Annotated in this window: 197 protein-coding genes, 1 pseudogene and 3 riboswitches (1 of these 201 cut by a window edge); of the genes and pseudogenes, 116 read left to right on the forward strand and 82 right to left on the reverse strand. The window is 58.5% G+C overall.

The genetic code is table 11. The features are described from left to right. Nucleotides 1-382: 382 nt before the first annotated feature. The 3 genes from hrpB (at nt 383) to F617_RS0115350 (ending at nt 4,858) form a co-directional block, all read left to right on the forward strand. On the forward strand, nt 383-2,869 hold the full coding sequence (gene hrpB, locus F617_RS0115340; RefSeq protein WP_019565922.1) for an ATP-dependent helicase HrpB: 2,487 nt from the start codon (nt 383-385) through the stop codon (nt 2,867-2,869). 29 nt (nt 2,870-2,898) lie between these two features. Next, on the forward strand, nt 2,899-4,206 hold the full coding sequence (locus F617_RS0115345; RefSeq protein WP_080800691.1) for an ActS/PrrB/RegB family redox-sensitive histidine kinase: 1,308 nt from the start codon (nt 2,899-2,901) through the stop codon (nt 4,204-4,206). A gap of 67 nt (nt 4,207-4,273) precedes the next feature. Then, nucleotides 4,274-4,858 (forward strand): ActR/PrrA/RegA family redox response regulator transcription factor, encoded by a 585-nt coding sequence (locus F617_RS0115350; RefSeq protein ID WP_003516258.1) that lies wholly within the window; start codon nt 4,274-4,276, stop codon nt 4,856-4,858. Between the two features lie 59 nt (nt 4,859-4,917). Here F617_RS0115350 and F617_RS0115355 read toward each other — a convergent pair whose 3' ends face one another. Then, entirely contained in the window at nt 4,918-5,403 is a 486-nt protein-coding gene (locus tag F617_RS0115355) for an MmcB family DNA repair protein (RefSeq protein ID WP_013635204.1), read from the reverse strand. Nucleotides 5,404-5,586: 183 nt separating this feature from the next. Here F617_RS0115355 and F617_RS0115360 point away from each other — a divergent pair, with 183 nt between their 5' ends. Further along, nucleotides 5,587-6,288, forward strand: coding sequence for a L,D-transpeptidase (locus tag F617_RS0115360; protein WP_003516268.1), 702 nt, complete (start codon nt 5,587-5,589; stop codon nt 6,286-6,288). Between the two features lie 152 nt (nt 6,289-6,440). Here F617_RS0115360 and F617_RS0115365 read toward each other — a convergent pair whose 3' ends face one another. The 4 genes from F617_RS0115365 to hslV all read right to left on the reverse strand — a co-directional run bounded on the left by F617_RS0115365 (nt 6,441) and on the right by hslV (nt 11,804). Next, nucleotides 6,441-8,609 (reverse strand): malate synthase G, encoded by a 2,169-nt coding sequence (locus tag F617_RS0115365; RefSeq protein ID WP_019565924.1) that lies wholly within the window; start codon nt 8,607-8,609, stop codon nt 6,441-6,443. A 121-nt stretch (nt 8,610-8,730) separates the two neighbouring features. Next, nucleotides 8,731-9,696: a DUF1402 family protein gene (locus F617_RS0115370; protein WP_003516272.1), complete on the reverse strand. Its 966-nt coding sequence runs from the start codon at nt 9,694-9,696 to the stop codon at nt 8,731-8,733. Between the two features lie 188 nt (nt 9,697-9,884). Continuing rightward, nucleotides 9,885-11,192 (reverse strand): ATP-dependent protease ATPase subunit HslU, encoded by a 1,308-nt coding sequence (gene hslU / locus F617_RS0115375; RefSeq protein ID WP_003516274.1) that lies wholly within the window; start codon nt 11,190-11,192, stop codon nt 9,885-9,887. A gap of 87 nt (nt 11,193-11,279) precedes the next feature. Continuing rightward, nucleotides 11,280-11,804: an ATP-dependent protease subunit HslV gene (gene hslV / locus F617_RS0115380; RefSeq protein WP_019565925.1), complete on the reverse strand. Its 525-nt coding sequence runs from the start codon at nt 11,802-11,804 to the stop codon at nt 11,280-11,282. 203 nt (nt 11,805-12,007) lie between these two features. On the opposite strand from hslV, the gene hisB reads away from it, so the two are divergent. The 7 genes from hisB to coaA are packed head-to-tail and all read left to right on the forward strand — an operon-like array spanning nt 12,008 to nt 16,630. Next, nucleotides 12,008-12,604, forward strand: coding sequence for an imidazoleglycerol-phosphate dehydratase HisB (hisB, locus tag F617_RS0115385; RefSeq protein WP_026330885.1), 597 nt, complete (start codon nt 12,008-12,010; stop codon nt 12,602-12,604). Nucleotides 12,605-12,627: 23 nt separating this feature from the next. Next, nucleotides 12,628-13,122, forward strand: coding sequence for a DUF2628 domain-containing protein (locus tag F617_RS0115390; protein ID WP_019565927.1), 495 nt, complete (start codon nt 12,628-12,630; stop codon nt 13,120-13,122). A gap of 1 nt (nt 13,123) precedes the next feature. Further along, nucleotides 13,124-13,774, forward strand: a complete 651-nt coding sequence (hisH, locus tag F617_RS0115395; protein ID WP_003516289.1) for an imidazole glycerol phosphate synthase subunit HisH — start codon at nt 13,124-13,126, stop codon at nt 13,772-13,774. 1 nt (nt 13,775) lies between these two features. Further along, the gene (gene hisA, locus F617_RS0115400) at nt 13,776-14,519 is read left to right on the forward strand and encodes a 1-(5-phosphoribosyl)-5-[(5-phosphoribosylamino)methylideneamino]imidazole-4-carboxamide isomerase (RefSeq protein ID WP_013635199.1); all 744 of its coding nucleotides are present in this window, start codon (nt 13,776-13,778) and stop codon (nt 14,517-14,519) included. Further along, the gene (gene hisF, locus F617_RS0115405) at nt 14,516-15,292 is read left to right on the forward strand and encodes an imidazole glycerol phosphate synthase subunit HisF (protein ID WP_019565928.1); all 777 of its coding nucleotides are present in this window, start codon (nt 14,516-14,518) and stop codon (nt 15,290-15,292) included. Before hisA ends, hisF begins: the two co-directional genes overlap by 4 nt. Before the next feature lie 16 nt (nt 15,293-15,308). Beyond that, nucleotides 15,309-15,632, forward strand: a complete 324-nt coding sequence (locus tag F617_RS0115410; RefSeq protein WP_003516295.1) for a phosphoribosyl-ATP diphosphatase — start codon at nt 15,309-15,311, stop codon at nt 15,630-15,632. Continuing rightward, nucleotides 15,629-16,630, forward strand: coding sequence for a type I pantothenate kinase (coaA, locus tag F617_RS0115415; protein WP_019565929.1), 1,002 nt, complete (start codon nt 15,629-15,631; stop codon nt 16,628-16,630). The genes F617_RS0115410 and coaA overlap by 4 nt, the downstream gene beginning before the upstream one ends. Nucleotides 16,631-16,678: 48 nt before the next feature. On the opposite strand, the gene lysM is transcribed toward coaA, so the two are convergent. The 3 genes from lysM to F617_RS0115430 form a co-directional block, all read right to left on the reverse strand. Continuing rightward, nucleotides 16,679-17,128, reverse strand: a complete 450-nt coding sequence (gene lysM, locus F617_RS0115420) for a peptidoglycan-binding protein LysM (RefSeq protein ID WP_003516300.1) — start codon at nt 17,126-17,128, stop codon at nt 16,679-16,681. Nucleotides 17,129-17,214: 86 nt separating this feature from the next. Continuing rightward, nucleotides 17,215-17,649, reverse strand: coding sequence for an alternative ribosome rescue aminoacyl-tRNA hydrolase ArfB (gene arfB / locus F617_RS0115425; protein ID WP_019565930.1), 435 nt, complete (start codon nt 17,647-17,649; stop codon nt 17,215-17,217). A 112-nt stretch (nt 17,650-17,761) separates the two neighbouring features. Then, a complete protein-coding gene (locus F617_RS0115430; RefSeq protein WP_019565931.1) occupies nt 17,762-19,372 on the reverse strand; it encodes a phosphoenolpyruvate carboxykinase in 1,611 nt (536 codons plus the stop codon). A 339-nt stretch (nt 19,373-19,711) separates the two neighbouring features. Between F617_RS0115430 and chvI the strand changes: the two genes are divergently transcribed. The 12 genes from chvI (at nt 19,712) to trxA (ending at nt 37,263) form a co-directional block, all read left to right on the forward strand. Beyond that, nucleotides 19,712-20,440: a two-component system response regulator ChvI gene (gene chvI / locus F617_RS0115435; RefSeq protein ID WP_003516307.1), complete on the forward strand. Its 729-nt coding sequence runs from the start codon at nt 19,712-19,714 to the stop codon at nt 20,438-20,440. A gap of 52 nt (nt 20,441-20,492) precedes the next feature. After that, nucleotides 20,493-22,283, forward strand: a complete 1,791-nt coding sequence (gene chvG, locus F617_RS0115440; RefSeq protein WP_013635194.1) for a two-component system sensor histidine kinase ChvG — start codon at nt 20,493-20,495, stop codon at nt 22,281-22,283. Then, nucleotides 22,273-22,737 (forward strand): HPr kinase/phosphorylase, encoded by a 465-nt coding sequence (locus tag F617_RS0115445; protein ID WP_013635193.1) that lies wholly within the window; start codon nt 22,273-22,275, stop codon nt 22,735-22,737. Before chvG ends, F617_RS0115445 begins: the two co-directional genes overlap by 11 nt. 125 nt (nt 22,738-22,862) lie before the next feature. Continuing rightward, nucleotides 22,863-23,264 (forward strand): PTS sugar transporter subunit IIA, encoded by a 402-nt coding sequence (locus F617_RS0115450; protein WP_003516318.1) that lies wholly within the window; start codon nt 22,863-22,865, stop codon nt 23,262-23,264. A gap of 12 nt (nt 23,265-23,276) precedes the next feature. Next, nucleotides 23,277-23,552: an HPr family phosphocarrier protein gene (locus tag F617_RS0115455; protein WP_003516321.1), complete on the forward strand. Its 276-nt coding sequence runs from the start codon at nt 23,277-23,279 to the stop codon at nt 23,550-23,552. Nucleotides 23,553-23,681: 129 nt separating this feature from the next. After that, a complete protein-coding gene (ahcY, locus tag F617_RS0115460) occupies nt 23,682-25,082 on the forward strand; it encodes an adenosylhomocysteinase (RefSeq protein ID WP_003516323.1) in 1,401 nt (466 codons plus the stop codon). 208 nt (nt 25,083-25,290) lie between these two features. Beyond that, complete coding sequence (locus F617_RS0115470) at nt 25,291-27,873, forward strand: PAS domain-containing sensor histidine kinase (protein ID WP_019565934.1); 2,583 nt, start codon at nt 25,291-25,293, stop codon at nt 27,871-27,873. After that, on the forward strand, nt 27,870-29,375 hold the full coding sequence (locus F617_RS0115475; RefSeq protein WP_019565935.1) for a bifunctional tRNA (adenosine(37)-N6)-threonylcarbamoyltransferase complex ATPase subunit type 1 TsaE/phosphotransferase: 1,506 nt from the start codon (nt 27,870-27,872) through the stop codon (nt 29,373-29,375). The genes F617_RS0115470 and F617_RS0115475 overlap by 4 nt, the downstream gene beginning before the upstream one ends. A 23-nt stretch (nt 29,376-29,398) precedes the next feature. Continuing rightward, nucleotides 29,399-30,136 (forward strand): nucleotidyltransferase family protein, encoded by a 738-nt coding sequence (locus F617_RS0115480; RefSeq protein ID WP_013635190.1) that lies wholly within the window; start codon nt 29,399-29,401, stop codon nt 30,134-30,136. Next, nucleotides 30,133-33,318 carry a double-strand break repair protein AddB gene (addB, locus tag F617_RS0115485; protein ID WP_019565936.1) on the forward strand — a complete coding sequence of 1,062 codons (3,186 nt, stop codon included), beginning with the start codon at nt 30,133-30,135 and terminating at the stop codon, nt 33,316-33,318. The genes F617_RS0115480 and addB overlap by 4 nt, the downstream gene beginning before the upstream one ends. Next, entirely contained in the window at nt 33,308-36,865 is a 3,558-nt protein-coding gene (gene addA / locus F617_RS0115490) for a double-strand break repair helicase AddA (protein ID WP_019565937.1), read from the forward strand. Before addB ends, addA begins: the two co-directional genes overlap by 11 nt. A 77-nt stretch (nt 36,866-36,942) precedes the next feature. Continuing rightward, nucleotides 36,943-37,263, forward strand: a complete 321-nt coding sequence (trxA, locus tag F617_RS0115495; RefSeq protein ID WP_003516334.1) for a thioredoxin — start codon at nt 36,943-36,945, stop codon at nt 37,261-37,263. A gap of 49 nt (nt 37,264-37,312) precedes the next feature. Here trxA and F617_RS0115500 read toward each other — a convergent pair whose 3' ends face one another. The 8 genes from F617_RS0115500 to F617_RS0115535 all read right to left on the reverse strand — a co-directional run bounded on the left by F617_RS0115500 (nt 37,313) and on the right by F617_RS0115535 (nt 45,566). After that, complete coding sequence (locus tag F617_RS0115500) at nt 37,313-38,692, reverse strand: folylpolyglutamate synthase/dihydrofolate synthase family protein (protein ID WP_019565938.1); 1,380 nt, start codon at nt 38,690-38,692, stop codon at nt 37,313-37,315. Between the two features lie 85 nt (nt 38,693-38,777). After that, the gene (gene accD, locus F617_RS0115505) at nt 38,778-39,671 is read right to left on the reverse strand and encodes an acetyl-CoA carboxylase, carboxyltransferase subunit beta (protein ID WP_013635186.1); all 894 of its coding nucleotides are present in this window, start codon (nt 39,669-39,671) and stop codon (nt 38,778-38,780) included. Between the two features lie 27 nt (nt 39,672-39,698). Continuing rightward, nucleotides 39,699-40,538 (reverse strand): tryptophan synthase subunit alpha, encoded by an 840-nt coding sequence (gene trpA / locus F617_RS0115510; RefSeq protein WP_003516338.1) that lies wholly within the window; start codon nt 40,536-40,538, stop codon nt 39,699-39,701. Nucleotides 40,539-40,542: 4 nt separating this feature from the next. Beyond that, nucleotides 40,543-41,763, reverse strand: a complete 1,221-nt coding sequence (trpB, locus tag F617_RS0115515; RefSeq protein ID WP_019565940.1) for a tryptophan synthase subunit beta — start codon at nt 41,761-41,763, stop codon at nt 40,543-40,545. 1 nt (nt 41,764) lies between these two features. Continuing rightward, complete coding sequence (locus tag F617_RS0115520) at nt 41,765-42,427, reverse strand: phosphoribosylanthranilate isomerase (RefSeq protein WP_003516340.1); 663 nt, start codon at nt 42,425-42,427, stop codon at nt 41,765-41,767. Between the two features lie 102 nt (nt 42,428-42,529). Next, nucleotides 42,530-43,297, reverse strand: coding sequence for a M48 family metallopeptidase (locus tag F617_RS0115525; RefSeq protein ID WP_019565941.1), 768 nt, complete (start codon nt 43,295-43,297; stop codon nt 42,530-42,532). Nucleotides 43,298-43,365: 68 nt separating this feature from the next. Beyond that, entirely contained in the window at nt 43,366-44,598 is a 1,233-nt protein-coding gene (locus F617_RS0115530; protein ID WP_019565942.1) for a polyhydroxyalkanoate depolymerase, read from the reverse strand. Between the two features lie 125 nt (nt 44,599-44,723). Then, nucleotides 44,724-45,566, reverse strand: a complete 843-nt coding sequence (locus tag F617_RS0115535) for a fumarylacetoacetate hydrolase family protein (RefSeq protein WP_019565943.1) — start codon at nt 45,564-45,566, stop codon at nt 44,724-44,726. A 127-nt stretch (nt 45,567-45,693) separates the two neighbouring features. Here F617_RS0115535 and F617_RS0115540 point away from each other — a divergent pair, with 127 nt between their 5' ends. Beyond that, nucleotides 45,694-46,296, forward strand: coding sequence for a nitroreductase family protein (locus F617_RS0115540; RefSeq protein ID WP_013635180.1), 603 nt, complete (start codon nt 45,694-45,696; stop codon nt 46,294-46,296). A gap of 103 nt (nt 46,297-46,399) precedes the next feature. Here the strand turns inward: F617_RS0115540 and gyrB are convergent, their stop codons facing one another. The 5 genes from gyrB to F617_RS0115565 all read right to left on the reverse strand — a co-directional run bounded on the left by gyrB (nt 46,400) and on the right by F617_RS0115565 (nt 51,726). Further along, a complete protein-coding gene (gene gyrB, locus F617_RS0115545) occupies nt 46,400-48,835 on the reverse strand; it encodes a DNA topoisomerase (ATP-hydrolyzing) subunit B (protein ID WP_013635179.1) in 2,436 nt (811 codons plus the stop codon). A 155-nt stretch (nt 48,836-48,990) separates the two neighbouring features. After that, complete coding sequence (locus F617_RS0115550) at nt 48,991-49,356, reverse strand: helix-turn-helix domain-containing protein (protein WP_003516346.1); 366 nt, start codon at nt 49,354-49,356, stop codon at nt 48,991-48,993. Continuing rightward, a complete protein-coding gene (locus F617_RS0115555; protein WP_013635178.1) occupies nt 49,353-49,922 on the reverse strand; it encodes a Smr/MutS family protein in 570 nt (189 codons plus the stop codon). Before F617_RS0115555 ends, F617_RS0115550 begins: the two co-directional genes overlap by 4 nt. Further along, entirely contained in the window at nt 49,919-51,031 is a 1,113-nt protein-coding gene (locus tag F617_RS0115560) for a murein transglycosylase A (protein ID WP_019565944.1), read from the reverse strand. Before F617_RS0115560 ends, F617_RS0115555 begins: the two co-directional genes overlap by 4 nt. Then, nucleotides 51,028-51,726, reverse strand: coding sequence for a Tim44/TimA family putative adaptor protein (locus F617_RS0115565; RefSeq protein WP_003516349.1), 699 nt, complete (start codon nt 51,724-51,726; stop codon nt 51,028-51,030). The genes F617_RS0115560 and F617_RS0115565 overlap by 4 nt, the downstream gene beginning before the upstream one ends. Nucleotides 51,727-51,867: 141 nt before the next feature. Here F617_RS0115565 and F617_RS0115570 point away from each other — a divergent pair, with 141 nt between their 5' ends. Further along, nucleotides 51,868-52,425: an FxsA family protein gene (locus F617_RS0115570; protein WP_019565945.1), complete on the forward strand. Its 558-nt coding sequence runs from the start codon at nt 51,868-51,870 to the stop codon at nt 52,423-52,425. Between the two features lie 99 nt (nt 52,426-52,524). Continuing rightward, the gene (gene secB / locus F617_RS0115575; RefSeq protein WP_003516359.1) at nt 52,525-53,007 is read left to right on the forward strand and encodes a protein-export chaperone SecB; all 483 of its coding nucleotides are present in this window, start codon (nt 52,525-52,527) and stop codon (nt 53,005-53,007) included. A 119-nt stretch (nt 53,008-53,126) separates the two neighbouring features. On the opposite strand, the gene dnaQ is transcribed toward secB, so the two are convergent. The 5 genes from dnaQ to F617_RS0115600 are packed head-to-tail and all read right to left on the reverse strand — an operon-like array spanning nt 53,127 to nt 56,734. Then, nucleotides 53,127-53,828 carry a DNA polymerase III subunit epsilon gene (dnaQ, locus tag F617_RS0115580; RefSeq protein ID WP_019565946.1) on the reverse strand — a complete coding sequence of 234 codons (702 nt, stop codon included), beginning with the start codon at nt 53,826-53,828 and terminating at the stop codon, nt 53,127-53,129. Continuing rightward, nucleotides 53,821-54,429, reverse strand: a complete 609-nt coding sequence (gene coaE, locus F617_RS0115585; RefSeq protein WP_019565947.1) for a dephospho-CoA kinase — start codon at nt 54,427-54,429, stop codon at nt 53,821-53,823. Before coaE ends, dnaQ begins: the two co-directional genes overlap by 8 nt. Then, nucleotides 54,429-55,289: a shikimate dehydrogenase gene (locus F617_RS0115590; protein WP_019565948.1), complete on the reverse strand. Its 861-nt coding sequence runs from the start codon at nt 55,287-55,289 to the stop codon at nt 54,429-54,431. Before F617_RS0115590 ends, coaE begins: the two co-directional genes overlap by 1 nt. After that, the gene (locus tag F617_RS0115595) at nt 55,282-55,881 is read right to left on the reverse strand and encodes a Maf-like protein (protein ID WP_019565949.1); all 600 of its coding nucleotides are present in this window, start codon (nt 55,879-55,881) and stop codon (nt 55,282-55,284) included. The genes F617_RS0115590 and F617_RS0115595 overlap by 8 nt, the downstream gene beginning before the upstream one ends. Before the next feature lie 31 nt (nt 55,882-55,912). Then, a complete protein-coding gene (locus F617_RS0115600; protein WP_003516369.1) occupies nt 55,913-56,734 on the reverse strand; it encodes a pyruvate, water dikinase regulatory protein in 822 nt (273 codons plus the stop codon). A gap of 407 nt (nt 56,735-57,141) precedes the next feature. On the opposite strand from F617_RS0115600, the gene hemE reads away from it, so the two are divergent. The 8 genes from hemE to F617_RS0115645 all read left to right on the forward strand — a co-directional run bounded on the left by hemE (nt 57,142) and on the right by F617_RS0115645 (nt 65,888). After that, a complete protein-coding gene (gene hemE / locus F617_RS0115605) occupies nt 57,142-58,176 on the forward strand; it encodes a uroporphyrinogen decarboxylase (protein WP_019565951.1) in 1,035 nt (344 codons plus the stop codon). After that, the gene (gene hemJ / locus F617_RS0115610; RefSeq protein ID WP_026330887.1) at nt 58,173-58,718 is read left to right on the forward strand and encodes a protoporphyrinogen oxidase HemJ; all 546 of its coding nucleotides are present in this window, start codon (nt 58,173-58,175) and stop codon (nt 58,716-58,718) included. The genes hemE and hemJ overlap by 4 nt, the downstream gene beginning before the upstream one ends. A gap of 185 nt (nt 58,719-58,903) precedes the next feature. After that, nucleotides 58,904-60,169: a transcription termination factor Rho gene (gene rho, locus F617_RS0115620; protein ID WP_013637014.1), complete on the forward strand. Its 1,266-nt coding sequence runs from the start codon at nt 58,904-58,906 to the stop codon at nt 60,167-60,169. Between the two features lie 85 nt (nt 60,170-60,254). Beyond that, nucleotides 60,255-61,586 carry a tRNA uridine-5-carboxymethylaminomethyl(34) synthesis GTPase MnmE gene (mnmE, locus tag F617_RS0115625; RefSeq protein ID WP_019565954.1) on the forward strand — a complete coding sequence of 444 codons (1,332 nt, stop codon included), beginning with the start codon at nt 60,255-60,257 and terminating at the stop codon, nt 61,584-61,586. Nucleotides 61,587-61,648: 62 nt separating this feature from the next. Continuing rightward, nucleotides 61,649-63,532 carry a tRNA uridine-5-carboxymethylaminomethyl(34) synthesis enzyme MnmG gene (gene mnmG, locus F617_RS0115630; RefSeq protein ID WP_026330888.1) on the forward strand — a complete coding sequence of 628 codons (1,884 nt, stop codon included), beginning with the start codon at nt 61,649-61,651 and terminating at the stop codon, nt 63,530-63,532. Between the two features lie 11 nt (nt 63,533-63,543). Next, complete coding sequence (gene rsmG, locus F617_RS0115635) at nt 63,544-64,161, forward strand: 16S rRNA (guanine(527)-N(7))-methyltransferase RsmG (protein WP_019565956.1); 618 nt, start codon at nt 63,544-63,546, stop codon at nt 64,159-64,161. A 19-nt stretch (nt 64,162-64,180) separates the two neighbouring features. After that, a complete protein-coding gene (locus tag F617_RS0115640; RefSeq protein ID WP_003516382.1) occupies nt 64,181-64,975 on the forward strand; it encodes a ParA family protein in 795 nt (264 codons plus the stop codon). A 31-nt stretch (nt 64,976-65,006) separates the two neighbouring features. Then, the gene (locus F617_RS0115645) at nt 65,007-65,888 is read left to right on the forward strand and encodes a ParB/RepB/Spo0J family partition protein (protein WP_013637009.1); all 882 of its coding nucleotides are present in this window, start codon (nt 65,007-65,009) and stop codon (nt 65,886-65,888) included. A 62-nt stretch (nt 65,889-65,950) separates the two neighbouring features. On the opposite strand, the gene F617_RS0115650 is transcribed toward F617_RS0115645, so the two are convergent. Then, on the reverse strand, nt 65,951-66,151 hold the full coding sequence (locus F617_RS0115650; protein ID WP_003516384.1) for a DUF1674 domain-containing protein: 201 nt from the start codon (nt 66,149-66,151) through the stop codon (nt 65,951-65,953). Between the two features lie 119 nt (nt 66,152-66,270). Between F617_RS0115650 and htpX the strand changes: the two genes are divergently transcribed. From htpX to purH, 4 genes are all read left to right on the forward strand, one after another. Next, nucleotides 66,271-67,236 carry a zinc metalloprotease HtpX gene (gene htpX / locus F617_RS0115655; RefSeq protein WP_013637008.1) on the forward strand — a complete coding sequence of 322 codons (966 nt, stop codon included), beginning with the start codon at nt 66,271-66,273 and terminating at the stop codon, nt 67,234-67,236. After that, on the forward strand, nt 67,233-68,618 hold the full coding sequence (locus F617_RS0115660) for an RsmB/NOP family class I SAM-dependent RNA methyltransferase (RefSeq protein ID WP_026330889.1): 1,386 nt from the start codon (nt 67,233-67,235) through the stop codon (nt 68,616-68,618). Before htpX ends, F617_RS0115660 begins: the two co-directional genes overlap by 4 nt. A 151-nt stretch (nt 68,619-68,769) precedes the next feature. After that, the gene (locus tag F617_RS0115665) at nt 68,770-70,410 is read left to right on the forward strand and encodes a heparinase II/III family protein (protein WP_081626746.1); all 1,641 of its coding nucleotides are present in this window, start codon (nt 68,770-68,772) and stop codon (nt 70,408-70,410) included. A gap of 153 nt (nt 70,411-70,563) precedes the next feature. Next, entirely contained in the window at nt 70,564-72,180 is a 1,617-nt protein-coding gene (purH, locus tag F617_RS0115670; RefSeq protein WP_019565959.1) for a bifunctional phosphoribosylaminoimidazolecarboxamide formyltransferase/IMP cyclohydrolase, read from the forward strand. A 94-nt stretch (nt 72,181-72,274) separates the two neighbouring features. On the opposite strand, the gene F617_RS0115675 is transcribed toward purH, so the two are convergent. Both F617_RS0115675 and F617_RS0115680 read right to left on the reverse strand, forming a co-directional pair. Further along, nucleotides 72,275-73,807 (reverse strand): UxaA family hydrolase, encoded by a 1,533-nt coding sequence (locus F617_RS0115675; RefSeq protein ID WP_019565960.1) that lies wholly within the window; start codon nt 73,805-73,807, stop codon nt 72,275-72,277. A gap of 43 nt (nt 73,808-73,850) precedes the next feature. Beyond that, on the reverse strand, nt 73,851-74,543 hold the full coding sequence (locus F617_RS0115680) for a FadR/GntR family transcriptional regulator (protein ID WP_013637003.1): 693 nt from the start codon (nt 74,541-74,543) through the stop codon (nt 73,851-73,853). A gap of 254 nt (nt 74,544-74,797) precedes the next feature. On the opposite strand from F617_RS0115680, the gene F617_RS0115685 reads away from it, so the two are divergent. The 9 genes from F617_RS0115685 (at nt 74,798) to F617_RS0115725 (ending at nt 84,170) form a co-directional block, all read left to right on the forward strand. Continuing rightward, nucleotides 74,798-76,363: a sugar ABC transporter ATP-binding protein gene (locus F617_RS0115685; protein WP_013637002.1), complete on the forward strand. Its 1,566-nt coding sequence runs from the start codon at nt 74,798-74,800 to the stop codon at nt 76,361-76,363. A gap of 8 nt (nt 76,364-76,371) precedes the next feature. Next, nucleotides 76,372-77,394 carry an ABC transporter permease gene (locus tag F617_RS0115690; RefSeq protein WP_003516396.1) on the forward strand — a complete coding sequence of 341 codons (1,023 nt, stop codon included), beginning with the start codon at nt 76,372-76,374 and terminating at the stop codon, nt 77,392-77,394. 74 nt (nt 77,395-77,468) lie between these two features. After that, the gene (locus tag F617_RS0115695) at nt 77,469-78,410 is read left to right on the forward strand and encodes an ABC transporter substrate-binding protein (RefSeq protein WP_003516397.1); all 942 of its coding nucleotides are present in this window, start codon (nt 77,469-77,471) and stop codon (nt 78,408-78,410) included. Nucleotides 78,411-78,531: 121 nt separating this feature from the next. Further along, nucleotides 78,532-79,545, forward strand: a complete 1,014-nt coding sequence (locus F617_RS0115700) for an aldo/keto reductase (protein WP_019565961.1) — start codon at nt 78,532-78,534, stop codon at nt 79,543-79,545. A gap of 4 nt (nt 79,546-79,549) precedes the next feature. Next, nucleotides 79,550-80,371, forward strand: a complete 822-nt coding sequence (locus tag F617_RS0115705) for an amidohydrolase (RefSeq protein ID WP_019565962.1) — start codon at nt 79,550-79,552, stop codon at nt 80,369-80,371. 3 nt (nt 80,372-80,374) lie between these two features. Next, nucleotides 80,375-81,385 carry a zinc-binding alcohol dehydrogenase family protein gene (locus F617_RS0115710; protein WP_019565963.1) on the forward strand — a complete coding sequence of 337 codons (1,011 nt, stop codon included), beginning with the start codon at nt 80,375-80,377 and terminating at the stop codon, nt 81,383-81,385. After that, nucleotides 81,382-82,515: a mannitol dehydrogenase family protein gene (locus F617_RS0115715; protein WP_019565964.1), complete on the forward strand. Its 1,134-nt coding sequence runs from the start codon at nt 81,382-81,384 to the stop codon at nt 82,513-82,515. The genes F617_RS0115710 and F617_RS0115715 overlap by 4 nt, the downstream gene beginning before the upstream one ends. A gap of 11 nt (nt 82,516-82,526) precedes the next feature. Then, entirely contained in the window at nt 82,527-82,856 is a 330-nt protein-coding gene (locus F617_RS0115720) for an L-rhamnose mutarotase (RefSeq protein WP_003516404.1), read from the forward strand. Nucleotides 82,857-82,892: 36 nt separating this feature from the next. Beyond that, a complete protein-coding gene (locus F617_RS0115725) occupies nt 82,893-84,170 on the forward strand; it encodes an L-fuconate dehydratase (RefSeq protein ID WP_003516405.1) in 1,278 nt (425 codons plus the stop codon). On the opposite strand, the gene cobD is transcribed toward F617_RS0115725, so the two are convergent. Continuing rightward, nucleotides 84,152-85,198 (reverse strand): threonine-phosphate decarboxylase CobD, encoded by a 1,047-nt coding sequence (gene cobD, locus F617_RS0115730; protein WP_019565965.1) that lies wholly within the window; start codon nt 85,196-85,198, stop codon nt 84,152-84,154. The genes F617_RS0115725 and cobD overlap by 19 nt on opposite strands. Between cobD and cbiB the strand changes: the two genes are divergently transcribed. Beyond that, nucleotides 85,197-86,162, forward strand: a complete 966-nt coding sequence (gene cbiB / locus F617_RS0115735) for an adenosylcobinamide-phosphate synthase CbiB (RefSeq protein WP_003516408.1) — start codon at nt 85,197-85,199, stop codon at nt 86,160-86,162. The two genes, cobD and cbiB, sit on opposite strands and share 2 nt — an antisense overlap. Here cbiB and F617_RS0115740 read toward each other — a convergent pair. After that, nucleotides 86,149-87,606 (reverse strand): cobyric acid synthase, encoded by a 1,458-nt coding sequence (locus F617_RS0115740; protein WP_019565966.1) that lies wholly within the window; start codon nt 87,604-87,606, stop codon nt 86,149-86,151. The two genes, cbiB and F617_RS0115740, sit on opposite strands and share 14 nt — an antisense overlap. A gap of 1 nt (nt 87,607) precedes the next feature. Continuing rightward, nucleotides 87,608-88,225 (reverse strand): cob(I)yrinic acid a,c-diamide adenosyltransferase, encoded by a 618-nt coding sequence (gene cobO / locus F617_RS0115745; RefSeq protein WP_013636995.1) that lies wholly within the window; start codon nt 88,223-88,225, stop codon nt 87,608-87,610. A 127-nt stretch (nt 88,226-88,352) separates the two neighbouring features. Continuing rightward, a riboswitch (cobalamin riboswitch) is annotated at nt 88,353-88,568 on the forward strand. A 154-nt stretch (nt 88,569-88,722) separates the two neighbouring features. On the opposite strand from cobO, the gene F617_RS0115750 reads away from it, so the two are divergent. The 7 genes from F617_RS0115750 to F617_RS0115780 are packed head-to-tail and all read left to right on the forward strand — an operon-like array spanning nt 88,723 to nt 97,005. Continuing rightward, a complete protein-coding gene (locus tag F617_RS0115750; protein WP_019565967.1) occupies nt 88,723-89,109 on the forward strand; it encodes a DUF1636 family protein in 387 nt (128 codons plus the stop codon). Further along, nucleotides 89,106-90,143 carry a cobalamin biosynthesis protein CobW gene (gene cobW, locus F617_RS0115755; RefSeq protein ID WP_013636993.1) on the forward strand — a complete coding sequence of 346 codons (1,038 nt, stop codon included), beginning with the start codon at nt 89,106-89,108 and terminating at the stop codon, nt 90,141-90,143. Before F617_RS0115750 ends, cobW begins: the two co-directional genes overlap by 4 nt. 5 nt (nt 90,144-90,148) lie before the next feature. Beyond that, complete coding sequence (gene cobN / locus F617_RS0115760; protein WP_019565968.1) at nt 90,149-93,499, forward strand: cobaltochelatase subunit CobN; 3,351 nt, start codon at nt 90,149-90,151, stop codon at nt 93,497-93,499. Beyond that, entirely contained in the window at nt 93,496-94,854 is a 1,359-nt protein-coding gene (cobG, locus tag F617_RS0115765; RefSeq protein WP_019565969.1) for a precorrin-3B synthase, read from the forward strand. The genes cobN and cobG overlap by 4 nt, the downstream gene beginning before the upstream one ends. Next, nucleotides 94,851-95,483, forward strand: a complete 633-nt coding sequence (locus F617_RS0115770) for a precorrin-8X methylmutase (RefSeq protein ID WP_003516424.1) — start codon at nt 94,851-94,853, stop codon at nt 95,481-95,483. The genes cobG and F617_RS0115770 overlap by 4 nt, the downstream gene beginning before the upstream one ends. Then, a complete protein-coding gene (locus F617_RS0115775) occupies nt 95,480-96,247 on the forward strand; it encodes a precorrin-2 C(20)-methyltransferase (RefSeq protein ID WP_019565970.1) in 768 nt (255 codons plus the stop codon). Before F617_RS0115770 ends, F617_RS0115775 begins: the two co-directional genes overlap by 4 nt. Next, a complete protein-coding gene (locus F617_RS0115780) occupies nt 96,244-97,005 on the forward strand; it encodes a precorrin-3B C(17)-methyltransferase (RefSeq protein ID WP_013636988.1) in 762 nt (253 codons plus the stop codon). Before F617_RS0115775 ends, F617_RS0115780 begins: the two co-directional genes overlap by 4 nt. Here the strand turns inward: F617_RS0115780 and F617_RS0115785 are convergent. Next, nucleotides 96,972-97,754, reverse strand: coding sequence for a cobalt-precorrin-6A reductase (locus F617_RS0115785; RefSeq protein ID WP_019565971.1), 783 nt, complete (start codon nt 97,752-97,754; stop codon nt 96,972-96,974). The two genes, F617_RS0115780 and F617_RS0115785, sit on opposite strands and share 34 nt — an antisense overlap. Here F617_RS0115785 and F617_RS0115790 point away from each other — a divergent pair. From F617_RS0115790 to cobM, 3 genes are read left to right on the forward strand one after another with little or no spacing between them, the layout of a single operon-like run. Then, entirely contained in the window at nt 97,753-99,030 is a 1,278-nt protein-coding gene (locus tag F617_RS0115790; RefSeq protein ID WP_019565972.1) for a bifunctional cobalt-precorrin-7 (C(5))-methyltransferase/cobalt-precorrin-6B (C(15))-methyltransferase, read from the forward strand. The genes F617_RS0115785 and F617_RS0115790 overlap by 2 nt on opposite strands. Further along, nucleotides 99,024-99,437 (forward strand): cobalamin biosynthesis protein, encoded by a 414-nt coding sequence (locus F617_RS0115795; protein ID WP_019565973.1) that lies wholly within the window; start codon nt 99,024-99,026, stop codon nt 99,435-99,437. Before F617_RS0115790 ends, F617_RS0115795 begins: the two co-directional genes overlap by 7 nt. Further along, nucleotides 99,434-100,207: a precorrin-4 C(11)-methyltransferase gene (gene cobM / locus F617_RS0115800; RefSeq protein ID WP_019565974.1), complete on the forward strand. Its 774-nt coding sequence runs from the start codon at nt 99,434-99,436 to the stop codon at nt 100,205-100,207. The genes F617_RS0115795 and cobM overlap by 4 nt, the downstream gene beginning before the upstream one ends. Here cobM and F617_RS0115805 read toward each other — a convergent pair. Continuing rightward, complete coding sequence (locus tag F617_RS0115805; RefSeq protein ID WP_019565975.1) at nt 100,162-101,292, reverse strand: cobalt-precorrin-5B (C(1))-methyltransferase; 1,131 nt, start codon at nt 101,290-101,292, stop codon at nt 100,162-100,164. The genes cobM and F617_RS0115805 overlap by 46 nt on opposite strands. Before the next feature lie 59 nt (nt 101,293-101,351). On the opposite strand from F617_RS0115805, the gene cobA reads away from it, so the two are divergent. From cobA to F617_RS0115820, 3 genes are all read left to right on the forward strand, one after another. Further along, nucleotides 101,352-102,140 (forward strand): uroporphyrinogen-III C-methyltransferase, encoded by a 789-nt coding sequence (gene cobA / locus F617_RS0115810; protein WP_019565976.1) that lies wholly within the window; start codon nt 101,352-101,354, stop codon nt 102,138-102,140. Further along, nucleotides 102,137-103,453, forward strand: coding sequence for a cobyrinate a,c-diamide synthase (locus F617_RS0115815; protein WP_019565977.1), 1,317 nt, complete (start codon nt 102,137-102,139; stop codon nt 103,451-103,453). The genes cobA and F617_RS0115815 overlap by 4 nt, the downstream gene beginning before the upstream one ends. Nucleotides 103,454-103,576: 123 nt before the next feature. Beyond that, nucleotides 103,577-104,827, forward strand: a complete 1,251-nt coding sequence (locus tag F617_RS0115820; RefSeq protein ID WP_019565978.1) for a cytochrome-c peroxidase — start codon at nt 103,577-103,579, stop codon at nt 104,825-104,827. On the opposite strand, the gene leuB is transcribed toward F617_RS0115820, so the two are convergent. The 3 genes from leuB to F617_RS0115835 all read right to left on the reverse strand — a co-directional run bounded on the left by leuB (nt 104,808) and on the right by F617_RS0115835 (nt 107,147). Beyond that, a complete protein-coding gene (leuB, locus tag F617_RS0115825; protein ID WP_003516442.1) occupies nt 104,808-105,920 on the reverse strand; it encodes a 3-isopropylmalate dehydrogenase in 1,113 nt (370 codons plus the stop codon). The two genes, F617_RS0115820 and leuB, sit on opposite strands and share 20 nt — an antisense overlap. A 225-nt stretch (nt 105,921-106,145) precedes the next feature. Then, nucleotides 106,146-106,751 carry a 3-isopropylmalate dehydratase small subunit gene (leuD, locus tag F617_RS0115830; RefSeq protein ID WP_019565979.1) on the reverse strand — a complete coding sequence of 202 codons (606 nt, stop codon included), beginning with the start codon at nt 106,749-106,751 and terminating at the stop codon, nt 106,146-106,148. Nucleotides 106,752-106,916: 165 nt separating this feature from the next. Beyond that, complete coding sequence (locus F617_RS0115835; RefSeq protein ID WP_003516445.1) at nt 106,917-107,147, reverse strand: hypothetical protein; 231 nt, start codon at nt 107,145-107,147, stop codon at nt 106,917-106,919. 109 nt (nt 107,148-107,256) lie between these two features. Here F617_RS0115835 and F617_RS0115840 point away from each other — a divergent pair, with 109 nt between their 5' ends. Both F617_RS0115840 and F617_RS0115845 read left to right on the forward strand, forming a co-directional pair. Then, complete coding sequence (locus F617_RS0115840; protein WP_019565980.1) at nt 107,257-108,168, forward strand: CoA ester lyase; 912 nt, start codon at nt 107,257-107,259, stop codon at nt 108,166-108,168. Further along, nucleotides 108,165-108,371 (forward strand): DUF1737 domain-containing protein, encoded by a 207-nt coding sequence (locus F617_RS0115845; RefSeq protein ID WP_019565981.1) that lies wholly within the window; start codon nt 108,165-108,167, stop codon nt 108,369-108,371. The genes F617_RS0115840 and F617_RS0115845 overlap by 4 nt, the downstream gene beginning before the upstream one ends. A gap of 673 nt (nt 108,372-109,044) precedes the next feature. Here the strand turns inward: F617_RS0115845 and F617_RS0115850 are convergent. Then, nucleotides 109,045-109,485, reverse strand: a complete 441-nt coding sequence (locus tag F617_RS0115850; RefSeq protein WP_003516449.1) for a metallopeptidase family protein — start codon at nt 109,483-109,485, stop codon at nt 109,045-109,047. A gap of 328 nt (nt 109,486-109,813) precedes the next feature. On the opposite strand from F617_RS0115850, the gene rplU reads away from it, so the two are divergent. The 14 genes and pseudogenes from rplU to F617_RS0115920 all read left to right on the forward strand — a co-directional run bounded on the left by rplU (nt 109,814) and on the right by F617_RS0115920 (nt 121,993). Then, nucleotides 109,814-110,128 carry a 50S ribosomal protein L21 gene (gene rplU / locus F617_RS0115855; RefSeq protein ID WP_003516451.1) on the forward strand — a complete coding sequence of 105 codons (315 nt, stop codon included), beginning with the start codon at nt 109,814-109,816 and terminating at the stop codon, nt 110,126-110,128. 40 nt (nt 110,129-110,168) lie between these two features. Next, nucleotides 110,169-110,438, forward strand: a complete 270-nt coding sequence (rpmA, locus tag F617_RS0115860) for a 50S ribosomal protein L27 (protein ID WP_003492686.1) — start codon at nt 110,169-110,171, stop codon at nt 110,436-110,438. 131 nt (nt 110,439-110,569) lie between these two features. After that, entirely contained in the window at nt 110,570-111,202 is a 633-nt protein-coding gene (locus F617_RS0115865) for a GNAT family N-acetyltransferase (protein WP_003516453.1), read from the forward strand. Next, nucleotides 111,199-111,789 (forward strand): GNAT family N-acetyltransferase, encoded by a 591-nt coding sequence (locus F617_RS0115870; protein WP_003516454.1) that lies wholly within the window; start codon nt 111,199-111,201, stop codon nt 111,787-111,789. Before F617_RS0115865 ends, F617_RS0115870 begins: the two co-directional genes overlap by 4 nt. A gap of 168 nt (nt 111,790-111,957) precedes the next feature. Next, the gene (obgE, locus tag F617_RS0115875; RefSeq protein WP_003516456.1) at nt 111,958-113,025 is read left to right on the forward strand and encodes a GTPase ObgE; all 1,068 of its coding nucleotides are present in this window, start codon (nt 111,958-111,960) and stop codon (nt 113,023-113,025) included. After that, the gene (gene proB / locus F617_RS0115880) at nt 113,022-114,191 is read left to right on the forward strand and encodes a glutamate 5-kinase (protein WP_003516458.1); all 1,170 of its coding nucleotides are present in this window, start codon (nt 113,022-113,024) and stop codon (nt 114,189-114,191) included. The genes obgE and proB overlap by 4 nt, the downstream gene beginning before the upstream one ends. Further along, nucleotides 114,184-115,470, forward strand: coding sequence for a glutamate-5-semialdehyde dehydrogenase (locus tag F617_RS0115885; RefSeq protein WP_019565983.1), 1,287 nt, complete (start codon nt 114,184-114,186; stop codon nt 115,468-115,470). The genes proB and F617_RS0115885 overlap by 8 nt, the downstream gene beginning before the upstream one ends. Before the next feature lie 42 nt (nt 115,471-115,512). Then, a complete protein-coding gene (locus F617_RS0115890; RefSeq protein WP_075807713.1) occupies nt 115,513-116,097 on the forward strand; it encodes a nicotinate-nucleotide adenylyltransferase in 585 nt (194 codons plus the stop codon). Nucleotides 116,098-116,191: 94 nt separating this feature from the next. After that, nucleotides 116,192-116,636 (forward strand): annotated as a pseudogene (gene rsfS, locus F617_RS29165) (ribosome silencing factor). A gap of 158 nt (nt 116,637-116,794) precedes the next feature. Beyond that, the gene (rlmH, locus tag F617_RS0115900) at nt 116,795-117,277 is read left to right on the forward strand and encodes a 23S rRNA (pseudouridine(1915)-N(3))-methyltransferase RlmH (RefSeq protein WP_003516464.1); all 483 of its coding nucleotides are present in this window, start codon (nt 116,795-116,797) and stop codon (nt 117,275-117,277) included. 160 nt (nt 117,278-117,437) lie between these two features. Further along, nucleotides 117,438-118,844, forward strand: coding sequence for a murein hydrolase activator EnvC (locus F617_RS0115905; protein ID WP_026330893.1), 1,407 nt, complete (start codon nt 117,438-117,440; stop codon nt 118,842-118,844). Next, the gene (locus F617_RS0115910) at nt 118,834-120,159 is read left to right on the forward strand and encodes a S41 family peptidase (protein WP_003516467.1); all 1,326 of its coding nucleotides are present in this window, start codon (nt 118,834-118,836) and stop codon (nt 120,157-120,159) included. The genes F617_RS0115905 and F617_RS0115910 overlap by 11 nt, the downstream gene beginning before the upstream one ends. Before the next feature lie 63 nt (nt 120,160-120,222). Continuing rightward, nucleotides 120,223-121,422, forward strand: a complete 1,200-nt coding sequence (locus F617_RS0115915; RefSeq protein ID WP_019565985.1) for a divergent polysaccharide deacetylase family protein — start codon at nt 120,223-120,225, stop codon at nt 121,420-121,422. Between the two features lie 58 nt (nt 121,423-121,480). Beyond that, nucleotides 121,481-121,993 (forward strand): RNA pyrophosphohydrolase, encoded by a 513-nt coding sequence (locus F617_RS0115920; RefSeq protein ID WP_026330894.1) that lies wholly within the window; start codon nt 121,481-121,483, stop codon nt 121,991-121,993. Between the two features lie 48 nt (nt 121,994-122,041). Here the strand turns inward: F617_RS0115920 and bfr are convergent, their stop codons facing one another. The 4 genes from bfr to F617_RS0115940 form a co-directional block, all read right to left on the reverse strand. Next, nucleotides 122,042-122,527, reverse strand: a complete 486-nt coding sequence (bfr, locus tag F617_RS0115925; protein WP_003516472.1) for a bacterioferritin — start codon at nt 122,525-122,527, stop codon at nt 122,042-122,044. After that, nucleotides 122,493-122,804: a bacterioferritin-associated ferredoxin gene (locus tag F617_RS27985; protein ID WP_013636971.1), complete on the reverse strand. Its 312-nt coding sequence runs from the start codon at nt 122,802-122,804 to the stop codon at nt 122,493-122,495. The genes bfr and F617_RS27985 overlap by 35 nt, the downstream gene beginning before the upstream one ends. 262 nt (nt 122,805-123,066) lie before the next feature. Beyond that, a complete protein-coding gene (phbB, locus tag F617_RS0115935) occupies nt 123,067-123,792 on the reverse strand; it encodes an acetoacetyl-CoA reductase (protein ID WP_003516474.1) in 726 nt (241 codons plus the stop codon). A 127-nt stretch (nt 123,793-123,919) separates the two neighbouring features. Continuing rightward, nucleotides 123,920-125,098 (reverse strand): acetyl-CoA C-acetyltransferase, encoded by a 1,179-nt coding sequence (locus F617_RS0115940; RefSeq protein WP_019565988.1) that lies wholly within the window; start codon nt 125,096-125,098, stop codon nt 123,920-123,922. A gap of 241 nt (nt 125,099-125,339) precedes the next feature. Here F617_RS0115940 and phaR point away from each other — a divergent pair, with 241 nt between their 5' ends. Beyond that, complete coding sequence (phaR, locus tag F617_RS0115945; protein ID WP_003516476.1) at nt 125,340-125,915, forward strand: polyhydroxyalkanoate synthesis repressor PhaR; 576 nt, start codon at nt 125,340-125,342, stop codon at nt 125,913-125,915. Nucleotides 125,916-125,966: 51 nt separating this feature from the next. On the opposite strand, the gene F617_RS0115950 is transcribed toward phaR, so the two are convergent. Both F617_RS0115950 and F617_RS0115955 read right to left on the reverse strand, forming a co-directional pair. Next, nucleotides 125,967-127,343: an MFS transporter gene (locus F617_RS0115950; protein ID WP_026330896.1), complete on the reverse strand. Its 1,377-nt coding sequence runs from the start codon at nt 127,341-127,343 to the stop codon at nt 125,967-125,969. Between the two features lie 107 nt (nt 127,344-127,450). Then, on the reverse strand, nt 127,451-132,211 hold the full coding sequence (locus F617_RS0115955) for an NAD-glutamate dehydrogenase (protein WP_019565990.1): 4,761 nt from the start codon (nt 132,209-132,211) through the stop codon (nt 127,451-127,453). Nucleotides 132,212-132,752: 541 nt separating this feature from the next. Here F617_RS0115955 and F617_RS0115960 point away from each other — a divergent pair. After that, entirely contained in the window at nt 132,753-133,322 is a 570-nt protein-coding gene (locus F617_RS0115960; RefSeq protein WP_003492641.1) for a CarD family transcriptional regulator, read from the forward strand. Between the two features lie 62 nt (nt 133,323-133,384). On the opposite strand, the gene F617_RS0115965 is transcribed toward F617_RS0115960, so the two are convergent. Next, the gene (locus F617_RS0115965; protein WP_026330897.1) at nt 133,385-133,888 is read right to left on the reverse strand and encodes a L,D-transpeptidase; all 504 of its coding nucleotides are present in this window, start codon (nt 133,886-133,888) and stop codon (nt 133,385-133,387) included. Nucleotides 133,889-134,174: 286 nt separating this feature from the next. On the opposite strand from F617_RS0115965, the gene F617_RS0115970 reads away from it, so the two are divergent. After that, a complete protein-coding gene (locus F617_RS0115970; protein WP_003492637.1) occupies nt 134,175-134,858 on the forward strand; it encodes a response regulator transcription factor in 684 nt (227 codons plus the stop codon). A gap of 117 nt (nt 134,859-134,975) precedes the next feature. Then, nucleotides 134,976-135,431: a cyclic nucleotide-binding domain-containing protein gene (locus F617_RS0115975; protein ID WP_013636965.1), complete on the forward strand. Its 456-nt coding sequence runs from the start codon at nt 134,976-134,978 to the stop codon at nt 135,429-135,431. Between the two features lie 18 nt (nt 135,432-135,449). Here the strand turns inward: F617_RS0115975 and F617_RS0115980 are convergent, their stop codons facing one another. From F617_RS0115980 to tesB, 6 genes are all read right to left on the reverse strand, one after another. Further along, nucleotides 135,450-136,253, reverse strand: coding sequence for an exodeoxyribonuclease III (locus tag F617_RS0115980; RefSeq protein WP_013636964.1), 804 nt, complete (start codon nt 136,251-136,253; stop codon nt 135,450-135,452). 164 nt (nt 136,254-136,417) lie between these two features. Then, complete coding sequence (locus F617_RS0115985) at nt 136,418-137,092, reverse strand: outer membrane lipoprotein carrier protein LolA (RefSeq protein WP_013636963.1); 675 nt, start codon at nt 137,090-137,092, stop codon at nt 136,418-136,420. A gap of 155 nt (nt 137,093-137,247) precedes the next feature. Beyond that, nucleotides 137,248-139,923, reverse strand: a complete 2,676-nt coding sequence (locus F617_RS0115990) for a DNA translocase FtsK (RefSeq protein WP_019565992.1) — start codon at nt 139,921-139,923, stop codon at nt 137,248-137,250. A gap of 217 nt (nt 139,924-140,140) precedes the next feature. Beyond that, on the reverse strand, nt 140,141-141,490 hold the full coding sequence (locus F617_RS0115995; protein ID WP_003516494.1) for an ammonium transporter: 1,350 nt from the start codon (nt 141,488-141,490) through the stop codon (nt 140,141-140,143). A gap of 28 nt (nt 141,491-141,518) precedes the next feature. Further along, on the reverse strand, nt 141,519-141,869 hold the full coding sequence (locus F617_RS0116000; protein ID WP_019565993.1) for a P-II family nitrogen regulator: 351 nt from the start codon (nt 141,867-141,869) through the stop codon (nt 141,519-141,521). 211 nt (nt 141,870-142,080) lie between these two features. Then, entirely contained in the window at nt 142,081-142,965 is an 885-nt protein-coding gene (gene tesB / locus F617_RS0116005; RefSeq protein WP_026330899.1) for an acyl-CoA thioesterase II, read from the reverse strand. Here tesB and F617_RS0116010 point away from each other — a divergent pair. The 4 genes from F617_RS0116010 (at nt 142,914) to fdxA (ending at nt 148,731) form a co-directional block, all read left to right on the forward strand. Then, nucleotides 142,914-144,266, forward strand: coding sequence for a ubiquinone biosynthesis hydroxylase (locus tag F617_RS0116010; RefSeq protein WP_371179238.1), 1,353 nt, complete (start codon nt 142,914-142,916; stop codon nt 144,264-144,266). The two genes, tesB and F617_RS0116010, sit on opposite strands and share 52 nt — an antisense overlap. Before the next feature lie 461 nt (nt 144,267-144,727). Continuing rightward, nucleotides 144,728-147,814, forward strand: coding sequence for a helicase-related protein (locus F617_RS0116015; RefSeq protein ID WP_019565995.1), 3,087 nt, complete (start codon nt 144,728-144,730; stop codon nt 147,812-147,814). Between the two features lie 3 nt (nt 147,815-147,817). After that, nucleotides 147,818-148,234 (forward strand): RNA-binding S4 domain-containing protein, encoded by a 417-nt coding sequence (locus F617_RS0116020; RefSeq protein WP_003516506.1) that lies wholly within the window; start codon nt 147,818-147,820, stop codon nt 148,232-148,234. A 158-nt stretch (nt 148,235-148,392) separates the two neighbouring features. After that, entirely contained in the window at nt 148,393-148,731 is a 339-nt protein-coding gene (fdxA, locus tag F617_RS0116025) for a ferredoxin FdxA (protein WP_003516508.1), read from the forward strand. A gap of 86 nt (nt 148,732-148,817) precedes the next feature. Here the strand turns inward: fdxA and holA are convergent, their stop codons facing one another. The 3 genes from holA to leuS are packed head-to-tail and all read right to left on the reverse strand — an operon-like array spanning nt 148,818 to nt 153,035. Beyond that, the gene (holA, locus tag F617_RS0116030) at nt 148,818-149,855 is read right to left on the reverse strand and encodes a DNA polymerase III subunit delta (RefSeq protein WP_019565997.1); all 1,038 of its coding nucleotides are present in this window, start codon (nt 149,853-149,855) and stop codon (nt 148,818-148,820) included. An 11-nt stretch (nt 149,856-149,866) separates the two neighbouring features. Then, nucleotides 149,867-150,358, reverse strand: a complete 492-nt coding sequence (gene lptE, locus F617_RS0116035) for an LPS assembly lipoprotein LptE (RefSeq protein WP_003516512.1) — start codon at nt 150,356-150,358, stop codon at nt 149,867-149,869. 46 nt (nt 150,359-150,404) lie between these two features. Next, a complete protein-coding gene (gene leuS / locus F617_RS0116040) occupies nt 150,405-153,035 on the reverse strand; it encodes a leucine--tRNA ligase (RefSeq protein ID WP_019565999.1) in 2,631 nt (876 codons plus the stop codon). Nucleotides 153,036-153,228: 193 nt separating this feature from the next. Between leuS and F617_RS0116045 the strand changes: the two genes are divergently transcribed. Further along, entirely contained in the window at nt 153,229-153,888 is a 660-nt protein-coding gene (locus F617_RS0116045) for a YggS family pyridoxal phosphate-dependent enzyme (RefSeq protein WP_019566000.1), read from the forward strand. A gap of 108 nt (nt 153,889-153,996) precedes the next feature. On the opposite strand, the gene F617_RS0116050 is transcribed toward F617_RS0116045, so the two are convergent. Continuing rightward, complete coding sequence (locus tag F617_RS0116050) at nt 153,997-154,701, reverse strand: DUF1013 domain-containing protein (protein ID WP_003516519.1); 705 nt, start codon at nt 154,699-154,701, stop codon at nt 153,997-153,999. Nucleotides 154,702-154,933: 232 nt separating this feature from the next. On the opposite strand from F617_RS0116050, the gene acs reads away from it, so the two are divergent. After that, nucleotides 154,934-156,889, forward strand: coding sequence for an acetate--CoA ligase (gene acs, locus F617_RS0116055; protein ID WP_003516521.1), 1,956 nt, complete (start codon nt 154,934-154,936; stop codon nt 156,887-156,889). A gap of 104 nt (nt 156,890-156,993) precedes the next feature. On the opposite strand, the gene F617_RS0116060 is transcribed toward acs, so the two are convergent. The 6 genes from F617_RS0116060 to F617_RS0116085 form a co-directional block, all read right to left on the reverse strand. After that, a complete protein-coding gene (locus F617_RS0116060) occupies nt 156,994-158,001 on the reverse strand; it encodes a TRAP transporter substrate-binding protein (protein WP_003516523.1) in 1,008 nt (335 codons plus the stop codon). A gap of 36 nt (nt 158,002-158,037) precedes the next feature. Continuing rightward, nucleotides 158,038-159,315 carry a TRAP transporter large permease gene (locus tag F617_RS0116065; protein WP_019566002.1) on the reverse strand — a complete coding sequence of 426 codons (1,278 nt, stop codon included), beginning with the start codon at nt 159,313-159,315 and terminating at the stop codon, nt 158,038-158,040. A gap of 4 nt (nt 159,316-159,319) precedes the next feature. Beyond that, nucleotides 159,320-159,850, reverse strand: a complete 531-nt coding sequence (locus F617_RS0116070) for a TRAP transporter small permease (protein ID WP_003516529.1) — start codon at nt 159,848-159,850, stop codon at nt 159,320-159,322. Between the two features lie 116 nt (nt 159,851-159,966). Then, on the reverse strand, nt 159,967-161,127 hold the full coding sequence (locus F617_RS0116075; RefSeq protein ID WP_003516531.1) for a fumarylacetoacetate hydrolase family protein: 1,161 nt from the start codon (nt 161,125-161,127) through the stop codon (nt 159,967-159,969). 206 nt (nt 161,128-161,333) lie between these two features. Beyond that, nucleotides 161,334-162,050 carry a FadR/GntR family transcriptional regulator gene (locus F617_RS0116080; protein WP_003516533.1) on the reverse strand — a complete coding sequence of 239 codons (717 nt, stop codon included), beginning with the start codon at nt 162,048-162,050 and terminating at the stop codon, nt 161,334-161,336. 119 nt (nt 162,051-162,169) lie between these two features. Further along, complete coding sequence (locus tag F617_RS0116085) at nt 162,170-163,615, reverse strand: FAD-binding oxidoreductase (RefSeq protein WP_003516535.1); 1,446 nt, start codon at nt 163,613-163,615, stop codon at nt 162,170-162,172. Between the two features lie 200 nt (nt 163,616-163,815). On the opposite strand from F617_RS0116085, the gene denD reads away from it, so the two are divergent. From denD to F617_RS0116105, 4 genes are all read left to right on the forward strand, one after another. Beyond that, entirely contained in the window at nt 163,816-164,802 is a 987-nt protein-coding gene (gene denD, locus F617_RS0116090) for a D-erythronate dehydrogenase (protein ID WP_003516536.1), read from the forward strand. Then, nucleotides 164,799-165,701, forward strand: a complete 903-nt coding sequence (locus F617_RS0116095) for an NAD(P)-dependent oxidoreductase (protein WP_019566003.1) — start codon at nt 164,799-164,801, stop codon at nt 165,699-165,701. Before denD ends, F617_RS0116095 begins: the two co-directional genes overlap by 4 nt. 9 nt (nt 165,702-165,710) lie before the next feature. Next, a complete protein-coding gene (locus F617_RS0116100) occupies nt 165,711-167,495 on the forward strand; it encodes an IlvD/Edd family dehydratase (RefSeq protein ID WP_003516539.1) in 1,785 nt (594 codons plus the stop codon). Nucleotides 167,496-167,622: 127 nt separating this feature from the next. Then, a complete protein-coding gene (locus F617_RS0116105; protein WP_019566004.1) occupies nt 167,623-168,597 on the forward strand; it encodes a threonine/serine dehydratase in 975 nt (324 codons plus the stop codon). A gap of 12 nt (nt 168,598-168,609) precedes the next feature. Here the strand turns inward: F617_RS0116105 and F617_RS0116110 are convergent, their stop codons facing one another. Together F617_RS0116110 and F617_RS0116115 are read right to left on the reverse strand one after the other, a co-directional pair. Further along, complete coding sequence (locus F617_RS0116110) at nt 168,610-169,713, reverse strand: NAD(P)/FAD-dependent oxidoreductase (protein WP_019566005.1); 1,104 nt, start codon at nt 169,711-169,713, stop codon at nt 168,610-168,612. A gap of 452 nt (nt 169,714-170,165) precedes the next feature. Further along, entirely contained in the window at nt 170,166-171,344 is a 1,179-nt protein-coding gene (locus F617_RS0116115; protein ID WP_019566006.1) for a M20 aminoacylase family protein, read from the reverse strand. A 567-nt stretch (nt 171,345-171,911) separates the two neighbouring features. On the opposite strand from F617_RS0116115, the gene F617_RS0116120 reads away from it, so the two are divergent. Beyond that, nucleotides 171,912-180,407 carry a GH36-type glycosyl hydrolase domain-containing protein gene (locus F617_RS0116120; protein ID WP_019566007.1) on the forward strand — a complete coding sequence of 2,832 codons (8,496 nt, stop codon included), beginning with the start codon at nt 171,912-171,914 and terminating at the stop codon, nt 180,405-180,407. A gap of 454 nt (nt 180,408-180,861) precedes the next feature. On the opposite strand, the gene F617_RS0116125 is transcribed toward F617_RS0116120, so the two are convergent. Then, nucleotides 180,862-182,625, reverse strand: coding sequence for a glucan ABC transporter ATP-binding protein/ permease (locus F617_RS0116125; protein ID WP_013636948.1), 1,764 nt, complete (start codon nt 182,623-182,625; stop codon nt 180,862-180,864). A 337-nt stretch (nt 182,626-182,962) separates the two neighbouring features. Between F617_RS0116125 and F617_RS0116130 the strand changes: the two genes are divergently transcribed. The 6 genes from F617_RS0116130 (at nt 182,963) to F617_RS0116155 (ending at nt 191,516) form a co-directional block, all read left to right on the forward strand. Further along, nucleotides 182,963-183,700: a LuxR family transcriptional regulator gene (locus tag F617_RS0116130; protein WP_003516548.1), complete on the forward strand. Its 738-nt coding sequence runs from the start codon at nt 182,963-182,965 to the stop codon at nt 183,698-183,700. A gap of 106 nt (nt 183,701-183,806) precedes the next feature. Next, nucleotides 183,807-187,268, forward strand: coding sequence for a pyruvate carboxylase (gene pyc / locus F617_RS0116135; protein ID WP_019566008.1), 3,462 nt, complete (start codon nt 183,807-183,809; stop codon nt 187,266-187,268). A gap of 144 nt (nt 187,269-187,412) precedes the next feature. Continuing rightward, nucleotides 187,413-188,213 carry a DeoR/GlpR family DNA-binding transcription regulator gene (locus F617_RS0116140; RefSeq protein ID WP_019566009.1) on the forward strand — a complete coding sequence of 267 codons (801 nt, stop codon included), beginning with the start codon at nt 187,413-187,415 and terminating at the stop codon, nt 188,211-188,213. 12 nt (nt 188,214-188,225) lie between these two features. Then, nucleotides 188,226-189,416, forward strand: coding sequence for an MFS transporter (locus F617_RS0116145; RefSeq protein ID WP_019566010.1), 1,191 nt, complete (start codon nt 188,226-188,228; stop codon nt 189,414-189,416). A 120-nt stretch (nt 189,417-189,536) separates the two neighbouring features. Continuing rightward, on the forward strand, nt 189,537-190,787 hold the full coding sequence (gene ispG, locus F617_RS0116150; protein WP_003516555.1) for a flavodoxin-dependent (E)-4-hydroxy-3-methylbut-2-enyl-diphosphate synthase: 1,251 nt from the start codon (nt 189,537-189,539) through the stop codon (nt 190,785-190,787). A 66-nt stretch (nt 190,788-190,853) separates the two neighbouring features. After that, complete coding sequence (locus F617_RS0116155) at nt 190,854-191,516, forward strand: OmpA family protein (RefSeq protein ID WP_019566011.1); 663 nt, start codon at nt 190,854-190,856, stop codon at nt 191,514-191,516. Between the two features lie 32 nt (nt 191,517-191,548). On the opposite strand, the gene F617_RS0116160 is transcribed toward F617_RS0116155, so the two are convergent. Next, nucleotides 191,549-192,463 (reverse strand): polyprenyl synthetase family protein, encoded by a 915-nt coding sequence (locus F617_RS0116160; RefSeq protein WP_019566012.1) that lies wholly within the window; start codon nt 192,461-192,463, stop codon nt 191,549-191,551. A 135-nt stretch (nt 192,464-192,598) separates the two neighbouring features. On the opposite strand from F617_RS0116160, the gene mtgA reads away from it, so the two are divergent. Further along, complete coding sequence (mtgA, locus tag F617_RS0116170) at nt 192,599-193,345, forward strand: monofunctional biosynthetic peptidoglycan transglycosylase (protein ID WP_003516563.1); 747 nt, start codon at nt 192,599-192,601, stop codon at nt 193,343-193,345. A 15-nt stretch (nt 193,346-193,360) separates the two neighbouring features. Here mtgA and F617_RS0116175 read toward each other — a convergent pair whose 3' ends face one another. Then, on the reverse strand, nt 193,361-194,380 hold the full coding sequence (locus F617_RS0116175) for an aldose epimerase family protein (protein WP_003516565.1): 1,020 nt from the start codon (nt 194,378-194,380) through the stop codon (nt 193,361-193,363). Nucleotides 194,381-194,454: 74 nt separating this feature from the next. Further along, a complete protein-coding gene (metA, locus tag F617_RS0116180; RefSeq protein ID WP_003516567.1) occupies nt 194,455-195,381 on the reverse strand; it encodes a homoserine O-succinyltransferase in 927 nt (308 codons plus the stop codon). Between the two features lie 82 nt (nt 195,382-195,463). Next, nucleotides 195,464-195,540, reverse strand: a riboswitch (SAM riboswitch). Nucleotides 195,541-195,630: 90 nt separating this feature from the next. Here metA and F617_RS0116185 point away from each other — a divergent pair. The 7 genes from F617_RS0116185 (at nt 195,631) to F617_RS0116215 (ending at nt 203,932) form a co-directional block, all read left to right on the forward strand. Next, on the forward strand, nt 195,631-196,284 hold the full coding sequence (locus F617_RS0116185) for a thiamine diphosphokinase (RefSeq protein WP_019566013.1): 654 nt from the start codon (nt 195,631-195,633) through the stop codon (nt 196,282-196,284). 4 nt (nt 196,285-196,288) lie between these two features. Next, entirely contained in the window at nt 196,289-198,115 is a 1,827-nt protein-coding gene (locus F617_RS0116190) for an ABC-F family ATP-binding cassette domain-containing protein (RefSeq protein WP_026330900.1), read from the forward strand. 91 nt (nt 198,116-198,206) lie between these two features. Beyond that, nucleotides 198,207-198,599, forward strand: a complete 393-nt coding sequence (locus F617_RS0116195) for a VOC family protein (RefSeq protein ID WP_013636939.1) — start codon at nt 198,207-198,209, stop codon at nt 198,597-198,599. A 45-nt stretch (nt 198,600-198,644) separates the two neighbouring features. Continuing rightward, a riboswitch (TPP riboswitch) is annotated at nt 198,645-198,755 on the forward strand. A 37-nt stretch (nt 198,756-198,792) separates the two neighbouring features. Next, a complete protein-coding gene (gene thiB, locus F617_RS0116200) occupies nt 198,793-199,806 on the forward strand; it encodes a thiamine ABC transporter substrate binding subunit (RefSeq protein ID WP_019566015.1) in 1,014 nt (337 codons plus the stop codon). Between the two features lie 19 nt (nt 199,807-199,825). After that, entirely contained in the window at nt 199,826-201,451 is a 1,626-nt protein-coding gene (thiP, locus tag F617_RS0116205) for a thiamine/thiamine pyrophosphate ABC transporter permease ThiP (RefSeq protein WP_019566016.1), read from the forward strand. Further along, a complete protein-coding gene (locus F617_RS0116210) occupies nt 201,448-202,164 on the forward strand; it encodes a thiamine ABC transporter ATP-binding protein (RefSeq protein WP_019566017.1) in 717 nt (238 codons plus the stop codon). The genes thiP and F617_RS0116210 overlap by 4 nt, the downstream gene beginning before the upstream one ends. Before the next feature lie 307 nt (nt 202,165-202,471). Beyond that, nucleotides 202,472-203,932 carry a M48 family metalloprotease gene (locus F617_RS0116215; RefSeq protein WP_025594597.1) on the forward strand — a complete coding sequence of 487 codons (1,461 nt, stop codon included), beginning with the start codon at nt 202,472-202,474 and terminating at the stop codon, nt 203,930-203,932. A 61-nt stretch (nt 203,933-203,993) separates the two neighbouring features. Here F617_RS0116215 and leuC read toward each other — a convergent pair whose 3' ends face one another. Further along, nucleotides 203,994-205,403: a 3-isopropylmalate dehydratase large subunit gene (leuC, locus tag F617_RS0116220; RefSeq protein WP_019566018.1), complete on the reverse strand. Its 1,410-nt coding sequence runs from the start codon at nt 205,401-205,403 to the stop codon at nt 203,994-203,996. Between the two features lie 428 nt (nt 205,404-205,831). Between leuC and F617_RS0116230 the strand changes: the two genes are divergently transcribed. Further along, nucleotides 205,832-207,109 carry an MFS transporter gene (locus F617_RS0116230; RefSeq protein WP_003516599.1) on the forward strand — a complete coding sequence of 426 codons (1,278 nt, stop codon included), beginning with the start codon at nt 205,832-205,834 and terminating at the stop codon, nt 207,107-207,109. Nucleotides 207,110-207,232: 123 nt separating this feature from the next. On the opposite strand, the gene F617_RS0116240 is transcribed toward F617_RS0116230, so the two are convergent. From F617_RS0116240 to rplS, 4 genes are all read right to left on the reverse strand, one after another. Beyond that, nucleotides 207,233-208,195, reverse strand: coding sequence for a hypothetical protein (locus F617_RS0116240; RefSeq protein ID WP_019566020.1), 963 nt, complete (start codon nt 208,193-208,195; stop codon nt 207,233-207,235). Nucleotides 208,196-208,375: 180 nt separating this feature from the next. After that, entirely contained in the window at nt 208,376-209,689 is a 1,314-nt protein-coding gene (locus F617_RS0116245) for an HlyD family type I secretion periplasmic adaptor subunit (protein ID WP_019566021.1), read from the reverse strand. Next, nucleotides 209,682-211,418, reverse strand: coding sequence for a type I secretion system permease/ATPase (locus F617_RS0116250; RefSeq protein ID WP_019566022.1), 1,737 nt, complete (start codon nt 211,416-211,418; stop codon nt 209,682-209,684). The genes F617_RS0116245 and F617_RS0116250 overlap by 8 nt, the downstream gene beginning before the upstream one ends. Nucleotides 211,419-211,667: 249 nt before the next feature. Next, a complete protein-coding gene (gene rplS / locus F617_RS0116255) occupies nt 211,668-212,207 on the reverse strand; it encodes a 50S ribosomal protein L19 (protein WP_003492508.1) in 540 nt (179 codons plus the stop codon). A 267-nt stretch (nt 212,208-212,474) separates the two neighbouring features. On the opposite strand from rplS, the gene F617_RS0116260 reads away from it, so the two are divergent. After that, the gene (locus tag F617_RS0116260; RefSeq protein ID WP_003516607.1) at nt 212,475-213,221 is read left to right on the forward strand and encodes a sulfite exporter TauE/SafE family protein; all 747 of its coding nucleotides are present in this window, start codon (nt 212,475-212,477) and stop codon (nt 213,219-213,221) included. On the opposite strand, the gene trmD is transcribed toward F617_RS0116260, so the two are convergent. The 5 genes from trmD to ffh form a co-directional block, all read right to left on the reverse strand. Further along, nucleotides 213,218-213,907 (reverse strand): tRNA (guanosine(37)-N1)-methyltransferase TrmD, encoded by a 690-nt coding sequence (gene trmD / locus F617_RS0116265; RefSeq protein WP_019566023.1) that lies wholly within the window; start codon nt 213,905-213,907, stop codon nt 213,218-213,220. The genes F617_RS0116260 and trmD overlap by 4 nt on opposite strands. Nucleotides 213,908-213,911: 4 nt before the next feature. Next, nucleotides 213,912-214,478: a ribosome maturation factor RimM gene (gene rimM, locus F617_RS0116270; RefSeq protein WP_003516610.1), complete on the reverse strand. Its 567-nt coding sequence runs from the start codon at nt 214,476-214,478 to the stop codon at nt 213,912-213,914. A 204-nt stretch (nt 214,479-214,682) separates the two neighbouring features. Beyond that, nucleotides 214,683-215,060 carry a 30S ribosomal protein S16 gene (gene rpsP / locus F617_RS0116275; protein ID WP_003516612.1) on the reverse strand — a complete coding sequence of 126 codons (378 nt, stop codon included), beginning with the start codon at nt 215,058-215,060 and terminating at the stop codon, nt 214,683-214,685. A gap of 33 nt (nt 215,061-215,093) precedes the next feature. After that, nucleotides 215,094-215,411, reverse strand: a complete 318-nt coding sequence (locus tag F617_RS0116280; protein WP_013636924.1) for a chorismate mutase — start codon at nt 215,409-215,411, stop codon at nt 215,094-215,096. Between the two features lie 11 nt (nt 215,412-215,422). Then, the gene (gene ffh / locus F617_RS0116285) at nt 215,423-216,994 is read right to left on the reverse strand and encodes a signal recognition particle protein (protein WP_003516616.1); all 1,572 of its coding nucleotides are present in this window, start codon (nt 216,992-216,994) and stop codon (nt 215,423-215,425) included. Between the two features lie 282 nt (nt 216,995-217,276). Between ffh and F617_RS0116290 the strand changes: the two genes are divergently transcribed. The 7 genes from F617_RS0116290 (at nt 217,277) to F617_RS0116320 (ending at nt 224,703) form a co-directional block, all read left to right on the forward strand. Then, nucleotides 217,277-218,392, forward strand: coding sequence for an MBL fold metallo-hydrolase (locus tag F617_RS0116290; RefSeq protein ID WP_013636923.1), 1,116 nt, complete (start codon nt 217,277-217,279; stop codon nt 218,390-218,392). A 121-nt stretch (nt 218,393-218,513) separates the two neighbouring features. After that, entirely contained in the window at nt 218,514-219,416 is a 903-nt protein-coding gene (gene dapF, locus F617_RS0116295) for a diaminopimelate epimerase (RefSeq protein ID WP_019566025.1), read from the forward strand. Further along, a complete protein-coding gene (mtaB, locus tag F617_RS0116300) occupies nt 219,413-220,687 on the forward strand; it encodes a tRNA (N(6)-L-threonylcarbamoyladenosine(37)-C(2))-methylthiotransferase MtaB (RefSeq protein WP_019566026.1) in 1,275 nt (424 codons plus the stop codon). Before dapF ends, mtaB begins: the two co-directional genes overlap by 4 nt. A 30-nt stretch (nt 220,688-220,717) precedes the next feature. After that, on the forward strand, nt 220,718-222,148 hold the full coding sequence (gene ftsY / locus F617_RS0116305; RefSeq protein WP_013636920.1) for a signal recognition particle-docking protein FtsY: 1,431 nt from the start codon (nt 220,718-220,720) through the stop codon (nt 222,146-222,148). Nucleotides 222,149-222,150: 2 nt separating this feature from the next. Next, nucleotides 222,151-222,801 carry a septation protein A gene (locus F617_RS0116310; protein ID WP_003516625.1) on the forward strand — a complete coding sequence of 217 codons (651 nt, stop codon included), beginning with the start codon at nt 222,151-222,153 and terminating at the stop codon, nt 222,799-222,801. Continuing rightward, nucleotides 222,798-223,394, forward strand: coding sequence for a DUF2585 domain-containing protein (locus F617_RS0116315; RefSeq protein WP_019566027.1), 597 nt, complete (start codon nt 222,798-222,800; stop codon nt 223,392-223,394). The genes F617_RS0116310 and F617_RS0116315 overlap by 4 nt, the downstream gene beginning before the upstream one ends. Before the next feature lie 121 nt (nt 223,395-223,515). Continuing rightward, nucleotides 223,516-224,703: a GGDEF domain-containing protein gene (locus tag F617_RS0116320; RefSeq protein ID WP_019566028.1), complete on the forward strand. Its 1,188-nt coding sequence runs from the start codon at nt 223,516-223,518 to the stop codon at nt 224,701-224,703. Nucleotides 224,704-224,721: 18 nt separating this feature from the next. Here the strand turns inward: F617_RS0116320 and F617_RS0116325 are convergent, their stop codons facing one another. The 5 genes from F617_RS0116325 to ccmA form a co-directional block, all read right to left on the reverse strand. Beyond that, nucleotides 224,722-225,327, reverse strand: coding sequence for a DsbE family thiol:disulfide interchange protein (locus F617_RS0116325; protein ID WP_013636917.1), 606 nt, complete (start codon nt 225,325-225,327; stop codon nt 224,722-224,724). Continuing rightward, a complete protein-coding gene (gene ccmD / locus F617_RS0116330) occupies nt 225,324-225,497 on the reverse strand; it encodes a heme exporter protein CcmD (RefSeq protein ID WP_003516630.1) in 174 nt (57 codons plus the stop codon). Before ccmD ends, F617_RS0116325 begins: the two co-directional genes overlap by 4 nt. Nucleotides 225,498-225,501: 4 nt before the next feature. After that, nucleotides 225,502-226,263 carry a heme ABC transporter permease gene (locus tag F617_RS0116335; RefSeq protein ID WP_019566029.1) on the reverse strand — a complete coding sequence of 254 codons (762 nt, stop codon included), beginning with the start codon at nt 226,261-226,263 and terminating at the stop codon, nt 225,502-225,504. A 74-nt stretch (nt 226,264-226,337) separates the two neighbouring features. Then, a complete protein-coding gene (ccmB, locus tag F617_RS0116340) occupies nt 226,338-226,997 on the reverse strand; it encodes a heme exporter protein CcmB (protein WP_003516632.1) in 660 nt (219 codons plus the stop codon). 202 nt (nt 226,998-227,199) lie between these two features. Further along, nucleotides 227,200-227,841, reverse strand: a complete 642-nt coding sequence (gene ccmA, locus F617_RS0116345; RefSeq protein WP_019566030.1) for a heme ABC exporter ATP-binding protein CcmA — start codon at nt 227,839-227,841, stop codon at nt 227,200-227,202. Between the two features lie 272 nt (nt 227,842-228,113). Between ccmA and acnA the strand changes: the two genes are divergently transcribed. Then, nucleotides 228,114-230,686 carry the 5' portion of an aconitate hydratase AcnA gene (gene acnA, locus F617_RS0116355; RefSeq protein WP_003516634.1) on the forward strand. 121 nt of this gene lie beyond the right edge of the window, so 2,573 of the gene's 2,694 nt are visible here — the first part of the coding sequence; it begins with the start codon at nt 228,114-228,116; its stop codon lies beyond the right edge, outside the window.

The raw sequence follows: 230,686 nt of genomic DNA on the forward strand, positions 1-230,686 counted from the left end.
TGATTTCTTTAGAACGAAAGACTTCGTCGCCAGCAGCGCCGCCGCCCTCGTTCAGTGAGCGGACTTATAAGAGATCACCCTCAAACAAGTCAACACACCTATCGTCAAAAAACTGACATTTTTGCTAAACGCATGAAAATAAAAGATAGTTTCAAGACGGACCGCTAGGGAGGCATAGAAAGGACGGAATCCTCGTCTCTTTTGGCGGCGCATGCGGGAACCCCTTCCCACCCTTCACGACAGATAGCTTGCGAAGGACCGCAATTTTGCCGGAAGAGCTCTTGCGAAACCCTCTCCGCCGGCTGTCAAAGCACCGGGCCGTGCTTTAGAAACGGCAAAAGAGACGCTTAGACATCAACCCGATTGCCCCAGGCCTGTTTGCATGACCAGAACGCCAGCCCATATAAAGATCGATCTGCCCGTACTTCCCGTCAGCGACGTTCTGGCCGAGATTGCCCGAGCGTTGGACGTGTCAAAGCGTGCCGTTCTCTCGGCTCCGCCGGGTGCGGGCAAAACAACGCTGGTGCCGCTTCATCTCCTGCGTGAGGAATGGCGGGGCGACGGCAAGATCATTCTTCTCGAACCACGCCGGCTTGCCGCCCGGGCCGCGGCTGGACGCATGGCTGATCTTCTTCAGGAGAATGTTGGAGAAACCGTCGGCTATCGTATGCGGCTCGACAATCGCATCTCCTCAAGAACCCGGATTGAAGTGGTGACTGAGGGTGTCTTTGCCCGGATGGTTCTGGACGACCCGGAACTTGCCGGCGTTTCGACGGTGATTTTCGACGAGTTTCACGAACGTTCACTCGATGGCGATTTCGGACTGGCACTTGCGCTCGACGTTCAGGAGGGACTGAGAGACGATCTGCGCATCCTCGTGATGTCCGCCACCCTTGATGTGGAACGCATCAGTGCGCTGATGGGCGATGCCCCTGTCATTCAGAGCCTCGGCCGCACATATCCAATCGACATCCGCTACGAGGACCGCTGGCAGGGTGTGCCTGTCGAAGAGAAAGTCACAAAGGCGATTACCGAAGCTCATGCATCGGAAACAGGCTCCATTCTTGCCTTCCTTCCGGGGCAGGCAGAAATTACCCGCACGGCCAACCGGCTGGAGGGGCGTTTTTCCGACGATACAGATATCATCCCGCTTTACGGCAATCTTTCGCAAAAGGAGCAGGATGCGGCGATCAAGCCGGCACCGGCCGGACGGCGCAAGATCGTGCTTGCCACATCGATCGCAGAAACATCGATCACCATAGACGGCGTGCGTGTGGTGATTGACAGCGGGTTGCAGCGACTACCGGTTTTCGAACCGGCAACGGGAATCACGAGACTGGAGACAGTGCGGGTTTCGCGCGCCTCCGCCGACCAGCGGGCGGGCCGAGCCGGACGAACGGAACCCGGCGTTGCGATCCGCCTGTGGCATCCGGGACAGACGGCAGCCCTCAACGCCTTCACGCCACCGCAAATTCTGGCGAGTGATCTTTCCGGCCTTGCACTCGACCTCGCCCATTGGGGCGTTCATGATCCTTCCGCGCTTTCATTTCTGGATGCCCCTCCCGAAGCGGCATTGAAGGAATCGATCGCGCTTCTCAAAAATCTGAGCGCACTCGATGAAAGCGGCGCGCTCACAAGACGCGGCCACCTGATGCGCAGCCTCTCACTACCGCCACGGCTTGCGGCAATGGTAATTGCAGCGGGGAGCGAAGGTGCGGGAAAAAAGGCGGCGATGCTCGCTGTCATGCTGACGGAACAGGGACTGGGCGGAACCGACATCGATCTCGATGAAAGATTGCGGCGCTTTCTTTCCGAGAGAAGCGAAAGGGCGCAAGCGGCGCGCAAGCTGGCGTCTAGACTTCTAGATGCGATCGGCGATGCGCAGACTATGAATGAACAGCCAAGCGAGGCTGGCCCCTTGCTGCTGCACGCCTATCCGGACCGGATTGCGCTTCAGCGAGGAGCGCGCGGTCGTTATGTGATGGCGAACGGCCGGGGTGCAGAACTTGCCGAAACCGAACGGCTGGCGGCGAGCAGGATGCTGGTGGTTGCCGATATTACGGGGCGTGCGGCACAGCCGCGCATCCTTTCCGCAGCAAGCATCGAGCGTACCGATATAGAAGAGCGGATGCCGCATCTTATTGTGCAGCAGGACCAGCTGCTGTTTGACAAGGCAAGCGGTCAGGCGCGTGCACGCCGCGTCACGCGCCTAGGCGCCATCATCCTCGACGAAACGCCCCTGCCCCGCCCGGAGGGTGAACAGGCGGCGCAGGCACTTGCCAACGGCGTTCGGGAATTTGGTGTCGGAATTCTTCCGTTCACAAAAGAAACCCAGCAGTTGCGCGACAGGATAGGCTTTCTGAATGCCAGCATCGGCGACCCCTGGCCGGATGTCAGCGATGCTGCATTGCTTTTACGGCTGGATGAATGGTTCGTGCCCTTCCAGCACGGCGCCCGCAGCCTTCAGGATATCCGGCCCGGCAGCCTTTCCGAGGGACTTTTAGCCCTGGTGCCTTATGAGGTCGCACGCGATCTCGGCAGGCTTGCGCCGACGCATTTCGAAGCGCCGACGGGCCAGCGGCATCCCATTCGTTACGATGCCAGCGAACCGACGCTTTCCATTCGTGTGCAGGAGCTTTTCGGGCTGACGGCTCATCCCGCCATCGCGCAGGGGCGGTTGCCGCTGCTGTTGGAATTGACCTCGCCGGCGCACAGGCCGATACAGACGACACGCGATCTTCCCGGTTTCTGGGCAGGATCGTGGAAAGATGTGCGGGCGGACATGCGCGGGAGGTATCCGCGCCATCCATGGCCTGAGGACCCGGCATCGGCATTGCCGACCAGCCGCGCAAAACCGCGCGGAACGTGATGACGATGAAAAGCACAAAGGAGATGAAGGTGGCTGGCCATCCGATCGAAACAACAAGGCTTGGCCGCGCCAGCCGCAGGATAAGGCTGCAAACCATCGTATGGTTGCGCTGGCTGGCGGTGGCCGGGCAAAGTGCGACGATCCTGCTTGTTGCTTTCGGCTTGAACTTCCCCCTGCCACTTCTGGCTTGCAGCCTTTTGATCGGTGCACTGGCGCTTGCCAACCTGTTTCTCACTGCGCGTTTTCCCTCCACCTATCGTCTGGAGCCGTGGGAAGCGACATTGCTGCTGGCATTCGACCTGCTGCAATTGACGGCGCTCATCTACATCACCGGTGGTCTTTCCAATCCTTTCGCACCGCTGATCTGCGTGCAGGTCATCATCGCCTTCGCCTCGCAGCCGCTTCGGCACTCGCTTATTCTGCTCGCCTTTGCCGTCATCTGCTCGACGGCAATCGCTTTTTCGCCGTTTCCGGTTCCGTGGTATCCCGGTGAGGTGCTGCCGATCCAGCTTCTGCTGCATGTGGGCACCTGGGTCGCGATCATTGCCACGACCTCTTTCGCGGCCTTTTATGCCTATCGCGTTTCACACGAGGCCAATCAGCTGGCCGATGCGCTGGCTGCGACCGAACTGGTGCTGGAGCGGGAAAAACATCTCTCGCAGCTAGACGGTCTGGCCGCCGCTGCGGCACACGAACTGGGCACGCCGCTGGCGACAATCAGCGTCGTCGCCAAGGAAATGGAACGGGAACTCGGAAATGATGAAAGGTTTGGCGAAGACATAGCGCTGCTGCGCAGCCAGAGCGAAAGATGCCGGGATATTCTGCGCCGCCTCACATCACTTTCCACCGATGATGAGGAGCATATGCGCCGCCTGCCGCTCTCCTCGCTGATTGAGGAGGTGATGGCGCCACACCGGGAATTCGGAATCCGTCTCGATCTCGTCGAAAAGAACAACCGGATCGACGAGCCGGTTGGCATCCGGAATGCCGGCGTTATTTACGGGCTGGGCAATCTCATCGAAAACGGCGTGGACTATGCGCGGGAAAAAGTGACCGTTACCGTGGACTACGATTCGCAGAATGTCGCCGTCACCATTGAGGATGATGGACCGGGTTATGCCCATGACGTGCTTGCCCGCATTGGTGAACCCTATGTGACCGAACGTCACAACGATACCCGGGCGGGAGGGCTGGGACTCGGGCTCTTCATTGCAAAGACATTGCTGGAACGCTCCGGCGCCACCGTTACCTTCGAAAATCGCGGTTTGAGCGGAACCGGAGCGCGGGTCACAATCATCTGGCCTCGAGCGCTTATGGACGATAAAAGAGACCGTTGACTTTACCATCCACGTGGAAGCGGCGATAAGAAGAAAAAACCGACTAAGTTGCCGAAAGGCCTGAGACATGACGACAGAAGACCAGACCCCCATCAGCGCGACAACGGATGACGACGACCCGATCGGAGCTGACAGATCGCTGCTGATCGTCGATGACGACGGTCCCTTCCTGCGCCGGCTTGCCCGGGCCATGGAAACACGCGGATTTATCGTCGATACCGCCGAGACGGTCAGCGAAGGCATTGCCCGTTCCAAGGCTGCGCCGCCCAAATATGCGGTCGTTGATTTGCGGCTTACGGATGGCAATGGTCTCGAGGTCATCGAAGCCATCCGGCAGTACCGGGACGATACGCAGATTGTCGTCCTGACCGGCTACGGCAATATCGCAACCGCCGTTACCGCCGTGAAGCTTGGGGCGCTGGATTATCTTGCCAAACCGGCCGATGCGGACGATGTCTTCAATGCGCTGACGCAGCGCAAGGGTGAAAAGACTGAAGTGCCCGAAAACCCGATGTCGGCCGACCGGGTTCGTTGGGAGCATATTCAGCGCGTTTATGAAATGTGCGAGCGCAACGTCTCGGAAACCGCCCGCCGGCTTAACATGCACCGGAGAACGCTGCAGCGCATTCTGGCGAAACGCGCGCCGAAGTAGAGCATTTACAGTACAAGTGAGAAGCGGTTTTACGTCTGGATATGGTCTGGAACCGGGTATCACTCTCCGAAGCTGCGCCCGGTCGTCCACTCCGCCAGCATCAGCCGGGTTGCAGCGGTTCTCGAGAAATCCAGCATCACCGATTTGCGGGTTGCGGGCGGTAATTTATGCTCCGGCGCATCGCGAAGCATATGGGCGCCGTAGCCATCCGACAGGATAAGCCCACATTCTTCCGGAAAGATTTCGACCGGCACTTCCGGATGGGTGGCAAAAAACAGCCGGTCGCAATGCAGGCGGTATTCCGGCCATTTACGATCGACACGGAAGTCCTCGATCGAGGATTTGATTTCGATAATCCAGATTTCACCCTTTGCCGAAAGGCTGATGAGATCGGCCCGTCGTCCGCTTGCAAGCGGCAGTTCCGGCAAAACCGAATGTCGCATCTCGTGCAAAAGCACCTGAACGCCGCGGCGCACCAGCATCGCCTTGTCAGACTGGCGACCGTCGATTAACGGATTATTGTTGGTAAGCGAAAGAATAGTCATGGATAAAGGCTACTGAGGCGTTTGGCCTATTGTTGCAAAAAGGCAATCAACCGGCAATTTTAAAGTCACATTCGTCCTGCAGCAGCGTATCGGCTTGCCAAGAACGGCTTAATGGAAAATAACCGATTTATCCAATTAAGCCTACTCCTTCGCACAATTTGGCGAATTTTCCGCGAGAACGATATGCGCATCCGTACCTCATTGACTGCACTCGGTCTGACGGCAGCACTGGCTCTGGCCGGCTGCGCCGAAACCACATCCCAATCATCCGGCCAGGTAGCGGCCTCAGTGCCGGTCGCTAACCCGGTTCCGGCAAAGGTCGAAACCGTCCAGATCTTCAACGATGTTTACGGCCCTGTGACCGACGCGGGCTATGCGCTGCCCGCCATCCCGATCAATCGTGTGAACGAGAAGTTCCGTCGTCAGATCGTCGAATTCCAGAATAACGAACGGCCGGGCACGATCATCGTCAATACGCGTGAGCGTTTCCTTTATTATATCCTGCCCGGCAACCGCGCAGTTCGTTACGGCATCGGCGTTGGCAAGGCTGGTTTTGCCTGGGCCGGCGAAGCCTATGTCGCCTGGAAGCAGGAATGGCCGATGTGGCATCCGCCGAAGGAAATGGCTGACCGCAAGCCGGAAGTCGCAAAGTATGTCGAGGCAGGCATGGGTCCGGGTCTTTCCAACCCGCTCGGCGCGCGCGCCATGTATCTCTTCAACGAAAAGGGACAGGACACGCTGTTCCGTATCCACGGTTCGCCTGAATGGGCATCGATCGGCACCGCCGCCTCTTCCGGCTGCATCCGCATGATCAACCAGGACGTCATCGACCTTTACAGCCGCGTCCGTCCCGGCCGCAGCACCAAGGTTGTCGTGATCCAGTAAGATCAGATACCAGACAAAGAAAAAGCCGCCGTTGAATTCCCGGCGGCTTTTTTGTTTCTGGAGCATTCCCAGTAAAAGTGCATAGCAGTTTTAAGGTAGAGCACGTCGAACATTGCATTCAGACAAGACGTGCTCTGGAGTGCCTGTCGGCCTCAAGCCGCCTGCTTCGCCTTCAGTTCGAGGCGACGGCGGTGCAGAACCGGTTCCGTATAACCGTTAGGCTGCTCCCGGCCTTTCAGCACAAGTTCGACGGCGGCCTGAAAAGCGACCGATCCTTCAAAGTTGGACGCCATCGGCAGATAGGCCGGATCTCCGGCATTTTGGCTATCGACCACAGCGGCCATGCGTTTCATGGTCTCAACGATCTGCTCTTGCGTAACCACGCCATGGCGCAGCCAGTTGGCCATATGCTGCGCGGAGATGCGCAGCGTGGCGCGGTCCTCCATCAGTCCGACATTGTTGATATCAGGCACCTTGGAGCAGCCGACGCCCTGATCGACCCAGCGCACGACATATCCCAGAATACCCTGCGCGTTGTTGTCGAGTTCGCGCTGGATTTCCTCGGGCGTCCAATTGGGACGCGGCACGACCGGCACCGATAGAATATCGGAGAGTTTTGCCCGGCCCCGGCTTTTCAGGTCTTCCTGAACGGCTGCGACATCGACCTTGTGATAATGCGTGGCATGCAGCGTGGCAGCCGTGGGTGAAGGTACCCAGGCGGTGTTGGCGCCTGCCTTCGGATGCGCGATCTTCTGCTCCAGCATGGCGGCCATCAGGTCAGGCATGGCCCACATGCCCTTACCGATCTGCGCATGGCCGGAAAGGCCGCATTCCAGACCGATATCGACGTTCCAGTTCTCGTAAGCCGCAATCCAGGCCGCCTGTTTCATATCGCCCTTGCGGATCATCGGACCCGCTTCCATCGAGGTATGAATTTCGTCGCCCGTGCGGTCGAGGAAGCCGGTATTGATGAAGACGACCCGGTCTTTTGCCGCGCGAATGCTTTCCTTGAGGTTGACGGTGGTGCGGCGTTCCTCGTCCATGATGCCCATTTTCATGGTGTTCGGCGCCATGCCGACAAGCTTTTCGGCCCGCGTGAAAATCTCGTTGGCGAAGGCGACTTCCTCCGGCCCGTGCATCTTCGGCTTGACGACATACATGGAACCGGCGCGGGAATTCTGGCGACGGCCGGAGGGGCCGACATCGTAAAGCGCAATCAGCGCTGTGACGACGGCGTCCATGATACCTTCCGGCACCTCGCGGCCATCCTTGTCGAGGATCGCCGGATTGGTCATGAGGTGACCGACATTACGCACCAGCATCAGGGAACGCCCCGGCAGAGTAAGTGCTCCCCCATCGGGGGCGGTGTAATAACGATCCGGGTTGAGACTGCGGGTGAAGGTGTTACCGCCCTTGGACACCTTCTCCGTCAGGTCGCCGCGCATCAGGCCAAGCCAGTTGCCATAAACCAGCACCTTGTCCTCGGCATCAACAGCGGCAACGGAATCCTCGCAGTCCATGATGGTTGTCAGCGCCGATTCGAGAATGACATCCGAGATGCCCGCCTTGTCACCCTTGCCGATTTCCGTCGAGGGATCGATGACGATCTCGGTGTGCAGGCCATTCTTGCCAAGCAGGATCGTTGCCGGCTGTTCCGCATCGCCGGTAAAGCCCTTGAATTGCTCGGCATCTTTCAGGCCCGTTTTGCTGTCACCGATTGCAAGCTGCAAGAGGCCGTCAACGATCTTGAATCCGGTCACATCCGACCAGCCTGCCGTTTCGAGCGGAGCTGATTCGTTGAGGAAGTTTCGCGCCCAGGCAATGACCTTTTCGCCGCGTTTCGGATTATAGCCCCTGCCCTTTTCCGCACCATCGGCGTCAGAAATGGCATCCGTGCCGTAAAGCGCATCGTAAAGCGAACCCCAGCGGGCATTGGCGGCGTTCAGCGCATAACGGGCATTCATGACCGGCACGACAAGCTGCGGGCCTGCGACAGCGGCAATTTCCGAATCGACGTTGCTGGTTTCGACCTTGAAGCCGGGTCCTTCCGGCAGCAGATAGCCGATTTCCTTCAGGAAGCCCTCATAGACATCAAAATCCGTCGGGGCGCCATTCTGCCGGTACCAGCCATCCAGTTTTTCCTGCAAGGCGTCGCGCTTTGCGAGCAATTCACGATTCTTGGGGGAAAGCTCGTGGACGATGGCCGAAAAGCCTTCGAAGAAGGTTTCTGCATCAAGACCCGTGCCCGGCAGAACGTCATCCGTCAAAAAAGCATAAAGCCTGTCATCAATGGAAAGACCGAATTTATTGGTGCGGCTCACATGCGCCTCCTCTTTATCTTAAGGGCGCAGATTGGACGCTGAGGCAGGCGCTCGTCAATTGCGAGAGACAACCAAATATTATTTCCGTTTTGGAAAGAATGCCGACGATAATCGTCTTTTTCTACAAAAGCGCCTGCAAATCCTTGATGCGATCGTTCACCAGCCAGCCGTAATAGTTTTCTTCCGGCAAAAGCGGCTGTTCCCCACCTGCGGCGCGCTGACGATTTTTCTGGGCGAGAGCGGCAGCGCGCTGCGCGGATCCGCCGACATTATAAAGCGTGGACGTTACACCAGGATTTTTGGAAACATCCATGTCGGCAATCGACCTGTAGTCGTCGATCGATTTGCGGATGGAAGCTGCCATGAAGGCGAGCGAGCGATCCGGGTCCATGATCGCGGTATAAACGGCGGTCGCATCGTTTTCGTCGAGCTTCTCATAACCTGAGGTTTTCGACACCATGTCGGACAACATCAATGCCGTGAGCGGATTGATCTGGCCGAGACCGAAGGTCTGTCCGGCATAAAAGGGCTGGAAAAATACAGCGCTGAAACGATTGTTCGGATAGGCAACGCCATCTACCGTCTTGCCGCGGAAGCTGTCGTCCCAGACGTCTTCCCGACAGTTCCAAAGGCTATAGGAATCCTTTTTCGACTGGCACCTGGCGAATTGCGAATGCGTCAGAAACTGCGCGATGGTTTCGTCCTTGTAGCCGAAACGGAAGCTGCTGCCGGCATAGGAGGCGGCCTTGACGTAGTAGGATTGCAGGCGGTCATAGGCGTCGACGTTATAGGTATGCTCGCCGACAATCGCCCCGATCATGTGGATCGGATCGATACCGTAGCGCCCGGCAGTAGACTTGATCTTGCCGATCAGTGCCTTGTCGGAAGACAGGAGGTCGATCACCTTCTGGTATTTACGCTCGAAAGACGTATTGGAACCCTTGGTTCGACGTGCGGAAGCCCCCGGAATGCCCGGCTGTTCGGCATTGCGATTGCCAGGCGGGACGACCGTCGCGGCCTCGGCATAAGAAGACGAGACGACGGTGAACGTCAAAGCGGCGGCAAATGCCAGAAGAGTTTTGCGCACGAGCGAATGCCTTTTCTCAAGCCGACCTCTCCCGAACCAAGAGAAAACCGGACCATTCCATAAAGCGGTTCCAACCGGAATGCAGCCTTTCCCATAAACAAAAAGGGGGCTGAATGCGAGACAAGGCCATAAAATAAAAGAGTGCGGCAAATGTGGCCGCACTCTCGTGTCGTTGCTCTCCAAGATATTCAGAGAATATAGCGGGACAAATCCGTATCGGCGGCAAGATCGCCGACGTGCTTTTTGACATATTCCTGATCGATCTTGACGGCAGAGCCACCACGATCGGGTGCGTTGAAGGAAATCTCGTCGAGAACACGCTCCATCACCGTCTGCAGGCGGCGCGCACCGATATTCTCGACCGACGAGTTGAGATGAACGGCCACGTCGGCCAGAGCGTCGATCGCATCGTCCGTGAAGTCGAGATCGAGTTCTTCCGTCGCCATCAGCGCCTTGTACTGGCGGATGAGGCTTGCTTCCGTCTCGGTCAGGATACGGCGGAAATCCTCCTTCGTAAGCGGCTTAAGCTCGACCCGGATCGGCAGGCGGCCCTGAAGCTCCGGCAGAAGGTCGGACGGCTTTGCCACATGGAACGCGCCGGAAGCGATGAACAGAACGTGGTCGGTTTTCACCGGCCCGTATTTCGTCGAGACGGTCGTGCCTTCAACGAGCGGCAGAAGATCGCGCTGCACGCCTTCACGCGAGACGCCGGCACCCATGCCGCCGTCGCGGGCGGCAATCTTGTCGATCTCATCGAGGAAGACGATGCCGTCATTTTCCACCGACTTCACCGCTTCACGCTGGATCATGTCATTATCGAGCAGCTTGTCGGATTCGTCGCGAACGAGATCGGTATAGGATTTCGAGACGGTGGTGCGCACCTTCTTGGTACGTCCGCCCATCGCCTTGCCGAACATTTCCGACAGGTTGAGAACGCCGATATTGGCGCCCGGCATGCCAGGGATTTCAAAGCCGGGCATTCCCGAACCGCTGTCGGCCACTTCGATGTCGATTTCCTTGTCGTCCAGCTCGCCGTCGCGCAGCTTCTTGCGGAAGCTCTCACGTGTCGCGGGTGACGCGGTCGATCCGACCAGTGCGTCGAGCACCCGCTCTTCGGCGCTCTGATGCGCCTTGGCCTGTACTTCCGCGCGCTTCTTTTCACGCACGAGGCCAATGCCGATCTCGACCAGATCGCGGATGATCTGCTCGACATCGCGACCGACATAACCGACTTCGGTAAATTTGGTCGCTTCGACCTTGATGAAGGGCGCGCCGGCAAGCTTGGCGAGACGGCGGGAAATCTCCGTCTTGCCGACACCGGTCGGTCCGATCATCAGGATGTTTTTCGGCATCACTTCGTCGCGCAGGCTCTCATCGAGCTGCTGGCGACGCCAACGGTTGCGCAGTGCAATCGCGACCGCACGTTTCGCATCATGCTGGCCGATGATGTGGCGGTCCAGTTCCGAGACAATTTCCCGGGGAGAAAAAGTGGTCATTCTGTCCTCTCGGCTTTCCTGTTCCGGCCGGCCATTCTGGCCCGGCCCACAGGACCCTTGGGTGAGAAATGGGGGTGAGAAATATGCTTACTCGGCGTCGAGGCTTTCGATGACGAGGTTATGGTTGGTGTAAACACAGATATCGGCGGCGATATCGAGCGACTTGCGCGCCACCTCCTCTGCCGACTTGTCCGTATCCATCATGGCGCGGGCAGCCGCAAAGGCGTAGTTGCCGCCGGAGCCGATGGCGATCGCGCCATGTTCAGGTTCCAGCACGTCACCATTACCGGTGATGGCGAGTGTCGTGGATTTGTCGGCCACCAGCATCATGGCTTCGAGGTTGCGCAGATATTTATCCGTGCGCCAGTCCTTTGCAAGCTCTACGGCCGCGCGCATGAGCTGACCGGGATATTGCTCGAGTTTCTTTTCGAGACGGTCGAGCAGCGTGAAGGCATCCGCCGTTGCGCCGGCAAAACCGGCAATCACTTCACCCTTGCCAATGCGTCGAACCTTGCGGGCATTGCCCTTCATGACGGTCTGGCCAAGACTTACCTGACCATCGCCAGCCATGACGACCTTGCCGCCCTTCCTGACTGTAATAATCGTTGTCATCAAACACCTGTCTGCCCTACCGGGCCTGCGGTTAACGGGCCGGCATCCGGCCCTTCTCGGCATCTATGTAAGTTTGCTTTTCACGATTGCAAATCCCGCCCGCACTGCACTGTTTTGCGCAGATCATGCAAGACGATGGAACAACTGGATATTTGTGTCTCGTGCTGATAAGGAACGGCGACATTTTCACGGAGCGGCCACAGATGGCAGAACGTAAAGGCGAGATCATCCGCAAGACCAACGAAACCTCGGTTTCGGTGCGCGTGGATATCGACGGCACCGGCAAGTCGACAATTTCCACCGGGGTGGGATTTTTCGATCATATGCTGGACCAGCTGAGCCGCCATTCGCTGATCGACATGGATATCGAGGTTCAAGGTGACCTGCATATCGATGATCACCATACGGTCGAAGATACCGGCATCGCCATCGGCCAGGCCATCGCGAAGGCGTTGGGTGACAGGCGCGGCATTACCCGCTACGCCTCGCTCGATCTTGCCATGGATGAGACGATGACCAAGGCTGCCGTGGATATTTCCGGCCGTCCCTTCCTTGTGTGGAATGTCAACTTCTCCGCGCCGAAGATCGGCACATTCGACACCGAGCTTGTGCGCGAATTCTTTCAGGCGCTGGCCCAGAATGCCGGCATCACGCTGCATGTCCTGAACCATTACGGCGCCAACAACCATCATATCGCCGAAACATGCTTCAAGGCCGTTGCCCGCGTTCTTCGCGCGGCAATCGAGATCGACCCCCGGCAGGCAGGCCGCGTTCCCTCGACAAAGGGCATGCTGGCCTGACCGCCAAAGCTGTCAGGAAGCCCATGACAAGCTATCTCGTTCTGGAAGCCCCCAACGGGCCGGACAGGGACCACAAGACGACCCGCTTCATAGCAGACCGTTTCGTCTGGCTGGCACTTATTGCGCCCTGGCTGTGGCTGGCCGTAAACCGGCTGTGGCTGGCCGCGATCGTCGTATTTGCAGTTCTCGTTCTGGCCGGTTGGGCATCAATATTACCCGGATTCGAACCGGTGGGCATTTTGTGCAGCGTCGCCATTGCCCTCATCACTGCACTGGAGGGGCGCGATTTTCTTGTCCGGCACCTGATGAGCAAGGGCTGGAAGATGACCTCGGTCATTTCCGCCCCTGACCTTTCGAGTGCCGAAGAGATATATTTCTCCGATCTTTCCGAAAATACCGAGCCGTCGGGACAGCTGTCGCAGCCGGTATGGACCCCCTCGCCGCAGAAGAGCGGTGACAAAAACTTCGTCAACGATCCCTCCGGATCGTTTCTTTTCGACTTGAATGGAAGGCGCTGACATGCGCGTCGCGATCATCGACTACGGTTCTGGCAACCTGCGTTCGGCCACCAAGGCTTTCGAGCGCGCCGCCCGCGAAGCCGGCATCAATGCAACCATTGACCTGACCGATAAGCCGGATCACGTCGCATCTGCGGACCGCATCGTCCTGCCAGGCGTCGGCGCCTATGCCGATTGCCGCGCCGGTCTCGAAGCTGTGCCCGGCATGCATGAGGCGCTTATCGAAGCCGTCGAGAAAAAAGCTCATCCCTTCCTCGGCATCTGCGTCGGAATGCAGCTGATGTCTTCGCGCGGTCTCGAAAAGACTGTCAGCACGGGGCTTGGCTGGATCGAAGGCGATGTCATTGAAATGACGCCCTCCGATCCGACGCTTAAAATCCCGCAGATTGGCTGGAATACGCTGGAAATCCGGCATCAGCATCCCCTGTTCGACGGTATCAGAACCGGCGCTGACGGCTTGCATGCCTATTTCGTGCATTCCTATCATCTGGCGGCGAAACATCCGGCGGATGTCATCGCCACCACCAATTACGGTGGCGCGATGACGGCTTTCGTTGGTCGCGACAATATGGCTGGCGCGCAGTTCCACCCGGAAAAAAGCCAGACGCTCGGCCTCGCCCTGATTTCCAATTTCCTGCGCTGGAAGCCCTGACATGATTCTTTTTCCCGCAATCGATCTTAAAGACGGCCAGTGCGTTCGCCTGAAACTCGGCGATATGGAGCAGGCAACCGTTTACAATACGGACCCCGGCGCGCAGGCGAAGTCCTTCGAGGACCAAGGCTTCGAGTGGCTGCATGTCGTCGATCTCAACGGCGCCTTCGCTGGCCAGACGGTGAATGGCGAAGCGGTAGATGCCATTCTCAAGGCCACGACAAACCCGGTGCAGCTTGGCGGCGGCATCCGCACTCTCGATCATATTGAGGCGTGGCTCAGCCGTGGGCTTGCCCGCGTCATTCTCGGCACCGTGGCGGTGCGCGATCCCGTTCTGGTTATCGAAGCCTGCAAGCGTTTCCCCGGTCAGGTCGCTGTCGGCATCGACGCCAAAGGCGGCAAGGTTGCTGTTGAGGGCTGGGCGGAAGCCTCAGAACTGGGCGTCATCGAACTTGCCAAACGTTTCGAAGGTGCCGGCGTTGCCGCCATCATCTACACCGATATCGATCGCGACGGCATTCTGGCTGGCATCAACTGGGCCTCTACACTCGAACTGGCAGATGCCGTGTCGATCCCCGTCATCGCCTCCGGCGGCCTTGCTTCCATCGAAGACATCAAGCGCATGTTGCAGCCGGATGCCGCAAAGCTAGAGGGCGCAATTTCAGGCCGCGCGCTTTATGACGGGCGCATCGATCCTGCCGAGGCGCTCGCCCTCATCAAGGCTGCCAAGGAGATAAGCGCATGACCCTCAAAGCCCGCGTTATTCCCTGCCTCGATGTAAAAGACGGCCGCGTCGTCAAGGGTGTGAACTTCGTCGATCTTATCGACGCCGGCGACCCAGTCGAGGCGGCGAAGGCCTATGATGCGGCGGGAGCGGACGAACTCTGCTTTCTCGACATCACTGCCTCGTCCGACAATCGCGACACGATTTTCGACGTGGTATCGCGCACGGCCGACCATTGCTTCATGCCGCTGACCGTCGGCGGCGGCGTCCGCGCCGTGGCTGACATCCGCAAGCTGCTTCTCTGCGGTGCAGACAAGGTCTCCATCAATTCCGCAGCGGTGAAAGATCCTGATTTCGTCGCGCAGGCTGCCGACAAATTCGGCAACCAGTGTATCGTCGTCTCCATCGACGCCAAGCGGGTTTCGAAGCACGGGGAAGACGGCCGCTGGGAGATCTTCACGCATGGCGGACGTCAGCCAACCGGAATCGACGCCGTGGAATTTGCCATCAAGATGGTCGAACGCGGTGCCGGCGAATTGCTCGTCACCTCGATGGACCGCGATGGCACCAAAAGCGGATACGATATCGGCCTGACACGCAGCATTGCCGATCAGGTTCGCGTGCCCGTCATCGCCTCGGGTGGCGTCGGAACGCTGGATGATCTGGTAGCCGGCGTTCGCGATGGCCATGCGACCGCGGTGCTTGCCGCTTCCATCTTCCACTTCGGCACCTATTCGATCGGGCAAGCCAAGAGCTACATGGCCGAACATGGCATCGCCATGCGTCTCGACTGATTGCAGGAACCTTTCCATGAGCGCATTTTCCCTTTCCGATCTGGAACGCATCGTCGCGACACGCGCCGCCGCCTCCCCCGATGAATCCTGGACGGCCAAACTTGTTGCGGCGGGCCAGGAACGTGCGGCGAAAAAACTGGGCGAAGAGGCTGTTGAGGCCGTGATCGCCGCCATCGCGAAAGACCGCGACGGGCTGAAAAACGAGGCCGCCGATCTGCTTTATCACCTGCTGGTGGTGTTGAAGATCGCCGACATTCCCCTTGCCGACGTCTTTGCCGAGCTGGAGCGCCGGACCGGACAGACCGGACTTGCGGAAAAGGCAGCGAGGCCGACATCATGAATGTCAAGGCAGGCAGCGGGGAGAGAGGCATGCCGAGCACACTCGATCATTTCCGCCCGGATGAATATTCGCCCTATCACTTCTTCAGCTCGGAAGAATGGGCAAAGTTTCGCGCCGACACACCACTCACCCTTTCCGCCGACGAGGTCAAAAGACTGCGTTCGCTGGACGACCCGATTGATCTGGACGAAGTGCGGCGTATCTATCTGTCGCTGTCGCGCCTCCTGTCATCGCATGTGGAAGCATCGCAGCTGCTGTTCGAACAGCGCAACCGCTTCCTGAACATGGCGGATGTCAACAAAACGCCCTTCGTCATCGGCATTGCCGGGTCGGTGGCGGTTGGAAAATCGACAACGGCGCGTATTTTGAAGGAGCTTCTGGCCCGCTGGCCTTCCAGCCCGAAGGTCGATCTCATCACCACCGACGGGTTTCTTTACCCGAACGAGGTGCTGCGGCGCGAAAACCTGATGGAGCGCAAGGGCTTTCCGGAAAGCTACGACATCGGTGCGCTGCTGCGTTTCCTCTCGGCGATCAAGGCGGGCCAGCCGAATGTGAAGGCGCCACGCTACTCGCATCTGACCTATGACGTGCTGCCCAACGAATTCACTGTCATCGACCAGCCGGATATCCTCATCTTCGAAGGCATCAACGTGCTGCAATCACGCGACCTGCCGGCGGGCGGGCGGATCGTGCCGATCGTTTCCGACTTCTTCGATTTCTCGATCTACATCGATGCGGATGAGGACTTCATTCACAACTGGTATGTGAACCGGTTCATGAATCTGCGACAAACCGCCTTCCGGGACCCGAATTCATTCTTCAATCGCTATGCGTCGATCAGCGAAGAGGCGGCGCTCAGCATTGCCGAGGGCCTCTGGCAGAACATCAACCTGAAGAATCTGCGCCAGAACATCGTGCCCACGCGTCCACGCGCCGATCTTATCCTGCGCAAGGGCAAAAACCACCTGATCGACACGGTGGCGCTTCGCAAGTTGTGAAAGATGCCGCAAAAGCGGCATCTCCATCGCAGCGGTTAAAATCCGTTATCAGGCAAGGTCAGGAATGCGCAGAACCTGACCGGGATAGATTTTATCGGGATGGGTCAGCATCGGTTTGTTGGCTTCGAAGATGATGTTGTTCTTGCCACCATTTGCCTTGCCGTACTGGGCTTCAGCGATCTTCCAGAGATTATCGCCCTTCTTGACCGTGTAGAAAACGGGTTCCTTCGCCGGCGCTTCTGCCACCGTCAGCTCGCCGGCCTCGACCTTGGAAATGCCGAGCGTATTGCCAACGGCGATGACCGCCTTTTCGAAAATCGACTGGTCGGCCACTTCGCCCTTCAGAACGACCTTATCGTTCACCACCTCGACCTGAACCTTGTCGGTGCCGAGATCGTGGGAAGCGAGTTCTTTTTTGACGGCTTCGACATCGGGGGCATCATCTCCACCGATACCAAGCTTCTTTCCCGCTTCCTTGATGAAATTGAACAGACCCATAGCACCCTCCTTGGTTGTAGGAGGTCTACCAGACGATATCTGAGTCCCTATGACAAGTGGGAAACATTTTGCCATCCAGCTGCGACCTAGTCGCCTGATGGCTTGCCACGCATTTTCTTGACATCCGACCGGCCGGATTTCGCCTTGAGGCGGCGCTCGACGGAACCCTTGGTCGGCTTGGTAGCCTTGCGCACCGGCGGCGGCGGCGCTGCCGCTTCAAGAATCAGTTCCTTCAGCCGTTCACGGGCGTCTTCGCGATTGCGCTCCTGGCTTCGAAACCGGCTCGCCTCGATCATGAGCACGCCTTCTTTCGAAACACGCCGCCCGCCCAGACGCAGGGCATTCGCCTTCACCCGTTCCGGCAGTGAGGGAGAATTGGCGATGTCGAAAAACAGCTGAACCGCCGTCGAGACCTTGTTGACATTCTGGCCACCCGGCCCGCCGGCAAGCACGAATTGCTCCGTCAGCTCCCAGCCGGCGATGGTAATTCGGTTGCTGATGTAAAGCGGGGCGCTGGCCATGTTTTTTCTCCGCGCCGGTGATGCCACAGATCGGGAAAAATGAAAACAAGGGACGAAACGAAAGAACCCGGCACAAGGCCGGGTTCCCCTCCTCCTCATAAACGAGGCTTATTCATTCTGCCGCGAGCAGCAGTCCCGGTGCTGCATCGCGCACCTTGCTGTCGACGTGATCTTCGAACTTGGTGAAGTTCGTAACGAACATCGACACAAGCTTCTTCGCCTGCGCGTCGTAAGCTGCGCCGTCGGCCCAGGTCGAACGCGGATCGAGGATAGCGGCATCGACGCCTTCCAGCGACAGGGGCACGGCGAAACCGAAATTCGCATCGGTGCGGAATTCGGCACCCTTCAGCTCGCCGGTGAGGGCTGCCGTCAGAAGCGCGCGGGTCGCCTTGATGGGCATACGCTTGCCGATGCCGTAAGCACCGCCGGTCCAGCCGGTGTTGACCAGCCAGCAGTCCACGCCATGCTTGCCGATCAGCTCACGCAGCAGGTTGCCGTATTCCGCCGGGTGGCGCGGCATGAAGGGTGCGCCGAAGCAGGTGGAGAATGTAGCTTCCGGCTCAGTCACGCCCTTTTCCGTGCCGGCAACCTTTGCCGTGTAGCCGGAAAGGAAGTGGTACATGGCCTGTTCCGGCGTCAGCCGGGCAATGGGCGGCAGCACGCCGAAGGCATCCGCAGTCAGCATGATGATGGTCTTCGGATGACCGGCAATGCCCGTTTCCGATGCATTCGGAATGAAGTGCAGCGGATAGGCACTGCGGGTGTTTTCCGTCAGCGAGTTGTCGTTGAAATCCGGAACACGGTTTTCGTCCAGCACGACGTTTTCGAGAACGGTGCCGAAACGGCGGGTCGCGGCATAGATTTCCGGCTCGGCTTCGGCCGACAGCTTGATCGCCTTGGCGTAGCAGCCGCCTTCGAAATTGAAGATGCCGTGTTCGCCCCAGCCGTGCTCATCGTCGCCGATCAGCGTGCGCGACGGATCAGCCGACAGCGTGGTCTTGCCGGTGCCGGACAGGCCGAAGAACACGGCGGAATCACCCTCGGGACCGACATTGGCCGAGCAATGCATCGGCATGACGCCCTTGGCCGGCAGCAGGTAGTTCAGCACCGTGAAGACCGACTTCTTGTTTTCACCGGCATAGGAGGTACCGCCGATAAGGACGAGACCATTGGTGAGATCGCAGGCGATGACGGTTTCCGAACGGACGCCGTGACGCGCCGGATCAGCCTTGAAGCTCGGCAGATTGATAATGGTCAGCTTCTGTTTGAAGTCTGCCAGTTTCTCCCGCTTCGGGCGGATGAGCAGGTTGCGGATGAACAGCGAATGCCAGGCAAGCTCAGTGACGACACGGGTCGACAGGGCGTTTTCCTCATCGGCACCGCCGATCAAGTCCTGAACATAGAGCGTCTTTCCGGCGGCGTGCGCAAGCATGTCCTGACGCAGCAACTCGAAGTTTTCCGGCGACAGCGGCTTGTTGTTGTCCCACCAGATAGTGTCTTCGGTGGAAGCGTCGCGGACGACAAATTTGTCCTTCGGAGAACGGCCCGTATGCTGACCGGTAACGGCACGAAGTGCGCCATCCGCCGTCAGCTCGGCTTCGCCGTTGCGGATCGCCTCTTCGTACAATTCGCTTTCGTTGAGGTTATAAAAGACGCGGGAGGCCTCGCCCAGTCCGAGTTCCGCAACTCCATTGGCAGGATTATGAACCCCAAGCTCGTTCATGACGCGTTCCTTGTAAATGACGATAAGGCCGTTGAAATTTTCACGGAAAATACGTGGCGGCTTTTAGAAACGCAAGAGTGAAACTTTAAATAACTTATTGATTTCAATATATTAATCGATTTAAAAGATTTTATTTCTTTTTAAATCGGTTGAAGACGCATTAGAATCCAGCTGCGGCGTTTTCCCGGAATTGGCCTAGTCACACCAAGCGATTTGGTTGTGAGTTTTCCTTTGCCACAATTTGTTCCACCTTTATACTCATGAGAGTGGCTCGCGGCGCGCAACCTTGGCTGGGTGGATGTCGGGAGTTACGAGAAAATGACGATGGAGACCAACTACATGCAGACGATCGCGCTTGTCGACGACGACCGGAATATTCTCACTTCGGTATCGATCGCGCTCGAAGCCGAAGGCTACCGGGTCGAAACGTATACGGACGGCGCCTCCGCGCTTGACGGACTGATTGCCCGTCCGCCGCAGCTCGCCATTTTCGACATCAAGATGCCGCGCATGGATGGCATGGAGCTTTTGCGGCGTCTTCGCCAGAAATCGGATATTCCGGTTATCTTCCTGACCTCCAAGGATGAAGAGATCGACGAATTGTTCGGCCTGAAGATGGGTGCTGACGATTTCATCACAAAACCCTTCTCGCAGCGCCTTCTGGTGGAACGCGTCAAGGCCATCCTGCGCCGCGCCAGCAGCCGCGAGGCTTCCGCTGCGACCGGCGGCAGCACGCTGAAGCCGACGGCTGATCAACAGGCGCGCACACTCGAACGCGGCCAGCTGGCCATGGATCAGGAACGCCACACCTGCACCTGGAAGGGCGAGCCGGTGACGCTGACCGTTACCGAATTCCTTATCCTGCATTCGCTTGCACAGCGGCCAGGCGTGGTGAAAAGCCGCGACGCGCTGATGGATGCGGCCTACGACGAACAGGTCTATGTTGACGACCGCACGATCGACAGCCACATCAAGCGGCTTCGCAAGAAGTTCAAACTGGTCGATGGTGACTTCGATATGATTGAAACGCTTTATGGCGTAGGATATCGCTTCCGCGAAGCGGCTTGAACGAGCCGCAATCGGGAGAGACCACCGGAATTGTGGTGGCGAGGACGTAGACTTGTTGAAGAAAACGCCGGAAACCGTCTCGGACAGTGACGATGCCGAAGATCGCGGCAGCGAACGCCGCCATCGTATCCATCCGCTGACGATCGTCCGACGCATTTTTGGCAATGCGGTGTTTTCCAGCCTCACGCGCCGCATCCTCTTCTTCAACGTGGCCGCGACGGTCGTTCTGGTCGGTGGCATTCTCTACCTAAACCAGTTCCGCGAGGGGCTGATCGATGCGCGGGTGGAAAGCCTTTTGACGCAGGGCGAGATCATCGCCGGCGCCATCTCGGCCTCCGCCTCGGTGGATACCAACTCCATCACCATCAATCCGGAAAAGCTGCTGGAATTGCAGGCGGGGCAAAGCATCACGCCCGCCCCCAATGACGAGGACTTGAGTTTCCCGATCAATCCGGAACGGGTGGCGCCGGTGCTGCGCCGGCTGATTTCGCCGACACGGACCCGCGCTCGGCTTTTCGATGCCGATGCCAACCTGCTTCTCGATTCCCGCCATCTCTATTCACGCGGCCAGGTCCTGCGCTTCGATCTGCCGCCGGTGACGCCGGAAACCCAGACCTGGGGTGAATGGTTCACCAGCATGTTCAACCGCATGCTGCAACCGAGCAGCCTGCCGCAATACAAGGAAGCGCCAGGTGGCGACGGCTCGATCTATCCGGAGGTGATGAATGCGCTGACCGGCGTGCGCGGCGCAGTCGTTCGCGTTACCGAAAAGGGTGAGCTGATCGTTTCGGTCGCCGTGCCGGTGCAGCGCTTCCGGGCCGTGCTCGGGGTTCTGCTCCTGTCCACGCAGGCCGGCGATATCGACAAGATCGTGCATGCGGAGCGCCTCGCCATCATGCGCGTGTTCGGCATCGCCACGCTCGTCAACATCGTACTTTCCCTGTTGTTGTCCTCCACCATCGCCACGCCGCTCCGGCGGCTTTCGGCGGCTGCGATCCGCGTGCGTCGCGGAGCGAGAACCCGCGAGGAGATACCGGACTTTTCGGCGCGTCAGGATGAAATCGGCAACCTTTCCATAGCGCTTCGTGAAATGACGACGGCGCTCTACGACCGTATCGACGCAATCGAAAGTTTCGCCGCCGATGTCAGCCACGAGCTCAAGAACCCGCTGACTTCGCTGCGCAGCGCCGTGGAAACCCTGCCGCGCGCCAAGACGGAAGAGTCCAAACAGCGGCTGACCGAAATCATCTTCCACGATGTCCGCCGCCTCGACCGCCTGATCAGCGATATTTCGGATGCCTCGCGGCTCGATGCCGAACTGGCGCGCGTCGATGCATCGCCGCTGGATCTCGACGTTCTTATGAAGGGTCTGGTAGATATCTCCCGCCAGATCAGCACAAAGAAAAAGAGCGTGGCGATCGACTATGTCGCCGACCGGAAGGCGGGAGCCAAAACCTCCTTCGTCGTGAACGGTCACGATCTTCGCATCGGGCAGATTGTCACCAACCTGATCGAGAATGCGCGCTCTTTTGTTTCCGAGGAAAGCGGCCGCATCACCGTGCGCCTTTCCCGTCACAAGGACCGCTGCATCGTGCAGGTGGAAGACAATGGCCCCGGCATTCAGGCCGAGGATATCGACCGGATTTTCGAGCGCTTCTACACCGACCGACCGGCAAGCGAAGGTTTCGGCCAGAATTCCGGCCTTGGCCTTTCCATCAGCCGCCAGATCGCCGAAGCCCATGGCGGCAGCCTCAGGGCGGAAAATGTCGTCGACAAATACGGCGTGATATCAGGCGCGCGCTTCACCCTGTCGCTGCCGGCGGCCGAAACCCATGAACGCTGAACGCTTCAACCTGCACGCAACCGCCATTGTCGTCGACAACACCGGCATTCTCTTCACCGGACCGTCCGGCAGCGGCAAAAGCGAGCTTGCCTTCAGCTTTCTGACGGAGGCGCAACGATGCGGATTGCCGGCGGCACTGATCGCGGATGATCAGATTTTCGTGTATCGCGACGGCGAAAACATTATCGCCGAGCGGCCGGAAGCGATTGCCGGACTACTGGAATTGCGCGGCAGCGGCATCGTTAACGTCAACAGCGTCCCGAGCGCCGGACTAAATTTCGCCGTTACGACAGTTCTTTCACCAGAAAATCCAAGACTTCCGGAGGATGACGAGGTGTTGTTGCTGCCCTGCGGCGGGCATCTTCCGCTTCTGCGTATTCCGCTTTCCAGTCTTACGCCCTATGGAAAATTTGCTGCACTTGCTCAAAATCTTTTTAAAACGAACGTGAAGTGACCACGATTCAGGCGATTTTAGGCTTGCGATTCGCATTTTCCTCATCAAGATGAAATCCCACCGATGGACAGGATTGCCGCGTTGCGATAGTCGGCAATGAGAGTGCGTGTGCAAGGGAGCATTTCATGATCGGACTAGTGCTTGTCACCCATGGCAAGCTGGCTGAGGAGTTTCGCCATGCGTTGGAGCATGTCGTCGGTCCCCAGAAATTGATCGAGACGGTTTGTATCGGTCCCGAAGACGACATGGATCAGCGCCGGCAGGATATCATCGACGCCGTTACGCGCGTCAATGATGGAAATGGCGTCATTATTCTGACGGATATGTTCGGTGGTACACCGTCCAATCTCGCCATCTCCGTCATGAACAACGGCAATGTCGAAGTCATCGCCGGGGTCAATCTTCCCATGCTGATAAAACTCGCAGGCGTTCGCAGCGAAGACAACATGGACAAGGCGCTCCAGGACGCATCCGACGCCGGTCGCAAATACATCAACGTCGCCAGCCGCGTTTTAAGCGGCAAATAAGAAGTCAGCCCCATGTCGCCTCACTCCCGGGAATTGCCGATCATCAACAAGCGCGGTCTCCACGCCCGGGCATCTGCAAAATTCGTGCAGATGGTCGAGGGTTTCGACGCGACGATTACGGTGTCGAAGGACGGAATGACCGTTGGCGGCACCTCCATCATGGGCCTCATGATGCTGGCGGCCAGCCCGGGATGTAGTGTCTATGTCGAGGCGAGCGGCAACCAGGCGGAAGAGGCGCTCGCCGCACTTGAGGCACTTGTTGCCGACCGCTTCGGCGAAGAAGCCTGACCCCACCTCCATATAAAGACATAAAGACTTCTTTATATCGTTATTGCCAGATCGTTTTTGGCCTGCTAAACCCCTGCTACGTTTAAAAGCCGGGCCAATAGGCATGGCATTTCTGATCTGGAGAACTTCATGAGCCTTGAGAAGGACTACATCATCGCCGATATCAACCTTGCCGCATTCGGCCGCAAGGAACTGGACATCGCCGAAACCGAAATGCCTGGCCTTATGTCCTGCCGCAAGGAATTCGGCGAGAGCAAGCCCCTGAAGGGCGCACGTATCACCGGTTCTCTTCACATGACGATCCAGACCGGCGTTCTGATCGAGACGCTGAAGGAACTGGGCGCGGACATCCGCTGGGCGTCCTGCAACATCTTCTCGACGCAGGACCATGCCGCAGCAGCCATTGCAGCGGCAGGCATTCCTGTTTTCGCGGTCAAGGGTGAGAGCCTGACGGAATATTGGGAATATACCGACAAGATCTTCCAGTGGACCGATGGTGGGCTCTCCAACATGATCCTCGATGATGGCGGCGATGCCACAATGTACATTCTGCTCGGCGCGCGCGCCGAAGCCGGTGAGGACGTTCTTTCCAACCCCGGTTCGGAAGAAGAGGAAATTCTTTTCGCGCAGATCAACAAGCGCCTCAAGGCTTCCCCCGGCTGGTTCACCAAGCAGCGTGACGCGCTGAAGGGCGTGACGGAAGAAACGACGACAGGCGTTCATCGTCTCTACGATCTTGCCAAGAAGGGCCTCCTGCCCTTCCCGGCCATCAACGTCAACGACAGCGTCACCAAGTCCAAGTTCGACAACAAATACGGCTGCAAGGAATCGCTGGTAGACGGCATTCGCCGCGCAACAGACGTGATGATGGCTGGCAAAGTTGCCGTGGTCTGCGGTTACGGCGATGTCGGCAAGGGTTCCGCCGCCTCGCTGCAGGGCGCTGGCGCCCGCGTGAAGGTCACGGAAATCGACCCGATCTGCGCGCTTCAGGCCGCCATGGACGGTTTCGAGGTCGTTCGCCTGGAAGACGTTGTGTCTTCCGCTGACATCTTCATCACCACCACCGGCAACAAGGACGTTATCCGCATCGAGCACATGCGCGAGATGAAGGACATGGCCATCGTCGGCAATATCGGCCATTTCGACAATGAAATTCAGGTCGCTTCGCTGCGTAACCTCAAGTGGACAAACATCAAGCCACAGGTCGACATGATCGAGTTCCCGAAGGGCAACCGCATCATTCTGCTGTCCGAAGGCCGCCTGCTGAACCTTGGCAATGCCACAGGTCACCCTTCCTTCGTCATGTCGGCGTCGTTCACCAACCAGGTGCTGGGCCAGATCGAGCTTTTCACCAAGCCGGGTGAATACAAGAACGAAGTCTACGTGCTGCCGAAGCACCTCGACGAAAAGGTTGCACGCCTTCATCTCGAGAAGCTTGGCGTGCGCCTGACCGAACTTTCCGACCTTCAGGCTGATTATATCGGCATCTCGAAGCAGGGTCCGTTCAAGGCAGAACACTACAGATATTAATTTCATAGTTAATATCCACTGAAATTACACAATATGTAGATGCCGTGCGCTTGACAAAGCGCACGGCATCTTTTTTGCGCGCTCCCTTTCCGCAGATTTATGAAGACGGTATTGTCATCGAACTTGATTCGGACACGCCAAAGGGCGGCGGGGACGAAATGGGATGTCTTGTCGAAGATGCGGCACATAGGACGGAGACAGACCGGGGATGACGGTTCACAATTCGGATCTGCGCGAGCAGACAGTTCAACGCGTTGAAAACACGCATGCTGGCGTGGCATTGGGCGCGGCCATGGCGCGTTGCCGGCTGGCGATCAGTGCTGTGCGGACAAGCTTTTCGCGGCTTCCCGTCCTGATGTCCGGCACGGTTCTCGCCGGCTCTGCAAATGTGGCGCTGGCGCAGGACGGTCTTGTCGCAAAGACCGGCGCGCGGCTGTTTTCATCCGGAGAAACCATCACCTATTCGCTTTTTGTCGGCATGCTTTCGGCAACGCTGTTTTCCGTCGTCTGGCTGGTGCGCCAGCGCGGTAATATCGAGGCGGAGAGCGGTGAATACCGCAAGGCGCTGGCAGAATCCCACCACAAGATCGCGAAATACGAGGCGCTTATCTCCGACAAGAGCCGGCGCATCGTCATCTGGGACGGCGTGGACAAGCGCCCCGAATTCCTGGGGCAACTGCCCGTAGAGACGGGCGCACCGCAGGCGGATCACGATTTTCTGGCCTTCGGGCGCTGGCTGAAGCCATCATCCGCGAGCCAGCTTGAAAAATCCCTCGAAAAACTTCGCAGCCACGCACAGAGTTTCGATCTGACCATCGAGACGCAGCGCGGCGAAGTCATTGAAGTTCAAGGCCGGGTTTCCGGCGGCAATGCCTTCGCGCGTTTCGTCGCCCTCAACAACCTGCGCGCCGAACTGGCCGAATTGCAGGTGGAGCGCGAGCGCCTGATCGCCTCGGTCTCCACCTTTCAGGAACTTCTCGATTCGATCGAACAGCCCGTCTGGCGGCGCAATGGCGAAGGCGAACTCATATGGGTGAACCACGCCTATGCGCACGCTGTGGATGCGCGCGATGCCGAACAGACCATTCAGGAGAAACGCGAACTTCTGAACACCGTTACCCGGCAGAAGATACGTGCGGCCGCCACGCCGAGTTCCCCCTACCATGATCGCATTTCGACGGTGGTTTCAGGAAACCGTACCTTCTTCGACGTTGTCGATATCAAGACGGCGGGCGGTTCTGCAGGCATCGCCATCGATGCCACCGAAGCGGAAACCACCCGCGAGGAAATGAAGCGGGTTCTGAAAAGCCACGCCGAAACGCTGGATCATCTCGCAACGCCCGTCGCCATTTTCGACGGCCGGCAGCGGCTGCAATTCTACAATCAGGCCTTTGCCAGCCTGTGGGGATTCGATCTGGTTTTCCTGGAATCCGGCCCCGATAATTCCGAGCTTCTCGACAGGCTGCGCACCGCGGGCAAATTGCCCGAGCAGCTGAACTGGAAAAACTGGAAAGAGACGGCACTCTCCGTTTACCGCTCTCTCGATACCAAGACCGATCTGTGGCACCTGCCCAACGGCCAGACGTTGCGGGTTATCGCGACCGCCCACCCGCAGGGTGGCGCGACATGGGTCTTCGAGAACCTGACCGAACAGGTCGATCTGCAGATGCGTTACAACACCTTGGTGAAGGTGCAGGGCGAAACCATCGACCATCTGGCCGAAGGTGTTGCAGTGTTTGGTGCGGACGGACGTATTCGCCTTTCCAACCCGGCATTCAGGGCCCTCTGGGGCGTTACCGCCGAGCAGGCGGAAACTGGAACCCACATCCGCGCCGTGGAGGCCGCCTGCACGCAATCCTACGACAAGCCGGATGGCTGGCGCTCTTTCAGCCAATTCATCACCAGCTTTGACGATGAACGCCCGTCGAGACAGGGAACGTTGGAGCTACTTTCCGGCCTGGTCCTCGACTACGCCATTATTCCGCTGCCGGATGCGCAGACCATGCTGACATTCGTCAACATGACTGACAGCGTGCGGGCCGAGCGGGCGCTCAAGGAAAAGAACGACGCACTGCTCAAGGCCGACGAGCTGAAGAACGATTTCGTGCAGCACGTCTCTTATGAGTTGCGCTCGCCGCTGACCAATATCATTGGCTTCACCGATCTCCTGAAGACCCCGGGTATTGGAGAATTGACGGACCGGCAGGCGGAATATCTCGACCATATTTCCACCTCTTCCTCGGTTCTTCTGACCATCGTCAACGACATCCTCGATCTCGCGACCGTCGATGCTGGCATCATGCAGCTGAACTATTCGGAAAACGATCTCAACGAATTGCTCGATGACGTTTCGGTGCAGATTGCCGACCGGCTACAGGAAAGCGGTATTTCGCTCGAGATCGTCGCACCCGCGCATCTCGGTAGTCTGGTGGCGGATCACCAGCGCCTGAAGCAGATCCTCATCAAGCTCCTCACCAATGCAATCAATTTTGCGCCGGAAGGGTCTTCCGTTCAGCTTTCATGCCAGCGCAGCGAGGGTGACTTCCTGTTCTCGGTGGCCGACAAGGGACCGGGTATCCCCGAAGACATGCTCAAGGCCGTCTTTGACCGCTTCGAGACGCGCGGCAACGGCGGACGGCGGACCGGCGCTGGCCTTGGCCTTTCTATAGTGGAAAGCTTCGTCAGCCTGCATCACGGCACTGTCAGCATCGACAGCCGGCCCGGCAACGGCACCATCGTCACCTGCCGCATTCCTTCGGGCGTGCACCCGCATTCCATCGCCGCAGAATGAGTGACGATATCCTGCCGATCACCCTTTCCCTCAATGAGGAAAAGGACACCATCCGGTTAGGCGAAGATCTGGCGCTGGCTTTGGGAGCTGGCGATTGCCTCGCGCTGATCGGAGATCTCGGCGCGGGCAAATCCACCCTCGCCCGCGCCTTCATCCGGGCGATGGCGGATGCACCTGATCTTGAAGTTCCAAGCCCCACATTCACGATCATCCAGACCTATCCAACACGTATTCCCGTTGCCCATTTTGATCTGTACCGACTGTCTGACGTCTCGGAACTGGACGAACTCGGCATCGACGAGATGCTGGAAGACGGTATCTGCCTGATCGAGTGGCCTGATATCGCCGCCGAAATCCTCCCGCAAAACCAGACCATCAGCCTGCGGCTGGAGCACTCCGGTGACGGGCGTCTGGCTGTAATCGATGCTCCCGCGAAACAGAAAGCACGGCTTGAGCGCGTTTTTGCCATTCGCGATTTTCTTGCGAAAAATGGCAAGGGCGATGCGACCCGCCATTTCCTAAGCGGCGATGCCTCCACGCGGGCCTATGAGACCATTTCCACCGATGGTCCGGACCTTATCGTGATGGACTGGCGACGCCCTTTGAGAGGTGCGATCGTTGCTGACGGCAAGACCTATGCGGAAATCGCCCATCTTGCCCAGGATGCCCGTTCCTTCGTGGCGATCGGCAATTATCTGCGAAATAGCGGCTTTTGCGCGCCTGAAATACTGGCGGCGGATACCGATCAGGGCATTCTCCTCCTGGAGAATCTCGGGCGGGATGGGGTGCTTGCGCCTGACGGAACGCCGATAGAGGAACGTTATCTGCAAAGCGTCACCTGCCTCGCCGCCCTTCATAAAGCTCCGGAACCGCGCAAGCTGCCAGTTGGTGACGGCAGCACCTACGAAGTGCCTCCTTTCGATCGACCGGCGATGAAGATCGAGGTGTCGCTGCTGGTGGAATGGTATTTGCCCCACAAACGCGGCAAATCACTGTCCGATACCGAGAAGCGTGACTATTATGCTCTTTGGGACGGCCTGATAGACGCGCTCAGTGGCTGCGAAAGCGGGCTACTTCTGCGCGATTTCCATTCGCCGAACATTCTCTGGCAAGAGCATAATGCAGACATCCGGCAAGTCGGACTGATCGATTTTCAAGACGCGATGATCGGCCCGACGGCCTACGATCTCGCCTCCATCGTGCAGGATGCGCGGGTTACCATTTCGCCCGAACTGCAGGAACGCCTGCTTTCGCACTATCTCGACATTAGACGAGACGAGCCATCCTTCGATGAGGCGTCCTTTCTCAAGGCTTTCGCCATCATGTCGGCGCAGCGCAACTGCAAACTGGCCGGTATCTGGGTAAGGCTGTTGGAACGCGATGGCAAACCCGGTTATATGAAACATATGCCAAGGACGTTTCGCTATCTTTCCGCAGCGCTTTCGCATCCCGAACTTGCACCGCTCAAAGACTGGTGCGTCCACATGGGCATGGAATTTTAAAGACTGAAAGACGGTTGACCACAATGACGATCAAGAACGCGATGGTGCTGGCCGCCGGGCTCGGCACCCGGATGCGCCCGATCACGGATACGATCCCGAAACCGCTCGTCAAGATCGCCGGCAAACCGATGATCGACTACGCGCTCGACGCCCTTGTCGAGGCCGGCGCCGAGAAGATCGTCGTCAACGTCCATCACCATGCCGATCAGATGATCGCCCATCTTGAAACCCGTACCGACGCCGAAATCCTGATTTCCGACGAGCGGTCGCAGCTGATGAATTCCGGTGGCGGGCTTGCCAAGGGCCTGAAACTTCTGGAGCCAGGTCCCGTCTTCGTCATGAATGCCGATCTTTTCTGGATTGGCGAACAGCTGAATGCCGTCAGCAACCTGCGCAAGCTTGCGCAATTCTTCGATGCCACGCGCATGGATATGGCGATGCTCTGCGTCGATATGGACCGTACCACCGGTCATAACGGCAAGAGGGATTTCAACCTCTCTTCGGATGGTAGACTGGCGCGGTATCGCGACGGGGACACGAACCCGGTGGTTTATGCCGGGGCCATTGCCATGGATTCGCACCTGCTGGATGATGCGCCGGGGGATGCTTTCAACTTGAATATCTATTTCGACCGCGCCATCGAGAAAGAACGACTTTTCGGACTTTCACTGGATGGCCACTGGATCACCGTCGGCACTCCCGATGCTATAGACGATGCCGAAAGTATCATCCGGCAATTCAGGGAAAAGCGCTCTGCATGACTTTCACCCATCACGCAAAGCGCGTCCTGACGATCGCTGCGGGAACACCGTTCCTCAAAACGCTCGCGGAAACGCTGTGTGACGGGACACTGACAGCCGGCTATAAATACGACCCTGCGGATCCGCTTTCGCTTGCCAAGGTGACGATCTATGTTCCGACCCGGCGCTCCGCCCGCGTGCTGCGCTCAGAGTTTGTCGATCTTCTGGGCGGTCGTTCCGCCATTTTGCCACTGATCCGGCCGCTCGGCGAAACCGATGACGACAGCGGCTTCTTCGAGATCGAAAATCCTGAGATCATGGATCTGGCGCCCCCGATTTCCGGCACCGGCCGGCAAATCGAGCTGGCGCGCCTCATTCTGGCATGGCGCAACAGCCTGCCGGACGCCATCAGGGCCATCCATTCGGACTCACCACTTGTCGCACCAGCCAGCCCTGCCGACGCCATATGGCTGGCGCGCGCGCTTGGCGAAGTGATCGATGCGATGGATACGGAAGAAAAGGAATGGGAGGCGCTCGCGCATCTCGATACCGGCGATCACGCCCAATGGTGGCAGCTGACGGCGGATTTCCTGAAAATCGCCAGCGTCTTCTGGCCTGCCCGTCTTGCCGAACTCAATCGAACTTCCGCAGGCCGACATCGCAACGGCATCCTGAGGGCGGAGGCGAACCGGCTTGCCAACCTGCCGGACACCGGACCGATCGTCGTTGCGGGCTCCACGGGCTCAATTCCGGCAGCAGCAGACCTTATCGCCTCTGTCGCCTCGCTGCCCCAGGGCGTCGTCGTGCTTCCGGGCCTCGATCTTACGATGCCGGAGGAGCAATGGGAGGCTATTGCCGAGGACCCTACTGATCCTTCAAGCCGCACCCATTCGCAATACGGGCTCTACATGCTGTTGCAGAAGCTCGACATCATGCGAGACGATGTCGTTCAGATCGGCGTCATCGATAGCGATCTTGAAAAACGCGCGGCGGTTTTTTCGGCAGCACTTGCTCCTGCCAAATCCACCAGTGACTGGAACCGCTGGCGTGAGGACAAGCAACCCGGATTTTTCGACGATGCTTTTGCGGCAGCGACCCTGATAGAAGCTGCCAACGAGCGCGAAGAGGCAACCGCAATTGCGGTGGCGCTGCGGCTGGCGCTTGAAGCGCCGGGCGCTGGCCGCCCGTCTCAGGCCGCGCTGATCACGCCCGATCGCGGACTGGCCAGGCGCGTGGCGACGGAATTGCAGCGCTTCGGTATCGAAGCCGACGATTCCGCCGGTACGCCGCTTTCCGCCACGCCGCAGGCCGGACTGACGCAACTCGCACTGGAAGCTATCCTCAGGCCCGGAGATCCGGTGCCGGTCATTTCCCTTCTGAAACATCCGCTCAGCCGTTTCGGGCTTTCGCTGGAGGCTTTTACAAAAGCATCAAAGGCGCTGGAATTGATCGCACTTAGAGGCGGCCGCGTCGAAACCGAAATCGGCAATCTGGAGGCGGTTCTCGATGCGCAACTGGCGGCACAGCGCGATGACCGGCATCCGCCTGCCTGGAGGCTGGCACTGCCCGAGGGAAGCGTAGACGCCGCGCGCGATCTGGCACGCCGGATCGCCGTTTCGACAGAGCCGCTTGGCAGCGCATTCGTTCGTCGCGACCGCTCAGGCCGGTCTTTCACGGACAAATTGCCGCTTTCCGATTGGGCCGAGCGGACGGGCCGGGTGATCGAAGCCATCTGCGCGGATGACAACAACGATCTTGCCACTCTCTGGTCCGGCGAGGCAGGCGACAAGCTTTCCGGCCTGTTTGGCGAATTGATGGAAAGCGGCGAAATCCTTGATGCGGATGGTCCGCAATGGGCTGATATCTTCGCGGCACTGGTGGCTGGCGAATCGATCAAGCCGCGATCCATGCGCCATCCGCGCATTTTCATTTTCGGTGCCCTTGAGGCACGACTGCAAAGCGTCGACACTGTCGTGATCGGCGGTCTCAATGAAGGGCTTTGGCCGGGCCAGACGGCAAACAACCCGTTTCTGTCCCGCAACATGAAGACAGCCATCGGCCTGGAACCGCCGGAACGGCGCATCGGCCAGTTGGCGCACGATTTCGAGATGGCGAACGGGACACGGCAGATTTTCTACAGCCGCGCGCTCAGACAGGGCTCGACACCCGCAGTCGCATCGCGCTGGCTGCAACGGTTGCTGGCACTCGGCGGCGAGGATTTTGCCGACCAGCTGAAGAAGCGCGGCGAGACCTATCGCCACTGGGCGGCCCTGATGGATGCGAGCATCGACCAGGAAGCAGCAAAGCGCCCTGCCCCCAAACCGCCGGCCGACTTGCAGCCGAAGAGCTATTCCTTCAGCGAAGTGGGCAGGCTGCGCCGCGACCCCTATTCGATCTACGCGCGGCGTATCCTGAAGCTCAACCCGCTTGATGGCTTCAACCGCGATCCCAATGCCGCCGACCGTGGCACGCTCTATCATGCAATCATCGAGCGCTATTCCCGCGAGGGGCATATTCCCGGCACGCCGGCATCGCTCGAGGCCATGCAGCGTATTCTGGATGAAAGTTTCGACGCGGAAGATCTTCCTGCACATGTCGATGTCATCTGGCGCCCGCGATTCGAGGCGGTGGCACGCGCCTTCATCGACTGGGAGAAAGAACGACATCCATCCATCCGCCGCAGCTTTTTCGAGGCGCGTGCCGGACAGGAAATTCCCGAGGCAGGCATAAGGCTGACCGGCATCGCCGACCGCATAGATATCAAGACCGGCGGTCAGGCGGATATTATCGACTACAAAACGGGGCTTGCGCCTTCAGTCAATCAGGCGCGCGCGCTGCTCGACCCGCAGCTCGCGCTGGAAGCGGCAGCACTGATGCGGGGCGCCTTCCGCGAGGCGGGTGCGCAGACACCTGAAAACCTTATCTATGTGCGCCTGCGGCCGGGTACCCGTTTTTTTGCCGACCAGGTGAACAACGAACACTCCAACCGGGGTGGCAAAAAAGCACCGAAATCGGCAATTGAGCTGGCAACCGAATCAATCGATCAGCTGGCCAAGTTCGTGCGTTCGCTGCGTGATGGTGAGAACGGTTTTGCCTCGCGGCTGGTGCCGGAGGAGCAACAATCCTACGGTGGGGAATATGACCACCTCGCCCGCGTTTCGGAATGGTCGACGGCAGAACCGGGAGACGGCGATGATGATTGACCCTATTGATCACGGGCCTGCCACGGACACCCCGCAAAGCTGGATAGACTGGACGAGCGACCGGCAGCGGCTCGCCTCCGATCCGGCAAGTTCCGCCTGGGTTTCGGCCAATGCCGGCTCCGGCAAGACCCATGTGCTGACCCAGCGCGTCATCCGCCTGCTTCTGGCCGGGTGCCGACCCTCCGCAATTCTGTGCCTCACCTATACCAAGGCAGCGGCGTCCGAAATGTCGAGCCGCGTTTTCGACCGTCTGGCGGAATGGGCTACGTTGCCGGATAACGATCTTGGGGATCGCGTCGCTGCCATCGAAGGAAAGATGCCGGATCGCATCAAGCTGGCCGAAGCGCGGCGGCTGTTCGCCAAGGCGCTGGAAACGCCCGGTGGGCTGAAGATCCAGACGATCCACGCCTTCTGCGAAGCCTTGTTGCATCAGTTCCCGCTGGAGGCCAATGTCGCCGGCCACTTCTCCGTCCTTGATGACCGCGCCGCAACAACCCTGCTGGCCGAGGCACGTCGGTCGCTTTTAACGGCGGTTTCGACGGAAGGAGACACCGATCTCGCGCAGTCTCTCGCCTATGTGCTTGATTTGGCGGACGAAAGCGGGCTCGAATCGCTACTCACCGCCATCATCGCCAATCGCAGCGCCCTTCGTGCCTTTTTGATCGATGCAAAACAGGCTGATGGCATCGATGCCCAATTGCGGCAGGCAATGCAGATAGACGCGGGTGAAACCGAAGAAACGGCAGCGGCGGCATTCTGGCCCTTGCCCGGTCTCTCGGGGCTTTCCCTCGATACCTATCTGACGCTTGCCGATGAAGTGGGCGGATCGCGCGTCATAGATGTCGCTTATGCCCTGCGGGAAGCGAAACGGCAGACGGATTCCGTGCGGCGCATGGAATTCATCGAAGCTGCGCTGTTGACAGCCAAGGGCGAGAAAAAATCCGATGCCTATGTCATCAACAAGGGCATGCAGAAATCCTCACCCGATCTCGTCGACGCGCTGACGCTTGCGCGGGACCATGTCGTGGCCTGTCGCAACCGCTATCGTCTGGTGCGAATGCTGGAGGCGACGAAATGCGCGCTTGTTCTGGCTGAGAGACTGATCGGCGATTTCGAGGATCTGAAAAAGCAGCGAAGCCAGCTCGATTTTGAGGATCTGATCGAGCGTGCCGCCAATCTCCTCAACCGCGATACGGCGGGCGCCTGGGTGCATTACAAGCTAGATCAGGGTATCGACCATATTCTCGTCGATGAGGCGCAGGATACCAGCCCTGTGCAATGGTCGATCATCCAGTCGCTGGCGGCGGACTTCTTCAGCGGCGAGAGCGCCCGCATGGGGCGGCGCACGCTTTTTGCCGTCGGTGATGAAAAGCAATCGATCTATTCGTTCCAGGGCGCACGACCGGAGCGGTTTTCGCAGGAGCGCGACGAGACCAAAAGGCGTGTCGATTCGGTGGAGCAGGCATTTCACCGCATCCGCCTGCCGCTGTCCTTCCGTTCCACGGAAGATGTGCTGGCCGCCGTCGATCAGGTCTTTTCGGACCCTAAAAATGCCAGCGGCCTCAGCGCCGATAACGAGCCAGTCGAACACCGCTCCAACCGCGCCGGCCACCCCGGCACCGTGGAAGTCTGGGATATGGTGGCGCCGGAAACCGCAGAGGACGAAGAAGACTGGACGGCGCCTTTCGATGCACTTCGGGAAAGCGCGCCGGCCACCATCGTTGCCCGCCGGATCGCCGCGCGCATTGCCGGCATGATCGGCAACCAGACAATCATCGAAAAGGGCGTGGAACGCGCTATTGAGCCCGGCGATATTCTTGTGTTGGTCAGAAAACGCCATGCTTTCGTCAATGCGCTGACCCGTGAGCTGAAACGGCGCAAGAACATTCCCGTCGCCGGTGCCGACCGTCTTCGCCTGACCGATCACATCGCCGTGCAGGACCTTCTGGCGCTTGGCCGTTTTGTCGTGCTGCCTGAGGATGACCTTTCTCTGGCCGCGCTGTTGAAAAGCCCGCTTTTCAATCTCTCCGAAGACGATGTTTTTGATGTCGCTGCCACGCGATCCGATACGGAGAGCGTGTGGCAAAGATTGCAGACGCTTTCGCAAGACGAGAACGGCCGCTTCTTCGCAGTCGCCAACAAGCTCAAGAACTTCATCGCGCTTTCGAAAACGGCAACGGTGCATGATTTCTTCGCTGCGGTTCTGACCCTGCATGACGGGCGCAAAAAGTTCCTGGGTCGTCTCGGCAACGAGGCGAGCGATGTTCTGGACGAGTTCCTGTCCTTTGCGCTTGACCATGAAAGGACCGGCTTGCCCGGCCTGCAAGCCTTCCTATCCGTCCTGGAAACGGATTCGCCGGAGGTGAAACGTGAACAGGACAAGGATCGCGGTGAAGTGCGGATCATGACCGTGCACGCCTCCAAGGGTCTAGAAGCGCCGGTTGTTTTTGTGGTCGATGGCGGTTCGAAAGCCTTCAACCACAGTCATGTCCCGAAACTGCGCTTCGTTGAAGCAGACGGGGATGCCTTCCCCGTCTGGCTGCCTGGCAGCGGTTTTTCCAATCATCTCATTCGCGCCGATGAGGAACGCCTGAAGACGGCCGCGGAAGACGAATATCGCCGGCTGCTTTATGTCGCGATGACACGCGCTGCCGATCATCTGGTCGTTTGCGGTTATCGCGGCCAGAAGGAAAATCCCGAATGCTGGCACGCTATCGTCAAGGCAGCACTCGCCGACAATGAAAAGCACTGCCAGCCGCAACAGTTTATGGCCGATGGTGAAGAGTGGCAGGGGCTTGTCTGGCGCAAGTCCGATGCTCGTTCGACCCCCGCTCCGAAAAGGCTGCCTGAACCACAGACGCAAGAAGAATATGCTCTCCCGGCGGGGCTTCTTACCCCCTTGCCCGCCCTGCCATCATTGCCGAGGCCACTCAGCCCTTCCGGTGCGGGCACCATCATTGATGACGGTGCGGACGATCTTGCCGTGCGTTCGCCGCTTTTCGGCGAAAAAGCCGATGTCTCCTCGCTGGCATTGCAACGCGGTCGGTTAGTGCATCGCATGCTGCAGGCCCTGCCGGATTTTGCCGAGAGTGAGCGGGAAGAGGCAGCCCGCCGTTATGCCGAACGTGCCGCACGGTTCTGGCCGTCTGCCGAGCGCGAACATCTGATACGGGCGGTTTTGCGGGTCATGTCAGAACCAGCGGTGCAGCCGGCATTTTCGCCCAATAGCCGCGCAGAAATTTCCATTATGGGGACCATGACGATCGGCAGGCAGCATTATGCGGTTTCCGGCCGTATCGACCGGCTGGCAGTGGATGGCGACCGCGTCATTCTGGTCGATTACAAGACGAACCGCGTACCGCCGCGCGACGCGCACGAGATACCCTTCTCCCACACGGCACAGCTTGCCATCTATCGCGAAATTCTGTCACCGCTTTATCCCGGCAAGAAATTTGTCTGCGCGCTGATTTATACGGAAAATGCCGCTTTTATGACGGTTGGTGACGATGCCATGATGCAAGCACTTGCCGCAATAAAGACAAAGTGAGATACCGGGGCATTGAAATTTCGACGCGCCCGCATCACATCGATAGTGGAAAAGATTCACTGAAAGGAGAGCCAGATATGGCTACCGTAAAAGTCGACGCCGCCAACTTCCAGTCCGAAGTCCTCGAATCCTCCGAACCAGTCGTGGTGGATTTCTGGGCCGAATGGTGCGGCCCGTGCAAAATGATCGCGCCGAGCCTTGAAGAAATTTCGTCCGAGCTTGCCGGCAAGGTCAAGGTCGCGAAGCTCAACATCGACGAAAACCCGGAACTGGCTGCCCAGTTCGGCGTTCGCTCCATCCCGACTCTTGCCATCTTCAAGAGCGGCGAAGTGGCTGATATCAAGGTCGGCGCTGCGCCCAAGACAGCGCTTTCGGCCTGGATTTCCGGCGCCGCGTAAGCGACTTTCCATGGAATAAAGAAAAGCCCGGCAGCGATGCCGGGTTTTTTTATTCGGGAACCGTACCGTTCAATGCAAGCGCGTTTCCGGCAAGATAAAGCGAGCCGCCGATCAGGATGCGCGGCGGCGGCCCTTCGGGATCGAAGCGACGCGATAGCTCGTCCAGCGCCTCGGTCAGCGAAGATGTAGGCGCCGCAACCAGACCGGCATCAAAGGCCGCATGGGCAAGCACGACGGGATCGATTGCGGCATCAGTGCCGCCGATTGGAACCGTGAAGACATACTCCGCGATATCGGCGAAAGCCTTGAAATAGCCCACCGGATCCTTGGTGTTGATCATGCCGGCAATGATGAAGAGCGGGCGCGGTGTCTTTTCTTCAAACCCCGCCATTGCCTCAGCAATGACTTCGCCCGCGCCCGGGTTGTGACCACCATCGATCCAGATTTCCGCATCCTTCGGAGCGATTTCAGCAATTTTTCCGGTTAGGACACGCTGAAGACGGCCGGGCCATTCCACTGTTGTCACGGCCTTTTCGATCATCCGCTCCGTCACCTCAAAACCAGCAGCCTTGACGGCCCGGATCGCGGCAGCGGCATTGGCAAGTTGGTGGCGACCGGGAAGACGTGGCAGCGGGGCATCGGTCAGGCCGAATTCATCCTGGTAGACCATACGGCCGAATTCTTCATGGGCGGAAAAATCCTGCCCATAGACTGATGCCGGGCAACCAAGACGCTCAGCCGTGGAAACGAGGGTATCCAGCGCCGCATCATACTGCTGATGACCAATGACGACAGGGGAACCCGACTTCATGATGCCGGCCTTTTCAGCGGCAATCAGTTCCACCCGGTCGCCGAGATAGGCCTGATGATCGAGCGATATCGGCATGATAACGGAAACGGCCGGGTTGTTGATCACATTGGTCGCATCGAAGCGCCCACCGAGCCCAACCTCGACCACGGCAGCATCTGCCGGATGCTCCGCGAAGAGCAGAAACATCGCGGCGGTCAGAATTTCGAAAACCGTTATCATCTGGCCGCCGTTGGCAGCTTCGATGCGGCGCAGCGCATCCGCAAATACGGCATCATCGACATAACGGCCTTTTTCGCCGGAAACGCCGATGCGATAACGTTCATGCCAGTTCACGAGATGCGGAGAGGTGTGAACGTGCACGGAAAGTCCTGCCGCCTCCAGTAATGCGCGGCAAAAGGCCGTAACCGAACCCTTGCCGTTGGTGCCTGCGACATGAATAACCGGCGGCAACCTTTTCTGAGGGTTGCCTAGTTTTTCCAGAAGACGGGAAATTCTGTCCAGTGAAAGATCAAAACCCTTGGGGTGAAGCTGCATCAGCTTTTCGATGATCTGTTCGGCCTCGCCGATTGCGGGCTTCGTCATATCTTCTGTTCGCCTTTCAGGCGTTGTCTTGGCCATTTGTCCGCCGCACCCGAGATGAAATCATGCAACGTATAACGTCATCCCGAAGGCGCTTCCCGCCTCCGGGCGACATATTTTTCCGTCAGGCCGAAGCCGCAAGCGGAATGACCGCGTTTGCTTCTGCCGGAGCCTTCGTCATGATCTTGAGAAGGCTTGCCAGCGTATCGGGAATTTCGCGGCGATCGATCACCATATCCACCATGCCGTGCTCCAGCAGGTATTCCGATGTCTGGAAGCCCTCAGGCAGCTTTTCGCGAATGGTCTGTTCGATCACGCGCTTGCCCGCAAAGCAGATTTCGGCGCCCGGCTCGGCGATATGCACGTCGCCCAGCATGGCGTAGGAAGCAGTGACACCACCCGTCGTCGGGTTCGTCAGAACCACGATGTAGGGCATGCCTGCTTCTTTCAGCATGTTGACAGCAACCGTGGTGCGCGGCAGCTGCATCAGTGACAGAATGCCTTCCTGCATACGGGCGCCACCGGAGGCCGGGAACATGACCAGCGGGCAACGCTCGGAAATGGCGCGCTCGAACGCCTTGACGATGGCTTCGCCGGCCGCGATGCCGAGGGAACCGCCCATGAACTGGAATTCATGCACAACGGCAACGATCTTCAGGCCTTTCAGGAGACCAACGCCGGCAAGGATAGTATCTTCCTGCTCGGTCTTCGTGCGGCTGTCGCGCAGACGGTCGGTGTATTTCTTGGAATCGCGGAACTTCAGCGGATCCTGCGCTACCTTCGGCTGCGGCAAGGCCTCATAGACGCCACCATCGAAAAGATCGACGAGACGCGCCTTTGCCGGCATCTTCATGTGGTAACCGGAAGCGGGAATGACCCACTTGTTATCTTCCAGATCCTTGTGGAAGACCATCTCGCCCGTTTCCGGGCACTTGATCCACAGGTTCTCAGGAACCTCCGGGCGGCGGCCAAGCATGGAATTGATCCGGGGCCGTACGTAATTGGTGATCCAGTTCAACTGACTACTCCTGACTGGGCCGCGCGCTTATTCCGCAGCGGCAAGGCGCGACGCACGCACGCCCGTTGAAAGTCCTTTTACCAGCGTCGTGACGGATGGCACGGTATCGGCGGTTGCCTGCCCGTCCTTCGTCAGACTGCCGGCAATCTGGTTGACGATGGCCGAACCGACGACCACGCCATCCGCCACGGCACCGATCGCTTTGGCATGATCGGCCGTCTTGACACCAAAACCGACGCAAACCGGCAGTTCCGTATGCGCCTTGATACGACCGACCGCGCCAGAGATCAACGAGGGATCGGGCAGCGCGGAACCGGTAATGCCGTTCATCGATACGTAATAAACGAAACCTGAGGTATTTTTAAGAACGGTCGGCAAGCGCTTGCCATCCGTCGTCGGCGTGGCGAGACGGATGAAATTCACGCCGCGCGCCAAGGCGGGCACGCAGAGCTCATCATCCATTTCAGGCGGCAGATCGACCACGATCAGACCATCGACGCCAGCCGCCAACGCATCGTCAAGAAATTTGTCGACGCCGTAGATGTAGATCGGATTGTAATATCCCATCATCACGATCGGGGTCGCGTCGTCTTCCTTGCGGAACTCGCGGGCGAGATCGAGCGTGGTTTTCAGCGTCTGGCCGCCTTTCAGCGCGCGCTGTCCTGCCAGCTGGATCGCCGGGCCATCCGCCATCGGGTCGGAAAACGGCATGCCGAGCTCGATAACGTCGGCGCCTGCTTCCGGCAGTGCCTTCATAATGCCGAGCGAGGTTTCGAAATCCGGGTCGCCGCCCATGAAATAGGTAATCAGAGCCGGGCGGTTTTCAGCGCGCAGATCGGCAAAGCGCTTGTCCATACGTGCAGTCATGGTCTTACATTTCCATTCCGAGGAACTTGCTGACGGTGTGGACATCCTTGTCCCCACGACCCGAGAGATTCATCAGGATGATCTCATCCTTGCCCATCTTCGGTGCGCGCTTGATGACTTCCGCCAGCGCGTGACTTGGCTCCAGAGCGGGAATGATGCCTTCGAGGCGCGTCAGCATCTGGAAGGCGTCCAGCGCCTCGTGGTCCATGATCGGTACATATTCCACGCGGCCGATATCGTTCAGCCAGGAATGCTCGGGGCCGATGCCGGGATAATCGAGACCTGCGGAGATGGAATGGCCTTCCTTGATCTGGCCATCCGCATCCTGAAGAAGGTAGGTGCGGTTTCCGTGCAGAACCCCCGGCGAACCGGCCGTGATCGAAGCGCAATGCTCCTCGCCCGAAAGACCCCTGCCGCCAGCCTCGACGCCGACGATACGGACACTCTTGTCATCAAGGAAAGGATGGAAGATGCCGATGGCATTCGAGCCACCGCCAACAGCCGCAATGACCATATCCGGAAGACGGCCCTCCGCCTCCAGCATCTGTGCCTTTGCTTCCTCACCGATGACGGCCTGGAAATCGCGAACCATTTCCGGATAGGGATGCGGGCCGGCAGCCGTGCCGATCAGGTAATAGGTGTCATCGACATTGGTGACCCAGTCGCGCAGCGCCTCGTTCATGGCATCTTTCAGAGTGCCGTGGCCGGCCGTTACCGGCTTTACCTCAGCGCCCAGAAGCTTCATGCGGAAAACATTCGGCGCCTGACGGGCAACATCCGTCGCGCCCATATAAACGACGCAGGGCAGGCCGAAGCGTGCGGCGACGGTCGCCGAGGCAACACCGTGCTGGCCGGCACCGGTTTCGGCAATGATACGGGTCTTGCCCATACGCTTGGCAAGCAGGATCTGGCCAAGGCAATTGTTGATCTTGTGCGAGCCGGTGTGATTCAGCTCTTCGCGCTTGAAATAGATCTTGGCGCCGCCCAGTTCGGCCGTCAGGCGTTCCGCGAAATAAAGCGGGCTCGGGCGGCCAGTGTAATGAGCGCCGAGATATTTGAGTTCTGCCTGAAATTCGGGATCGGTCTTTGCCTTCTCCCACTCCGCCTGCAAATCCAGAATAAGCGGCATCAGCGTTTCGGCAACGAAGCGGCCTCCGTAAATGCCAAAACGGCCGTCCTCATCGGGACCGGCGCGGAAAGAATTGGGTGTTGGCGCGTCGTTCACTTCAAGCTCCCTTTGGGCCTTTCGACCAATCATTCACCACATCGAAGAATGCATCAATCATCGCAAGATCCTTGACGCCCGGCGCGCTCTCCACACCGGACGACAAATCCAGTCCGCCAGCTCCGGTTTCGGCCAGAGCCTCCGCGACATTGTCCTTGTTCAATCCCCCGGAAAGCATGTAATCGATACTTCCGTCAAGAGAGCGCAGGATGGTCCAGTCGAAGGTTACTCCGTTGCCGCCCGGCAAATCGGAACCCGCAGGCGCCTTGGCATCCAGCAGGAAACGGTCGGCTATACCTATATAGGGATCAATCTTGGCAAGATCAGCGGCGTCGCGAACGGAAAGCGCCTTCATTACCGGAAGTCCGTAGAGTGCTTTGATGTTCAGCACCCTCTCCGGGCTTTCACTGCCGTGCAATTGCAGAATATCCGGTCTCAGCAGATCGACGATCTCGTCCAGATCATCATTGTCGGCATTGACGGTAACGGCGACAACCTTTGCGGCGCCACGGGCGGCTTCCGCCAGCCTGCCGGCGATATCGGGCTCGATGTTGCGGGGGCTCTTTTCAAAGAAAATAAAGCCGACATGGGAGGCGCCGCGCCTGACGGCACGCTCCAGCGCTTCCGGTGTCTTCAATCCGCAAATCTTGATATCCGGTTTCATACCCGCGACCTGACACGAAATGCGACAAGAGTCGAGCCAAATCGCACCCGTTTTCCATGGAATGTTTCACGTGAATCCAGATGGCGATGCACGCCTCCACTTTCAATCAAAATCGATGGCGTGGAGTTTAGAGCCGTGACGTTTCAGCCATTCCTTGGCTTCCTGCGTATGCGGGCAGAGTTTTTCGCACAGAGCCCAGAATTTCGGGCCGTGGTTCATTTCCCGCAGATGCGCGACCTCGTGGGCTGCGAGATAATCGATGACCTTTTCCGGAGCCATGACGATACGCCACGAGAAACTCAGATTTCCATCATGGGAACACGAACCCCAGCGGCTGCGGGTGTCCTTCATGCTGATGGATCGCACGGGCTTTCCGGCCGCGCTCGCGTGAACCGCAACAAGCCTCTCCAGATCAGCCTTCGCTTCCTTTTTCAAAAAAATGGCCACCCGTCTGCGCAGGTGTTCGGGCGCTCCGCTGACTTTCAATACCGTCGTGCCGTCCTCGTCTTTGGAGATATGAGTCAGGCCACGCAGGCTGCCAGTGTGATGGATGCGATGGGATACGCCGCGAATATCAACCGACGCACCATGACGCAAACCGTCATCTGGGCTGATTTTCGAAAGCTTGCCTTCAATCCAGCCCTGATGCCTTTCGAGAAAATCATCCACCTGGCCATGGTGAAGCCCCATCGGGATCGTCAGCTTCAGAGCCCGGCCGCCGGGTTCGATGCGCAAGGTGATGCGCGTGGCGCGCGGGTTTTCCTTCACCGTAATGGGCACATGACGGCCAGCCACCTCGACGGTGCGCTGGCTGGGCGCTACCTTTTTCGGCGCCGGCGACTTCACGGATTTTCTGAGGAACGAAAACATGGACTGTTCATAGCCGATTCGACACCGGCTTGGCCACGCAAATGCGCGGCATCGCCTGGCTTCCAGCGCTAGACAGTCTGGTTCTTGCGGATGAATTCCACCATGCGCGGCACAATCTCCTTGCGGAAACGCGACCCGTTGAAAACGCCGTAGTGACCGACGTCGGGCTGCATGTAGTGCGCACGCTTTTCATCGGGGATGTTCCGGCAAAGATCGTGTGCGGCTTTAGTCTGGCCCACACCGGAAATATCGTCGTTTTCGCCTTCCACGGTGAACAGCGCGACGTTACGAATGGCAGCGGGATCGACCGCCCTGCCCCTATGCTGCATGTTTCCCTTGGGAAGCGCGTGTTCGATGAAGACGGTTTCCACCGTCTGTAGGTAGAACTCCGCCGTCAAATCCATCACGGCCAGATATTCATCGTAAAAATCGCGATGCTTCTCAGCGGAATCGCCGTCGTTCTTGACGAGGTTCAGGTAGAAATCCTTGTGTGCCGTCATGTGCTTGTCGAGGTTCATGGACATGAAGCCGGATAATTGCAGGAAGCCGGGATAGACATTCCGGCCAAAAGCCGGCTGCGGCCACGGTACCTGCATGACGACATTGTCGCGGAACCATTCGATTGGCTTGGCCGTGGCCAGACCGTTGACAGCTGTGGGATTGATGCGCGTATCGATCGGACCGCCCATCAGCGTCATGGATGCAGGCGCGAAACCGTCACCATCGGCTTCCATCAGGGACACTGCGGCCAGAACCGGAACCGAAGGCTGACAAACGGCGACCACATGGGCGCCGGGCCCGATCTCGCGCAGCATATCGATGACGTAGCTGATGTAATCGTCGAGATCGAATGTCCCTTCGGTGACTGGCACCATGCGGGCATCGATCCAATCGGTGATATAGATATCCGCCGATGGCAGTAGCGCCTCGACCGTTCCCCGCAGCAATGTGGCGTAGTGGCCTGACATGGGCGCCACCAGCAGCACCTTCGGATCTGGTTTGCGGGCCGCATCGAGTTCTTTTTTGAAATGAACGAGATTGCAGAAGGGACGCGACCAGATGATCTCTTCAGTGACGGCAACGGTCCGGTCATCGACGGTGGTAGTCGCCAAACCGAACTCCGGCTTGATGTAACGGCGCGTCAGCCGCTCGAATACCTCAAAGCCTGCATCGAGGCTTCGCCCGAAGGCGGTGCTGGAAAGCGGGTTCAAAGGATTGCTGCATGCCTGGCGCATCATATCGGCACCGGCGCGCAGTGGCGCCATCGCCGCATGGTTCATTTCATAGAGGTGGTAGAACACTGATTACGCCTCCTCGCGGATCAAGCTCTTTTTTTGACCATAGCAGCTTTTCGCAACTGCACAAAATCGAAGGCGCCGGTGGTTTCCCTCCGGCGCCTCAATTTCAGTTGAACGTTTGTCGATAATCAGATGTCGGCAACGAAGGTCTGTTTCTGGGAACCGAGGCCTTCAATGCCGAGTTCAACGACATCGCCGGTCTTGAGGTAACGCGGGGGCTTCTGGCCCATGCCGACGCCCGGAGGCGTGCCGGTGGAAATGACGTCGCCGGGATGCAGAGACATGAACTGGCTGAGATAGGAAACGACATGCGCGACGCCGTAAACCATGGTCTTGCTGGAGCCGTCCTGCATTGTCTGGCCGTTGACCTTCAGCCACATTCCGAGGTTCTGCGGATCGGTGATTTCGTCCTTTGTGACCAGCCAAGGGCCGATCGGACCGAAGGTGTCGCAGGATTTACCCTTGGTCCACTGTCCGGCACGCTCAGTCTGGAACGCGCGCTCAGAAACATCGTGCGAAACGCAATAACCGGCTACGTAGTCGAGAGCATCGGCCTCAGATACATATTTCGCGGTCTTGCCGATGACGACGCCGAGTTCGACTTCCCAGTCGGTCTTCTCAGAACCGCGCGGAATGACAACGTTATCGTTCGGACCGACGATTGCCGAGGTCGCCTTCATGAAAATGACCGGTTCCGGCGGTACGGTCGCACCGGTTTCAGCGGCGTGGTCAGAGAAATTGAGGCCGATGCAGATGAATTTTCCGGTTCCGGCAACGCAAGCGCCAATGCGCTCTTCGGAGATCACGGGAAGAGTGCCGAGGTCGATGGCGGCAATCTTCTTCAGGCCTTCCGGAGAAATGGCTTCACCGCCGATGTCTTTGACATGAGCAGACAGATCGCGGACTTTTCCTTCCGCGTCGAGGATCGCAGGTTTTTCCTGGCCAGGCTGGCCAACGCGCATCAATTTCATGGAACTCTCTCCCGGTTGTCAGACAAGGTGATGCATATATGAACGATACATTCATACTTGTCACCCCTTGACTGCTTCGACTTTCGAAAAATACCTTTTCCCTCCCGACAATCAAAAGGACACGCCCGTGACAAACAGCAATTCCCGGCAATCCGAATATCCCGTCGATCCACTCTTCCTCGATCGCTGGTCTCCTCGCGCATTCGATGGAGATGCGATGCCAAACGAGCATCTGCTGACCATTCTCGATGCCGCGCATTGGGCGCCATCGGCATCCAACCAGCAGCCGTGGCGGTTTGTCTACGCGCACAAGGATAGCGAGGATTGGCCGCTCTTCGTGGAACTGCTGATGGAAGGAAACCAGCGCTGGGCAAAAAATGCCTCAGTGCTACTCTTCGTCCTTTCCCGCGACCACAATATTTCACGAGAGGGTGAGAAAAAGCCTTCAGCGACCCATTCCTTCGATGCCGGTGCGGCATGGTTTTCACTTGCCATGCAGGCGCATCTACTCGGTTACCACGCCCATGGCATGGCAGGCATATTTAAAGACCAGATCGTGGAAAAGCTTGATGTTCCGGATGGATATAAGGTGGAGGCCGCAGTTGCCATCGGCACATTGACCGACAAGGCTGTTCTTCCTGACGATCTGGCAGAACGGGAAGTGCCCAGCAAGCGCCTCCCCCTTTCGGACGTAGCTTTCAAGGGGCGGTTCACCGGCAAGGCCGATTGATATCCGACAACACAGATGACAAAAGGCCCGGCGGAAATTGACCGCCGGGCCTTTCGTTAAAGTTTCGTTTCACGTGAATCGTCACGCGAGACGTCCCACAGGATTAAATGTCGAGATTGGCAACGCTGAGCGCATTTTCCTGAATGAAGTCGCGGCGCGGTTCCACCTCATCGCCCATCAGGCGCGAAAACAGACCATCGGCATCCGTCGCATCGTTGACCTTGACCTGCAGCAGCGAACGTACATTGGCGTCGAGTGTGGTTTCCCACAGCTGCTCGGCGTTCATTTCACCGAGACCCTTGTAACGCTGCATGGAAAGACCCTTGCGGCCGGCGGCGAAAATAGCATCCAGAAGCGCACGCGGTCCGGCCAGTTCCATAGTGCCGTCCTTGCGTTGCAGAACCGGCGGAGTGACGTAAATATCGCGCGTGCGGGCCGCCAGCTGATCGATATGACGGGCATCGACCGAACCGATCAGGCCCATATCGAGCGTCGAGATTTCCTTGACACCGCGTACCATGCGCTCGAAGCGCAAGCCGCCATCTTCCAGCACCAGGCCGGACCAGCCGCGTTCGGTTTCTTCCGCGATCATGTCCAGACGCCGGGCCACTTCGGCAACGGTTTCCTGGGCACGGGCAGCATCGGCCGAAAGCTCGGGGTTCAGGGCACCCGCAATGGCGGCCTGTTCCACGATGGAGCGGCTGTAGCGGGAATGCAGACCGTCGATCAGCGTGCGCATGCGCACCGCATCGAGAATGACCTCACGAAGGTCAGCGCCTATGCGTACTTCGCCAGAGCCGAGCGTCAGCGACGTATCCTCGATGCCCATCGAGATCAGATATTCTTCCAGCGCCTTCTCATCCTTGAGGTACTGCACGGATTTGCCGCGCGTCACCTTATAAAGCGGCGGCTGGGCGATATAGAGATGGCCACGCTCGATCAGTTCCGGCATCTGGCGGAAGAAGAAGGTCAACAGCAGGGTACGAATGTGGGCGCCGTCGACGTCAGCATCCGTCATGATGATGATCTTGTGGTAGCGCAGCTTGTCTGCGTTGAATTCGTCCTTGCCGATCGACGTGCCGAGCGCGGTGATCAGCGTGCCGATTTCCTGGCTGGACAGCATCTTGTCGAAACGGGCGCGCTCAACGTTCAGGATCTTACCGCGTAGCGGCAGGATGGCCTGCGTTTCGCGCGAGCGGCCCTGCTTGGCCGAACCGCCTGCGGAGTCACCCTCGACGAGGAAGAGTTCGGATTTCGCCGGATCGCGTTCGGAACAATCGGCGAGCTTGCCGGGCAGAGAGGCGATATCGAGCGCACCCTTGCGGCGCGTCAGTTCGCGCGCCTTGCGGGCGGCTTCACGGGCAATGGCCGCTTCCACCACCTTGCCGACAAGGATCTTGGCGTCGGACGGATGTTCCTCGAGCCAAGTAGACAGGGCCTCATTGACGAGACTTTCCACGACAGGGCGCACTTCAGACGAAACGAGCTTGTCCTTCGTCTGCGAAGAAAACTTGGGGTCAGGAACCTTGACGGAAAGAATTGCCGTCAGTCCTTCGCGGCAGTCCTCACCCTGCAAGCTGACCTTTTCCCTTTTCATGATGCCGGAAGTCTCGGCATAGGATGTCATCTGACGCGTGAGCGCCGCGCGGAAGCCGGCCATATGGGTGCCGCCGTCGCGCTGCGGAATGTTGTTGGTGAAGCAGAGCACATTTTCATGGTAGCTGTCGTTCCACCAGAGCGCGACCTCAACCGTGATGCCGTCCTTTTCGCCATGAATGGCCACCGGCTTGTCCACCAGCGGTTTCTTGGCCCGGTCGAGATAACGCACGAAGGCTTCAAGACCGCCATCGTAGAGCAACTCTTCCTGCTTGATATCAGAATGACGCTTGTCGGTGAGCACGATACGAACACCGGAATTCAAAAACGCCAGTTCGCGCAGGCGATGCTCCAGCGTACCAAAATCATAATCCGTCATGGTGAAGGTGTCGGGGCTCGCCAGGAAGGTCACTTCCGTGCCGGAGCGGCCCTCATATTCGCCAATGACCGAGAGCGGAGCATCGGCAACCCCATGGGTGAAGCCGATTTCGTGCAGCTTGCCATTGCGGCGGATTCTGAGCTTCAGCCAAACCGAAAGCGCATTTACGACCGAAACGCCCACGCCATGCAGACCGCCGGAAACCTTGTAGGAGTTCTGGTCGAATTTTCCGCCCGCATGAAGCTGGGTCATGATGACTTCCGCGGCGGAAACGCCTTCGGAAGAATGGATATCAGTCGGAATGCCGCGTCCGTTGTCCGTTACCGTCACCGAACCATCGGCGTTCAGCGTCACCGTCACCAGATCGGCATGACCCGCAAGCGCCTCGTCGATGGCGTTGTCAACCACCTCGTAGACCATGTGATGCAGACCGGAGCCGTCATCGGTATCGCCGATATACATGCCGGGCCGTTTGCGCACAGCATCAAGACCCTTGAGGACCTTGATCGAATCGGCTCCGTATTCAGTGTTGGCGCCGACTTCGCTTGACGATGTTTCGGTCATAAGTACTCTTTCCAAAATTTCCTGGCCAAGTTTTCAGTGAGAAGGCCTGAAGCCCGCGAATCACTCAAATCCGACATACGACTATAGAAATTCTACACTCAATCCCAAAGGCCACATGCCTCAGAACGCTGCATAAAGCAGGGGATAGAGGGGTTTCAATCGCAAGAACGGCTTTTTTGTAGCACCGCTGACAGTTCCTCTATCACACTCAGCGGCAGCTTGCGAATATCCCGCGCCAGCCGATTGGCAAAAGCCGTATATTGCGGCGGCAGACCGACCGTGTCGATCGCCACCTTGGGGTCGGAGGAGCCGGCGAGAAAGAACAATTCCTCCGCCTCATCCCAGATGATGTTGAAATATCCGGCGATGCGCTGGAGGAGATCGAAGCTCGGTTTGCCGCGTTTGCCGTGCTCCAGCGCCGAGAGATAAGCGGGGGAAACGCCGATTGCCGCTGCCATCTCCTTCTGTGTCACGCCCTTGCGCTCACGAAGCAGCCGCACGGCTTCTGCAAAGGGCGTCATGATTTTTCACCCTTGCGGCGCGCCAAACGGACATAGAGAGCGCCATCGCCGCCGTGATTGGCGGATGCATCCTCATAGGATGAAATCAAGTATCGATATTCCGGTTTGGCGAACCACATGGGCACGGCCCTTTTCAGCGCACCATCGCTGCCGATGGAGCGACCCTTGCCGGTGATGACGAGCACGTGCCGAAGGCCCCGTTCGTGCGCCCGCAATAGAAAATCGAGCAGAACCGCATGGGCTTCGCTCTGAAACATGCCGTGCAGATCGATACGGCCTTCCAGCGGCAACCGCCCGCGCGTCAACTTGCGCTTAACCGGCTTTTCCATCGGTTGATGAATTTTTGGCTTCTTGTCCGGCGTAAAGGGCGAAACGTCCACCGGCTCCGCGAGCATCCTAGGGAAGACGGCGTTTGCCGTTTGCGGGACGACAGGTTCCGCCGCGGCTTCCTCGATATCGTCGAAAGCCAGCAAATCCTCCAGCCTGCCGGAGATGGGTCGGGCTGTTCTTGCGACCTTACCCCACAGAATGCGTTCTTCCTTGCCAAGCTTTCGACTGCCCTTCATCGCCGATACCTTTTCGCAGCAACATGCGGCAACAGCATATAGAAATCGGCGTCGTTGCGCACTGTGCCTGCAAGTTCTCCGGCTTCAAAACCCGAGCCGGTGAAAATGTCGCCGCGTGCCGGGCCAACGATGGCCGAGCCGGTATCGAGCGCCAGCATCAACCGCGCGAAGGGCGTGCCATTATCCAGGTGGGTCAATGACGGCGCATGGATAAAGAAGGGAAAACCGAAGGTGTGGATGAGCCTGTCCACCGCAAGCGCCCGCCCGGCGACCAGCGGCACCTTGGCGGCGGCGATAGGTCCCATATCCAGGCCGGCAACATCAGCCTCCCGGAAAAAAATATAGGAGCGATTATGACATAGCACCCCATCCACCTCATCCGGATGGTCGGCGAGCCATTTGCGAATTGTCTGCATCGAGATCGTTTTCGGATCCAGTTCCCCACGATCCAGAAGCAACCGACCGATCGGCGAAAACGGATGCCCGGCCTTAGCGGCATAGGTGATACGTTTCACCTCTCCATCAGGAAACAGAAGACGGGCAGCACCCTGAACGTGGACGAAAAACAGATCGACCTTCGATCTCGCCCAGGCAATCTCAAGCCCCCTGCCCTGCAGATATCCTTCGTCGATCGCGCGGCGATCGGGAAAATAGGAAATGCCGTCCTCGCCCTCTCTGCCAAAAGCATAGGACGGATCAAAACCGCTCGGGCGATTTTTGTCGTCGATATCCACCAGCTCCGGTGGGCGGCGGTAGACCGGATACTTCCAGACATCGTCGCGGACTGACGATACCTCAAGCTCCGGTTCATAAAAGGCAGTTACAAAACCGCGTTTTCCGCCGGGTGGTGAAATTTTGAAAGGTACACAACTCGTCTCGAAAAACCGGCGGGCCTGCTGGGGACTATCCGCTTGTTCCTCATCGGCCAGTTCCAGAAGCGAGGCCAGTTCGCCGGCGGTGAGACCCAGCGCGCCGGTCCTGTAGGGTTTTGAATTCCGAAGATGTGACAGGATCGTCCGCATCGCCGGAAACAGCTTACGCGGATCGTCGTCCTGCCATCCCGGCAGATCACCGAAAGAAACTTCTTCGAACGAAAAGGGCGTATTCATTGCTCGGATTCAGTGGCGATCAGCTTCCAGTTGGGATCGCGCGAGCGGACATCACGCGAGAAGGTCCAGATGTCGTCCACTTCCGCAACCGCATCGGGATCGCCGTCCACCAGCTTGCCATCCTTGTCATAGGTGGCCGAAATCAACTGGCTGACTATTCTGAGCGTGATCTGCTCTTCGGAATCGCGGATACCGGCCTGGGTGATATCGGCCTTCTCTATTCCCACGAAAGTGGACTTGACCACCTCGCCGCGACTTTCCCGCTCGGAAATGGCCGCCTCGAACCCGTCGAAAACTTCCTTCGACAGAAGGTTCTTCAGCGTCTTGCGGTCACCATCGGCAAAACCCATGACGATCATCTCATAGGCCATGCGGGCGCCGTTCAGGAATTCCTTGGGGCGGAAGGTCGGGTCCTTGGTCATCAGCTCGCGCAGGGATGTATTCAAGGCAGTATCGACGGGCGCCAGAGCATCCGCCTCGGCAAAGCGGTTTTCGTCCTCAGCCTCAGAGCGTTTGGGCAGGGTCACGACCTTGTTATCGTCCGTGACGGGGCCTTTCGCGACATCGCGCGGCGTATAAGGGTCGAATGGCGGCTTCTCATTGCCGGTTCGGCGACCAAGAACGCTGCGCAGCTGAAGAAAGATCAGCACCGCTGCAACGAGAAAAAACAATGTGATAAAGTCGCTAAAGCCCATCTTTTACCAAAACCGCCATTTAAATTCAAAAACCTGAACATCATATAGTCTGCATCTTATCATCATTCAAATGTGCAGATTCAATCATCGGTGTTCTCGGGAACCGGCAATCTGCCAGAGATGCACACGCAAGGCTAGAAGATGCGTTTTTCCTTTCTCCCCATGGTCATCCTGATGATGCCAATCCTGGAAATTGCCGGTTTCATCATCGTCGGCAAGACAATCGGTCTGTGGCTGACATTGGCGCTCGTCCTGTTCACGTCGTTTCTGGGGTTGCTGATCCTGCGGCTCGGCGGCATCGGCATGGTGAGAAATCTTCAGGCCGCAGGTCGTACCGGCGCCCAGCCTGCCGATGAGCTGGTCAATGGCGCCATGCGCGTCGTGGCGGGCATCCTGCTGATCATCCCGGGTTTCATCACCGATATCCTCGGTCTCCTGCTTCTGTCGAAAACGGTGAGACGTTTTTTCTGGAATATCCTCGGACCCCGCGTCGTCGTGGCCGGTTCTTTTCGCCAGTCGGGTCAACCCGGCGGCCAGACCGGGCCGCAACCCGGTGACTTTTCCGGGTTCAGCAATGGTCAGGGAAATAAGGGTAGCTCCAAGGTCGTGGACCTCGACGAAGAGGAGTTTCACCGCGAAGGGCCCAAGGATTCTCCCTGGTCCCAAAAGCCGGATGATCGCAACCTGCCCAAACCCTGAAGCACGGCAAAGGGTTAGAGAGCCGAGAGCACGAGGGTTGTAAGGCTCAAGTCGAAATGATAGACCGCCTTCCACGAAATCACGCCGCGAGGAAACGTAATGACCGCTGAAAATGGCGCACAGGGCGCAGTTAGTCCTTCCCTCAACATTCTTACCCAGTACATCAAGGATCTTTCTTTCGAAAATCCGGGTGCTCCTCGTTCGCTTCAGGCTCGTGACAATGCGCCGTCGATCAACATCAATGTCAATGTCAACGCAAACCCGATTTCGGGTTCGGATTTCGACGTTGTGCTGACGCTGAATGCCGAAGCCAAGGATGGCGACAAGGTTCTGTTTGCAGCCGAGCTGGTTTACGGCGGCGTGTTCCGCATTGCCGGTTTCCCGCAGGAACATATGCTGCCGGTGCTGTTCATTGAGTGCCCGCGTCTGCTGTTCCCCTTCGCACGCCAGATCATCGCCGATGTCACTCGCAATGGTGGCTTCCCGCCGCTGATGATCGATCCGATCGATTTCGCGCAGATGTTTTCGCAGCGCGTTGCCGAGGAACAGGCCAGAGCCAAGGTTCAGGCCGTACCGAACTGAATTGCACGCGACGCCGCTCTTTTTAGAGTTCAGACCAAACAAAACCCGGGTTCATCGCCCGGGTTTTTCATTTGACGGTTCTCGTCATTTTTCAACGGCGCATCTAAGCGCCAGCGCACTTAATTCTGGTAACGGTTCCAGATCGCCTTGTCGCCCATGCCGAGAACGAGCTTGCCGTGCGCCGCGATGGTCTCCGCATCCAGTCTTGATGGTAGAGGATGGGGCCTTTGCAACGGCTCATTCGGGACATCATCATCCTCGATAGTGACCGATTGCTGTTTGGAGCCGGAACCGAAACCGAGCGCTGTCTGGCGCCCACCAATCATTTCTATGTAGACTTCGGCGAGCAGTTCGGAGTCGAGAAGCGCGCCGTGTTTGGTGCGGTGGGAGTTGTCGATCCCGTAACGCCGGCAAAGTGCGTCGAGGGAATTCGGACCCATCGGGTGCTTGCGGCGTGCAAGCGAAAGCGTATCCGTCACCAATTCAGATGAGACCGGCGCAATGCCGAGGCGGGCAAATTCCGCATTGATAAAACCCATGTCGAATGTCGCATTATGCGCCACCCAGCGAGCACCTTCAAAAAATTCGCGGATTTCGTCGACGACTTCGGCGAATTTCGGCTTGTCTTTCAGGAAGTCGTCGGTGATGCCATGCACCGCAAGCGCGTCCGGGTGAACCTTGCGATCTTCCGGGTTGATATAAATATGCAACGTGCGGCCGGTCGGAAAATGGTTGTTGAGCTCGATTCCGCCGATTTCGATCACGCGGTCCAGTTTCGATTCAAGGCCTGTGGTTTCCGTATCGAAAATGATCTCACGCATTTTTCTCTCCGTTGCCCGAACCGGCACTTAGTCTCTGCAGAATTTCTCTTACCTGATCCCGCGCAGCTTCGACACCATTTCCGCTATCGATGATAAAATCGGCGCGTCGGCGCTTTTCGGCATCGGGCATCTGCCGGGCCAATATCAATTCCAATTTCTCTTCCGTCATGCCGGGACGGGACAAAACCCGCTGGCGCTGTATTTCCGGCGCGCAACTAACAACGACTACTTTATCGACCCTCGTTTCCGCGCCGGTTTCAAACAGTAGCGGGATATCGAGAACGGCGAAATTTTGATTTTCCTCTCTCGCCTTACGGAGAAAAGCTTCCTGTCTTTCACGAACAAGCGGATGGACGATTGCTTCCAGCTTGCTAAAATTAGCCGGATTCTCCCTGAGGATGTTACCGAGTTCAAGACGGTCGACCGTGCCGGAAATGGTCGTGCCCGGAAAGGCGGCTTCGATCATCGGCACGGCTTCTGCTGAATAGAGGTCGTGCACAACCGCATCAGAATCGAGAACCGGTATCCCTTCCGCGGCAAACAGTTTCGCCGTGGTCGTTTTTCCCATTCCGATCGAGCCGGTGAGACCGATGACGATCATCAATGTTTCTCCATATCCTCAATGATGAGGCAACGAAGAGTGTCATCAACTTCCGGCGTTTTGCCGAACCATTTTTTAAAGCCGGGTTTTGCCTGATGAAGGAGCATGCCAAGCCCATCGACCGTCGCAATACCCTGTGTCTGCGCCATCTGGAGGATGGGGGTTCTCAACGGCACATAGACGATATCGGTTACAACAGCACTTGCAGCGAGCGGCGAAAAATCAATCTCGGGCGCTTCCGTTCCGTCCATACCCAGCGATGTCGTGTTCACAAACAACCCGGCGTCCTGCATGACTTCATGAAGCGCGCCTTGAGGATGAGAAAAAACCCGTGCACCGAAACGGTCGGCCATTTCACGGGCACGTTCGACCGTGCGGTTCAGGACATGGATTTCGGCAATGCCGCGGTCCCGCAGCGACTGAACGACGGCCCTGCTTGCACCGCCGGCTCCGAACACGACCGCCCGGTCGGTTTTCTCCCATCCGGGATGGCGCTCATCGAGATTGGAAACGAAGCCATAGCCATCCGTGTTGGTGGCATGCAGCCTGCCCTCTTCCATCCAGACGGTATTGGCTGCACCCAGTTCCTCCGCCAGCTCGTCGGGACTATCCGCCAACTTAAAGGCCGCTTCCTTGTGCGGAATGGTGACATTGCCACCCACCGCTGCACCAGGTCGCTGTTCCTTTAGTGCCGTGATGAAATCGGGGAAGTCATCGGGGGCAACCTCAATGGCCTTATAGGAGCCGGGTATCCCGAATTTCTTCAGCCAGTAGGAATGGATGATCGGTGACCGGGAGTGCTTGATCGGATAACCGACAACGAAGGCGTTTATAGTTAATGTTTCACGTGAATCAGCCATCGATGACATCCATGTCGCGCAGTTTCATTAAGAGAGGCAGAAGCGGCAGGCCAAGAATGGTGAAATAATCCCCCTCTATCGAAGTAAATAGCTGGATTCCTTCGCCCTCGAGCTGATAGGCACCAACACTGCTCAAGGCCTTTTCACCCACGCGTTGCAGGTGGCGGGAGACGAATTCGGCGCTCAAATTTCGCACCGAAAGCTCGGCACTGGAAATCGTCTGCCATACGACATCACCGCCGCGGGCAAGAACGGCTGCACTGTTCAGGCGATGAACCTTGCCGGATAATGAGAGCAGATGTGCTTCGGCTTCGGCCATGTTTTTTGGCTTGTGGTACACCCGGGCACCGAGCGCCATCGTCTGGTCGCATCCAAGAACGAGTGCTTGCGGATGCAGGGCACTTACCGCGAGCGCCTTGGCCTTGGCCAGTTCCAGCGCAACCTCTTCCGGCTTTGCGCCATTTTTTTCCAGCTGCTCGTCGAGCGCGCGCTCGTCAATATCCGCCGGGATTGCCGAAAAGGTCAGCCCCGCATTACGCATCAACATCTGACGGGATGCGCTGGACGAGGCGAGGATCAACTCTTGTTTCATCGACTATCTGCTCCGAATGGTGCGATCCGGATTATCGTGTCCTCGGGCGAAGGGCAAGGATTGCCGCGGCCGTTTCCTCTATGGAGCGGCGTGTAACATCGATCAGCGGCCAATTGTTACGGGCACAGAGCGCACGCGCATATTTCAGCTCTTCCATGATGGTGGCGCGATCCGTGTAGCGTCCGCTGTCAAATCCGCCGGTCGTGCCGAGTTCCCGGTTTTCACGAACCTGGGATATGCGGTCCGATGTCGCGACGAGACCAACGATCAAAGGACGGGTGGCGGCATAAAGGCTTTCCGGCAACGGCACGTTTGGAACGACCGGTATATTGGCGGTCTTTATGCCTCTGTTGGCGAGATAGATGCTTGTCGGTGTTTTCGACGTTCGACTGATCCCAATGATGACGATATCGGCTTCGTCATAGCTTTCCGGCATTTGCCCGTCATCATGGTCCATCGCAAAATTGAGCGCTTCGATCCGCGCGAAATAATCCGCGTTCAGCGCGTGCTGCGCCCCGACCCGCCGTCTCGAAGGTGCGCCGAGATAGGTCTGGAAAATGCCGATGATCGGTTCGAGCACGTTGACACAGGGCACCCCGATCGCGTGACAGCGCAAATCCAGGAACTCGGCCAGCTGCTGATCCACGATCGTATAAAGAACGATGCCCGGTTCCTTGTCGATCAGATCCACCACCTGGGCGAGCTGCTTCTGGTTCCTGATCATCGGATAAACATGTTCCACCGGCATCGAAGCGTGGAACTGCGCCGAGACGGCACGACCGGCCGACATGAGAGTCTCTCCGGTTGAGTCCGAAATCAGGTGCAAATGGAAGAAACTTTTTTTGTTCTCCACGCTGTTTTTCTCTCGCTGTTGATAAACCGGGACAAACTTCCGAATTGTTCCGCGGGCCGAGCCGCCTCGTGGATAAAGTGGGTTTTTTCCACAATCCGCAAGTGGCGTCCTTGCTATCAGGCATGCCTGTGAATTGTCTGGAAACTCTGAACTTGTTCAAAACTGTCCACAGATGATCCACAGGCAACGGCTTCAAAGGATATAACTTAAATCTCTGAAAATATTATATAAATATCTATTATCCAATTTATTGCCATGAAGCGATGAAATGCCGTGTTCAGGTATTGGCGCTTACACCCGACTGCGGCATATCGACTGGAAAGATTTTAATCCTTGCTACTCACCGACTCTAAGAAATAGAAAATCTTTTAAATCTCTTAGATTTTATTTTTTGGAAGTTGGGTGGCATGAGCGAGCGTAAGGTTTTAAAGGTGTTGAACGGGCAGACGGTCACACCTCCGCCCATATGGCTGATGCGGCAGGCAGGGCGTTACCTTCCGGAGTACAGGGAAACGCGAAAGAACGCCGGCAGTTTCCTCGATCTCTGTTATAATCCCGAACTGGCAACCGAAGTGACCCTTCAGCCCATTCGCCGGTTCGGTCTTGATGCAGCTATCCTCTTTTCCGATATTCTGGTGATACCGGATGGGTTTGATCGCAATGTTTCCTTCAGCGAGGGAAAGGGTCCGGCCATGGATCCGATCGACGCGGATGGCATCGACAGGCTGGATGCGAGCAATGTCATTGCGCATCTTTCGCCCGTTTTCGAAACCGTCTCACGCTTGCGCCAGACCTTACCGGATGAGACGACGCTTCTCGGTTTTTGTGGTGCGCCCTGGACGGTTGCAACCTACATGATTGCCGGCCACGGAACACCTGATCAGGCGCCGGCGCGCTTGTTCGGTTATCGGGAGCCGGCAGCCATGGAAAAGCTTCTTGCCTTGCTGGCTGAGGTTTCCGCCGACTACCTTGTGGCGCAGATTGATGCCGGGGCCGATGCGGTGCAGGTTTTCGACTCCTGGGCCGGGGTGCTTGGCGAGAAGGAATTCGAGGAATATGCGGTAAAACCCGTCGCCCGTATCATCGCTTCGGTGCGCGCTCGCCGCCCCTCCGCGAAGATCATCGCCTTTGCCAAGGGGGCCGGTTATCTTTTGAAGGATTATCGCCGCAAAACGGGCGCAGACGCCATCGGGCTCGACTGGTCGGTGCCACTCGGTTTCGCAAGGGACTTGCAGAAGGAAGGCCCGGTACAGGGCAATCTGGACCCCATGCTGATGGTGGCGGGTGGCAAGGCTCTGGAGGACGGTATCGACGCTGTGCTGCAGGCTCTGGGACAGGGCCCGCTGATCTTCAATCTCGGCCATGGCATCACGCCGCAGGCCGATCCTGAAAACGTTGCAAGGCTGGTGCAGCGGGTGCGTGCCGGCGGAGCCGGGGCATGAGCGGAGAGAAGCAGACCTCCGCCCGCTCAGGAAACAGGGCCGCCCTTCGCGCAGGTATGGCGCTTGGTGTCTTTGCCGCTTTTGTCGCGCTGTTGTTTTACGCCGATCCGGCCGATCTCTATCTGTGGATCAAGGCGCTTCATATCATCGCGGTGATTTCCTGGATGGCGGCGATTTTTTACCTGCCGCGCCTGTTCATTTACCACACCGATGCACCCACCGGTTCGCAGCAATCCGAAACCTTCAAGGTGATGGAACAGCGGTTGATCAAGGTCATCATGAACCCGGCGATGATGATCAGCTGGATATTAGGGCTTTATCTCGCATGGTCGGTTTATGGTTTTTCCGGCGGCTGGCTACATGCGAAAATCGCACTGGTGGTGCTACTAACCATCGCCCACGTCTATTTCACCCGCAGTGCCAAACGGTTCGCCCGGGATGAAAATATCAGGCCTGCCCGTCACTGGCGGTTGATGAACGAGGTTCCGACGGTACTGATGATCCTCATAGTCATACTTGTGGTTGTGAAACCCTTCGGTTAAGAGGTCGCAACGATAAATTTCGCGGAATTCGTGCTTTCCTCTTGCAGTAGCCCTATTCAATCGCTATTTTCGGACCACTCATCTCGTGGCATGTGAATTATTCAGTCATCTGCGGCTTCTCCCTCAGCATCTGATTCGCGAACACGCCCTCCCCCGACATTACATTATCAAACGGTCTTTCCTTCATGGCTGAAATGAAGCTTCAGGAACTTAAGAGCAAATCGCCTACCGACTTGCTAACTTTTGCTGAATCCCTGGAAGTTGAAAATGCGAGCACCATGCGCAAGCAGGAGCTTATGTTCGCAATCCTCAAGGTTCTCGCGAGCCAGGACATCGAAATTATCGGCGAAGGCGTCGTTGAAGTCCTGCAGGACGGTTTCGGTTTTCTACGGTCCGCAAATGCAAATTATCTGCCGGGTCCGGACGATATCTACATTTCGCCCTCGCAAATTCGCCGTTTCTCTCTGAAGACCGGCGATACTGTCGAGGGGCCGATCCGTGGACCCAAGGAAGGCGAACGTTATTTCGCGCTTCTCAAGGTCAACACGATCAATTTTGACGATCCTGAAAAGATCCGTCACAAGGTTCACTTCGATAACCTGACGCCGCTTTATCCGAATGAGCGGTTCAAGATGGAGCTGGAGCTTCCGACATCGAAGGATCTGTCGTCGCGTGTGATCGATCTGGTCGCGCCACTTGGCAAGGGCCAGCGTGGATTGATCGTCGCGCCGCCGCGTACCGGTAAAACTGTTCTCTTGCAGAACATCGCGCATTCCATCACGGCTAACCATCCAGAATGTTACCTGATCGTCCTTCTGATCGACGAACGTCCGGAAGAAGTCACCGACATGCAGCGCTCAGTCAAGGGTGAGGTGGTGTCGTCAACCTTCGACGAACCGGCTGTACGCCACGTCCAGGTGGCCGAAATGGTCATCGAAAAGGCGAAGCGCCTTGTCGAACATGGCCGCGACGTCGTCATCCTCCTCGATTCAATCACCCGCCTCGGCCGAGCTTATAACACGGTCGTTCCGTCTTCCGGCAAGGTCCTGACCGGTGGTGTGGATGCCAACGCGTTGCAGCGGCCGAAGCGTTTCTTCGGTGCCGCACGTAACATCGAAGAAGGTGGATCGCTGACGATTATCGCGACTGCGCTGATCGACACCGGCAGCCGCATGGACGAAGTCATCTTTGAAGAATTCAAGGGTACGGGTAACTCGGAAATCGTGCTTGACCGTAAGGTCGCTGACAAGCGTATCTTCCCGGCGCTCGATATTCTCAAGTCCGGTACACGTAAGGAAGACCTGCTCGTGCCGCGTCAGGATCTCCAGAAGATTTTCGTGCTTCGCCGCATTCTCGCGCCGATGGGAACGATGGATGCCATCGAGTTCCTGATCGACAAGTTGAAGCAGACCAAGACCAATTCGGATTTCTTCGAATCGATGAATACCTGATCCGGAGTTTTACCGGTTCCATCGACAAAGCTTTAAAGCCGCATCCGTTCATTCGGATGCGGCTTGACTGTTTTAACCGAGGTGAATGATGCCAGCTTCCGCCGATACCATTTATGCGCTCTCCAGTGGAGCATTGCCGGCCGGCGTCGCAATTATCAGGATCAGTGGGCCCGGCGCGTTCGAAGCCTTTGTCACTTTGACCGGTCGTGACCTTCCAGCACCGCGGCAGGCGGTTCTATGTTCGATTCGAAACCGAAACAATGAGATCATCGACCAGGCGCTGATGATTGTTTTCCCTGCACCAAATTCCTTTACGGGTGAGAACTGCATCGAAATCCACAGCCACGGCAGCCGTGCGGTTGTCGCATCAATTTTTGCCGAGCTCGAACTGCTCGAAGGATTTCGGCCTGCGGATGCCGGCGAGTTCTCCCGCCGTGCGTTTGAAAACGGCAAGATGGATCTTCTCGAAATTGAAGGTCTGGCGGATCTGCTGCAGGCTGAAACGGAGATGCAGCGGCGTCTGGCGGTTGAGCAGAGCACTGGTAAGCTGTCAGCGCTCTACGATGGCTGGGCAGGCCGGTTGACGCGTGCTCGCGCCCTGATCGAGGCAGAGCTGGATTTCGCCGACGAGGAAGATGTGCCGGATTCCGTTGCCGCGCAGGTGTGGGACGCGATGATGCAACTTCATAGTGAAATCATCAGCCATCTCCAGAACGGCGGAAGCAGCGAGATTATTCGTGACGGGTTCAAGGTGGCGCTGGTAGGGGAGCCTAACGCTGGCAAGTCCACGCTTCTTAATGCTCTGAGCGGCCGTGACGTTGCTATTGTCACTGACATTGCTGGTACGACCAGAGACGTGCTGAGCGTTGATATTAATCTCGACGGTTACCTGGTCCGCATATTCGATACGGCCGGAATTCGGGAGACGCAGGATGTGGTCGAAAAGGAAGGTGTGAGGCGGGCCGTTCTGACAGCGGAAACCGCGGATCTTATTTTGATATTGCAAGATAACGATTCGACTCCGAAACAATCCATCATTTCGCTGGAAAATGCTCGCCATTTGCATCTACGGACAAAAACCGCGATTTCCTCTTCTACAGTTGACGCTGTTTTTGATCTCGCCATCTCCGCCAGGGAAGGCACCGGTCTCGACGAATTGCGTTTATTGATCAAGCGAGAGATTGAAAGCAGGGTTGGTGTTGCGCAGACATTGGTCCCTGCCCGCGCCCGGCACAAAAAACGACTTGAAGAGACGCTGAACTATGTTAGTGATGCGCTCAATTCCGAGACCATGGACCTTGCGATAAGGTCGGAATATTTGAGACTCGCAGCAACATCGCTTGGACGCATTACTGGCCGCGTCGATGTCGAAGATTTGCTGGGCGTGATCTTCTCGGAATTCTGCATAGGAAAATGATTCACGTGAAACATTGGTGGCCAATACGGCAAAGCCGATGATTTGGGATAAGGCGCAGGGATATGCACCAGTCATTTGATGTCATTGTTATCGGTGGTGGACATGCCGGCAGCGAAGCTGCGGCCGCCGCTGCACGACATGGCGCTAAAACCGCTCTCGTTACCCATAAGCGAGAGACTATTGGGGTGATGTCCTGTAACCCGGCAATCGGTGGTCTCGGTAAAGGACACCTGGTCCGCGAAATTGATGCGCTGGACGGTTTGATGGGCCGGGTTGCTGATGCAGCGGGAATTCAATTCCGTATGCTCAATCGCAAAAAAGGCCCCGCCGTCCGCGGGCCGCGCACGCAGGCTGATCGGCGACTTTATCGCGAGGCCATGCAACGGGAAATCAATGCGATTGAAAACCTTAGCATTATTGAAGGTGATGCTTTCGATATTGAAATGGCGGATGATAAGGTCTGCGCCGTAATCATGGAAAACGGTAGCCGGATTCCTTGTGGTGCCGTTGTGTTGACGAGCGGCACTTTTCTACGCGGCCTTATTCATATCGGCTCCGAAAAGATTCCCGCAGGCCGGGTTGGTGAAAAACCGTCTCTTGGCCTTTCCGAAACGCTTGGCCGTCTGGGCCTTGCTATGGGCCGGCTGAAGACTGGCACCCCTGCCCGGCTTGATGGTCGCACGATCGATTGGAACGCTGTGGATCGGCAAGCGGCCGATGAAGATCCCGTTCCGTTCTCCTTTATGACGGATCGCATTGTCAATCCACAGATCGAATGCGGCGTAACCCGAACGACGCCGGCCGGACACAAGATCATTCAGGATAATATTCATCTGTCAGCGATGTATTCGGGACAGATCGAGGGTGTTGGTCCGCGCTATTGTCCGTCGATTGAAGACAAGATTACACGCTTCGGTGAACGGGACGGTCATCAGATATTTCTGGAACCAGAAGGCCTTGATGACCACACAATTTATCCAAATGGAATTTCGACGTCGCTTCCTGCCTCAGTTCAGGAGCAGTTTATCCGCACCATCCCCGGCCTTGAGCAAGTCAACATCATTCAGCCCGGCTACGCGATTGAATATGACTATGTCGATCCGCGTGAGCTGAAGCCTTCTCTGGAATGCCGGAAAATTCCGGGATTGTTCCTGGCAGGGCAGATCAATGGCACGACGGGTTATGAAGAGGCGGGCGCCCAGGGTCTGGTTGCCGGGTTGAATGCGTCGCTATATGCAGGCAATGCAGACCCTATTCATTTCAGTCGTACCGAATCCTATATCGGTGTGATGATCGACGATCTCACCTCCAAGGGTGTCAGCGAACCCTATCGAATGTTTACGTCGAGAGCCGAATATCGGCTTTCACTTCGCGTTGACAACGCTGATCTGCGACTTACGCCTGTCGGTCAGATGGCCGGTATTATCGGTCATGACCGCCAAAAACGCTTCACAGATTTTATCTCCGATCTGGATCGGGGTCGCGAGCTGATGAAGAGCATTTCCATCAGTCCCTCCCAGGCTGCTAAACAGGGATTGAAACTCAACCAGGACGGTCAACGTCGTTCGGTTTATGAAATGCTCGCCTACCCCGATATCACGATGGAAACTCTTACCACTCATTGGCCGGAGCTACGGGCGCTTAATACCAAGGTCGCTGAGGTTTTGGAAATCGAAGCGAGTTACGCTGTCTATATGCAGCGCCAAAGCGCGGATATTGTCGATATCAAGCGAGATGAAGAGAGAAAAATCCCCAATGATTTCGATTTTCAGTCTTTGTCCGGTCTCTCCAACGAACTGAAACAAAAGCTGGAAAAGGCACGTCCAGAGAACATTGCCCAGGCTGCGCGTGTTGACGGTATGACACCTGCTGCGATATCGCTGCTTCTCGCACTTCTGCGGAAAGGCTCCGCATCGGGAAGTGAAAAATTGCGCATGCACCAATAGCGAGTCGGACCATGAAGATAAACGGCCAGAGTGTTTCACGTGAAACACAGGAGAGGCTCGAGCATTTCGTCGAGCTTTTCAAGAAGTGGAACAAAACCACAAATCTGGTTGCGCCTTCGACTCTCGCTGAGCTCTGGAGCCGGCATGTCGCGGACAGTGCACAGATATTTCAGCTCGCCCCTCAACCGCAAAAATGGATTGATCTGGGAAGCGGCGGCGGTTTTCCGGGCGTCATTACAGCGATTTTTCTCGCGGAACTGGGTGATGGTTGGGTCGATCTGGTTGAGAGCAACAATAAAAAGGCTGCGTTTTTGCGAATTGCGCTGAAGGAAACCGGCGCAAGAGGCGCGGTTCATCCAGTCAGAATCGAAAAAGCGCCTGAAACCGTTGAAAATTGCCATGCGATTTCGGCGAGAGCCCTCGCCGAGATGAATTTACTTTTCGAATATATTCACCCGTGGGCGCAGAATAATCCAAATCTCAGGGCATATTTCAATAAAGGCAGGGATTATGAATCCGAACTGCAGAAAGCGCATGGCCGCTGGCAGTTTGATCTGATAAAACACCAGAGTGCCATTGAGGCAGATTCTGTTGTTCTTGAAATCAGTAACCTCACTAAGAGGCACTGACGAGCTGGTCAGGTGCGGTATGACTTCTGAAAAAAACCGGATTATCGCAGTCGCAAACCAGAAGGGTGGTGTTGGCAAAACAACGACGGCCATCAATCTGGCTACTGCATTGGCGGCTATTGGTGAGCGGGTGCTGATCATTGATCTTGATCCGCAGGGTAATGCCAGCACAGGATTGGGAATCGACCGCAAAGAGCGCAAGCTTTCTTCCTATGATCTTCTGGTGGGTGATCATAACGTTGCCGAAGTTGCGGTTCCGACAGCAGTTCCGAACCTCGATATCGTCCCGTCAACGATGGATCTTCTGGGCTTTGAGATGCAGGTTGCAAATGTTGCCAACCGCGTCTTTCTGTTGCGTACCGCCATGGAGACGCAGGAAGCCAGAGACTATTCCTATATTTTGGTAGATTGCCCGCCCTCTTTTAATCTTTTGACGATGAATGCCATGACCGCCGCCCATTCGGTGCTGGTACCGTTGCAGTGCGAGTTCTTTGCGCTGGAAGGCCTCAGCCAGCTGCTGGATACGGTTAGCCAGATACGCGGCTCCGTCAATCCGCAGCTTGATATTCAGGGTATCGTTCTCACGATGTTCGATGCGCGCAACAATCTTGCGCAGCAGGTGGTTTCCGATGTGCGGATGCATCTGGGAGAAAAGGTTTACCACACTCTCATTCCGCGCAATGTTCGGGTTTCCGAAGCGCCGTCTTATGGTAAACCGGCAATTCTTTATGATCTGAAATGCGCTGGCAGCCAGGCTTATTTGCAATTGGCGTCCGAAGTGATCCAGAGAGAGCGTCTGCGCAAGGCGGCCTGACGTTTTGCCGGACTATATGGAGTAATATCTTATGAGTGATGATCTTTCCAAGCGTCGACTCGGACGCGGTCTTGCGGCGTTGATCGGCGAAATGGATCAGCCTGTGCCGGTGGGTGAACCGCAGCGCGCCGTTAGTGCGGATCGCGCCATCCCGATCGAGTTCATCGCTCGCAGCCAGAGAAACCCACGTCGACACTTTGACGAAAATGAGTTGCAGGATCTTGCCTCATCCATTCGTCAGCACGGGATTGTTCAGCCTGTGGTCGTGCGAACGATTGGCGTCAACCGTTACGAGATAATCGCTGGTGAACGGCGCTGGCGCGCGGCGCAGCTGGCCGGTTTTACGGACGTTCCTGTCATCGTTCGGGATGTAGACGACCGCACGGCTCTGGAGCTGGCTATCGTCGAAAACGTCCAGCGTTCCGATCTCAATCCGCTTGAAGAAGCGATGGGCTATGAGCAGTTGATCGCCGAACATGGCTACACCCAGAACGACCTCGGTGAAATCATCGGCAAGAGCCGAAGCCATGTTGCTAACAGCCTTCGTCTTTTGAAACTTCCCGATCCGGTTCGGGACATGTTGGCGGACGGTTCGCTTTCCGCTGGCCATGCGCGCGCGCTTGTTTCCACTTCCGATCCGTCAGGTCTGGCTCGGACCATCGTTTCCAAGGGTCTTTCGGTGCGTGATGCCGAGCGCCTGGCGCAAAACGACATAAAGTCGCAGGGTGACGTCTTGGAGAAGCGGCCTTCGGCTGAGAAGGATTCCGATACGGTCGCGCTTGAACGCAGCCTGTCGGATGCTCTCGGTCTGGACGTGAAGATTAGCCACAAAGGCGGATCGGGACAAATCCGCATCGGATACCGCACGCTAGAGCAGCTGGAAGCCGTGTGCCGGCTTCTGGAGCAAAAATAAGCAAGTATCTGTTTTAATTGATAAAATACCCGCGTTTAGCGGGTATTTTTATGCCGTGGTGCTCAAAAGTCGATAGCGCGGCCGTTTATTTCGTAATCACCGAAACGAACAGGTTCCGCGCCGCCGCGACCGCCGGTTTCCTGCGGCAATTGAAGATCCGCCTGTTGTTTGCGCCGTTCTTCCGCTTCCTTCAACGCACGTTCAGCCGCCGGCGAAAGCCGCTTGAGCATTTCCGCGCCGTTGTCATTATCCGCATCCTGCATGAGTAATCCTCCCTATGACGGGATATTGAAATATGTTTGCCGTTCACCAGATTATATAAACAGATGGGCTTTATAAACCCCGGAATATTTCCTGAGTGGCAACAAGGAGAATTTGACATATGAACATGATGCGCACGGCAATGCTTCTGGCCTTCATGACGGCATTGTTCATGGGTGTCGGTTTTCTGATCGGCGGTAAGGGCGGCATGATGATTGCCTTGCTTATTGCCGCTGGTATGAATCTTTTCTCCTACTGGAATTCGGACAAGATGGTCCTGTCGGCCTATCGTGCACGCGAGATCGATGAGGCGAATGCGCCTGAATTTTTCCACATGATCCGCGATCTCTCGCATAATGCCGATCTTCCGATGCCCAAGGTTTATATTTATGACAGCCCGCAGCCGAACGCCTTCGCGACGGGAAGAAACCCGCAGAATGCCGCTGTCGCCGCCTCGACGGGCCTGCTAGAGCGCCTCACCCCTGAAGAGGTGGCTGGTGTCATGGCGCATGAGCTGGCCCATGTGCAGAACCGCGATACGCTGACGATGACTGTGACCGCGACGCTGGCAGGCGCCATCTCGATGCTCGGCAACTTCGCGTTTTTCTTTGGTGGCAATCGTGAAAACAACAATAATCCGCTGGGCTTTATCGGCGTACTGGTTGCGATGATCGTGGCGCCGCTCGCCGCGATGCTGGTGCAGATGGCCATTAGCCGTACCCGGGAATATTCTGCCGACCGACGGGGCGCGGAAATTTGCGGCAATCCGCTCTGGCTTGCTTCGGCACTGCAGAAAATTTCGGGCATGGCGCAGAGCATTCATAATGAGGATGCGGAGCGTAACCCGGCGACGGCGCATATGTTCATCATCAATCCCCTGTCCGGTGAGCGCATGGACAATCTGTTTTCTACGCATCCGAATACGGAAAACCGGGTGGCGGCACTTCACGCCATGGCGCAGGAGTTTTCCCCGCGAGGATCGACGCCAGCGCCATCGGGTGATAGACCTCAGCGCAAATCAGGCTCCGTTCCCAATACGGGCTGGGGACGAGGCAAAGAAAACGAGCGCAAGGGACCGTGGTCTTGACATCCGATACTCAAAATAAGCCGTCGCGGTCCAAAAAACCGGGACAGGACCATGCAAGGGGCCGCGAAGACGGCCCTTCGTCTTTCCAGGATAAACCCGGCCTTGCTGCACGCGTTGCCGCAACCCGCATTCTGGCGGCCGTTCTGGAAAAGAAAACCTCGCTGGACGGTATGCTGGACAGCGAAAACGGCAATCCCGTCTATCGCGCGCTATCCCTTGCGGACCGGGCGCTGGTGAGAGCGATCGTCAACAGCGCGCTTCGCCACCTTCCGCGTATCGAAGCCGCCTTGTCGATGCTGCTTGACGGACCGTTGCCGCAGGGCGCCCGGTCGCTTCATCACGTCCTTGTCGTTGGCGCAGCGCAAGTGCTTTACCTTGATGTCCCCGATCATTCTGCGGTCGATCTTGCCGTGGAACAGGCACACCGCGATCCGCGCAACAGGCGTTTTGCCAAGCTGGTGAATGCCGTCCTCAGGCGATTGGGCCGGGAAAAAGCAGAAATCGAAAAGGCGATCGCGGATGTGCCCGTGCTACCGGACTGGTTCTACGCTCGGCTTGTTTCGGCTTACGGAGATGAGGTTGCCAAACGGATTTCCGAAGCGCAGCTGACGCCCTCTTCCATCGATCTCACGGTGAAGACCGATCCGGCTGTCTGGGCGGAAAAGCTGGGCGGTACGGTTTTGCCGAATGGCAGTGTCCGTCTCGGTGAATTTGAAGGCCAGATTCCCGCTCTTGAAGGCTTTGCCGAGGGTGCGTGGTGGGTTCAGGATCTCGCGGCCAGCATGCCTGTGAAGCTGATGGGCGATATTTCCGGAAAACGTGTTGCCGATCTCTGTGCAGCTCCTGGCGGCAAGACTGCCCAGCTCGCGCTTGCCGGCGCGAAGGTGATTGCCCTGGACCAGTCCGGCAATCGTCTTCGCCGCCTCAGGGAAAATCTCGACCGGCTTGGTCTTCACGCCGAAACCGTTGAAGCCAATATGCTGAAGTACCAGCCGGAACAGCTTTTCGACGCCGTTCTTCTGGATGCCCCCTGCTCGTCTACCGGCACGTTGCGTAAACATCCCGATGTCTGCTGGACGAAGGACGAGAATGATATTGCCAAGCTTGCCGCTCTTCAGGGCCAGATGTTGCGACACGCGCTCACGCTGGTGGGAGCCGGCGGCATTGTGGTGTTTTCCAATTGCTCGCTCGATCCCTCTGAAGGGGAAGCGATGATTGCACAGGTCCTGGCGGAAAACCCGGACTTCGAGCGTGTTGCCGTTCGCAAGGACGATTGGCCAGGAATGGAAGCCGCCGTCACTGCTGAAGGCGATCTTCGTACAACGCCGGATATGTTCGGCGGCATCGACGGGTTTTTTAGTAGTGTCTTGCGTAAGAAGTAGAAAAAAGCCAAGCTTCCGCGAATCATTGGATAATTGCCGATACGTTCCGATCATCACGGTTCACTCATAAAAACAAAACATGTGAAACGGGAAACACAGCTTGTCAGGGTCCTTTGCAGGCAGCATCAATGCCGCCGGTCTTCTCTCGCGGATGGCGTATCGTCATCTGTGTGTGGGCCTCGCTCCTTTGCGCCTTCGCATATCCCGGTTTGCCAATCGCGTTCCCGATGGTCTGGTGGCGGCGCCGACTGATCTGAGGGCAATCGATCCGTATTTTGCCGAGGAATTGCTGCGGGGCCGGATTGCGCTCGCCGGCCGCGTCGTCGAAACCGGCGGTCTATCGCCATTTCAGGTGGACTATCCCTCGGTGGTTTTTGAAGAGCGGCTGCATGCATTCGGCTGGCTGCGGCATATCCGTTCCGACAGATCGAGTGAGGCCAGCAAGCGGGCGCGCCGTATCGTTGCCGAATGGATGACTATTCAAGGCAAGCGGGTTGCGGGGATCGCCTGGTCTCCGGAGATCGCGGCACAAAGGCTGATTGCCTGGCTGTCCCATTCTCCCGTCGTTTTACATGAGGCCGATGCGGGTTTTTATCGTCGTTTCCTGAAAAGTCTTGCGTTTCACGTGCGTTATCTCGACAGGATCGTCAAACATGCGCCGGATGGCGAAGCGAGGCTGCGGATCAGGATTGCGCTGGCCGTCGCGTCCATCGCCATGCCGACCCGCCTGTCCCATATTACTCGGCACGGAATGAAGCTGGCGCAGGAAATGGAACGCCAGATTCTTCCAGATGGCGGGCATGTTTCCCGCAATCCGAGGGTCATGCTGGATTTGCTGCTCGATCTTTTGCCGCTTAGGCAAAGCTACATCAATCTCGGTCACGATCTGCCCTCGGGGCTGGTGCCGGCGATTGACAGGATGTTTCCGGCCATCCGGTTTTTCCGCCACCAGGGCGGCGATCTGGCGCTGTTCAATGGCGCCACCGCCACGCTTGCCAATGAACTTGTGTCGGTACTTCGTTACGATGAGACAGCTGGCCGGCCGTCCAAAATGCTGCCGGATGTCAATTATCATCGTCTTGCAACCGATGAGACGGTCATCATCGTGGACACTGGTCATCCAGGCTCGGCGGAGCTTTCGCGTAACGCCCATTCGGGCTGCCTGTCCTTTGAGATGTCCTGTGGCAAGAGCCGGTTCATCGTCAATTCGGGCTTCCCGAAAAACGCAGCACCCGAATATCAGCGGGCGAGCCGCTCGACGGCGGCCCATTCAACGGTCACGCTCGCCGACACGTCCTCTTGCAGACTATCCCGCTCGAGACTGCTCGGGCCGATCATGGTTTCCGGTGTCAGTCAGGTGGAGAGCCGCCGCGGAACGGATGCAAATGGCAATGATGTCCTGTGGGCGTCGCATGACGGTTATTTGCAGAATTTCGGTTGCTATCACGATAGGGAAATTGAGCTTAATGTTGCCGGTACGAAGATAAAGGGCCGTGATCTGCTTCGGGCCGACGAGAATGTGGTGAAGGCGCAATTGCAATCCATATCGGCGGTATCGCGGTTCCATATCCACCCCCACATCCAGCTTTACCAACAGGACGAGGAGTCGGTTTATCTGGAGGCAGCGGATGGAACCACCTGGCTGTTTTCTGCGCCGGGACTGGAGCTTTTCGTGACCGAGGATGTTTTTATGGCGGATGCATCCGGCATGCGGCCTTCGCAGCAGATCGAGCTGCCGTTCAATCTGGCGAATACTCGGGAAATCCGCTGGATCATCGAACGCAAGGCGTAGAGGATTCCTGGCGAGTTTCAGGCAAAAACCGCCATAGTTTTCGCCGTTCCGCGTCCCCGCTGTTTATTAATATGGCAAGCTGTGTTAACGCGGCGGCAATTGCTGGATCAATCCCAGTCCAGCCTGTCCTCCCCGTTAAACGGAGTATGCCCGATGGCTGTCGTTTCCAAAAAAATCCCCGCTCCCGATAAAGTCAAAATCCGTACAGCCCTTCTTTCCGTTTCTGACAAGACGGACATTATCGAGCTGGCGACTGTCCTGTCCAAACTTGGCGTCAAGCTGCTGTCGACGGGTGGCACGGCAAAGGCCATCGCTGACGCGGGACTGCCGGTAACGGATGTTTCCGATGTGACCAATTTCCCGGAAATCATGGATGGTCGCGTCAAGACCCTGCATCCCAACGTGCATGGTGGACTTCTGGCTATCCGGGATGATGCTGATCACGTCGAGGCAATGAAGGCTCACGGTATCGAGGCGATCGATCTCTCCGTCATCAATCTCTATCCCTTCGAGGAGGTTCGCGCAAAGGGGGGCGACTACCCCACGACGGTCGAGAATATCGATATTGGCGGCCCGGCAATGATCCGCGCTTCGGCCAAGAACCACGCCTATGTCACTGTTGTCACCGATCCGTCCGACTATCCTGCGCTGGTGGAAGCCCTGCAGGCCGATGACGGTCAAACCTCCTACGCGCTGCGCCAGACCTTCGCCGCCAAGGCATATGCCCGCACTGCGGCTTATGATGCGGTGATTTCCAACTGGTTTGCTGAGGCGCTGGCTATCGAAACGCCGGATTATCGTGCCATCGGCGGTGCGCTGAAGGAAAAAATGCGTTACGGCGAGAACCCGCACCAGAGCGCCGGTTTTTACCTGACCGGCGAAAAGCGCCCCGGTGTTTCCACGGCGACGCTTCTTCAAGGCAAGCAGCTTTCCTATAACAACATCAATGATACGGATGCAGCCTACGAGCTGGTAGCGGAATTCCTGCCGGAAAATGCGCCGGCTGTAGCGATCATCAAACACGCCAACCCCTGTGGTGTTGCGACGGGTCCCACACTTGCAGAAGCCTACCGGCGCGCGCTGGCATGCGATTCCGTTTCGGCCTTTGGCGGCGTCATCGCCTTGAACCGCACGCTCGATGCGGAAACGGCAGAAGAGATCGTCAGGCTCTTCACCGAAGTCATCATTGCACCCGATGTGACGGAAGAGGCCAAGGCCATTATCGCCCGCAAGCCCAATCTGCGCCTGCTGGCAGCTGGTGGCCTGCCAGATCCGCGCGCGGCCGGCATTACGGCCAAGACGGTTTCCGGCGGTCTTCTGGTTCAGAGCCGTGACAACGGCATGGTAGAGGATCTGGAACTGAAGGTGGTCACCAAGCGTGTGCCGACACCTCAGGAACTTGAAGACATGAAGTTCGCCTTCAAGATTGCCAAGCACGTGAAGTCCAATGCGGTGATCTATGCCAAGGACGGCCAGACGGCAGGTATCGGCGCCGGACAGATGAGCCGGGTGGATTCCGCCCGTATCGCCGCCCAGAAGGCGGAAGATGCGGCCAAGGCACTCGGCCTTGCTGAGCCGCTGACGCGCGGCTCTGCTGTGGCTTCTGAAGCGTTTTATCCCTTCGCCGATGGTTTGCTTGCAGCTATTGCAGCAGGTGCCACCGCAGTCATTCAGCCTGGTGGTTCCATGCGCGACCAGGACGTGATAGATGCGGCCAATGAGCACAATGTGGCGATGGTCTTTACCGGCATGCGTCACTTCCGCCATTAAGCGGAAACGGCGCAGAGAATTTAAAAGGCCCGGAAAGTGATTTCCGGGCCTTTTGTTTCACGTGGGACAGTCCGATGCACATATTGGAAGCGGGTCAGGTAACCGCGCCCACCTGCCACGGCACAAATTCATTGTCGCCGTAGTCGTAAATCTCGCTGACGGTTTTGTCTCCTGAAGCGACTGCAAGAATGTGCTCGAAAATTCGTTTGCCGGATTCCTCGATGGTTTCCGCGCCGGTAACGATCTCGCCGCAGTTGAGGTCCATGTCTTCCTTCATGTGCTCGTACATTTCGGAATTGGTGGCGATCTTGATGCAGGGTGCCGGCTTGAATCCCGATACGGAGCCGCGGCCGGTGGTGAAACAGATGACGTTACAGCCACCGGCGACCTGGCCTGTGACGGCAACAGGATCGTAACCGGGCGTATCCATGAAGACGAAGCCCTGTTCAGTAACGGTTTCCGCGAATTCGTAGACCGCCTTCAGTGGCATGGAGCCACCTTTGGCCACTGCGCCCAGCGATTTTTCCAGAATGGTGGTCAGTCCACCAAGCTTGTTGCCGTGGGATGGGTTGTTGTTCAGCTCATCGCCGTTGCGAGCGGTATAATCCCGCCACCAGTCGATGCGCTGCAAAAGCTTTTCGGCGACCGCAGGCGTGACGGCACGCTTCGTCAGCAGGTGTTCAGCGCCGTAAATCTCCGGCGTTTCGGCAAGAACCGTTGTGCCACCGTTGCGGACGATGAGATCTGATGCATATCCCAGGGCCGGGTTTGCCGATATTCCGGAGTAACCATCCGAACCGCCGCATTCCAGCGCGACCTTCAGTTTTGAAAGCGGCTGTTCAGTGCGCTGGGCAGCATTGACCATTGGCAGCATCGCCTTGATCTCGGCAATGGCGGCATCAATCGTTTTGCGTGTGCCGCCGTGCTGCTGGATCGTCATGGTGCGCAGCCGTTCGCCCTCCTCCATCTTGTAATGTTCGAGGATGGGGCCGATCTGGTTGGTCTCACAGCCGAGGCCGATCAGCAGAATACCGCCGAAATTCGGGTGGCGGGCATAACCCTGAATGGTGCGGATCAGAAGACGATAACCTTCCGATTTCGTATTGAGCGCGCAGCCGCCGCCATGGGTCAGTGCCACAACGCCGTCGACATTGTCGAACCCTTCAAGGCCGCCCTGCTTGTTGAAATAATCGGCGATGTAACGCGACACGGTGGCGGAACAGTTCACGGATGCGATGACGCCGATGTAGTTGCGTGTGCCAACGCCACCGAGACCCCGGTCAAAACCCTTGAAGGTCCGGCGCTCGCCCTCGGGCAGCATGCCTTTTTCCTCGATATCGACACTGAACTGATGCGTGTGTTCGGAAGGCACCATGGCGAGATTGTGCAGATGCACATGCCGGCCAGGCTCGATATCCTGTGTCGCGATGCCGATCACCTGTCCGTATTTCAGGACCTCGTCTCCGGATCTGATAAACGTCAGGGCCACCTTGTGGCCGCGTCCGATCAGCTCCCGGGCTGTCAGATCGCCTCTGCCCGTCGCACCACCGGCCGGTATCGACCGGCGTGCCACCGCGACATTGTCGTTGGCGTTCAGCAAAATGGTTGCCTCGGAATTCTCACTCACGGGTTTTTCTCCTCCCCGGTACATTGCCTGCTATGTTTTGAATTCAGCCGTCTACCCAGCGTCTCTTGGAACCTTCCAGATGGGTATGCATGGCCGCCTGCGCCAGCAGCGGATCTTTCAACTCCAGGGCCGCCAAAATCGCCTCGTGCTCCTGAAGGGCGTGGGTCCAGGTATCGCGATCCTCAAATTTCACACGCAGTTGTGCCGAAATCGGGCTGTGGCGCTCATCGAAGAGGTTTGCCACCAGCCGGGCCAGAACGCTGTTACCGGATTGTTCGGCAATGGTGACGTGGAAAAGCCGGTCCTGATCGAGAGGTTTGCGCGCGGCCTCTATTTCCTGCTGCATCGTGTTGAGAATCTGGCGAAGGTTTGCAATCGTTTCATCGGTCATGCGGCTCGCCGCCAGTACGATTGTCGCGCCTTCCAGCGCTGCGCGCGCCTGCATCAGTTCGGAAGGGCTGTCGCCCAAGGATTTGGTGTTGTGGGTTGTCTGAAGGGCCTCGGTGGACACATAGACACCGGAACCCATGCGGATTTCGACTGTGTTGTCGATTTCAAGCGCAATCAGTGCCTCGCGCAGTGATGGTCTCGAAACCCCGAGCTTCTGTGCCAGTTCCCGTTCGGCGGGAAGTCGTGTTCCAGGCAGAAACTCTCCCAGATCGATCAGCTCGCGTATCTGGTCCGCAATCTGCTGATAAAGCCTGCGTGGTTCCGCTATTTTGGCCTGACCATTCATGTGTTTTCTGACGAACCTTGTCTGTTATCTGAATTTGGCCTTACCGTAGCGCCAAGCGCATCAATACGCAAGAAATTACTTAAATACATGAATTTACGATATTATTTCAATAATTCTTTTGAGATGATTTTGCGTGTACCAGACGCGGGATTCAAATTTTGGGCTAATTGGCTTGACCATTTTAAAAAAGCGGCCTAACCATTTGGCTCATTATTGCCCCCGGTGGAGCGGGGAGCGCGGGTGGAGGTTTCTTGATGTCGCAGGGCGCATCGACAATTCGAGGCGATTTTTCGCCTGAGGAGACGGCGCGCGGCCTTGGTTCAGGCCTCCTGCGTCTCGAAAACATCAGCAAGGAATTTCCGGGCGTCAAAGCGTTGTCGAATGTGCATTTCGACTTGCGCAGCGGCGAGGTTCACGCTGTTTGCGGCGAAAACGGTGCCGGAAAATCCACCCTGATGAAAATCATCAGCGGCGTTTACCAGCCAAGCGACGGAACCATCCTGCACAAGGGCGTCAAAGTGCAATATGCATCGCCGCTGGAATCCGAAGCCGCCGGCATCGCCATCATCCATCAGGAACTCAACCTCGTTCCGCATCTTTCCGTTGCCGAGAACATCTATCTCGCCCGCGAGCCGCGCCGTGGTTTCCTCGTCGACCGCAAGAAACTGCGGCTTGATGCAAAGCGCTGTCTCGATAGGCTGGGCGTCGATATCGACCCTGACCAGATTGTCCGAGGCCTCTCGGTCGCTCAATGTCAGATGGTGGAAATTGCCAAAGCGCTTTCCCTGGATGCCGAAGTCCTCATCATGGATGAGCCGACCTCCTCGCTGACCGAGCAGGAAACGCGGCTATTGTTCAAGGTGATCCGAGATCTCAAGGCTTCTGGCGTCGGCATCGTCTATATTTCCCACCGGCTCGATGAAATGGCCGAAATCGTCGACCGCGTGACGGTTTTGCGGGACGGGCGTTATATTTCGACCGACGATTTTGCATCGATCACCGTTGACGATATCGTCACGCGCATGGTCGGGCGTTCGCTGGAGGAGAAGTTCCCGGAACGCACGTCGCGCCCTACGGATGATGTTATTTTCTCGGTGGAAGGGCTGACGCGCAAGGGTGTGTTCCACGATGTCGGTTTCTCGCTGCGGCGCGGTGAGATTCTCGGCTTTGCCGGACTGATGGGTGCGGGTCGCACGGAAGTCGCACGGGCGATCTTCGGTGCCGATCCTCTGGATGCTGGCAAGGTCGTTTTCAACGGGCGGGAGCTTTCCATCAGTTCCCCGCGAGATGCCATCGAAGAGGGTATCGCCTATCTGTCCGAAGACCGCAAAAGCGATGGTCTTGCGATCAAGATGTCGGTTGCGGCCAATACGACGCTTGCCAATATCGGTGAGGTCTCCAACCGCTTCGGGCTGATTGACTTCAAGAAGCACGACGATGTCGCCAGACGTTACGTCGATCTCCTGAACATCCGTACCCCTTCGATCGAACAGACGGTGCGGCTGCTTTCAGGTGGCAATCAGCAGAAAATCATCATTGGCAAATGGCTGTTCCGGCAGTCGCGCGTGCTGTTTTTCGACGAGCCGACGCGCGGCATCGATGTCGGCGCAAAATTCGCGATCTACAAGATCATGGACGAGCTGGCTGCACAGGGCATCGGCGTCATTCTCATCAGTTCGGAACTGCCGGAAATTCTGGGACTGACGGATCGTATCGCCGTTTTCCACCAGGGCCGGATCACGGGCGTGCTTGAGACCGCCAAGACCAATCAGGAAGAAATCATGCGGTACGCGTCCGGTTACGGCCGGGCCGCGCAGTGAGGAACGACATGGCTAATATTGCAGAACCCAAGAAGAGCTTCGCTTTCAGCGACCGCCAGAAGGACATCATCCAGAAGTTTGCGGCTCTTGGCAGTCTCGTTGTGCTGGTTATGGTGTTTTCCGCCACCAGCAGCGCCTTCTTCTCCGTCAACAATGCCATGACCATTGCGCTTCAGGTGACCTCCATCGCCCTTCTCGGCATTGGTGCGACCTGCGTCATCATCACCGGCGGCATCGATCTTTCCGTTGGTTCGGTGCTTGCTCTGGCCGGGGTCGTTGCCGCGCTTGCGGTGAAGGAGTTGGGTATGCCGGTGCCGGTCGGCATGCTGCTTGGCATTCTGACGGGGTCGCTTTGCGGTCTCATCAATGGCCTCATGGTCACGCGCTTCAAGCTGCCACCGTTTATCGCGACACTCGGCATGATGTTGATCGCCCGTGGCGTGGCACTGCAGATCACCGGTGCGCGAGCGGTTTCCGGCCTCGGCGAATCCTTCGGTGAACTCGGCAACGGCGCCCTCTTCCGCATCGTCAATATTGGTGATGACGGTTTTCCAAACGTGGTGTTTCCGGGCATTCCCTACCCCGTCATCCTGATGGTGGTGATTGCGCTGGCTGTTTCCTTCATGCTCAACCGCTCCATCCTTGGCCGTCACATCTATGCCGTCGGTTCGAATGCGGATGCTGCGCGTCTGTCCGGCGTAAACGTCGCACGCGTCACCAATTTCACCTACATCTTGTCCGGTACGCTCGCCGGGTTGACCGGTTGCGTGCTGATGTCGCGCCTAGTCACAGCCCAGCCGAATGAGGGCGTGATGTATGAGCTGGACGCCATTGCCAGCGCCGTTATCGGCGGCACATCGCTCATCGGCGGCGTGGGTACGATTTCCGGCACGGCAATCGGCGCCTTCGTCATCGGCATCCTGCGCAACGGTCTCAATATGAATGGCGTGTCCGCCTTCACGCAACAGATCATCATCGGTCTTGTCATTCTGGTCACCGTCTGGATCGACCAGCTGCGCAACCGCCGCTGATACAGGGCTGCGGACCCTATCCGCAAACAAGATCGGCACGGGAGGCCCGGTATGCCGACATCACGGAGGAAGAAATGAACAAGCTTACGACCGCCCTTCTGACATCCGCAATCGCGCTGTGGAGCGTCTCCACCGTGCAGGCCGGCGAAATCGCCGTCATCGTCAAGACCGTCAACTCCACCTTCTGGCAGAACGTTCAGAAGGGCGCCGATGCGGCGATGAAGGACTCTGCCGGCAACACCATGACCTTCCAGGGTCCGGCTTCTGAATCGGCCATCGCCGATCAGGTCAACATGGTTGAAAACGCTGTAAACCGTAAGGTTTCGGGTATCGTTCTTGCTCCTTCCGATCCTGATGCGCTGGTTCCGGCTGTCAAGAAAGCCTGGGAAGCCCGCATTCCCGTGGTTCTGATCGACTCACAGCTCGCCAAGGGTTCCGAGCAATATTATCAGTCCTTCCTGGCGACCGATAACAAGAAAGCCGGCGAACTGGCTGCTCAGGCGCTGATCGACAAGGTTGGCAAGGAAGGCAAGATCGCCGTGATGTCCTACGTCGCCGGTGCCGGTTCGGAAATCGGACGCGTTGGCGGTTTCACCGACTATATCCAGATGCATTCCAACCTTAAGATCGTAGGTCCGTTCTATTCGCAGTCGCAGATGGCGACGGCGCTGAACCAGACAACCGACGTTCTGGCCGCCAATTCCGATCTCAAGGGCATCTTCGGCGCCAACGAACCCACCGCAATCGGCGTAGGCCGCGCGCTCGCCCAGGCCGGTAAGGCAGGCAAGGTTGTCGGCATCGGCTTTGACGGTAACCAGGACCTTCAGGGCTTCGTCAAGGACGGCACGCTGGCCGGCATCGTCGTTCAGGGTTCGTATCAGATGGGCGAAAAGGGCATCCAGACCGTTTCCAAGCTCATCAGCAAGGAAAAGGTCGAAAAGTTCGTCGACACCGGCGTTGTTGTTGTCACCAAGGACAATATCGAGAAGCCGGAAGCCAAGAACGTTCTTTATTAAGGCATGACGGCGCGCCGCTCTTTGAGCGGCGCGCCTCACAAATTTCAGAAGCGGGATTTCAGTCAATACCGCATACGGTTTTCAACATCCGCTCTACCGAAAAATTCAGGAAGCCCTTGCGATGAAAGTCTCCGATACACGTAAATTGCCGCGCCGTGCCGTTGAAGTCACGGTCATGGGCCTTGGTTGCGCGCAGATGGGTAATCTCTACCGCGTTACGCCCTACGAGGAATCCAAAGGCGCGTTTGACAAGGCATGGGAAAGCGGCATTCGCTATTTCGATACCGCACCTTTTTACGGTTACACGCGTTCGGAGCGTCGTCTTGGAACCATGGTGACGGAGCATGACCGAAGCGAATACACCCTCTCCACCAAGGTCGGTCGCCTCATGGTTCCCGATGAAACTGTGGGCCCGGAAGAGGACGCCTACATTGCGCCGCTGCCTTTCCGCCCGGTCTATGATTATTCCTATGACGGTATTCTGCGCTCCTTCGAAGCGAGCCAGCAGCGGCTCGGCGTTCTGAAGCCGGATATTCTCTATGTGCACGATATCGGCTCTTTCACGCATGGCGAAAAGCACCAGCACTACTGGGAGCAGCTGACCACCGGCGGCGGCTTCCGGGCACTCGGCAAGCTGCGCGAAGAAGGGTCGACGGGTGCTATCGGCCTCGGCGTCAACGAGTGGGAAATCGTCGGCGACGCCATGGATGTTTTCGACATCGACGTTGCCATGCTTGCCGGCCGTTATACGCTTCTGGAGCAGCAGAGCCTTGCCTTCATGAACCGCTGCGCGGAAACCGGCGTTGCGATCGTGGTCGCCGGTGCTTTCAATTCAGGCATTCTGGCAGGCAACCGCAAATTCAACTATGCCGATGCGCCTGCCGACATCATCACGCGGGTGGATGCGCTTCAGGGCGTTTGTGACGACGTTGGTGTTTCTTTGCAGGCGGCTGCGCTGCAGTTTCCGCTCGGGCATCCGGCTTCGGTCACGGTCGTATCCGGCGCGCGCAATGCGCAGCAACTTGCCGCAAACATCGAATGGTTCGAACAGGTTGTTCCGGACGAATTCTGGTCGGAGCTGCAAAAGCGTGGCCTGATTTCCGAAGGCGCACCTGTGCCTGGCACAAAGGCCTGAAGCGATGATCATCGATGCCCACCAGCATTTCTGGCTGATGAAGGATCGTGCCGGGCAATGGCCGCCACCGTCTCTGGCTGCCATCTACCGGGATTTTCTTCCGCAGGATCTGTCTCCTCTGCTGGCAAAGGCCGGAGTTTCCGGAACGGTGCTGGTGCAGACGATGGAAAGTGCGGCCGATACGGATTTCATGCTCGATCTGGCTGGAAGCACCGATTTCATCAAGGGCGTTGTCGGCTGGGTGGACATGAAGTCCGCGGATGCTGCGGCGGAAATCGCTCGGCGGGCAAAACATCCGGCCTTCAAGGGCGTACGGCCGATGCTGCAAGGCATGGATGATATGACCTGGATCGACGATCCCGCGCTCGATGCCGCCGTGGATGCGCTGGTGAAACATGCACTGGTGTTCGATGCGCTGGTCCTGCCGCCGCATCTGTCGCATCTTCTCGCCTTCGCGCGCCGCCATCCGCAATTGCCTGTTGTCATCGATCACGGGGCGAAGCCGCTTATCGCCACGGGCCAATATGGCGACTGGCGCAGGGACATGGCAGCTTTGGCGGCCCTTCCCAACCTCCATTGCAAGCTGTCCGGCCTTTTGACCGAGCGTGGCGAGCAGAGACCGGAAGCCGTCCGGCCCTATGCCGAAACCATTCTGGAACTGTTCGGCGGCGAACGCGTGATCTTCGGCAGCGACTGGCCGGTATTGCGGCTGGCTGGCGACTATCAGGAATGGCTGGACTTCTGCCGCGAAATCGTGCCTGAGCACGAGCATGCGGCCGTCTTTGGCGGCAACGCCGTTCGTTTTTATTCCCTTCCCAACAGGTGATGCATGCTGGCGATTTTCTGCGAGACCCCCGGTCAACTTGTCCCCAAGGAACTACCAAAGCCGGCCCGTGGCGAAGGTGAAGTGCTGGTGCGTATTCGTCGCATTGGTGTCTGCGGCACGGACCTGCATATTTTCACCGGTAATCAGCCTTATCTTTCCTATCCGCGCATCATGGGCCACGAGCTTTCCGGCACGGTGGAAGAGGCGCCGGAAGGCAGCCATCTTTCGGCGGGCGATGTCGTTACCGTCATACCCTATATTTCCTGTGGTGAGTGCAGCGCCTGCCGTAAAGGAAAGAGCAATTGCTGCCGCAACATCGGTGTGCTTGGCGTTCATCGCGATGGCGGCATGGTCGAATATCTGAGCGTTCCGCAGCAATTCGTGCTGAAGGCGGAGGGCTTGAGCCTCGATCAGGCGGCAATGACCGAATTTCTGGCGATTGGCGCGCATGCCGTGCGTCGTGGGTCGGTGGAAAAGGGTCAGAAGGTCCTGATCGTCGGTGCCGGTCCGATCGGCATGGCGGTTGCGGTTTTCGCCGTTCTCGATGGCGGTGAGGTGACGATGATTGACGGGCGCACCGACCGGCTGGATTTCTGCAAGGACCATCTCGGCGTTGCCCATACGGTGACGCTTGGCGAGGGCGACAAGGATCGTCTGTCGGATATCACCGGCGGCGATTTCTTCGATGCCGTTTTTGATGCGACCGGTAATCCTAAAGCCATGGAGCGCGGCTTTTCCTTCGTCGGCCACGGTGGTTCCTATGTGCTGGTTTCCATCGTTGCCAGCGATATCTCCTTCAACGATCCGGAGTTTCACAAGCGCGAAACCACGCTGCTCGGCAGCCGCAATGCCACGCCGGAGGATTTCGAGCGGGTGTTGCAGGCGCTGCGGGAAGGCAAGGTACCGGAGGCACTCATCACTCACCGCATGACACTTGCCGAGGTGCCTTCCAAATTCGCCGGGCTGACTGATCCGAAAGCCGGAGTCATCAAGGGCATGGTGGAGGTCGCATGACGACCGACACACCCATCCTGCAATTCGGTACCAGCCGCTTTCTTCTGGCCCATGCGGATTTGTTCATTTCGCAGGCGCTGGAAAAAGGCGAGGCTCTCGGGCGCATCGCAATCGTCCAGACGACCGGCAATGCGGAGAGCCTGAAGCGTGTGGCAGCATTGAACGATGGCGCGCCCTATCCGGTGCGCATTCGCGGCATTCGCGACGGGCAAGAGGTGGATGAGGAAATTCCAGGTAAGGCTGTCGCGCGCGCGCTGACGGCGGCGGCCGACTGGGCCGAGGTGCGGCGCATCGCCTGCGGGGCAGGGGTCATTCTGTCCAATACGGGTGACCGCGGTTATGAGCTGGATTCGTTCGACGGTCCGGGTATTGCCGACGACTTCACGCTTGTACCAAAGAGTTTTCCGGCAAAGCTCTGCGTGTTGCTGCTGGAACGTTTTAAGACCAATCCGGAAGCCCCTGTATCGATCTTTCCTTGTGAGCTTGTTCCGCGCAACGGCGACCGGTTGAAAGAGGTTGTTCGCCAGCTTGCCGACGAATGGCAGCTGCCGGCGGGTTTCGGCTTCTACCTGAATGAGAAATGCCGTTTTGCCAACAGCCTTGTAGACCGCATCGTTTCCGAGCCGATCGATCCGGTTGGCGCAGTTGCCGAGCCCTATGCGCTTTGGGCAATCGAGAAGCAGGAGGGCCTTGTTCTGCCCTGCACCCACCCTGCGGTGGTGCTGACTGATGATCTCGACCGCTATGAAAAGCTGAAGTTGTTCCTGCTCAATCTTGGCCATTCCTATCTGGCGGAGCGATGGTTGCGGGATGCCCGTGCGAAAAACGAGACCGTGCGGCAGGCAATGGCCGACGATGCGCTTTCGGGAGATCTGGAAACGCTCTGGCGGGACGAGGTTCTGCCGGTCTTTGCCGCAGAAAGCATGGGAGAAGAAGCGCAAGCCTATATCCGTGCTGTGCGGGAGCGTTTCCTGAACCCCTTTCTCGCCCACCGGCTCGCGGACATTTCCGGCAATCACGATGAAAAGAAACGCCGTCGTTTTGTGCCGGTCATCGCTGCGGCGGAACGTCTGGGGTTAAACGTGCCGCAGCGGAAACTGCGTGCGGCGCTCGCCACCATCAAGCAATAACGGAGTTTTGTATGCAGCGCATGGGAATGGTCATCGGCGTCAAACCGGACATGATTGCGGAATATAGAAGACTGCACGCCGCCGTCTGGCCCGAAATTCTGGCGCTCATCAGCGATTGCAACATCCGCAACTACACGATCTTCCTGCGCGAACCGGAAAATCTGCTGTTCGGATATTGGGAATATCACGGCACCGATTTCAGCGCCGATATGGCGAAGATGGCGGCAAGCCCAAAGAACCAGGAATGGTGGTCTTTCACCATTCCCTGCCAGCAACCACTCGAAAGCCGCAAGGAAGGCGAGTGGTGGGCAATGATGGAAGAAACCTTCCACCACGACTGAACGATTTCCTTTGACACTGACCGCGAGTGAACGGCCATGACCAAAATTACTGATCTGCGAGTTTTCGACCTGCGTTTTCCGACCTCCCAGAGCCTTGATGGTTCGGATGCGATGAACCCCGACCCGGATTATTCGGCGGCTTATGTCATTCTCGACACCGATGAACCGGAACTGAAAGGCCACGGGCTGACCTTCACCATTGGCCGCGGTAATGAGATTTGCTGCATGGCCATCAAGGCGATGCGCCATCTGGTGGTCGGAACCGATCTGGCGACGGTGACCGAGAACCCCGGCAAATACTGGCGCCACCTGACTGGTGATAGCCAGCTGCGCTGGATCGGCCCGGACAAGGGCGCGATGCATCTCGCCACCGGCGCCGTCGTCAATGCTGTCTGGGATTTGCTGGCCAAAAAGGCGGGCAAACCCGTCTGGCAGCTTGTTGCCGATATGAGCCCTGAAGAAATCGCCGATATCGTCGATTACCGTTATCTGACTGACGTGCTGACGAAGGACGATGCGCTTGCGATCCTCAAAAAAGCCGAAAGCGGCAAAAAGGAACGTATCGAGACGCTGAAGAACGAAGGCTACGCCTGCTACACCACATCAGCCGGCTGGCTCGGTTATGACGACGCCAAGCTGCGCCGGCTTTGCCAGGAAGCGATCGATGCCGGTTTCAACCATGTAAAGATGAAGGTTGGCCGTGATCTCGAAGACGATATCCGCCGCCTCACCATCGCCCGCGAGGTGATCGGGCCCGACCGTTATCTGATGATCGACGCCAACCAGGTGTGGGAAGTGGATCAGGCGATTGAATGGGTCAAGCAACTTGCCTTCGCCAAGCCCTTCTTCATTGAAGAGCCGACCAGCCCGGACGATGTCGCCGGCCATCGCAAGATCCGTGCAGCCATCGGCTCCGTGAAGGTGGCAACCGGCGAAATGTGCCAGAACCGTATCATGTTCAAGCAGTTCATCGCCGAAGGTGCAATCGACGTCGTGCAGATCGACAGCTGCCGCATGGGTGGTCTCAACGAGGTGCTGGCGGTTCTGTTGATTGCTGCCAAATACAATTTGCCGGTCTGGCCGCATGCCGGTGGCGTCGGCCTTTGCGAATATGTGCAGCATCTGTCGATGATCGACTATCTCGTGGTTTCCGGCACCAAGGAAGGCCGCGTGATCGAATATGTCGACCATCTGCACGAGCATTTCATCGAACCCTGCGATATTCGCAATGCCGCGTACATGCCGCCGAAGCTGCCCGGTTTCTCCATTGAAATGAAGCCGGATTCTATTGCGACCTACACGTTCAAGGGATGATTGAAGGATAACAGCGCTTCCGTGAGGCGCTGCCACTCCGCTTCGCTGCCGGGAAGGCCGAAACGCATGTCGTTCGGCCTTTCATCAAAAATGCGCACCAGAATGCCGTGCAGGCCAAGGTGATCGAACAGTTCTTTGGCCCGGTGGTCCCGCACCAGGGTAAACAGGGACGTACCGCCGGCAATCTTCAGGCCCGCTTTTTCCAGCAATTCACTCATACGCTGTGCTTCTGCCGCAAGCCGGAGGCGCATGGATGATTGCCATTCCCTGTCCGCCAAAGCCTGCGTCGCGATGTTGAGCGCCGGCCCGGATACTGCCCAGGGGCCAAGCCTTGCCTCCAGTTCCGCAGCGATGTCGGGATGCGCAAGCGCAAAACCGAGCCGGACCCCTGCCATGCCATAGAACTTGCCGAAGGATCGCAGTACCACCAGCGCGTCGCGCCCTGCGACATTCGCAAGACTTTCCGTATGTCCTGTCTCGATAAAGGCCTCGTCTACGACGAGCAGGCCGCCTTTGCGGCGCATCGCCTCGGCCAGCGACCACAAAGCTTCTCGATCAGTGACGCGACCATCGGGGTTGTTGGGATTGACCACCACCGCATAGTCGTACGCTGACAGATCACCGATATGGTCTACCTCGGTCACGGTCAGTCCGGCCATGCGCGCGGTTCGGGCATGTTCGGCATAAGCGGGGGAGAGCACGGCTCCGCTTTTCGCTCCGCGTTCGAGTGCCAGGTGAGCCAGCAGTGGCATCAGCATCTGGGTGCCGGGGGACAGAGCCACATGCCCGGCTGATGGTGCGCCGAAAGAGGCGACGGCCAGCCTTTTCAATTCTTCGGCCGCGTCAGGCTCCGGCAGGCGGGCAAATGCGCTGGCGGGAACGGGAGAATGCGGGTAGGAGTGCGGATTGATCCCGGTCGACAGGTCGATCCACGGTTCCGGCGCTTCAGGAAACATCAGGCGCGCCTTGCCGAGATTGCCGCCGTGACGGATCGCAGCCTGCGCTTTTTCCGGTACCTTATCGCCCATGTTCTTCGCTCTCGCTTTTCTGTCGCTCTTGATCGAACGCCTGACTGGATATCCGGACTGGCTGTTCAAACGCATCGGTCATCCCGTCACCTGGATCGGTTCGCTTATCGCGCTGCTGGACAAAAAATGGAACCGGGAGAGTGCTTCATTTTCGCAGCGCAAGGCGGCAGGCATCGTGGCGCTTTCCGTTTTTCTGGTGCTGACGGTGCTTGTTGCATGGTTAGTGCAATCTGTTCTGCTTTTATTGCCCCTTGGTCTGTTGCTTGTTGCGGTGCTTGGGGCGTCACTTCCGGCCCAAAAAAGTCTGGAACAGCATGTGGAGGCCGTCGCCATTGCGCTGGAACGCGAGGGGATTGACGGCGGGCGCAAAGCTGTCTCCATGATCGTTGGGCGCGATCCGCAGGCGCTGGATGAGGCGGCAATCTGCCGGGCGGCGATTGAAAGTCTGGCTGAAAATTTCTCTGACGGCATTGTCGCCCCTTCCCTCTGGCTTGGTATTCTGGGGCTGGCAGGCGGTGCGGGTTATAAGGCAATCAACACGGCCGACAGCATGATCGGTCATCGCTCGCCACGCCATGAGGCCTTTGGTTGGGCGTCGGCCCGGCTGGACGATCTGGTCAATTTGCCGGCATCGAGACTGAGCGGCGGTCTTTTCGTGGTCGCCGCGTTTTTCGTGAAGGGTGCATCACCGAAAGGGGCAATTGCCGCGATACGCCGCGATGCGCGGCATCACCGCTCTCCCAATGCCGGCTGGCCGGAGGCGGCACTGGCCGGGGCACTGGGCTTTGCGCTGGCCGGGCCGCGCTCCTATGGCGGGCAGATGATCGACGCTCGTTTCATGGGCGAAGGCGGAAGAGCGACACTGGTTGCTGGCGATATTCGCACAGCGCTCAGGCTGGCGAGGATCGCAGACTTCCTGCTGATCGCGCTGTTCGGATTGCTGGCAATCCTTATCGCGCTATAGAAAGCAGTCTGTCGAGATCGAGGTGGTTCTCCATATGGGCCGCCAGGCGATCAAGAACGGCATCCACCTGCGCATCATAGTTCAATTCAGTGCCCCGCCCACCAAGCCGCTCAAGCCACGCCCCGCGTTGGCGGTCATCCGCAAACAGGCCGTGGATATAGGTGCCTAAGATGCGGCCATCGGGCGAAATTGCGCCATCGGCATGCCCGTCAATGGTCGAAAATGGCAGGTTGCACGCAGCACCCGTCGTCTCGCCAACATGCATTTCATAGCCGGATAATGGAATTCCGTCGAAACTCTGTCCCTGCACGGAAACGAGCCTCTTGTCGCCCGTCAAAACCGTCGTCACATCCAGCAGGCCCAACCCATCGACCGTCATTGGTGGTCCTTCGATGCCGTCAGGGTCGGCAACGGTTTTTCCAAGCATCTGGTATCCGCCGCAGAGACCGAGAACATAACCGCCGCGGCGCACATGTGCCTTGATGTCGATGTCGAGGCCTGCATTTTTCAGCACGGCGAGATCAGCTATGGTGGATTTCGAACCGCAGAGCAGAACCAGCCGGCAATCGGCGGGAATGGTCTCGCCCTGCCGCACTCGGATCAGCTCCACATCCGGCTCCATGTCGAGCGGATCCAGATCGTCGAAATTGGAAATATGCGGCAGGATTGGCACGGCAATGCGGATTTTCGCGCCGGGCTTTTGTTGCGCCGGGCCGGTAAGCCCAAGGGCGTCCTCCGCTGGCAATTTCGCAGCATCGGAAAAATGCGGCAATAGCCCGATGGACGCCCAGCCGGTCTTTTCCGCGATCATCCGCATGCCGTCTGAAAACAGCGTAGGGTCACCGCGAAAGCGGTTCACGATGAAGCCCTCTATCATCGCGGCATCATCGCGTTCGAGAACGGTTTTTGTGCCCACGAGGCTGGCGATGACCCCGCCCCGGTCGATATCGCCGATCAGGATCACGGGAGCATCTGCGGCGCGGGCAAAACCCATATTGGCGATGTCGTTAGCGCGGAGGTTGATTTCGGAAGCACTTCCCGCCCCTTCCACCAGCACCAGATCGGCCTGTTGTTTCAGGTGCTCGAAGCTCTCCAGCACATGCGGCATCAGCCCGGCTTTCATGTGCTGATAATCGGCTGCCTTGGCATTGCCGACAATTTTGCCCTGTACGACGACCTGTGCGCCGGTTTCGCTCTGCGGCTTTAAAAGCACCGGGTTCATGTGAACCGACAGCAGAACGCCTGCTGCCCGCGCCTGCAGCGCCTGCGCGCGACCGATCTCGCCGCCATCGGCAGTGACCGCCGCATTGTTCGACATGTTCTGCGGCTTGAACGGCATGACGGACAGGCCACGCCTGACGAAGGCGCGGGCAAGGCCAGCCACCATCAGCGATTTGCCGACATCCGAGCCGGTTCCCTGAAACATCAGCACACGTGCAGTCATGTCAGTATTCTATCCCGGCCTGCGCCTTTACGCCCGCCTTGAAGTGATGTTTGACGAGGGTCATTTCCGTCACCATGTCGGCAGCGTCGATCAACGGCTGTTTGGCGTTGCGGCCGGTAACGATGACATGCAGATCGGATCTACGGTTGGAAAGCGTTTCGACGACCTCTTCCAGTGGCAGGTAATCATAGCGGAGCGCAATGTTCAGTTCGTCTAGAACCAGCAATCCGATCGTCTCGTCAGCCATCAGTGCTTTCGCTTCCTCCCAGGCCTTTGAAGCTGCCGCGACATCGCGCTTCAGGTCCTGCGTGTCCCAGGTAAACCCCTCGCCCATGGTGCGCCATTCCACCCTGTCGCCGAACAAAGTCAGGGCCTGCTGTTCACCCGTCGACCATGCGCCCTTGATGAACTGCACGACGCCGACCCGCCGCCCTGTGCCGAGCATGCGCAGGGCAAGGCCGAAAGCGGCCGTGGATTTGCCTTTGCCAGGGCCGGTATTGATCATCAGCAGACCTTTTTCGATGGTCTTTTCCGCGACTTCGGCATCCTGAACCGTCTTGCGGTTGACCATTTTCTGCCGGTGGCGTTCGGCTTCGCTGTCGCTGATATCGCGTGTCATCGCGTTTTCCTTCTCGTCCAGAGGCGCGGGACCGTATGCCCCCGCCATTCGGAGCGGCGACTATACTCAATTTGCCGCACCCGGCAATCGACAAGCCGGCAGCATTGACCGTCACGCCTGTTCAGCCTAAGGGTAAGGCACTGACGGTCTTTTCCCGGCAACGGGAAAAGCTAAGAGGGAACACGGTTCCACCCCATAACGGGTCATTCCGTGGCTGCCCCCGCAACTGTAAGCGGTAAGCCCGCACTATGAAGCCACTGGACCATAAAATTGGCCCGGGAAGGTGGTGCAGGGTGTTTTAAAGCCGCAAGCCAGGAGACCTGCCGTTTCAGGAAAAAACGTCTCCCGGGCGGGGTGCTCCGGTCAGCCGGTCGAATTGATTTGCAGCCGCGCTTTTCAGTGCGCTGTTTTCGACATCCGCACCCCGATGAGTTTAAAGGCGCGGAAAGCGGAACGGTTTGGATATTACCACAACATCTTCTTGTGCGGACGGGACAATGGAAGTCAACACAGCTTCCGGCGTGGTCGTTTTTGTCTGCCGAAGCTGTCGCGACGACACCGATCCCAATGCGGAGCCGCGCCCCGGCACCATCCTTGCGGAAGCTGCCATCACAAAAGCGCGTGACTCCGGCATCGATGTTCGCTCCGTCAATTGCCTTGCCAATTGCAAACGCGGCCTCAGTGCCGTGCTGCGCGGTGCCGATGGCTGGTCCTATGTATTCGGCGGGCTGACGCCCAACGATGCGGAAGACCTGCTCACGGGCGCGCAAATGCTGGCCGCCTCCGCAGATGGCCTGATGCCCTGGCGCGGCCGCCCCGACACATTGAAGCGCGGCATGGTGGCGCGCATTCCCCCATTCGATTTTACCGAGGAGAGATCATGAGCACCCTTCTGGACCGCGTTCCCTGCACCATCGTCACTGGCTTTCTGGGGGCTGGAAAAACCACGCTGCTGCGCGGTCTTCTCGAAAAGCTTGATGGCAAGCGGCTTGCCATCATCGTCAACGAATTCGGTGATATCGGCATCGATGGGGATATCCTCAAGGGATGCGGCATTGAGAGCTGCCCGGAGGAAAACATCGTTGAGCTGGCCAATGGCTGCATCTGCTGCACGGTGGCGGATGATTTCCAGCCGGCCATCGAACAGATTCTAAGCCGGCAGCCGAAGGTGGAGCATATTCTCATCGAGACCTCCGGCCTTGCCCTGCCCAAGCCGCTGGTGCAGGCATTTCAATGGCCGGCCATCAAGAGCCGCGTGACGGTTGACGCTGTGGTTGCCGTGGTGGATGGCGCTGCCCTTGCCGAGGGTCAGGTGGCGCATGACATGGAGGCCCTTGCCGCCCAGCGCGCAAATGACGAAGCCCTCGATCACGACGATCCGGTCGAAGAGGTTTTCGAGGACCAGATCGCCTGTGCCGATCTTATCGTGCTGACCAAGGCGGATCTGCTCGATAGCGCCGGTCTGGAAAAGGCGAAGGCTCATATTCTCGAGCATTTGCCGCGGGCCGCAAAGATCGTCGTCGCCTCGAATGGCGTCATCGATCCGGCCGTGCTGATCGGCCTCGGTCTTGCGGTTGAAGAGGATATCGAAAACCGCCGCACCCATCACGATGGTGAACTTGACCACGAACATGACGATTTCGACAGCTTCGTCATCGACCTGCCGGCCGTGACCGATCCGGAAGCGCTGGCGGCTCGTATCGCTGAGACAGCGGCTGCGGAAAATGTTCTGCGCATCAAAGGTTTCGTCGAAGTATCCACGAAGCCGATGCGCCTGCAGGTGCAGGCAGTCGGTAGCCGCGTCAACCATTATTACGACCGTCCCTGGGCGGCCGGTGAAGAGCGCCGCAGCCGCCTCGTCGTCATAGGCGAAAAGGGCCTCAACCGCGAAAAGATCGAACAGATGCTGGCCGCCTGATAGAAATGCACATTCTCGCCACCACATCTTCGTCTCTGGACGACCTGATCGAGCCGGTTGATCTCAACCAGCCGCGATCGGACGTGGTGATGCTGTCTTTTTCGGCAAGCGATCTTGCCGGGCTGGAACAGGCATGGCGGCAGGCAGGGGGCTCGCTTCCGTCCCTGTCTGCCGCCAACCTCTCCGAGCTTCGGCACCCGATGTCGGTCGATCTGTGGATTGAAAAGACGGCCGAACATGCCCGTGTCATCCTTATCCGGATTCTCGGCGGCGCGGAGCGCTGGCGCTATGGCGTCGATCAGCTCAGCACGATGGCGCGGCGGCGTGGCATAAAACTTATGCTCCTGCCGGGTGAATGCAGTGAGAGAGACGAAAAGCTCGAAGCAGCCTCGACTGTCGATCGCCAGACGTTGGCGTCTGTCCTCGCCTTCTTCCGCGAGGGTGGGCGGGAAAATATGGACCGGCTTGCCATTGGTCTTGCTGCCCTTGTAAGTGGTGGCGCATGGCCAGATATCGAGGCTCAACCGCTGCCGAAAGCCGGCTTTTACCGGCCGGCTAACGGCGTCGTGGATCAGGCGGAAGCCTGCGCCGGTTTTCCCGCCGGTGCAGCTGTCCTTCCCATTCTCTTTTACCGCTCCATGCTTCTTGCTGCCGATGCGGCGCCCGTGGATGCGCTTTTTCACGCGCTCTCTCAGCGCGGTTTTGCGCCATTGCCGATTTTCGTCAGCGGCCTCAAGGATGGGGAGGCGATCCGCTTTCTCGAAACCGTACTGCCCGAACTCCAGCCCGCCGCCATCGTTGCCGCCACGGCTTTTGCCAGCCAGATGGACGACAGCGGTAAAACCCTGTTTGACCGCATCGGCGTGCCGGTGTTTCAGGTGGTTATGGCGACGACGCGACGGGACGGCTGGGCGGAAAATGCGCGCGGTCTCAACCCTTCCGATCTTGCCATGCATGTGGTCCTGCCGGAACTCGATGGCCGGATTCTTGCTGGCGCAATCTCATTCAAGCAGGTGCGGACTGATGGCGGTATCAGCCTCATCAATGTACCGGAGGCTGATCGCGTCGAACAGGTGGCAAACAGAATCGCTGCCTTTCTGCAATTAAAACAGTCCACGCCACAGGAACGGCGGATCGTCATTCTGATGCCGGATTATCCCGGTGCTGCGCCGGGGCGCACGGGTTATGCCGTTGGTCTCGATGTGCCGCAAAGCGTGCTTGAAATACTGCGCGATCTGGCCGCGGCAGGATATGTGGTTTCGGATATTCCCGAAACGGCGCGGGCTTTGCTGGATTGTGTCGAGCAGCAGGAAGCGGCTGTCGGACTTTCAGACTATCGTGATTTTCTTTTGGGTTTGCCTGAAGGGGTTGCCGCCTCCGTGGATGGCACGTGGGGTTCGGCCGAACAGGACGACGCACTAGCCGACGGCGCATTCCGTTTTCGCGTCGCCCGTTTCGGCCAGATATTCGTGGCCCTGGCACCGGATCGTGGGCGAAATGAGGATCGGCGGGTGGATTACCATGACCCTGCCCTGCCGCCACGTCATGCGTTGGTTGCTTTCGGCGCCTGGATGCAGCGTGTCGCAGGGGCGCATGCCATTGTGCATGTCGGTGCGCATGGCACGCTGGAATGGCTGCCCGGCAAGACAGTTGCGCTTTCCCGCGATTGTTTTCCTGAAATCGTCACCGGGTCTTTGCCGGTGGTCTATCCGTTCATCGTTTCCAATCCGGGCGAAGCGGCGGTTGCCAAACGGCGGATCGCTGCCGTCACGATCGGCCATGTTCCGCCTGTGCTGGTAGATGCCGGGCTTTCGCCGGAACAATCGGCTCTGGAACAGCTCGTCGACGAATATGCGCAGGCGGATGGGCTCGACCGCCGCCGCCGCGACCGGCTGGCGAAACTGATCGTAGGGAAGGCGCTGGAAACCGGTCTTGCGGCGGATGCCGGTGTCGGTGCAAAGGACGATGCCGATGCGGCGCTGTCGCGCATCGACGCCTTCCTCTGCGATCTCAAGGACTTCGCCATCAAGGATGGCCAGCATGTTTTTGGCCGCAGCCCCGAAGGCGAGACCGATCTTCTGAGGCTTGAAAGTGCTGCGGCGGAAAAAACAGCGCTGCTTGCCGCGCTCGATGGCCGCCATATTGTCCCCGGTCCTTCCGGCGCACCCGCGCGCGGGCGTCTCGATGTCCTGCCGACGGGCCGCAATCTGTATGCTGCCGATCCGCGCACCATGCCGACGCCGACGGCTTTCGAGCTGGGCCGCATGGCGGGCGAAGAAGTGCTTCGGCACCATCTGCAATCCCATGGCGACTGGCCGAAACATCTGGTTTTTGATCTCTGGGGCAGCGCCAGCCTGCGCAATGGCGGCGAGGATGTGGCGCAGGCGCTGCATCTGATGGGGGCGAGACCGATCCATGACCTGGCGACGGGTCGCGTCACAGGCATCGAGGTTCTGCCGCCGGCCAGTATCGGGCGGCCGCGTGTCGACGTCACATTCCGGATTTCCGGCCTGTTCCGCGACATGTTTCCGGCGTTGATCGCTCTTCTAGACGCCGCCGCCAAGGCCGTCGCGCGGCGGGATGAAGCGCCGGGCGACAATCCGCTGGCGGAAGAAGCGGCGGCACTCGGGCATATACCGGCACGCATCTTCGGCTCCGCACCCGGCACCTATGGTGCAGGCACTGAGGAGAAACTCGCCAGCGGAAAATGGGAAGAACGTGAGGAACTAGGGCAAGCCTATCTGGATGCGGCAAGCCATGCCTTTGGTGGTGCGGATGGGCTTGAGATTTTCGAGGATGCCGGTTTTGTCGAGCTGGTGCGCCGGGCCGATCTTCTCATTCACACCGGCGACGATCCGGGCCGGGATCTTCTCGACGGCTCTTCCGATGTCGCCTTCATCGGTGGTTTTTCCGCCGCAAAAGCACTGCTTGGCGGCGTTGCCGATATCGTGGCGCTGGATACGACCGATCCCGCGCGTCCGCGCGCGCGGTCCATTTCACAGGCGCTGACGCGCGTTGTTCGGGCCCGCGCCGTCAATCCGCGCTTCATTGCCGGACAGATGCGGCACGGCCCGCGAGGGGCGGCGGAATTTGCCGAGACGGTTGACCGGCTGATCGGTTTTGCGGAAACCACCCATGCGGTATCTTCCTCGCTGATCGAGGCGCTTTACGACGCCTATTTCGGCAATGAGGACGTGCGCGATTTCATCCTGCGGGAAAATCCGAAAGCGGCGGAGGTCATGGCGACGCGCTTTTTGTCCGCCCGTCGTCGCGGGTTGTGGCACAGCCGCCGCAATGCGGTGGATGCGGAACTTGAAATGCTGATCCTGCCCCGTTCTGAAAGGGTCGGCGCATGAGGACAGCCCCTTCCGATCCGGTCCAGCCGTTTGGCCGCCGTGGCACGTGTCCGGCCTTATCGACCCCGATGCTGACCGGCGACGGATACCTGTCGCGCATCGCATTCGAGGCGGATATTGCGCCCCGCGATATGATCGCGCTTTGCGGTCTTGCTGAGCGGCACGGCAACGGGCTGATAGACATCACGGCACGCGGCAGCCTGCAATTTCGCGGCCTGACGCGGGAAAGCGCCTGCGACCTGGAGAATGATGTTCTGGCGCTCGGTTTGCTGCTTCGCGACGGACTGGCAGTCGAGACCTCACCTCTTTCCGGCCGGGACGATCGGGAAATCGCCGATGGCAGTGCCATTGCGGATGAGATTCGCAGAGAGGCTGCCGCGCTGGCGCTGCATCACAGCCTCGCCGCAAAAATGTCCGTCATCATCGATGGGGGCGGCCGTCTTTCCATGGGCGATTTGCTGGCCGATATCCGTCTGAAGGCGGTGCGGCTCGATCATCGAGTTTTCTGGCAATTGCTTGTCGGAGGTCCGGAGAGCAAGGCGTTGCGCGCGGGATTTGTTGAGGCCGACAAGGCAGCCGATGTGGTCCTGTTGCTGCTCGTCCATCTGGCCGGCAAAGGACCGCTTGCCCGTGGCCGCGATCTGGATTTGCGGACGATAAAGGCGATTTGCGGAGACCGCCTGGTAGATAGCGAGAGCCAAGGCGAGACGCCTGCGCCTTCTTCGCCCCTGGGGCTGATGGCGGCCGGTAACGGTACGTTTGCTGCCGGTATCACTCCTGCTTTCGCGCAAGTTCGTGCTTCCGATCTGTCGCGGCTCTGTGGACTGGCGCGCGCATTTGATATCGAAACATTGCGGCCATCGCTCAATCATAGCCTGCTATTTTTCGGGTCGCGGAATGCTTGCGATGCGCTGATGCAAACTGCGGACAGTGCCGGTTTCATCACAAGGGCAGGTGATGCGCGGTCTTCCATAGCAGTATGTCCCGGCACGCCGGGGTGCGCTTCGGCTTTCTTTCCCACACATGATCTGGCGGCCTTTGCATCGCGGGAATTAGCTTCCATGCTCGATGGCTCCTTCACACTGCATCTCTCCGGCTGCGGAAAGGGTTGCGCGCATCCCGCCCCGTCGCTTCTGGCCTTTTCCGGCGCCGCCGATGGTCTGGCCTTTTCGTTTTCGGGCCGCGCCTGCGACCCGCAGGACGGTATTTTATCTTTCGAGCAACAGAGGACGGCGCTTTCGCGGCTTGCCCGTCTTTGCGAAAAAGAACATAAGCCCGGGGAAAACGCTGCCGACCTGCTTGCCCGTCTGGGTAAGGAGGCAATCGTTGCCGCGCTTCGACAGGATGACCGATGACCGACCATGACTATATTCGCGACGGCAATGCGATTTACGAGCGCTCCTTCGCCATCATTCGCGAGGAAGCGGATTTGTCCGCCTTTACCGAAGATCAGGCGGATATCGCCATACGCATGATCCATGCCTGCGGGCTGGTGGAAGCGGCCAGCCATTTCCGTTTTTCTCCGGATTTCGTTGTCGCTGCACGTGGTGCTTTGCTGGCGGGCAAGCCCGTTCTGTGTGATGCGGAAATGGTCGCCCACGGCGTGACCCGCGCCCGCCTTCCGGCCAATAATGACGTGATCTGCACCCTTCGCGATCCGCGCACCCCTGAGCTTGCGAAAACGATTGGCAATACCCGTTCCGCCGCCGCACTCGATCTCTGGGCGGAAAAGCTGGACGGTGCTCTCGTTGCTATCGGCAACGCGCCGACAGCGCTGTTCTATCTTCTGGAGATGCTTGAAAAAGGCGCTCCACGTCCAGCTGCCATTATCGGCATGCCGGTCGGTTTTGTCGGTGCGGCGGAATCGAAGGATGCGCTGGAGGCTAGTTTGCTAGGCATTCCCTATGCCATCGTCAAGGGACGTATGGGTGGATCGGCCATGACGGCCGCTGCCGTCAACGCCGTTGCGAGGGCAGGTCTGTGAGCGCGGCTCTTTTCGAAAATTCCAAGGGTAAACTCGTGGGCGTCGGCACCGGCCCCGGCGATCCAGAGCTTCTGACGCTGAAAGCCGTGCGCGCCATCGAAAATGCCGATGTTCTCGCCTTCTTCTGCAAGAAAGGCAGCAGCGGCAATGGTCGCGGTATCGTTGAGGCCTTCATTCGTCCGGGCACACTGGAAATGCCGCTGGTCTATCCGGTAACCGTCGAGAGCGACAAAAACGGCGAGGATTATCGCGGTGCGATCGCCGCATTTTTCGATCAGTCGGCAATGGATATTGCTGCCCATCTCGATGCCGGGCGCAATGTCGCCGTGCTGTCGGAAGGCGATCCGCTGTTTTACGGTTCCTATATGCATCTTCATCTGCGGCTTGCGCCTTCCTATGAGGCGGAGGTCGTTGCCGGCATTACCGCCATGTCCGGCTGCTGGTCGATGGCCGGTCTACCGCTGGTGCAGGGTGACGATATCTTGAGCGTGCTTCCCGGCACGCTTGCCGAAGATGTTCTGACAGAGCGTCTGTCCGGCACGGATGGCGCCGTGATCATGAAGGTCGGGCGCAACCTGCCGAAAATCCGCCGGGCGCTGGAAAAGGCCGGCAAGCTTAATGAAGCGCTGTATGTCGAGCGCGGCACCATGGCGAACAGCCATGCGGTGCCGCTGATCGAGCGGGACGCATCGCCCGCCCCCTATTTTTCGCTGGTTCTGGTACCTGGCTGGAAAACCAGACCCGCTGGCGGTGAAGCGTCATGAACGGCAGGCTGGTCGTTGTCGGCCTTGGCCCTGGCAGTTCTGCGCAGGTGACACCGGAGGCGCTCGCCGCGGTTGAGGCGTCGGAGGATTTCTTCGGTTACATTCCCTATCTCGATCGGCTGTCGCTCAGACCCGACCAACGTCGCCATGCCTCTGACAATCGCGAGGAAATCTCCCGTGCCGAACAGGCTCTGCGGCTTGCAGCCGGGGGCGGCAAGGTCTGCGTGGTTTCGGGCGGCGATCCCGGCGTTTTTGCCATGGCGGCGGCTGTTTGCGAGGCGATTGAACATGGCCCGCGCGAGTGGCGCGAAATAGACTTCTCGGTCGTGCCGGGCGTGACGGCCATGCTTGCGGTTGCTGCACGAGCCGGCGCGCCGCTCGGGCATGATTTCTGCGCCATCTCGCTGTCGGACAATTTGAAGCCCTGGGGTATTATTGAAAAGCGGCTGATCGCGGCTGCGGAAGCCGGATTCGTGATGGCTTTCTATAATCCCGTCAGCAAGGCGCGCCCGCACCAGCTTGGCACCGCCTTCGATCTTTTGCGCGCACATTTGCCCGGCTCGGTGCCGGTGATCTTTGGCCGTGCGGCAGGCCGTGCGGATGAGCGCATCCGGGTCGTGCCTTTGTCGGAAGCATCGAGCGACATGGCGGATATGGCCACCTGCATCATCGTCGGTTCGGTGGAAACCCGTCTTATCGAGCGTTCGGACAAAGATCCGCTGGTTTACTCGCCGCGTTTTTCGAAAAGAGAAAGCTGATGGCGGATGGCGGTGAGCGCAGTCGCTATATCCGGCACGTTCGCGCCATTGAGGATTGCGGCGTTGAGCTGTGGCGGCCGCTCGATCATGATAACCGGCAGGCCAAGCCGCCTCGCCGCTTCGATCTTGCCGTAACTGGCTTTGCCGCCGGAGTTCTTGGAAACCACAGTGCCGATACGGTTTTCCTCCAGCATGCGGATCTCTTCATCCAGCGCAAAGGGGCCGCGCGCTGTAATATAGCGAGCATCCGGCACCTTCAGCGGCGGCTCTACCGGATCAACGCTGCGAATGAGATAGCTGTGTTGGGGGGCTGCCTCGAAAGGGAGAAGTTCCTGCCGGCCGAGCGCCAGAAACACCCGCTTGCCTTCATCGCCGAGCGCGATAACAGCCTGTTCGACGGTATCGACCCTCTGCCATTTGTCATTCGGTTGGCGCTCCCAGGCGGGGCGCGAAAGTGCTACAAGCGGAACTTTGGCAAGTCTCGCCGCCTCCACGGCATTGGCGGAAATCCTCGCCGCATAGGGATGGGTGGCGTCGACCAGAATATCGAAATTCCCGGTGCGGATGAAATCCGCCAAACCCGCAGCACCGCCAAACCCGCCACTGCGCATCGGCACGGGCTGTTCCACTGGCGAAAGCGTACGCCCGGCCATGGAAAGCAGGATTCGGTAGCCGGAGTCCACTGCCAGCTTGCCGGCGAGAATGCGGGCATCCGCCGTGCCGCCAAGGATGAGTATGGAGCGTGTCATGACGTCTGAATATTCCGGAACGGGCAACGCTTCCACTCAAAAGAAAGCTTCCACTGAAAAGAAAGGCAAGCCATGGCTTTTCATCGTCGGCATAGGCGAAGATGGGCTGGATGGGCTCGGTCGCAATGCCGTGGCGGCAATAGAGGCGGCCGAGATTGTTTTCGGTGGCAAACGTCATCTGGAACTGGCGGCTGCAGCCATTCGTGGTGAGGCGCGCCCTTGGCCGGTGCCGTTCGATGCGGAGATGAGCGATGTCGTGGCGTTGCGCGGTAGACGGGTCTGCGTGCTCGCCTCTGGCGATCCGTTCTTTTATGGCGCCGGCGTCACACTTCTGCGGCGAATACCGTCGGAGGAGACAGTCTGCTATCCCTCACCTTCCGCCTTCTCCCAGGCCGCGGCGCGGCTTGGCTGGGCTTTGCAGTCGACCGAATGCGTGTCGTTGCACGGGCGTTCCATCGATCTTTTGCGACCGCATCTGCATCCCGGAGCGAGGATCATCGCGCTTACTTCGGATGAGCGCGCGCCCGCTCTCATTGCGGAATTGCTGTCTCAATCCGGTTTCGGCCAGTCGGAATTTGTCCTGCTCGAAGCTTTGGGCGGAAAGCGGGAGAGGCGGCGGCAAATCAGGGCGGTCGATTTTACCTTTGACGACATCGATCCTTTGAACGTCGTGGCTATCGATGTCGTTGCTGCTGAGGGCGCACGCGTCCTGCCTTTTGTGCAGGGGCTGGATGACAGCCTGTTCGAACATGACGGGCAGATCACCAAGCGTGAAATCCGTGCCGTGACTCTTTCATCGCTGGCTCCGCGCCGGGGCGAGCTGCTGTGGGATATCGGTGCCGGTTCGGGTTCGATTGGTATTGAATGGATGCTGTCGCACCCCTCGCTCCGTGCCATCGCCATAGAGCAGCATCCCGACAGGGCGGAGCGTATCGCCCGCAATGCCGAGGCATTTGGCGTTCCGGGGCTTGAAGTCATGATCGGTGCAGCACCTGCGGCTTTTGAAGGCCTGCCTCAACCGGATGCGATCTTCATCGGTGGTGGCGGCAGCGAAACGGGCGTGTTTGAGGCTGCTATGGAGGCCTTGAAGCCAGGCGGGCGGCTGGTTGCCAATGCGGTGACGCTTGAAATGGAAGCGGTGCTGCTTGCGGCCAACGCCAGGTTCGGCGGTTCGATGATCCGTCTCGATGTGTCGCGCGTTGTTGCTGTCGGCTCCATGTCGGGCTGGCGTCCGGCCATGCCGGTGACACAATGGAGCTGGGTCAAGCCATGGTGACTGTCGCTGGCATAGGCTGCCGCAAGGGCACGGGTTCAGATGCAATTATTGCAGCCGTGCACGCTGCCGAGCTTGCTTTTGGCATGACCGTTGAATGCTTGGCGACTGCGCCGCTCAAGGCAAAAGAAGCTGGTCTTGCGGAAGCGGCGAAACGTCTGGCGCTGCCGCTTGAAATCGTATCGAAGGAACAGCTCGAGGCGGCTGCTTCGAAAACAATGACATTTTCACAGGCAAGCCTTGATCATGCCGGGACGCCCAGCGTCAGTGAAGCGGCGGCACTTGCTGCCGCCGGAGAAAATGCGCGGCTGGTCGCGGCGCGTCTCGTGGTTGGCGATGTGACGGTAGCCATCGCCACGACGAGCGACGCGCGAAATGGCCGCGCCATCGAACATGGAGAACAACAATGACGGTTCATTTCATCGGCGCCGGTCCGGGCGCCGCCGATCTCATCACGGCGCGCGGGCGCGATCTTATCGCTGCCTGCCCGGTCTGCCTTTATGCCGGCTCGCTGGTGCCGAAGGCGCTGATCGAGTATTGCCCGACGGATGCACGCATTGTCGATACGGCAGCACTGTCGCTTGATGAGATCGAGGCGGAGTTCGTTGCGGCGGCAAAGGCCGGCAAGGATGTGGCACGGCTGCATTCCGGTGATCTATCCGTTTGGAGTGCCATGGGTGAACAGATCCGCCGGCTGGAACGGCTGGGTCTCGATTATACCGTGACTCCAGGTGTGCCCTCTTTCGCTGCTGCCGCTGCCACCCTGCAGCGGGAATTGACGGTGCCGGAAGTGGCGCAAAGTCTTGTTCTGACCCGTATTTCGGGCCGCGCTTCGAAAATGCCCGAGGGCGAGACGCTGAAAGCCTTCGCTGCGACGGGGGCGACACTTGCCATCCATCTCGCCATCCATGCCATCGGCCAGGTGGTGGAAGAACTGACGCCGCTTTATGGTTCCGATTGCCCAGTCGCCATCGTTGTCCGCGCCTCCTGGCCGGATGAGCGGGTCATTCGCGGCACGTTGTTCGACATCGAAGGAAAACTGGCGGCCGAACCGGTGGAGCGGACGGCGCTGATCTTCGTCGGGCATGGGCTTGCCTCTACGGATTTTCGCGAGAGCGCACTTTATAGTACCGATTATGTCCGGCGGTTCCGCTCCCCGAAGGAAGATGCGAAGGGCTGATGCGACGGCGTGGAGGCGGTGCGTCCCTTGAGCGTGCCCTGACGATCGAACACCAGAATATCAAGCTCGATGCCGGGCACCTTCAAAGCGGCAGCCGCTGTTACCCAGGCTTTCTCCGCAACGATCGCGCCGAGGTCTATCCCCGCGCGTTCGGCCAGCTCAAAGGCGTGCGCAACCATGTTGGCCTGACGAATGGCGAGGGCAAGATTTTCATCTCCGCCAGCCTCGGTTGCGAGTACCGCCAGCGCATCAAGATCGGCCAGGCCTTTCTTGGAATGCACGTCGAGCATGCCCTGGGCGAGCTTGGTCATCTTGGCGACGCCGCCGGCAATGGTTACCCGTTCGACGGGGTGGCTGCGCAGATATTTCAGCATGCCACCGATAAAATCACCCATGTCGATCAGTGCGGTCTCTGGCAGGCCGTACACTGCCTGCCCCGCCTTTTCCGAGGTGTTGCCGGTCGCGCCGAGCAGATGGGTGCAGCCGGTGGCGCGCGCCACATCGATGCCGCGCCAGATGGAGTGGATCCATGCCGAGCAGGAAAACGGGATGACGATGCCGGTGGTGCCAAGGATGGAAATGCCGCCGACAATACCGAGCCTGCCATTCAGGGTCTTTTCCGCGATTTTCTCGCCGTCCCGAACGGAGATCTCGACTTCGAAATCTGCACCGTCTCCGGCTACTTCGCGAATGGCGGTTTCGATCATCTTGCGCGGTACGGGGTTGATCGCGGGTTCGCCCGGCGGCAGGGGCAATCCAGGCCGGGTGATGGTGCCGACGCCTTTTCCGGCCTTGAAGGTTATGCCGCTGCCGGGCTTTCCCCGTCGCACGGTGCTTTCGATCAGCGCACCATGGGTCACGTCGGGATCGTCGCCTGCATCCTTGACGACGCCGGCTCTTGCGAAGTTTTCACCTTTTTCCTCGGTGGCGAGAGAAAATGCCGGCCTCGCGCCGCTTGGAAGTTCGACTTCGACAGGGTAAGGAAACTCGCCGGTCAGAAGGGCAGCGCAGGCCGCCTTCGTGGCGGCTGCCGCGCAAGTGCCCGTGGTCCAGCCGCGGCGAAGGGTCTTTCCATCCGTTTCCATATGAATTCCTATAGCCGGGACGGCTATTTCCGTCATCGTTAAAAAAGCAGCCGAGAAGAATGTCGATAGCGCAGGTTTTGAACAGCATCGCCGCAAAAGGTCCGGTCTTTGAGGCCGGGCATGTCTGGCTCGCAGGCGCGGGTCCGGGCGATGTGCGTTATCTGACGCTCGAAGTGGCGCTCGCGCTTTCGCAGGCCGATGTGATCGTGCGCGACGCGCTGGTGAGCGACGATGTCGTTTCCCTGGGGCCTCAGGCTGAAATCGTGTTTGCCGGCAAGCGCGGCGGCAAGCCGTCGGCAACTCAGGACGACATCACTGCCTCGCTGATTGATCTCGCCCGACAGGGTAAGAAGGTGTTGCGGCTTAAGGGTGGCGATCCGTTTATTTTCGGGCGTGGCGGCGAAGAGGCGGAGGCGCTTGTCCGCGCCGGCATCCCATTTCGTATCTTGCCGGGCATGACCTCGTCGCTTGCAGCCCTTGCTTCAGCGCGCATTCCCGCCACCATGCGCGGTATCAGCCGCGCTGTCACGCTTGCCACCGGCCATGCCGCCGGGACCGAAGAGGATCTGGACTGGCTGGCACTGGCGAAGACACAGGAACCCATTGTCGTTTATATGGGGCTTAAGAACATAGGCTCGATCGCCGGTCTTCTGATGCAGGGCGGTCGTTCGGGCAAGACGCCGGTCGCCGTCATCATGTCGGCAACGACCGCGCAAGAACGGATTTTCATCGGCACACTGGAAAGCATAGCTGACGATGCAAAACGGGAAAAATTCGAGGCGCCGGCGCTGATCGTTATTGGCGAGATCGTTTCGATGCGCGACCGACTTGGGGTGCCGACCTTATGACCACACGGGCGATCATCATCGGCGCACCGCGCTCTGGTTCCGGCAAGACCAGCGTAACAATCGGCTTGCTCAGGGCCTTTGCCCGGCGCGGCATCAAGGTGCGCGGCATCAAGACGGGGCCGGATTATATCGACCCCGGCTTCCATGCCTTCGCCACCGGCACATCCGGCCTCAATCTCGACAGCTGGGCCATGCAGCCGGAATTGCTTCGACACCTGTTGTTGCAACAGGCTGATGGTGCCGACCTCGTTTTGATCGAAAGCGCCATGGGCCTGTTCGACGGTATCCCCGTGGCGGAAAACCGCACTGGTTCTGCGGCGGATCTGGCCCGGCTGTTCGGCATTCCCGTGCTGCTGGTGCTGGATGTGTCGGGTCAATCGCAGACAGCCGCTGCTGTTGCCTATGGTTTTGCCCACTATGATCCTGTTGTCACCATGGCGGCGGTGGTGCTGAACCGCGCCGGCAGCGAAAGACACCGGACGCTGTGCACGGAGGCCATCGAAAAAATCGGTCTGCCTGTCGCAGGATGCGTCCTGCGTGATCCGTCACTCATCCTGCCGGAACGGCATCTGGGCTTGGTGCAGGCCAGCGAACATCCGGAAATCGACGCGCATATAGAACGGCTGGCGGATGTGATGGAAAGGTCCATTGATCTCGATGCCTTGCTTTCGCTCGCTGCGCCTGTAGATGTGCCCTCCGGCTCGGTGGAGGCAGCGATTGCGCCGCCCGGCCAGCGCATCGCGCTTGCAGACGACGCGGCGTTCACCTTTCTTTATCCGCACCTCAAGAACCACTGGCATGCAGCGGGGGCGGAGATCGTGCCCTTCTCACCGCTGGCCGACGAGGCGCCCGATGACACCTGCGACATTTGCTGGCTGCCAGGTGGTTATCCCGAACTTTACGCTGGAAGGCTTGCCGATGCTGCCGTGTTCAAGGCAGGCATTGTCCGTTTTGCCGAGACGAAGCCGGTGCATGGCGAGTGCGGCGGCTATATGGTTTTGGGAGCGGCGCTGGAAGATGCCGATGGTGTCACCCACGCCATGACCGGGCTTCTGTCACATGCCACCAGTTTCGCCACGCGCAAGATGAACCTCGGTTACCGGCAGGCTGCAATCGTGGCAGATGGGCCGCTGGGCAAAGCGGGCGAAGTTCTGCGCGGCCACGAGTTTCACTATGCGCGTGTTATCGATCCGGGTCACGATGAGCCTTTCGCTCAGATCGCTGACGGACAGGGTCGTCCGCTCGGCCCCTCCGGTGGCAGGCGGGGTCTTGTTTCAGGCACTTTCTTCCACGCGATAGCCAAAGCCGGGTAAGCAATTTGGCGTCCGGATGCGGGGTTGCGTCAAAGTGGAGCGGGCTGAGAAAGTTTGTAGTCTGGTGCGATAGGTAAGTGCTATATAACCACTGTCGTCCCGAGTTTCCGAAACGCTATTTCAATGAAAAGACTGCGCCTATTCATTTCTGCCGCCCTTGCCGTGGCCATGATACCGGTTCCGCTCGAGATCGGTGCTGGTCAAATGCAGGCTCACGGCGGCGAAGATTATGCAACGCTTGAAAAACTCGGCGCGGCGCTGTTCGATGATGCCAATCTCTCCATGAACCGCACGATGGCGTGTTCCACCTGCCATATGCAGGCGGCGGGTTTTTCCGATGCGCGCGAAAGCGACAAGGTCGGCCGGGACGTCTCTCTCGGCGATGACGGGATTTCGCTGGGCGACCGTAATGCGCCGACTGCAGCCTATGCCCGGTTCACGCCGCCTTTCGGCAAGAACGCTGCGGGAGAGTATGTCGGCGGGCAATTCTGGGATGGTCGTGCCTCCCTGCTGGAAGACCAGGCGGGTGGACCACCGCTCAACCCGATCGAAATGGGCATGCCGGATAAAGCCTCTGTCGTCAAACGGCTCAAGGAAAACCCTGATTATGTTGCGGCGTTCGGCACACAGTTCGGCAGCGATGTTTTCCAGAGTGACGAAGGCGCCTTTGCTGCGATGACCAAGGCGCTGGCGAGCTTCGAGCGTTCCGATGAATTCTCCACCTTCGATTCCAGGTATGACCGTTTCCTGCGCGGCGAAGAAAAGCTGACCGATCAGGAGGAGCTGGGCCGGGTTCTTATCTCCTCGACGCAGTTCACCAATTGCAATACCTGCCATGAAATCCGTGGCGCCAAGGGTTTGGAAGATGGCCTCTTCACCAACCACAAATATTTCAACATCGGTGTTCCGGCCAACACGTCGGTCAGGGCAGCCAACGGCTCCAAGCCGGATGCGGTCGATCTCGGATTGGCGCAAAATCCCGCAGTGGCCGGCGATCCGGCTCAGCGCGGCAAGTTCAAGGTGCCTACCCTTCGCAACGTCGCTGTCACTGGTCCCTACATGCACAATGGCGTGTTTAAGGATCTGCGCACGGTGGTGCTGTTTTACGTGAAATACAAAAGCAAGAAACCCAGCCGGCAGATCAACCCTGAAACGGGTAAAACCTGGGATGCGCCGGAAGTGCCTGATAACATCGCCATGACAGAGCTGACTTCCGCACCGGCGCTGGACGACAAGCGTGTGGACGCCATCGTCGCCTTTTTGAAGACGCTGACTGACAAAAGATATGAACATCTTTTGCCAAAGGAAGATGGGCAAGCGACCGTGCCGCCTGCCCAACCGGTTTCGGTGAGTGTTACGCCGAAAGCGCCTTGAATTCTGCGAGAACCGCGTCACCCATTTCGGAGGTGCTGACCTGACGGGAACCGTCGGACATGATGTCGGCGGTGCGGATGCCTTTGTCGAGCACGTTCGCAATTGCAGTTTCGAGCTTCGTTGCCTCATCGACCATATTGAACGAATAGCGCAGGCACATGGCGAAGGACGCGATCATGGCAATGGGGTTGGCGATGCCCTTGCCGGCAATGTCAGGTGCCGAACCGTGCACCGGCTCGTACATGGCCTTGCGCTTGCCGGTCTTGGCATCCGGTGCACCAAGCGATGCCGACGGCAGCATGCCGAGCGAGCCCGTCAGCATGGCAGCGACGTCGGAAAGCATGTCGCCGAAGAGGTTGTCGGTCACGATCACGTCGAACTGCTTGGGCTTGCGCACCAGCTGCATGCCGCCGGCATCGGCCAGCATATGCTCCAGCTGAACGTCCTTGTATTTCGCAGCGTGGGTTTCGGTGACGACCTGGTTCCACAAAACGCCAGATTTCATGACGTTGCGCTTCTCCATGGAGCAGACGCGGTTGTCGCGTGTGCGTGCCAGTTCGAAAGCGACGCTGGCGATGCGCTCGATCTCGAAGGTGTCGTAGATCTGCGTGTCGATACCGCGCTTCTGGCCGTTGCCGAGGTCGATGATCTGCTTGGGCTCGCCGAAATAGACACCGCCCGTCAGTTCGCGGACGATGAGGATATCGAGACCCTCTACCAGCTCCGGCTTCAGTGAGGAGGCTTCGGCAAGTGCCGGGTAGCAGATGGCGGGGCGCAGGTTGGCGAAAAGTTCGAGATCCTTGCGCAGGCGAAGCAGGCCGGCTTCCGGGCGGTGTTCGTAGGGAACGCCATCCCACTTCGGGCCGCCCACGGCGCCAAACAGGATCGCATCGGCGGCAAGGGCCTTTTCCATATCTGCGTCGGAAATCGCGACGCCATGGGCATCATAAGCGGAGCCGCCGACCAGACCTTCCTGCGTGGTGAAACCGGCATTTTTCGCGCTGTTCATATAGTCGATCAGCTTGCGGACTTCGGCCATGGCCTCGGGGCCGATACCGTCACCGGGCAGAAGGAAAAGCGTGCGGACTGTCATGAGAACCCTCCTTGGGCGGCGCGCCGGAAACCATCATGAAGGGTTTTCGATTGCGGCGAGCGCGGCGTCAAACTCGTTTCCGTCCTGCCGCCTCACAAGTCACGTCGCCAGCCGAACGGGATCGGGGGCTTCTTATCCCCGCCTTAACGGCTTTTCAAGCAAAGCAAAAGCCGATCCGGTACGGTTTTGTACGGGATCGGCTTTTAAAAGAGGATAGAAGTGCGGTCAGGCCCAGGGGCGGACCGAGGCATTTGCCTTTTCGAACGTGTCGATGGCGCCGGAATGCTCCAGTGTCAGGCCGATGTCGTCGAGGCCGTTCAGCATGCAATGGCGCTTGAATTCATCGATCTCGAAGGTGATCGTGCCGCCATCAGGGCCGCTGATTTCCTGACGTTCCAGATCGATGGACAGAACGGCGTTCGAGCCGCGCGAGGCGTCGTCCAACAGCTTTTCGAGATTCTCGGGGCTGACGACGACAGGCAGAACGCCGTTCTTGAAACAGTTGTTATAAAAGATATCGGCGAAGCTGGTGGAGATCACGCAGCGGATGCCGAAATCGAGAAGCGCCCATGGTGCATGTTCGCGCGAAGAGCCGCAGCCAAAATTATCGCCCGCGACGAGGATCTGGGCGTTCTGGTAAGCGGGCTTGTTCAGCACAAAATCTGGATTGGGCGAGCCATCTTCGAGATAACGCGACTCGGCAAAAAGGCCGGTGCCAAGACCCGTGCGCTTGATGGTCTTAAGATAGTCTTTGGGAATGATCATATCGGTGTCGATATTGACGACCGGCATGGGCGCAGCAACGCCCGTCAGCTTGGTGAATTTTTCCATCTGTCGCTTCCCGTGTTTCCCTGGTCACAAAATCCGGCGTGGACTGACGCCCGCCGGATATTTTCTGTCGGGAAATACTGCAAAACTGATCGCTTTAGAAGCGCAAACCCGCATTCTTCGGTACGCCGCGTGCAGCGTTCTCGCATTTTGGCAGGATTAACGATCTCAGAGATCGATGATCGTGCCTTTGCCGTCGTTCCAGACGCGCATATCGCGCTGGTTGCGGGGCTTGACCGGAATGGGTGCCGGCTTCATACGCGCCGAAAGCAGACGGGCAGCGCTGAGAACGGCGAGCACGCCGATAAAAGCGACCGTAAGCGAGGCGGTAAAAAGAGCCACCAAAGCCAGAAGTGCGATGCCGGATGCGGCAATGAAAAATGAACGGATGCCTTGCATGATTCAACCTTTCTTTCCAGACGAATGTGGGCCTTCTTCTTCCGGCTTGCAAGAGGATTCAGTGGATTGTCGTGTTGCAGATGTCACAAAAGCTTGACACAAGTGCGGCATGACTAATTTTTTCGAAAATATTCCTGTGAAACCGCGCCGTTCACTGCTGTCGGTTCCGGCCATCAATGTCAGGGCGCTCGAAAAAATCCGCGATCTCGATTGCGATGGGGTTATTCTCGATCTGGAGGATTCCGTTGCACCCGATGTGAAGGACAAGGCTCGGGAAAATCTGGACAGGCTATTTTCTGACGCGCCTTTTGCCGGATGCGAGACCATTATTCGCATTAATCCGCTCTCTACGCCGGATGGGCAGGCGGATCTGAAGCTTGTGCTTTCCTGTCGGCCAGATGCGGTTTTGTTGCCCAAGGTGGAGCAGCCGGCCGATATTCATGAGGTTGCCGACCTTCTGGCGGAGGCGGATGCGCCGCAGGGTTTGAAAATCTGGGCGATGATCGAGACTCCGCTTGGTGTCTTGAATGCCGCGTCTATCGCCGACGCTGCCCATACGCCGGATGCGCGGCTTGCCGCCTTTGTCATCGGGCTCAATGATCTGCGCAAGGAAACACGGGTTCCGGCCCTGCCCGGCCGAACCTATCTTGTGCCGTGGATGATGCAGGTGGTGCTCGCCGCCCGCGCCTACGGGCTTGATGTCATCGACAGCGTTTCGAATGATTTTCGTGATCTCGCGGCTTTTGCCGGTGAATGCGAGCAGGGCCGCGCCATGGGCTTCGATGGCAAGATGCTGATCCACCCGGCCCAGATCGAGCCGGCCAATCGACACTTCGCTCCTGATGAGGCGATGGTCGCGGAAGCCAAGGAGATTATTGCCGCTTTCGTAAAACCCGAATCTGTGGAATTGAACGTCATCAACATGAACGGGCGAATGATCGAACGGCTGCATGTGGGGCAGGCCGAAAGGCTGGTCGCCATGGCCGGTATCATCGCACAACGAAAGGCAAAAAAAACGTGAAGGTCTATCGTTTCATAACCGGTCCCGATGACGCAAAGTTCTGTCACCGGGTCACCGAAGCGCTGAACAAGGGATGGGAACTTGCCGGTTCACCCAGCTATGCCTTCAACGCCGCCAGCGGTATCATGCATTGCGGCCAGGCCGTGACCAAGGTGGTCGAGGGCAAGGAATACCATCCGGATATGAAGCTCGGCGAGCAATGATCCAAGTACAAATCGAGTGATTCGGATCTGCTTACCTGATTCGCTCGATTTTTTTGGCCTTTACTCGGTAAAATCGAATAGTAGGAGTTTTATTCACAGTCCCTACTCGGAATGTGCGTGAAAATAATAACTGCCTGTTTTTGAAAGACAAAATTCGCGACTTTTCAGTATCTACCAGATAAATTTATCACGGAACATAAAGTGAACGAATTGAGGATTTTATCCTGAGCTTGACTCAAAATATCGAGTCCGAACATATATTTACAAGCTAGAGACGATCTCTGAGCTGGCACGACAAAGCCGAGGTTGCACCCCCGGCTCCGTGTCGAAACCACAATACCTTGGACGGCTTGCGGATCAGCATACGCATTGAGCAAAATACGCTCTCAGACTCTTCTGTCAAGTTTGTCCAAGGCTGAAGCCTAAGAGGACAACCACATGCATCAACAGTCTTACAGATTGACCGAAAAAGACGCGATAGAGATTTGGCTGCGTTATTGGGGCGGCGAGTTTCAGCACCACATTGCAGCTTCTTACGGCGTAAACCCGGGGCGGGTAAATGAAGTAATTAAGCGCAAACGCCTGGTGGGTAGTGAGACGATCGCACTCTCAATGAGACGCGATCACTAGTAGCTTGAGGACCCGGTATCACAGTTTCTCGGTGCCGGGTTTCTCAGCGCTCCGCGGCGGCCTCGTCGGCGCTTTCTTCGATCCGCTCCATGTCGTCGTCCGACAGGCCGAAATGGTGGCCGATCTCGTGGATGAGGACATGGGTGATGATATCGCCCAGCGTTTCTTCGTTCTCGGCCCAGTAGTCGAGAATGGGGCGGCGATAAAGCGTGATGCGGTTCACCATCTCGCCGGTTTCCATGGTGAAACGTTCGGAGATACCGCGCCCCTCGAACAATCCTAACAGGTCGAACGGTGTTTCGAGCGCCATGTCCTCGAACACTTCGTCTGTCGGGAAATCCGAGATCTCGATGACGAGATCCTTGGTCAACGCACGGAATTCTTCTGGCAGGTGGCCATATGCCTCGATCGCAAGCGACTCGAAGGCGGAAAGTGTCGGCGCATGGCGGTCCCGCCAATCGTCGGTCTGGTCTATGCGGGCCATTTCTGCTCCTTGTTGAAGGCCCATATAAACACTTGCTGCGCAAATTTCGAGACCTGACTGCTTCGCTTGCCAAAAAAGCATGAAATTCTTGGCGTTAGAGTTACTTTTCAAACATCCGTCATCTTGACATAAACTGATGTCTCGCGTAATTCGCACCCAAATTGATGGCGTATTGCGCCTTCTGTTTATTCCGCCCCTCAAAGGCGGCTTCACCGGCAGACTTTCAAAAGGGCATTCAGTCCTGACGGATTTCCGCTACTCCGACTGATAAAAAGACGGCCAGCTTGCTTTGGCGGGCAGAGCCGGAACGAACATGAAAGGATAACAAATGTTCGCAGTCATCAAGACCGGCGGTAAGCAGTACCGCGTAGCGGCCGATGCCGTGCTGACCATCGAAAAGCTGGAAGCAGAGGCAGGCGCAACCGTAGAATTCACCGAAGTTCTCGTGATCGGCGAAGGCGCCGACGCTCAGTTCGGTGCTCCCTTTGTCAAGGGTGCCATCGTCAAGGCTGAAGTTGTCGAGCACAATCGCGGCAAGAAGGTCATCGCCTTCAAGAAGCGTCGTCGTCAGAACTCCAAGCGTTCGCGCGGCCATCGTCAGCATCACACTGTCGTCCGCATCACGGACATCGTTGCTGCCTGATAGGCGCGACACGGGAAACAAGGTTTAAAGGAGAACTCCAATGGCACACAAAAAAGCTGGCGGTTCATCGCGTAACGGTCGCGATTCCGAATCCAAGCGCCTTGGCGTAAAGAAGTTCGGCGGCGAAGCTGTCATTCCAGGCAACATTATTCTGCGTCAGCGCGGAACCCAGTGGCATCCGGGCGCCAACGTTGGCATCGGCAAGGACCACACGATTTTCGCACTGACCGCAGGTAACGTGAACTTCCGTACGAAGGCCAACGGCCGCGTATTCGTATCCGTGGCCCCGAAAGCGGAAGCCGCAGAATAAGCCGGTAAGCGTCATATGCAGCCGGTGTCCCATCGACCCGGCTGAGACGTATCAGGTTCAGTCAAGAAAACAGGGGAGATGGGGTACCACCCAACTCCCCTTTTTCTTTAACCTCCAGGAGGGACTGAACCATGCAAGCTGAATTGTTGAGGGTTGACCAATCACGGTCACCCGAAGAGCGGCCGAGGCCCGATCGGTCGAGGAGCGATTGCCCCGTTTTACTGTCGCAGAGGCTGGTTTTACGCAAGCCTCACGAAGAAGACATCGACGCCCTTGCCCATCTTGCCAACAATGCCAATATCGCGACCATGGTGTCGCGTATGCCGCACCCGTACACGGCCAAAGACGCCGCGGACTTCGTGCGACGCACCAATGCTGGCGAGATCGGCAAGTGCGTCTATGCGATTACCCGCATGGACAATGGCGAGTTTCTGGGTTGCTGCGCGCTTGAACCGCAGGAAGACGAAAAGACGCTGGAAATCGGTTACTGGCTGGGGGAACCCTACTGGAACCGGGGCTACATGACCGAAGCCACGCATGCGCTGATCGACATGGCCTTCCGCACGCGTGAAATCGACCAGATCGATGCCCGCTGCCGGGTCACCAACATCCCCTCGCGCCGGGTCATCCAGAAGTGCGGTTTCCAGTTCCAGGGCTCCGGCATGGTCGGTTCGCTGGCATTGGGTGGCATGGTACCGGTAGAATGGTACAGGCTGGACCGCAAGACCTGGGTTTCGCTGAAGAGCTGGGGGGACATGGGATGAGCACGATCGAGCTTACCCGTCACCGTGCAACTGCGACGGTCGCGCCGCCCGGCCCCTGCCCGGTCATCGAGACGTCGCGTCTGGTGCTGCGTCCGCAGCGGCTTTCCGATGCCGGCAGCATTGCGGAATCGCTTGGCGATTTTGCCGTGACCAGGATGCTGGCCCGTGTTCCCGCGCCCTATCATCGACAGGATGCGCTGGAATGGCTGGTCCTGCGCACTTCAGGCACGCTGCCCGATTGGGATTTCGCCATCACAAGCGGTGATGATACCCTGATAGGCGTCGTCTCGGTCGAATTGCGGCATGGCGAGTGGCATCTCGGCTACTGGCTGAACCGGTTCTACTGGGGCAAGGGTTACATGACCGAGGCGGTGGCCGCCGTGGTCGAGCGGTTCTTCCGCCGCATGCCCGGTGTGGTTCTCCATTCCGGTGTGTTTGCGGATAATCCGGCTTCGCTGCGCGTGCAGGAAAAACTGGGCTTCCGGGTGACCGGCTGCCACCAGATTTACGCCACGGCGCGTGCTGCGATGGTGGCGCATATCGATACGGCGATCACGGCTGAGGATTTCGTTCCGCAGCACGGCTGACAATCAAAACAAGGCCGGTTGCCGCAAACCGGCCTTGTCTCACGCAGGCGCTTCCCGCACGATAGTCTTTGACCTTGTGGAGAAGCGCTTGTATTCGAAACGACGATATTTTTGTTTGGCACAACGCCTTGAGCTGATGTGCCCGCAAACCGACAGAACGGCAGTCCGATGAAATTTCTCGATGAAGCAAAAATCTATATCAAGTCCGGTGATGGCGGCGCGGGCGCCGTTTCCTTCCGACGCGAAAAATTCATCGAGTTCGGCGGCCCTGATGGCGGCGATGGCGGACGCGGCGGCGACGTCTGGATCGAGGTGGTCAACGGTCTCAACACGCTGATCGACTTCCGCTTCCAGCAGCATTTCAAGGCCTCGATCGGACAGCACGGCATGGGTAAGACCCGCACCGGCGCCAAGGGTTCCGACGTGGTTCTGAAAGTGCCTGTCGGCACGCAGATTTTCGAGGAAGACAACGAGACGCTGATCGTCGACCTGACAAAGGAAGGCCAGCGTTTTCGTCTTGCCGCTGGCGGTAACGGCGGTTTCGGCAACGCCTATTTCAAGTCTTCGACCAATCAGGCGCCGACCCATGCCAATCCGGGCCTTGCGGGCGAAGAAAAGACGCTCTGGCTTCGCCTGAAGCTGATCGCTGACGCCGGTCTCGTTGGTCTGCCAAATGCAGGTAAGTCGACATTCCTCGCGACCGTGACGCGCGCGCGGCCGAAGATCGCCAATTACCCCTTCACCACGCTGCATCCGAACCTCGGCGTCGCGACCATTGACGGCCGTGAATTCGTGCTGGCCGATATTCCCGGCCTGATCGAAGGTGCGCATGAGGGTGTGGGCATCGGCGACCGTTTCCTCGGCCACGTTGAGCGCACCCGTGTGCTTCTGCATCTCGTCTCCGCGCAGGAAGAAAAGGTCGGGCAGGCCTATAAGACTGTTAAAGCCGAGCTGGATGCCTATGGCGGCGGCTTGACCGACAAGCCGGAAATCGTGGCGCTGTCGCAAATCGACGTGCTGGACGAAAAAGAACTGAAAAAGAAGGCAAAGGAATTGGAAAAGGCCTGCGGCCGTCCTCCGCTCCTTCTGTCTGCCGCTGCCCACATCGGTATGACGGAGGCGCTGCGCGCCCTTCGCGATATCATCGTCTCGGCAAGCAATGGCGGCGAGACCGCCCTTCCCGACCGCTCAATGCCTGTGGATAGCGAGGCCGAGGAAGAGGACGATCGCCTATGAGCCTCACCCGCAAACCGCTGGGTAGCCACCACCGGATCGTCATCAAGATCGGTTCGGCACTTCTGGTGGACCGGAAAAGCGGGCTCAAGAAAGATTGGCTCGACGCCATTTGCGAGGACATCGCTGCGCTGAAGAAAAACGGCGCAGATGTTCAGGTGGTGTCTTCTGGCGCCATCGCGCTCGGCCGCACGGTGCTCGGTCTGCCCTCCGGCGCATTAAAGCTGGAGGAAAGCCAGGCAGCGGCGGCCGTTGGCCAGATCGCTCTGGCGCGGGCATGGTCGGAAAGCCTGTCGCGGCATGAGATCGTCGCTGGCCAGATTCTGCTGACGCTGTCCGACACCGAAGAGCGCCGCCGTTACCTCAATGCGCGCGCCACCATCAACCAGCTGCTGAAGATCGGTGCTATTCCGATCATCAATGAAAACGACACGGTGGCAACCACCGAAATCCGCTACGGCGACAATGACCGTCTGGCCGCCCGCGTGGCCACCATGACCGGTGCCGATCTTCTGGTATTGCTGTCTGATATTGACGGGCTTTACACGGCTCCGCCGCATCTTGATCCGGATGCGAAGTTCCTTGAGACGATTGCAGATATTACGCCCGAGATTGAGGCCATGGCAGGCGGTGCGGCTTCCGAGCTTTCACGCGGCGGCATGCGTACCAAGATCGATGCCGGCAAGATCGCGACCGCTGCCGGTTGCGGCATGATCATCGCTTCCGGCAAGACGCTCAATCCGTTGAAGGCCATCGAAAACGGCGCCCGCTCCTCGTGGTTTGCGCCATCAGGCACACCGGTGACGGCGCGAAAGACCTGGATTGCCGGTCAGTTGCAGCCGGCAGGTGAGATTCATGTGGATGCGGGTGCGGAAAAAGCGCTCTATGCCGGTAAAAGCCTGCTTCCCGCGGGCGTGCGGGTGGTGAAGGGCAATTTTGGACGCGGAGATGCGATTGCCATTATCGGCGTCGAAGGCCGAGAGGTCGCGCGCGGCCTTGCAGGCTACGATGCGGAAGAGGCGCGTCTTATCATCGGTCACAAGTCGAACGAGATCGAGGCGATCCTTGGTTATGTCGGGCGTGCGGCGATGATCCATCGCGACGATCTGGTAATGACGGGTGCCGCCGTGAAAGTTAAAAATACTGAAAAGGATGAGGTCCATGCCTGAACAGGCCGTGAAGCAGAGCCATGATATTGATGCACTGATGATGACCATCGGTGCACAGGCAAAAGCTGCTTCGCGACCGTTGTCCATCGCAGGTACGGATCAGAAAAACCGTGCGCTTCTCGCCATGGCGTCCGCCATCGAGGCGTCGAGGGAAACGATCCTTGCCGCCAACAGGAAAGATCTGGCGGCGGCGGATAATAGCGGCCTTGCCGCTTCCTTCATCGACAGGCTTACGCTTGACGATGCGCGGATCGCCGGTATCGCCGAAGGCATCCGCTCGGTTGCCGCGCTGTCTGATCCGGTTGGCGAAGTTATTGCCGCCTGGGATCGCCCGAACGGTCTGAAGATCGAGCGCGTGCGCACGCCGCTTGGCGTCATCGGTGTGATTTACGAAAGCCGCCCGAATGTGACGGCAGATGCCGGCGCGCTCTGCCTCAAGGCGGGCAATGCGGTCATCCTGCGCGGCGGCTCGGATTCGCAACATTCATCGCGTGCTATCCATGCCTGCCTCGTCGAGGGCCTGAAGATCGCCGGCCTTCCCGAGCATGCCATTCAGCTGGTGCCGGTCACCGACCGCGCTGCCGTGGGCGCGCTTCTTGGTGGATTGAATGGCACGGTTGACGTGATTGTGCCGCGCGGCGGCAAAAGCCTGGTTGCGCGGGTGCAGTCCGAGGCGCGTGTGCCGGTCTTTGCGCATCTGGAAGGTATTTGCCATATCTATGTCGACGGATCGGCCGATCTCGACATGGCGAAACGCATCGTCGTGAATGCCAAGATGCGCCGCACCGGCATTTGCGGCGCGGCGGAAACGCTGCTGGTGGATGCCGCTGTTGTTGCCACGCATCTTGAACCGCTCGTCAAGGGCCTGATCGAGGCCGGTTGTGAAGTGCGCGGTTCGCAGGCCGTGCGTAATGTTGTCGAGGGCTTGAAAGCCGCAACCGAAGATGACTGGCGCACCGAATATCTCGATGCGATCATTTCGGTTGCTGTCGTGGACGGTATTTCCGGCGCGATCGACCACATCAGCACCTATTCGTCCAACCACACGGAGGCGGTGATGGCCGAGGACCCAGCGGTGGTCGAGCGTTTCTTCAACGAACTCGATTCGGCCATTCTGCTGCATAATGCTTCCACGCAATTTGCCGATGGCGGTGAATTTGGAATGGGTGCGGAAATCGGCATCGCCACTGGCAAGATGCATGCACGCGGCCCGGTTGGTGTCGAACAGCTCACGTCGTTCAAATACCGCGTGCATGGCACCGGTCAGACGCGGACCTGATAGTTGCTGGTCGAAACACGCCTCGACAGACGTTATCTCACCATGCCGCATGCGGAGCGCGGCATGGTCGTCGGGCTGTTTGGCGGCTCCTTCAATCCGCCGCATGCCGGCCATGCCCTTGTTGCCGAAATAGCGCTTCGCAGGCTGGGTCTAGACCAGCTCTGGTGGATGGTGACGCCAGGCAATCCGCTGAAAAGCCGCTCGGAACTGGCGTCTCTGGAGGATCGTATCGCTGCCTGCGAAAGGCTGGTCAGCGATCCCCGCATCAAGGTGACGGCTTTTGAAAAATCGCTGGGGATCAGCTACACGGCCAATACGCTTGCCAAGGTGAAAGCAAAAAATCCGCATGTCCGCTTTATCTGGATCATGGGAGCCGACAATCTGAAAAGCTTCCATCGCTGGCAACAATGGCGAAGGATCGCCGAGACCTTTCCGATTGCGGTGATCGACCGGCCGGGTTCCACCCTCTCCTACCTCTCCTCCACCATGGCGCAGGCCTATAGCCAGGCGCGGATCGATGAGGATGATGCGGGTGTTTTGTGGAAAAAAAAGGCGCCTGCCTGGGTCTTTATCCATGGTCCGCGTTCCACGCTCAGTTCGACGGCGCTCCGCAATAATCACAAATGATGTATGCGACAGCCGTTGAAGGCTCCATATCTTGAAAAGTTAATGCTTTGGTGCCACCTTAATCTGGTGACGCACAGATTCGCGTCGCCAGTGCCTGTTTTGTCATTCTTGGAAAGGGAAAACCTCTGACAACAGTACACGCCAAGGGAAGAGCATTTGTTGCTATCCCGAAGGGTCAGGACAGTGGCGCCGATGCCGCCGACCACGCCCTCGAAACCGTCCTCGCGAGCCTCGAGGACTCCAAGGCTGAAGATATCGTATCTCTCGACATTGCCGGAAAATCGGCGCTTGCGGACTACATGGTGGTGGTCTCCGGGCGATCGAACAGGCATGTCTCGGCGATCTGCGAGCATCTTCTCAAGGATATGAAGGATGAAGGGTTTGGAAGCGCCCGCGTCGAAGGTCTCGAGACCGGAGATTGGGTGCTGATCGATACCGGCGATATCATCGTTCATGTGTTCCGTCCGGAAATCCGTGTCTTCTACAACATTGAAAAAATGTGGGCGACGCCGGAAATGCCGGAAGACACGCTGCATTGATGCGGTGAGCCTTTGACGTCGCACATCGGGCCTCCCGAATATCATTTTTGATTTCGGGTCGATGTGTGTGGTCGGAAAGCAAGCCGGCCGCATAGGAATCCGTAGGCTATGCTGTTAAGAGCGTGACCCTGTTGGGTCACGATGGATGCAGGTTTGCGATGCGGATTTCGATTTTTGCGGTGGGACGGCTGAAATCCGGCCCGGAAAAGGATCTTGCGACCCGTTATATCGAACGCCTTGCCAAGACCGGCCCGGCGATCGGGCTCGAGTTTTCGCGCGTGATCGAGGTCGCGGAAAGCCGGGCATCGAACGCGGAGACGCGCAAGCGCGAAGAAGCGGCGATGCTGGAAAAACATCTGGCTGATGGTACCGTGCTCGTGCTGCTGGACGAGCGCGGCAAGGCGCTGGATAGCCCGGCCTTTGCCTCATTTTTTGGCGATCTGCGTGATAGCGGCAAGCGCGACCTCGTGATCGCGATTGGTGGCGCCGACGGCCTAGATCCTGCACTTTACGACAGAGCGGCGGCCGTTCTTAATCTCGGCAAGCTCACATGGCCGCACCAGATCGTTCGTATTCTGATCGCCGAACAGCTTTACCGCGCCGTCACCATCCTCTCCGGTCATCCCTATCATCGCGTTTGAGCGTGATCTTCATGTGGAAAATTGTCTCAATTTCAACATGAAGCTTCGCGAGACGGAAAGGCGTGGAAGGCTTTGCAGCCAGCCTGTTTCTGGCCTCTTGGAAGATTGGGGCAAAATCCCTAATATCGGCGCTCCTGCTTCGGCGTCAAAGAAAGTTCAAATGGACAAGAGGTCTCAACGAAAACGCCACGCTGCCCTTGCGGGCGCGGTTTTCGCTGTCCTTGTCCTGGGGATTTCCCCCGTTGAACGCGCCTTTTCGCGCGATGATGCGGGTGCCGCGCCTGCTGGTGAGGGTGATTCGTCGCCGGAGGCGCTTCAGACGCTGGAAAAGCGCCGTGATCAGAACCGCCAGGATCTGGAAGAACTGGTCGACAGCATCGGACTTTCGGAAGACAAGACCCGAAATCTCGAGGAAAGCATTGCTTCCCTTAATCAGGATAGCGCCCGTATCCGCGACGAGCTGATCGCGTCGGCTGCGCGCCGCAAGGCACTGGAAACCAAAATCAGCGATGGCGAGGATCGTCTGGCCAAGCTTTCGGTCCGCGAAGATGGCGTCAAGGCATCCCTGCGCGAGAGGCGTGGCGTGCTGGCGGAGGTTCTGGCGGCGCTGCAGCGTATGGGCAGAAACCCTCCCCCCGCCCTTCTCGTTTCGCCTGATGATGCGCTGGCTTCGGTGCGCAGCGCCATTCTTCTCGGCGCCGTCGTGCCCGGCATTCGCGGTGAGACCGACAAGCTGGTTTCTGCTCTCAAAGAATTGACCGACGTCAGGCAGGCAATCGCTCGCGAAAAGGACGATCTTACGGGTATGATGACGGCAAGTCTGGAAGAGGAAAAACGCCTCGACCTGCTGCTTGCTGAAAACGACCGCAGAAATTCGCAGACGGCCGCGGCGCTGGAGGTGGAACGCAAGCGATCCGAGGAGCTTGCAAGCAAGGCGACCAGCCTCGAGGGTCTGGTCGGTTCGCTTGAAAGTGAGATCAGTTCGGTGCGGGAAGCTATGGAAAGGGCGCGTGTGGAAGAGCAGCGCGTGGCCCGTCTTTCCGAAGCGGAACGTGAGAAGGAGCGTGCCGCAGCCGAGGCGGGAATGCCCGATAAAAACCGTATTGCGCCCGCATATCCCTTCGCGAGTTTGAAGGCAAAGCTGGACCTGCCGGTGGCTGGAGATGTCTTGCGCCGGTTCGGCGATGCGGATGGTACGGGCCACTTTTCCAAGGGAATTGTCGTCGCGACCGGACCTGAGGCCATCGTGACGGCACCGGCAGACGGCTTTGTTGTATTTGCCGGAGATTTTCGCAGTTACGGCCGAATGATCATCCTCAATACGGGTGACGGATACCATGTGGTCATGACGGGCATGGACAATGTGAGGACACGGCAGGGAATGTTTGTGTTCTCCGGAGAGCCAATCGCCTCCATGGGTGCAAAAAGAGTAGCGAGTGCAGCAGCATTGGCGCTGGAAACCGACCGGCCAACGCTCTACATTGAGTTCAGGAAAGATGGTGTGCCGGTTGATTCCCAACCTTGGTGGACCGCAAAAAATACCGGAAGGGCGCACAATGATTCGTAAGGTTTCGCTTCTCCTTATCGGTGGGCTTATGGGCGCCACGGCGATGAGTGTGATTTATTCGGCGAGCATGCCGGCACAGGCGGCCGGGCCTTCGACCTATAAGGAACTGTCAATCTTTGGCGACGTGTTCGAACGTGTGCGTGCGCAATATGTGACGCCGCCGGATGACGAGAAGCTGGTCGAAAATGCCATCAACGGCATGCTCAGCTCGCTTGATCCGCATTCGAGCTTCATGAATGCCAAGGACGCCAACGACATGCGCACCCAGACCAAGGGTGAGTTCGGCGGTCTCGGCATCGAAGTGACAATGGAAAATGAACTGGTCAAAGTCATCTCGCCGATGGACGACACGCCGGCTTCGCGCGCAGGCATTCTTGCCGGCGACTATATTTCGGAAATCGACGGTACGCCGGTTCGCGGTCTGAAGCTGGAGCAGGCGGTCGAGAAGATGCGCGGCGCGGTCAAGACGCCGATCAAGCTGACGATCATCCGCCAGGGCGCCGACAAACCGCTCGAATTCACCGTCATGCGTGATGTCATTGCCGTACGCGCGGTTAAGTCCCGTGTCGAGGGCGATGTCGGTTATCTCCGCGTCATCTCATTTACCGAGAAGACCTATGACGATCTCGAAAAGGCGATCAAGAAGATCAAGACGGATGTGCCGGCTGACAAGCTGAAGGGCTACGTGCTCGATCTGCGTCTCAACCCCGGTGGTCTGCTCGATCAGGCGATCAATGTTTCCGACGCCTTCCTCCAGCGTGGCGAAGTCGTTTCGACCCGTGGCCGTAACCCGGACGAGACCCGTCGCTTCAATGCAACGGCTGGCGATCTGACCGATGGCAAGCCGGTTATCGTGCTCATCAACGGTGGCTCTGCTTCGGCGTCTGAAATCGTCGCCGGTGCGCTGCAGGATCTGCGTCGCGCGACTGTGGTCGGCACCCGCTCCTTCGGCAAGGGTTCGGTCCAGACGATCATACCGCTCGGCGAGGCCGGCGCGCTGCGTCTGACCACGGCGCTTTATTACACGCCGTCTGGCAAATCGATCCAGGGCACGGGCATTACGCCTGATATCAAGGTCGAACAGCCGCTGCCGCCGGAATTGCAGGGCCGTGTCACGACCGAAGGTGAATCCAGCCTGACCGGCCATATCAAGGGCCAGAGCGAAACGGACGAAGGTTCGGGTTCTTCAGCTTACGTTCCGCCGGAAGCCAAGGACGATATCCAGCTGAATTATGCGCTGGATCTGTTGCGCGGTGCCAAGACCGATCCGTCGTTCCCGCCGAACCCGGACAAGGCTGTGGTCAACAAACAGTAAGATGGATGCGCCGGCCAGCCGGCGCATTTTCTCGATTGCCTAACCGTTTGGACGGATCGTTCATTGCCTTCTGACCTGCGAAAACCGCTTCTGGGTCGACAGAAAAAAAGCGCCGGTATCAACCGGCGCTTTTCCGTCATTATGGTTCTGTCCGCGCTTGCAGTTCTGACGATCGGCGGGCTTTCCGTCTATACGGCCCTGTCGCCCGGCAATCTCCAGAAGACGGCTTCCGGGCCGGACACCCAGCCCCAGCTCCCCGAAAATGCTCCGAAAACGGCAGCAGCCGATGTGGCGGATCCCAACGATACGGCTGGTCTGAAGCCGGAAAGCGGCCGCTCCGGCGCCAATATAAATCGGGCGACGATGCCGGATGGCAATGTGGTATCGGTCTATTCTCCTCGCCCCCGTGACAGCGACGGACCGGTGCTGATGAGCGGCCAGACCTACGGTCAGGATCCGCGCATGGCCACGCGGCCCAATGATGCATTGCTGGAAGAAACCGCATTTGGCAGATTGCCGGTCGTCGGTGCCGATGGTTTGCGGCCGATGGAGCAATATGCCCGGCCGTGGTCCGGCGCACGCGGCACCAGGGTGGCGATCGTGGTCGGTGGTCTCGGCCTCAGCCAGACGGGTTCGCAAAAGGCGATCCGGGAACTGCCGCCGGAGGTGACGCTCGGTTTTGCTGCAAGCGGCAACAGCCTGCAGCGCTGGATGCAGGAAGCACGCCGTGAGGGGCATGAAATCCTTCTCCAGATACCGCTGGAGCCCTTCGGGTATCCCGGCACCAATCCCGGCCCGGACACGCTGCTGGCGGGCGATCCCGCGAAGGTCAATATCGACCGGCTGCATCGCTCCATGGCGAAGATTACCAATTATACTGGCATCATGAATTATCTCGGCGGGCGTTTCCTTTCCGAGCAGGCGGCGCTCGAGCCGGTCATGCGCGATATCGGCAAGCGCGGGCTGCTTTTTCTGGACGATGCCTCTTCGGCGCAGTCGCTGAGCGGCGGGATTGCTAAAGCCATTTCCGCGCCGCAGGGCTTTGCCGATGTTCTGCTCGACGGTGAGGTCACCGAAGCCACTATCCTGCGCAAGCTGGACGAATTGGAGCGGATCGCGCGACGTAACGGTCAGGCGATCGGCGTTGCCTCGGCTTTTGACGAAAGCATCGCTGCAATCTCGAAGTGGTCGCGGGAGGCGGGCGGTCGCGGTATTGAGATCGTTGGTGTTTCTGCGCTTGTTTCGCAGCAGGCGGGGCAGTAAACCTTCTGCGCGGCCATTCCTTAGCGCCTTTTCGGCGCGCAGACAGTGCGGGTTTCCAATGACAATCAAAGCAGAAGATTTGCCTTACCGTCCCTGTGCGGGGATTATGGTTCTGAACGCCGAAGGCCTTGTCTGGGCCGGCCGGCGCATCAGGGAAGGCAATTCGGAATATGACGGTTCACCGCAATTGTGGCAGATGCCGCAGGGCGGCATCGATGACGGTGAACGGCCTTTGACGGCCGCCATTCGCGAACTTTACGAAGAGACGGGGATGAAAACGGTGACGTTGCTGGCGGAAGCGAGCGACTGGATCCATTATGATCTGCCGCCCGAACTGATCGGCATCGGCCTGAGAGGCAAGTATCGCGGGCAGGCGCAACGCTGGTTTGCCTTCCGTTTCGGTGGCGACGAAAGCGAAATCCAGATCGACCCACCTCCAACAGGGCATACGGCTGAATTCGACGCCTGGGACTGGAAGCCGATGGAAAGCCTGCCGGAGCTCATCGTGCCCTTCAAGCGCGCGGTCTACGAGAAAGTGGTTGCGGAATTCCGGCACCTTGCCGGCAAGTAATAAAAAAGGCGGCCACTGGCCGCCTTTTCTTTGGTCGATTGCGAAAGCTTATTCTGCTTCGTTGGCGGAATCGGCGTTGAGTTGGCCGTATTTTTCCGCACCGATCTTGCCGAGAAGTTCGAGCTGGGTCTCAAGGAAGTCGATGTGACCTTCCTCGTCGATCAGCAGTGCTTCGAACAGCTTCATCGAGACATAGTCTCCGGCCTCGGAACAGATGTCGCGCGATTTCTTGTAGGACGTCCGTGCGTCATATTCGCCCGCCAGATCGGCTTCGAGCACTTCCTTGACGTTCTGACCGATGCGCAGGGGAGCCAGGGTCTGGAGGTTGGGATGGCCTTCCAGGAAAATGATACGATCGATGATCTTGTCGGCGTGCTGCATCTCTTCGATGGATTCCGCACGCTCCTTTTTTGCAAGCTTGGTGTAGCCCCAGTCATTCAGAAGTCGGTAGTGAAGCCAATACTGGTTTACCGCACCGAGTTCTAGAAAAAGGGCTTCGTTAAGCCGCTCGATGACTCTTGTGTCGCCTTTCAATGTCCGCTCTCCTGTTCTCTTCATGGAATCGCTTCAAGCGGGACATAAAATCAAAAACATCTGCTTCCGTCGAGTGGCGACGGGCGTGATATTCTTCGGTTGTCTGTATGATCAGGTCGACGACAGTCGGGAAACAGCCGCAGCAGCGGCCACGTTTTTCCATGGCATGATACACTTTTGCCGGAACGATAAGCTGCCAACAGTCCTCATCGAGGAGCTCGTTAATGACGTCCCGGATATCGTGGTCGGTGATGTAATTGCAGCTGCAAACCAGCATGATCGACTGCCTGTATGACGCAACACGTTGTTTTCGTTCTTAAACCAAAACAGGACACCCACTGTCAAGAAAAACCTCCGAGGATATCCGAAAGTGAACTCTGGATTCATTCTAAACTATACGAAAACTGTCGTATTTTCATTAGTTTAGCAGTTCCTATATTGCGGTGTTTTTCGATCAAGTTTTTGTGCGTGGCGATATTATCAGGGCGGATATCACGAAAAGTTTACCTGCTTCCTTCCCGTTAGAAGGGGTCCCGATCTCAGGCGAAATATTGTCCGCCATTTGCGGTCATCGTGGAGCCGGTTATGAAACCAGCCTCGTCCGACACGAGAAACAGGACGCAGCGCGCGATTTCTTCCGGTTCGCCCAGGCGCCCGACCGGGATTTGCGGCACAATCCGCTCGGCCAGCACTTTCTCCGGTATAGCCCTCACCATCTCCGTGCCGATGTAGCCGGGGCAGATGGCGTTGACGGTAATGTTGCGGCTTGCGCCTTCCTGGGCGAGCGCCTTGGTAAAGCCGATATCGCCAGCCTTTGAGGCGGAATAGTTGACCTGGCCTGCCTGGCCCTTCTGGCCATTGATGGAGGAAATATTGACGATGCGACCGAAGCCGCGATCGCGCATACCCGACCAGACTGGATGCGTCATGTTGAAGACGCCGGTGAGGTTGGTGTCGATCACCTCGCGCCATTGCTGCGGTGTCATCTTGTGAAACATCGCATCGCGGGTGATGCCGGCATTGTTGACGAGAACCTCGACGGGGCCGAAGGCCTCTTCAACCTGGGCTATGCCTTTCACGCAGGCATCATAGTCTCGCACGTCCCATTGAAACGCGGGGATGCCGGTTTCTTTCTGGAAGGCCTCTGCCCTATCGGTCGTGAAGGCGTAATTGACGGCCACCTGGTAGCCGGCTGCCTGCAAGGCGCGGGCTATTGCTGCGCCTATGCCGCTTGTCCCGCCCGAAATCAACGCAACCCGGCTCATATGGCCTCCATTTCCTGAACTGTTTTAGCCGTGCTCAACGGCCACAGAAATGCGGCCAATGGGAGACCGCTTCTACCCTATTGGCCGCTGAACCGGAATTGCTTTTTGGAAGGCCGCACGGCGGTTTTCAGAGCGCCTCGATGCACATGGCAACACCCATGCCGCCGCCGATGCAGAGCGTCGCGAGCCCCTTCGATACGTTGCGGCGGCGCATCTCGAAAATCAGCGTGTTCAGCACACGGGCGCCGGATGCGCCAATCGGATGGCCGATGGCAATCGCACCGCCATTGACGTTGACGATATCTGGATCAAGACCAAGCTCACGCACGACAGCGCAGGACTGTGCGGCAAAGGCTTCGTTGGCCTCAACGAGGCCGATATCGCCGATCGACCAGCCTGCCTTGGCCAGCGCCTTGCGTGAGGCGGGGATGGGGCCGGTTCCCATGATCTGCGGATCGACACCCGCCGTCGCCCAGGAGGCGATGCGCGCCAGCGGTTTGATACCGCGCTTTGCCGCTTCCTGCTCCGACATCAAAAGTGTGGCAGCAGCGCCATCATTGAGGCCGGAGGCGTTGCCGGCCGTTACCGTGCCCTCCTTGTCGAAGGCGGGGCGCAGCTTTGCCATGATTTCCAGCGAAACACCGGTACGGATGTGTTCGTCAGCTTCGATGATAATATCTGCCTTGCGGCCCTTGACCGTGAAAGCCACGATCTCATCCGCAAAACGGCCGGCGCTCTGCGCGGCTTCGGCCTTGTTTTGCGATGCGACAGCGAACTGGTCCTGTTCATCACGGGAAAGCTGCCATTGCCGGGCGATGTTCTCGGCGGTTATGCCCATGTGATAGCCGTAAAAGGCATCCGTCAGGCCGTCTTTCAGCATTGTGTCGATCATCTTGAAATCGCCCATTTTCACGCCACCGCGCAAATGCGCGCAATGGGGCGCCATGGACATGGATTCCTGCCCGCCGGCAATGATGATGGCCGCGTCGCCGGTAACGATCTGCTGCATGCCGAGTGCGACGGCGCGCAGGCCGGAACCGCATAGCTGATTGATGCCGAAGGCGGTTGCTTCCTGCGGAATGCCGGCTTTCATTGCCGCCTGCCGCGCCGGGTTCTGCCCTTCGCCTGCCGTCAACACCTGACCAAGGATGACCTCATCGATCTCATGGGCTGCGACACCGGCGCGCTCCAGGACGGCGTTGATGACGGTTGCCCCAAGCTCGTGGGCGGGCGTATTGGCAAAGCCACCATTGAAAGAACCGACGGCAGTGCGCGCAGCGCTGGCAATCACGATTGAAGGCATCATCTGTTTCTCCTCACTTGCGGGCGGAGACTGGCAAAGCTTTGAATACAAGTCAAATGCCGAAAGTTGCTTTAAAAGATGTTGCTAAATCAAGCCGGAATCTTGCGGAAAATTGCTGCGCAAAAAACAAACTGTTGCGATGCACAAAACATTTGTCACGAGGCTTGTTTTGCGCATACACTTCGCGCGGGAAGAGCAATAACACCAAAAAACAAGAAAATACCATCATCGCGAGGAGGCGGGCATGGCAAAACACGACGGCGAAACAATCATTAAAAAATATGCCAACCGGCGGCTCTACAACACCGGAACCAGCACCTATGTGACGCTGGATGATCTGGCGCAGATGGTTAAACGCGGCGAGGACTTCAAGGTTCAGGACGCCAAATCATCCGAAGACATCACTCATGCGGTTCTAACGCAGATCATTGTTGAACAGGAAGCCAAAACCGGCAATACGCTTTTGCCAACGGCGTTTCTGCGGCAATTGATCTCCTATTACGGTGACCAGATGCAGATGGTCGTTCCGACATTTCTCGAACATTCGATGAAAACCTTCTCCGATCAGCAGAGCCAGATGCAGGAGCATATGGCCAAGGCGTTCGGTGACGGGTCGCTTGCCCGGAATTTCCAGGCTCCATTGCAAATGATGGAAGAGCAGATTCGCCGCAATACGGAACTGTTCCGGCAGGCAATGCAGGGGTTCACGCCTTTTGCAATGCCGCAGGCGCCCAAAGAAACGCGCAAGCCGAATGCATCCGAAATCGATGAGCTGAAGTCGCAGCTGCGCGCATTGCAGCAAAAACTCGATCAGCTCTGAAGGAGGCTGGAGCATTTGGAGTGAGACCCCTCAAATGCTCTCTCCGGTTCTTCAGTTTGCCGCCCGTTCCGGGACGCGCAGCAACAGAACAAACCCCAACCCCAGAAACACGATGAGGGTGGCCATGCCGATGTGTGCGGAGCCACTAAGGTAGGTTGCTATTGAAAAGGACAGCGTCGCCATGAAGCTAGTGGCGCGGCCCGATAGCGCATAGATGCCGAAGTAGCGTCCCGCCTCGGCAATGGTGATGTTGCGCGCCAGATAGGAACGCGACGAGGCCTGAACGGGACCGAAGGCGAGGCCAATCAATATGCCATAGAGCAGATAGGCCTTTTCCGCGCCGGTTGCGAAGATGCCGCCATTGTCCGCTGTCGGCAATTGGATCCAGCCAAACAGTGTCGAGCCCTTTTCTGTCGAGACGATGCCGACCGTCGCGATGAGCAGAAGAACCAGGCTGATAAGGATGGTGATCCGCGAGCCAAGTTTCTGATCGACGCGCCCGGCCGCAAAGCAGCCCACGATGGCGACGACGTTGAGCAGGATGCCGAAGAGGCCGATTTCCATCGTCGCCCAGCCGAACATTCCCGCCGCAAATACCCCACCCAGAATGAGCACGCCGTTGACGCCGTCCTGATAAAGCATACGTGCAATCAGGAACCGCAACAGGACGGGTCTGTCTCGAAGTTCGCGCAGGGTTGTCTTGAGCTCCGCAAGGCCAGAGCGGATCGCCGCTCCGAAGGGTAGGCCCCTGTCCGCATCCGGGGTCAGCAGAAACATCGGCAGAATGAAGAGCAAATACCAGATTGCGGCTATCGGGCCGGTTATTCTGGCGTCCTCGCCGGTTGCGGGATCGAGACCGAAAAGCGGCTTGATACCGGCGATAGTCAGTCCTGTCTGTGGATTTGCGGCCAGAAGCGTCACCACGGCAATCAGCACCACCATGCCGCCGAGATAACCGAGCCCCCAGGCGAGATTGGAAATGCGTCCGACATTCTGCGGATTGGTCAGTCGCGGCATCATGGAATCGTTGAAGACGATCGAAAACTCCGCCGCGATGGATGCGAATATCATGCAGACGATGGGCAGGATGATCGGCGAACCCGGTGCTGCAAACCAGAGGAATAAAAGGCTGACGATCTTGATGGCGGCAAAAAAGGCGATCCACGGCTTTCTTGCGCCGGATTGGTCAGCGATGGAGCCGAGAATGGGGGAGAATAGGGCGATGATGATCGAGGAGACCGTCGCCATGTTGCTCCATGTCGCCTGCGCCGAAATAGGATCATCGGTGAGGCGGGCGACAAAGTAGGGTCCGAAAACGAAGGTCGTAACGACCGTGAAAAAGGGCTGTGCCGCCCAATCGAACATGACCCAGCCCCAGATGCCGCGTTTGGCAACCACTGTTTCCGCATTTGGGGAGGGGACAGTCATTCATCGTCCTATCGGATATGGGGGGATAAAATGCGTGATGCCGGCGCAACCGCTTCATTTATGGCCATCCGGGCCAGTCACCCGGATGGCGTTTGTCGAATGGTCGATCAGCGCGTCTGAACGATATCGCCAAGCAGCCCCGCCGCCACTGTCAGGCGGGCGAGGTTGGTATCGCCGCTTTCGCTCAGTGCACCGAGTTCCGAGACGATGCGATTGACGCGCACGCGGTCGGCGGCATACCAGGCCTGAACCGGGTCCTTTTCCTTCGCATACTCGGTTAGGGCCGAGATGACGATCCGGCGTCTCGACAAGGCGATCTGGTCCTGGCTGCGCAGAAGAGCCAGGCTCTCGTAGTGATCGGCCGGCGTGATGCGCTGGCTGGCATCCAGCAGCCGCGCGACACGGAAGGTCGAGGAGACCGTGGCGTAGCTTTCGGCGGCGCGGGCAAGCGTCGTGCCCGCATTTTCGGCGATACGCATGATCTCTGGCACATAGACCAGCAGGGAAAGCGTATCCAGCTCTTCCAGAAGGCCAGAGGGAACACCGTCGATTTCGGTGACGCCAAGCTCGCGGCGATATTTCGCCGCTGCCGGCGATAGCGTCTTGATGGCAGTTTTCAGGCGCTCGATTTCGGTTGCCATGTCGCTCGTTCCAGCGCCCACGCTCCCGGTTTGCAAATAAAGCCTGCTTGCATCGGAGTAGATGCGGGTGATCGTGGCATAAAGTCCGTTCTGGACTTCTCCGCCGATCTTTCCGTCGAGCGCGTCAACCTCGCTCCAAAGACGTTTGAGGCCGAAACCATCCTCCACGATCACCGCTGCCTTGACGACATCGGCCGACAGGAGGCCGCTCGCATCGGCGAGTTTCTGCACGAAGCCAGGGCCGCCGCGGTTTACCACGGCATTGGCGAGCGCTGTCGCAACGATTTCGCGGTGCAGGCGATGCGCCTTGATATCGTCTGCATAGTTCTTCTGCATCTTGGCCGGGAAATAGTCTGCGAGCAGATGCTGGAGATAGGGTTCGTCGGGCAGCGGGCTTGCCACCAGAGCGTCGAACAGCGTCAGCTTGGCATAGGAAAGCAGCACGCCGATTTCCGGCCGGGTCAGCGGCTTGCCGGTGGCATATCTTTCGCTGAGCTCGGCATTGCTCGGCAAGGTTTCGACCTTGCGGTTCAGTTGGCCGGTTGCCTCCAGCGCGCTCATCAGGCGGCCGAGTTCTTCCCGGTTTGCAAGCCCAAGCCGCTCCGTCAGCGAGATTGCCAGCGATTGCAGGTAGTTGTTGCGCAGCACCAGCTGCGCCACTTCCGGCGTCATGGAGGCAAGAAGCTGGTTGCGCTTCGGCATCGTCAGGCGACCGCTATTGACCGCGGAGGCGAGGGCGATCTTGATATTGACCTCGACGTCGGAGGAATTCACGCCGGCCGAGTTGTCGATGGCGTCGGAATTGCAACGCCCACCCGCCAGCGCATAGGCGATACGGCCCTTCTGGGTAATGCCGAGATTGGCGCCTTCGCCGATGACCTTGGCGCGCAGCTCGGTGGCGTTGACGCGGATGGGGTCGTTCGCCCTGTCACCCACCTCGGCGTTGGTTTCCACCGCCGCCTTGATATAGGTGCCGATGCCGCCGAACCACAGAAGATCGGTTGGCGCCTTCAGAATGGCGGTCATGATCTCGAAGGGTGTAGCAACGGATTTGTCGATGCCGATGGCAGCGACGGCTTCCGGCGTCAGCGTTACCGATTTTTCGGAACGCGAGATGATCATTGCGCCTTTAGAGAGCGTCGAACGGTCGTAATCCTGCCAGCTTGAGCGTGGCAATTCGAAAAGCCGCTTGCGCTCAGCGAAGGATTTGTCGGTATCGGGATCCGGATCGATGAAGATGTCGCGATGATCGAAGGCTGCGATCAGCCTGATCTTTTCCGACAGCAACATGCCGTTGCCGAAAACGTCGCCGGACATGTCGCCGACACCCGCCACTGTGAAGGGCGTGGTCTGGATGTCGGTGTCCATTTCGCGGAAATGACGCTTTACCGTTTCCCAGGCGCCGCGCGCGGTGATGCCCATCTTCTTGTGGTCGTAACCGGCGGAACCACCCGATGCAAAGGCATCGTCCAGCCAGAAGCCGGCGTCGTGGGCGAGGCCGTTTGCCGTATCGGAGAATGTCGCTGTCCCCTTATCGGCGGCGACGACGAAATAGGGATCGTCACCATCAAGCCGCAACGTATCGGCCGGCGGTACGACGGCGTCGTCGACGATATTGTCGGTGATGGACAGAAGAGTGCGGATATAGGTCTTATAGGCTTCACGGCCTGCATTGAAGACCTCGTCGCGGGAGCCGCCAACAGGCAGGTTCTTCGGGAAAAAGCCGCCCTTGGCGCCAACGGGAACGATCACCGCATTCTTGACCTGCTGCGCCTTGACGAGACCGAGCACTTCCGTGCGGTAATCCTGGCCGCGATCCGACCAGCGCAGACCGCCGCGCGCCACTTTGCCAAAGCGCAGATGCACGCCTTCTACTTCGGTTCCGTAGACGAAGATTTCGCGGAAAGGACGTGGATCGGGCAGGCCGTCCAGATGTTTGGGATCGAACTTGAACGCCAACAGGTCACGCGGCGTACCATCTGTGTTTTTCTGGAAGTAGTTGGTACGAAGCGTGGCGTCGATGGCGTTGACATAACGCCGCAAGGTGCGGTCTTCGTCGAGATTGGGAACACCGCTCAATGCCGCTTCGATCGTCTTGTGCATCTCCGCCAGTTTCTTCAGCCGCTTCTTCTCGTCGATGGAAGGATCGAAGCCAGCCTTGAACAGCGCGAAAATATTCCGTGAAATGGCCGGATATTTAAAGAGCGTTTCGGAAATATGCTCCTGGGAATAAACGATTCCGGTCTGGCGCAGATAACGGGCATAGGAGCGCAGGACGGACACTTCGCGCACGGTAAGGCCGCAGGCGAGGATCAGCCGGTTGAAGTTGTCATTATCGACCTTGCCCGAGAAGGCAGCAAGGAATGCTTCTTCGAGTTTCTGTCCGTATTGCGGCAGATCCAGCGTCACGCCCTTGCCGACGGCGAGTTCCATATCATGCAGCACGATATCGCGCTTGTCGCCATCCGAGATGACACCGATGTCGAAGGTGCGCTCACTGATGACGTTGAAACCGAGGTTTTCCAGCAGCGGCACACGGCGCGACAGTGGCAGATGGCCATCCCGATGGAAGATCTTCAGCGACAGCGTCTCAGCTGACTGGCCTTCCTGCTGGTAAAATTCGATGCGGACCGGCTCACCCTTCACGGTGGCCAGAATATCCGCCATGTCGCCAATCGCCTCTTCCGGCGTGAAGGCTTCCTGATAGGCCTGATCCACCTCCAGCACCGGTGCACCCGGTTCGGAAAGGGCAACGAAATGGTCTATCCAGCGTGCTGCGATATCGCTGACGGCATCCTCCAGCTTGTCCTGCGCGACACGCGGCGTCTTGCCTTCCGTGCGGCCGACGATGAAATGGACGCGGGCGACAGCGCCTTCGGGGAAGGCCGGGTAATAGGCGGAAATATGCCCGTCATAGACCTTGCTCAGATAGTCGCCGATCTTCTCGCGCACATAGGAATTGTATTCCTCGCGCGGCACGAAGATGATGGCCGAGACGAAGCGGTCGAAACGGTCGATACGTGCGAGGACGCGCACGCGTGGCCGGTCGCTCAGTTCCATGATTTGCTCGATGAAGCGGATCAGAAGATCCGTTTCGATCTGGAAGAGATCGTCGCGCGGATAGGCTTCCAGCGTGTTCTGCAGAATGCGGCCGGAGTGGCTGTTCGGATCAAAACCGAAATGCCGCTCGACATCCGCAATTTTGGCACGTAGCAGCGGGATGTGCTTTACCGAACGCGTATAGGCGGTGGCGGTGAAAAGGCCGACGATGCGCAATTCACCGATGACATTGCCATCCTCGTCGAAGCGCTTGATGCCGATATAATCCATATAAGCGCGGCGATGCACGATGGACTTCACATTTGCCTTGGTGACGATGAGGAAATCCGGACCGTCGAGGAAGGCGAGGATTTCAGGCGTCGTCGTCACGGCGTCCTTGCCAAGGCGCAGCACGCGCACATCCGGATCGCTCAAACTGCCGAGGCCGACGCCGTCACCTCGTTCGATTTTCGCGTTCTTTCCCGTTCCGGAATAGGTGTAGTCGCGCATGCCGAGGAAGGTGAAATTGTCGTTTCGAAGCCAGTTGAGAAACTCGACGGCTTCCGCGCGCTCGGTCTTGCGCCGCGAGGAGCCGCGTTTTGACAATTCGTCTAGGGCTTCGTCGAGTTTCGACAGCATGGGCCGCCAGTCTCTGTAGGCGGACTGAACCTGCGCCAGCACGAAACGCAATCTTTCTTCCAGCGCCGTTGCGGCTTGCTGGGTCAGTGGGGCGATGTGCAGCTGGATGAGGCTGATATTCCCGGCGGGATCGTCATCAGGCTCCGCAAGGCGATAACCCGCCTGCGCCGTTGCATCCGGCACCAGAATGGGGTGGACCGCGAGATAGAGGCCGCGATAGCTGCTTGTGACCTCACCCATGACGGAATCGTAGAGGAAGGGCATATTGCGGCCGATAATCGTCAGAACCGTTACCGGAATATCTCGCGGGGTGACGCCCTCCACCTGGGCGATGCTGATATGGGGCGCGTCTCCAGTCCAGCGCGAAAGAGCCTCGAAACTGTGCGCCGCGCTTGCGGCCAACATTTCGGCGGAATAATATTCTATGTCGTCGGCGCTTGCTCTTCCATAGAGTATACCCGGATCAAGAAACGGCGCGTTTTCGGCAATTGCCTGCTGTCGTGCTTTTTCGATCTGTTTTTCGCGTTTTGGATTATTTCTGTAGCCCATTTGATGTGGATTCCTCCAAAAATCACACTTTAACGTAAAAAAGCACCGTCAATTTGCGGATTTTGCCTTTTCATTCGAATCGGATATTGGCGTGTAATTACGAAGAGTTTAAGAGGCTTTCGTGTTTCTTCAGTTGGGAAGTGAAATTTTTTTGCTTCTTATACGGTAGGGACCGGTTACGAAGCATTTGACAGTATTCCGGTAGCCCATTTATAGGTGGTTCTTTGGCCGCCATGTGATGTTGCGGCCACGGTCGAAGCAAATTATTGATTTGTGCCTATTTTTGTGGTACACCAACGATACTGATCCACAGCGTGGCATTTGTGTGCCCAAAAACACCACGAAAGCAACACCTCTTTTGCACGCGGTTTCCGTGACATATCGAGCGTTTACGTTATCGAAGCCCGCAATGCGGGAAGGTGTGTTTTTGCGTGCACGGCTGGACCAGTGCGGAGTCACCTGACGGTTCCCCCGTCTCATCAGGGCCTGACCGACCCAACCCCGGCGTTGCCGGGTATGTAACAGGGAGTTTTTAGAACGAATGACGACCCAGCAGAAGAAATCTCCAGCACATCACGGTTTCAAAACCGGTGAAGCGATTGTGTATCCCGCTCATGGTGTCGGTACCATTTCTGCCATCGAGGAACAAGAAGTTGCCGGCATGAAGCTTGAGCTTTTTGTCATCGATTTCGAAAAAGACAAGATGCGTCTTAAAGTTCCCGTCGCTAAAGCCGTGAGCATCGGCATGCGCAAGCTTTCCGAAGGCGATTTTGTCGAGCGGGCGCTGAAAGTGGTGCAGGGCAAGGCGCGTGTGAAGCGTACCATGTGGTCGCGCCGCGCCCAGGAATATGATGCGAAAATCAATTCCGGCGATCTTATCGCGATTGCTGAAGTTGTGCGCGATCTTTACCGTGCGGAAAACCAGCCGGAGCAGTCCTATTCCGAGCGTCAGCTTTACGAAGCTGCTCTTGATCGCATGGCGCGCGAAATTGCTGCTGTCAACAAGATGTCTGAAACCGAGGCTGTTCGCCTGGTGGAAGTCAACCTTGCCAAGGGTCCGAAGCGCGGCAAGGCCGTCGAAGAGGACGATTCTCAGGAAGAAGCCGCGTAATCACCGGCTTTCTCCTTTTTTAAAAAAACCCGCCAAGAATGGCGGGTTTTTTTGTGCCTGATCTACAGGATGCGAATTTTCGTACCCTTGCGCATATAAGGCAGAATGCGCCTCATGTCGCGGGGATGGAGAGCGACGCAGCCGGCGGTCGGCTCATATCCCGGGCGGATCATATGCATGAAGATTGCCGAACCGCGGTTCCGACTTCTCGACGTGATGTTCCAATCGAGCACGAGGCAAACGTCATAAAGGCCGTCCTTTCGCATCATCTCCTCGTGGCTCAGTGCGAAAGGGGACTTGACCAACCTGTTGTAACTGGCGCTGCGTGGCTCGTCGCACCAAAGCATGGATTGCTGCGTCCGTTGCATCGGCAATGTCGTGGCGATGGCGGGGGTTCGGTCGCCGCGATAAAATCCGTGCAGCAGGCGCGTGACGGAAATCGGTGACTTTCCATCTCCCTCGCGTTTGAGCACGGTACGGCCGTTGCGCCCGATCGCTGCGGGAAAGGTGAGATGCCCGAGCTGAACGATGGCCCGGCTTATTTTCAAAGGCGCCGGCCGAACCATGAGCGTCGATGCGCGTTTATGTTGCTTTACGGGCTGTCTGCTCATGTTTTTCACGAGATTTTGCTTTGCAGGTTATCTAACGTGAAGTCATAGCACTTCGTAATATCATGGCAATGGGTTGACCTTTTATCGGCAAACCGCTGAATTGGCTGACAATTAGAGCGCCGTGCCTTATTTCGGAGGCACAATGGATGCTCTAACTCTTTTAAACTACGCATTGCGCTTTCCGAAAATCAACGGCGATTTTTGGGCCGATGCGCTAAAGTAAGAAAGGCTGAGAATCCGAATGACGGCTCGCACTATCCTTTTGGTGGACGACGACGACGATCTTCGGGAGACGCTGACTGAGCAACTATCTCCCTATGAGGAATTCTCGCTTCTGAGCGGCGCAAACGCTGCGCAGGCGATGCAGACCGCAAAGACTGCCCAGGTCGATCTTCTGATCATGGATGTCGGTCTTCCTGACATGGATGGCCGCGAGGCGGTGAAGCTGCTGCGCAAGGGTGGCTTCAAGGCACCGATCATCATGCTGACCGGGCACGATACCGATTCCGACACTATTCTCGGTCTCGAAGCGGGCGCCAATGATTATGTGACGAAGCCATTCCGCTTCGCCGTCCTTCTGGCCCGCATCCGGGCGCAGCTGCGTCAATACGAGCAGAGCGAAGATGCGGTTTTCACCGTTGGCCCCTATCAGTTCAAACCCAGCCAGAAGCTGCTGACAACTGAAGACGGCAAAAAAATCCGGCTGACGGAAAAGGAAGCGGCGATCATCCGTTATCTGTACCGCGCCGGGAGCGCCGTCGTTACCCGCGACGTCTTGCTGGAAGAGGTCTGGGGTTATAACTCCGGAGTGACGACGCATACGCTCGAAACGCATGTGTATCGTCTGCGCCAGAAGATCGAGCGAGACCCCTCCAATGCCGAAATTCTGGTGACCGAGAACGGCGGATACAAGATCGTTCCCTGAACGAACGCCCTTTCTGCGTCCGAGAGGACGCAGAATATTCTAACATCTTGTATTTTGAAGGCCGATATCCGAAAACCGCTATAGTGGTGCAGGCGGTTTTCTGGAGTAGCAATCGACATGGCCTTGACGGATGACATCATGCTTCTGGGGCAAGTGCCGTTGTTTGCGGGCTTCAGCGACGATCAGTTGCGGCTGATCGCCTTCGGCGCGGAACGCCGCCGCGTGGCGGCGGGTCAGACTTTGTTCCGGGAACATTCACCGGCCGAGTGCGCCTTCGCGGTGACGTCAGGCCATTTCGAGCTATTTACGGCCGGGCGGGATGGAAAACCCGCGTTGCAGGCGACACCCGGCAAGGGGGCGCTTCTTTCGGAGCTGGCGCTTTTCACGCTCTGTGAGAGGAAATTCACCGCCATTGCTGCGGAGGATTCCGAGGTCATCCGGATAACGCGCATTCTCTTTCACCGGCTGGTGGAGGAGTTTCCCGAGGTTGCCGATATCGTGACGGCACGCATTCGCGATAATATCGCCGCACTTGCGGCGGGCGCGGCCCGTTTGCAGAACCGTTTCTCCTGATTTTAAAGAGCCAGCGCTTCAGAAACGGAAATGGGCCGTAACCGGAACGTGGTCGGATGGCCGGTTCCAACCGCGTGCTTCGCGCAAGATATCGATCTTTTCAAGCGAGGGGCCGAGATCCTGCGACGACCAGATATGGTCGAGACGGCGGCCACGGTCTGCGGCTTCCCAATCCTTGGCGCGGTAGCTCCACCAGGTATAAATCTTTTCACTATCAGGCACGTTCAGCCGCATCAGGTCGAGCCAGTTGCCCTTCTTCATGATATCGAGCATGCCGTCGGTTTCCACCGGCGTATGGCTAACGATCTTCAGCAGTTGCTTGTGCGACCAGACGTCATTTTCAAGCGGCGCGATGTTGAGGTCGCCCACGAGAATGGACGAGGTGCCGGGCACGCCGTCGGCGCGAAGCGCCTTCATCTCTTCGATGAAATCCAGCTTGTGGCCGAATTTCGGGTTTATCGACCGGTCGGGTTCGTCACCGCCAGCCGGAACATAGAAATTATGCAGCCGTATGCGGCGCGATCCAACCTGAAAAATCGCGGAAATGTGTCGTGCATCGCCTATACCGCAATAGTCCTGACGATGATCTTCTGTCAGCGGAATTTTCGAAGCGATCGCCACACCGTGGTAGCCCTTCTGGCCATGGATGATGACGTGCTCGTAACCGAGCGCCTTCAGCGGCTTCATCGGAAACTCGCCATTCGGGCATTTCGTTTCCTGCAGGCAGAGAATGTCGGGTTTGTAACGCACCAGAAACTGCTCCACGATCGGCATTCTGAGCCTGACCGAGTTGATGTTCCAGGTGGTTATCGAAAACGACATGCATGTGCTCCGCTTCTATAGCCTCGAAGCCGATTGTTTCGAGGCATGTTTCCGGGGCGCAGGCTTATAACATCGCGATGAAAACGGGAATGCATTTTAGCGGCAAAATAAAAAAGGCGACCGCAGGGCCGCCTTTTGAACTGTCGCCGTGGACCGCCCGGCCTTTAGCCGCGTTTGCGGACTTCTTCGTAGTTGATGTTGAAAACGCGTTCGTCGAGGTTAACGCCCGTCTGCACGTTGAAGATCATGACGGTCGTGTCCTTGTTCTGGGCATCGGTCGTCGTCCATTGCCTCAGATCGAAGGTTTTCGGGTCAAACATCAGGGTAATGGTGGAATCGCCGAACACGCTTTTGTCACCCAGTACGATGGTGGTCAGGTCCGACTCTTCCTTCACGTTCCGGACCTTCTGGTTGCTCAGATCGATCTTGTCGGACAAAAGCAGGCTTAGCGGGGTCTTTGACAGTGGATACAAATCCCATGTCTTCAGCTTCATGTTGCCGATGACGACATTCTTGCCGTCGGAGATGACCCGCATGGGCGAGGGGTCTTCATAATTGAATCGAAGCTTGCCGGGCCGTTCGATGTAAAATTTACCGCCGGTCTGTTCACCGCGCGGGCCAAACTGGACAAACTCTCCCATCATGGTTTTGACCGACGAGAAGTGATTGGCAATTTTCTGCGCGGTCGCGCTGTTACCGGCAGCCTGAGCAAATGCGTTGAGCGGCGACAGGCCGGCCATGACCGCAGCCATGGAAAACGCCGTCAGCACGCCACGTCGCGTCACGCCGTTCTCTGGTGTGTTTGCGGTGGCAATCTCGCCGGTAGTGAGGTCGTTCATTCTGTTCTCCTTCATCGCAGCGATTTTCCGCATAAAGGCGGCGGCTTCATGACGTTGAAAGCGTGTATTAACGCTTCTTCGCCCCGCTTGGTTGCCGTCTTCGCCTCACGCATGTCGTTATCCCGAAACCACGACAGCCTTTTGGGCGACGTGCATTACCGCTCGATGATGTCTGCTTCCGTTGGTACGAGTATTTCGCGTTTTCCGGCATGATTGGCGGGGCCGATAATGCCTTCCTGCTCCATGCGTTCGATCAGCGAGGCGGCGCGGTTGTAGCCGATGCCGAGACGCCGCTGGACGTAGGAAGTGGAGGCCTTGCCGTCCCTCAGCACGACAGCCACGGCCTGATCATAGGGGTCTTCCGAATCGGAGAAATTGCCGGCGCCGGCCGGGCCGCCGCCATTGCCTTCCTCATCGTCTTCCTCGGTGATCGCTTCCAGATATTCCGGCGTGCCTTGCGTCTTGAGATAGGCGACGATCTCTTCCACTTCATTGTCGGAGACGAAGGGACCGTGCACGCGCTGGATGCGGCCGCCACCGGCCATATAGAGCATGTCACCCATGCCGAGCAGCTGTTCTGCGCCCTGTTCGCCCAGAATGGTGCGGCTGTCGATCTTCGACGTTACCTGGAAGGAGATGCGGGTCGGGAAGTTCGCCTTGATGGTGCCGGTGATGACGTCGACGGACGGACGCTGGGTTGCCATGATGACATGGATACCGGCGGCACGCGCCATCTGAGCGAGGCGCTGTACGGCACCTTCGATATCCTTGCCTGCCACCATCATAAGATCCGCCATTTCGTCGATAATGACGACGATATAGGGCAGGGGCTTCAGGTCGAATTCTTCCGTCTCGTACATTGCCTCGCCGGTCTGGCGGTCGAAGCCGGTCTGCACCGTGCGGGTGAGGATTTCGCCCTTGTCGATGGCCTGCTGCACACGGCTGTTGAAGCCATCGATGTTGCGCACACCGATCTTCGACATCTTCTTGTAGCGCTCCTCCATCTCGCGCACCGTCCACTTCAGCGCCACGACGGCTTTTTTCGGATCGGTAACGACGGGGGAGAGCAGATGCGGAATACCGTCGTAGATCGATAGTTCGAGCATTTTCGGGTCGATCATGATCAGGCGGCATTGCTCCGGCGACATGCGGTAAAGCAGCGACAGGATCATGGTGTTGATGGCGACCGACTTGCCCGAACCCGTGGTACCGGCAACGAGAAGATGCGGCATCTTGGCAAGATCGGCGATGACGGGTTCGCCGCCGATGGTCTTGCCGAGCGCCATGGCGAGCTTGGCCTTGCTGTTTTCAAAGTCGCGGCTGCCGACCAGTTCACGCAGGAACACGGTTTCACGCGTCTGGTTCGGAAGCTCGATGCCAATGGCGTTGCGGCCAGGCACGACTGCAACGCGCGCGGCGATCGCGCTCATGGAGCGGGCGATGTCATCGGCAAGGCCAATGACGCGCGAGGATTTGATGCCGGGTGCTGGTTCCAGTTCGTAGAGCGTGACGACCGGGCCGGGGCGGACGTGAATGATTTCACCCTTGACGCCGAAATCCTCGAGAACCCCTTCCAGAAGGCGGGCATTCTGCTCCAGCACTTCCTCGTTCAGCGTATGGTCGCGAACGACGTTCTTGGGTTCCGCCAGAAGATGCACGGTGGGCAGCTGGAAACCGTCTGCGGCAATAAAGGAGGCCTGCGCTTCCCTTGCCACGCGCTCGCTGGGCTTCGGGCGTGCGGAAGGGGCGGTTATTCTGGGTTGGCCGCGCCCAGGTGCCTGTCTTGCCACGAATTTCGGGTCGTTCTCGTCCAGGCTGTGGTCGTCCGAGAGAATGCCGTTGGGCAATCGCCGACCGTCTGCGTCTAACGACGGTTCGTCGTCCCCGTCCGCATCATGATCGGGCGCGATGGAGGGAGGCGACATCTGGCGACGGGATGCGGCGCGTTCTTCGAAAGACGGTTCCGCGCGCTGGTCGAGGCGGTTGATCGCCGTCTTGAGGCGGGAGGGTTCGTTCAGCGTGCCGAATTCATATTCGTTGAAATCGTAAGGGTGTTCGAATTCGCCGTGCAGGGATTTCGACTTCAGGCCGAACAGGCGGCGAAGGCGGGCCTGCGAGATGTACCAGTAATGTGCGATTGCGCCGAAGGCGAGAATATTTGCGAAGAAGCCTTCGCCCTCGTCATCGTCTTCTTCCTCGACCTGACGGGTGGCGCGGGCCTTGTTTGCGACCGGCGCGCGTTCCTCCTGTTCCAGGTCATCTTCCGGGCGTCCCACGAGACCGGCGGCAAACAGCATCATCAAGGCGGCGGGAGCAGCGAATATAGCGCCCAGCACCGTCGCAATCGTGCCGGTGGGGTAAGCGCCGATGAAGAGAGCTGGGAAGCGCAGGATCATATCGCCGATGACGCCACCGATGCCGTTCGGCAGCGGCCATGTCACGGGCGCGGGAAAACAGCCGAGCGAGGCGGCGCAGACGATGGCGCCGGCGATCCAGGCGACAAGGCGGGCGGGTATCCGGTTGAACTTGCGACCGGCGATCAGGGCGATCGCCCAGGCAATCACCGGCAAAAGCGCGATGATTGCGGAAAGGCCGAGGAACTGCATCACGATATCGGCGAAGATTGCGCCGCCGTAACCGAGAAGATTGGTGGGTTGGTTGCCTGTTGCATAGGACAGGCTCGGGTCCGCCACGTTCCATGTGGCAAGTGCGGTAATCCCCAGCGCAATCGTGGCAAGCAAGGCAAAACCGGCAAGAGCCATGACCTGCCGCACGAAAAACGCCGTCAGCACGAAACGCGTGTGACGACCGTCGAATGTCGGAGAATTCATTCTGCCCATGTCCCTGAACCCGTAGTTTTTGTGGTTTCGGCAAGATCCGGCAGTTGACCAGATCCCGGATTGACAGGGAAAACTAACAGCTTGCTGGTTAATGTCGTGTTAACCATGCGGTTTTTTAAAAGCCGCTTCCGGATTTGCGGCAAAGAAAAGGCCCGCCGAAGCGGGCCTTCTTTTGGGAGAGGGGATGGAGAACCCCTTTTCCCGGATATCAGGAGTGGTAGGCGGCTTCGCCGTGGGTCGCAAGGTCGAGACCTTCGCGTTCCGCTTCGACCGGAACCCGCAGACCAACGATCACGTCGACGATCTTGTAGAGGATTGCCGAGACGACTGCGCACCATACGATGGTGATGGCGACGGCAACGAACTGCGTCCAGAGCTGCGAGGAGATGGAGAAGTCCGCCTTACCCGTGCCGCCAAGCAGCGGAGACGTGAAGATGCCGGTGCCGAGGGCGCCGATGATGCCGCCGATGCCGTGGACACCGAAGACGTCAGCTGTGTCGTCGTAGCCGAACTTGTTCTTCACAACCGAGACGAAGAAGTAGCAGATCGGCGAGACGATGAGGCCGAGAACGATAGCGCCCATGGGTCCGACGGAACCGGCCGCAGGCGTTACGGCGACGAGGCCGGCGATCATGCCCGAAGCTGCTCCCAGCATGGAAGCCTTGCCGCGGGTGAAGCTTTCAACCAGCGACCAGGAAACGATGGCTGCTGCAGTGGCGAGGAAGGTGTTCATGGTTGCAAGAACCGCACCGCCAGATGCTTCGAGGTTGGAGCCGGCGTTGAAGCCGAACCAGCCGAACCACAGCATGGCTGCGCCAACCAGCGTCAGCGTCATGGAGTGCGGGGCCATCATGTCCTTGCCGAAGCCAGTACGCTTGCCGACCATGATCGCGCCGATCAGACCGGCGATACCGGCATTGATGTGAACGACCGTGCCGCCGGCGAAGTCGAGAGCGCCCATGCCGAAGATCAGGCCGTTCGCGTCCCAGACCATGTGAGCGATCGGGAAGTAGACGAAGGTGGCCCACAGGATGGTGAACAGGATGACTGCCGAGAACTTCACGCGTTCCGCGAATGCACCGATGATCAGCGCGGGCGTGATGGCCGCAAAGGTCATCTGGAAGGCGATGAAGGTGTATTCGTAGATCACGACGCCCTGGGAGAAGGTTGCCGAGGTGCTGTCAAGCGAAACGCCGGACAGGAACAGCTTGCCGAAACCACCGAAATACGGGCCGGTGCCGCCGCCGAAGGCGAAGGAGTAACCGTAGATTACCCATACGAGCATCATGACCGCGCCGATGACCGTGCACTGCATGAGAACGGAGAGCATGTTCTTTGTGCGCACGAGGCCGCCATAAAACAGGGCGAGACCCGGAATGATCATGAAAAGCACGAGGATCGTCGCGACATACATGAATGCGGTATCGGCTTTTTCCGGAACGGGGGCCGCCGCTGCTACTGCCGGCGCGGCATCCTGCGCAAAGGCGATTGCCGGGGCCATCAGGGCTGCCACACCGGCACCCAGTTTGCCGAGCGTTGAAAACTTGTTGAGTTGCATAGCTAGAAAACTCCCTGTCAGCCGTGCTTCAAAGCGCTTCTGTGTTGGTTTCGCCGGTACGGATGCGCACGGCCTGTTCGATAGAGTAGACGAAGATCTTGCCGTCACCGATCTGCCCGGTTTTTGCAGCCGACGCGATTGCCTCGACAGCCTTGTCGACGACGTCTGATGCAACCGCGATCTCGATCTTCAGTTTGGGAAGAAAGCTCACCGCATATTCCGTGCCGCGATAAATCTCGGTATGTCCCTTCTGGCGTCCGTAACCCTTTACCTCGGTCACGGTCAGGCCTTGGATGCCGACGCCGGTGAGCGCTTCGCGCACTTCATCCAGCTTGAACGGCTTGATAATGGCCATCACAATTTTCATCTGGTTTCCCATCCTTTGTTTGTCCTCGGCACGGAGCCGACTCTCCTCGCGCTGGCAGATCAGTAACAGCGACTACGGACATACATTCAAGGGGCGTGCCAGTTTTGATGCGGCCTCTAAGTTATTGAAATATAGTAATTATATGACAGGCGTCTGAAAAACGGGCATTGGGTGGCGCAATTTTCGTCTATTAAATGTGCGATTTTTTAAAAAAGCGCATTATTTAAGCATTTGCCCTTTTGCGGATCAAACCTTCCTGTGCGACGGAGGCGATCAGTTCACCCTGTCTGGTGAAAATATTGCCACGGGTCAAACCGCGTGCTCCCGAGGCGCTGGGGCTGTCCTGCGTGTAGAGCAGCCAGTCGTCCAGCCGGCAGGGACGGTGGAACCACATGGCGTGATCGAGGCTCGCCACCTGAATGGCCGGATCGAAGATTGTCGTTCCGTGGGCATAGAGCGACGTGTCGAGCAACGTCATATCCGAGAGATAAGCGAGAATGGCTGACTGGAAACGTGGATCGTCCGGCACATCGCCGACAGCGCGAACCCAGATATCCTGCTGCGGTTCCAGCTTTTCCTTCGAAATATAGTGGGTCAGCGAAACCGGCCGGATCTCTATCGGGCGCTTGTTGCTCCAGTATTTGCGGATCGAAGCGGGTGCGTTGGCGAGGAAGGCCGCCTGCATCTCATCTTCACTCATCAGCCTTTCGGGCGGCGTCACATCCGGCATTTTTATCTGATGATCGAAGCCGTCCTCGACGATCTGGAATGACGCCGACATGGAAAAGATCGCCTTGCCATGCTGGATGGCGACCACGCGCCGGGTGCAGAAGCTTGCACCGTCGCGAATGCGTTCCACCTGGTAGAGGATGGGCACCAGCGGGTCGCCGGGGCGCATGAAATAGGAATGCAGTGAATGAACGAAACGGTCGTCATCCACGGTTCGTTGAGCTGCGATCAATGCCTGCGCGATGACCTGGCCGCCGAAAACGCGCTGCCAGCCGATTTGCGGGCTTTCACCCCGAAACAGGTTTTCTTCCAGCTTCTCGAGATCGAGTGTGGAGATCAGATTGGCCATCGGATCTGACGTTTGCGAGGGATGCGACATTTTTTCGGCCTGCTCCGGCTGTAGGAAGACGTCACATGGTCTATAGTGCGCCGATGATGCGTGCACAAGATTTGAGGAGAAGCGCGATGCTGGACGTGGTGGTGGCAGGCGGCGGTTATGTCGGCCTTTCCGTTGCTGTCGCAATTAAGCAGGCAGCCGGACATCTTAATGTGCAGGTGGTTGAAGCCGCTCCCGAGGATGTCTGGAAGAAGGACGTCCGCGCCTCCGCCATTATCGCGGCGGCCACGCGCATGCTCGACGTTTTCGGCATATGGAACGAGATCGAGCCGGAGGCCCAGCCGATCCACAAGATGATCGTCACCGATTCGAAGACCGCCGATCCGGTTCGCCCGGTGTTTTTGACATTCGACGGCGCGGTGGAGGAGGGCAGGCCCTTCGCTCATATGGTCCCGAATGTCGCGATGGTGGGTGCGCTGCGAGGCCTGTGTGAGCGCCTCGGCGTCGAAATCCGCCATGGTCTCAGTGTTTCCGGCTTTTCCGCCGGCCCGCAATCGACGGCTATTTCACTTTCCGACGGCTCGTCGCTTGAGGCGCGACTGCTCATAGCCTGCGATGGGGTCCGCTCGGCTTTGCGGGATATGGCAGGAATAAAAACCGTGCACTGGAATTACGATCAGTCCGGGATCGTCACCACCGTTGAACACGAGCGGCCGCATGAGGGCTGCGCGGAGGAACATTTTCTGCCGTCGGGGCCTTTCGCCGTGCTTCCCTTGAAAGGGAACCGCTCCTCGCTTGTCTGGACCGAACGTACGGCCGATGCCGACAGGCTGGTTGCTGCCGACGATCTGGTGTTCGAGGAGGAACTTGAACGCCGGTTCGGCCACAAGCTCGGTCCGGTCCGTCCCGTCGGTCCCCGTCGCGCCTTTCCGCTGGGCTTGACGCTGGCGCGTTCCTTCGTCGCGCCACGTTTTGCACTTGCCGGCGATGCGGCGCATGGAATTCACCCGATTTCTGGTCAGGGCCTCAATCTCGGCTTCAAGGATGTTGCGGCACTGGCCGAAACCGTGGTCGAGGCCGACCGCCTCGGCCTTGATATCGGCTCTCTCAACGTTCTCGACCGTTACCAGTCCTGGCGGCGTTTCGACACGTTGCGAATGGGTGTGACGACGGATGTGCTGAACCGGCTTTTCTCCAATGATGTCGGTCCCATTCGCGTCATGCGTGATTTCGGTCTGGGTGTGGTCGATCGTTTGCCGGGTCTGAAATCCTATTTCATCGGTCAGGCTGCCGGTACGACAGATGCGGGCGCGCCGCGCCTGCTTGCCGGCGAGGCGCTCTGATACTGCCGTTCCTGCCTGTGCCGGAGCGGCTTTTCAGCGATTGCCGCTTGACAGTCGATTCCGGTATTTTCCGCCGGAAGCTGGTGCCGCAAAGCTGAATCCGGACAAGGACTTATCCGGATTCACAATCTGGTATAGGGCAGGCATCTGCCAACCAGATGTTGCGGAGAACAAAAGCTGAATCCATTGGAGTCAGCGATTCGTATTCGATTCGTTCGCAGACTGTTCCGTATCCGAATCGATTCCGGTTTCGCCGGATTCTTTTTAATATTTCAACTATCTGAATCAAAAAGGAAAATTCCGGCGGGGAAGGACCTGTTACCACTTTGCGGACAAGGCCTATTGCCTTTGTCGGCGGGCGTTGCCATGTGTGTTGCGTGTGCGGCCCGTATCAATGAATGGCGGGCGGTACAGCAAGCAGATGAAGTCGATTCACGGATAGTACGTTGAATTTTCGCCCCATGATCCTGAGCGGCCGCGGTGTCACGGCCGTTCTCGGCCCCACCAATACCGGCAAGACCCATTACGCCATTGAGCGCATGGTGGCACATGGCAACGGTGTCATCGGCCTTCCGCTGCGCCTTCTAGCGCGTGAGGTCTATACCCGTCTTGTCGAAAAGGTGGGCGCGCCGAATGTGGCGCTGATAACCGGCGAAGAAAAGATCGCCCCTCCTAAAGCCAAATATTCCGTCTGCACGGTGGAAGCCATGCCGCGCGAGACAACGGCCGCATTCGTCGCCATCGATGAAGTGCAGCTGGCCGGTGATCTGGAGCGCGGGCATATCTTTACCGACCGCGTGCTGCATCTGCGCGGGCGGGAGGAAACGCTGCTTCTGGGTGCGGGCACGATGCGCCCGATCCTCGAAAAGCTGCTGCCGGGAATTACCGTGGTCGAACGTCCGCGCCTGTCACAGCTTTTTTATGCGGGCCAGAAGAAGATAACCCGCCTGCCGCAACGCACGGCAATCGTCGCCTTTTCGGCGGAAGAGGTCTATGCCATTGCCGAGCTGGTGCGCCGCCAGCGTGGTGGCGCAGCCGTTGTGATGGGCGCGCTTTCGCCGCGTACGCGCAACGCGCAGGTGGGGCTCTACCAGTCCGGCGACGTCGAATATCTCGTGGCGACGGATGCCATCGGCATGGGCCTCAACCTTGATGTCGATCATGTCGCCTTTGCGCAGGACCGCAAGTTCGACGGCTATCAGTTCCGCAATCTCAATCCGGGCGAGATCGGCCAGATCGCCGGCCGCGCCGGCCGCCATCTTCGCGATGGCACCTTTGGCGTGACGGGGCGCGTCGATCCATTTGACGACGAGTTGGTGGAGCGTATCGAAACCCATCAGTTCGACTCGGTGAAGGTGCTGCAATGGCGGACGAAAAATTTCGATTTTTCCTCCATCAGCAATCTGCGTCTGAGCCTCGAAGCCGCCCCGGCGATCCAGGGACTGTCACGGGCCTTGCCGGCGATCGACCAGCAGGCGCTCGAATATCTGTCGCGCTACCCTGAAATCATCGACGTGGCGACGACGGAGGCGCGGGTGGAAAAACTCTGGGAGGCCTGCGCGCTTCCGGATTATCGCCGCATTGCGCCCGCTCAACATGCTGATCTGATCTCAACGCTCTATTTCGATCTGGTAAAACGTGGCACGGTGAACGAAGATTTCATGGGCGAACAGGTGCGCCGCGCCGATCGTACCGATGGAGAGATCGATACCTTGTCTGCAAGGATTGCGCAGATCAGAACATGGACTTATGTATCGAACCGCCCAGGATGGCTTGCCGATCCGACACACTGGCAAGAAAAGACGCGGGAAATCGAAGATCGATTGTCCGATGCTCTACATGAAAGGTTGACGAAACGCTTTGTTGATCGCAGGACATCTGTGCTCATGAGGCGCCTGAGAGAGAATGCGATGCTTGAAGCTGAAATCAGTGTAAATGGTGATGTCTTCGTAGAAGGACATCACGTCGGCCAGTTGGCCGGGTTCCGGTTCACGCCGGTGCCGGGAATGGAAGGGCCGGATCAGAAGGCCGTGCAGGCTGCTGCGCAGAAGGCGCTCGCGCTCGAATACGAGGCGCGTGCCGCGCGTCTGCACGCCAGCGGAAACGGTGATCTTGCTTTGAGCTCCGATGGTCTGGTTCGCTGGTTGGGCGAACCGGTGGCCCGCCTTTCGGCAGGCGACAATATCATGAAGCCGCGCGTGATCCTCTTTGCCGACGAGCAGTTGAGCGGCAATGCCCGCGATCATGCGCTGGCGCGCGTCGAACGTTTCGTCAATCATCAGATTGCGACCGTGCTGAAGCCGCTGGACGATATTTCGCGCGCCGAAGACCTTCAGGGTCTGGCGAAGGGGCTGGCGTTCCAGCTGGTCGAAAATCTCGGTGTCCTGTTCCGCCGTGACGTCACCGAAGACGTGAAGTCGCTGGATCAGGATGCGCGTGCCTCCATGCGCCGCTACGGCGTGCGTTTCGGCGCCTATCACGTCTTCCTGCCCGCGCTTCTCAAGCCCGCTCCGGCGGAGCTTGTCACGCTGCTCTGGGCGCTGAAGAACGATGGTCTCGGCAAGCCGGGTTACGGCGATCTCATTCCGGTGCTGGCCGCCGGTCGCACCTCTGTCGTAACGGATCCGACTTTCGAGCGGATGTTCTACAAGCTCGCCGGTTTCCGTTTCCTCGGAAAGCGCGCCGTGCGTATCGACATTCTCGAGCGTCTGGCCGATCTCATCCGTCCGCTGTTGCAGTGGAAGCCCGGTCAGCAGCCGCGTCCGGAAGGCGCTTATGACGGCCGCCGTTTCACGACGACGACCGCAATGCTTTCCATTCTCGGCGCAACGCTCGACGACATGGAAGAAATCCTCAAGGGTCTCGGTTATCGTGCCGATCAGGTAACGGCGGAAGAGGCGCAGGCCTTCCTCGCCAACCAGACCGGTGCTGCCGCTCCGGCCGCTTCTGAAGCGGTGACGGAAGACGAGAGCGCAGAGACCGAACACGAGGAACCGGCTTCGGAAGAGCAGGTTTCCGAGACGACGACTGTCGAAGCTGCTGAAGAAGCGTCGGTTGCGGAAGCTGTGGGCCAAGAGGCTGCTGTTAGCGAGGCTGCGCCGACGGAAAGCGCCGAGGCTGCTGAGCCGAAGCCTGTTCTTCTGTGGCGTCCGGGTGGTCGCAACGAAAACCAGCGTGGTGAAAACCGTCGTCCCGGCAACCGCGGTCAAGGCCGTGGCGAGGGTCGCGATCAGGCGCCACGCGAACAGGGTGAACGTCGTGGCGAAGGCCGTCGCGATAATCGTGACGGAGCAAATCGCGAGGCTGCCAATCGTGGCGGTGACGGCGAGCGCAAGCGTGATGGCGGACGTCCCGACCGTGGCAACAACCGCAATAATGATCGTCAGGATCGCGGGGAGCGCAAGGACAGGCCGGACCGCAATGACCGTGGCGGGAAACCGCAGGGTCAGCAGCGTTTCGAAGCCAAGCCGCCGCGTAAGGAAAAGCCGATCGATCCGGATTCGCCCTTCGCCAAGCTTGCTGCTCTCAAGGAGCAGCTAAAGAAGTAAGCCATGGGGAGCAACGAACAGCCACTCGAAAGCACGCGTCAGCGTCTGGACAAGTGGCTGTTCTTTGCCCGCATGGCCAAATCTCGTTCACTTGCCCAGAGCTACATTCAGTCGGGCAAGGTCAAGGTCAACGGTGTCTCCATTCGCCAGCCCAGCCATCTGGTAAAGGCTGGTGACAGGCTCGATATCGGTTTCGAGCGCATGGACAAGGTGCTTGTCGTCAAATCCGGGGGCGAGCGGCGCGGGCCCTATGAAGAGGCCAAACTTCTCTACGACGATCTGACGCCGCCGCGCGAGCCTTCCGACAGGCTGAGCCCGCTGGAGCAGGCGATACGTCAGCCGGGAAGCGGTCGCCCCACCAAAAAAGAGCGCAGGGCGCTCGACAGGTTCCTGTCGGACAGCGACGGAAACAAAGAATAGAATAAACCTTCAAGTCTTAGCGGTTTTTCAGAATTGTTTATCCTTGCTATCTGAAGGCAAAGGCATTACCTCACTTGCAAAATTGCCCTGTCTGAATTCCGGGCGACGGCTTGTGTTCCGAAGCCCACAGACCCGGCCTGCATATTCTGGAGTTCATCATGACATATGTCGTGACCGACAATTGCATCCGCTGCAAATACACCGATTGCGTTGAAGTCTGCCCTGTCGACTGCTTTTACGAGGGTGAAAATTTCCTCGCTATCAATCCTGACGAATGCATCGATTGTGGTGTGTGCGAACCGGAATGTCCTGCCGAAGCGATCAAGCCCGACACTGAGCCGGGTCTCGACAAGTGGCTGAAGCTGAATACGGAATATGCGGCGATCTGGCCGAATATCACCATCAAGCGCGACCCCTTGCCGGAAGCCAAGGAAATGGATGGCGTGACAGGCAAGCTCGAGCTTTATTTCTCTGCCGAGCCGGGTAAGGGCGACTGAGTTCTCAACGACTGGTGTCCTTGGTATCATGATTTTAAAAGCCCTCGCAGCGTCAGCGTGAGGGCTTTTTGCCGACGTTCAGCGAGTTATCCGCCGCGGCCTGATTGCAATGTGGTCGATAGCAGGGTCAAAAGCGCCACGCTGTCTTCCAGGCTTTGGCGCTGGCGGCTTTGCAATATGGCCGCTTGCAGGCGGTTCATCTCACGGGCGATCGCCGCTGGCTGCCAGGTTCGCAACGCCCTTTCGATAACCGGTTTCCTGCGAAAATGGATGTGGCGTCCAAGCGTTTGCATGACCTGCCCGGCCTGCTGCTTTTTCTCATCCATTTCGGCGCGCATCTGATCCAGCAACTGAAATTGCTTGAGGCATCCCTGAAGCACGAGAAAGATCGGCGTCTTCGACGAGACGATCTTCTGGGTGGCGTGGAAAAAGGCGTTTCTGTCGCCCTTCAGGATGGCATCGACGGCGTCGTCAGCCGAAACCGTGCTGGCATCGCCGATGATTGCCAGCACATCATCTTCCTCGATCACCTCTGCGCCACGGCAATAGAGCGCAAGCTTGCGGATCTCGTTGCGCGAGGCAATCCGGTCGCCGCCCAACTGCTCGATCAGCCTCTGCCGTGCGGCCGGAGCAATGCGCAGATTGTCGGCAGACAGTTCCTGATCGATCAACGCATTCAACGAACGGGCGTCATCCGCATAACACGGGATTGCTGCGATAGAGCGAGCGGGTTCTGCGATCTTGCGCAGGCCCGTGCCTTTTTTGATGTCGCCGGCCTCGATGATGAGAAAGCTGGCTTCGGGCGGCGTCTCAGCCATAATCTGGAGAGCATCCACCAGCGCCTTTTCAGCCGAGGCACTTTTGATCCAGACGAGTTTTTCGCCACCGAAAAGGCCGATGGCGTTCACCTCGTCGAGAAGGCGGCCGGGATCGCCCTGCAGGTCGGATGCGCTCAGCTTCAACGATGCAAAGGCGTCATCCGGGTCAATGCCGGTCTTTTTGGCGATGAGGTTGGCCCGCTCCGACACGAGGCCGCGATCCGGGCCATAGAGCACGAAAACGCGAAAGCGCTCCGCCGGATTTTCGGCGAAGCGCTCAAATTCATGCGATTTTATCTCTGCCACGGCCGCCGCTCTCAGCGGCCAAGGGTGGCGGCGATATCGGTACGGATGATTTCAGCCAGTTCCCGGGCCGCACGGTTTTCTGCGTCGCGGATCGCCCTGATCTTGGCGAATTCCTGCTGTGGCAGATCCACCTGCGCCGTTACGCTACGCCGCGCGGAGCGCAGGATCTGGCCGTCGGAAATACGCGTCAGGACGTAATTACCGTTCATCACAACACGGCCTGGGTAAGGGCCGTTATAATTGCTGTTGGTACGGGTCGTCAGATCGTAGTTCTCGACTTCCGTGGACGTGGCGCTCGAGCTTACGGATAACTTGACGTTGTACTGAGCCGTAGCCGGTTCACCCGCACCGCCGGACACCAGGAAGATCAGCTGATTGCGCACTTCCTGCGTTATGCGGTCGCCGGCATTCGAGATGCTGACAGCCGCCAGTCTCTCCTTGGTTCCGGAAGCCTCGCCGTAAAGCGGGCGCACCTGGCAGCCTGCCAGAAGACCGGCCATCATCACGACGGAAACTGCTGCCGCAACGCGGCTCCATCTCGAAAAAACGTCAGACAACAATGTTCACAATCCTCTGCGGAACCACGATGACTTTTTTGGGCTCGCCACCGGCAAGAATGGATTTGACGGCATCCAGCGCAAGGGCAGCCGCTCGGACCGCATCTTGATCCGCATCGCGCGCGATTGTCAATTCGCCGCGCTTCTTGCCGTTGACCTGAACAGGCATGACCACATCGTTTTCCTCGACCAGCGAGGGTACAAAAGTTGGCCACGGCGTCTGGGCGACGAGACCTTCGTTGCCCAGCGCCGACCAGCATTCTTCGGCCAGATGCGGCGTCATGGGGGCAATGATGCGAATGAGGATTTCGACGGCATCACGCGCCGCCGCCTTGACGTCATCAGGCTTGCCACCAGCCGCGACATCCGCCAGCGGAGCTGCGAGCGCGTTGACCAGTTCGTAGATGCGGGCGATCGCCTTGTTGAAGGCAAGCTTGTCCAGATCCTCCTGAACGGCCTTCAGCGTCTTGTGGGCCGCCTTGGATACTGCCAGGCCCTCGCCCTCGCTCGCGGGCTTCGACGTGACGCTCTTCAGTTCGGTCGCGACTTCGCCGATGATACGCCAGACGCGCTGTACGAAGCGGTTTGAGCCTTCCACACCGGCTTCGGACCAGATGACGTCGCGGTCGGGCGGGGAATCCGACAGGACGAAGAAGCGAGCGGTATCCGCACCATAGGATGCGATGATATCATCCGGGTCGACCACGTTCTTCTTCGACTTCGACATCTTCTCGATCGAGCCGATCTTAACTTCCGCACCGGAGGACAAGAGGAATGCCCGGCGGGCACCGTCAGTCTCTTCGATGCGCAGGTCGGCGGGCGCTACCCATTCACGGGTCAGGCCTTCACCGTGGCTGTAGGTCTCGTGCACAACCATGCCCTGCGTGAACAGGCCCTTGAAGGGCTCCTTGACGCCGACATGGCCGGTCTCGCGCATGGCGCGGGTGAAGAAGCGCGAATAGAGCAAGTGCAGAATAGCATGCTCGATGCCGCCGATATACTGGTCCACCGGCAGCCAGTGGTTTGCGACCTTCGGATCCGTCGGCTCATCTTCCCAAGGCGCGGTGAAGCGCGTGTAGTACCAGCTGGAATCGACGAATGTGTCCATCGTGTCGGTTTCACGGCGTGCGTCATGGCCGCATTGCGGGCAGGCAACGTGACGCCATGTGGGGTGGCGATCCAGTGGGTTGCCGGGCACGTCGAAGGTCACGTCGTCGGGCAGCTTGACCGGCAGGTCCTTCTTCGGAACCGGAACTACGCCGCAGACTTCGCAATGGATGACGGGTATCGGGCAACCCCAGTAACGCTGGCGGGAAATGCCCCAGTCGCGCAGGCGGAAATTGACCTTGCGCTCGGCCTGCGGCGTGTTGCCCAGCGTCTGGGCAGAGAGCTTCTGCACGACCGCCTCAAAGGCTTCAGTCGTGTTCATGCCGTTCAGGAAGCCGGAGTTGATCATCACGCCATCATCGGTGAAGGCGACGTCTTCAATGGTGAAGCTGGCGGCGTCGGGGCCTTCCGGCGCAACGACGGCCACCACCGGCAAATCGTATTTACGGGCGAAATCCAGATCGCGCTGGTCACCCGAAGGGCAGCCGAATATCGCGCCGGTGCCGTAGTCCATCAGCACGAAGTTGGCGACATAGACCGGCAGTTCCCACGTCGGGTCCAGCGGATGCACGACCTTGACGCCGGTATCGATACCCTTCTTTTCCGCTGTTTCCAGCGCTGCGAGAGACGTGCCATGGCGGCGGCACTCGTCGCAGAACTCGGCAATATCAGGGTTCTTCTCCGACAGCTCTCTTGCCAGCGGATGGTCGGCGGCGATTGCCAGGAAGGATGCGCCGAACAGGGTGTCGGGACGCGTGGTATAAACGGTTATGTCGCCAAAGCCTTCCGGCACTGTGCCAGCAACGGTCTGCCAGCGCAGCGACAGGCCTTCGGAGCGGCCGATCCAGTTCTTCTGCATCAGGCGTACTTTTTCCGGCCACTGATCCAGCGTGTCCAGCTCGTCCAGCAGATCCTGGCTGAAATCGGTGATTCGGAAGAACCACTGCGTCAATTCGCGCTGTTCGACCAGCGCGCCGGAACGCCAGCCGCGGCCGTCGATGACCTGCTCATTGGCCAGAACGGTATGGTCGACCGGATCCCAGTTGACCTTGGACTGCTTGCGGTAGACCAGACCCTTTTCCATGAAATCGACGAAAAGCGCCTGCTGGCGGTGGTAATATTCCACATCGCAGGTCGCAAATTCGCGGGTCCAGTCCAGCGACAGGCCCATGGATTTCAGCTGGCCACGCATGGTGGCGATGTTCTGATAGGTCCAGTCCTTCGGGTGAACCTTGTTCTGCATAGCCGCGTTTTCGGCAGGCATGCCGAAGGCGTCCCAGCCCATGGGGTGCAGAACGTTGAAGCCGCGCGCGCGCTTGTAGCGCGCCACGACATCGCCCATCGCGTAGTTGCGGACGTGGCCCATGTGAATGCGTCCCGACGGGTAGGGAAACATCTCTAGAACGTAATACTTCTCGCGCGGATCGCTGTTGTCGGTCACGAAAACCTTGTCTTCGTTCCATTTCTGCTGCCAGCGCGGCTCGGCGTCGCGAGGATTGTAACGTTCGATGGCCATTGTTTAGAATTCCGGGTATCGAGGGGAAAAATTTGCGCTGACCTTCACCATGAAACGACCGGGGCGTCAAGTTTGGCGGGGCCTCCGGGCGTTCAATCTTGGCCAGCGTGCCTCAAATGGTGCTAAACCCGCTTGGCATCAAGGCAATCGGCGTCTAGTTAGCGTTCAGAATGTTTCAAATAGAGGTCCTGTGATGGAAATCGAAGCACGTCTTGAGGATGTCAGGCAACGCATAGCGGAGACAGCGGAAAAGTCCGGCCGCAAGGCGACGGATGTTTCTCTCGTCGCCGTCTCGAAGACGTTCGATGCGCAAGAGATCCAGCCGGTGATCGACAGCGGCCAGCGCGTGTTCGGCGAGAACCGCGTACAGGAAGCGCAGGGCAAGTGGCCTGCGCTTAAAGAAAAGACATTGGGTATAGAGCTGCACCTGATCGGGCCGCTGCAATCCAACAAGGCGGCGGATGCCGTTGCGCTGTTCGACGTCGTACAGAGCGTTGATCGGGAAAAGATCGCCCGTGCGCTTTCCGAGGAATGCGTCAAACAGGGCCGCAGCCTTCGTTTTTATGTGCAGGTCAATACCGGGCTGGAGCCACAGAAGGCTGGCATCGATCCACGCGAGACCGTCGCCTTCGTGGCTTTTTGCCGGGACGAGCTGAAATTGTCGGTAGAGGGCCTGATGTGCATTCCGCCTGCGGATGAAAATCCCGGTCCGCATTTTGCGCTTCTGGCGAAGCTTGCCAGACAATGCGGCCTCGAGAAGCTTTCCATGGGCATGTCGGGGGACTTCGAGACGGCGATAGAATTCGGCGCCACCAGCGTGCGTGTCGGCTCGGCAATCTTCGGTGCCCGCTAGAGCATTTCCGGTAAAAGCGCATAGCCGGTTTACTGGAAATGCCCTGAAGCTCTGAAAACAAAAAACCCGGCACGACGGCCGGGTTTTCATGAACGGAAAGACTTTCGATCAGTAGTGATCGTCCTCGTCTTCGTCCTTCGGAGCCGATTTCAGCGAGCTGAGCTTCTTGAAGACGGCGTCCGCGTCGATCTGCTTTTCTTCTTCGTCGCGCTGGAAGTTGTAATCCAGACCTTCAGTCGCCGTTGCCGGCTGCAGCGTGTTGCCAAGCTCTTCTGCTGTCGGCAGCGGGCGGCCGCGCGATGCGCGTTCAACTTCAAGATCGAGATCGATCTGGCTGCAGAGACCAAGCGTTACCGGGTCCATCGGGGTGAGGTTTGCCGAGTTCCAGTGGGTGCGGTCGCGGATCTGCTCGATGGTGGATTTGGTGGTGCCAACAAGACGCGAAATCTGCGCGTCCTTCAGCTCAGGATGATTACGGACCAGCCAGAGAATGGCGTTCGGACGATCCTGACGCTTGGAAACCGGCGTGTAGCGCGGGCCACGGCGCTTGGATTCCGGCACACGAACCTTTGGCTCGGAAAGCTTGAGCTTGTGGTTCGGGTTGCCTTCAGCGCGGGCGATCTCGTCGCGGGAAAGCTGTCCGGTCGCGATCGGGTCGAGACCCTTGATGCCCTGCGCGGCTTCACCGTCGGCGATTGCCTTGACTTCAAGCGGATGCAGTTTGCAGAACGTGGCGATCTGATCGAACGACAGCGCGGTGTTGTCTACCAGCCATACAGCCGTAGCTTTTGGCATGAGCAATTGTTGAGCCATAGATACAGTCCTTCTGTCCGTCCGCGCCGGGGTCGCGGGCGTGGTATCAACCACTGATTTCCGGGATATTGGCGCTCTATAACCGGATTGCATCATAATTGCAATTCTTTGCGAAACAAATGCCTTTGTCTAATTGCCGTGTGCATTTGAACTGCTATGAATTCAACACATGCCTGAGGTGGGAGTCTCAAGGTCGCGCATATCAAGCCATATCTGGTTCCAGGAGGAGTTCATGTCTGCCAAAATCTACCCCGTGCTCAAATCGGCGAAAGCCCGCACGCTCATCGACAATGAGCGTTACCAGAAATGGTATCAGGAGAGCGTCGAGGATCCCGAGAAGTTCTGGGACAAGCACGGCCGGCGGATCGACTGGTTCAAGCCCTATACCAAGGTCAAGAACACGTCCTTCAAGGGAAGAGTGCCGATCAAGTGGTTCGAGGACGGCCTGACGAACGTCTCCTACAACTGCATCGACCGGCACCTGAAGACGCATGGCGAACGCACGGCGATCATCTGGGAAGGTGACAATCCCTATATCGACAAGAAGATCACCTACAATCAGCTCTATGACTATGTCTGCCGCCTGGCGAACGTGCTGAAGAAGCATGGTGTCAAGAAGGGCGACCGGGTCACCATCTATATGCCGATGATACCCGAGGCGGCCTATGCCATGCTCGCCTGCGCCCGCATCGGCGCCATTCATTCGGTCGTGTTCGGCGGCTTCTCGCCGGAAGCCCTGGCCGGCCGCATCGTCGATTGCCAGTCCACCTTCGTCATCACCTGCGATGAAGGCGTGCGTGGCGGCAAGCCGATCCCGCTCAAGGAAAATACCGACAAGGCGATCGATATTGCCGCCAAGCAATATGTCATCGTCAACAAGGTTCTGGTCGTGCGCCGCACCGGCGGCAAGACCGGCTGGGCGCCCGGCCGCGACATCTGGTACCATCAGGAAATCGCCACGGTGAAACCGGATTGCCCGCCGGTGAAGATGAGGGCGGAAGATCCGCTGTTCATCCTCTACACGTCAGGCTCCACCGGCAAGCCGAAGGGCGTGCTGCACACCACGGGCGGCTATCTCGTCTATACGTCGATGACGCATGAATATGTCTTCGACTACAAGGACGGGGAGGTCTTCTGGTGTACCGCCGATGTCGGCTGGGTCACCGGCCATTCCTACATCGTCTACGGGCCGCTGGCGAACTGTGCGACGACGCTGATGTTCGAAGGCGTTCCCAACTTCCCGGATCAGGGACGGTTCTGGGAAGTCATCGACAAGCACAAGGTCAACATCTTCTACACCGCACCGACGGCGCTCCGATCCCTGATGGGGGCGGGCGACCAGTTCGTCACGCGTTCGTCGCGCGAAAGCCTGCGGCTTCTCGGCACGGTGGGCGAGCCGATCAATCCCGAAGCGTGGGAGTGGTATTACCATGTGGTCGGCGAGGATAAGAGCCCCATCGTCGATACCTGGTGGCAGACGGAAACGGGCGGCATTCTCATCTCGCCGCTGCCGGGTGCGACGGACCTGAAGCCGGGTTCGGCGACAAGGCCGTTCTTCGGCGTGCAGCCGCAGCTGGTCGATGCCGAAGGCAACGTGCTGGAGGGGCCGGCCGACGGCAATCTCTGCATCATCGACAGCTGGCCGGGCCAGTCGCGGTCCGTTTACGGGGATCACCAGCGCTTCGTCGACACCTACTTCTCGACCTATAAGGGCAAGTATTTCACCGGTGACGGCTGCCGGCGCGATGAGGACGGTTATTACTGGATCACTGGCCGCGTCGATGACGTGCTTAACGTCTCCGGCCACCGCCTCGGCACCGCCGAAGTCGAGTCGGCACTTGTTTCGCATCATCAGGTTTCGGAAGCGGCGGTCGTGGGTTACCCGCATGCCATCAAGGGGCAGGGCATTTATTGTTATGTCACGTTGATGGCGGGCCAGAGCGGCGACTATGCGCTGCGCGAGGAGCTGGTAAAGCACGTCCGCAACGAGATCGGGCCGGTTGCGACGCCAGACAAGATCCAGTTCGCGCCGGGCCTGCCGAAGACCCGTTCGGGCAAGATCATGCGGCGTATTCTGCGCAAGATCGCCGAGGATGATTTCGGCGCGCTTGGGGATACATCGACGCTTGCCGATCCCGCGGTGGTCGAAGATCTCATCGCCAACCGGCAAAACCGCACGGCATCCTGATTTTCTGGAAGAGGCTGCTTTGGCAGCCTTTTCTTTTCTGTATTCGCATAAACAAAAACACCCGGAGGCTGACCTCCGGGTGTTTTAATTTTATCCAGACAGGATTACTGGCCGCGGATCTTCTTCAGGTCCGCCAGAACGGCGTCAACGACGTCGGCACCGATTTCAGCCTTGTGCTTTTCGTAGACGACCATCGACTTTTCGCGGATACGTGCCTGCTCTTCCGCAGACAGCGAGTTCACTTCAAGTCCTGCAGCCTTGATCTTTTCCAGCGACTTCTGGTTCAGTTCGCGGATGACCTTGCGCTCTTCGTCACGGCCGACGACTGCGCATTCGCGCAGGGCCGTCTGTTCTTCGGGCGTGTAGCTGTCGAAGATCGGCTTGGAGAAGAGGAAGAGGAACGGCGTGTAGGCGTGGTTCGTCTCGGTGATGTACTTCTGCACCTCGTAGAACTTGGAGGTGTCGATCGTCACATAGGGGTTTTCCTGTGCGTCGATCGCGTTGGTTTCAAGTGCCGAGAACACTTCACCGAAAGCCATCGGCGTTGCATTGGCGCCGAGGTTCTGGAAGGTGTCGAGGAAGATGTTGTTCTGCATCACGCGAACCTTCAGGCCGGAAAAGTCTTCCCACTTGTTCACGGCGTGCTTGGAGTTCGAGAGGTTGCGGAAACCGTTTTCCCAGTAGGCCAGGTTTACGAGGCCCTGTTCTTCCAGCTTCTTGTTCATCATGTCGCCGAAGGCGCCGTCCATCACGGCATCGGCTTCCTTGGCATTGGAAAACAGGAACGGCAGGTCGAAGACGCCGAGCGACGGGATCAGGCCGACGAGCGGTGACGAGGACGTAACAACCGCTTCCTGAACGCCGGAGCGCAGGGCCTGCGTCGCCTGAAGGTCGCCGCCGAGAGCGCCGCCCCAGAATGCCGTCAGCTTCAGCTTGCCGCCCGACTTGTCGTCGAGGCAGGCCTGCATGGCCTTGATGCCGTTGCCGACCGGGTGGTCCTGGTTGATGCCGTTCGAAACGCGGATGTTGCGGCTGTTGAATTCAGCCATTGCCGGGGCTGCGGCGCCCACCGCGAAAGCGATGGCCGTGGTGGTCAGAAGAAGCTTTCTCATAATATCCTCCCTTGGATTTTGGTTGAGAAGTGGCGATTAACGAAGGTACTGCAGCGGAACCATCACGATGTCCGGGAAAACCACGAGCAACGCCAGAACGATGGTTTCTGCAACGAGGAAAGGCCAGACACCGATCGTGACCTTGCCGAGCGGGATGCGTCCGACGCCTGAGACGACGTTCAGCACGACACCGACCGGCGGGGTAATCAGGCCGATGGCATTGTTGATGATGAAGAGGACGCCGAAATAGACCGGGTCGATGCCTGCCTGCTTGACGATGGGCATCAGAACGGGCGTCAGGATCAGGATGGTCGGTGTCAGGTCGAGCGCGGTTCCCACGATGAAGACCAGCACCATCATGGCAACCATCAGAAGCATCGGACGATCGATCAGCGGTTCGATATAACCGGCGACTTCGTTTGGAATGTTCGCAGCCGTGATGAGCCATGCGGAGACGAGGGCTGCGCAGACAAGGAACATGATGATCGAGGTGCTCTTGGCAGCGCGCAGAAGAACGTGGAACAGATCCGCCGGCTTCAGTTCGCGGTAGATCACCATGCCGACGAAAAGAGCGTAGCCGGCAGCGACAACGGCGGCTTCCGTCGGCGTCATGATGCCTGCCTTGATGCCGCCCAGAATGATGACCGGCATGCCAAGCGCCCAGCCGGCGCGGACCGTGGCAACCAGACGTTCCTTGCCCGAGGTCTTGGGCAGCGGCTTGATGTTATCCTTTCGGACCACGATCAGCCAGGCGATTATCAGCGAAATGCCCATCAGAATGCCGGGTACGATACCGGCAAGGAAAAGCTGGGTGATCGAAACGTTGGCGGCGACGCCGAAGACGATGAAGGCCATGGAGGGCGGAATGACCGGGGCAATGATGCCGCCTGCAGCGATGAGGCCGCCGGAGCGCGGAATGTTGTAACCGGCTTTCGCCATCATCGGGATGAGGATTGCGGCAAGGGCTGCGGTGTCGGCAGCGGCCGAACCGGAGATGCTGGCCATGATGATGGCCGCGACAATCGCCACGATGCCGAGACCGCCCCTGATATGGCCCACAAGCGCAATCGCAAAGTCGATGATGCGGCGGGAAAGACCACCGGAGTTCATCAGTTCGCCAGCCAGAATGAAGAAGGGGATGGCGAGCAGCGTGAAGGTGTCCGCGCCCGAGATCATGTTCTGGGCGATGATCGCTGTGTTGAACATGCCCATGTACCACATGAGCACGACGCCACAGAACATCAGCGAGAAAGCGACGGGAACGCCAATCGCCATGGCTCCGAGAAGAGAGCCGACAAAAACAAAAAGTGTCATGGTATCAGCGCTCCGAAAGCTGTTCGATCGTGAGGTTCTCGCCGGCGAACTGGGCGATTTCATCCTCTGTCACGCGGCCCGTCACATAACGGTAGAGGCGTTCCAGAGCGATGATGAACATCAGGCCGCCGGTGAACATGCCGATGCCGTAGACCCAGATCATCGACAGCTTGGTGACAGGCGCATGCATGCTGGCGTTGATGGCGGACTGCTTCCATGTTCCCCAGAAGAAGATGGCGGAACAGCCCAGAATAATGATGTTCGACAAGACCATGCACACGACACGGGCGCGGCGCGACAGGAACATCACGAGAGTTTCGATGCCCATATGGCTGTTTTCACGGAAGGTCAGTACGGCGCCGATGAAGGTCAGCCATACGAAGAAGTATCGCGACAATTCTTCCGAGATATTGATGCCGGAATTCATCGTGTAACGCATGACAACGTTGACGAAGACCATGATCGACATGCCGGCGAGCAGCAAGACGAGAATGATTTCGAGAATCCGGTAAAAGAGATTGATGGTCTTTTGCATTTTCCCCTCCCGAAGAAATATCTGGAGCATTTTCGACGAAGGATCGCCCTCAATGCTCCACCTATGGGTTTTCGCAATTCTGGGCGCAAAACCGCGATGCAGTTTTGCTGGATTGCCTAGAGCAGCCCGCGTTTCGCCAGGTTGCGCATGAGGGCCGCGGTGCCGAATGTCCATTCCGGGCATTCGTCTGTCGTCGTGACCCAGTTGATCAGCTTGCCGAGCTTGGGCGTGGAGATTTCGACACGGTCGCCCTTGGAGTGGGTGAAGCCGAGACCCGGGCCATGGCGGTCCTTTACCGGCGCGAACATCGTACCAAGGAAAAAGACGGCGCCGTCAGGATACTGATGGTTGCGGTTCAAGAGCTGGGAAGCGAGGTTTTCCGGCGTGCGGCTGATCGCCTGCATTGCGCTTGCACCGGTCATGGTGAAGCCGTCCTCGCCTTCGACCAGAAGCGATATCTGCGCCTTCTTCACGTCTTCGATGGTAAAGCGTCCATCAAACAGGCGGATGAAGGGACCGATTGCGCAGGATGCGTTGTTGTCTTTTGCCTTGCTGAGCAGGAGGGCGGAGCGGCCCTCGAAGTCACGCAGGTTGACGTCGTTGCCAAGCGTCGCGCCAACGATACGGCCGTCGGAGGCAATGGCCAGCACCACTTCCGGCTCCGGGTTGTTCCACTGCGATTTCGGGTGAACGCCGATCAGCGCGCCGCAGCCGACGGAGGCCATGGCCTGCGCCTTGGAGAATATCTCCGCATCCGGACCGATGCCAACTTCCAGATATTGCGACCACAGGCCCATTTCCTGCAGCAGTTTCTTCACTTCGGCTGCTTTTTCCGAACCGGCCTCAAGTCCCTTGAGATTGTCGCCGAGAACCGGCGCCAGCCGTCCGCGTATTTCCTGCGCGCGAAGTGGATCGCCCTTGGCCTGCTCCTCGATCACGCGTTCCAGCATGCTGTCGGCGAAGGTCACGCCTGCAGCCTTCACGGCCTGAATATCGTTGGGGGCGAGAAGTTCACCAGCGGAGCCATCCAGAAAGGCCTCGAGCGCGCCAAGCGCCACGAATGTGCCGGTGTCTGCAAGCAGCTCCACCAGATCCGTCTTTTCCAGAAGTTCAGACATGGTCGGCGAAATAGAAGTGAGGTCGTAAAGCACGCCGCCTTTTAGCAGAACGGGGCAGGGGCCGCCTTCGCTTTTCGACCATACGCGGCCGACGAGCAGGGCGTTTTCAAAGTCTTCAGGCAAAATAGCGGTAGCGTCGATGGACCTTGAGCCGGTCATATATATCCTCCCCTTCAGCCCTCCGACAGCCGCCTCCTGCGGTCATATTGTCTGGATGTCTGACAACCTAATCTCATTCTTCTTAGTATGACTTTTACAGCGAGTCTAGCGGCACCGCAGACAAAATTATCGTCTTTCGCCTCTGGATTGCCGGAAAGCAGCGAAACCTGTCCTATAGCTTTGCCGTTTAAGCTTCTGTTTGCGGCTCAGAAGATATCCAGTTCCAGATTGACCCGGCTTGCTGCCCCGAGCAGATGTTTGCGCATCGCATCCTTGGCCGCAGTCGCATCGGCGCGTTCGACGGCTTCGAAGATTGCCACATGTTCGGCGATCGTCACCTCCAGGATTTCCCCGAAAATAGCACGGGAGAAGGCGATGTTGATAGCCGAGCTGATGCGTTCTGCGATAAAGCCGAGAAACATCAGGAAATATTCGTTCTGCGTCGCTTCCGCCAGAATACGGTGAAAGTCGAGATCGGCCGCAACGCCCTCCGTCGACCAGTCGTCGGTCGTTCGCATCTTTTCCAGTGCCGCCGCCAGCCGCGCCAGCTGCTGCGGGTTGCGGTGGAGTGCTGCCAGACCCGCCGCCTCGATTTCCATCGGCATGCGAAGCTGGAAGAGATCGCGGAAATTTTCCGGATCGTTCAGACGGGACCGCTCGATGCGAATGGACAGTCTCTGCCGGGGATCGGTGACGAAAGCGCCCACGCCTTGCCGTGTTTCGACAAAACCTTCGTTGCGCAATTGCGCGATCGCTTCACGAATGACCGAGCGGCTGACGCCGAAGGTTTTCGCCAGAACATGTTCCGTCGGCAGCCTGTCGCCCGGCCCGAGTTTCGAATCATTGATTTCGCGGGCGATCTCCGCGGCGATCCGGCCGGGCAGATGATCGTTGCGATGTATCTGACTGAACTCCAGCGTCATGATTGCTCCCGTTCCACAGAAACGATTGGTCCGTTTTTTCCCGCAGCAGGCGACTTCCTCCTTCGCCGTCAGCGGGGTTTTCAGAGGCAGCGTATTCCGCCGCCTTTGCTGTTTGTCGATTAGCTATCCGGTTGCAGGGTTATCTGGCAACCGGGATTCATACGCAAATCGGGGTCAAAGGCATTTTTCAAACCCGTGATCATCCGGCGCTGCACATCAGATAGCCGGCTTTCGAAATCGGAGCGTTTCAGGCGGCCGATGCCGTGCTCGGCGCTGATGCTGCCGACGTAACGGTCAAGGACTTCGTTGACGAGGGTTTTCGATTTGTAGATGAAAGCTTCGCGCTCCTGCGGCGTTGCTCCGTTTGGCGGCAGCACGTTGAGATGGACGTTGCCGTCTCCGACATGGCCATAGGAAACCGCCAGGCATTCCGGCAGTTTTTCCGCCAGTTCAGCCTCTGCTTCGGCCACGAACGCCGCAAGTTTTGACAGCGGCACGGAAATATCGGTGCGCATATGGCTGCCGCGCAGCGCCTGACCCTCGTTCATGCCCTCGCGGAAAAGCCACAGCGATTGCGCCTGTGCTCGCGAGGAGGCGATGACGCCGTCCAGCACCAGACCGTCTTCCATGACGCCCTCGAGGAACCGTCCCATCAGGTCGGCAGTGTCTACTAGCCCCGAGCCGGAAATTTCCATCAGCACATAGGCCGGATAATCTCCGGCGATCGGCATTTTAAGGTCAGGGATTGCTTCGATTGCGAGCGTGAAGGCGACGGGCGGCATGAATTCGAAGGCGGACATCAGGTCGCAGCATTCGCGGCGGGCGCGGCGATAAAGCTTGATGGCGTCATCCAGCGAATTGAGGCCGAGCAGTGCCGTCTCGACATGTTCTGGATTGGGGTAGAGCTTTACGGACACGGCCGTGATGATGCCGAGTGTTCCTTCCGCGCCTATGAAAAGCTGCTTCAGGTCAATGCCACGATTGTCCTTACGCAGCGTCGACAGGCCATTCCAGATGGTGCCATCAGGCAATACCACTTCGAGACCGAGCACCAGTTCGCGGGTCATGCCGTAACGCAGAACGTTGATGCCGCCAGCATTGGTCGAGACGTTGCCGCCGATGCGGCAACTGCCCTGCGCGCCGAGCGACAGCGGAAAGAACATTCCCTTGTCCTGAACCGCATCCTTGAATTCCGACAGAATGCAGCCGGCTTCAACGACAGCCGAAAAATCGTCGCTGTCTATGGTGCGGATGGCGTTCATGCGCTCGAGGCTCAGCACGACCTGACGCTTTGGCTCATCGGGAATGCCGCCGAGCACCAGCCCGGTATTGCCGCCCTGAGGGATGATGGCGAGACCGAGTTCAGCGCAGGCGCGAACCGTATCGGAGACTTCCTTGGTCGAACGGGGGCGGATGACGGCTACCGCCGAACTGGTGACGTCGCCATGCCAGTCGCGGCAATAGCGCAGCATGTCTTCCTGCGATGTCAGCAGCAATGCCTCGCCCAGCCTGTTCTTCAGCGAGAACCGCAATTCCTCGATATCGTGTTCGCTCACGATCGTCATTCCACCCTCTCCGTCCAATCCGCCCTAAAATATCCGGGCAAAGGTCTTTCGCCCTTGCTTTTGCCGGTTTGTGAAAAAATACTATTTTCAATCAAACCATATAAGGTTATCAGACAACCTTACAAGCTAATTTATCGGTTCACGAGCCGATGATGTTTTTTCGGTCTCGGGAGAATGACCGGGCCAAAGAGGAGGAAGATATGCATATCGCAATCATCGGTGCTGCAGGCATGGTTGGCCGTAAGCTGACGCAGCGTCTCGTCAAGGATGGATCGCTTGGCGGCAAGTCGATTGACAGATTCACGCTTATCGACGTGTTTCAGCCTGAAGCGCCCGCCGGCTTCTCCGGTGCGGTTGATGCGCGCGCAGCCGATCTGTCCGCGCCGGGCGAAGCCGAAAAGCTGGTCGAAGCCCGCCCCGATGTGATCTTTCATCTTGCTGCCATCGTATCCGGTGAAGCCGAACTTGATTTCGACAAGGGCTACCGTATCAATCTCGATGGCACGCGTTATCTCTTCGACGCCATCCGCATTGCCAACGGCAAGGACGGTTACAAGCCGCGCGTGGTCTTCACCTCGTCGATCGCCGTATTCGGTGCGCCGCTCCCCTATCCGATTCCGGATGAGTTCCACACCACGCCGCTGACCAGCTACGGCACGCAGAAAGCGATCTGCGAGCTGCTGCTCTCCGACTATAGCCGTCGCGGTTTCTTCGACGGTATCGGCATTCGTCTGCCGACGATCTGCATTCGTCCCGGCAAGCCGAATGCGGCTGCTTCCGGCTTCTTCTCCAATATCCTGCGCGAGCCGCTGGTTGGTCAGGAAGCGGTTCTGCCGGTGCCGGAAAGCATTCGCCATTGGCACGCTTCGCCGCGTTCCGCTGTTGGTTTCCTTCTTCATGGCGCAACGATCGACGTGGAAAAGGTCGGTCCGCGCCGCAACCTGTCCATGCCCGGCCTCAGCGCCACCGTTGGCGAACAGATTGAAGCGCTGCGCAAGGTTGCGGGCGAAAAGGCCGTTGCCCTCATTCGCCGCGAGCCGAATGAGATGATCATGCGCATGTGCGAAGGCTGGGCGCCCGGTTTCGAAGCAAAGCGCGCCCGTGAACTTGGCTTTACGGCTGAAAGCTCCTTCGAAGAGATCATTCAGGTTCATATCGAGGACGAACTGGGAGGTTCACTGAAATGAGTGTCGGCGGGGAGGAGAAGAAGCGGTCGGTTGCCTTTATCGGCACAGGCCTGATGGGCGGGCCGATGGCCCGGCGTCTGCTGGGCGCGGGCTTTTCGGTTGCGGTGTGGAACCGCAGCGTCGAAAAGGCTGAGGCGCTGGTTGCCGATGGCGCGGTTCTCGCGGCATCGCCGGCCGAAGCCGCCAGGGGTGCCGATATCGTCATCACCATGCTGAGCGACGGCAAAGCCGTGGGCGAGGTGCTGTTCGAGGCGGGTGTGGCCGAAGCGCTGGAAAAAGGCGCTGTTGTCATCGACAGCAGCTCCATTGCGCCGCCTATTGCGCGCGAACACTCCTCCCGGCTACGGGCAATGGGCATTCATCATGTCGATGCGCCGGTCTCCGGCGGTGTGCCGGGCGCAACGGCGGGTACGCTCGCGATCATGGCCGGTGGCGATGAGGCGCTGATCTCTGGTCTTTCGGATTTCTTCGCGCCGATGGGCAGGCTCACCTATGTCGGCCCCTCCGGTGCGGGCCAGCTTTGCAAACTCGCAAACCAGCAGATCGTCGCCATCACCATCGGCGCGGTTGCCGAGGCGATGATGCTTGTGGAAGCGGGCGGGGCATCCCGCGAAGGGTTCCGTAACGCCATACGTGGCGGTTTTGCCGAAAGCCGGATATTGGAATTGCACGGCGAACGCATGGTGAAGCGCAATTTCGCGCCAGGCGGACCCTCCAAGTTCCAGCTCAAGGATCTGAACGGGGTGCTGGCGACGGCGAAGGATTTGTCCCTGACGTTGCCTTTGACCCAGCAGGTAACGCGGGAGTTCGATGATTTCGTCAGCGATGGTGGAGCCGATATCGACCATAGCGGTATCCTGCTTTACCTCGAAAAACTCAACAACCGGGAACAGGGCTGAGGCGGTCTCATGAGCGACGACAAGACACCCGTGCGGCGGCTGCGATCCCAGGACTGGTTCGACAACCCTGACCATCTCGACATGACGGCGCTCTATCTGGAGCGCTTCATGAATTATGGCGTGACGCCGGAAGAGCTGCGTTCCGGCAAGCCGGTCATCGGCATCGCGCAGAGCGGCAGCGACCTGACGCCCTGCAACCGCGTCCATGTCGAACTGGTCAAGCGGGTGCGCGATGGTATCCGTGATGCGGGCGGCATCCCCATCGAGTTTCCGACCCATCCGATGTTCGAAAACTGCAAGCGACCGACAGCGGCGCTTGACCGCAATCTTGCCTATCTCAGCCTGGTGGAAGTGCTTTACGGTTATCCACTCGATGGCGTCGTGTTGACCACGGGCTGCGACAAGACCACGCCTTCGGCGCTGATGGCGGCAAGCACGGTTGATATTCCGGCTATCGTCTTATCCGGCGGGCCGATGCTCGACGGATATCATGACGGCGATCTGGTTGGTTCCGGCACGGTCATCTGGCGCATGCGCCGCAAATACGGCGCCGGCGAAATCACCCGCGAGGAATTCCTGCAGGCGGCGCTCGAATCCGCTCCTTCGGTCGGTCACTGCAACACCATGGGCACGGCCTCTACCATGAATGCCATTGCCGAAGCGCTCGGCATGTCGCTGACCGGCTGCGGCGCAATCCCGGCCGCTTACCGCGAACGCGGCCAGATGGCGTATCGCACCGGCCGCCGCGCCGTCGAACTGGTTGTCGAGAATATCAAGCCTTCGGATATCATGACGCGCGAGGCGTTTTTGAACGCGATCCGCGTCAATTCGGCGATCGGCGGTTCGACAAATGCCCAGCCGCATCTGGCGGCGATGGCGAAACATGCGGGCGTCGAACTTCGCGAGGAAGACTGGCAGGTTCACGGTTATGACATTCCGCTCATCGCCAATGTCCAGCCCGCCGGAAAATGGCTGGGCGAGAAATATCACCGTGCCGGCGGTACGCCCGCCATCATGTGGGAGCTTCTGAAGGCAGGCAAGCTTGATGGGAGCTGTCCGACCGTGACCGGCAAGACCGTGGCGGAAAATCTGGACGGGCGGGAATCGACCGACCGCGACGTGATCCTTCCTTACGATAAGCCGCTCAAGGAACGGGCCGGTTTCCTCGTCCTCAAGGGCAATCTGTTCGATTTCGCCATCATGAAGACGAGTGTGATCTCGGCGGAATTCCGGCAGCGTTATCTGAGTGAGCCGGGTCGAGAGGGGATTTTCGAGGGCAAATGTGTGGTTTTCGATGGTTCGGAAGACTATCACGCCCGTATCAACGATCCGTCTCTCGATATCGATGAGCGCACCATTCTCGTCATTCGCGGGGCCGGACCGCTCGGCTGGCCGGGTTCGGCTGAGGTCGTCAACATGCAGCCGCCGGACGCGCTGTTGAAAAAAGGCATAACCAGCCTGCCGACAATCGGCGACGGCCGGCAATCGGGAACCGCGGACAGCCCGTCGATCCTCAATGCCTCGCCAGAAAGTGCCGCCGGTGGAGGACTGGCATGGCTTCGCACCGGTGATGTGATCCGCATCGACTTCAATCAAGGCAAGTGCGACGCGCTGGTACCGGATGCAGAGCTTGCTGCCCGAAAGGCCGATGGCATTCCTGCGGTGCCTGCGGATGCCACGCCCTGGCAGCGCATCTATCGTCAATCGGTGACCCAGCTTTCGGACGGTGCGGTTCTGGAAGGGGCCGCGGATTTCCGCCGGATTGCCGAGAAGATGCCCCGGCACAACCACTGAGCATTCATTTGCAAGCGCATGACGAAAGATCCCCGGCCAAGACCGGGGATTTTTCTTGTCCAGCCGGTTTCACTATTAATTGCGACCTCCTAATGTACACCCAACATCCGCATTACAGGGGCAGGGCATGACAGATATTTCGATGATTGAGGCAGCGCGCCAGCGCATCGGCGAACATGCGGTGCGGACACCGCTTCTGTCGTCGCATTTTCTGGATGAGATTGCCGGGAGGAAGCTGTTCGTGAAGGCCGAGTGCCTGCAAAGAACGGGTTCGTTCAAATTTCGCGGCGGCTGGTCGGCGGTATCCGGTCTGCCGGCCGATGTGCGCGCCCGTGGCGTGATCGCCTTTTCCTCGGGCAACCATGCGCAGGGCGTCGCGCTTGCTGCTCGTCTGCACGGCGTGCCTTCCGTCATCATCATGCCGTCCGATGCACCAAAAATCAAAATCGACAATACCCGCGACTATGGTGCGGAAGTGGTGCTTTATGACCGGGCGAATGACGATCGCGACGCCATTGGCGACCGCCTGTCGAGCGAGCGCGGACTGACCCTGATCAGGCCCTACGACGAACCGCTGGTGATTGCGGGGCAGGGGACTGTCGGGCTGGAAATCGCCGAACAGGGCTTGGAACTCGGTATCGATGCGGCCGAGGTTCTCGTGCCCTGCGGCGGCGGCGGCCTCACATCCGGCATCTCCCTTGCCCTTGCGGCGAAAGCGCCGAACTACAAGGTCAGGACGTCAGAACCCGAGCGGTTCGACGATGTGGCGCGCTCACTCGCAGCGGGCAAGATCCAGCGGAATGCAACGACTTCCGGTTCGATCTGCGATGCAATCATCACGCCTCAGCCCGGTAACATCACCTTCCCGATTATGGTTGGGCTTTGCGGAAAAGGCATTGCCGTGACCGAAGATGAAGCACTGCGGGCCATGGTTCTCGCCTTCAACAGGCTGAAGGTCGTTGTCGAGCCGGGCGGCGCGGTGGCCTTGGCGGCGGCGCTGTTTCACGGCAACGAGCTGGAGAGCGAAACGGTGATTGCGGTTGCCTCCGGCGGCAATGTCGATCCGGAGATCATGGCGAGCGCGCTGTCCCGTTTCGGCTGAGATCAGGTGAGATCAGGCCTCGAGCCGTGCCGCAACCTCGTTGGCCATCGCCAGCGAGGCGGTGAGGCCGGGGCTTTCGATGCCGAAAAGATTGACGAGACCGGCAAGTCCGTGGGTTTCCGGCCCGTCGATGCGAAAATCCATGGCCGGTTCGTCGGGTCCTGAAATCTTCGGCCGGATGCCCGAATAGGCCGGGATCAGCGCGTGTTCCGGTAGGCCCGGCCAATAGCGGCGGATCGCGTCGCCAAAACCCTCCATGCGGCGGGGATCGACGGCATAATCAATGGTGTCGACCCACTCCACATCCGGCCCGAAACGGGCCTGACCGGCAAGATCCAGGGTGAGGTGCACGCCAAGGCCGTGGGTGTGCGGAGCGGGGTAGATGAGCCGTGAAAAAGGCGACTTGCCGGTCAGCGAAAAATAGCTGCCTTTGGCGAAACGCGCCTCCGGGATCGTGTGCTTCGGCAATCCCTCGATCTGTTTTGCCGCCAGCGGTGCCAGAAGGCCGGCGGAGTTGACGAGCAGCCGGCATGTCAGGCTGAGAGGTTCCTTGCCGCCAACGTGAACGCGGAAACCGTTGCCGGTCGCTTCCGCCCTTTCGAATGGTGCATTCAGGGCGAGGGCTGCGCCATGGTCTTGCGCGTCGCCGAGCAGCGCCAGCATATAACCATGGCTATCAATGATGCCGGTCGAAGGTGAAAGCAGGGCCGCTACGCAGGTTAGCGCAGGCTCGAGCGACAGCGCCTGCGTGGCATCGATCAGTGCGAGGTCGTCGCAGCCATTGGCGTTACCCTTTTCCTTGAGGGCCGCCAACAGAGCCGTCTCGTCCGCGTTCGCTGCCACGATGAGTTTGCCGCAGCGGCGGTGCGAAACGCCATGGCTCTGGCAGAACGTATAAAGCCGCTCCCTGCCTTCAACGCAAAGGCGTGCCTTGAGGCTGCCTTCAGGATAATAAAGCCCGGCGTGAATAACCTCGCTGTTGCGCGAAGAGGTGGCGGAACCGAATTCCTTTTCGCCTTCGAGGATGATGACGGAAAGACCACGCATCGCCAGCTCGCGGGCCGTCGCCAGTCCGATCACCCCGGCTCCTATGATGATGGCGTCTATATCCGTCATGGTCCTTATCCGAGCCTGCCAATGATTTTGAACGGAAATGCCGTCTGCGACGTTGATCCTGCGCAATGGGTAGATTGATGCTTGTCCGGCGGCAAGTCGCGATCCGTATTTTTCCCAATGCGCCGAACTTATGGAATTTTATCTCTACTGAAACAGTGGGGAATAAAGCTATTCTTCACGGGAAATAAGCAGTGCCCGCTTTGACGGGCCGAGCAGGGAAGGGAGTTGTACAATGTCTTATTCCAAGGCCGGAAAAGCAAAAGACTTTGTCTCGCAGCCCCAGTCGCAGCGAAACTGGAGAGATTCGGTTCACGCGGCTCTTGTCGGCGTGTGCGTGGCTTTTGTCGCAGCGGTCATACTCGGTCTCGTTCCCTGATCCTCCCAGATTTTCTCATCAGGAAACTTGAGAAAAAAAGGCCGGTCGCTCCTCCGACCGGCCTTTTTATATTCATTCACGCCTTCAGATAATCCTCCGCCAGATCGACCCAGAAGGCGGTTCCGATTGGCAGGATATCGTCGTTGAAGTCGAATTTCGGATGGTGCAGCGGCGGGTCGTTTTCGGTGCGCGCGGTGCCGAGGAAGAAGTAGCAGCCGGGCCGTTTTTCAAGCATGTAGGCAAAGTCTTCCGCGCCCATGGACGGGCGCTGCATTTCAACCACCTTTTCCGCCCCGGCAAAACGACGGGCCAGACCGGCGACATATTCTGTTTCCGCCTTGTGGTTGACTGTCGCATTGTAGCCGCGCTGGTAATCGAGCGTGACACTCATGCCATAGCTGGCCGCTTGGCCTTCGGCTATCGCCCGGATACGCTTTTCCAGTTCGTCGCGCACACCCGCGTCGAAAGAACGGATGGTGAGCAGCATTTCCGCCTTCTCGGGAATGACGTTGCTCGCAACACCAGCATGGAATGCGCCAACAGTGACGACCGCCGACAGTTGCGGATGGATGTTACGGGACACCACCGTCTGCAAGGCCATGATGATACTGGCGCCCGCAACGATAGGGTCGGCCGCATCCTGCGGTTCGGCGCCGTGGCCGCCATATCCGTTGACGGTGATCCTGCATTCATCGACGGCGGCAAGGATCGGGCCGTCGCGCAGGACGAATTGTCCGAAGGGTACGCCGGGATCGTTATGGAGGGCAAAAACCGCATCGCATGGGAAGCGGTCGAACAGTCCGTCCTCGATCATGATGCGGGCGCCGCCGAAATTCTCCTCCGCCGGCTGGAAGATCAGATGCATGGTCCCATCGAAATTCCTGCGTTCGGCGATGATCTTCGCGGCTCCCAGGAGCATGGCCGTGTGTCCGTCATGGCCGCAGGCATGCATGACGCCATCATTGGCGCTTGCATATTCCGCTCCGGTTTCCTCACGGATCGGCAGGGCATCGATATCGGCGCGAATGCCGAGCGTGCGGGCACTGTCGCCATTGCGGAGTGTGGCGACGATGCCGGTTCCGGCCAGTCCGCGCGTTACTTCGTAACCCATTTCCACCAGCTGTCCGGCAATGAAATCCGAGGTCTGGAATTCGGAAAGACCGATTTCGGGATGCCGGTGCAGGTGGCGGCGGATTGCCACCACATCCGGCATATGGTTGGCGAAGGAGGCAATGTTTGCGGTCTGTCTAGTCATTTTCGAAGTCCCTGGTTACGCCGCTTTTTTCCAGCGCTTTTTGCAAATTTCATAGCAGCATATACGCGGGCATGTAAGGGGCGTTGCCGGAGCCGGAATGCCTTGAAATTCATCGCTTGCATCGTATCGCGACAGGTGGCATGGAACTATAGACGTCCTGGGGCATTAGCGTTTCGGATGTGGCGCAGGCCTTCTCGGCCTCGCGTTGCCCTTCAGGTGTCAAAGGGGGACTATCTGACGTTGCGCGAACAATTTTCGCCGTGGGGGAAGGTGCGAAATCCGGTTGGAACGGCATTGCCGGGCCATAGGGCGAAATTTTCCTGTCGTCGAAAATCCATTCTCCGCAGAGATCCCCGGCTTTGCATGGTCGGAGGGATCGCGCAGCAAAACGCCGTGCTTGCGGATATTCGCCGTTTGACGATGCGTTGCACACAACGTCTGATCCGGTTCACCGAAGGTTCAGGATAAGTCATAAATATAGCGTGGCCCGATTTCGTGCGTATTCCCGCCACGGACGAAACGCCGGTCAAGTCGAACAATTCTCCATAAAGTTCAGAATACGAGCCGATGTCATTTCATATTACCCCGACCGCCGCCGCCCGTGATTCCGAGACGAAGCAGATCGATCACAATGATTCGATCCGCGCGTCCTATATGACGGTCGAGGAACTGCATGATGCCGGTGCCGCGCTTTCGCGCGACGGTGCCGATACCCTTCCCGGCTTCATGGAGTTCGACTTCTTCGAGCGCCACCGTGAGAACGAGAAGGAAATCCTGCGGGTCTACCGCACAACGGCCGTCGACGCGGAAAATGGCGCGACGATAACGCCGGCGGCGGAATGGCTGCTCGACAACCACTACGTCATCGAAGAGGCGATCCAGGAAGTCCGCCGCGATTTTCCTCGCAAGTTCTATCGCCAGCTGCCGACAATGACGGTGGGCGGCGTGACGATCCCGCGGGTCATGGCGCTCGGCTGGCTTTATGTCGCCCATACACACAGCACGGTCTCGCGCGAGAACATGACGGCGCTGGTGGATGGCTACCAGACGTCGAAGACGCTGCAGATCGGCGAATTGTGGGCGCTGCCCTCCATCATCCGTTTCGTCCTCATCGAAAATCTTCGCCGCATTTCCATTCGCGTGGAACGCTCGCGCCGCATGCGCCAGAAGGCGAATGAAGTTGTCGACGAAATCATTCGCCTGAACGATGCGGAAGCCTCCGCGGCACTTCTCAAGCAGGTCGATTCGCTGGTCGATGACCCGACGTTTGCGACGCAGTTCCTCTATCGCCTCAGAAACGGCTCGCAGACTTCGGGTTTTGCGGTGGCCTGGCTTGAAGAACGCCTGCATGCTGCGGGCACCGACGCTGAAAACGTCATGATGTCGGAACACAACCGGCTGGCCTCCGGCAATGTGACGATGGGCAATATCGTCAAGAGCCTGAGGGAAATCGACGATACCGAATGGTCGGTGTGGTTCGAGGAAGTCAGCCATATCGACAAGGTTCTGCGCGAGGAAACCGATTACGAGATTCTCGATTTCGGTTCTCGCAACACCTATCGCAACACGATCGAGCTTCTGGCGCGTCGCTCCCCCAAGACAGAGGTAGAGGTCGCGCGTGCCGCCGTGGAAATGGCGAGATCCGGCGAGCCTGCCGAGGTGTCTGAAAACCATCGCGTCAATGTCGGCTCCGTACTCGTCGGCGAGCGCCGGTTCGAGCTTGAAAAGGTGCTCGCTTACAGGCCGCTGGTCTCGCAGCATATCGTCCGGTCAATGCGCAAGTTCAACTGGCTCGCAATTGCGGCGCCAGTGTTTCTCATCACCGCGCTCGTCATGCTTGCCGTCGGCTGGTTCCTGGCCGAAGCGGGCATGCCCTGGTATGTGGTGACCGCATTCCTCTTGATGTTTGCATTGCCTGCTTCGGAAGGCGCGACCGGTCTGTTCAACACGCTCGTCACTTTCTTCGTGAAGCCGTTCCGGTTGGTCGGATACGAGTTCAAGAACGGTATTCCACAGGACGCCCGCACGCTTGTTGCCGTGCCTTGCATGTTGACCAGCCGCGACAGCGTCGATGAGATGATGCGCAATATCGAGGTGCATTATCTCGCCAATCCGCATGGCGAGATTTATTTCGCGCTGGTCAGCGACTGGCGCGATGCCCAATATGAGCAGTCCGGCGACGATCTCGAGATTCTCGAATATGCCAAGCGCGAACTGTCGGCGCTGAACAGCCGTTATGCCTTCGATGGCAAGACGCGTTTTTACCTGTTGCACCGCCGCCGCATCTACAACCCGTCCGAAGGCTGCTGGATGGGCTGGGAGCGCAAGCGTGGCAAGCTGCATGAACTGAACATGCTGCTGCGCGGCGACAAGGACACGACATTCCTCGGTGGCGCCAATATCGTGCCGGCCGATGTTAAATACGTCATGACGCTTGATGCCGATACGCGCCTGATGCGCGATGCGGTGACCAAGCTCGTCGGCAAGATGCATCACCCGATCAACCGCCCCGTCATCGATCCGGTCTCGGGACGTGTGGTTGAAGGTTATGGCCTGTTGCAGCCGCGCGTTACGCCTTCGCTGACGACGGGCAAGGATGCCTCCGTCTTCCAGCGTGTCTTCTCGATCAATCGCGGTATCGACCCTTACGTCTTCACCGTTTCCGACGTTTATCAGGACCTGACCTCCGAAGGCACCTTCACCGGCAAGGGTCTTTACGACGTAGATGCCTTTGAGGCGGCTCTTAAGGGCCGGATCGAGGAAAACTCCATCCTCAGCCATGATTTGCTCGAAGGATCCTTTGCGCGCTGCGCGCTGGTGACCGATGTGGAGCTGGTCGAGGATTTCCCAACCCGCTACGAGGTGGAAGTCTCACGCCAGCATCGCTGGGCGCGTGGCGACTGGCAGCTGCTTCCCTATATTCTCGACCGCGCCCGTGGTGTTACCGCGATCGGCCGGTGGAAGATGGTCGATAACCTGCGCCGTTCGCTGACGCCGATTGCCTGGTTCTTTGCCTCGATCCTCGGCTGGTATTTCATGGACCCGCTCGGAGCGCTGATCTGGCAGATCCTGCTGATCTTCTCGCTGTTCGTCGCTCCGACGCTCTCGCTGCTTTCCGGCCTCGTGCCGCGCTCCACTGATATCGTGCCGCAGGCCCATTTCCATACCATCTGGTCGGAAATCCGCGCCACCAATGCGCAGGTTGCGTTGCGTATCGTCTTCATTGCCGATTCTGCCTGCATGATGACGGATGCAATTGTCCGTTCGCTCTACCGTCTGCTCGTCAGCCACAAGCTGATGCTGGAATGGCGCACCGCCGCCAGCATGCAGTCTAGCGCCCAGGGCGGCATCACCTATTATTTCCGCCAGATGTGGCATGCGCCTGTTGTGGCCATGCTCGGCCTGTTGTTTGCGGCGCTGCCCGGTGACAATGCCTTCCTGATCGGCATTCCCTTTACTCTGCTCTGGGTTCTGTCTCCCGCCGTTGCCTGGTATGTCAGCCAGTCGGCGGAAACCGAAGACCGGCTGTTCGTTTCGGAACACGTCTCTTTCGAGCTTCGCAAGATCGCGCGTCGCACATGGCGTTATTACGAAGCCTTCGTGACGCCGCAGGAAAACCACCTGCCGCCGGACAACTTCCAGGAAACGCCGGAGCCGATTGTTGCCTCGCGTACATCGCCTACCAATATCGGCGTTTACCTGCTTTCCATCATTTCGGCGCGCCAGTTTGGCTGGATCAGCTTTGCCGATACGCTGGAGCGGATCGAGAACACGATCCAGACCGTCGAGAAGATGGAGAAACATCGCGGCCATCTCTACAACTGGTACCATACGGACACGCTGCAGACACTTGGCCCCCGTTACGTTTCGGCGGTGGACAGCGGTAATCTCGCCGGTCACCTGATTGCGGTTTCGTCTGCCTGCCGCCAGTGGGCAGAAGCGCCTTCCGCGCATCTTCAGGGTAATCTCGACGGTATCGGCGATCTCGCCGGTATTCTGCGCGAAACGCTGAAAGCGCTACCTGACGACCGCAAGAACCTGCGTCCGCTGCATCGCCGCCTCGAAGAACGCATCATCGGTTTTTCGAACGCTCTTGCCTCGGTCAAGCGCGAGCATGAATTCGCATCGATCCGCGTCATCAATCTTGCGGTACTCGCGCGCGACATCCAGAAGCTCGCCACCAATGTCGATCACGAAGTGAAGTCTGCGCAGAGCGCGGAAGTGACCCGCTGGGCGCAATTGCTCGTGGATTGCTGCGAGGCGCATATTTCAGACAGCGCCATCGACCTCACCAATATGGAGCCGCTACGCCAGCGTCTTGCATCGCTGCGCGACCGCAGCCGCAACCTCGCTTTCTCGATGGATTTCACGTTCCTTTATCGCAAGGATCGCCGTCTTCTGTCGATCGGCTACCGCGTCGAAAGCAAGGAACTGGACGAGGCCTGCTACGACCTTCTGGCGTCCGAATGCCGCCTGACCAGCCTGTTTGCCATCGCCAAGGGCGATCTGCCGACCGAGCACTGGTACCGTCTCGGCCGCCAGGTCGTGCCGATCGGTGCGCAGGGCGCGTTGGTCTCCTGGTCGGGTTCGATGTTCGAATATCTGATGCCTCCGCTCGTCATGCAGGAGCGTCAGGGTGGCATTCTCAACCAGACCAACAATCTGATCGTCAAGGAACAGATGAACCACGGCCGCCGTCTCGGCACGCCATGGGGCATTTCCGAAGCGGCGTTCAACGCCCGCGATCACAACATGAACTACCAGTACACCAACTTCGGTGTGCCGACGCTTGGCCTCAAGCGCGGTCTCGGCCAGAATGCTGTCATCGCACCCTATGCGTCGATCCTCGCAAGCCAGTACGATCCTGACGGTGCGCTGGAAAACCTCGACAAGCTGCGCAAGCTTGGCGCGCTTGGACAGTACGGCTTCCATGATGCCGTGGATTTCACGCCGACACGTGTGCCTGACGGCAAGGTCTGCGCGGTGGTCTACAACTATTATGCCCACCACCACGGCATGTCGATCGCGGCTGTCGCCAACGTCGCCTTTGACGGTGTATTGCGCGAACTCTTCCATTCCGACCCGGTAATCGAGGCGGCCGAACTCCTGTTGCAGGAAAAGGCACCGCGCGAAGTGCCTGTCATGAGCGCCAAATACGAGCCGGAAACCCCAGGCAAGGAACAGGCAGACCTGCTGCGTGCGGAAGTGCGCTCCATCGCCGACCCGGCCGTGCGCGACCGCGAAGTGGTGTTCCTGTCGAACGGCCATTATTCGACGATGCTCACCTCAACCGGTGCTGGATATTCGAAATGGAACGGTCAGGCGATTTCCCGCTGGAAGGCCGACCCGACCGAAGATCGTTGGGGAACCTTCATCTTCCTGCGCGATACCACCAATGGACAATGGTGGAGTGCGACGGCTGAGCCGCGTGTCATCGAAGGCGAAAAGACCAAGACGATCTTCACCGACGACAAGGCCGAATTCCACAAGAATGTCGGCGATCTGCAGAGCGTCGTTGAATGCATCGTCGCCACCGAGCACGATGCCGATGGCCGCCGCGTCACGCTGCTCAATGTCGGTTCCGAGGATCGCTACATTGAAGTGACCTCCTATATGGAGCCGGTCATAGCGTCGGAAGACGACGACAACGCCCATCCGCTGTTCTCGCGCATGTTCGTGCAGACGGAGATCGGCCGGCGCGGCGATGTCATCCGCGCCTGGCGTAACCGCCGCAGCCCGAATGAGCCCGGAACGATCATCGCGCATCTTGCTGCCGATAACGCCGGCCCGTCGCGCCCGACGGAGTTCGAGACGGACCGCGCCAAGTTCATCGGCCGTGGCAGATCGCTCGGTGAAGCGGCTGCATTCGATACGGGTGCTACGCTTTCCAACACCGACGGCTTCACGCTCGATCCAATCCTGTCGTTGCGCCGCACTGTGCGGGTACCGGCCGGCAAGAAGGTGAGCGTGATTTTCTGGACGATTGCCGCGCCGAGCCGCGAGGAAGTCGACAAGGCGATCGATCGTTATCGCCATCCGGACGCATTTGCCCACGAACTCGTGCATGCATGGACGCGCACGCAGGTGCAGATGCGCCATGTGGGTGTCACTTCGCAGCAGGCCGCCGCTTTCCAGCATCTCGGCCGTTATCTGACCTATCCGGACATGCATCTGCGCGCGGATTCGGAAACGCTGAAAACGGGCCTCGCTTCGCAGCGGGCGCTTTGGCCGCTTGCCATTTCGGGCGATTTCCCGATCTTCAGCCTTCGTATCAACGACGATATGGACATGGATATTGCCCGTGAGGCGCTCAGCGCCCACGAATATCTGCGTTCGCGCGGCGTGATCTTTGACCTCGTCATCGTCAACGAACGGGCCGCGTCGTATGCACAGGATATGCAGCATGCGCTGGATCATATTTCCGAGGCACAGCGTCGAATCAATCCCGCCGACGGTGGTAGGCCACATGTGTTCTCCGTTCGCCGCGACTTGATGGACGAAGAGACCTGGAGCGCGCTTCTGGCGGCCTCCCGTGTCGTGCTGCATGTGCGGAATGGCAAGATTGTCGACCAGATCAACCGCGCCGTGTCGCTTTTTGCGGCGCATCGCGGTCCTGACGGCGCGACTGAGGCCGCGCAGGCTCGCCTGCCGGTGCCTGCGTTCCCCGTCGCTGAAGCTGTCGAGGATGCGGGCGATCTCGATTTCTGGAACGGTTTTGGTGGTTTCGCCAAAAGCGGAGAGGAATATGTCGTGCGCCTGCATGGTGGGCAATCCACGCCGCATCCTTGGATCAACGTCATCTCGAACGAAAGTTTCGGCTTCCATGTGTCGGCGGAAGGCGCTGGTTTCACCTGGAGCCGCAATTCCCGTGACTATCAGCTGACACCCTGGAGCAACGATCCGGTCATCAACCGGCCGGGCGAGGCCTTCTATGTTGCCGATGTTGAAACAGGAAAGCTCTATACGCCCTGTGCTGCCCTTTCGCGTGATCCGGAAGCCCTGTTCGAAACCCGTCATGGTCTCGGTTACTCCGTAATGACCGGCAAGACGGATAAGCTTGAAGTCGAGGTGACGCAGACGGTAGACCGTGAAAAGCCGGTCAAGTTCTCGCAGCTCATCGTACGCAACAAGGGTTCGAAAAGCCGCCGCCTGAAAGTCTATGCTTATGTGGAATGGGTGCTGGGCAATAATGGCCAGAAATCTGCGCCGTTCATCCTGAGCAGGCACGATGCCGGCAGCAATGCGATTTTTGCTTCGAACCCTTACAGCATCGACTATAGCACCCGCACTGCCTTCCTGACGCTCGACAGCGAGGCAAGCGGCTTTACCACCAGCCGCCGTGAATTTATCGGCCGCTTCGGTTCTGCACAGGCTCCACAGGGCATCGTGTCCGGTGCGGCACTCAGTGGCAGCACCGAGGTGGACGGCGATCCCTGCGCCGCCTTGATGCAGGAAATCCACCTGAAGCCGGGCGAAGAACGGCATATGACCTTCATTCTCGGCGATGCCGACAATGCGGAGGAGGCGGCAACGCTGGTCGAACAAGTCCGTGCGGCGGATTTCCAGTCGGTACTGGAGGGCAGCAAGGCGTTCTGGACTGGCTTTACCGGCCAGTTGCAGGTTACCACGCCCGATGCCGGCTTCAACCACATGGTCAATAGCTGGTTGCCCTATCAGGCGCTGGCGTGCCGCATCCTGGCGCGCACGGCCTTCTATCAGTCGAGCGGCGCCTTCGGCTTCCGTGACCAGCTTCAGGACACGCTGGCATTCCTGCTCTACCAGCCGGATCTCGCTCGCAAGCAGATCCTGCGTGCGGCAGGCCGCCAGTTTGCTGAAGGCGATGTCCAGCATTGGTGGCTGCCTTTGACCGGTGCCGGTGTCCGCACGACGATCTCTGATGACGTGGTCTGGCTCGCTTATGCGATCAACCAGTATGTCTCGGCTACGGGTGATGCGGCCATCCTTGATGAAAACATCCCCTTCATCAAGGGACCGGCATTGATGCCGGGGCAGCACGATGCCTTCTTCCAGCCGGAGACGAGCGACAAATCCGCTAGCCTCTACGAACACGCGGCTCTGGCGCTTGATCTCGCGATCCATCGCACCGGCGAAAACGGTCTGCCGCTGATCCTCGGCGGTGACTGGAACGACGGCATGAACCGTGTCGGCATCGGCGGCAAGGGCACCAGTGTCTGGCTTGGCTGGTTCCTGGCCGGAGCGCTTCGCGATTTCATAGCGATCGCCGAAAAGCGCGGTGATGCAGACCGTGTCGGCAGGTGGTCGGCGCATCGCGAAAAGCTTCGCAATGCTCTCGAAACTGCGGGTTGGGACGGCAGCTACTACCGTCGCGGTTATTTCGATGACGGCACGCCGCTCGGTTCCGCCACCAGCGAGGAATGCCAGATCGATTCACTTGGCCAGAGCTGGAGTGTTCTTTCCGGCGAGGGTGAAGAAGGCCGGTCACGGCAGGCGATGGACGCCGTCATTGAGCATCTGGTCGATGAAAAGGCCGGTATCATCCGTCTGTTCACCCCGCCATTCTCGCGGGCGCCGCATGACCCGGGTTATATCAAGGGATATCCGCCGGGTGTGCGCGAAAACGGCGGACAATATACCCACGCGGCGACCTGGGTAGTGCTTGCCCTTGCCAAGCAGGGGCGTGCGCAGGAGGCGTGGAATTGCTTCAAGCTGCTCAACCCCGTCAACCATGCGCTCGACGCGGCATCGTCCGAAACCTATCGGGTCGAACCTTATGTGGTGACCGCCGATGTCTATGGTGAGGGCGCTTATGCAGGTCGCGGCGGCTGGAGCTGGTACACGGGTTCCGCCGGCTGGCTCTATCGCGCCGCGATCGAGGGCATTCTCGGTATCACCCGAACCGAAGGCAAGCTTCACATCGCGCCGTCGCTGCCCGAAGACTGGAGCGGCTTCTCGGTGAAGATCACGCTGGACGGTAAAGCAAAGGACATCGTCGTCAGCCGTAAGGCCGGCACGGCAGAGGTCTCTGTATCCGTCGACGGCAAGCCCCTGTCGGCTGACGATCGGGTGATCCCGTTCGACTGACGACCGGCTCTACGTTTGCTTTTAAAATCAGGCTCCTGCGGTGACGCAGGGGCCTTAATTTTTATTGTGGCTGCCCTGGTATTGTTTGTCTGTACGGAGGCGCGGTAACAGCTTTGTCCTGGCGGGTATCTCCAGCATCATCTCAATTAGAGAAATGACACAGCCTCGCGACGGTCTTGCAAGGGCCAACGAGAATGTGAGCCGTGCTCCTCTCGACGTGGCACGCAGGCAGAGCAGTTTTACAGAGCCATGTTTCTGCGCTGTTGGATCGCTGAATGCTGATGGCCAAGGCCAAGGCCAAGGCCAAGGCTAAGGCTAAGGCTAAGGCTAAGGCTTGGCCCTTTCCTGCATTATCAAGGCACATGTCTGCAGCTTCGCAGACCTTGGAAAACGGACAAAGAAAAAGGGCGGACACCACGGTGCCCGCCCTTATTATATTCCGTAAGCCAGAGTGTCAGGAGGCGATGGCTTTCGGCCGGGGCTGGCCCTCGTCCTCTGTCAGCAGGCCGCTGGTGCGCAGCAGCGAGGTAAAGCGTCCGCCACGCTGGCTGAGCTCGTCGAACGTGCCCTTTTCAATGATACGGCCCTGATCGAGGAACAGCACCTGATCGGCATCGCGCACCGTGGAAAGGCGGTGGGCGATGATGAAGGTCGTGCGGTTCATTCTCAGCGCGTCCACGGCGGCCTTAACCCGTGCTTCCGTTTCCACGTCCAGCGCGCTGGTTGCCTCGTCAAGGACCAGGATGGGAGCGTTCTTCAGGATAGCACGCGCAATGGCGATACGCTGGCGCTCGCCACCGGACAGGCGGTTGCCGCGTTCACCCACCTGGGTCAGGTAGCCGGTGATACGGCTGTCGATGAAATCCGTCGCAGCAGCAGCTGCTGCTGCTTCCACGACCTCCGCATCGGTAGCAGATTCGCGACCAAGGCGGATGTTTTCGCGGATGGAGCGGTTGAGAAGGCCGGCATCCTGGAACACCGTGGCGATGGAGTTTCTGAGCGAGTTCTTCGTCACCGTCGAGATGTCGGTTCCATCGATCAGAATCTGGCCTGAATCTGGATCATAGACACGCTGCAGAAGATTGATGAGCGTGGTCTTGCCCGCACCCGTCGGTCCGACGATGGCAATCGTCTGGCCGGCCTTGGCCGTAAACGAGATGTCGTGGACGCCCTGCTTGGTGTTGGCGAAACCGAAATTGACGTTGCGGAACTCCACGGTGCCGGAGACATTGGACAATTCCCGGGCGTCGCCCGGTTCTTCCCGTTCCTTGACGGAATCCTCGAGCACGAAGAAATCCTCGAGCTTTGCGCGCGCCTCGAAAATCTGGGTCACGAACTGACGCATCTGATCGAGACGGCCGATGAGAAGATTGGCGAAACCGATGAAGGCAATGACGTCACCGACGCGCAATTCGCCGTTCTTTACCAGCACGGTGCCGATGACGAGGATGATCATCATCGAAACGGTGGACGCAGTGCGGTTCAAGGCACTTGCGAAAGCCCACCAGTCGAGCACCGGATATTGGGCGCTCAGCAGTTTTTCGGTGAAGGATTTCAGCGCCTTCGTTTCAGCCTCGATGCGGTTGTAGCTGTGCAGGACGGACACGTTGCTGATGGAATCGCTGACATGGGCAAAAACGCTGTGATAATGCTCCTCGACCGAAGCCTGGCCATCCTTGGTGCGGCCCATCACCCACTTGCCAATGAACCAGTAGACGATGCCAAGACCGATCAGGACGAAGCTGAGGCGCAGGTCCATGGCAATGGCTGTCGGAATAAGCAGTACGAGTGCGACGAAAGTCGCCAGATGCGTGCGCATGAATTCGAGCCACAGGCCGAACAGCGTCTCGCTGGCGCGCAGAAGCGTATGCAGCGCGTTCGAGGTACCGCGCAGATGGTGCCAGGAGAGCGGCATGGAGATGATCCGGCCGAAGGCTTCCGTCAGCAGGGTCGCGCGGCGACCGTGGGCCAGCCGGTCGGCCTCGCGGGCGACAGCGACATAAGCCACGGTGTTGAAGACGCCGAAACCCGCCCACAGGATGAGGATGGACGTGACATCGGAGCCGGAGGAGATGGCGTCGATGATCCGTCCAAACAGCACGGGTTCGGCAATGGTGATCGCTGCAAGAATGATGTTGGCGATGACAACGATCAACACCCGCCATTTATGTACGGTCAGATAGCGCAGGGCGCGTGTGTAAACCTGAAACAAAGTCAAATTTTCAATCCAGTCCAGCGTCTGTTTCGAGCGGTTGATTGTTCGGTCTCAATACAATGCTGTTTTAGCAAGGTTGCATGAGACGGCGAAATTTGTGTAATTATCGCTCTTTCAGTCTGAATGGCGGCTTAACAAACCGAGCACGCGTGCGAACCGAAAAAAAACTGAACCCGATGTTTCTAGGGGACGCCGTCACAAGATTTTGCATGTTCGTTTCAGGGATTGCTAACGACGATATGTTCAGTCTGAACCGACCGGCGCCCGAGTAACATGACGTCCTCGCGGGACCATGTCCTTCATGTCATCCCTTCCAGCCAAGCTCCGGGCATGTGTCTTTATGCATGATATTCTTCACTTCATCTCTGCGTGCTACCAGGCGGGAAACGCTGATCGTGTTCGCTCCGAATTTGTAACACTTATTCGCGAATATGGTTTCGAATATTTCCTCGTCAGCCGGCGGATGACCGGGGAGCTTGCTTCCACCGGCCAGATTCTCGCACAACATCTCCCGGAAGGGTGGATCGAGGTCTACCGCGCCAAGAAATATAATCTCGTCGATCCCGTCCGTAAGGTGATCGGCATGGTGCACAAGCCGTTTCAGTGGAAAGAGGCGCTTGAGGGCCTGCCCCGCGCGATGCATCGAAAAAGGGCGAATGTGTTTTTTCACGATGCCGGCCGTTACGGTCTGCAGGGTGGGTATGCCTTTCCGGTGCACGGGCGCGCGGGATTCATCGGCGCGGTGTTCCTTGGCGGCGAGGACCGGCAATTGCCCTCGTTGCACGTTGAGCTGCTGGATGCGGCCACGCGCGCGGTGTTCTGGCGTCTGCTCGATCTTTCAGGTCAGGTCCATAACCTCAACAACGCGCCGAATGTTTCCGCTCTTGAACTTACAAGGCGGGAAATGGAAGTGCTGACGCTGATGGCTGATGGCATGACCTCAACCGAAATTGGACGCCAGCTATCGATCTCCAATCACACGGTCGACTGGTATATCAATGGAATCCAGCGTCGGTTCAGCGCCAAGAACAGGCAGCATACTGTAGCACTCGCCTTTCGTAACGGCTTGCTGAGCTAGTTACGACAGTACGCTTCTCTCCCGAATTGCCCTTTTCAAGACCGGGTTTTGCTGCTTAATTCCGCAGTGCAGCAGAAATTCTGTTTTGGCGTGTGGGGAGACCGTCTTGAAAATATCGAAAATACTTGTTGCCAACCGATCCGAAATTGCGATCCGAGTTTTCCGGGCAGCGAACGAGCTGGGGATAAAAACCGTCGCCATTTGGGCGGAAGAGGACAAGCTGTCTTTGCACCGCTTCAAGGCGGATGAAAGTTATCAGGTCGGCAGGGGTCCGCATCTCGCCAAGGATATGGGACCGATCGAGAGCTATCTTTCGATTGAGGAGGTCATCCGCGTGGCCAGACTTTCCGGCGCGGACGCGATCCATCCCGGTTACGGCCTTTTGTCCGAAAGCCCCGAATTCGTCGAGGCCTGTAACAAGGCTGGCATTACCTTCATCGGACCGACGGCGGATACGATGCGCCAGCTCGGCAACAAGGTTGCCGCCCGCAATCTGGCGATCTCGGTCAATGTTCCCGTTGTTCCTGCAACCAAGCCGCTGCCGGACGATATGGCCGAGGTCGAGCGGCTGGCCGAAGAGATCGGTTATCCCGTGATGTTGAAGGCCTCCTGGGGCGGCGGCGGTCGCGGCATGCGCGCCATCCGCAAAAAGGAGGATCTGGCACGCGAGGTCACCGAGGCCAAGCGCGAGGCGAAGGCTGCTTTCGGCAAGGACGAGGTCTATCTCGAAAAGCTGCTCGAGCGCGCCCGCCACGTCGAGAGCCAGGTTCTCGGTGATACCCACGGCAATGTCGTGCATCTGTTCGAGCGCGATTGTTCGATCCAGCGCCGCAATCAAAAAGTGGTTGAGCGCGCGCCGGCACCCTATCTCAGCGAAGCGCAGCGTCAGGAACTGGCCGCCTATTCCTTGAAGATTGCGGCTGCGACCAATTATATCGGCGCCGGCACGGTCGAATATCTGATGGATGTCGATACCGGCAAATTCTACTTCATCGAGGTCAATCCGCGCATTCAGGTGGAGCATACCGTCACCGAAGTCGTGACCGGCATCGATATCGTCAAGGCGCAAATCCATATTCTGGAAGGGGCCGCCATCGGCACGCCGGAATCGGGTGTTCCGAAACAGGAGGATATCCGCCTCAACGGCCATGCGCTGCAGTGCCGTATCACCACGGAAGACCCGGAGCACAATTTCATTCCCGACTACGGCCGTATAACGGCGTACCGCTCGGCGTCCGGCTTCGGCATTCGTCTGGATGGCGGGACGTCCTATTCGGGGGCGATCATTACCCGTTATTACGATCCGCTTTTGGTGAAGGTAACGGCCTGGGCGCCGCAGCCGGATGAAGCGATCAGCCGCATGGACCGCGCGCTGCGCGAATTCCGAATTCGCGGTGTTGCGACCAACCTGACCTTCCTCGAGGCCATTATTGGCCATGCGAGTTTCCGCAACAACACCTATACGACCCGCTTCATCGATTCGACGCCGGAGCTGTTTGCACAGGTCAAGCGTCAGGACCGCGCTACGAAGCTGCTCACCTATCTTGCCGATGTAACGGTGAACGGGCATCCGGAAACCAAGGGCCGCGTTAAGCCACCGGCAAATGCGGCACAGCCGGTGGTTCCCTATATCGATGCGCCGACGCCTGATGGAACCAAGCAATTGCTCGACCGGCTGGGGCCGAAGGGCTTTGCCGACTGGATGCGCAACGAAAAGCGGGTGCTGGTAACGGACACAACGATGCGCGACGGCCATCAGTCGCTGCTGGCCACGCGCATGCGTACCCATGACATTGCCGGCGTCGCAAGTGTCTATGCCAAGGCCTTGCCGCAGCTTCTGTCTCTGGAGTGCTGGGGCGGCGCCACTTTCGACGTTTCCATGCGCTTCCTGACGGAAGACCCGTGGGAGCGCCTGGCGCTGATCCGCGAGGGTGCGCCGAACCTGTTGCTGCAAATGCTGCTGCGCGGTGCGAACGGCGTCGGGTACAAGAACTATCCAGACAATGTCGTGAAATATTTCGTCCGTCAGGCTGCGAAGGGCGGTATCGACCTGTTCCGCGTGTTCGACTGCCTGAACTGGGTGGAGAATATGCGCGTATCGATGGATGCGATCACCGAGGAGAACAAGCTCTGCGAAGCGGCCATCTGCTACACGGGCGATATCCTCAATTCTGCGCGTCCAAAATACGACCTGAAATATTATACCAACCTCGCCGCCGAGCTGGAGCGTGCAGGCGCGCACATCATCGCCGTCAAGGATATGGCGGGACTTCTGAAGCCTGCCGCTGCCAAGGTGCTGTTCAAGGCGCTGAGGGAGGCGACCAGCCTGCCTATCCATTTCCACACGCATGACACATCCGGCATTGCGGCTGCGACCGTGCTTGCCGCCGTCGATGCGGGCGTGGATGCGGTGGATGCCGCCATGGATGCGCTTTCGGGCAACACGTCCCAGCCCTGCCTCGGTTCCATCGTGGAAGCGCTGGCCGGATCGGAACGCGATACGGGTCTCGATACGGAATGGATCCGCCGCATCTCGTTCTACTGGGAGTCGGCGCGCAACCAGTATGCGGCTTTCGAAAGCGATCTGAAGGGTCCTGCCTCGGAAGTCTATTTGCATGAAATGCCCGGTGGGCAATTCACCAATCTCAAGGAGCAGGCGCGCTCGCTCGGTCTCGAGAGCCGCTGGCACGAGGTCGCGCAGGCCTATGCCGACGCCAACCGGATGTTCGGCGATATCGTCAAGGTCACGCCGTCCTCCAAGGTTGTCGGCGATATGGCGCTGATGATGGTGAGCCAGGATCTGACGGTCGCCGACGTGGAAAATCCTGATCGCGAAGTGTCCTTCCCGGACTCGGTGGTTTCGATGCTGAAGGGCGATCTTGGGCAGTCGCCAGGCGGCTGGCCGGAAGCCCTGCAGAAAAAGGCGCTGAAGGGTGACGCGCCCTATACGGTTCGTCCCGGCTCTTTGCTGCCGGATGCCGATCTCGATGCGGAGAGAAAGGCGATCGAGACCAAACTCGAGCGTTCCGTGAACGACTTCGAATTCGCATCCTATCTGATGTATCCGAAGGTGTTTACCGATTTCGCGCTGACATCCGAGACCTACGGTCCGGTTTCCGTGCTTCCCACCCATGCGTATTTCTACGGCATGGAGGACGGTGAAGAGCTGTTTGCCGATATCGAGCGCGGCAAAACGCTGGTCATCGTCAATCAAGCCTCTTCCGGCACTGACGATAAGGGCATGGTGACGGTGTTCTTCGAGATCAACGGCCAGCCGCGCCGCATCAAGGTGCCGGATCGCGCTCATGGCGCATCCGGCTCTGCGGTGCGCCGCAAAGCGGAACTCGGCAATGGCACACATATTGGTGCGCCGATGCCGGGCGTGATCAGCCGCGTCTTCATCAACCAGGGTCAGGAGGTCAAGGCCGGCGACGTGCTGCTCTCCATCGAAGCCATGAAGATGGAAACCGCGCTTCACGCCGAACGCGATGGCAAGGTCGCCGAGGTTCTCGTGCGCCCGGGTGACCAGATCGACGCAAAGGATCTGCTGATCGCCTACGCGGAATGATGCCCACACGGCATCGCTAGCCGCGATATTTTGTCTTTCGTTATAAACGCCCGCCCTCCCGGCGGGCGTTTTGCTGTTGCACCTTCACCAAAACTCAAATATGCATGTTCGTGCACGTTTGTTCCTGTTTATGCATGAGTCCCGATGAGCGATCATTTTGTCAGCGAGCGGCAGGCGCTCATCCTTGCACAGTTGCGGCAAAGCGGCCGAGTGCTTGCACAGGATCTCGCCCAGAATTTCGGCGTTTCGGAAGACACGGTCCGCCGGGATCTGCGGGATATGGCGGCGCGCGGGGAGTGTCTGCGCGTCTATGGCGGGGCGTTGCTTTCCGATAGCAAGACGGTGCCGCTGAAGACACGGATCGCCGAGGATGCCGATCGCAAGGCTTCGTTGGCGTGCGCAGCAATTCCGCTGCTTGAGCCGGGCATGGTCGTCTTCATCGATGCCGGCTCCACCAATCTGGCCATTGCAAGGGCTATCCCCGCCGGTCTCAAATTGACGGTGGTAACGAATACGCCTGCTATTGCCGCTGAACTCACGGGGCGCGCCGATATCGCTTTGATCATGATCGGCGGCAAGGTCGATCCGGCCGTCGGTGCGGCCATCGACGCCATGGCGTTGCGGCAACTCGAGCTGATGCGGCCCGAGCTGTGTATTCTTGGAGTTTGCGGTGTTGCGGCTGAGACCGGCCTGTCGGCGGATATTTTCGAGGATGCCGTGTTCAAGCGGCTTGCCTGCAGCGCCAGCCAGCGGATTGTTGCCGCCATCACCACGGAAAAGCTGGGCCACAAGGCGGCGTTTCACGTGCACGACTTTTCTCCGCCTCTTTCCCTGGTGCTCGAACATGACGCCGACCGCACATTGGTCGAGGCGCTGTGGGCTAAAGGCGTACAAGTTCATTTCGGCGACGATGACGCCGTCCAACTCTCTCACGGTCAAGTCTGAAGGATATTACCGATGAACGGCCCCACGACATTTTCGCCGACGGTCAAGCGCTCGTCCTATCTGACGCGGCACAGGCTCGGTGTATCCCTGCTGTTTTTGATGAACGGTTTCATGATGGGATCGTGGGCGCCCAAAATACCGGAATTTGCGGCGCGCTTATCCCTCAGTGAAAGTGCGCTTGGCCTGATCATTCTGGTTTTCGGCGTCGGCTCGCTGGTTTTCATGCCGATCGCCGGTTCCCAGATCGCCCGTTTCGGATCGCGAACGGTCAGCCTTGCGAGTGCGGCTATTTTCTTGCCGACACTGCTTTTCATCTCCTGGGCAGACACGATCTGGGCGGGTGTGATTGCGGTTTTCCTGTTCGGTGGGCTGACAGGGGCGATGGATGTCGCCATGAACGCCAATGCGGTGGCGGTCGAGCGTGACATGCGCCGCGCCATCATGTCGTCGTGCCATGCTTTCTGGAGCCTGGGCGGCCTGATCGGTGCCGGTCTTGGCGGCTATCTCATCACGACCATTGGCGTGCAGGGGCATGCGATCGCGTTGACGGTCATCGCCCTTGTTTTGCTTGTCGTCGCGTGGCCGCGCGTTCTTGCGGATCGCCCGCATGCCGAGGAGGAGCGTCCGAAAGGTGGCTTGCCGCTGACGCCCTTGCCTTGGATTATCGGTCTGATGGCGCTGTTTTCGATGATTCCGGAAGGCGCGATCCTCGATTGGGGTGCCCTTTATCTGCGCAATGAACTCGGCGCTTCCGTGTCCCAGTCCGGTTTTGCTTTCGCGGCCTTTTCCATGACCATGGCGGCCATGCGTTTTGCCGGGGATCTGGTGCGCGACCGGTTCGGCGCGGTCAACACCCTGCGGTTCTGCTCAGTCATGTCGATTGCGGGCCTTCTGATTGCGGGTCTTGCGGGAAATTCCACGTTTGTGATCATCGGCTTCGCGATTGCCGGCATCGGTATTTCCAACATGGTGCCGATCGCCTTTTCGGCGGCGGGGAACATGCCGGGACTGGCACCCGGCATCGGCCTGTCGGTCGTCACCACCATGGGTTATTCCGGGATTCTGGTAGCACCCTCGGCCATCGGCTTCATTGCCGAACATACCGGCCTCGCCACCGTATTTCTCGCTCTGCCGTTGTTGCATGTGGTGGTTTTGCTGCTTTCGCGGCTCGCCCGGCATGCGGATGGTGCGGGCAAGGAATAGGCGTCTCGAATTTTGCCATGATTGCGGTAAAGTAGAAGCTCTTATGCGTTGGGTGTTGACAAGCAGGCCCCCTTGTTTCACCTCAATTGCCAGACCTTGCCGCAAGCTCCAGAGACCGCCATGACGTCACACGCCGATTACGATCCAAAGCCCCGCCGTGCATCCGTTGCCGTCGACGTAGGGGGCGTCATCGTGGGTGGCGGTGCGCCTGTCGTCGTACAATCCATGACCAATACCGACACGGCGGATATCGACGCCACCGTGCAGCAGGTGGCGGCACTCTTCCAGGCCGGTTCTGAAATGGTCCGCATCACCGTCGATCGCGATGAGAGCGCTGCCGCTGTGCCGAAAATCCGCGAGCGGCTGCTGCGCCTTGGCATGGACGTGCCGCTGATTGGCGATTTCCACTATATCGGCCACAAGCTTCTGGCCGATCATCCGGCCTGTGCCGAAGCACTGGCGAAATACCGCATCAATCCCGGCAATGTCGGCTTCAAGGACAAGAAGGACAAGCAGTTCGGCGAAATCGTCGAAATGGCGATCCGTTATGACAAGCCGGTTCGCATCGGCGTGAACTGGGGGTCGCTCGATCAGGAATTGCTGACGACGCTGATGGACAAGAACAAGGAGGAGGGTTTTCCGCTCTCTGCCCGTCAAGTCACCCGCGAAGCCATCGTCCAGTCGGCACTGATTTCCGCAGAGCTTGCCGAAGAAATCGGCCTGCCGCGCAACCGCATCATACTGTCTGCCAAGGTCAGCCAGGTACAGGACCTGATTGCCGTTTATTCGATGCTGTCGGAACGCTCCAACCACGCACTGCATCTCGGTCTTACCGAAGCCGGCATGGGTTCCAAGGGCATCGTCGCCTCGTCTGCCGCCATGGGTTATGTGCTGCAGCACGGTATTGGCGACACGATCCGCGTCTCGCTGACGCCGGAGCCGAACGGCGACCGCACCCGCGAGGTGCAGGTGGCGCAGGAATTGCTGCAGGTCATGGGTTTCCGCCAGTTCATTCCGGTGGTTGCGGCATGTCCCGGCTGCGGGCGCACCACCTCTACCGTCTTTCAGGAACTTGCCCAGAATATCCAGAATGACATTCGCAAGAACATGCCGATCTGGCGTGAAAAGTATCCCGGTGTGGAAGCGCTCAATGTTGCTGTCATGGGCTGCATCGTTAATGGCCCCGGCGAAAGCAAACATGCCGATATCGGCATTTCACTGCCCGGAACCGGGGAAAGCCCCGCTGCACCGATCTTCATCGATGGCGAGAAGGCGCTCACCCTGCGCGGTCCCAACATCGCCGCGGATTTTGAAGCGCTTGTGATCGATTACATCGAAAAGCGTTTTGGCCGGAAAGATGCGGCGGAGTAAAAACTACCGTGAAAATGCCGAAATTCCACTGTCATACCGCCTGAACCCTTCGGAGCATCAAAACACATGATCAAAAAAATCGCGATCGTTGCCCTTTGCGGGACCTATCTTTCCGCGTGCACCACCACCGATCCCTATACGGGTGAGCAGAAGATGTCGAACACGGCGGGCGGCGCTGGTATCGGCGCTGTCGTCGGTGCTCTCGGTGGTCTGGCTGTCGGCGGTTCGCCGGTCGGTCGCCGCAACGCAGCCCTAATCGGCGCCGGCATCGGTGCACTCGCCGGTGGCGCAATCGGCAATTACATGGATGGTCAGGAATCCGAGCTTCGCGCCCAGCTTCAGGGCACTGGAGTTTCCGTTAGCCGCCGCGGCGACAGCATCGTTCTCAACATGCCGTCGAACATCACCTTCGCGACGGATCAGGATCAGGTCATCCCGCCCTTCTATCAGACACTCGATTCCGTCGCCATCGTGCTGAACAAGTTCAACCGCACGCTCATCGACATCAACGGCCATACTGACTCCACCGGCAGCCAGCAGCACAACCAGGCGCTTTCCGAGCGTCGTGCGGCGTCTGTTGCAAATTATCTCGGCGCACGCGGCGTCGACCAGCGCCGTATTTCGACGCTCGGCTTCGGCCCCTCGCAGCCGATCGCTTCGAACGCAACGCCGGATGGCCGCGCCCAGAACCGTCGCGTCGAAGTGCTGATTTCGCCGCTCAAGGGCTGATTGGCTGAAAAACGGTGAGCCGGGAAACCGGCTCAGCTTTTCCGTTCGGCGATGAATCTGGCGGCCGCGATGAGTATCGCGGCCTTTTCGCCGTAGGGGGCCAGAAGTTCGGAGGCTTCCGCCACCTGTTCCTGAAGCTTGAGGCGCGCCCAGTCTTCACCGCGTAGTGCCACCAACGTTCCCTTGCCGCGTGCGGCATCCTTGCCGGTTGCCTTGCCCATGGTGGCGGCATCGGCGGTCAGATCCAGGAGATCGTCGGCAAGCTGGAAGGCAAGGCCGATCTTTTCACCGAAGAGGCGCAGTCTTTGTCTTTCGGAAACATCGCTGCCGGCGATGATCGCGCCTGCCTCGCAGGCGAAGCGCAGCAGCGCACCGGTTTTCATAGCCTGCAATGTAATAATGCCGGCCTCATCAGGTGCGTTCTTTTCCGCAGCCAGATCGAGCGCCTGACCGCCCGCCATGCCGCCGATGCCTGCGGCGCGGGCGAGCGAGAGCACGAGAGCCGCCTTGCGGTCTGCCTGAAGAGGATGTTCGTCCGATGCGATAATGTCGAAGGCGAGTGTCAGCAGGCTGTCGCCTGCGAGAATGGCGGTCGCCTCGTCGAATTTGCGGTGCACTGTCGGCTGGCCGCGGCGCAGGTCGTCGTCATCCATCGCTGGCAGATCGTCGTGCACCAGCGAGTAACAATGCAGGCATTCCAGCGCGGCACCGACATAATGGGCTGCTTCGGCATTTCCGCCGAGCAAGGCCGTGCTTTCTATGACCAGGAAGGGCCGCAGGCGTTTGCCGCCGTTCAGCACACCATGACGCATGGCGTCGAGCAGGTTTTGCGGGCGCGTAATCTCATCCGCACGCGCCTCTGTGGAAAGCAGGCGACCAAGCAGGGATTCGGTCTGTGCCGCGTTATCGCGCAGCTTCGTTTCGAAATTCGTCATCTGAGCGTCCATGCCGCGCTCTTTGGCATGGCGCGCGGGGCCAGGCAACCTTTTCGTGATTCCTGAGGTCAACTGTTTGACCGGACTCGCCTTGAAGGCGGCAATGGAATATGAAAGGCTTCGATTGGTGCGGGGCTTTGACGAATATTGAGCAGTACGCCTGAAAGCGACGCAGATTACGCCGTGCTGGCGGAAGACCGGAGCAGTCCGAAGGTGGATTTTCGCACGTTGGCAAAGCGTATCATCATGACCTTGCTGGCGTTGCTGATCCTGCCCTATCTGCTGATCCCGGTTTACGCCCTGCCTTTCATGCGGCCGGTCTCGACGCTGATGCTTGCCGATCTGGTGACACTTCAGGGTTATGACCGGCGCTGGGTGCCGCTCGAGGATATTTCGCCGCGCCTTGTGCAATCCGTCATGATGTCCGAGGACGGACAATTCTGTTTCCACGGCGGCGTTGACTGGAACCAGATGCAGTCCGTGGTCAACAATGCGCTCGAAGGCGCGTCCACCCGTGGCGCCAGCACCATTCCCATGCAGACGGCCAAGAACCTGTTCCTCTGGAACGGCCGCTCGTTCTTGCGCAAGGGGCTGGAGTTACCGCTGGCGATTGCTGCCGATTTCGTCTGGTCCAAAAAACGGATGATGGAGATTTATCTCAACGTTGCCGAATGGGGACCCGGCATTTACGGCATCGAGGCCGCAGCACAGCACCATTTCAAGGTACCGGCGGCAAAGCTCAGCTCCCGCCAAGCGGCACTGCTTGCCGTTTCTCTGCCCAATCCCATCGATCGCGTTGCCAGCAAGCCGGGGCGTGGTTTGCAACGGCTTGCCGGCCTTATCGAACGGCGTGCCCGAGCATCGGGCGGTTATGTGGGATGCGTGCTGGACTGAGCCCAGCCCGCCGCCTCAACCCTTCTTGAAAATATAGTCGGTTTCCTGACGCAGGGTCTCGCCGGGACGCAGGATCGCGTAGGGGAAATCGGGATGATTGACGGCATCCGGCCATATCTGCGTTTCCAGACAGAAACCGGCAAAGGGGCCATAATGGCGGCCATCGAGGCCCGGAACGGGAACATTCAGCTTGAAGGCTGAATAAAATTGCACGCCGGGTTCGGTGGTGTGAACCTCAAGGGCAATGTCGGAGGCGGGCGAATAGGCGCGGGCAACCTTGCGCTTGGCGCGACGCTCGGGCGAAAGGCAGAAATTATGGTCGTAGAGCACCTGCTCGCCATCCTCCGTTCGCCGCATCGGCGTCGGGTGGCGCAGGTCGAAGACGGTGCCTTCGACGGAGCGGATTTCGCCTGTCGGGATCTGTTTGTCGTTGGTTGGCAGATAAAAGTCAGCGGCGATGCTGATCTCATGTCCAAGTGCGGTATCAGCACCGTCGAGGTTGAAATAGGAATGCTGGCAGATATTGGCGATGGTCGGTTGGTCGGTCACCGTTTCATAGACCACCGAAAGCACGCCGCCGTCGCGGATCGTATAGGTCGCGGTCACCGTGCAATTGCCGGGATAACCGGCGCGGCCGTCGGGATCGATGATCTGCAGAACTGCATGGCTTTCGCCGTGTTCCATCAACATCCAGTTACGTTTGCCCATCCCGTCGCTGCCGCCATGCAGGTGGCTGACGCCTTTTTCGTTCAGTTCCAGCTGGTATTCGTGCCCGTCGATCGAGAATTTTCCGTCACCGATACGGTTGGCGTTGCGGCCGGGTGTGGCGCCGAAATAGGATGAATATTTGTAGTCCTCGAATGTATCGAAGCCGAGAACGAGCGGCGGCTGGTGCCCATCGAGGCGCAGGTCCTGAATGACGGCGCCCCAGGTGATAACCTTGGCCGTCAGCCCGCCCTTCGAGATGGTGACGCGCTCAACCTTTTCGCCGGTTGCCGTGAAACCGAAATTCTCCCGTGCCGCCGCGTCGCTCATTGCGTCATTCTCCCGATATCTTTGAATTGCCGGCGGACGTTGCGTCATTTTCCGGCAATTCGCAATCCCGCAATTTACGCCGCTAGTTTACCGATCGCTTCGAGATCGTAAGGCGTCGTCTGATATATCTCGTTGATCCAGTTGCCGAAAAACAGATGGGCATGGCTGCGCCAGCGGTTGAGCGGGGCAAGCTCCGGATCATTGTGCGGAAAATAATCATGCGGCAGCTTGATTGGAACGCCCGAGTTCACATCGCGGAAATATTCATCCGAAAGCGAGGTAGAATCATATTCGACGTGGTTGAACATATAGAGGCGGTTGCCCTCTTTTTCATGCACCAGACATACGCCCATTTCCTCTGACTCCATCAGGATTTCGAGTTCCGGGTGTTTTTCGATGTCGGCGCGGCGCACTTCCGTCCAGCGTGAGACCGGAACCTGAAAGTCGTCGGAAAAACCGTTGAGATATATCGACGAGGGGCAGAGATTGCGGTGACGATAGACACCGAAAGCCTTTTCCTTCAGTTCGTATTTCGGCACACCATGGAAATGGTAGATGGCGGCCATCGCGCCCCAGCAGACGTTCAGCGTCGAATGGACGTTGGTTTGTGTCCAGTCGAAAATCTTTTGCATCTCGTTCCAGTAGGTCACGTCTTCATAATCAAGCATCTCGATGGGCGCGCCTGTGATGATGAAACCGTCGAACTTGCGGTGGCGCACTTCCTCCCATGTCTCATAGAAGGACAGAAGGTGCTCTTCCGGCGTATTCTTGGCACGATGGCCGCCAATGCGGATCAGCGAAAACTCCACCTGCAGCGGCGATGCGCCGACGAGGCGCGCCATCTGCACTTCCGTCTTGATCTTGTTCGGCATGAGATTGAGAAGCCCGATCTGGAGCGGGCGGATATCCTGCCGGATGGCCGCCGTTTCTGTCATGACCCGCACGCCCTCATGAACGAGGGTGTCGAAGGCGGGAAGCGTATCGGGAATCTTGATCGGCATGTCGAACTCTCTTTTCGGATGACGTAAAGAACGTTGCGAAAACAAAAAAACCGGCAGCGAAATCGCAGCCGGTCCCAGGAAATTACCCTTTTCCTCGACCCTTTAGCGACTTCTTTAAAGTGGCTGCAAGCCGGTCGGCAAATCACCACTGAGGCGTTTCATAATCCCGAAGCCGACGAAAATCAATATCGGCTGATTTCATCGGGTTTCTGCCTTTCCATTTTTGCCTGAGGTGCGATAAGGCAGGGCATGGATAGAGAACGCTTCACCATTCTGCTTGGCGGCGATGTCACCGTTACCGACCGCCTCAAAGCGGCGGTTGAGGGTAGCCGTGTGATTGCGGCCGATGGCGGCATGCGCCATGCCGCACCGCTCGGGCTCACTCCCGAGCTCTGGGTGGGGGATTTCGATTCCACCGACAAGGACCTGCTGGACGCCTGGCCCAATGTAGTGCGACAGCCCTATCCCGCTGCAAAGGCTGTGACCGATGGCGAAATTGCGGTGTCGGAGGCACTTGCCCGCGGCGCGCGTTCTCTGGTGCTTGCCGGTGCGCTTGGTGGAGCGAGAAGCGACCACGCACTTCAGCACCTTCTTTACGCGGTGGCGCTTACTGAGCGTGGTCTCAACGTTACGCTGACCTCCGGCGAAGAGGAGGCCCGCCCGCTGCTGGCGGGGTCGTTCGACCTTGATCTGCCACCCGGTACGCTGTTTTCCGTTGCCGGGTTTACCGACCTTGTGGGGCTCGATATCGGCAATGTGCGTTATCCTCTCAAGGATTTCCCGCTTGCTTTCGGCTCTTCCCGCACTATTTCCAATGTCGCGAATGGCGGCCCCGTGCATTTCTCGCTGAAAAGCGGAAAAGCCATCGTGCTCGCCCGCCCTTATGATCTGACCGGAGCCTGACGCCTTGGCACCCCCAATTTTGAAACTCGATGACATCAAGCTGACCTTCGGCGTGACACCGCTGCTCGACGGCGCCAATCTTCAGGTGGAGCCGGGCGACCGCATCTGCCTTGTCGGACGCAACGGTTCGGGCAAGTCGACCCTGATGAAGATCGCCGCCGGTCTGGTCGAGGCGCAGTCGGGCGAGGTTTTCCGTCACCCCTCCGCCACCATCCGTTATCTGGAACAGGCGCCGGATTTTGCCGGTTACGACACTGTGAAGGCCTATGCCGAGGCGGGGCTGGGACCTGGCGACGATCCCTATCGCGTTACCTATATTCTCGAGCATCTGGGCCTGACGGGACAGGAACATCCGGATAGCCTGTCCGGCGGCGAAGCGCGGCGTGCGGCCCTTGCCCGCGTCATGGCGCCTGAACCCGATATTCTCATGCTGGACGAGCCGACCAACCATCTGGACCTGCCCACCATCGAATGGCTTGAAGGCGAGTTGCAGCAGACGCGTAGCGCGCTGGTGCTGATTTCGCACGACAGGCGTTTTCTGGAGAAGGTTTCGACCTCGACCGTGTGGCTGGATCGCGGCCAGTCCCGTCGTCTCAATCGCGGTTTTGCGCATTTCGAGGAATGGCGCGACAAGGTGCTGGAAGAGGAAGAGCTGGAGCAGCACAAGCTCGGCAAGGCCATCGAGCGTGAAGAACACTGGATGCGTTACGGCGTGACCGCGAGACGCAAGCGCAACATGCGCCGCGTGGGCGAGCTTCAGGCAATGCGTGCGGACTATCGCGGCCACAAGGGACCGCAGGGCAGCGTGCAGGCGACGGCTGCGGAGGTGCGGGAATCCGGCAAACTGGTCATCGAGGCAGACGCAATCACCAAGTCTTACGGCGAGCGCGTGATCATCGCGCCGTTTTCGCTGCGGGTGCATCGCGGTGATTGCATCGGTCTCGTCGGGCCGAACGGTGCCGGCAAGACAACGCTTTTGAAGATGCTGACCGGCCAGCTTCAGCCCGATAGCGGCACGGTAAAGCTCGGCACCAATCTGGAAATCGCGACGCTTGACCAGAAGCGTGAGGATCTCAATCCAAACGATACGCTCGCTCATTACCTCACCGACGGTCGCGGCGACAATTTGCTGGTCAATGGCGAGTTGAAACATGTGACGGGTTACATGAAGGACTTCCTGTTCCAGCCGGAACAGGCCCGCACGCCCATCCGCAACCTCTCCGGTGGTGAGCGCGCCCGTCTTATTCTTGCGCGAATTCTAGCGCGGCCTACCAACCTGCTGATCCTTGACGAGCCGACCAACGATCTCGATATCGAAACGCTCGATCTGTTGCAGGAGATCGTTGCGGGCTTTTCCGGCACGGTCATTCTCGTCAGCCACGACCGCGACTTCCTCGACCGTACCGTCACCTCCACAATCGCGCCCGCCAATCCGGACCAGCCGGACGGACGCTGGATCGAATATGCCGGCGGCTATTCGGACATGATGGCGCAACGCAAGGGTGCTGCGGAAGAAAAGCGCAAGGCGGAGAAGCAGGAAAAGGCAAAGACCGCCCCTTCCGCCTCCGCGTCGCAGGACCCTTCAAAGGCCAAGGGCAAGCTTTCCTTCAAGCAAAAATTTGCGCTCGAAAACCTTCCAAAGGAAATGGAGAAGGCGCAGGGCGAAATCGCCAAGCGTGAGCAGCGCATGGCCGATCCCAATCTGTTCACCAAGGACCCGGCTACCTTCAATACGCTGGCGCAGGAAATGACGAAGCTGCGCGAAAAGCTCGAAGCCATGGAAGAGGAATGGCTGGAGCTGGAGATGCTGCGCGAGGAAATTGAAGGGTGACTGGGTCGCGATTTCTTGACTGAGGTCTCATCCACCTTTGACAGGGAGGCGGAATTGCCGTTTCCTGTGCGGGTTCGGAGGAGTTCAGAAAATGCGCATGATCTTCGTCAATCTGCCGGTCAAGAATATCGAGACATCGAGAAGCTTCTTCACGGCTCTCGGTTTCACATTCAATCCGGAATATTCGGATGACCGCACGCTCTGCATGATCGTTGAGGAGAACATCTTCGTGATGCTTCTTCAGGAGGAGCGTTTTCGTGATTTCATCAATGGCGATATCGCCGACGCCACACGCAGCACCGAGGTCCTGACCTGTCTCACAGCGGGAAGCCGTGAGGAAATCGACCGGATGATCGAAACGGCGCTCGTTTCGGGTGGCAGCAGCTGGAAACCGGTTCAGGATCACGGTTTCATGTATGCCGGTAGTTTTCAGGATCCCGACGGCCATGTCTGGGAACTGGTGCACATGGTGCAGCAGGCCTGACGGCAGCCATCTTGCCAATCAGAGACAGCGGGACTACATCATCATCTTGATCTAACGGGGTGTCTTTTGTGCTTGCGTGCAAAAGGCTGAGAGGCTTGCCAACCCGAAGAACCTGATCCGGTTCATACCGGCGGAGGGATTAGACGGCTTAAGGCAAGCGGCTATTTCCCTTTCGTTTTTTGAGGAGATACCCGTGCGCCGTCGTCTTTTCCTGAATTCCCTCGTTGCCGTTTCGTTGTTTCTGCCCGGTATTGCCACTGCTCAGGACAGACAGGAACTGACCGTCTATACCTATGAAAGCTTCGTTTCCGAATGGGGTCCCGGCCCCAAGGTGAAAGAGGCCTTCGAGAAAGTGTGCAATTGCACGGTAAATTTCGTCGGTGTGGCGGATGGCGTGGCGCTGCTTAACCGCCTGAAGCTTGAAGGGGCGGCGTCGAAGGCGGATGTCGTTGTTGGTCTCGACACCAATCTGGTCGCGGAAGCGAAACAGACCGGCCTCTTCGATATCAGCGGTATCGATGCATCGGCGGCCAAGGTGCCGGGCGGTTACAAGGACGACGTTTTCGTCCCTTACGACTACGGTCATTTCGCCGTTGTCTATGACACGCAGACGATAAAAAATCCGCCGACGAGCCTGAAGGATCTGGTGGACGGCGATCCTTCACAGAAAATCGCCATTCAGGACCCGCGCACCTCCACGCCCGGGCTTGGCCTGCTGCTCTGGGTGAAGTCCGTTTACGGCGACAAGGCACCGGAAGCCTGGGCGAAGCTCCGGAAGCGCATTCTCACCGTCACGCCGGGCTGGTCGGAATCCTATGGCCTTTTCACCAAGGGTGAGGTGCCGATGGTGCTCTCCTACACCACGTCGCCTGCCTATCACATGGTCTCGGAAAAGACGGATCGCTATCAGGCCGCGGGTTTTTCCGAGGGGCACTACATCCAGATCGAGGTTTCCGGCCTTCTCAAAAACGCGCCGCACAAGGAGCTGGCGAAGCAGTTCCTCGCTTTCACGCTCACATCAGGATTTCAGGATGCCATTCCGGAAAACAACTGGATGATGCCGGTCGCGGCAACGTCCACGCCCCTGCCCGAGGCATTTTCCAAACTCGTCGTACCGCAGAAGACCTTCCTGATGGACCCGGAAGAGGTGGCGAAGAACCGCAAGGCCTGGATCGACGAATGGCTTGCGGCCATGAGCATGAATTAAGCAAGAGGCACGCCCGCGCATGATGCTGCGTCGCGACTACAGATGGTCGATCATTGGCGGAACGGCGGCGTTTGCCGCCGTTTTCCTGTTCATGGCGCTTGCTGTCTCAGCACTCCTGTCTTTCGATGCCGGCACATCCGCCGCCGGAATCGTGGATGCCTACACGCTGCGCATCCTGCGCTTCACGCTCTATCAGGCAACGTTGTCCACTGTTCTTTCCATTGTTCTCGGCCTGCCGGTGGCGCTTGCGCTCTCCCGCAGACAGGATTTTCCGGGGCGGATTTGGATTATCAGGTTGATGGCTGTGCCGATGGGGCTGCCGGTCATCGTTGGTGCCTTCGGCATCATCACGATCTGGGGCAGGCAGGGTGTTTTGAATACTGCCCTTGTTTTTGCCGGTGCGGAGCAGCCCTTCAGTATTTACGGCCTCTCCGGCATTCTCATCGCCCATGTGTTTTTCAATCTGCCGCTTGCGGTGCGGCTGATGCTGGCCGGGCTGGAGCGGATTCCGGGCGAATATTGGCGGATGGCAGCAAGTCTTGGCATGGGGCCGGTTTCGGTTTTCCGCTTCATCGAGTGGCCGGCCGTCTCGCGGCTTGTTCCCGGTATTGCCGGGCTTGTCTTCATGCTGTGCGCCACCAGCTTCACGCTAGTGCTTCTGCTGGGCGGTGGACCGGCGGCGACGACACTTGAGGTCGCAATCTATCAGGCGTTGCGGTTTGATTTCGATCCGCAACGAGCAATCGCGCTTTCGGTTTTGCAGATTGCAATCACAGCAGTTCTGCTCGGCCTTCTTGCCTTTTTGCCATCGCCCGAGGCGGAAATTGCCTCGCTTGGCCGCCCTGTTCGCCGTTTCGACGGCAAGCGTGTTGGCGCGCGCCTGTGGGACGGAGCGGCAATCATTTTTGCGGTTCTGCTGGTCGGCCTGCCGCTTGTTGCCATAACCGTCTCGGGTTTGGGGGCCGATCTGCCGCGTCTTTTGTCAGCGCCGATCTTCCTGCGTGCGGCGGCGACCAGCCTTGCAATCGCTGCGCTCTCCGCAACTCTCGTCGTGCTCTGCTGCTTTGCGATTATCGGTGCGCGACAGGCCGTGGGTTCCAAACGGCACGCGGCTCAGCCCTTGCGCCTTTTGTCCGCCACGCTCGGGGCGGGGTCATCGCTGGTACTGCTGGTGCCGCCCGTCGTGCTGGGAAGCGGGTGGTTCCTGTTGCTGCGGCCCTTTGGAGATGTCAGTTTTTATGCTCCCGTTCTCGTGGCGCTCATCAACATGCTGATGGCGTTGCCGCTTGCCATGCGGGTGCTGGAGCCAGCCTTCACCAGCCATTTTTTACGCACGTCCCGGCTCTCCGCCAGCCTTGGGCTTCAGGGACTGACGCGGCTGCGGTTCGCCGATCTGCCGGTTCTGCTGCGGCCGCTGCTGATGGCGTTTTCCTTTGCCATGGCTCTGTCGCTGGGTGATCTTGGGGCGGTTGCCCTGTTCGGATCGGAAAATTTCATCACCTTGCCATGGCTGGTCTATAGCAATATGGGCAGCTACCGCACTAATGATGCCGCCGGATACGCGTTCATCCTTGGCGTCGTCTGCCTGCTGCTTGCCGCGGGCGGCGTTTCACGGCAATCCCAATCAGCAAGGGCGAGCATATGACGGGTGACGAATTTGCCGTGGGGCTGGACAAGGTCAGGCTGCGGCTCGGAACGCAGGATTTCGATCTCGATTGTATATTCCCGCAAGGCCAGATGACTGCCGTTGTCGGTGCATCCGGTTCTGGCAAGTCGACGCTCCTCAATCTCATCGCCGGTTTTGAATTGCCCGATTCCGGGCGCGTCCTGATCGGCGAGCGGGACATGAAGGCGCTCGATCCTTCCGAACGACCGGTCTCCTCGATCTTCCAAGATAATAATCTTTTCGCCCATCTCGATATCTTCACCAATGTCGCGCTCGGCATCAGCCCCGGGCTGAAGCTGCGGGCGGAAGACAGGCAGAGGATCGACATGGCGCTCACACGCGTTGGTCTTGCGGGTTTTGACAAACGTTTGCCGGGCACGCTTTCCGGCGGGGAAAGGCAAAGGGCGGCGCTGGCGCGTGCGCTGGTCCGGAAAAAACCGGTCATGCTGCTTGACGAGCCTTTCGCGGCGCTAGATCCGGGGCTGCGGGCGGGCATGACCTCCCTGCTTCTCGACTTGCATGCCGAAACAAAAAATACGGTGATTATTGTCACGCACCATCCAGACGACATAAAAAAGCTGGCGCAGCGGGTGGTTTTTCTTGATCGTGGCCGCGTTGTCTATGCGGGCTCGACCATAGATTTCTTCGCCACACAAAATGTGAAGGCGGTCGACAGTTTTCTGAACGGCTGATCGCCTTATTTTCGACGCGTGCCGCTGGCAATCGCTTTAGATAACTTCAATGGCGTTAATTTGCACTTGCCAGTTTCAAGTCGTTGCCCGAGAAAAGACGAGAATTATTGCGTTCTTCAGGAATATTCCGGACTTGATGGATCGTTTTTACCGTTTCGACATTCATGGCTCGTTGGGGCGAATCTGTTATTCTGGTCTGCAATTAACGGATGATCAGGAACGTTAGGGGCAGGCATAGAGAATGAGAAATAGCATGACTGCGCAGTGGAGGCTTTTCTCCCGTTCAGGCCTTCGCCGTTCGGGCAGGATGGCTGCCGTGTGTTCCGTGCTGACGGCGTCTGCCGTATTCCTGTCATCGTGTCAGTCTCTCTTCAGCCCGGCCTACCAGTCCACCTTGCGGCCTTCGGACAATCCGCAGACCGTGGAAGAGGTGCAGAAGAATGATCCCCGTGCGCAGATGGGTGCGCGCGAACATCCGCGTATTGTGGCGAGTTATGGTGGCGAATATCGTGATGCCAAGACTGAGCGGCTTGTCGCCCGTATCGCCGGCGCGCTGACGGCTGTTTCGGAAAATCCGCAGCAATCCTATCGCATCACCATCCTCAACTCGCCTGCTATCAACGCTTTTGCGCTGCCGGGTGGGTATCTTTACGTGACGCGCGGGCTTCTGGCTCTCGCCAACGATGCCTCGGAAGTGGCCGCCGTGCTTTCGCATGAGATGGGCCACGTTACCGCAAACCACGGCATCGAGCGCCAGCGCCGGGAAGAGGCGGAGGTGATTGCAAGCCGCGTGGTCGCCGAGGTTCTGTCGAGCGATCTCGCCGGCAAGCAGGCGCTTGCGCGCGGCAAGCTGCGGCTTGCGGCTTTTTCGCGCCAGCAGGAATTGCAGGCAGACGTGATTGGTGTGCGCATGTTGGGTGAGGCCGGCTACGACCCCTTCGCATCGCCGCGGTTTCTGGATTCCATGGCAGCCTATGCGCGTTTCTCCTCGGCTGATCCCGAAAATGACCAGAGCCTCGACTTTCTTTCCAGCCACCCAAACACGCCGCAGCGCATCGAGCTTGCACGCCGGCATGCCCGCGCCTTCGGTCAGGACGGTCAGGTCGGGGATCGTGGTCGCGACTGGTTTCTGGATGGCATAGATGGCCTGCTTTACGGCGACAGCCCGCAGGAGGGTTATGTCCGGGGCCAGACCTTCCTGCACGGAACGCTCGGTATCCGTTTCGATGTGCCGGAAGGTTTCGTCATCGACAACAAGGTGGAGGCCGTTCTTGCGACGGGGCCGGGCGATGTGGCGATCCGTTTCGACGGCGTGGCCGATCCGAAACAGACCACTCTTGCCAATTACCTGACCAGCGGCTGGGTTGCCGGCCTGATGCCGGAAACCGTGAAGGAAACGCAGATCAACGGTCTGGAGGCCGCGACAGCCCGTGCGACGGCGGACAAATGGGACTTTGACGTTACCGTCATCCGTGTTGGTCAGCAGATATTCCGCTTCCTGACGGCCGTGCCGAAGGGTAACACGCAGCTCGATTCCATCGCCAACGTATTGCGCACGAGTTTCCGCAAGATGACGCCGCAGGAGATCGCATCGTTAAAACCTCTGCGCGTGCGCGTGGTGACGGTCAAGCCCGGTGAAACCGTGGCAACGATTGCCGCACGGATGATGGGGACCGACCGCAAGCTCGACATGTTCCGCATGATGAATGCGATGAGCGCCACCGCCACGCTTCAGCCCGGCCAGCGGGTGAAGATCATTGCGGAATGAGATGCTAACAAAAAACCCCGGATTGTGATCCGGGGTTTTTTGTTTCAGACATTATCGATAATTACCGCCACTCGCGCACATCGACGAAATGACCGGCGATGGCCGCCGCCGCTGCCATGGCGGGGGAGACGAGGTGGGTGCGGCTCTTGTAGCCCTGGCGGCCCTCGAAGTTGCGGTTCGAGGTGGAGGCGCAACGTTCGCCAGGCTTGAGGCGGTCGTCATTCATGGCAAGGCACATGGAGCAGCCCGGTTCGCGCCATTCGAAACCGGCTTCGAGGAAAATCTTGTCCAGACCTTCCTTTTCCGCCTGTTCCTTCACGAGACCGGAGCCGGGCACGATCATGGCCGAGACGGTGGGCGCGACCTTGCGGCCGTCGACGATCTTTGCCGCTGCGCGCAAATCCTCGATACGGCCATTGGTGCAGGAGCCGATGAAAACACGGTCGATGGCGATATCGGTGATGCGTGTACCGGGTTTCAAGCCCATATAATCCAGCGCACGCCACTTGGAAGTACGCTTGTTTTCTTCCTCGATATCATCCGGATTGGGAACGATACCCTCCACGGACGTCACGTCCTCAGGCGATGAGCCCCAAGAGACGATCGGCGGCAGATTGGCGGCGTCCAGCACCACGATCTTGTCGTAATGGGCGCCTTCATCGGATTTCAGCGTTTTCCAGTAGGCGATGGCCTGTTCCAACGTCTCGCCCTTTGGCGCGCGCGGCTTGTCCTTAATGTAGTCAAAGGTGGTCTCATCAGGCGCGATCAGACCTGCACGGGCGCCGCCCTCGATGGTCATGTTGCAAACCGTCATGCGGCCTTCCATGGAGAGCGAGCGGATTGCCTCACCGGCAAATTCAATCACATGGCCGGTGCCGCCCGCTGTGCCAATCTCACCGATAATGGCGAGGATGATGTCCTTGGCGGTGACGCCTTCCGGAACCTTGCCATCGACACGCACCAGCATGTTCTTGGCCTTTTTCTGGATCAGCGTCTGGGTCGCCAGCACATGCTCCACTTCCGACGTGCCGATGCCGTGCGCCAGCGCGCCGAAAGCACCATGGGTGGAGGTGTGGCTGTCGCCGCAAACAATCGTCATGCCCGGCAGGGTGAAGCCCTGTTCCGGGCCAACGATGTGGACGATGCCCTGACGCTTGTCGCGCTCGGAATAATATTCGACACCGAAATCCTTGGCATTCTGCGCAAGCGCTTCCACCTGGATACGGCTTTCCTCGTTCTTGATGCCTTCCAGCCGGTCGGCTGTGGTTGGCACGTTATGATCGACGACGGCAAGCGTGCGGGTGGGCGAATGAACCGGACGGCCGGCGATGCGCAGGCCTTCAAAGGCCTGCGGGCTCGTCACCTCATGGACCAGGTGACGGTCGATATAGAGAAGACAGGTTCCGTCCGGGTCACGATTGACGACGTGGTCGTCCCAGATCTTGTCGTATAAGGTGCGGGGTGCGCTCATGGCTCTATGCCTTGTCATGGAAAGGTAAAATCAGGGTTCAGTAAGGCGGTGGACAGCGGGTGCTGTCAGGCGAGCCTAAGTCGGCTGTTGAGCGCCCCGGAAATGCGCGCAAAAAACCGTGCCGGCAGACGCTTGTGGTCCTGCAGCACATAAACATTCTGCGCGAGACATCCGAATTTAGATCCCATAGCGGTTTTCATAGCAGATTGCCGGTTTCGCGGCAATATGAATGCACGCAGCCCGTAAAATGGTGACCCGGCGGCTTTGATGTGCGCCGCATCATGCACTCAGAGCTCTAAAATGCCGGTTTCGCAGCCTTTTCGGCATTGGTTATGATGCAATGCAACTTGCGTATCTTGCGGCGCACATATAGATGGGTCCCCTTATCATTTGCATTTCGACGAGCAATCGAAGGGAGGGAAAAGCACATGGTATCGGAAAAATCCCTAATCTCGAAGATCACCTGGCGGCTGATGCCGTTTCTTGGCCTTCTCTATCTCATCGCCTATATCGACCGGCAGAATGTCAGCTATGCCAAGCTGCAGATGGTCGATGCGCTGAGCCTCAGCGAATATGCCTACGGACTTGGCGCTTCGCTGTTCTTCATCGGCTATTTCCTCTTTGAGGTTCCGAGCAACCTTTTCCTCAACCGTTTCGGCGCCAGCAAATGGTTCGCCCGCATTCTGGTGTCCTGGGGTGCCGTCACCATCGCGCTTGCCTACACGCAGAATGCGACGATGTTCTACATCCTGCGCTTCCTGCTCGGGCTTTGCGAGGCCGGTTTCTTCCCCGGCGTGCTGTTCCTGATGACGCTGTGGTTCCCGCGCGATTATCGCGGCCGCATGATCGGCCTGTTCATGATCTTCAGTGCGCTTGCCAATGCCATCGGCGCACCGCTTGGCGGCATGCTGCTCGATCTCGATGGTTTCCTCGGTTATGCCGGCTGGGAATGGGTGTTCCTGGCGACGGGTATTCCCGCCGTGATCGCCGGTATTGTTACCTTCTTCTATCTGGACGATACGCCGGAAAAGGCGAAGTTCCTGACGCAGGCCGAGAAGGACTGGTTGAAGAACCGCCTGGCCGAAGAAAACAAGGGCATGGAAGAGCATGCGGAGGACGGCTTCAAGGCGCTGATCAATCCGCGCGTGCTGTTCATGGCGCTTTGCTATGTCGGCTTTCCGCTGGCGGCCTATGGTCTCAGCTACTGGCTGCCGACGATCGTAAAGAGCTTCGGCGTTTCCAACACCGCCAACGGCTTCATCAACATCATCCCCTGGGTGATCGTGGCCGTCGCTCTCTTCGTCGTGCCACTGGCGGCTGACAAGGCAAAAAACAAAACGCCTTATATCGTCGGCCCTGCCTTCGTCGGCGCGTTTTGCCTGCTGATGTCGGCGCTGCTCAGCGATCCGGTATTGCAGTTTGCCTTCCTTTGCATCGCCGCTGCGGGCATTTTTGCCGGCCAGCCGGTGTTCTGGAGCCTGCCCGGCCGCTTCCTCAAGGGAGCCGGTGCCGCTGCCGGCATCGCCGCCATCAATTCCGTCGGCAATCTCGGTGGTTTCGTGGCGCAGAACGTGGTGCCCTGGATCAAGGACCAGACCGGCAGCACCATTGCGCCGATGTTCTTCCTTGCCTTCTGCCTGGCGCTGGCAGGTGTGCTCGTCATCATCGCGGCGCGAAAAATGGGCAATCAGGCCGAGGCCGCCTGATCTGCAAGATTGCGGCAGCCGGCATAATTTCCGAACCGCCGCATATGTAAAAAATCATGGCCCGGATATGTCCGGGCCATGATCCATTTAAACGGTAACCGATGAAATTCTCTTCGAGAGAAATTACGCCGTAAACCAATCGCTGCCGGTCAGGTGAACGCCGGAGAGAATGATCTTCTCACCCTTGTGCTCGCCAGTAACGTTGTAGCTGAGGACGGTATCGTTATCATAGGTCGAAACCGCCCAGTTATCGATCACTGTACCGACCAGCTTGAGCTTGTCCATGGAGGCGTTGAAGCCTTCGATGGTATCTGTGGCAAAGCTCTTCGCCATGTCACCCAGATTGAAGACGAAGGTATCGGCGCCACCGCTTGCGATGATGTGGTCGATGCCCTTGCCACCGGTGACCAGCGACGAAGCGAGCTTTACACCGCTCAGGTCGATAGAGTCGTTACCCGCACCGGCATCGATCTTGACGGAGGTGTAGCTGCCGTCGGTGATACCAGCACCACCATTCACAGCGCCGGTATTGGCGGCAAGACCGCCCGTGCCCGCAGCCGACGTGTCATTGAAGGCAGCGCCGGCCTTGACGGTGATCGTGTCGTTGCCTGCGCCGGTGTCGATGTTGAAATTGTTGACCCAGGTCTTTTCGTTCGAAACGACAGATACGGTAACCGTGTCGTTGCCTGCGCCGGTCGTGATGTTACCGCGCTTGGCATTGAGAACTTCAACGGTGGACGAACCGGTGCCGCCGAGGTGAACGTCTACCTGTACGAAATCCTTGAACTTAAGGTTTTCAGAGGTGTCAGACTGGGCGAGAGCGTTCTTCACCGAATTCCATGCCGAGGATACGTCAAATGTGAAGCCGTTTGCGTTGGGGTCGTAGCCGACATCGACAGTGCCACCAGCACCGGTACCGGCAACCGCCACAGCGCCAACGCTGACAGCGCCTGAATCGAGCGTAGAGCCGTTTTTGACCTGTGCTGTGGATTCCGTGAGGAGCTTATATGCTTCCTGATCGATCAGGCTGGTGAGCGACGAAACCGATGCCGCGCCGCCATTACCGAAAGTTACTTTTAACGCCATTTTACTCTCCTATAAATTTTTGAGAATTCGATGTATCGAAATTAAATTTAATAAATATTGCGGGTGATAATTAGTACATTATAAATGGCAAGACAATATGAGAAATTGTTTTTTTTGGAAAAATTCTCGCTCTTGGTGTATTTACGAATCGTTTCTAAGAAAACATGTAATGTAAGTCTTTTATTCCTGCAGGAACGTCTTTCTAAGCCTGTCCTGGAACGGTTTGACAAAATAGGAAAGAACGCTTCTTTCGCTTGTCTGTATGAAGACTTCGGCCGGCATGCCCGGATACAACCGTCCACCTGGTATATGGTCCATTCCAGTTTTGCTCGGCTTGATGCGCAGTGCGTAAAATGACGCCCCGCTTCGGGAATCTGTCTGCAAGTCCGGGGCGACGACTGCGACTTCAGCGCTTACATCCGGCGTCGTGCTCTGATTGAAAGCCGTGAACCGAATGGTCACTGGCTGCCCGACATAGATTTGGTCTATGTCGTTTGGAAGAACATTGGCGTCGATTGCAAGATCTTCCTTTGCCGGCACCACCAGCATAAGCACTTCGCCCGGCTGGATGACGCCGTTTATGTTGTGCACCGACAGCTGGTAGATACGCCCCGCAATCGGCGAGCGAATATCGAGGCGGTCGAGCTGGTCGCGTGTTGCCGCAAGCCGTTCCTCGTATTCCGCAACGGTGGCTTCGATTGACGTCAGATCTTTTGTGACCTCGGACTTGCGGTCCTCGTCAAGCTGAAGCGACTGCAAGTCCATTTCGCTCAGCTTGCCTACCGTCTGCGCACGCGCGGCCATATACTGGCCCTGCTGACCTTCGAGATTGGAAAGCTGCCGCTTGAGAAGGTTGAGGCGCTGAAGCGTTACCAGCCCCTTGGCATATAGCTCCCGTGTCTTTGAGACGTCTTCCCTTACGATAGCAAGTTCATTGTTGGTCGCCTCAATCTGCACGTCCATGCCCCGCGCTTCATCGGCTAGCTGATCCTTGCGCGTTACCAATTGCTTCTTCATGCCGATCAGTGCACTGCGACGGCTGTTGAAAAGGTTCTGCTCACTGTCGATGAATGTTTTGGCAGCTTTCGAATTGGTCAAGACGGCCAGATCTTCCGGCGTTGTGAAAGAGGTGGCGTCGGAGATTTCGGCACGCAGACGCGCGCGGCGTGCATAAAGCTGCGCGAGCGTATTTTCGACAATGGACAGGTTTGCCTGAACGATCGTGCCACTCAGCCGCAGCAAAACCTGACCGGCCTCCACCGTGTCACCTTCCGCAACATTGATCTGGCTGACAATACCGCCGGAAAGGTGCTGAATTTTCTTGGAGTTGCCTTCGACAACGACCCGGCCCGTGGCGACGACCGCCCCCGAAAGCTTCGCGAGAGCCGCCCAGCCACCCAGGCCGAAAAGAAGGCCGGCAGCAAGAACGACTACGGCGGTTGAGTGTTTGACGATAGATGTTTTCGTCACGCCGGTTTTTTCTCCCTCAACCATTTTCACCCACCCGGCTTTCCAGCTTACGTACTTCTTCTTCTGTTTCCGGCACCTGGCGAATATTTTGACGAAGGATTTGCGCAAGCACCTCTTCCTTGGTGCCGAAGCGAAGCATGCGGCCGTTGCTCATCACCATCACAAGATTGACGCTTTCGATGGCGCTCGGACGATGGGCAATGACGACCACGATGCCGCCCCGCGCCCTTATGTCGCCGATGGCGTTGCGCAAGGCTGCCTCGCCTTCGCTGTCCAGATTGGAGTTCGGCTCATCGAGGATGACAAAGAACGGCTCCCCAAAAAGTGCCCGCGCCAGGCCGATGCGCTGTTTTTGCCCGCCTGACAATGCCTCTCCACGGTCGCCGATATAGGTGTCGTAACCGTTGGGCAGGTTCAGGATGAGATCATGAACCTGAGCGGCCTTGGCTGCCGAAACGATGGCTTCCGCCGTTGCGTCACGGTCGAAGCGCGCGATATTTTGCGCGACCGTGCCTGGCATCAGCTCCACCTGCTGGGGCATGTAACCGATGGATTTACCGAGAACCTCGAAATCCCACTGGTTCAGTGCGGCCCCATCGAAGCGCACGGAGCCGCGCTCATAGGGCCAGATACCGGTTATCAAACGTGCCAGCGTGGATTTACCGGAAGCGCTCGGCCCAATGATGCCAAGGCCATCGCCCGCGTTCAACGTGAAGGAAATATCGGCCACGGTATCTCGCGCACCATTGGGCGGACCGCCGGTCACGCGATCGATGGCAACGGTATATTTCGGTGGCGGCAGGGAAAGCGGCTGTGCAGGTTCCGGTACGAGTTCGAGAAACTCGTTGATGCGTTTCCAGCCCTGTCTCGCAGTCATGAAGCTGCGCCAGTTTGCAATTGCGTGTTCGACAGGGCCCAGCGCTTTGGCCGAGAGGATGGAGCCTGCGATGATGCTACCCGCTGACGCATGCCCCTCGATAACCAGCAGGGCGCCGATTGCCATCACACCCGACTGTAACAAAAGGCGGAATGTTCGGGAAATCGCGGCGAGCATGCCCGCCGTGTCCGACGTCGAGAGTGTGACGGCGCGGTAATTGGAGTGCAGATCGTCCCACATCGACGTCACCGCATTCATCATGCCCATGGTTCTTATGGACTCGATGTTGCGCTGGCTGCTGCCGACGAGTGCATTTCTCTGTCCGCGCACGGTGTAGGCCTGTTTGGTCGCCCTTTCGGTCAGCCAGTTGGTTACGAGCGTCAGCACAACAAGGACCAGGGCGCCGCCAAGCACGGCAAAACCGATCCAGGGATGCAAGGCAAAACAGATCAGCAGATAGATGGGCAGCCAGGGAATATCAAAGAAAGCTGCTGGTCCCGGCCCGGACAGAAATTGACGTATCTGATCGAGATCGCCGACGATCTGCAGCCCGTCTACCTTGCCGTAGGCGGCAAGTGGTGCGCTGATTGATGCCCTGAAGAGCTTCTGATTGAGCTCGTCGTCCATATTGTCCGAGATGCGAGCCAATATCCGGCCGCGCAGAGCATCGAACCCCACGAGAAAGGCATAGAGAATAACCAGCAGAACAACGAGAGCGACAAGAGAAGGAATACTCTTGCTCGGCAGAATCCGGTCATAAACCTCCAGCATGAAAAGGGAGCCGGAAAGATTGAGAATATTCATGAGTGCGCTGGCAAGGCCGACAGCGAAGAAAGCGCGCTTATTTTTTGTTAAAAAAGAATTAAAAAAAAACATATCAACACCTAAAACTGCGCGAAAATTGCACAATAAGTGAAACTAGGCAATGCTATTAGAGAATGTTCTAAATAAATTAGGCAAAGAGATAAGTAGCAATACGACTTTGATCTTGATCTGTCGATACGGAGATGGGGTCGAAGGCTGGACGTGACGCTATGTCGCCCACCAGAGTGTTATGGCGCATCGATGCAACAAAAAAGGCGGTCCAAAGACCGCCTTCTCCATAAATCCATCAAAATGGAAATCTTATTCCGCTGCAGTTTCCGCAGCCTTTGCTGCTTCTTCCGCTGCCTTGGCTTCTGCTGCTTCGGCTGCTGCCTTTTCGGCGGCGAGAGCCTGTGCTGCTGCTACCTTTTCAGCTTCCAGACGTGCCTTTTCTTCGGCGACTGCCTGGCGCTCGGATTCGTTCAGCTTGCGGGCGCGCGTACCGGTGTTTTCAACGATACGGGCAGCCTTGCCGCGACGATCGCGCAGGTAGTAGAGCTTCGCGCGGCGAACCTTACCGCGGCGAACGATTTCAACGCCTTCGACCAGCGGGGAGTAGATCGGGAATACGCGCTCGACGCCTTCGCCGTAGGAGATCTTGCGAACGGTGAAGCTCTCGGAAAGGCCGCCGCCGGAACGGGCGATGCAAACGCCTTCGTAAGCCTGAACGCGGGTACGGTTACCTTCGGTAACGCGCACGTTGACGCGCAGCGTGTCGCCCGGAGAAAACTCAGGCAGGGTGCGCTTTGCTTCGATCTTGGCAGCCTGTTCGGCTTCCAGCTGCTGAATGATATTGGTCATGTTAACCTCTGATTTCTTCTGAAACAGCCAGAGCGCTCAACGTTTCGTCTGTCGGTCAATGCCTTCAGACCATGCCGTGCGGCAGGAGCGGGTTCGCCATTCTTTGCTTGCGGTTAAAGGGGAAAACCCCAATTCCACGCGGGCACATACACGAGGCAGCGCCATTTGTCATCCCTTCATGACAATATTTTATCAATTGTGGGCGACGTACGGGCTGTTGCGAAGGTGCGTTTCCCCGGTTATGGCATGAAAACCTTGGGAGGGGCCATGTCCGTACTTATTATCATGATGCTGTTTGCGACCGGCTTTCTATCTGGCGTGGTCAATGCGATCGCCGGTGGCGGCACCTTTTTGACCTTCGGGGCGATGACGCTTGCAGGCCTGCCGCCGATTGTCGCCAATGCCACTTCGGCGATCGTGCAGTTTCCCGGTTACATCACCTCCGTGATCGCCTACGGGCCTGAAATCCGCGCCCACTGGCGCGAGGCGATCCTCCTGTCGGCCGTCTCCATCGTCGGCGGGCTGGCGGGGTCGCTTTTGCTCCTGTCGCTCGACAACCCCTCCTTCCGCCAGCTTGTGCCGTGGTTGCTTCTGGCCGCAACCGTTGTTTTCGCCGCTGGCCCGTGGCTACGACCGAAGGCCAGTGCCGAGCGTTCACCCGGTAATGTGCCGAGCCTCTTCTTTCAGGGGCTCGCCTCCATCTATGGTGGTTTTTTCGGGGCGGGTATGGGCATCATGATGCTGGCCATCCTCGGAATGACCTCGGGTGGCAGCTATCATCATCTGAATGCCCTGAAGAACCTGCTCTCGGTGGTGATCGCGATCATCGCCATTACGATCTTCGTCAGCGGCGGCGTCGTTTCCTGGTGGGCCGCCCTCATCATGTTCCCGGCGGCCGCGCTTGGCGGATATGTGGGGGTGCACACGGCAAGGCGGGTGCCGCAGTGGATCATCCGCTGGCTGGTCATTGCCGTCGGGCTGGTGCTGACGGCCTATTATTTCGTCTCGGTTTAAACCTTGGCCTTTTCCAGCAGGTCAGGCCGTCTTTCCTTCGTCAACGCCAGCGCCTGCTCGTGCCGCCATTTGTCGATGACGGCGTGATTGCCAGAGGTGAGAACGGCTGGGATGTCGCGGCCTTCCCAGACCTGCGGACGGGTGTAGTGCGGATGCTCCAGAAGCCCACCCTCGAAGCTCTCATGCACGCCTGAGAGATCGTTGCCCATGACGCCCGGCAGAATGCGGACAATGGCGTCCAGAAGCGTCAGGGCGGCCGGCTCGCCGCCGGAGAGAATGTAATCGCCGATCGACACTTCCTCCAACCCGCGCGCCTCTATGACCCGCTGGTCGACGCCTTCGAAGCGGCCACACACGATAATCGCGCCGTCGCCTGCCGCCAGTTCGCGCACTCGGTCCTGCGACAGTGGCTTGCCGCGCGGGCTCATCAGCAGACGCGGTCGCGTATCTCCATCTGAAACATGGTCGATGGCTGCGGCCAGAATGTCGGGTTTCAGCACCATGCCGGCGCCGCCGCCTGCCGGTGTGTCGTCCACGCTTCTGTGCCTGTCGGTGGCGAATTCACGGATCTGCACGGCCTCAAGTGACCATTGCTTGCGCTCCAGCGCCTTGCCCGCCAGCGAATATCCGAGATGCCCGGGAAACATTTCCGGGTAGAGCGTCAGAACTGTAGCCTTGAACGTCATGGCCTTATTTCTTGCCGAAAGGCGATGCGCCTGTTTCGTCTTTGTCGTCCGGATTGTCGATCAGGCCGGCAGCCATGGGATCGATGAGAATGCGTCTCGCCTCGAGATCGATTTCAAGCACGGCTGCTTCCGAAAAGGGGATGAGCGCGGGACGGCGGCCGGCACCTTTCAGCTCCAGGAGATCGCCTGCGCCGAAATCGTAAACCGCGCTGACGGCGCCATAGCTTTTGCCTTCGGCATCGACGGCTTCCAGCCCTTCGAGGTCGGCATAATAAAATTCGTCGTCGTCCAGCTCGTCATCCGGCAGATTGTCGCGTTCGATGAACAGTTCGAGCCCGTTCAGGCTTTCCGCCGCATTGCGGTCGTTGATACCCCTGAAGCGGACGACAACCACATTCTTGCCCTCGCGGACTTCCAGAATTTCGAAGACGCGGCCATCGGCGCTCACCAGATTGCCGTAATCGCCGAGCGCCATCGGTTCGTCCGTATAGGTGCTGACGCGGACTTCGCCGCGCAATCCCTGTGCGCCGCCGATCTTTGCCATGAGTATCGGGTTTTCCAGCTTTGCCATCGGGCCGTCCGTCTTCTGGTGTTGGTTGCGTCTGGTTTACAGCATCAGCGTGAAAATCGGAATCGATTTTCACAGGGCACAATGCGCAGATCCAACGCGTTAGAGCATAGTTCCTGACGCTCTAAAGTTTGTTCATACCAAAATAAACAAAAAACGGGCGGCATGGAAAACCACGCCACCCGTTCTCTAAAATTCTATCGCAGATTATTCTGCAGCAGAAGCTTCTGCTGCGGCAGCAGCTGCGTCTTCAGCCTTCTGCTTCTTTTCTGCAACGCGTTCCAGAGCGCGCTTGCCCGGCAGTGCCTTTTCCGGGTTGCTGCGAGCGGCGCGATCGGCAAGGCCTGCCTCTGCGAGGAAGCGCAGAACGCGGTCGGTCGGCTGTGCGCCCTTGGCGATCCATTCCTTGATGAGGTCAGCCTTCAGCTCGATGCGCTGCGGGTTGTCCTTGGCGAGCATCGGGTTCCAGGAACCGACCTTCTCGAGGAAACGGCCGTCGCGGGGCGAACGGGCGTCAGCAACGACGATCTGGTAGTACGGGCGCTTCTTGGAACCACCGCGTGCGAGACGAATTTTAAGTGCCATGTTATTTACTCCTTGAGATAGCTTGTCCGCCGGTTAGGCGGTCTTTTCATTACCGCCATGTTCGGCGGCTATTGCTTCATGATGCCGGATGACTTCCTTGATGACGAAGTTTAGAAACTTCTCGGCGAAATCCGGATCCAGATTGGCATCCTTTGCCAGACGGCGAAGGCGTTCGATCTGGTATTCCTCGCGCGCCGGGTCCGCCGGCGGCAAATTGTATTTTGCCTTCAGCACGCCCACCGCCTTGGTACAGCGGAAACGTTCGGCAAGAATGTGAACCAGTGCGGCATCGATATTGTCGATCGACTGGCGGTATTCGGAAAGCTGGGCTTTCACTTCTGCGTTGTTCACTGGCGTCGCCCTCACTTCTTTTTCGGGAAGCCGGGCAGGCCCGGCATGCCGCCAAGACCCGGCAGCTTTGTCCCGCCCAGACCGGGTAGCCCGCCGGGCAGACCACCGAGACCGGGCATTGCGCCCGGCTTGCCAAGACCGGCAGCTTCAGCCTGTTTTTGAAGCGCTTCGAGCTGCTTCGGGTCGATGTTCGACAGATCAGGCATGCCGCCGCCCATCATGCCACCAAGCCCCATCTTGCCCGCAAGGCCGCCCATCATCTGCTTCATGATGCCGCCCTTGCCCTTGCCGCCCATGGCTTTCATCATGTCGGCCATGCCACGGTGCATCTTCAAGAGCTTGTTGATTTCGGCGGCATCGGTGCCGGAACCGGCGGCGATGCGCTTTTTGCGGCTGTGTTTGAGGATATCGGGATTGGCGCGTTCAGCCTTGGTCATCGACGAGATGATGGCGATCTGGCGGTCGAACATCTTGTCGTTGAGGCCTGCGGAAGCCATCTTGTCCTTCATGCCGGCCATGCCGGGCATCAGCCCCATGATGCCGCCCATGCCACCCATCTTCTTCATCTGGGCAAGCTGGTCGGAGAGATCGTTGAGGTCGAACTTGCCCTTGGCCATCTTCTCGGCCATGGCGCGGGCTTTTTCCGCATCAATATTTTCGGCAGCCTTCTCGACTAGCGAGACAATGTCGCCCATGCCGAGAATACGGTCGGCTATACGGCGCGGATGGAACTCGTCGAGTTCGTTCATGCGCTCGCCGATACCGATCAGCTTGATCGGCTTGCCGGTGACGGCGCGCATGGAGAGGGCCGCACCACCGCGCCCGTCGCCATCCATACGGGTGAGCACGAGACCGGTGATGCCGACGCGTTCATCGAAGTTGCGCGCCAGATTGACGGCGTCCTGACCGGTCAGCGAATCCGCGACCAGCAGGATTTCATGCGGGTTGGACTTCTTCTTGATGTCGGCCATTTCCAGCATCAAGGGTTCGTCGATATGGGTGCGGCCGGCGGTGTCGAGAATGACGACGTCATGGCCGCCGAGCTTGGCGGCCTGCACGGCGCGTGCGGCGATATCTGTCGGCGACTGGCCGGCGATGACCGGCAGCGTGTCGACACCGGTCTGCACGCCCAGTTGGCGAAGCTGTTCCTGTGCGGCCGGACGGCGCGTGTCGAGAGATGCCATCAGCACCTTCTTCTTGTCGCGGTCGGTCAGGCGCTTGGCGATCTTGCCTGTGGTCGTGGTCTTGCCCGAACCCTGCAGACCCACCATCATTATGACGACGGGGGCGGCCGCATGCAGATCGATCGAGACGCCTTCGGTGCCGAGCATCTCGACAAGTTCGTCATGCACGATCTTGACGACCATCTGGCCGGGCTTGATGGATTTCAGAACGGCTGCGCCGACAGCCTTTTCACGCACCTTGTCGGTGAAGGAACGCACGACTTCCAGCGCAACGTCCGCTTCAAGAAGCGCACGGCGAACCTCGCGCAGGGCGGCGGCAACATCGGCTTCCGTCAGCGCGCCACGGCCGGTCAGTCCATTCAGAATGGAACCAAGGCGGTCCTGGAGGTTTTCAAACATCGTTTCTTCCTTCTTCGTTCCGGGGTCTCCGAAACGTCGGTGCTTTCGCTGCCAAAAACAAGACGCAAAGCCAAAAAGCACCCGAGGGCGCATCGCGCTGTCGGGTGTTGACCTCCGGGATCTCTTTATACCTTTGCGGGTCCCGGTCGGCGGCTTGGAGTCATGAAACTGCCAGCTGATTGGCCGCGATAAACAGGAAAGTGCCGTGAAAGTCAAGACAGTGCCGATTTTCATGCGGCAAAGCATGCATTGTCATCTTTGCGTGATCAGACGAAAGCTGCGATGGCGGTGCTTGAACGGCGTCGCCTGGCTTCTTATACCTTTCCCATGAAACGTCGAAACTTCTTTCGTTTTTCCGCACTTGGTCTGCTTGCTCTTGCGGGCGGCGGCCTGTTTGCGCGCCGCTCTAACGCCAGCGCCTATTATAGTGGGCCGGTCTCCGATCATTTCGACGGGGTGCGTTTCTTCAATCCCGGCGGCTCGCCGCCCGGTAATTTCATGGGCCTCCTGAAATGGCGCTTCAACGGCGAGCGCGCCACGTGGCCGGAAAACTACCCCAGCCCGTTTCCGTTCGCAAAGCCGGAGCCCCGCATCGACGGCAAGGACATTCGCGTCACCTTCGTCGGTCACGCCTCCTTTCTCATCCAGACGGCAGGGCTGAATATTCTCATCGATCCGGTGTGGTCGCAGCGTACCAGCCCGTTCAGCTTCGCCGGTCCCAAACGCGTCAACCCGCCGGGCATCCGTTTTGAGGATTTGCCGCCGATCGATCTGGTGCTGGTGACGCATAATCACTACGACCATCTGGATATGGAAACGCTGAAGCGCCTGCATGTGGCGCACAAGCCGCTTTTCATCACGCCGCTTGGCAATGACGCCATCATCCGCACCGGCGTCGAGGCAGCGCGCATCAAGGTGGGGGACTGGGGCGATGTCCTTGAGATTGGTTCGGTCAAAATTCATTTCGAGCCGTGCCACCATTGGTCGGCGCGTGGGCTGAACGACCGGCGCATGGCGCTGTGGGCGGCCTTCGTCATCGAAACGCCTTATGGCAAGATTTATCATATCGGCGACACCGGCTTCCACGACGGCCTCAATTATCACGCCGCGCGCAAGAAACACGGTGAGTTCCGTCTCGCCAACCTGCCGTTTGGCGCCTATGAGCCGCGCTGGTTCATGAAGGGCCAGCACCAGAACCCTGCGGAAGCCGTGGAAGGCATGAAGATCTGCGGTGCGGCACATGTCTGCGGCCACCATTGGGGCACTGTGCAACTGACCGATGAAGCGGTCGAAGCTCCTCTTGTCGCGCTGAAGGCAGCGCTTGCTGAGCAGGGGATAGACGAGAGCCGCTTCCAGCCCATGCGGCCCGGCGAAGTCTTCGACGTACCTTCCGCCTGAGCGGCTCAGCGGTTTGCGCCGCAACAGTCTGGTAATTTGCCGTCCTTTCCGCCATATAGAGCGAAAGTGCGGGCAAAGCCCGTCTTTATTCCGGTTTCAGGTAGTTTTCAGGTTCAGTACGATGGCGGATACGGTCGAATTTGCGAAGATGAACGGGCTTGGCAACAAGATCCTCGTTGTCGACATGCGCGGCCGCAGGGATATGGTGACGCCTGCGGCGGCCATTGCGCTCAATGCCGATCCCGCCACGCAGTTCGATCAGATCATGGCAATCCACGATCCGCGTGTCGGCGGCACCGATGCATTCATCGATATCCTCAATTGCGACGGCACGAAGGCGCAGGCCTGCGGCAACGGCACGCGCTGCGTGGTGCAGGCGCTGTCCTCTGAAACCGGCAAGACCACCTTCACCTTCCAGACGGTGGCGGGCATCCTGAACGCCGTCGAGCATGAAGACGGCATGATTTCCGTTGATATGGGCCTGCCGCGTTTTCGCTGGAGCGACATTCCGCTTTCTGAAGAGTTCCACGATACGAGCCGCATCGAGTTGCAGATCGGGCCGATCGACGCGCCAATCCTGCATTCGCCCGCCGTCATGTCCATGGGAAACCCGCACGCCATTTTTTGGGTGGATCGCGATCCGATGGAGTTCGATCTGGAACGCTTTGGTCCGCTTCTGGAAAACCACCCGATGTTCCCTGAAAAGGCCAATATCACCCTGGCACAGGTTATTTCCGACAGTGCGCTTCGCACCCGCACCTGGGAGCGCGGCGCCGGGCTGACGCTCGCCTGCGGTTCTGCCGCATGTGCCGCTGCCGTTTCCGCTGCGCGCACCGGCCGCACGGGCAGGAAGGTCACCATCGATGTCGCCTCCAGCCCTGTGCGTGTGCCGCTGACAGTTGAGTGGCGCGAGGACAACCACGTCATCATGACGGGGCCGGCCGAATGGGAATGGTCCGGCATGGTCGATCCCATCAGCGGCGCCTTTTCGCGCGATGCCGTGGCTGAGCAGGGGGCCATATGAGCGGCGTCGAGGTCATAACCTTCGGCTGCCGTCTCAATACCTATGAATCGGAAGTGATGCGGGCGGAGGCCGAAAAGGCCGGGCTCAACAATGCCGTCTTGGTCAATACCTGCGCGGTGACGGGCGAGGCGGTGCGCCAGGCGCGCCAGGCCATCCGTCGGGCAAGGCGCGACAATCCGCATGCGCGCATCATCGTGACCGGCTGTGCTGCCCAGACTGAAAAACAGACCTTTGCCGAGATGCCCGAAGTGGATGCGGTGCTGGGCAATGAGGAAAAGCTGAAAAGCGCCTCCTATCGCGCACTGCCGGATTTCGGCGTTTCGGCGGAAGAAAAGCTGCGCGTCAACGACATCATGAGCATCAAGGCGACGGCGCCGCAGATGGTCAAGCACATTGACGGGCATGTCCGTGCCTTCATTCAGGTGCAGAACGGCTGCGATCATCGCTGTACCTTCTGCATCATTCCCTATGGGCGGGGCAATTCCCGCTCCGTGCCGATGGGCGCTGTGGTGGAGCAGGCGCGCAGGCTGGTGGAAAGCGGTTATTGCGAAATCGTGCTGACCGGAGTGGATGCTACCAGCTACGGTGCCGACCTGCCGGGCGAACCTTCGCTAGGGCTTCTCGCCAAAACATTGCTGAAGCAGGTGCCGGAAATCTTGAGACTTCGGCTATCCTCGATCGACAGCATCGAGGCTGACCACCATCTGATGGATCTGATTGCAGGTGAGGCGCGTTTCATGCCGCATCTTCACCTGTCCCTCCAGCATGGCGACGACATGATCCTGAAACGCATGAAACGCCGTCATTTGCGGGCCGATGCCATCCGTTTCTGTCACGAGGTGCGGTCGCTCCGGCCGGATATCGCATTCGGTGCTGATATGATCGCCGGTTTTCCGACCGAGAACGAAGAGATGTTCGAAAACGCCGCGACGCTTGCGGAAGAATGCGGCATTTCCAGCCTGCACGTATTTCCCTACAGCCCGCGTGCCGGCACGCCGGCGGCGCGTATGCCGCAGCTCGACCGTGCGCTGGTGAAGGAGCGGGCGGCGAGGCTTCGCGAACGTGGCGAGGCACTCAGGCTCGTGCATCTGCAAAATATGGTTGGTTCGACGCAAACGATCCTCGTTGAAAACACCGGTTTTGCGCATACCGACAATTTCACGCTGGTGGCGGCGCCCGATCTTCTCCCGCGCACTCTTGCGCAGGTTGAGATTACCGGCCACAACGGCAAACATCTGAACATGAAGCTTCTCGCAGCGGACGCGGCCTGAAGCGGCACAGGAAAAGACACGGGAACGACCATGGCCCTCGGCTTCATCAAAAAAGTCTTTTCTTTCGGCAAGGACAAGGCCGGGACTGACGGCAAGCCGCAAGAGGATTCCGCGCTTGAACGCGCCAGAGAAAATGTCTCTTTCGATGAGGCGCTGAGCGAAGCCGAAGCACATCCCATTGTCGAGAAAGACCCGGTTTCCGAACTGGAGATTGAGACGGCCGGTGGGCCTGCTCCGGATGCTGATGCGGCCCTTTCCGATGACCAGGAGGAAGAGGACGCGCCGCTTCTGCCCGGTGCCGAGCAGGCCGGAGACATCGGCGTTGTTCCGCTGTCGCTGTTGCAGGCCGAAGCCGCTGCCGAAGAACAGGCCGAGGTTTTGCCCGAAGCTGCCGATGCCGTGCTCGATGCAGATGCGATGGATGCGCTGCTCGATGAGGCGGAGGCTGCCGGTGCCGTCGAGCCCCCTGCCGTTTCGCCTATCTTGCCGAAAGGTTTTGCAGCGGCAAGCGAGCGCGAAGAGCCTGTCGCCGAAGCGCCGCAGCCGAAGCTCAGCTGGTTCCAGCGCCTGCGGGCCGGGCTTGCGCGCACCTCCTCGCAACTTACCACCCAGATTTCGGCGCTGTTCACCAAGCGCAAGCTGGATGAGGATACGCTCGACGAACTGGAAGACCTTCTCATCCAGTCGGATCTGGGTGTCGAGACCGCCATGCGCATCACCGGCGCCCTGTCTTCGGAACGTTACGGCAAGGATGTCAGCGGCGAGGACGTGGCGCGCATCATGGCAGGTGAGATCACCAAGGTCCTGAAACCAGTCGCCAAGCCGCTGGAACTCGATCTTTCACACAAGCCGCATGTCATTCTCGTCGTCGGCGTGAACGGCACCGGCAAAACCACGACCATCGGCAAGCTCGCCTCCAAGCTCTCGGGCTCTGGCCTCAAGGTCATGCTCGCGGCCGGCGATACGTTCCGTGCGGCGGCAATCGAGCAGCTCAAGATCTGGGCGGATCGCACCGGCTCGCAATTCATCGGCACCAAGCTCGGTGCGGATGCCTCGGGTCTCGCTTACGACGCCTATGAGCAGGCGCGTGCGCAAAAAAGCGATGTGCTCATCATTGATACTGCCGGCCGTTTGCAGAACAAGACGGAGCTGATGGCGGAGCTGGAAAAGATCGTGCGCGTGCTCGGCAAGCTCGATCCCGATGCGCCGCATACCGTGCTTCAGACACTGGACGCGACGACCGGGCAGAACGCCTTGAACCAGGTGGAGATATTCCGCAATGTTGCGGGTGTTTCGGGCCTGATTATGACAAAATTGGATGGCACGGCGCGGGGCGGTATCCTCGTGGCCATTGCCGCCAAACACAAGCTGCCGGTGTATTTCATTGGTGTGGGTGAAGGCGTGGACGATCTGGAGCCCTTCGAGGCGGAAGATTTCGCCAAGGCCATTGCGGGAGTTTGAGTATGGATATTGAAAGCAATTCCAAGGAAAGCGAAAAGATGGTGGCGGAAATCAGCCCGCTCCTGAAATTCGTGCTCGAGCTTGGCCCGCTTATGGTGTTCTTTTTCGCCAATTCCCGCGGCGAATGGCTGGCCTCCACTTTTCCGGTACTGACGGAGTTCGGCGGGCCGATCTTCATCGCCACCGGCCTGTTCATGATCGCAACCGCAATTGCGCTTTCCGTCTCATGGATGCTGACGCGCAAGCTGCCGATCATGCCGCTGATATCAGGCATCGTGGTTCTCGTGTTCGGTGCGCTGACGCTGTGGCTGCAGAACGATACCTTCATCAAGATGAAGCCAACCATCGTCAATGCGCTGTTCGGCGTCATTCTGCTGGGCGGCCTGTTTTTCGGCCAGTCGCTGCTTGGCTATGTCTTCAATTCGGCCTTCAGGCTGAACGATGAGGGCTGGCGCAAGCTGACGCTGCGCTGGGGCGTGTTCTTCCTCTTTCTCGCCGTGCTGAACGAGGTGGTCTGGCGCATGTTCTCAACCGACGCATGGGTTGCGTTCAAGGTTTGGGGCACGATGCCGATCACGATCATCTTCACCATGGCGCAAATGCCGCTCGTCATGCGTCATTCGCTCGAACCGCTGAACAAGGACGAAAAATGACAGTTGCAGAGATGCCGGCTTCCCGTCCGCGCTCGTTCAAATGGTTCGGTGTCGCCGCCGGACTTCTTTTCCTGCAGATCGTCATCCTCTATGCCATGGGCCGCATTCCCATTTGCGAATGCGGTTATGTGAAGCTGTTCGAACCCGGTGTGAACACGCCGGGCAATTCCCAGCATCTTGCCGACTGGTACACGCCCTCACACATTATCCACGGCTTCCTGTTTTACGGGCTCGCCTGGCTGCTGTTTCGCAAGAAACCCCTTTCCATGCGGCTTTCTTTTGCGGTTTTGATAGAGGCAGCGTGGGAAATTCTCGAAAACTCGCCGCTCATCATCGATCGTTACCGCACGGCGACCATGGCGCTGGGTTATACCGGCGACAGCATCCTGAACTCCGCGATGGACACCGTTTTCATGGCGCTGGGTTTCCTCTTCGCCGCCCGCGTGCCGGTGTGGCTGACGGTTGTGATCGCCATCTTCTTTGAAATCTTCACCGGCTGGCTGATCCGCGATAATCTGACGCTGAACGTAGTGATGCTTGTCTGGCCCGTCGAAGCGATCAAGCAATGGCAGAACGCGCTCCCGCCAATGTGAAGATATCTGCCCGTACGTGCGTCGGAAAGGCACGAAAACCCTGCGTTATATGCAAGTTTTCTTAAGGGCATTGCGGTAGTGTCCGGGCTCAAAGGCTCGTCTTTCCGTCCGGCAGAACACTGTGCAAGATAATTTCGCCTACCTTCTCCCCTTCATCATGCTGACATTCGGTGTGGTATTCCTGTTCCTGCAGAGGACAGGCCACGCTTCGGCGCGATATTGGGGTTTCGGATATCTTTCGGCGGCGTTTGGTTTTGCCGCACCTCTGGTGCTTCGCGGCTTGCCCTTCGAAGTGCAGGCGATCGTCTCGAACCTGTTGTTCTTTTCTGCGTTTTTTCTCTACGGCCATGCGCTGCTCATCCATTTCGGACGGCCGCTTTATACGACGGCGCGACTGTCGATCGTGGCTGCGGCGGTTTTGCTGGTCTCGTTCCATGTCTTCATCACACCGGATCTGAAACGTGAGCTGGTCATCGGTGATCTTGTCTGCGCCCTGCTGCTCGCTATCCCGGTCTGGATCGTGCGGAAGCGGCCCCTGGCGCTTGCAGACAGGCTGATGGTGGCGATTGCGTCACTCGTGGTGCTCGAAACGCTGGTGCGCATCGGCATGTTGCTGGTGATGACGCCGAACGGTTCGATGATCGAACTAAGCGAATTCTTCGAATCCGATTATGCTTTCTACATGCAGCTTGCCGCGAGCATATTCGGCTTTCTGCTTGCGCTATCCGTACTTGCGAGCCAGATTTCCGTGACTGTCGACCGGCACCTGCAAGCGGCTGAGCACGATCCGCTGACGGATGTGCTGAACCGCCGTGGGTTCGACCGGCGCGTTCCCGATTTTCGCAGTGGGACACCAATAGGCGCAGTAATTGCGTGCGACATAGACCATTTTAAGCGTATCAACGATGACTATGGCCACGCCGCCGGTGATATCGTTCTCATCGGCCTTTCGGACCTTCTCAGGAAAAGCGCGCGTAGCGACGCTCTGGTGGCGCGTTTCGGTGGCGAGGAATTCGTGGTTTTCCTGCCCGGCCACACCGCCGCCGCGGCCGGTCACCTTGCCAATGCCATGCGTTTGAACCTTCTGTCGCTGGATTGGCGTAGCCGTGGCGTGTCCACCAAGGTCACGGCAAGCTTCGGCGTTTCAGCTGTTGCGAGGGGAGATCATTCAATTCACGATGCGATCAAACGCGCTGACGACAGCCTGTATGCGGCAAAGCGTGGTGGCCGCAATCAGGTCGTGCTTGAAGGAATGGGTTTGCAGGCGACAGCCGAAGGGCCGTCGCTAAGGGTGATTTCCAAGGCATAGTATCGTTCGGCGCGCGGGCTATTTTCCGGCCGCAGCGGTGATCGCCGGCAATAAATCCCGCTCGACGCTGCGGGCATCGAAGGGGCCGACCTTTTTGTAGAGGATCGTGCCGTCGGCGCCGACCAGATAGCTTTCAGGGATACCATAGACACCCCAGTCGATCGCGGCCTTGCCGTTCGGGTCGACGCCTATCGCGGCAAAGGGATTGCCGAGTTCGCCGAGAAAACGAAGCGCGTTGTCCGGTTTGTCCTTATAGTTGATGCCGACGACGGTGATGCGTTTGTCTTTCGCCAATTCCTGAAGGATGGGATGCTCCTGACGGCACGGAATGCACCAGGAGGCGAAGACGTTGACCAGCGTCAGCTTACCCTTGACGGCGGCATCGTTGAGGGCCGGCAGGTTTGAGCCTTCCAGCGGCGGCAGCGACAGTGCGGGCGCCTTGGTTCCGATGAGCGCCGATGGAATGGCGCTGATATCCAGCCCGTTGACGTCCTGATCGTAGAGCATCTTGCCGGCGATAATGGCAAAACCGCCGAAAAGCAGAAGCGGCAGAAGCGCCAGGGCATATCGTGTGCGCCCCGTGCTTTTGGCTTTGGTGTTCTGGTCCTGGCTGGCCTGCGTCATCGGGTTTCACCCGCAGAAGCGGCTTTTGCCCTGCGGCGCACGCCGGATGCTTCCAGTTCTTTCAGTTCCCGTTTGCGCGCCTGACCATCCAGAATGACCCAGGCGATGAGACAGAGGACGACAAGGCCGGTCGCCGCATAGGACATGCCGATATAAAAGGCGTGTGTCATGTTGTCATGCCTCCCGGTTTGCCATGCGGGCGGCAAGCCGCCGTTGGGCTGCCACGCGCCGGCGCCAGATTTCGTTACGCATTGCGGCGATGTGCAACGTGAAGAACAGTAGCGTGAAGCCGATCGCCATGGTCAGAAGCGGCCAGAGAAACTCCGAATCGATTGCCGAGCCGCCCATGCGGATGACGCTTGCCGGCTGGTGAAGCGTGTTCCACCATTCAACTGAAAACTTGATGATGGGAATATTCACAAAACCAACGAGGATGAGCACGGCGCTGACACGGGCGGCTCTGGAAGGGTCGTCCATGGCGCGGTTGAGCGCTATCAGGCCAAGATACATCAGAAAAAGCACGAAGACGGACGTCAGCCGCGCGTCCCATACCCACCAGGTTCCCCACATGGGTTTACCCCAGAGCGAGCCGGTAACAAGCGCAATCAGCGTGAAGGCAGCGCCTATGGGTGCGGCCGCCTTGTGGCTGACATCCGCAACCGGATGACGCCAGACGAGCGTGCCGATCGCTGAGACCGCCATGACGGTATAACACATCATCGAAAGCCAGGCGGACGGGACATGCACATACATGATGCGCACGGTATAACCCTGCTGGTAGTCGCCCTCTGTCGTGAAAGACAGATAGAGACCGGCGGCCAGCACCAGTGCCGTCAGGACCGCAAGCCAGGGCAGAATGCGTGCCGAGAGCGCCAGAAACCGCGTGGGATTGGCGAGATCACTGAATTTGGTGATGGTGAAAGTCTGCTCGTTCATGCCGTTTGTGTAACCCGAGAATGGCTGCCCCGCAATTGATCGCCGTCAATCGTAGATCGGCAATTGCGGTTTCATCAATCCATAACATTGCGCAATGCCAAAGCGGCAAAGAAAGGACCGGTCACGGCTGAAAATAACGTGATCGCGCAGAGAATGAGGAAGGGCGGCAGAAAGGGTGCCGGATCCTGCACCGCCGCATAGGACGCGCTGACGCCGAAGATCAGAACCGGAATGGCCAATGGCAGCACCAGGATGGAGACCAGAAGGCCGCCGCGCGGCAAGGCAACGGCGACAGCGGCACCCACCGCGCCGATGAAGGTAATGGCGGGCGATCCGACAAGGAGTGTGAGCATCACCGCGCCGATCGCCACTTCGTCCATATTCATGAACAGGCCGATGAGCGGCGAGGCGATGACCAGTGGCAGACCCGTTCCCACCCAATGTGCCAGGCATTTGACGAGCACGGTCAGCACAAGCGGGTTTTCCTGCATGAGTATGAGGTCTAGCGAGCCGTCATCCCGCTCTGCCTGAAACAGCCTGTCGAGGCCGAGGAGGGTGGAGAGCAGCGCGCCGATCCAGACGATGGCCGGGCCGATGCGTGCAAGCAGATTGAGATCAGGCCCGACACCGAAGGGGATGACGGCGACAACGGTCATGAAGAACAAGACGCCGATCAGCGCGCCACCGCCGGCGCGGATGGAGAGTTTCAGGTCGCGGAGGAAGAGGGCGGTCATTGGGAGTGCTCCGTGCGTGGGTCTTCACCCCCCTCTGCCCTGCCGGGCATCTCCCCCACAGGGAGGGAGATCGATCTGCGGCAAGATTTCGCCCGTCGCGCAGTTTTCGGATGGAGCGGCGAAGGTGCCTCCTGCTGATCTTCCCCCTTGTGGGGGAGATGCCCGGCAGGGCAGAGGGGGGTATACCCCCCGCGCATAGCCCTCATGCCCAAGCCTCCACACCTGCAAAGCCCGTCATCTGCAATTTCCGCGCATTGTCGAGCCCAAGAGGCTGATGGGTCGCAGCCATGACGATGCCGCCTCTCCTCAGGTGGCTCTTGACCAGATCCGTAAACATGCCGTCCGCTGCTTTGTCGAGCGCCGCTGTCGGCTCGTCGAGAATCCACACCGGCCGCCACGCGACCAAAAGCTTTGCCATGGCAAAACGTCGCTGCTGACCCGCGGACAGGTAACCGAAGGGCAGGTGGGTGATGCCCGCAAGGCCGACGATGTCTGCCGCCTCATCGATATCGACACCGGCGCCGCCGGTGAAGTCACCGAGAAAGTCTTTCCAGAACCGCAGATTCTCCGAAACCGTCAGTTCCGTTTTCATTGCGTTGCGATGGCCGAGATAATGGCAGGCCTCCGATGGACGCATGTCCGCTTCTATTCCTTTGCCGGCTATCTTTACCCAGCCCTGCTCGGGGCGCAGCAGGCCGGCCACAGTGCGCAGAAGCGTGGATTTTCCCGAGCCGTTGCGGCCGGTCAGCACCAGCGCTTCGCCGTCACTTAACTTGAAGGAAATGTTCATGAATATGAAATCTTCGCCGCGTCGCACGCCAAGATTTTCCGCCGTCAAATCCATGCTGCGTTTCCGTATAAGATTTTCATCGTCTCGCATAAAAAAATCGATTTGATTTCCTGAATGGTCTGGCACGTTTCTGAGAAATTATCTATATGGGTGTCAACCACGCCAGCGGCCGGCGTGAACATCATCTTGCGCCGGACTTGACGATTGCGAGGAGCAATTTTCACGTGCGGACAGCGGAAATGGTCGTACCCGCATCCTGATGTGCATGAGTGCATAGGTGTCCGCACGCACGTGTTGGCTATCAGAGTAAGCGGGGTTTTTTATCCATGCCCAAATCACTCGACAGTTTTCATTGTCGTTCCGTCCTTACCGTTGATGGTAAGGACTACGTCTATTTCAGCCTTCCCAAGGCTGAGGCAAACGGCCTGAAGGGCGTTTCCAAGCTCCCCTATTCCATGAAAGTTCTTCTGGAAAACCTGCTTCGTTTCGAGGACGGCCAGTCCGTCACCAAGGAGCATATTCTGGCCGTTGCAGAGTGGCTGAACAATAAGGGCCTGACCGAAAACGAAATCGCTTATCGTCCCGCCCGCGTTCTCATGCAGGACTTCACCGGCGTTCCGGCTGTGGTCGATCTCGCCGCCATGCGCGATGCCATGGTGTCGCTCGGTGGCGACCCGGAAAAGATCAATCCGCTCGTTCCCGTCGACCTCGTGATCGACCACTCTGTTATCGTTGACGAATTCGGCACGCCGACTGCGTTTGCCCGAAACGTCGAGCTTGAATATGAGCGCAATGGCGAGCGTTACCGCTTCCTGAAGTGGGGCCAGCAGGCATTCAAGAACTTCCGCGTGGTTCCGCCCGGTACTGGCATCTGTCACCAGGTCAACCTCGAATATCTCGGCCAGACCGTCTGGACCAAGGAAGAGGACGGCGAAACGATCGCTTACCCGGATACCTGCGTCGGCACCGACAGCCACACCACCATGATCAATGGTCTTGGCGTTCTCGGCTGGGGCGTTGGCGGTATCGAGGCTGAAGCAGCGATGCTCGGCCAGCCTGTCTCCATGCTCCTGCCTGAGGTCATCGGCTTCAAGCTGACCGGCAAGGTGAAGGAAGGCGTGACTGCGACCGACCTCGTGCTGACCGTCGTGCAGATGCTGCGCAAGAAGGGCGTGGTTTCCAAATTCGTCGAATTCTTCGGCCCCGGCCTCGATTCGATGACGCTGGCCGACCGTGCCACCATCGGCAATATGGGTCCGGAATATGGCGCTACCTGCGGCTTCTTCCCGGTTGACGGCGAGACCATCAACTATCTGACCATGTCCGGTCGCACCAAGGACCGTATCGCGCTTGTCGAAGCCTATTCGAAGGCGCAGGACATGTGGCGGACCGGCGACGGTTCCGACCTCGTCTTCACCGACACCCTTGAACTCGACCTCGGCGACGTCGTGCCATCCATGGCCGGTCCGAAGCGTCCGGAAGGCCGCCTGCCGCTCGAAACCATTGCGCCGAATTTCGCGACGGCTCTCGAGAACGACTACAAGAAGCCCGGCCAACTCCACAGCCGCTATGCGGTTGAGGGTGAGGAGTTCGATCTCGGCCATGGCGATGTGGCGATTGCCGCCATAACCTCCTGCACCAACACGTCTAACCCTTCCGTTCTCATCGCTGCCGGCCTTCTCGCCCGCAATGCGGTTGCCAAGGGTCTGAAGTCCCAGCCGTGGGTGAAGACCTCGCTGGCGCCGGGGTCGCAGGTCGTTGCCGAATATCTCGACAAGTCAGGTCTGCAGAAGGATCTCGATGCGATTGGCTTCAACCTCGTCGGTTTCGGCTGCACCACCTGCATCGGCAACTCCGGCCCGCTGCCCGCACCGATCTCCAAGACGATCAATGACAAGGGCCTGATCACGGCCGGCGTCCTCTCCGGCAACCGCAACTTCGAAGGCCGTATCTCGCCCGATGTTCAGGCGAACTATCTCGCCTCGCCGCCGCTCGTCGTGGCCTACGCACTTGCCGGCACCGTCCAGAAAGACCTGACGAAGGAGCCGATCGGCGACGACCAGAACGGCAATCCGGTCTATCTCAAGGATATCTGGCCGACCTCGCAGGAAATCCAGGAATTCATTCTGAAATACGTCACCCGCGAACTTTACGAATCGAAGTACGCTGATGTCTTCAAGGGTGACGCGAACTGGCAGGCCGTTCAGGTTCCCCCGGGCCAGACCTATGCCTGGGACGACAAGTCGACCTATGTTCAGAACCCACCTTACTTCGTGGGCATGGGCAAGACCGGTACGGGCCTTACGAACATCAAGGGCGCCCGCGTTCTCGGTCTCTTCGGCGACAAGATCACAACCGACCACATTTCCCCGGCCGGTTCGATCAAGGCTGCTTCGCCCGCCGGCGCCTATCTGACGGAGCACGGCGTGGGCGTTGCCGACTTCAACCAGTACGGTACGCGTCGCGGCAACCATGAAGTCATGATGCGCGGCACCTTCGCCAATATCCGCATCCGCAACCACATGCTCGGCCCGAACGGCAAGGAAGGTGGCTACACCATCCACTATCCGTCGAAGGAAGAGATGTCGATCTACGACGCTGCCATGAAGTACAAGGCGGAGGGCGTTCCGCTCGTCATCTTCGCCGGTGTCGAATATGGCAACGGTTCTTCCCGCGACTGGGCGGCGAAAGGCACCAACCTGCTCGGCGTCAAGGCGGTCATCGCACAGTCCTTCGAGCGTATCCACCGCTCCAATCTCGTCGGCATGGGCGTCGTTCCCTTCGTCTTCGAGGAAGGCACGACCTGGGCGAGCCTTGATCTCAAGGGTGATGAAGTCGTCGAGATCGATGGTCTCGAAGGTGAAATCAAGCCGCGTGAAAAGAAGATCGCCAAGATCAC

Source organism: Agrobacterium sp. 10MFCol1.1, from assembly GCF_000381165.1.
GTDB lineage: Bacteria > Pseudomonadota > Alphaproteobacteria > Rhizobiales > Rhizobiaceae > Agrobacterium > Agrobacterium tumefaciens.

What these genes read in the sequence shown, in the direction of transcription:
- F617_RS0115965 (WP_026330897.1), bottom strand. Translation starts at nt 133,888, where the DNA reads ATGGTTCGGCCGGCGCCTTTGAAAATAAGCCGGGCCATCGTTCAGCTC.
- hisA (WP_013635199.1), top strand. Translation starts at nt 13,776, where the DNA reads ATGATTCTTTTTCCCGCAATCGATCTTAAAGACGGCCAGTGCGTTCGC.
- F617_RS0115690 (WP_003516396.1), top strand. Translation starts at nt 76,372, where the DNA reads ATGGCTAATATTGCAGAACCCAAGAAGAGCTTCGCTTTCAGCGACCGC.
- ispG (WP_003516555.1), top strand. Translation starts at nt 189,537, where the DNA reads ATGACGTCACACGCCGATTACGATCCAAAGCCCCGCCGTGCATCCGTT.
- F617_RS0116245 (WP_019566021.1), bottom strand. Translation starts at nt 209,689, where the DNA reads ATGGTTGAGGGAGAAAAAACCGGCGTGACGAAAACATCTATCGTCAAA.
- F617_RS0115520 (WP_003516340.1), bottom strand. Translation starts at nt 42,427, where the DNA reads ATGAAACCGGATATCAAGATTTGCGGATTGAAGACACCGGAAGCGCTG.
- rsmG (WP_019565956.1), top strand. Translation starts at nt 63,544, where the DNA reads ATGAAGATAAACGGCCAGAGTGTTTCACGTGAAACACAGGAGAGGCTC.
- F617_RS0115430 (WP_019565931.1), bottom strand. Translation starts at nt 19,372, where the DNA reads ATGAACGAGCTTGGGGTTCATAATCCTGCCAATGGAGTTGCGGAACTC.
- cobA (WP_019565976.1), top strand. Translation starts at nt 101,352, where the DNA reads ATGTCGATAGCGCAGGTTTTGAACAGCATCGCCGCAAAAGGTCCGGTC.
- F617_RS0115595 (WP_019565949.1), bottom strand. Translation starts at nt 55,881, where the DNA reads ATGAAACAAGAGTTGATCCTCGCCTCGTCCAGCGCATCCCGTCAGATG.
- mnmG (WP_026330888.1), top strand. Translation starts at nt 61,649, where the DNA reads ATGCACCAGTCATTTGATGTCATTGTTATCGGTGGTGGACATGCCGGC.
- F617_RS0115410 (WP_003516295.1), top strand. Translation starts at nt 15,309, where the DNA reads ATGAGCGCATTTTCCCTTTCCGATCTGGAACGCATCGTCGCGACACGC.
- F617_RS0116335 (WP_019566029.1), bottom strand. Translation starts at nt 226,263, where the DNA reads ATGAACGAGCAGACTTTCACCATCACCAAATTCAGTGATCTCGCCAAT.
- proB (WP_003516458.1), top strand. Translation starts at nt 113,022, where the DNA reads ATGAGCCTCACCCGCAAACCGCTGGGTAGCCACCACCGGATCGTCATC.
- F617_RS0116325 (WP_013636917.1), bottom strand. Translation starts at nt 225,327, where the DNA reads ATGACGCAGGCCAGCCAGGACCAGAACACCAAAGCCAAAAGCACGGGG.
- F617_RS0115870 (WP_003516454.1), top strand. Translation starts at nt 111,199, where the DNA reads ATGAGCACGATCGAGCTTACCCGTCACCGTGCAACTGCGACGGTCGCG.
- F617_RS0115995 (WP_003516494.1), bottom strand. Translation starts at nt 141,490, where the DNA reads ATGCAACTCAACAAGTTTTCAACGCTCGGCAAACTGGGTGCCGGTGTG.
- F617_RS0116120 (WP_019566007.1), top strand. Translation starts at nt 171,912, where the DNA reads ATGTCATTTCATATTACCCCGACCGCCGCCGCCCGTGATTCCGAGACG.
- leuS (WP_019565999.1), bottom strand. Translation starts at nt 153,035, where the DNA reads ATGGCCATCGAACGTTACAATCCTCGCGACGCCGAGCCGCGCTGGCAG.
- ccmB (WP_003516632.1), bottom strand. Translation starts at nt 226,997, where the DNA reads ATGACCGCCCTCTTCCTCCGCGACCTGAAACTCTCCATCCGCGCCGGC.
- F617_RS0115360 (WP_003516268.1), top strand. Translation starts at nt 5,587, where the DNA reads ATGCGCATCCGTACCTCATTGACTGCACTCGGTCTGACGGCAGCACTG.
- thiP (WP_019566016.1), top strand. Translation starts at nt 199,826, where the DNA reads ATGATGCTGCGTCGCGACTACAGATGGTCGATCATTGGCGGAACGGCG.
- F617_RS0116050 (WP_003516519.1), bottom strand. Translation starts at nt 154,701, where the DNA reads ATGGCTCAACAATTGCTCATGCCAAAAGCTACGGCTGTATGGCTGGTA.
- F617_RS0115950 (WP_026330896.1), bottom strand. Translation starts at nt 127,343, where the DNA reads ATGACTGTCCCCTCCCCAAATGCGGAAACAGTGGTTGCCAAACGCGGC.
- F617_RS0116015 (WP_019565995.1), top strand. Translation starts at nt 144,728, where the DNA reads ATGATCCTGAGCGGCCGCGGTGTCACGGCCGTTCTCGGCCCCACCAAT.
- rho (WP_013637014.1), top strand. Translation starts at nt 58,904, where the DNA reads ATGGCTGAAATGAAGCTTCAGGAACTTAAGAGCAAATCGCCTACCGAC.
- cobD (WP_019565965.1), bottom strand. Translation starts at nt 85,198, where the DNA reads ATGGGCGATAAGGTACCGGAAAAAGCGCAGGCTGCGATCCGTCACGGC.
- rpsP (WP_003516612.1), bottom strand. Translation starts at nt 215,060, where the DNA reads ATGGCACTTAAAATTCGTCTCGCACGCGGTGGTTCCAAGAAGCGCCCG.
- arfB (WP_019565930.1), bottom strand. Translation starts at nt 17,649, where the DNA reads ATGGCCAGCGCCCCGCTTTACATCAGCAACCGAATTACCATCGCCGGC.
- secB (WP_003516359.1), top strand. Translation starts at nt 52,525, where the DNA reads ATGACCGCTGAAAATGGCGCACAGGGCGCAGTTAGTCCTTCCCTCAAC.
- F617_RS0115450 (WP_003516318.1), top strand. Translation starts at nt 22,863, where the DNA reads ATGATCGGACTAGTGCTTGTCACCCATGGCAAGCTGGCTGAGGAGTTT.
- F617_RS0115350 (WP_003516258.1), top strand. Translation starts at nt 4,274, where the DNA reads ATGACGACAGAAGACCAGACCCCCATCAGCGCGACAACGGATGACGAC.
- trpA (WP_003516338.1), bottom strand. Translation starts at nt 40,538, where the DNA reads ATGACTGCACGTATGGACAAGCGCTTTGCCGATCTGCGCGCTGAAAAC.
- F617_RS0115975 (WP_013636965.1), top strand. Translation starts at nt 134,976, where the DNA reads ATGGCCTTGACGGATGACATCATGCTTCTGGGGCAAGTGCCGTTGTTT.
- F617_RS0115390 (WP_019565927.1), top strand. Translation starts at nt 12,628, where the DNA reads ATGACAAGCTATCTCGTTCTGGAAGCCCCCAACGGGCCGGACAGGGAC.
- F617_RS0115685 (WP_013637002.1), top strand. Translation starts at nt 74,798, where the DNA reads ATGTCGCAGGGCGCATCGACAATTCGAGGCGATTTTTCGCCTGAGGAG.
- F617_RS0115665 (WP_081626746.1), top strand. Translation starts at nt 68,770, where the DNA reads ATGGCGTATCGTCATCTGTGTGTGGGCCTCGCTCCTTTGCGCCTTCGC.
- mnmE (WP_019565954.1), top strand. Translation starts at nt 60,255, where the DNA reads ATGATGCCAGCTTCCGCCGATACCATTTATGCGCTCTCCAGTGGAGCA.
- addA (WP_019565937.1), top strand. Translation starts at nt 33,308, where the DNA reads ATGATGATTGACCCTATTGATCACGGGCCTGCCACGGACACCCCGCAA.
- trxA (WP_003516334.1), top strand. Translation starts at nt 36,943, where the DNA reads ATGGCTACCGTAAAAGTCGACGCCGCCAACTTCCAGTCCGAAGTCCTC.
- F617_RS0115780 (WP_013636988.1), top strand. Translation starts at nt 96,244, where the DNA reads ATGAACGGCAGGCTGGTCGTTGTCGGCCTTGGCCCTGGCAGTTCTGCG.
- F617_RS0115560 (WP_019565944.1), bottom strand. Translation starts at nt 51,031, where the DNA reads ATGAATACGCCCTTTTCGTTCGAAGAAGTTTCTTTCGGTGATCTGCCG.
- F617_RS0116260 (WP_003516607.1), top strand. Translation starts at nt 212,475, where the DNA reads ATGTCCGTACTTATTATCATGATGCTGTTTGCGACCGGCTTTCTATCT.
- cobO (WP_013636995.1), bottom strand. Translation starts at nt 88,225, where the DNA reads ATGACACGCGATATCAGCGACAGCGAAGCCGAACGCCACCGGCAGAAA.
- dnaQ (WP_019565946.1), bottom strand. Translation starts at nt 53,828, where the DNA reads ATGCGTGAGATCATTTTCGATACGGAAACCACAGGCCTTGAATCGAAA.
- ffh (WP_003516616.1), bottom strand. Translation starts at nt 216,994, where the DNA reads ATGTTTGAAAACCTCCAGGACCGCCTTGGTTCCATTCTGAATGGACTG.
- F617_RS0116070 (WP_003516529.1), bottom strand. Translation starts at nt 159,850, where the DNA reads ATGCAAAAGACCATCAATCTCTTTTACCGGATTCTCGAAATCATTCTC.
- F617_RS0116080 (WP_003516533.1), bottom strand. Translation starts at nt 162,050, where the DNA reads ATGACGCTGGAGTTCAGTCAGATACATCGCAACGATCATCTGCCCGGC.
- acs (WP_003516521.1), top strand. Translation starts at nt 154,934, where the DNA reads ATGTCTGCCAAAATCTACCCCGTGCTCAAATCGGCGAAAGCCCGCACG.
- F617_RS0115955 (WP_019565990.1), bottom strand. Translation starts at nt 132,211, where the DNA reads ATGGGCTACAGAAATAATCCAAAACGCGAAAAACAGATCGAAAAAGCA.
- F617_RS0116210 (WP_019566017.1), top strand. Translation starts at nt 201,448, where the DNA reads ATGACGGGTGACGAATTTGCCGTGGGGCTGGACAAGGTCAGGCTGCGG.
- F617_RS0116140 (WP_019566009.1), top strand. Translation starts at nt 187,413, where the DNA reads ATGAGCGATCATTTTGTCAGCGAGCGGCAGGCGCTCATCCTTGCACAG.
- F617_RS0115920 (WP_026330894.1), top strand. Translation starts at nt 121,481, where the DNA reads ATGACAATCAAAGCAGAAGATTTGCCTTACCGTCCCTGTGCGGGGATT.
- hslU (WP_003516274.1), bottom strand. Translation starts at nt 11,192, where the DNA reads ATGACCACTTTTTCTCCCCGGGAAATTGTCTCGGAACTGGACCGCCAC.
- F617_RS0115535 (WP_019565943.1), bottom strand. Translation starts at nt 45,566, where the DNA reads ATGAAATTGATGCGCGTTGGCCAGCCTGGCCAGGAAAAACCTGCGATC.
- F617_RS0116100 (WP_003516539.1), top strand. Translation starts at nt 165,711, where the DNA reads ATGAGCGACGACAAGACACCCGTGCGGCGGCTGCGATCCCAGGACTGG.
- F617_RS0116145 (WP_019566010.1), top strand. Translation starts at nt 188,226, where the DNA reads ATGAACGGCCCCACGACATTTTCGCCGACGGTCAAGCGCTCGTCCTAT.
- metA (WP_003516567.1), bottom strand. Translation starts at nt 195,381, where the DNA reads ATGCCGATCAAGATTCCCGATACGCTTCCCGCCTTCGACACCCTCGTT.
- fdxA (WP_003516508.1), top strand. Translation starts at nt 148,393, where the DNA reads ATGACATATGTCGTGACCGACAATTGCATCCGCTGCAAATACACCGAT.
- F617_RS0116315 (WP_019566027.1), top strand. Translation starts at nt 222,798, where the DNA reads ATGACAGTTGCAGAGATGCCGGCTTCCCGTCCGCGCTCGTTCAAATGG.
- F617_RS0115475 (WP_019565935.1), top strand. Translation starts at nt 27,870, where the DNA reads ATGAGTGACGATATCCTGCCGATCACCCTTTCCCTCAATGAGGAAAAG.
- hisF (WP_019565928.1), top strand. Translation starts at nt 14,516, where the DNA reads ATGACCCTCAAAGCCCGCGTTATTCCCTGCCTCGATGTAAAAGACGGC.
- F617_RS0115455 (WP_003516321.1), top strand. Translation starts at nt 23,277, where the DNA reads ATGTCGCCTCACTCCCGGGAATTGCCGATCATCAACAAGCGCGGTCTC.
- F617_RS0116045 (WP_019566000.1), top strand. Translation starts at nt 153,229, where the DNA reads ATGGAAATCGAAGCACGTCTTGAGGATGTCAGGCAACGCATAGCGGAG.
- F617_RS0115570 (WP_019565945.1), top strand. Translation starts at nt 51,868, where the DNA reads ATGCGTTTTTCCTTTCTCCCCATGGTCATCCTGATGATGCCAATCCTG.
- F617_RS0115705 (WP_019565962.1), top strand. Translation starts at nt 79,550, where the DNA reads ATGATCATCGATGCCCACCAGCATTTCTGGCTGATGAAGGATCGTGCC.
- F617_RS0115840 (WP_019565980.1), top strand. Translation starts at nt 107,257, where the DNA reads ATGACTAATTTTTTCGAAAATATTCCTGTGAAACCGCGCCGTTCACTG.
- lptE (WP_003516512.1), bottom strand. Translation starts at nt 150,358, where the DNA reads ATGATGGCCGGTCTTCTGGCAGGCTGCCAGGTGCGCCCGCTTTACGGC.
- F617_RS0115805 (WP_019565975.1), bottom strand. Translation starts at nt 101,292, where the DNA reads ATGGAAACGGATGGAAAGACCCTTCGCCGCGGCTGGACCACGGGCACT.
- F617_RS0115590 (WP_019565948.1), bottom strand. Translation starts at nt 55,289, where the DNA reads ATGGCTGATTCACGTGAAACATTAACTATAAACGCCTTCGTTGTCGGT.
- obgE (WP_003516456.1), top strand. Translation starts at nt 111,958, where the DNA reads ATGAAATTTCTCGATGAAGCAAAAATCTATATCAAGTCCGGTGATGGC.
- F617_RS0116175 (WP_003516565.1), bottom strand. Translation starts at nt 194,380, where the DNA reads ATGAGCGACGCGGCGGCACGGGAGAATTTCGGTTTCACGGCAACCGGC.
- F617_RS0116230 (WP_003516599.1), top strand. Translation starts at nt 205,832, where the DNA reads ATGGTATCGGAAAAATCCCTAATCTCGAAGATCACCTGGCGGCTGATG.
- F617_RS0115940 (WP_019565988.1), bottom strand. Translation starts at nt 125,098, where the DNA reads ATGATGCCTTCAATCGTGATTGCCAGCGCTGCGCGCACTGCCGTCGGT.
- F617_RS0115820 (WP_019565978.1), top strand. Translation starts at nt 103,577, where the DNA reads ATGAAAAGACTGCGCCTATTCATTTCTGCCGCCCTTGCCGTGGCCATG.
- cobM (WP_019565974.1), top strand. Translation starts at nt 99,434, where the DNA reads ATGACGGTTCATTTCATCGGCGCCGGTCCGGGCGCCGCCGATCTCATC.
- hisB (WP_026330885.1), top strand. Translation starts at nt 12,008, where the DNA reads ATGGCAGAACGTAAAGGCGAGATCATCCGCAAGACCAACGAAACCTCG.
- rpmA (WP_003492686.1), top strand. Translation starts at nt 110,169, where the DNA reads ATGGCACACAAAAAAGCTGGCGGTTCATCGCGTAACGGTCGCGATTCC.
- hemJ (WP_026330887.1), top strand. Translation starts at nt 58,173, where the DNA reads ATGAGCGGAGAGAAGCAGACCTCCGCCCGCTCAGGAAACAGGGCCGCC.
- F617_RS0116160 (WP_019566012.1), bottom strand. Translation starts at nt 192,463, where the DNA reads ATGGACGCTCAGATGACGAATTTCGAAACGAAGCTGCGCGATAACGCG.
- F617_RS0115985 (WP_013636963.1), bottom strand. Translation starts at nt 137,092, where the DNA reads ATGAACGACCTCACTACCGGCGAGATTGCCACCGCAAACACACCAGAG.
- F617_RS0115905 (WP_026330893.1), top strand. Translation starts at nt 117,438, where the DNA reads ATGGACAAGAGGTCTCAACGAAAACGCCACGCTGCCCTTGCGGGCGCG.
- trmD (WP_019566023.1), bottom strand. Translation starts at nt 213,907, where the DNA reads ATGACGTTCAAGGCTACAGTTCTGACGCTCTACCCGGAAATGTTTCCC.
- F617_RS0115500 (WP_019565938.1), bottom strand. Translation starts at nt 38,692, where the DNA reads ATGGCCAAGACAACGCCTGAAAGGCGAACAGAAGATATGACGAAGCCC.
- F617_RS0115480 (WP_013635190.1), top strand. Translation starts at nt 29,399, where the DNA reads ATGACGATCAAGAACGCGATGGTGCTGGCCGCCGGGCTCGGCACCCGG.
- F617_RS0115885 (WP_019565983.1), top strand. Translation starts at nt 114,184, where the DNA reads ATGCCTGAACAGGCCGTGAAGCAGAGCCATGATATTGATGCACTGATG.
- cobN (WP_019565968.1), top strand. Translation starts at nt 90,149, where the DNA reads ATGCACATTCTCGCCACCACATCTTCGTCTCTGGACGACCTGATCGAG.
- cbiB (WP_003516408.1), top strand. Translation starts at nt 85,197, where the DNA reads ATGTTCTTCGCTCTCGCTTTTCTGTCGCTCTTGATCGAACGCCTGACT.
- F617_RS0115740 (WP_019565966.1), bottom strand. Translation starts at nt 87,606, where the DNA reads ATGACTGCACGTGTGCTGATGTTTCAGGGAACCGGCTCGGATGTCGGC.
- F617_RS0116290 (WP_013636923.1), top strand. Translation starts at nt 217,277, where the DNA reads ATGGCGGTGCTTGAACGGCGTCGCCTGGCTTCTTATACCTTTCCCATG.
- F617_RS0115890 (WP_075807713.1), top strand. Translation starts at nt 115,513, where the DNA reads ATGCCGCATGCGGAGCGCGGCATGGTCGTCGGGCTGTTTGGCGGCTCC.
- mtaB (WP_019566026.1), top strand. Translation starts at nt 219,413, where the DNA reads ATGAGCGGCGTCGAGGTCATAACCTTCGGCTGCCGTCTCAATACCTAT.
- F617_RS0115680 (WP_013637003.1), bottom strand. Translation starts at nt 74,543, where the DNA reads ATGAATGGTCAGGCCAAAATAGCGGAACCACGCAGGCTTTATCAGCAG.
- F617_RS0115865 (WP_003516453.1), top strand. Translation starts at nt 110,570, where the DNA reads ATGCAAGCTGAATTGTTGAGGGTTGACCAATCACGGTCACCCGAAGAG.
- F617_RS0116110 (WP_019566005.1), bottom strand. Translation starts at nt 169,713, where the DNA reads ATGACGGATATAGACGCCATCATCATAGGAGCCGGGGTGATCGGACTG.
- phbB (WP_003516474.1), bottom strand. Translation starts at nt 123,792, where the DNA reads ATGAGCCGGGTTGCGTTGATTTCGGGCGGGACAAGCGGCATAGGCGCA.
- F617_RS0115850 (WP_003516449.1), bottom strand. Translation starts at nt 109,485, where the DNA reads ATGGCCCGCATAGACCAGACCGACGATTGGCGGGACCGCCATGCGCCG.
- F617_RS0116240 (WP_019566020.1), bottom strand. Translation starts at nt 208,195, where the DNA reads ATGGCGTTAAAAGTAACTTTCGGTAATGGCGGCGCGGCATCGGTTTCG.
- F617_RS0115550 (WP_003516346.1), bottom strand. Translation starts at nt 49,356, where the DNA reads ATGACGCCCTTTGCAGAAGCCGTGCGGCTGCTTCGTGAGCGCAAGGGC.
- F617_RS0116185 (WP_019566013.1), top strand. Translation starts at nt 195,631, where the DNA reads ATGGATAGAGAACGCTTCACCATTCTGCTTGGCGGCGATGTCACCGTT.
- ftsY (WP_013636920.1), top strand. Translation starts at nt 220,718, where the DNA reads ATGGCCCTCGGCTTCATCAAAAAAGTCTTTTCTTTCGGCAAGGACAAG.
- gyrB (WP_013635179.1), bottom strand. Translation starts at nt 48,835, where the DNA reads ATGACCGAAACATCGTCAAGCGAAGTCGGCGCCAACACTGAATACGGA.
- F617_RS0115720 (WP_003516404.1), top strand. Translation starts at nt 82,527, where the DNA reads ATGCAGCGCATGGGAATGGTCATCGGCGTCAAACCGGACATGATTGCG.
- F617_RS0115750 (WP_019565967.1), top strand. Translation starts at nt 88,723, where the DNA reads ATGGAAGTCAACACAGCTTCCGGCGTGGTCGTTTTTGTCTGCCGAAGC.
- hslV (WP_019565925.1), bottom strand. Translation starts at nt 11,804, where the DNA reads ATGACAACGATTATTACAGTCAGGAAGGGCGGCAAGGTCGTCATGGCT.
- F617_RS0115910 (WP_003516467.1), top strand. Translation starts at nt 118,834, where the DNA reads ATGATTCGTAAGGTTTCGCTTCTCCTTATCGGTGGGCTTATGGGCGCC.
- F617_RS0116095 (WP_019566003.1), top strand. Translation starts at nt 164,799, where the DNA reads ATGAGTGTCGGCGGGGAGGAGAAGAAGCGGTCGGTTGCCTTTATCGGC.
- F617_RS0116115 (WP_019566006.1), bottom strand. Translation starts at nt 171,344, where the DNA reads ATGACTAGACAGACCGCAAACATTGCCTCCTTCGCCAACCATATGCCG.
- F617_RS0115525 (WP_019565941.1), bottom strand. Translation starts at nt 43,297, where the DNA reads ATGTTTTCGTTCCTCAGAAAATCCGTGAAGTCGCCGGCGCCGAAAAAG.
- F617_RS0116085 (WP_003516535.1), bottom strand. Translation starts at nt 163,615, where the DNA reads ATGACGATCGTGAGCGAACACGATATCGAGGAATTGCGGTTCTCGCTG.
- F617_RS0115815 (WP_019565977.1), top strand. Translation starts at nt 102,137, where the DNA reads ATGACCACACGGGCGATCATCATCGGCGCACCGCGCTCTGGTTCCGGC.
- F617_RS0115960 (WP_003492641.1), top strand. Translation starts at nt 132,753, where the DNA reads ATGACGACCCAGCAGAAGAAATCTCCAGCACATCACGGTTTCAAAACC.
- cobW (WP_013636993.1), top strand. Translation starts at nt 89,106, where the DNA reads ATGAGCACCCTTCTGGACCGCGTTCCCTGCACCATCGTCACTGGCTTT.
- F617_RS0116250 (WP_019566022.1), bottom strand. Translation starts at nt 211,418, where the DNA reads ATGTTTTTTTTTAATTCTTTTTTAACAAAAAATAAGCGCGCTTTCTTC.
- F617_RS0116130 (WP_003516548.1), top strand. Translation starts at nt 182,963, where the DNA reads ATGCATGATATTCTTCACTTCATCTCTGCGTGCTACCAGGCGGGAAAC.
- F617_RS0115785 (WP_019565971.1), bottom strand. Translation starts at nt 97,754, where the DNA reads ATGACACGCTCCATACTCATCCTTGGCGGCACGGCGGATGCCCGCATT.
- phaR (WP_003516476.1), top strand. Translation starts at nt 125,340, where the DNA reads ATGGCAAAACACGACGGCGAAACAATCATTAAAAAATATGCCAACCGG.
- F617_RS0115555 (WP_013635178.1), bottom strand. Translation starts at nt 49,922, where the DNA reads ATGAAGGGCAGTCGAAAGCTTGGCAAGGAAGAACGCATTCTGTGGGGT.
- F617_RS0115770 (WP_003516424.1), top strand. Translation starts at nt 94,851, where the DNA reads ATGACCGACCATGACTATATTCGCGACGGCAATGCGATTTACGAGCGC.
- F617_RS0115445 (WP_013635193.1), top strand. Translation starts at nt 22,273, where the DNA reads ATGAACGCTGAACGCTTCAACCTGCACGCAACCGCCATTGTCGTCGAC.
- F617_RS0115715 (WP_019565964.1), top strand. Translation starts at nt 81,382, where the DNA reads ATGACGACCGACACACCCATCCTGCAATTCGGTACCAGCCGCTTTCTT.
- F617_RS0116020 (WP_003516506.1), top strand. Translation starts at nt 147,818, where the DNA reads ATGGGGAGCAACGAACAGCCACTCGAAAGCACGCGTCAGCGTCTGGAC.
- lysM (WP_003516300.1), bottom strand. Translation starts at nt 17,128, where the DNA reads ATGGGTCTGTTCAATTTCATCAAGGAAGCGGGAAAGAAGCTTGGTATC.
- hemE (WP_019565951.1), top strand. Translation starts at nt 57,142, where the DNA reads ATGAGCGAGCGTAAGGTTTTAAAGGTGTTGAACGGGCAGACGGTCACA.
- purH (WP_019565959.1), top strand. Translation starts at nt 70,564, where the DNA reads ATGGCTGTCGTTTCCAAAAAAATCCCCGCTCCCGATAAAGTCAAAATC.
- leuD (WP_019565979.1), bottom strand. Translation starts at nt 106,751, where the DNA reads ATGGAAAAATTCACCAAGCTGACGGGCGTTGCTGCGCCCATGCCGGTC.
- rplU (WP_003516451.1), top strand. Translation starts at nt 109,814, where the DNA reads ATGTTCGCAGTCATCAAGACCGGCGGTAAGCAGTACCGCGTAGCGGCC.
- rlmH (WP_003516464.1), top strand. Translation starts at nt 116,795, where the DNA reads ATGCGGATTTCGATTTTTGCGGTGGGACGGCTGAAATCCGGCCCGGAA.
- tesB (WP_026330899.1), bottom strand. Translation starts at nt 142,965, where the DNA reads ATGTCGCATCCCTCGCAAACGTCAGATCCGATGGCCAATCTGATCTCC.
- htpX (WP_013637008.1), top strand. Translation starts at nt 66,271, where the DNA reads ATGAACATGATGCGCACGGCAATGCTTCTGGCCTTCATGACGGCATTG.
- leuC (WP_019566018.1), bottom strand. Translation starts at nt 205,403, where the DNA reads ATGAGCGCACCCCGCACCTTATACGACAAGATCTGGGACGACCACGTC.
- F617_RS0115565 (WP_003516349.1), bottom strand. Translation starts at nt 51,726, where the DNA reads ATGGGCTTTAGCGACTTTATCACATTGTTTTTTCTCGTTGCAGCGGTG.
- chvI (WP_003516307.1), top strand. Translation starts at nt 19,712, where the DNA reads ATGCAGACGATCGCGCTTGTCGACGACGACCGGAATATTCTCACTTCG.
- ccmA (WP_019566030.1), bottom strand. Translation starts at nt 227,841, where the DNA reads ATGGATTTGACGGCGGAAAATCTTGGCGTGCGACGCGGCGAAGATTTC.
- hisH (WP_003516289.1), top strand. Translation starts at nt 13,124, where the DNA reads ATGCGCGTCGCGATCATCGACTACGGTTCTGGCAACCTGCGTTCGGCC.
- F617_RS0116105 (WP_019566004.1), top strand. Translation starts at nt 167,623, where the DNA reads ATGACAGATATTTCGATGATTGAGGCAGCGCGCCAGCGCATCGGCGAA.
- F617_RS0115645 (WP_013637009.1), top strand. Translation starts at nt 65,007, where the DNA reads ATGAGTGATGATCTTTCCAAGCGTCGACTCGGACGCGGTCTTGCGGCG.
- F617_RS0115355 (WP_013635204.1), bottom strand. Translation starts at nt 5,403, where the DNA reads ATGACTATTCTTTCGCTTACCAACAATAATCCGTTAATCGACGGTCGC.
- coaA (WP_019565929.1), top strand. Translation starts at nt 15,629, where the DNA reads ATGAATGTCAAGGCAGGCAGCGGGGAGAGAGGCATGCCGAGCACACTC.
- ahcY (WP_003516323.1), top strand. Translation starts at nt 23,682, where the DNA reads ATGAGCCTTGAGAAGGACTACATCATCGCCGATATCAACCTTGCCGCA.
- F617_RS0115640 (WP_003516382.1), top strand. Translation starts at nt 64,181, where the DNA reads ATGACTTCTGAAAAAAACCGGATTATCGCAGTCGCAAACCAGAAGGGT.
- F617_RS0115470 (WP_019565934.1), top strand. Translation starts at nt 25,291, where the DNA reads ATGACGGTTCACAATTCGGATCTGCGCGAGCAGACAGTTCAACGCGTT.
- F617_RS0116155 (WP_019566011.1), top strand. Translation starts at nt 190,854, where the DNA reads ATGATCAAAAAAATCGCGATCGTTGCCCTTTGCGGGACCTATCTTTCC.
- F617_RS0116060 (WP_003516523.1), bottom strand. Translation starts at nt 158,001, where the DNA reads ATGAGAAAGCTTCTTCTGACCACCACGGCCATCGCTTTCGCGGTGGGC.
- F617_RS27985 (WP_013636971.1), bottom strand. Translation starts at nt 122,804, where the DNA reads ATGCTGGTTTGCAGCTGCAATTACATCACCGACCACGATATCCGGGAC.
- cobG (WP_019565969.1), top strand. Translation starts at nt 93,496, where the DNA reads ATGAGGACAGCCCCTTCCGATCCGGTCCAGCCGTTTGGCCGCCGTGGC.
- F617_RS0116000 (WP_019565993.1), bottom strand. Translation starts at nt 141,869, where the DNA reads ATGGGAAACCAGATGAAAATTGTGATGGCCATTATCAAGCCGTTCAAG.
- F617_RS0116195 (WP_013636939.1), top strand. Translation starts at nt 198,207, where the DNA reads ATGCGCATGATCTTCGTCAATCTGCCGGTCAAGAATATCGAGACATCG.
- F617_RS0115695 (WP_003516397.1), top strand. Translation starts at nt 77,469, where the DNA reads ATGAACAAGCTTACGACCGCCCTTCTGACATCCGCAATCGCGCTGTGG.
- F617_RS0116075 (WP_003516531.1), bottom strand. Translation starts at nt 161,127, where the DNA reads ATGACCGGCTCAAGGTCCATCGACGCTACCGCTATTTTGCCTGAAGAC.
- F617_RS0115795 (WP_019565973.1), top strand. Translation starts at nt 99,024, where the DNA reads ATGGTGACTGTCGCTGGCATAGGCTGCCGCAAGGGCACGGGTTCAGAT.
- rplS (WP_003492508.1), bottom strand. Translation starts at nt 212,207, where the DNA reads ATGACCAATATCATTCAGCAGCTGGAAGCCGAACAGGCTGCCAAGATC.
- addB (WP_019565936.1), top strand. Translation starts at nt 30,133, where the DNA reads ATGACTTTCACCCATCACGCAAAGCGCGTCCTGACGATCGCTGCGGGA.
- rimM (WP_003516610.1), bottom strand. Translation starts at nt 214,478, where the DNA reads ATGGCAAAGCTGGAAAACCCGATACTCATGGCAAAGATCGGCGGCGCA.
- F617_RS0115700 (WP_019565961.1), top strand. Translation starts at nt 78,532, where the DNA reads ATGAAAGTCTCCGATACACGTAAATTGCCGCGCCGTGCCGTTGAAGTC.
- F617_RS0115970 (WP_003492637.1), top strand. Translation starts at nt 134,175, where the DNA reads ATGACGGCTCGCACTATCCTTTTGGTGGACGACGACGACGATCTTCGG.
- coaE (WP_019565947.1), bottom strand. Translation starts at nt 54,429, where the DNA reads ATGATCGTCATCGGTCTCACCGGCTCGATCGGAATGGGAAAAACGACC.
- F617_RS0115990 (WP_019565992.1), bottom strand. Translation starts at nt 139,923, where the DNA reads ATGAATTCTCCGACATTCGACGGTCGTCACACGCGTTTCGTGCTGACG.
- F617_RS0115710 (WP_019565963.1), top strand. Translation starts at nt 80,375, where the DNA reads ATGCTGGCGATTTTCTGCGAGACCCCCGGTCAACTTGTCCCCAAGGAA.
- F617_RS0116310 (WP_003516625.1), top strand. Translation starts at nt 222,151, where the DNA reads ATGGATATTGAAAGCAATTCCAAGGAAAGCGAAAAGATGGTGGCGGAA.
- F617_RS0116215 (WP_025594597.1), top strand. Translation starts at nt 202,472, where the DNA reads ATGGCTGCCGTGTGTTCCGTGCTGACGGCGTCTGCCGTATTCCTGTCA.
- F617_RS0115650 (WP_003516384.1), bottom strand. Translation starts at nt 66,151, where the DNA reads ATGCAGGATGCGGATAATGACAACGGCGCGGAAATGCTCAAGCGGCTT.
- F617_RS0116065 (WP_019566002.1), bottom strand. Translation starts at nt 159,315, where the DNA reads ATGACACTTTTTGTTTTTGTCGGCTCTCTTCTCGGAGCCATGGCGATT.
- leuB (WP_003516442.1), bottom strand. Translation starts at nt 105,920, where the DNA reads ATGACAGTCCGCACGCTTTTCCTTCTGCCCGGTGACGGTATCGGCCCC.
- ccmD (WP_003516630.1), bottom strand. Translation starts at nt 225,497, where the DNA reads ATGACACACGCCTTTTATATCGGCATGTCCTATGCGGCGACCGGCCTT.
- F617_RS0115835 (WP_003516445.1), bottom strand. Translation starts at nt 107,147, where the DNA reads ATGCAAGGCATCCGTTCATTTTTCATTGCCGCATCCGGCATCGCACTT.
- denD (WP_003516536.1), top strand. Translation starts at nt 163,816, where the DNA reads ATGCATATCGCAATCATCGGTGCTGCAGGCATGGTTGGCCGTAAGCTG.
- dapF (WP_019566025.1), top strand. Translation starts at nt 218,514, where the DNA reads ATGGCGGATACGGTCGAATTTGCGAAGATGAACGGGCTTGGCAACAAG.
- F617_RS0115980 (WP_013636964.1), bottom strand. Translation starts at nt 136,253, where the DNA reads ATGTCGTTTTCGATAACCACCTGGAACATCAACTCGGTCAGGCTCAGA.
- F617_RS0115725 (WP_003516405.1), top strand. Translation starts at nt 82,893, where the DNA reads ATGACCAAAATTACTGATCTGCGAGTTTTCGACCTGCGTTTTCCGACC.
- F617_RS0115790 (WP_019565972.1), top strand. Translation starts at nt 97,753, where the DNA reads ATGACGTCTGAATATTCCGGAACGGGCAACGCTTCCACTCAAAAGAAA.
- hrpB (WP_019565922.1), top strand. Translation starts at nt 383, where the DNA reads ATGACCAGAACGCCAGCCCATATAAAGATCGATCTGCCCGTACTTCCC.